This is a genomic window from Bradyrhizobium cosmicum (assembly GCF_007290395.2).
In the GTDB taxonomy this organism is placed as follows: domain Bacteria; phylum Pseudomonadota; class Alphaproteobacteria; order Rhizobiales; family Xanthobacteraceae; genus Bradyrhizobium; species Bradyrhizobium cosmicum.
In genome coordinates this window covers 2,215,490-2,439,943 of the sequence record NZ_CP041656.2, presented here as the reverse complement: position 1 = coordinate 2,439,943, position 224,454 = coordinate 2,215,490, and the positions used below count along the sequence as shown (strand labels likewise).

The window sequence follows — 224,454 nt, the reverse complement described above, 5'->3', positions numbered from 1 at the left end:
GTCCGTCATGTCGCCGTAATGCATCAGGAACGGCACGTCGCCGAGATGCGGGTCCTGATAGAGATGATCGACGCGCGCGGTGTTGAACGAGGACGAGCGCCGCTTGATGCCGTGCACGACGTAGCCGAGCGACAGCAGATATTCGGCCAGATAGGCGCCGTCCTGCCCGGTCACGCCGGTGATCAGAGCAACCCGTTCAGTCATGGCCAAACCTTGTTCCCGTGGCAATTGAATGGATGGATGCACACCAGGCGCCGGGCGAAGCGCATCCCGGACTTCTTCTTGGATATATCGTCCCCCGGGTCAACCCCGGGGAACAGCCCGGAGACCGGCAGATCAGGCGCGGAGGACCAATTGGATCCGGAACACAATCGTGATATTGGCGGCCGGGGAGACCGGGCTGCTTCCGAGGCTTGCCCGCCCCCATAGAGAACGCAATTCCGAGCCCACATGTCCCGAGATCGAGAGAGCACGGCGATCGACCAGGTGCTGCGCCCTGCCGTTTTCCTAGACCGGGATGGCATCCTGAACGTCGACAGCGATTACCTGTTCGAGATCGACAAATTCCGCTGGATCGACGGCGCCATCGAGGCCGTGAAGGCGATCAACGATGCCGGCTATTTCGCCTTCGTCATCACCAACCAGTCCGGCGTAGCGAGGGGATTCTATCAGGAAGCCGACATCCATCGTCTGCACGGTTGGATGGCGGCTCAGTTGGCGGCCCACGATGCGCGGATCGATGCCTTTGAATATTGCCCGTTTCACCCGGACGGATCGGTCGCCTCCTACCGACGCAACAGCGATCGCCGCAAACCGGAGCCCGGCATGATCGTGGACCTCCTGGAAAAGTTTCCCGTCGACGCCGGCAGGAGCTTCGTGGTCGGCGACCGGCCGTCGGACATCGAGGCAGCGCGCGCTGCCGGAATGCCCGGCCATCTCTTTGCGGGTGGAAACCTGCGGGATTTCATCCTGCCGCTGCTGGCACGCGGTTAGTTTCGTGAAGACGGCTCCCAACTTCATCCTCGCGACGGAGTTTTATCCGCCGGATTCGAGCACGACGGCGACCTATCTCGGCGCGATCGCAAACGCAATTGCACTCGACATGCCCACCGTCGTCCTGTCGGGAACATCCTGCTCCGCAAGACCGGCAGCGACCGGCGGCAACACGCCCGAAATCATCGAGATCGCAAACTGGAAGCCGCCCAAGCACGCGCTCGCAAGACGTCTGGTCGCAAGCTCGGTACTGGCGATGCGATTGTTCTGGGCCGTCTACCGGCGCGCGAAGCCGGGCGACGTCGTCATGTCGGTCACGAGCCCCTTCACCCTGCCCTACGCGATCACGCTTGCCGCAAGACTGCGGCGCGCCAGGACGGCACTCCTGATTTACGATCTCTATCCGGAGGCTCTGATCGCCGCCGGCGTCGCCCGGCAGACCTCCCTCGTCGCACGTGCCCTGCGCCTCGCCAATGGCTGGCTCTTCAGGTCCCTGGACGCGATCTTCGTCATCGGCCGAGACGTGCCTCCGCTGCTGCTGCGCTACCCGCGCGTGCATGCAGACAACATCCATTTCGTGCCGAACTGGACACTGCTTCCGATCGGCTACCGCGCACCGGGTGCCGGAAATCACCTCAGGCAAGACCATCCGTCGCAATTCCTTGCCGGTCTCTGCGGCAATCTCGGCTTCACGCACGCACCTCGCACGGTGTTCGAGGCCGCGCGGCTGTTGCAGCACGAGAAGAGCGTACATTTCGTGCTCTCCGGCTGGGGGGTCGGCTGGGACGAGCTGAAGGCGCTTCAAGCCGCGCAAAATCTGGAGAACGTCACCCTGCTGGAGCCCGTGCCCGAGGATCAGCTCGCCGAATTCCTCGCGGCGGCGGATGCCTGGATCATCCCCTACCGGCGCAACGTCGCCGGTGTCTCGATTCCAAGCCGCCTCTATAACTTTCTCGCCGTTGGGCGGGCCGTCATCGTCGCAACGGAGGCGAATTCAGAGGCCGGGCTTGCGGTCGCCGAAGAAGACATCGGCTGGGTCGTGCCTCCGGAGGAGGCCGGCAGGCTGGCGCAAGCGATATCCGAGGCCGCATCCGATCGCGCTGCCACGCTTCAACGAGGCCAGCAGGCTGCGGTCGCCGCGCTGAAATACACCGAGCAGGCCTCAACGCTGCGCTACCGGGACATCGTGCGGCGCTTGTGCGAGGACGACCGCTAGAAATTCCTGATCAGACGAATGACCTCGTCCTGCTGCTCGCGCGTGATCTCCGCGAACATCGGGAGGGAGAGGATCTTGTTCTGATCGTCGAACGCCCTCGGGAATTGTTCGGAGCGATGCGCGAACCGCGCATAGGCGGGAAGCAGCGGCAGCGCCGTCGGGTAATTGATTGCGGTCTGCACCCCGTTCTCGCCGAGATACGATGCGAGCGCATCGCGCTTGTTATGCTTGATCGTATAGAGATGATAGACGTGGGTGCGGTCTGGCGCGACACGAGGCACCTCAACGCCATCGAGCTGGTTAAGACCGGCATCGTAGACCGCAGCGGCATCCTGCCGAGCCTTGGTCCAGGCCTTCAAATGCTTCAGCTTGGCCGAGAGGATCGCCGCCTGCATCCCGTCCAGCCGGCTGTTGATGCCCTCGATCAGATGCTTGTGCTTCACGAGGCCGCCGTGACGGGCGAGCATGGTCATATGTTCGGCCAACGCCGCGTCGTCGGTCACGACCGCGCCGGCATCGCCGAATGCTCCGAGATTCTTGCCGGGATAGAATGAATAGGTCGCGGCCGCGCCGAAGGTTCCGACCGGCTGATCCTTGTATCGTGCCAGATGCGCCTGGGCACAGTCCTCGACGACCCAGAGGCCGTGCCTGCGCGCGATCGCCATGATGGCGTCCATGTCCGCGGGCTGGCCGTACAGATGCACCGGAATGATCCCGACGGTCCGCGGCGTGATCGCCGCCTCGATTGCCGCGGGATCGATCGTGAAGGTCTCACCGTCGGTATCGCAGAACACGACTGTCGCGCCCGCATGCGTGATCATCGCGGATGTCGATATCCAGGAATGCGCGGTCGTAATGACCTCGTCCCCCGGCTTGACCTTGAGCGCCGCCATAGCAAGGTAGAGCGCATCGGTGCCATTCGCGCAGGACACGCAGTGCTTGACGCTTGCCGCCTCGGCGAACTCCCGTTCGAAGGCGTCGACATACGGCCCACGGATGAACGCGCTGTCGCGAATGACCGCAGCGATCGCGCCGTCGATCTCATCCTTGATCGACTGATATTGCAGCCCGAGATCCGCGTAAGGTACCGGCATGAATGCTATTCCCTAGATCTTGCCCTTGAGGCGGCGGGCGGGATTTCCGGCGTAGCTGCCGGGCTCGGTGATATCTTTCGTGACCACGGAGCCGGCTCCGATCACGACATCGTCGGCGATGGATACCGGCATGATGGTGGCATTCGAGCCGATCGAAACCCGATTTCCGATCTTCGTCGCGCGCCACAATTCACGGCGCCCGCGCGCCGGCCCACCGGTGGAAAACGTATCGTTGATGAACATCACGCCATGTCCGACGAAACAATCCTCGCCGATCGACACCAGTTCGCAGATGAAGGCATGCGATTGCACGCGGGTTCGCGCACCGACGTTTGCCCCGGCCTGTATCTCGGTGAACGGGCCGACGAAGCAGTCGTCGCCGATCTCGCAGCCGTAGAGATTGCAGGGCTCCACCAGTTTGACACGCGCGCCAAATTTGACGTCGCGCACGGCGACCTGGTGCACCTGCGGCGTACCGCTCACGAGATCACACCGAGCTTGCTCCGCCGCGGCTCGAAGCGAAGCGCGACTTCCTGCCCCGTCTCGATCGACTCGTAGAGGGCGGAGATCAGTTCGAGGCTCTTGCGACCTTGCAGGCCATCGACCAGTGCGGCGCTCTGATGCAACAGGCAGTCGACGACGTGCTGATAGTAGGCCTGATGCCCGAAGCCGTAGACGTTGGGTGGATTGACCGAGAACTTCTCGACGACGACCTTGTCGCTCGGCAACTCGTCGACGAAATTCCAGTGCCTGATCTGGTTGACCGCGAAGCCCGCGATCTCGACCGTGCCCTTCTCGCCAAGGATCGAAAGAGACCCCTCGAGATCTTTCGGACGAACCGCCGTGGTCGCCTCGATGATACCGAGCGCGCCATTGCGGAATTTCAACGTCGCCACCGCGGTGTCTTCGGTCTCGACCTTCACCAGGGCCGTCGCTGCCCGGGCGTGCACGCTCACCACGTCCCCGAAGAACCATTCCAGCATGTCAATGTGGTGGCTGGCCTGATTGGTCAGCACGCCGCCGTCATAGGCCCAGGTGCCGCGCCATGCGTCCTGATCGTAATATGCCTGATCTCGGCACCAGCGCACGCGCACGGTGCCAAGTACGAGGCGGCCAAACCTGCCGGCGTCCAGCGCCTCGCGCGCCTTGACGACCGGAACGTTGAAGCGATTCTGCTTGACGACAAACAGCTTCACGCCCGCCTCGTCGCAAGCGCGGATCATGTCATCGGCGTCCTGCAACCGGAGCGCCATCGGCTTTTCGACGACGACATGCTTTCCCGCGCGGGCGCACGCGATGGCGTGCTGCGGGTGCATGCCGCTCGGCGTCAGAACCGCCACAGCATCGATGTCCGTGCGCGCGAGCATCTCGTTCAGGTCCTCATAGGCAGGAACCCCGAACTTCGCCGCCAACGCATCGGCGCGAGGTTTGACGTTGTCGCAAACGGCGACCAGGCTCGCCCGATCGATGTGATTGCCGCCCAGGAGTTCCGCGTGGCGTTTCGCGATGCGCCCGCAGCCCAGCAAGCCGAATCTGATCATCCAATCACCCTCGCGTGGCCCGCCATACCGAGCATTCAACAAAGCCCTGAAGTTACAGCCTATATTCGAAAATTTCCTTGTTGATCAAGCCAATAATGCGCTCGTCCGGTGCCGTCGTGACCTCGGACCACGGCACGTTTGAGATGCTCTTACCGCCGTTCAAGATGCGGCGAAAGTTCGATCGGTTCCGTCGCGCTCAGTCCACCAGCATGACCCGAAAACAACATCCACGACCGATCATGGGCCAGACCCGAGGTCTGTGGCCACGTGCTGTCTTCCGTGTTACGCAGCGCGCACCAGCGTACGGGATAGTAACCTCGCCAATGAAAATCACCGACGTTTCGGTATCGTCCTCCGGCTTTCGATACTGGCTACCCAGTCTCGTCGTTTGTCACGTGATAACTTCTTGTATCTCTTTGATTTTCGTTGCCGAATACTATCGACGCCTGCTGCCCCTGGCCGAGAACAGCGTTTCTCACGTCTTGGGCGCCGCGGTGACGGCCGCTCCATTTGCGCTGTTGTCGATCTTTTTCATGATTCGCCCCTTCAATTTCGGCTACGCGCTTGGCTTCTACCTTTTCACGCTGATCCTGGACTACCTCTGGCTTCTGGAGCTCTCGACTTTTCAGTATGATCACCGCACAGCAGCGATATCCGCCTTTGCTTCGGGGCTCGCGTTTCTCGTTCCCGCACTGCTGTTGAACTGTCCGGCACGTCGCCCGAAACTCGAATTGACAGGCGGGCAATTCCTTGTGTTCTTGTTCGCCATTCTGGCGGTAGCGGGCGTCGTCCTGGCCATCGGAGCGTCCTACAATCGTCAATTCGTCAGCCCGCTCGATATCTACGAATATCGCGACCAGATCGTGCTTCCGAAGCCCCTACTGTACGCCGTCGGGATCGTCTGTGGCGCTCTCCTGCCGTTTGCATATGCCGGCTTTGTCCAGCTAAGAAGATACGGATATGCAGCGCTGTGCTTGTTGATTTTGGGGCTCTTTTATCCCGTCACGCTGACTAAACTTGCACTGCTCGCGCCGGCCTGGCTGTTGTTCCTCACCGCGCTGTCGATCTACTTCGAGGCCCGTGTTGCGATCATTCTCTCACTGTTGCTGCCCGTCCTCGCGGGGGTGCTGCTGGCCCTGCTGCACAAGCTCGGCCCCCTGCCAGAATACCCGTTCTTGGTGTATTTCGGAACGGTCAATTTTCGAATGATCGGAATGCCCGCAAGTGCGCTCGATTTCTACAATGACTTCTTTTCGAGCCACGAACTCACCCGCTTCTGCCAGATCGGGCTGGTGAAGCAGCTCTTGTCGTGCCCATACGAAGAACAGCTCTCCGTCTACATGCAGGAAAGCTATCACCTCGGCTACTTCAATGCCTCGCTGTTCGCGACCGAGGGTATTGCCTCGGTGGGCCCTCTGCTTGCTCCCGTCTCGGCCCTCGCATGCGGACTCGTCATCAGCCTTGCAAGCCGGGCGTCCGCTGGACTGCCCGAACGTTTTGTTCTGCTGTCGAGCGGACTGCAGCTCCACATTTTTCTGAACGTCCCCTTCACCGTCGCGCTGGTCACCAACGGCGCCGCCGTCCTGTTTTTACTATGGTACGTGACACCGAGCGCAGCATTTCCAGACGCAAGGTCCACGACCCTCCAGGGTCATACTGATGAAATTCTCCGATAACTTCGAGAAACTGTCGCGCAAGACAATCACACCTGCACTTTTTACCATTCACACGATCTGTTGCTGCATCTCGTTCGTCATTGTCTTGCAGGTGTATGGGTATCTGCACCTTTTCACCTGGAGCAGCAGCCGCATTTCCGAAGCGGCACTTCTCTCAGTTCCGATTGCAGCGCTTGCGATCGCCATGATCTTCGCAAGTTTCAGCTTCGGCTACCTTCTCTCATTCTACCTGTACACCGTGACGCTCGGCTACCTCTGGCTTACTCCCTTTTCTCAACTCGACTACGACCACAGATTTCCAGTGATTTCGGCTATCGCTTCCACGGCAACATTTCTTGCCCCGATGCTCTTTCTAAAATGGCCAATCAAGATCAAGCCTGCTGGCTCGACAAGAAGCCTTCGCTGGCTCGTTGCCGCCATCATCGCGGCGACGCTGGCGATCATCGCGACGGGTTTCCTCTACAACTTCAAGTTAATCTGGCTTTCGGAGATTTATCAGTTCCGTGACGAGTTGAAGTTTCCGATTCTCCTCCAATACACCATGGGAATCGCGTTGGGGGCCTTGCTGCCATTTGCCTTTGCATGTTGCGTTGAGATGCGAGCGCACATGCTGGCGGCAACAGTGCTGCTTCTCTGCGTCGCCTTCTATCCCGTGACTCTCACAAAGACGGCCCTGTTCGCGCCGGTTTGGCTTTGCTTCCTTCTGCTTGTCTCGACCTATCTTGAAGCCAGGATCGCGGTGGTCGCGTCGTTGCTCGGACCAATCGCGGTTGGTCTTGTCCTTGCGGCGCTGTGCCGCGAAGGCCTGATCTCCGAGTCGCTCTTTTTGAACTATTTTGGAACGATCAATTTCCGAATGATCGCTTTTCCGTCGGTCGCGATCGACGTCTACAATGATTTCTTTTCTCGGCACGAGACGACGCATTTCTGCCAGATCTCCCTGATGAAATATTTGATGGCCTGCTCCTACGATGAGCAGCCTGCGCTCATCATCGCCAGGAACTATCCGGTCGGAAATATGAACGCCTCCCTGCTCGCAACTGAGGGGATCGCCTCGGTGGGGAGCGCGCTAGCACCAGCAAGCGCATTTTTGGCCGGCCTGATCCTGTCGGTTGGAAATCTGACGTCCGAAGGGCTTCCACCCCGATTTGTCATCCTGTCGAGCGGAATAGTGACGCAAGCTTTCCTCAATGTGCCGCTGTCCATCATGATGGTCACGAACGGCGCCGCTCTTTTGTTTCTCTTGTGGTACGTCATGCCTCGGCAGCCATTTGCAGTGGCTTCCGAAACGGGCCTCAAAGCAAGAGTCTGAGCTCCATGCGCGTGCTTGTCCTGAATGCCGACTATCCTCGTTTTCTGTCGTGGCTATACGGCCGCCATCCCGGATTGGAGACGGCCGGCTACGCGGAACAAATGGCCGCGCGTAACGCGAGCCTGTTCGGTGTGGCGGACTTTTATTCACGCAGTTTCGCGGCGCTGGGTCACCCGGCCGCCGACGTTCACGTCAACAATCTTTGGCTGCAATCGGCATGGGCCGGTGAGCATGGCATGACACTCGACACCGGCGCCGATCTCGGCGCGAGCCGAAAGCAGCGATTGCCGGGATGGCTCCAGCGTACCATCGCACCGTTGAAACCGGCCTTGCGGCCGTTGGCCCGACGTCTGGGTTTGAGTCCACGGCTGAGCGAGCAAGCCGAACGGATTCTGCTCGCCCAGATCGAGGAGTTCAAGCCGGACCTCGTCCTCAACCAGGATGTCTTTTATGTAACCACCGACCTGGTGCGGCGCATCAGGGACATGGGCGTGCGGGTCGTCATCGGACAGGTCGGCATCGAGCCCACCAAGGGAGAAGATTGGGGCGCCTACGACCTGATGCTGTCGCAGTTGCCCCGGGTTGTCCGGGCATTTCGAGCCGCCGATGTTCGTGCAGAGGTCTCTCACCTTGCGTTCGATACGGCCGTCCTGGACGCGCTGCCTGCTCCGCCTCCCCCGGATGTCGACGTCTCGTTTGTTGGTTCGGTATCCGAAGATCACCGGGAGCGGATTGCGCTTCTGGAGTTCATTGCGAAGCGTCATGATCTCAAGCTATGGGGCAATATTTCAAGCTCGCTTCCGGCGACCTCACCGCTCCGGCAATGTTTTCAAGGCGAAGTGTGGGGCTCGGAGATGTACCAGGTTCTCAGGCGGTCGCGGATCAACCTGAACTCGCATATCGACATCGCCGGCGATGAAGCAGGAAACATGCGGTTGTTCGAAGCCACCGGCGTCGGCGCTTTTCTTCTGACGGACTTCAAACAGAACTTGCATACTCTTTTTGAACCGGATCGAGACGTTGTTGCCTGGCGGTCCCCCAAGGACTGTTCGGCAGCGATCGGGCGTTATCTCAGAGACGACAAATCGCGCGCGGCGATCGCCGCAAACGGACAGAAGCGGACGTTGGCAGATCACACATTTCGCAGTCGCGTGCAGGATATTTTGCAGCTTGTTCAGTAGGCGCGGCGAACTTCGAAAAACCCGGCGTTACCCTTGACGATTCCGGGGAAAATGGCCAAAGTTGCCGCGAAATAGCGCTAAGGCGTTGTAATACAATCCGAATTCTGGAAAAGCCCTGATGGAACACGTCGAACATGTCCGATTCGGCGACCAGCTCTACGCGATCATCGTGCGCGCTTCGTTTCGCGAGTCGGGCATCCACTTCTTCTCGACACCGGAATTGTCGCAGCAACTCGCCTTCATGAGCCATCCTCAGGGCAAGAGCATCGCGCCGCATCGTCACAACAAGGTGACGCGCGAGGTGCACTACACGCAGGAGGTTCTCTTCATCCAGAAGGGAAAACTTCAAGTCGACTTCTACACGGTGGGCGAAGAATACCTCGAGAGCCGCTTGCTCGGTTCTGGCGACGTCATCCTGCTCTGCAGCGGCGCGCACGGGTTTCGCGTCATCGAGCCGGTCGAAATGCTCGAGATCAAGCAAGGCCCCTACTCCGGCGAGAACGACAAGACGAGATTTGAGGAGGCAGCCGCCTCGGAGATACGGATCAAGGGTCCAGGCCTGTGACCTCATTCATTCCCGTCAACACGCCCCTGCTGGATGGAAACGAGGCCGAATATCTCGACGAATGCGTCCGCACCGGCTGGATTTCCTCCGAGGGCCCATTCATCAAGCGCTTCGAAACGGAGATGGCGCGGGTCGCGGGACGGCGCCACGGCGTTGCCGTGACCAATGGTTCTGTCGCGCTCGACATTGCCGTCCACGCTCTCGGACTCGAGCCGGGCGCTGAAGTCATCATTCCGACTTTCACGATCATCAGTTGCGCCGCTGCCGTGGTCCGAGCCGGCCTCGTCCCGGTGGGGGTGGATTGCGATCCTGGCACCTGGAACATGACCGTCGAGGGCGTGGAAGCTGCTATCACACCGCGCACGCGCGCGATCATGCTGGTCCACATCTATGGCCTGCCTGTCGATCTCGATCCGATCCTGACGCTGGCCCGCAAGCACGACCTGAAGATCGTCGAGGACGCTGCGGAGATGCACGGCCAGACCTATCGCGGCGCGCCCTGCGGCAGCTTCGGCGATGTCTCGACCTTCAGTTTCTATCCCAACAAGCACGTCACGACCGGCGAAGGGGGCATGATCCTCACCGACGACGACGCGCTGTCCCATCGCCTGCAAAGCCTTCGCAATCTCTGCTTCCAGCCGCAACAGCGCTTCGTTCATGAAGAGCTGGGATGGAATGCGCGCATGACCAATTTGCAGGCCGCGCTCGGGGTCGCACAGATCGAGCAGCTGCCGCGCACTGTCGAGCTCAAGCGCAAGCTGGGCAGACTGTACGACGAGCACCTCGAGGGCGTAGCCGGCATCCGCCGTCCCGTTGCCCGCACCAACTACGCCGACAACATCTACTGGGTCTATGCGATCGTCCTCGACGACGACGTCCCGTTCGATGCCAAGGAGGCAATGCGGCGCCTGGCCGAGAAGGGCATCGGCACGCGGCCGTTCTTCTGGTGCATGCACGAGCAGCCGGTGCTGCGCCGGATGGGATACATGCTGGACGAGGCCCACCCACACGCCGAGCGCATCGCCCGCCGGGGCTTCTATCTGCCGAGCGGCCTTGCATTGACCGAAGCGGAGATAGCCCGCTCGGCGCAGGCCCTGAAGGAGATTCTGGCGTGACGGTCTTCGCGGAATACGCGCCCTGGTACGACCTGCTGTACGAAGACAAGAGCTACGCTTCGGAGGTGGATTTCGTGGAGAGGCGCCTGCGCGACCACGGCATTGCATCCGGCAGGGTGCTCGACCTCGGCTGCGGCACCGGGCTGCATGCGATCGAATTCGCACGGCGCGGCTGGAGCGTGGCCGGCATCGATCTCAGCCATGAAATGATCGCACGCGCCAAGTCCAGGGCCGAGCAGGCGGGGCATGACATTCCCTTCCGCCAAGGCGACGCCTGCGACGCCGGACCGGAGCAGGGCTTCGACGCGGTAGTGTCGCTGTTCCATGTGGCGAGCTACCAGAACGACCGCGAAAGGCTCGAGCAATTGTTCAGGACCGCTCACGCGGCACTGAAGCCGGGCGGCATATTCTTCTTCGACTATTGGTACGGCGGAGCCGTGCTCGCACAGGGCGTCGAGACCCGCGTCAAGGAGATCGAACGCCATCCGCTGCGGCTGACCCGGATCGCGCAATCCGAGCACGACGAACTCAACGCGACGGTCTTCGTGAACTACACCCTCTTCTGCGAGGACATCGATCGCGCCACGATCCTGCGCGTCGACGAAACACACCGCATGCGCTACTGGTTTCCGTTCGAGATCGAAGCCTCGCTCCAGGCCAGCGGATTCCAACCCGACGGGAGTTACGCCTGGCTGTCGCAGGCCGCGCCGAACTCTAAGACCTGGGCGGCCTACTCGATCGCCAGAAAGAGACCCTCGCCGTGAGACCGTTGCGACTGGCCGTGATGCTGGAGCAAGCCCTTGAGGTCGGCGGGGGATTTCAGCAACCGCTGAACGATGTGCTCTGGCTTCGCGACTGGGCGACGAAGTCCGGCAACGAAGTCGTAGTGTACTCACCTTATCCGCAGACCCAGCGCATCCTGAAGGAGTTCGGCATCGAGGCACGGCTGCTGAAGTTCAGCGTCCTCGATCATGCCTTCCTGTTTCTCAAATATTGCGGTCCATTCGATCTCGTGCAGATCGGATTGAAACTGAAGTCCCCATTCGAACGCGCCCTGGTCCGAGACGGGATCGACGTCGTGCATTTCACCTCGACGTCGAAGCGGCACCTTCTGCTCTATCAGCTTCCCTTCGTCATCACGATCTTCGACGGCTGCCATCGCGATGCGCCGGAATTTCCGGAAGTGCGCACGTTCGGCGAGTTCGAGCGGCGCGAGATCCTGTTCGGACTCGGAAGCAAGAAGGCGATTCTGGTGGTGGTCAATGCGCCCGAACTGGTCGAGGATCTGTCCCGGCGCTACGCCGTAGAGAGATCGCGCATGGTGCAGATCCCGTTCTCGCCTTCGATCTATGTTGCCTCATCGGCCGACGACTCCAAAGCCAGCGACGAAGCCGTCCTGGGAAAATACCGCCTGGAGCGGGACTACCTGTTCTATCCGGCGCAGTTCTGGCTTCACAAGAACCACGTCACACTTCTGGCCGCGCTGGCCAGGCTGCGTGACCAGGGCCGGATCGAGCGGCTGGTACTGTGCGGATCGGACCGCGGCGAACGCGACAAGATCGAAGCTTCGATCGCGGACTATGGCCTTGCAGACCAGGTCTCGATCCTCGGCTTCGTGGAATCCTCCGAACTCGGCGCCCTGTATCGCGGCGCCGCCGCGCTGGTCATGCCCAGCTACTTCGGCCCAACCAACCTGCCACCGCTGGAGGCCTGGGCAGTCGGAACGCCCGTCATCTATCCCCAAGCGTTCAAAACACAAGCCGGCGACGCCGCCATCCTGTTCGACTATGACGATCCGGCTTCGCTCGCCGACGCAATCCTCAACCTTCGGACCGAGGGGACCCGCGAGCGTCTGCGCGAAGCTGGTGAACAGCGATTGCAGCAGCTAGCCAGGGAGACGGAGCTCGGCCGGGATCAATTCGCCGCACAGATGGCACGGCTGAAGCATCGCCTCGCGCTCATTCCTCGTTGAGCGTCTTCAATGTGGAATATTCTGAATTAGCCTGTTGCGTAACGCGCGGCTCGTCAGTGGCGAGGCAATCAGCGCGATGCCGGCGAGCCAAATGCAGCATTGCAGCACCAGATGGACGAAGCCGGTTCCGGGCACGATGTAGCGCGCCGCCGCCCCCATCGCCAATCCCGCCCCGACAACCGCCAGCATCATTCCGAATAGAAGCGCGGCGTGTCGGAGCGGGCTCTTGAGGGTCTGCACGAGTAACACCGAGAACAGGATGCCGAGCTGAGCCAGAATGTCTCCCGACGTCAGGCTGATGGCGGCGCCCAGTGGACCGAGAGCCGGGATCAGGAACAAGGCAAGCCCGAAGAAGATCGCGATCTGCAGCGACTTGGTCCAGAGCAGCAGCGTGCCCCTGTTGCTGTAGCTTGCGTAGCTCATGGCGAAGGTCGCCGGCGTGACCAGGCAAGTTCCGCCAATCAGCACGATTGCAAGCGTGGCGTCGTATGGAATGTTGCCCGTGGTCCAAAGCTCGAAGAATTCTCGCCAGAAGGACAACAGCCCACCTGTGATCAGGCTGACCGTGAAGGTCACCACGAACAGGCCCTTGGCATACAGGGCGCGCAGGCTGTCGCGCGCACCCACGGCATGATCGTGCCCAAGCTCGGCCGCGATCGGCAGAGAGAACTGATAGCACAGGCCACGCAGGAAATTCGAAACAGTTCTCGTGAGAACCCATTGGGCGATCGCGGCCCGATCGGACACCAAAGCGCCGACGAGCAGGACGGACAGGTAGGACATTCCGACTTCGGCAAAATTCATGATCCCGAAAGGAAACGCACCGGCGAATTGAGCCTTCGTCCATGCCCACGAAACGCGCCGTGGATACCTGCTGAGGAAAGGAAAGTGCAGCTTCAGGTCCGAAAACAGGATGAATGCGGAGACGCCGACCTGACCGAGGACGAAGGCCAGAGCCATCATTAGAAGATCGCCCGTCAGAAACACCGCAATCACCTGCGCGATCTGGCCGAGCCCTGTTCCCCACGCCTGCACGGCGACGACGCGGCCATACAAGCCACGGGCTCGGAACAGCGAACTGGCAAGGTTGACTGGCAGCGTGGTGGCGAGGCCAAGCGTCACGATTGCGAACGCCAGGTCGAACTTCGGCTCATTGCGAAATCCGAGGACATCAGCAGGATTTACTAGCATCAGCAGAATGCCGATGAGGCAGACGAGGCCCGCGACGACGCCGATGAAAAGCAGGAGGATGCCGGCGAAGTAGCTGCGGGTCCGGCGATCGCAATCCCCCCGTGACTTGAACGAGAGAAAGCGGTTCAAGCTCCACGCATGAAGACCGGGATCGGCGGCCTGCACCAGGCTCCCGGCGGCAAAGATCGTGAGCCACGCCGACAGCGTCTCATGCCCCAAATACCGCAAAAAGAACGGAATGAGAACAATCTGCTGCGTCAGCGCTAGCAGAACGATCATCGAATTCGCCGACCATCCCCCCAGGATGCGGCGCCCGCGGTCTGAGCCGGACTCGGTCACGTCAGACACGGGCGAAGTGGTTCGATCCGCCGGAAACGGCACATCTGGCCAATCACTGTCCCGCTCCGAATATGCCGCTGTTCCATCGCCAACTAAGCCTTAGTATTCCGCTCGTCCGTGCACAAGCGACGAGATACCTGGTTCCGGCTTGGACGCCGGTACGGAATTGGCTAGTGACATCCGTGCCATAGAGAGGGCTGAACGTTGTCGAACATCGTTGCGCGAGCGGGCCATCGGGACATAACGCCGCGCGACCGCCCGGTCCGGCTTGCGGGTTATCCGGGCAGGACCAATCCCTGCTCCGACATTCTCGACCCTATCGAAGTCGGAGCGGTGCTGTTCGAGGACCCAGGCCGCCGGATCCTCCTTCTCTCCTTCGACCTGCTGCAGGTCGGCTCCGAGCTGCAAGACCTCATCGTCAGCAAGCTCGAGAAGCGCGGCTTCGTCCGTGACGAGATCGTTCTGCAGGCCTCCCACACGCACAGCGCTCCCGCGACGGACAAAGCGTGCGCGCCACTGGGAATCCCGGACGAGCGATTCGTTGCCGAGCTTGCCGATGCCGTGGACGATCTCATAGGGCAACTTCAGGGGCAAGAGCCCGTGCCAGTCGTGTTCGAAATCTCCGAGGGAAGGCTCCGGCATTCGATCAACCGCCGGCGTTACTGGCCGTTTCCGACCATCGGCAGGATGCACGGTTTCAACCTTACCAGCATTGCCTTCTCGCCGAATCCAAAGGGTCCGAAGAACGAACTTGCGACAGTCCTCCTCGTGCGGGACACTAGGGACGATCGGCCCATTGCAATGGTCTGGCACTACACCTGCCACCCGACGGCTGTTGTCCCGACCGACGCGATCAGCGCCGACTTTCCCGGCAAGGTTCGCGAACGGCTTCGCCGCAGGCTCGGCGCCATTCCGTGCCTGTTCCTGACGGGATTCTGCGGGAACATCAGGCCACATATCGTGCCGTCACCGCGGCCTGTTGCCTTGCGCGAACGATTCCAGCGATTGGTGCGAATTGTATTCTTCGGAAATCTCTTTCCGTCCGTGTCGCTGGAGGATTGGCGTCGCTGGAGCGACAGCCTCGCGAGCGAGCTGGACGCGATCGCGCAGCAGTCTGCGACGAGAAAGTTCAGTCCGAGGGAGTTACGAATCGGTTCGGCCAGCGTTCCGCTGAGCAGGTTCTTTCGAGGCACTGCGCCACCCAAGCCCCTCTGCGTCCAAGTGATCGGCTTCGATGATGCGCTCGAGATCGTCGCCATCTCAGCTGAACCGTCGGTTGAATGGGAAGCCGCGATCGGGGAAGCCGTGCCCAAACCGCCGGAATGTATCCGCCTTTACGCGGGTTATCTGGGATCGCTTTGCGGATATCTCCCAACCAAGGCGCAAATTCCCGAGGGTGGCTATGAAGTGGAAGGCTTTCAGTCGCTGTTCGGATTTGCCGGCCAATTCGATGCCGGCCAGATCGGCCCCGCAGTGTTGTCCTGCGTGCGGCGGGCATTCCAAGCAGCCCGCATCGGTCTTCACCGCGCCGAGTAGGCTGTTTCCAACGATCGAAACCGGCTTCTAGATGGGAACAAATTCGCGCGAAGCCCCTTCGCTCTCGATCAGTTCGACAACGACGAACTCTTTGGTGAGAAAAAACTGCACTGGGGCGCCTGCGAAAGCTATCGCGGGCTTCGCCGTGCCGGTCGGCGTTGCGCCTTGCGCGCGGAAATATTGTGCGGCATCCGCCAAATTCCTGACCCGGTAGGCGACCTGATTGATCACGCCCCTGCCCGACGCCGCGATCTTTGCGACCGGAGAATTGTCTCCAAGCGGCGCGATGAGCTCGAAGATTACACCGCTCGCGTCGCGCAGGAACTGGACCGAGACGCCGAGCATCTGGTCGTCATAGATTTGCGTGGCCGAGACGATCGGCAGCAGGGAGCAGACATTTCCGAACCCGGATTTGAGATCCCGCACGACCATGCCGAGATGGTCGAAGGTCAATTCGGGGCGGGCGGAAGACGCCATCAGTTCGGTCTTGCAATGATGCAGGCAGAGATCGTCAGCTTGTGCTTCCGCGCCTGCTCCATCGTGTGGTTTGTCATCGGAAAGAATTCCGCGCGTTCAATCTCGAAGCCTGCCGCGCGGACCGCGTCGACGGCATCCTCCGGCGAGCGCAACAGATAGAGATGATCCGGCGCGGGGCTGTTGATCGGGACATTTACGAACAGCCGACCTGCCGGCTTGAGCAGCGATCGCAACTTGACCAGGGCCCCCTTCGGATCTTCGAGATGCTCGAGAACCTCTGAGAAGGTGAGGCAATCGAATTTCGCGCTGTCGTCGGGAACCGCGTATAGATCCTGCAGGACAAGCTCGGGCTTCTTGCCCGACATGCCCATGATCGTCAGCGCATCCCAGGTCTGGCCGATGCTCGCCTTGCTGACATCCCAGCCCTTCACACTGCCCGATCTCTCGTCCTTGAGAGCCTGATAGAGCAGCAGTCCGTGCCCCGGACCGATTTCCAGATAGTCGTAGCCGGCAGGCGCCTGCTTCAGGAACACATTGCGATAGAACTGATAGCACGCCGTATGGTTCGACCAGTAAATCTGGGTCAGCAGCAGGCCATCCATGTACCTGCCCATATATTCGGTGTTGCCGTAGACCAGGCGATTGGCTTCCTCGAAGGTCGTGAGCCGGTATCGTCCGTGGCGCCGGAAGAAGATCTCCTCCTCCCGAACGATCTTGCAGATGAAGTCGTAGCCGTCGCAGATTTCGCCGAGTCGCGGACCCGCGATCTGCCGAATCTGGCTGGCGAGCTCCTCGAGCGTCGCGAAATCTTCCGCAGAAGCGCGCGAGAACCGCGACTCCAGGAATGCGCGATGCGCAGGCGTTCTCTCATACTGGGTCCGCATCAGCGCAGCGAGCTGCGGAAAACGCTGTTCGTCGATCAGACTTGACGCCGCCGTGCTCAAAATCCGTCTCCTTCAGTGCGCGCCAACGGCATCGCGAATGCGGATGGGCGGCTTCTTGTCCCGATAAGCGTCCACGGAGAGCTCCCATGCGGTCTCCCCGCCGGGACGCTCGCCAGTCAATTCGAATCCCAAATTGCGATAGTGATCCGCGACCATCATGTTCTTCTTGGTCGGGATGTAGACGCCGCGCACGAAGCCTTTACCCAGATCCCGCGCACGCGCGACGAGCCAATCCAGTGTCGCCTCCGGAACGCCGCGTCCGAGGACGCGGCACGACATCAACCACGTGTCGATCTCGATCGCATCTGCACCGATGTCCGCGATGACGACACCAATCATGCCGTTGTCGCCAAAGACGTCACTGAGCCGCATCTGCAAGGTGATGCGGCGCGGATCGGCCTCGGCCGCCGCAACATCGGCTTCCGAATAGCGCCTTGTCGTCAGGTTGAACTGGTTGGACTTTGCGATCAATTGCGCAATCCGCTTCCGCCCGATCGCGTCGAACGGATTCACGAGCAATTCCATGTCGAGCGACTGGAGATAGTCCTCCTGTCGGGCGAACGATTTCAGCTGGGCCGCGCGCCTGGCGTCCGCCCGGTAATACGACGCCCGGTCACGATCCTCCACGGTGAACCCTGTCGTCTCGAAGTAACAAGCCGATTGAAAGACCGGAATCCACTCCGTCACATCCTTGGGGAGCTCCGGCACGGCGACCTGAGGCAGGGCAAAGCGAATTTGCGCTCGCTCCGCGGGATTGTCGTCCAGGAAGACGAAGCTGTCGAGGCCGAGACTGAGAATGTCCGACAGCGCCTGCAGGTTGGCTGCCTTGTCGGTCCAGTTGATCTGGAAGACGGCGATGTCCTCCTCGGCGAGGACCATCTCCGGGTGCGTGCGAAACGCATCCAGGGCGACGCTCTCCTCGTTCTTGGAGGAAACGCAGAGCACGATGCCGCGGTCGCGCAATTCCTTCGCCATGGCCTGAAGCGCGCAATGGGCTTCCCCGACAGGACTGCCGGGGCCGAGCAGCAAATTCTCCTTGCCGTCATCGCCGACGATCCCACCCCACATGGTGTTGTCCAGATCGAGCACGAGGACCCGGCGCGACTTGCCGAACTTCAGAGCGACCAGCCTGACCAGATGCTCCGCATATAGCGGCGCATTCTCCGGCGCGAATGGATACTTGGCCAGCGCCCAGTGCCGCGCGGAGTTCCAATTGTCCTGGCCGATCCTTTCGGACAGCATCGCAACGTCCAGCAGGAGGTCGCCGCTGGATCTGACGAAATCGGAGAGTCCTGCATTGACCCGGCCGACGAGGTCCGCGTGCGACCCGGGTATCAGCCGATCGACATGCAGCCTGACATGGCCAGGATCCAAAGTTAAGGTCTGAAAGACAACCGGCTTCTTGAACGACGACCGGACGCTCTCACGGATTGCACGGAGGCGATCCACCGCCCGGCTTGCAATGGCAGCCGCGGCCTCGGCATTCCCGGCCGCAGGCCGAAGGCCGAAGGCATGCACGTCCATCGCAAGGACCACGATGTCAGGATTGAAGGAGACGATGCTGTCATAATCGCGCACCAGCAAGACCTCGGGATCTTCGTATTCCGAGATCATGACATCGACACGCATACCGTGCCGGAGCCCGGTTCCGATCAGCGTTTCCTTCAGATGCCGCGCCGTCGAGTTCGAGAGCAGCAACACACGAACCGCCTGCAGACCGGTGGGCTGGCCATCTGGCAACTGAATTCCGGCCAAGCGTGTCGCGAGGCGGCGGAGGCCGCCTGCATCCCATTCACATTGCGCCAGGCGAACCAGATCAGCGATGTTGCTTCCGCCGAGGCTGCGGCTGAGCTCGATGTCGCTTGTCGTGGGCTGCGGCAGCCACCTCATCATCGGCTTGGTCACGACAGGCTCGCTCGTACTTAGAAAAACTGACCAGCGTCAGGCTGCGATCATCGAGATCAGATCGGCTACCGAGCGAATGCTCTCGATCTGCGCAGCTTCGAACTCGCGATCGAACTCTCTTTCGACCGCAGCGACGATACGAATCGTCGCAAGGCTATCCCATCCGTCCACGTCGTCGGGCGTCGATTGCGGCGAAATCTGCAAATTCGGGAGATCGAGTTCCTCCCGGAAAATTGCCTGCAATCGGCTGATGACGTCTGCGTGCTTATCCACTGATCAAGCCCTTCGCGGTTGAGAAACGCCTTCATATACTCCGGCCGACGCCGCTTCAACCGAAGTTTTCTCTTCTGATTTCAAGGCGATACGTTAGGCCATCAGGCGCCTATACCAAGGCATCCTGTACATGTTGATACCACGCCGGCCGAGGGAAACGCCTGTCATGATCGCGTCGCGCGCCGGAATTGACCACATCCACAAGTTCGATAGGCGAAATTCGATGTATTGATCGCGGGGATAATGCCGGCCGAGCCACGCGGCGTCGAAGGCCCCGTTACGGTTGAGATAGGTATGCGTCCCCTCATCGCCCTCGCGCGTACGCCACCGATACGTCGTGGACCCGTGAAAAATCGCGGCAAAGTCCGGATTCTCGTGGCGAAGGATGCTTTCGACGGCATGCAATGGTGTCAGGGTCGCCAGAAACCTCCCCACTCCCAGCCCGACACATAGAGCATCGGCCTCCATCAGTCTCTGATAGGGAGATTCGGGATCCCACGGGGTCTCCGTCAGCTGGTGGTCCTTGACGAGGAACTCCGCACGAGGCCCCAATGCAATGACGGAGGACGAGTTGTGAATGCTGCGCTTGACGCCACGGTAGCGCCTGAACGTTTCAGCGATCAGCCCGGTGGACACAGGTTCTCTGTGGATTTCCAGAATCTTGCACTCGTCGACTTTCAAGGGAATGGCGGACATCACCAAGGTTCCTTCGGGACCGATCAGGTCGAGAAGCAAATCGATGACGGACGACGGTTTTCCCGGAAAGTTGTAAAACTCGTTCCAGGAAGACTGGACCCAGACTGTCGCGCCGGCCTTGACCCCCAATTTCTCGAAGGCCGATCGCAATTGCGGAGCCGAGATCGGCTCCTTGAACATCCTTTTTTCGAAGGCAAGCCGGCGAAGCCGGACGTAAGAGCGCAGATCCGCGCGGCCCAGCAGGCGCCGAAGAGCGGAGATCGCGAATTGTCGAATTGAGGCTGACATCTCGTTGCGGTAGCAGCTCTTTGGGTCCTGGCACGCGGATCGTGAGGTATCAGGCCGCCCGGACGATGTCGACATCATCCTGATATTCCAGATTATATCAAATTACAGGCCATCATCGCCCTTCCGGCGCGGGGGGCCGGCGTTCTGCCGTTTGATTCGAATTTCACGTTGCAGTAGCAGACTGGTACGCGGGATGCAGAACAGCTAGAAGCTCCAGGTCCACTATCCCGCATGCTTGAGGCTCTGTCTTCTCATGCAGCCCCTTCGCCAAGGAAGACGATTGTGAAGACAATCAGCGTCATCACGCCCTGCTACAACGAAGAGCTGAATGTCAGGGATTGCTATGAGGCGATCCGAAAGATCTTCGACGATGATCTGAAGGGTTATCAGCGCGAGCACATCTTCTGTGACAACGCCTCCGACGACCGCACCGTCGAGATTTTGCGCGAGATCGCCGCGAGCGATCCCTCGGTCAAGGTCATCGTCAACGCACGCAACTTCGGACCGCTGCGCAATACCTATAACGGGGTGATGGCGAGCAGGGGCGACGCCGTTCTCCTGTTCATGCCGGCCGACCTTCAGGATCCGCCCGAACTCCTTCCCCAGTTCGTCAAGCTGTGGGAAGCCGGCAACGAGATCGTTTACGGCATCCGCGCCCTGCGGGAAGAAGGCCGTCTGATGCGCGGGCTCCGCAACGCCTACTATCGCTTGCTCACCAGATTTTCCGAACTCAAAGTGCCTCCGGGCGTCGGCGACTTCCAACTCGTCGACAGGCGCGTCGTCGAGGCCATGCGCCTGGTCCGTGACGCCTATCCGTTCATGCGCATGATGACGTTCGAATGCGGTGGACGCATGGTCGGCGTGCCCTACACATGGCGCGAGCGCAAGAAAGGGTTTTCGAAGAACCGCGCCGGCGCGCTGATCGATCAGGGCATCAACGGGCTCGTGTCCTTCACCACGGCACCGGTTCGCTTCGGCCTGTTCGCGGGCTTTCTGATCTCGGCCGTGAGCATCGCATACGCAATCGTCAATTTCATCATCGGCCTGGTGCTCTATCAGAAGCTTGCCGAGCCAGGCATTCTCACGCTGATCGTCGCAATGTTCTTCTTCGGCGGCGTGCAGTTGTTCTTCATGGGCATGATCGGCGAATACGTGCTCGCGATCTACGGACAGGTGCGCGAGAAGCCCGTGGTGTTCGAGCGCGAGCGCGTCAATTTCGGACCTCCGCCGCCTTCGGGAGCGTAGTGCTCCGGGTTCCGGTTTTTGACGCGTCTTCTCAACGCAAACCGGCACACACGTCGCTCGAACGCGCTCTGGTCGCCTCAGCGCTTCGCCAGCGACTGCTCGATCCGAGCGACGATCGCCTGAACCGACAGGCCGGCGGCATCGAGCAACGCCTCGCGCGAACCTGCGCTCGACGTCTTGCCTCCCTGCTCGGGAATGCCGATCCCTGCAACCGGCGGTCGCTGCGCATCGCCGGCGTACGCACCCGCCACCAGGCTGAACAGACCACCACGCAGGATATGCTCTTCGAGCGTCACGATAAGAGAGGCGTCACGCACGGCGTCGCGGATCGCGGCCTCGTCGAGCGGCTTCAGGCAGGAAACACTCATCACGCCAACTTCCCTGCCGCGCCCGCCAAGCTCGCCGGCCGCCTCCAGCGCGCGCGAGGCGATCGGTCCGGACGCGAGGATGACGACCTCCCGTCCCTCACGGAGGACCCGCGGCTTGCGCGGGTCGGTCACGACGGCCCCGAGATTGGGCTCCCCCTGCCGGCTGAGCCGCAGATAGGACGGCTTGCCGCTTCCCGCGATCAGGCGCGTCGCGGCGCGCACCTCCATGGGATCGCAGGGCACGAACACCTCGATGCCCGGCAGCATCGACATGATGCCTGCATCTTCCAGCGCGTGGTGAGTGTAGCCCTGGCTGCCATAGGCGTAGCCGGCCCCCACCGCCACGACCTTGACGTCGGCGCCGTGATAGCAGACGTCGTTGCGAAGCTGCTCGAGGCAGCGCAGCGTCGGGAAGTTGCCGATCGAGTAGATGAAGACCGTCTTGCCCGACAACGCGATTCCAGCGGCCATGCCCGCCATGTTCTGCTCGGCGACGCCGACGTTGATGAAGCGACCGGGGAATTTCGCCGCAAAGGGCTCCAGCACGGAATAGCCGAGATCGCCGCAGAGCAGCCAGATATCGGGGTTTTCGCTCGCGGCCTGCGACAGGCTCTCGATGAATGTGGTCCTCATGCCCCGACCTCGGCCAGCGCCTGCGCGAGCAGTTCATCGGACGGCGAACGGTAATGCCATTCGAGCTTGTTCTCCATGAAGCTCACGCCCTTGCCCTTTACGGTGTGGGCAATCACCACGGTCGGCCGGCCAGATGGAGCCGGCACGGCGCCCAGCGCGCGCTCGAGCGCGATGACATCGTGGCCGTCGATCTCTTCGACATGCCAGCCGAACGCCTTCCATTTGTCGGCGAACGGATCCAGGTTCAGCACCTCGGCAACCGTGCCGAAGCTCTGGATCTTGTTGAAATCGACGATGACGCAAAGATTGGAAAGATTGTGGTGGGGCGCAAACAGGATGCCCTCCCAATTGGAGCCCTCGTCGCATTCACCGTCGCTGAGCAGGCAGAATACGCGGCTGCCGGCACCCGCGGAGCGTGCCGCGAGTGCCATGCCGATCGCGATCGGCAGGCCATGACCGAGTGAGCCGGTCGAGACCTCGACGCCGGGAACCGCATGGCTGACGTGCCCGGTGAAGATCGATCCGTCACGGCAATAGGTGTCGAGTTCGGCCAGCGAAAAGAAACCGCATTCGGCGAGCGTGGCGTACATGATCGCCGTGGCGTGGCCCTTGCTGAGCACGAAGCGGTCGCGGCCCGGACTTTGCGGCTCGGCGGGATCGAGGCGCAGGATTCGCGTGTACAGTACCGCCAGGATGTCCGCCATCGAGAGGCAGCCGCCGATATGCGAGGCCTTGGCGGCATGCACCATGCGCAGTGCCTGCGCGCGGATACGGCGCGCGAACTCTTTCGGCTCAGGAAGGTTTGGTCGTGTCATGCCAGTTTACCGTTTCGCGTAGTCCTTCGTCCAACGACACTTCGGGCTTCCAGCCCAACGCGAGCATGCGCGAAACGTCAGCGGCCAGGATCATAACCTGATCGGGCCGGTAGGCCAACTCGCCGAACCCCAGGGTTGCGCCGGGGTCGACGAGATCACGCAGCTTGGTCACCGTCTCGCGCAGCGGCGGCGCCTCCGGGCTGCCGACGTTGAAGATGCCGCTCGCAGCCGCTTGCGTGATCGCGAGCCGGAAGGCCGCGGCCGCATCGCGCGCGTGCAAAAAACCCCAGCGCTGCTCACAGGCCGTCAGAGCCATATGTTGTCCTGAGCGCAGGTTCCGGATCATGCTCGGGATCAGCCAGTAATCCGCATCCTTCGGACCGTACGTCGAGAAGATCCGCAGCCATGCCGCACGCAGTCCCCGCTCCTCGCACAAGCGCATCGCCATTGATCCGGCCGCGAGCTTGGCCATGCCGTAAAGCGTCGTCGGCCGTGGTAGGTCGTCCTCGCGGATCGCCCTATCATAGGGGCCGTATTCGGCTTGCGATCCGGCACCGACGAAGATCTTGGACCCAGCCTGGGCGGCGAGCTCGACAAGTCCGACTGTATCGGCGACGTTCGCTGCCTGCACCGGGCTGTTGCGGTCGCTGCCAGCAACGCCGCGCCAGGCCATGTGCACGACCGCCTCCGGCGCAAAGGCCCCCAGAGCGCCGTGCAGCCCCTCCAGGTGCTCCAGGGCGCCCGGAATAACGTGCAAGCGGCCATGGGCTTCCCCGAGACGCCAGGAGGCGCTGTCCGGCCGCAACAGGACGGCCACCTCATGCCCCCCCGCCAGCAGGTCTGCAACGAGATAGGAGCCCAGAAAACCGCTCGCGCCGGTGACAAAAACACGCATGGCCCCGGGTAGATCAGCCACCCGGGTCCGTCAATGTCCCGCCTCGGGAACACGCACCGGCCCGGAGACGTATTTCCGCCCCTGCCGGGCCCTATCCGAACTTGATTATCCGGCCCATGCAGCTAAACGGGGGGCCAGAACCGACGTTTGACGACACAGGGGTAGACGCATGAGCGACTTCAGGCTGGCCATGATTTCCGCGGGCTTCGAGCACGGCGGAAACGTCACCCACCGGCACTTCGATGGCCATCCCGACCTGCTCGTCTATCCCTTCGAATCGCAGCTCGGCAATCGCAACTTCAACGACTTCCTCGCCTCCGTCGAGCGCGTTCAGTACCGCTATCCCGAATTTCCTGAAGGGCTGACGGCGGTCGAACTCTACGAGCAGATGATCGACGAGGAGCTGAAGACGTTCCTACGCAAGCGCAACGGCTCCAAGTTCCGCGACGCCGATTGCGTCATGGACGAGAAGAAGCGCGTCGCCGAATTTGCGCGGATCGTCGGTGAGCCGCCGATCTTCCGCCGCCAAGTGGTCGAAGCCTACTTCCGCTCGACCTTCGCGGCCTGGGAGAACTATTACACCAAGCCGCGCCCCGGCATGGTCCACGTCGGCTACTCGCCCGCCATCGGTATCGACGCCGACCGCATGGTGCGCGACTTCCCGAACATCCGCATCCTGCACATCGTCCGCAATCCGTTCTCGGCCTATCGCGACACCAAGCGCCGTCCCTTCCCGCAGCCGCTGTCAAAATACCTGATTACCTGGAACATCTATCACTCGACCGTCGAGATGTTCGCCAAGATGTATCCGGACAACGTGCGCATCTTCCGCTACGAGGACCTCGTAGAGGACAAGCGCAAGTTCATGACGGAAGCCGCCGGCTTCATAGGCGTGCCGTTCGCCGACAGCATGCTCTATCCGAGCTGGAACGGCGTCGAGATCAAGGACTCCATCGCGCCCTGGGGAACCGTGCTCAAGAGCACCAAGGACTACAACCAGGCCGTGATCCAGGAGCTCTCGGCCGAGGAGCGCAAGCAGATCGCGCAGGGCACCGCGGCGCTGGCCCGCCATTTCGGCTACGACCAGATCGACTATCTGGGCCCGCTCTATCGTGCTGGGTAAGATCGGGTTCTTCGAAACCGACGACCGTCCCGACATCGCCGCCGATCGCGCGCGCGTCTTGCCCGCGCTGCGGCAACAGCTGCAATCATCTGGCCGCGCCGTCAGCGTGACGCCGGCGCTCGGCGGCACGCTCGGTGTCTGCTTCGATGCGGAGATTGCGGGCGAGAAGCGGTTTCTGAAGACACATCTTCCAGGCGCAGACGCCCGCGCGAGCCTTGCGAAGGAAGCGGACGTGCTTGTGCGGCTCTATGGTAGTACCATCGTGCTCGACCGCTTCGACGTCCGGCTCGCGGATGGAACGGCTCGGCTCTGCCTGCTGATGCCGGCGCTGCTGCCGCTGGCCGGCCCGATGCAGCCCGCCGAGGCGGCCGCAATCGCGGGCGAATGCAGCGAACGCCTCGGCGATTGGCGGCCGGACCATCTTCCGTCGTTCCAACTCTATTTGGCCTCCGCCGCTCGCGCGCTGGAGACGCTTTCGGATCGCAACTTGATCGAGCAGGCCACCGCGGCTGAAACGCGCGGGCTCATCGCACGGCTCGAAGAACGCTTCCCAAAGCTGCCCGCAGCGCTCTGCCACGGCGATTTTGGGCCGAAGAACATCATGCTTGCGGGCACCGAGCTACGCGTCATCGACTGGGAGGACGCGTTCGACGGCATCGCCGGCTACGACTATCTGTACTGGCTGACCTTCATGGAAAACCGGGCGTTCCTGCCAACGGCGGCCTTTGGCCGGACCGGTCTGGCGCCGGATATAGAGCGTGCCATCCTCGCGCTCGTCGTCCTGCTCAAATCCTACCTGGCGGTGCGCTCGGGTGCGTATCTGAAGCACGCGGTACCCCCGCAGGCACGCATCGCCGAGATTCTGGAACTATCGCGCTGATCACGCTGCCTGGGTGGCGCCGACGACCTGGTCGAGTTGATCTAGCGAGAATTTGCGCAGGTCCCGGCCATCGCGCAGGGCCTTGTACCAGTCGACCGTGAGCCGCAGGCCCTGTGCCAGATCGAGCCGCGGCGTCCAGCCGAGTTCGTTGCGCGCCTTCCCGCAGTCGAGCCTGAGATAGGCGGCTTCGTGGGGATGCGGGCCGGCATCGGCGGTCCAGCGCGCGCCGTCCCCCCACAGCGCGATCAGACGATCGACCACGGTCCCGACCGGCACTTCGCTCGCGGCATCGGGCCCGAAATTCCAGCCTCCGGTGAAACGTTCATCGCCCGCCAGCCGCTCGACCAGCTCGAGATAACCGAGCACCGGGTCGAGCGCGTGCTGCCAGGGCCGCACCGAATTGGGATTGCGGATGCGCAGCGCCTCGCCCGCCAGGAACGCCTGCATCGCGTCCGGCACCAGGCGGTCGCGCGCGAAATCGCCGCCGCCGAAAACGTTGCCGGCGCGCGCGCTAGCGACGCGGGCTGCTCCCTTCTGGTTGAAGAAGCTGTGGCGATAGGAATGCGTCACGAGCTCGGCGCAGGCCTTGCTGTTGCTGTAGGGATCGTCGCCGCCGAGACGGTCGCCTTCGCGAAAGGCCGTCCCTGTGCCATTGTTTTCGTAGCACTTGTCGCTGGTGACATTCAGGATCACCTGCACGCAAGCCAGCGGCCGGGCCGCTTCCAGCACATGTACCGTGCCCATGACGTTGGTTGCGAAGGTCTCGACCGGCTCCTCATAGGACGGGCGCACCAGCGCTTGCGCCGCCATGTGGATGACGATGTCGGGCTCGGCCTCCGCCATCGCGGCGCGCAAGGCGGAGAGATCGCGGATGTCGGCCACGCGATGCTTGATGTCGTCTGCGACACGCGCCGTCACGAACAGCGCAGATTGGTGCGTCGGCGGCAGTGCATAGCCGTAGACGCTGGCCCCGAGGCGCCGCAGCAGAAGCGAGGCCCATGCGCCCTTGAAGCCGGTATGCCCGGTCAGGAAGACCTTCTTGCCGCGCCAGAACGCAGGGTCCGTCACCAGACCCTCCATTTGGCGCGTTTGCCCGCCCATTCGGCCTCGAGGAAGTTGCGATCGCGCAGCGAGTCCATCGGGTGCCAAAAGCCGGGATGCACATAGGCGCGCAGATCGTCGCCGCGCACCAGTTGCTCCATCGGCTCGCGCTCCCAGATCGTCTTGTCGTCCGCGATGAGATCACCGACCGACGGCGACAGCAGGAAGAAGCCGCCATTGATCCAGCCGCCGTCGTCGTTCGGCTTCTCCTCGAAATTGACGACCCGGTCGCCCTCGATCGCCACCGCGCCGAATCGTTTTGCCGGCCGGACCACCGAGACGGTGGCCCTGCGGCCATGCGCCTTGTGGAAGGCGATCTCGGCACCGAGATCGATGTCGGCGACGCCGTCGCCATAGGTCAGCGCGAAGAACGGCTCGTCCGCGACGTAAGGCAGCACCCGCTTCAGCCGGCCGCCGGTCTGCGTTTCCTCGCCGGTGTCAACTAGCGTGACTCGCCAGGGCTCCGCAGTTTCGCGATGTACTTCCATCCGGTTCTCGGCGAGATGGAACGTCACGTCGGACATGTGCAGGAAGTAGTTCGCGAAGTACTCCTTGATCATGTAGCCCTTGTAGCCGAGGCAGATCACGAAATCATTGAAGCCGTAGTGGCTGTAGATCTTCATGATGTGCCACAAGATGGGCCGGCCGCCGATCTCGACCATCGGCTTCGGCCGCGTGCTGGTCTCCTCGGCGATCCGAGTACCCAAGCCTCCTGCGAGGATTACGACTTTCATTGGAATCCTGCCGAAGTCCGAGAAAATTACTTCCAGTTGAGCACTGGTTACTTCAGGGCCTCTAGGCCGTCAATTGGGAAGCCAGGGCGGGTAACGCGCCAGAATCCGCCCTGCTGGCGATTTCCGACGAGTTTGCCTCTGTCGCGGAGTCGACAGTTGACGGTCGACATCGGTATGGTCCGGCTGAAATCGATCCCCGCCGCCACGCACAGACCTGGTCATGCCGAAAAAGCCCTGCACCGCACTAACTCTGTTGTTTGCGAGCGTCCTCGCAGGATTGCTCATTCTGCAGTTCGGCACCTTCATCGACCACGCAACGCCGTCGCTCATCGACGACCACGACATCCTTTATCCGCTGGGCGACAAGTCGACCGCAACCCTACAGGAAATATGGACCGACCTGAAGAACACCGACGAGTATCAGGAACTGGCGACCAAGGGAGCAGCAACCCGGTTTCGTCCTGCCTTCTATGTGTTCAAGTCGATCCAGACCTATCTGTTTGGGAGCAACATTCGCCTTTGGTACATTGCCAATTTCCTGCTGTACCTCAGCACGACGACGCTGATCTTCTCCCTTGTCCTCCGGACTTTTGGCATTCCAAGCGCACTGCTGTTTGCCGCGTTCTATCTCGGCCATAAATCGTGGGCTGACATCTTTCCGAGACTTGGTCCCGTCGAGATCGAATGCATCATGGTCGGAACCCCTCTGATCTGGCTGCTCTGGCGCTGGATCGAAACCGGACGAACCTCCGCCCTTTACCTTGCGATACCGACAGCCCTGCTGTTCGGAGCCATGAAGGAAGCCGACTCGCCTCTAATGATCGCGATCGGGGGGTTGCTGGTGGCTTGCGGCTTCCTGAGCGGCATGAAGCGGATGGTCGCGGCTGGAGCGGCTCTGCTCGTTACCGGCGCGATCGTGTTCGTGGTCATGCTGCTCATCACGGCCGGCGCAGCGAGTTCCGGCATGGTGTCTCCGTGGGGCCCTCTACAGTCGTATTGGCATCATCGAAGGCACGACTCGCTCGCTTGGCTCGTTCTGATTCCGATTCCCGTTCTGGCCGCGGTCACGTACGTTCGCGGGTTCGACCAACTGAAGATCAGCCGGGGCGAGCTAGCAGCTCTCGTGCTCGCATCTGTGTCAGTCGAGATCCTGAGACTGACCCTCTACTACATCAGCCATTCGATGACCTATGACGGGGCTAACGACGCCATCGGCATGCGGTACGGCTACCCGCTGGCCTTGATGCAGGCTCTCGTCGCAGCCATCGTGTTTGGCAGGCTCGCGAAAGCAGGCGACCGGACGATCGCGCCACGAACGGGAGGCATCGCCATCGCCTGCTGCCTCGCGGTCCTCATCATCAACAAGGGCCTGTTCTCGCCCAATGTGCTCAAGAGCCGGGACTGGTGGCTTCAGTTCAATACAGACACGGACAATGCGGTGAGCGAAGCCGCGAGGCTGCTCCTTGAAGCGCGCAAGGCGGACAAGAACCCGGTGCTGATCGCATCGGGCCCCGTCCTGGAATGGGAGCCCAAGCTCTCTCTCATCATGTTCTTGAAGCGAAGGATGCCTGACACGGTTGTGTACTTCGATCCGGGCGAAAAATCCGTGAACCCCGAATACTATGGAAAACTGTCGGTCAAATGGGGCGGCACACCAATGTCACCGGAACTCCGCGCCTCGCTACCCGCGCGAGGTTGCGTGAACGTTCACGTGGACGATCGTGAATATGCAAATCCGGATTGTAAGGTTTTGAACATCACGACGATTGCCAACCGCCCAGCTCCATAGGGCCGTTTCCGTTCTGTTGAAATCGGAAAGAGGCTGCATCACCGATTTCGTACGCGGCTGGACCGATTTGCCTCCTGTGCCTATGCAAGGAAATGCCAGTCGCTTGCCAGAGGGGCAGCCGCTGCCGGACCGGTGGTCCCATCGTGATTGAGATCCTGATGAAAGCGGCTTTCCGCCTGAGCGAGCGTCGAGCTCGTGCCAGAAATCACGCCCGTGTCACTGAGATAGTTGCCGCTGCTATCGGTGTTCCAGATGATGAACTGATTTGACGCGCCAGCCTGCCAAGCAAGCTCGTATCCATTCGCAGTCTGTTCGGCGCCGACCGGAGTCCAGACTCCGAACTGTCCGGCCGTTACGGGGGAGCCAACGTATTTCAGCTCGGGCCCCGAGCCGCCAGCAACGGGATTGAAGTAGAAATTGCTGCCGTTCTGGACGAGGCTCGTGCTGCCCGCCGCTTCGATCGTCTGGACCGAGGTGACAACGCCGATCGTCCCGTCTCCGTTGAGATCCTGATGAAGGCTGCTCTCCGCCTGCTCCAGCGTCGCGCTGGTATCCGAGAGCACGCCTGTGTCGCTGCGATAATTGCCGCTGCTGTCGGTATTCCAGATGATGAACTGATTTGACACGCCAGCCTGCCAGGCAACCATGTATCCGTTCGACGTCTGCTCCGCGCCGACCGGCTTCCAGACGCCGAACTGCCCAGCCACCACTGGCGAACCGCCGTAGCTCAGCTCCTGCCCGGAACCGCCTCCAACAGGGTTCATGAAAAAATTCGAGCCGGTCTGGGTCAGGCTCGTGCTGCCAAACGATTCAATGGCCGCGATCGCTGCGGCGAAACCAACGGTCCCATCCCCGTTGAGATCCTGATGGAAACTACTCTCCGCCTGCTCCAGCGTGGCGCTGGTGCCTGACACCGCTCCGACGTGGTCTCGATAGTTGCCGTTGCTATCGGTGTGCCAGATGATGAACTGATCGGCTCCGGACGTTTTCCATGCAACATCATATCCACTCGCGGTCTGCTCCGCGCCGATCGGCGTCCAACCTCCGAACTGCCCGGCCACGATCGGCGAGCCGCCATAGGTCAGTGCCAAACCAGAGCCACCACCCACGGGCTTCATGTAAAAATTGCTGCCCGACTGGATCAGGCTCGTGCTGCCGGACGATTCGATGGTCAATGCCGCTATGCCGATGGTCCCATCCCCGTTCAGATCTTGATGGAGGCTGCTTTCCGCTTGCTCGAGCGCAACGCTAGCCCCTGACACCACACCGGAATCATTTTGATAGTTTCCATTACCGTCAGTGTGCCAGATGATAAACTGGCTGTTGCCGGACGCTTTCCAAGCAATGTCATAACCGTTCGCGGTCTGCTCCGCGGCAACCGGCGTCCAGACCCCGAACTGCCCGGCCACGACCGGCGTGCCACCGTATTTCAAGCCTACGCCCGCGCCACCGCCCACCGGGGACATATAGAAGTTGCTCCCGCTTTGAAGTAGACTCGTGGTGCCGATCGCCTCGATTGATACAGGCGGATTTGCGAGGAAATTGCTCGAGACGACGCCGTCTGCGAATTGGAAGCTCTCAACACCTGAAACCGTGTCGGCGCCGTCAGGTGAGCCCGTGCGCTGGTCGACTATGGTGAAGGTCTGCGTCGCAGAATTGTAGGAAACGGCGTAGCTTGCCTTATTGCCCGAATACACCGCGATGTCGGTGCCCGATCCACCCGCGATGGTGTCGTTGCCGCCGCCACCGGTGATTGTATCATTGCCGGAGCCGCCATTCAGCACATTGGCAATGGCGTTGCCCAAGATGGTGTCGTTGCCGGATCCACCCATGGCATTATCGATGTAGGAGCGCACGTCGTTGTTATAAAGATAGGCGTTGTAGACGTTGCCCGACGCATAATGGCCGTTGCCGAGATTGGCCAGCTGAACGGAGGAGAACAACGACACTGCACCGGGATTGAGATTGATGCTCAGATTCGTCGTGTAGTTCGACAGGTCGTAGGTGTCGACGCCGCCGCCGTCCCAGACCGTCTCGTAAATGCGGTTGGCGGAGCCGCCGGCGCCGCCGCCCGGCGCCGGCTGCCCCACGCCGTTGATGAACTCCTGCCCCGTCGTCGGGCTCCAGGTGTAGACGGTGGTGCCGCTCTGGGTCGTGAAGTTCGCCCCGTACAGTGTTTGCAGCGCAAGGATATCGTTGGCCATGTAGGTCTGCGGATATCCGTAAGCCTCGTTGGTGTAGCCGGTCGAGGTCGAAGCGCCGACATAGCTGCGATAGCTCATGACGGTGTATTCACTGTCGTCGTGTGCGCTCGGCACCGCGACATTGGCGGGACCGCCCGTCTCCTGGCTGTGCTTGAGGCCGAGAGCGTGGCCGAGTTCGTGCAGCGCGGTCGTGAAATAGTAGTTGCCGAGCTTGGCCAGCGAGTAATTATACTGCGTTCCGAACCATACATCGCCGCCGGCCGCATAGTCGCCGGGGTAATAGGCGTAGGAGGTGGGATTGGCCGACGGCGACTGCGCGATCATGACGTTCGCGCTGCCGGTCCCGTTGTACTGGAAGCTGGCGTTGGTGTAGCCGAGGATCAGTGCGATCGCGTAGTTGATGGCCGACTGCATCTGGCTCGGCGCCGAGGCGAAGCCCGAAGTGGTCGGCTCGTTGTCCCCGCCGCTGTACGGATTGATGTAGTCGCTGGGCGAATCGGGGAAGCTGTAGCTGATCGTGCCGGACCATTTGACGCCTGACAGCAGGCCGTCGATATCGGCGTTGTTGGTGGCACTGACGGAAACTGAAATGGCCAAAGGTCTCTCCGGAACACCGCGTCGCGCACGCGACTCGGGGTGCGCAGACGGATGATTCTAGCTTGAGAGTGATACGTTTGGTTAAATTTGGGCAGCCATACCGGACTATTGGCTCAACGAGCCGTTAGGCGATAAATCCCGTATTCGCACGGACTATCAGCGGTCTCGGTTTGGCTGAATCTGGATTCACGAATAAAATCAAGCCCTCGATCTGCTTGGCATGGCCCTGTACGGGCCTCCTCGTAGTTTTCTCGTTGGCCCTATACGGCGCGCGGGAACACGATGATTTCTGTTTTGCCTACCAGAACGTCCGCGACGGCTTCATACAGACCGTTCTCTCGTTCTCCGACGGCTGCTCGGGGCGCATCGTGCCCCTTCTAATCGTTCAAATTCCCGCTGCAATCACGAGCCGCCGACAGCAGCATTTTGCCGTCATACGCCGCGACGCTCATCGCATTCGCGAGCTTGTTTGTCACGGGATTGGCTTTCGGCATGGCTTGAATGTGCCCGAACGTCCGCGGCCTGGCGTCGCTCGCGCGGATGCTTGGGCTTCCTGCCGCAACTTCCGGAGCAACGCCAAGTCTGCATGATCTTCTCAACTTGTTGCCCTGACTCGCCTGCTAACGTAACAGAGCATCCTTGGAAACCATCCATATTGATCGATCAGCGACAGTGCGCAGTAGTGCCGACCAAGGGGTATAATCGGTCGCCCCGCCATTGCGACAAAGCATGACGAGACGAGATTGCCCTTACCCCAACACGAAATAAAGTATCGCGCGGACATCGACGGGCTTCGAGCAATATCGGTCTCGGCCGTCATTGCCTTTCATCTCAAGATCGGACTGCCGGGAGGCTTTACTGGCGTCGATGTATTTTTCGTGATTTCCGGATTTCTCATCGGTCAAATCGTATATTTCGACGTAGCAAAAGGCCAGTTCTCGCTATCCGGTTTTTATGAGCGTCGCGCCAGGCGTATTCTGCCAGCTCTCCTCGTAACAATTGCCGCCAGTTGGTTTATTGCCAATCGGCAGCTTTACGCATTCGAGATGGCCGATTTCTCGAAATCGGCGGTCGCTTCGATTCTATTTGCGGCAAACCTCTACTTCTATTGGGCCAGCGGGTATTTCGCACCGGCGGCCGAGACTATTCCGCTGCTTCACTTGTGGTCTCTGGGCGTGGAAGAGCAATTCTATTTGCTGTTTCCGCCGATTGTCGTCGTATTAGGACGCTACTCGCCACGAATCATGTTTGCGGCACTTGGCGTGATGTGCCTTGCTTCACTGATTGCAGCACAAACCTTGATTTCTGGGCACCCTGAGGCAGCCTTTTATCTTCCAATAAGTCGGGCCTTCGAGATATTGCTTGGGGCTCTTGTTGCTCATCCCCTTTTCCCCCGCTCATACAGCCGCACAGCATGCGGGCTCTCCGCAACCCTGGGCGCCGCGTGCCTGCTCTTTTCGCTCGTCGCTTTCACGAGGGACACCCCCTTTCCAGGGGTGACCGCAATGTTGCCTTGCGCTGGCGCTGCGATGATCTTGTGGGCCGGCCAGTCGAGCTCGACCCCGATATCTCGGCTACTTGCCTGGCAGCCGCTGGTCTACATCGGAAAGCTCTCCTATTCGCTCTATCTCATCCATTGGCCCGTCATCGTCTTCGGCAAGTTGCTTTTCCCGAATCTCTCGCATTCGCTCTTCGCAGTTTCAGCTATTTCGGTAACTTTCGTTCTGGCGACCAACAGTTTTTGGTTCATTGAGACGCCACTGAGGCGAGGGCCTCTCACCAAGCGACACTGCTTGTCTAAGGCCGCTGCAGCAATGTTGCTTATCGGACTATTGCCGGCATGGACCCTGGCAAAGCAGAAAGCTCCGGCGTCCGCAGACCCCAACATCAACCGCATATTGAGTTTTAACTATTACAATCCCCGAACGCGTTTTCTCGCTCGAGAATGCTTTCTCGACCCGGACCAAACATTCAGGGACTACCTAATTGACAAATGCATCCCGCCATCCATCAGCACCGGCGCGATGCTCTGGGGTGACAGCCATGCCGCTCACCTCTACTACGGACTGCGAGCCGAAATGCAAAAGGCCGCGATTCCTTTTGGCATGTTAGCGTCATCGGCCTGCCCCCCAGTCATTGATCTCGAGGTTGAACTACGACCAAAATGCAAGGACGTGAACAGGGAGACTCTGACTCTTCTGCTCCGTCTCAAACCTCGCTTTGTCGTGCTCTCGGCTGCATGGCGGATGAATAGTGAAATTGCCTCGCGACTGGAAGCAACTGTGCGTCAACTTGTGCAGGCCGGAATCAAAGTCACTATTGTTACTGAAAGCCCCGCTTTCACTAACCGTGCACCCAACATCGCCGCCGCTCTGCTCCAATCCGGCAAACTTCCGTTGGCAACCGAGGCCGAGACCAATATCGCGGACTTGAAGGCTACCGATGCGGTCCTATCCGCCCATTTCGGCACTTCTGCAGAAGTAACTCTTCTGTCTCCGTTCGAGACATTCTGTTCGGAAAAAGGGTGCCCTCTGCTGGGGCACGATGGCGTCCCGCTTTACTTTGACCATTCGCACCTCACGGAGGCTGGATCAGCGATCTACGCGAAAGCGCTCGTTGCGGCTGTGCTGGAGCCGACGCTCAAGCGTTGAACCCGCGATACGGAATCAGCATGGGCCTCTCTCAACGATCGGCGCGTACAGTTTCACAGCGCTGCCGTCGACGGGATGGGCGAGGTTGTCGACGAGCGAACGTGAGGCGAAATCGAGCCCAAGGCCTTTCCACTCTTCTGTCTTCAGCGAGTGAACGCTCGTGCCCATAATCAACCATGCTCGCCGGAGGCGTTCCGGGCCTACCATCTTCAGATATTCGCCCGCGAGGCGATGAGAAGACGGATAGCCGGCAAAAATCCAAGGGAAGACCGGCATACGGCCACCAATCGCGAAGACTGCGCCTGGGACTTCGCCGCTAAGATCGATGGCAAGATCGTCCCGGCAAAAGCCGCGGCTCGCAACGTCCCTTTGCAAGGTTTGAACGAATTCACGGGTACGCTCGTCGAGCTTCAGTGCGCCCCGCGGACCGATCTCGGTTGAAATGGTCTGGCGGTCAACGGAAGTTGCCAGCCGATAGGGCGACGCCAAACCCGCAGCCGTCGCGCGGTACGCAAGGTAGATGCCCAAGAACGCAACGATCGTCGGGCCGAACGAGCGCGGGAGTACCAGGACGGTAGCCATCACCAGCACCATCAACGACAAGCCTGGAAAAAGTGCCACCTGAAAGCACACCCTTCCGGCGCTTCCCAGAGTCGCGGCCCACGGAATGAGACCGATCAGGGCGAGAAGCGCGATCCACTTGAGGCTCGCGTCACGCCGACAAGCGATTGAGAGCATCGCGAAACCGCCCCCGCCAAGCACTGAGAAAACATGGCAGTTGCTCGGATCAAACCGTCGCTGCAGGAGCGACAATCCGAGGAGGACAATTGCAGAAAAAGCAACCAACGCTCCATATTTGCCGATAGCGGGTCTCTCGTAGAGGCGAGCAAGCATGCAGACGAGCAACAAGACCCCGCTCACCCACCAGATCCAACCTTCGGTGAAGAAGTCGAGGAGCTGATCGCGCATCGAAAAGGGATTCGGATGGGAGCCGCCGAAAACTGTCAAATAGCCATTGATCTGACGAACTATCGTCTTAAGGGGAAGGCTCGCGGCCAGCGCTGCAACGAGGCCGAAGCCGAACAGCACCGTGCGACCAAGCTGCGCCAGTCGGCTCCGATAGTCAGCAAATGCACATAGCACGCCCGCGATATAGATTGCACAATAAGACGCGACGTTGAGAGGCCTGGTAAATAGTGCGATGGCGATTGCAAGAGCGACAATGAACGCAGAGACCGTAGGACGCGACTGCAGGAGGATCAATCCCAAGGCCAAAATCCAGCCGGCGACAAGGACGAGCCAGTTATAGGACGGCGTAGGCAACCAGTACGTATAGTAGAAGAACGGCGCGAGCAAAGCCACGCCAACGATCAGAATCGCATCGGGTTCGCGCCAGGAAAGTCTTAGTCTTTCTAAGACAGCCCAGCCCAGAGAAGCTCCCAGGCCCGCAAGAATCACCGCACCCAGGCGATTGAACGCTGAGACTGACTCGCCGGCAAGCAAATACAACGGGCGTATGGCGTAACTAAATAGCCCCAGGACAAATTCATATTCCGTGGGCCTTTGGGCCAACATGAGGTAGAACGCCTCGTCGGTAAAATCGAAGCCCCTGTCCATCTTCAGGATCAGGCTGGTAGCCAAAACGGCAGACAAAGCGAACAGCATTAGCGCGACAATCAGGCGGGACCGATAGATTGAAACGTCGAGATTCCGGGCGGCAGGCATTCGTTGTTTAAATCCTGAAGGTCGATATACGTCGAGCCCTACTCCAATTGACGACGTTGCTGGAATATGACATGGCGGCGAGATGGGATGGTTACGCTTCTTACTGGCGTCTCTTGTTGTCGCCTATCACTGCCAGATCCATCGTTTGTACCAGACGATCGGCGGGCTCGCCGCGGTCGAGGCGTTCTTTTTTGTCAGCGGGTTCTACATGGCGGCCGCCTATCCGCGATATCGAGGGCGATTCCCGGCGCTGATGTTTTGGCTGAGCCGATACTTAAGATTACTTCCATTTTACGCGACCGTTCTTTTCCTGACGTGGTTGTGTTGGTACGGCGGCCTACCCACAAATGCGACCTCGATCTTTAATGCATTCAGCGTGGATGACGCTCCTTGGCTCGCCAACATTACGTTGCTCGGGCAGGATCTGATCGCAATCAATGAGCGCGCGAACCTTCTGCTTCCGGTTCGCCAGTCATGGTCGATCAGCGCGGAATTGGTGTTCTATGCACTCACTCCATTTTTTCTGAAGCGCCGCAATTGGCAACTCATCGCCATTGCCTGTCTGTCTTTCGCCGTAAAAGCATATTTTACGATTTCCGGAGACTGGAGAAGCGCCTATTTTCCGTTTTATTCGCAAGTCGGCTATTTCATCCTGGGAATCATGCTGTTCAGGCTGCGCGACAGATTAACCTGGCAGAGATCGGCGGCATTTCCCCTTCTGGTACTGACTTCAATCTACCTTTGCGTCAGCCATTTTGCGGCGTTTGAACTCAACGGCGTTCTGGCCAACGCGGCCATGATTTTGGCTATCGCGATCGCCATGCCAACGGCCTTCGAGCATTCCAATCAGCGAGTCGCGAACTTCCTAGGTGACGTTTCGTACGGGGTTTACCTGGTGCACGTTCTGATAATCGAAGTGCTGATATCGCTGGGCTGGTTTTCTTACGGCGGGAGTTCGCAATCCTCAAGCAGCATCATATGGATGTTCGTTCTGGTGCTGTCACTCTCAACGATCGTCGCCGCGCTCTTTGAGGTCGCAATTCAAGATCCAATCGACCGCTGGCGTCGGCAAAGATTTTATGGCGTTCCGGCACCTCAAACCGACATTAAAAAGTAAAAACCACCGTAGCCCAGCCCCAATCGATTCGACTAAGCGAGGGATGGTGTCGCACCCTTTATAATAGATATTGGCGTTTGGCGTAACCGAGGAGCAGTATGAGCGCTCAGTTCATTGCCGCCCGCATCCAGAACGGCATCGAGGCAAAGCTGAGTGGTCGGCTCGCTCTCGCTGCTGAAACAGGGATTAGTTAGCACCTGAAAACGGAACTGATGAAAAGAACCCCGTTCTCAGCCGGTCTGATCGTTGCTCTGGCGGTGCTCGCCGGGCCGGACCATCTATCCATCGGAGAACTGCCTGTCATGGTCGGAAAAGCCAATGCAGACAACGGCGGCAAGGCGGGTCGCACGCCCGTAATGCCCTTGGCTCGCGATCCCTCTACCGCGGTGGCGGAGGAATATAACGCCGCCCGCCGGACGGGAACGCGGGACGCGTACGAGCTCTTCATTGCGCGACACAGCGACGACCCGCTAGCCGAGCAGGCACGCGCCGAGTTGAAGCGCCTGTCGCGCTGACCCCTTCGCGCACCGCAGCAAATCGCCCAAGCACTGCATTTCGACAGACGGCATCCGCGTGGACCCAGACTTGCCGCCTGATGTTTCGGCACTATGGTGGCTTCGCAATCTGTCCCGGAGCCTTTCACTATGCCCTTTCCGCATGCCTCGGAAGCCCTGTCGCGCTTCACCGTGCTTGATCTGACCCGTGTCCGGTCCGGGCCCACCTGCGTGCGGCAGCTGGCGGACTGGGGCGCCACCGTCATCAAGATCGACGCTCTGACCGAGGATTCCGGCGGCGAGCAGCCGGGCGGGCCGCGGCACGGCTCCGATTTCCAGAATTTGCACCGCAACAAGCGGGCGATGACGCTCAATCTGAAGGACGAGCGCGGGCTCGCCGTGTTCAAGCGCCTTGCCGCCAAGGCCGACGTCGTGGTCGAGAATTTCCGGCCCGACGTGAAGAAGAAGCTCGGCATCGACTATGAGAGCCTGCGCGAGATCAACCCGCGCATCGTCTATGGCAGTATCTCCGGCTTCGGCCAGGACGGCCCCTATCACAAGCGGCCGGGCTTCGATCAGATCGCGCAGGGCATGGGCGGGCTGATGTCGATCACCGGCGCGCCGGGCGAAGGGCCGATGCGGGTCGGCATCCCCGTTGCTGACCTCACCGCCGGCCTGTTCTGCGCCATGGGCATCCTCACCGCGCTACTGGAGCGCGAGGTCTCCGGCAAGGGCCAGTGGGTGCAGACCTCGCTGCTGCAGGCGCAAATCTTCATGCTCGACTTCCAGGCCGCGCGCTGGCTGATGGAGAAGGAAGTGGCAAAACAGGCCGGCAACAACCACCCGACCAGCATCCCGACCGGCGTATTCAAGACCTCGGACGGCTACATCAACATTGCCACGACAGGCGGACGGATCTGGGAGCGCTGCGCGCAGGCGATCGGCGCGCCGGAGCTCTACAGCCATCCCGATTATGCGACGGCACCGGCCCGCTCCAAGAATCGTGACGCGCTCAACGCCAAGATCGAGGAGCGCACCCTGACCAAGTCGACCGAGACCTGGGTCAAGGAATTCAACGATGCGGGCGTGCCCTGTGGGCCGATCTATGCCATCGACCAGATGTTCGATGACGCGCAGGTCAGGCATCTCGGCATCGCGCAGGACGTGCCGAACGATGAGGGCCGCCACATCCGTCTGGTCGGTCAACCCGTAACGCTGTCGCGCACGCCGAGCAAAATGGTGGCGCGGCCGCCGGAATTCGGCGAGCAGACCGACGAAGTGCTGAAGGAATTCGGTTTCGGCGCGGACGAGATCGCCAAGCTCAGGGAGGCCAAGGTAGTGTGAGCACCCTCGCTAGACCTTGCCAATGAAAAAGCCCGGCGCTCGCGCCGGGCTTTTCGACCCAGGCCTCAGCGCCGCCGCTCAGGTGCCGCCGAAGCGGTAATTCACGCCGAAGCGCAGGATGTTGTCGGTGACGTGCGAGCGATAGCCGACGACCAGCGGCGCACCGCTGAGTGCGATCACGGGCGTTGCAAGCGAGCCCGAGACGGTTCCGAGATCGACATAGAGATATTCGAGCCTGGCGCTCCAATTGTCTGAGAACGCACCTTCGATGCCGGCGCCTGCGCTCCAGCCGACCTTGGTCGTGCTGCTGCTGAAGCTTGCCGTAACAGGCGTGAACGTTCCGCCGTCGGCACCCGGGGTACCGCCGACATTGATCGCATTCACGCTGCCCGAAGTGGAGACACGGCCGTAAGCCAGACCGCCGGTCCCGTAGAACAGCACGCGCGGCGTCACGGCGACGCCGAGCCGGCCACGGACGGTGCCGAACCAGTCGAGCTTCTGGGTGAGATTGAATGCGACCGGCAGCGCGGGATCGAACGTGTTGTCGCCGCGATGGCCCGGCGTACAGACGCCGTCCTGCAAACCGGCCGGCGCGCCGGCGCACAGCGCGTCGATACTGCCCTTCTGGCCGCTGCCCTGGAAATCAGCCTCCAGGCCGACGACGAACATGTCGCGCTGCCAGTTGAAGCCGATCTGCCCGCCGCCGGTGAGGCCATCGAGATTGAACGTGCCTGCGCTTGAGCTCAGCAGCGCGCCCCCTTCACTGTCGATGAAGTCCGCCGTCGTCGCTGAGCGGCCCCAGCCATAGCCGATGTTGAGACCAGCATAGAAGCCACTCCAATTGTAACCGGGATCGACGGCCACTGGCGGCGCCTTGGTGTAGATGCGCGGCACCGCCATATCGGCGGCGAAGGCACGCGGTATGATCAGCATTCCGATCGCAGCCGCAACCAGCATGGTTCGTGTCATCAGTTCTTCCCTCGGTAAGCGGCGTTGCGCCGGCTCGCGCAATGCGCGGACGATTCAGTGCCGCGACACTAGGAAAGCGCGCATCGCTCCGCGTCCTGCGTTCGAAGGTCAGCGGTTTGGAGGACACAGGTAGCCGACCGCGCGCGGAAGACACGCGCGCACCATCCGGGCGATCGCAAAATCGCTGCTATTTCAGCGCCTTTCGATGATCGGGATAAGTTCTGCGGACTGGCGTCATAGCCTCGAGAGCCGCTCGATGCGGACTACTTCGCGGTCCAACAAGTAAAAATCACGCCGTGGATGTGGCACGATCGCAACAAACGGGTCGCGCTGCCCGGCCGACGGCTGCTGCACGATTTGCAGGACTCAGGACAGAAACGACAAAGCCCGGCGCGAGCCGGGCCTTGCTTCTTGTTGACGCCTCTATTGGTCTTAGTACTTGGCAACCACCGGGCCGGAGAACTGGTAGTTGACGCCGGCGCGCAGGATGTGGTCGGTGAAGTGCGACGACACGTTAGCGCCGATCGTGGAGGCCGGCGCGAGTGTGAACGGACCGGACCCGAAGCGGCCGAGATCCATGTAGAGATATTCGAGCTTGGCGCTCCAGTTCTGGGTGATCTTGCCTTCGACGCCTGCGCCAACGGTCCAGCCGGCGCGCGTCGTCGAGTTCGATCCGACCGAGGCAACTGCGACACCGGCGGGCGTGAAGCCGGTCATGGTGCCGGTGGTCTTGATCTCACCAAAGGCCAGACCGCCCGTGCCGTAGAACAGCACCTTCGGGGTTGCCAGGATGCCGACGCGACCGCGGACCGTGCCGAACCACTGAAGATGCTGATCGATCGTCAGCGTGGTGGCGCTCCCGAGGCCAGCCGGTGCGAACGTCAAACCGGGAAGGCACGGACCTCCGGCAATAGAGGTGATGCCGCAGACATAACCCGCGCTGCCCTTTTCGCCCGACCATTGCAGGTCGCCCTCGATACCGAACACCCAGTTGGTGCTCTGCCAGTTGTAGCCGGCCTGGCCGCCCGCGACGCCGCCGTTCATGTCGAATGAGGCACTGGTGACGGAGCCGGCGGGAGGCACAATCGGAGCGCCGGTTGCCGTGTTGAAGTAGGAGACGTCGCTACGCGACCGCCCCCAGCTGTAGCCGCCATTGGCACCGACGTAGAAGCCGGTCCAGCTCCAGACCGGATCAACCATGACCGGTGCCTTTACGTAGGGTCTCGCCGCCAGATCTGCAGCCAGTGCGCCCGTCGCGAACAGCGACATCGCCGCTGCCATTCCAATCACGATCCGCTTCATCGCAGTCCCCTTCACACAAATTCGTGACCCAAATATACCCCAGCACCTGCCCAACAGCTGTGCCGCGTCCGCAACATCTTGAACCAATTAAGCCTTGGGTAGTGTCGCGATCGGACTACGACCGAAATTCCATCCCATTGATTTCAAAAGTTTTTATTCCGCAACACTAACGTGATGTCGCTCTGGTCCGCTGCGTCCATCCGACGCGGCCCAGCAGCCCGTCGACCACCGGCCAAAACAGCAGCAGAATCGCCAGCGTCGTGATCGAGCCGACCAAGCCATTCGACCAGAACACCTTGAGGTCGCCACCCGAGCCGATCATCGAGAGGCGGAAGGCATCCTCGGCACGGTTGCCGAGCACGAGCGCCAGGGTGAACGGCGCCAGGGGAATGCCGATCTTCTTGAAGACGTAGCCGACGACACCGAAGCCCAGCATGAGCCAGATGTCGAACATCGCGTTCTGGATCGCATAGGCGCCGATCGCGCAGGACACCACGATCATCGGCGCCACCGCCGCGAACGGCACGCGCAGGATCGAGGCGAAGATCGGCACCGTCGTCAGCACCAGCACGAGGCCGACGACGTTGCCGAGATACATCGAGGCGATCAGCCCCCAGACGAAATCCTTGTGCTCGACAAACAGCAGCGGGCCCGGATTGAGTCCCCACACCATCAGGCCGCCAAGCAGGATAGCGGCGGTGCCGGAGCCGGGGATGCCGAGCGCCAGCATCGGCAGCAGCGCCGCGGTGCCGGAGGCATGCGCGGCTGTTTCCGGCGCGAACACGCCCTCGATGCGGCCCTTGCCAAAGCTCTCAGGATCCTTCGAAAAGCGCTTGGCAAGATTGTATCCCATGAAGGACGCCGCGATCGCGCCGCCCGGGGTGATGCCGAGCCAGCAGCCGATGAACGAGGAGCGCAGCAGCGTCACCCAGTATTTCGGCAGGTCCTTCCAGACGCTTAGCACGACGCGGAGCGAGATGCTCGCCGCATGCCCTCGCAACGCCAGCCGCTCCTCCATCGTCAGCAAGATCTCGCTGATGCCGAACAGGCCGATGACGGCGACGAGGAAGTTGATGCCCCGCAGCAGTTCCGACGACCCGAAGGTCATGCGCAGATTGCCCGACACCGTGTCCATGCCGATACCCGCGAGCAGGAGCCCGAGCGACATCGAGATGACCGTCTTGTGCTTGGCCTCGCGCCCGAGACCGACGAAGGAGCAGAAGGTCAACAGATACACCGCAAAGAACTCGGGCGGGCCGAACTTCAGCGCAAAGGACGAGATCATCGGCGCAAGGAAGGTGATCAGCAGCACCGCGACCAGCGAGCCGATGAAGGAGGACGTGAAGGCCGCAGTCAGCGCCTCCGCCGCCCTGCCCTGCTGCGCCATCGGATAGCCATCGAAGGTCGTTGCGACCGACCAGGCCTCACCGGGAATGTTGAACAGGATCGAGGTGATCGCGCCGCCGAACAGTGCCCCCCAGTAGATGCAGGACAGCATCACGATCGCCGAGGTCGGATCCATCGTGAAGGTGAGCGGCAGCAGGATCGCAACGCCGTTGGGGCCGCCGAGGCCTGGCAGCACACCGACGAAGACGCCGAGCACCAGCCCGACCATCATCAGCACCAGTGTCTTCCACGTCAGCAGGACGGCGAAGCCGTGAAGCAGGAGACCGAAAGCTTCCATCGCGGGCCCGCCTAGTGGCCGAAGGCCGCTTCGAGCGGCCCTTTCGGCATGATGACGTCGAAGGCGATGTCGAAGGTGACGAACATGATCGCCGTGAACACGAAGGCGGTGAGCAGCGACTTCCAAAGCGCGATCTTGCCGATCGCGCGCATGAAGCTCGCAATCAGCAGGAAGCTCGCGACATAGAGGCCGAGGAACTGCGTCACCAGGCAGAACAGCAGCGTCGGCACGAACACGGCCATCACACGGCGCGCCTGCGCGCGCGTGACGAAGGTCTCGGCCGCCTTGCGGTGCGCGACCAGCGCCGCGATCAGGCCATAGAGGCTGCCGCCGCCGAGGATCGCGGAGAGATAGAACGGGAAATAGCCGGGCTCGGGCCCGGTCGAATCCCAGGACGCGCCTGAGCGCCAATTGTCGTAGCCGAGCGTCGCGGCCAACGCGAGCAAGAGGATGCAGACGAATATCTCGATCGTGCCTGAGCTGACGACCGAGGGCGAGTCCTCTTCAGGCGCGGTCGGATCGTCGACGACGATTTCAAGATCGGTTTGGGACATGAGCTGCCAAATCAAATTCGCTGTCATCATCCGCGAAGGCGGATGATCCAGTACACCGTGCAGAACCCGTCTTTTCGTCGAGCCCTGTGCAATACTGGATGCCCCGCCTTCGCGGGGCATGACGTGGAGGATGTGATTACTTCGCGACGAATCCGGCTTCCGTCATCAGCGACTTGTTGACGGCATCGTCCTCTTCGAGGAATTGCACCATGTCCTTGCCGGTGAGGAAGATCGGCTTCAGCGCCTGCTTTTCCATGTAGTCCTTGTACTCGGCAGTCTGCGTCACCTTGTGGAACAGATCGACATAGAATGCCTGCTGCTCCGGCGTCACCTTGCCGGGCAGGAACATCGCGCGCAGCATCAGATACTGGACGTCGACGCCCTCCTCCTTGCAGGTCGGGATGTCGGCCCAGGACTGCGTGTCCGTCACCTTGCTGGTATAGGAGATCCGCTCCTTGTCGAACACGCACAGCGGCCGCACCTGGCCGGCGCGCCAGACTTCGAGATTCTCGGACGGATTGTTGACGTTGGATTCGGTGTGGTTGCCGACAAGCTGGGTCGCGGCTTCGCCGCCGGACTTGTAGGGCAGATAGGAGAATTTCGCGCCGGTCTTCTGCTCGAGGAAAACGGTCAGCACGTGATCCTCGCGCTTGGAGCCAGTGCCGCCCATCTTGAACGGCGCGCCCGCCGCCTTGGCCGCCGCGACAAATTCCTTCACGGTCTTGGGACCCGCGCTGTTGTCCCACAGCACGAACTGGTCGAGCGCGATCACCGAGACCGGGGTCAGCTCGCGCCAGTTGAACGGGATCTTCGCCGACAGCGGCAGCATGTAGATCAGCGAATAGGCGATCAGCACCTTGTTCGGATCGCCCTCGCTGGACTTCATGTACATCAGCGCTTCCGCACCCGACGCCCCGCCTTTGAGCGAGACGACGATCGGTTGCTTCATCAAATTGTTCTTCTGGATCGCGGCCTGCATCATCCGCGCCATCTGGTCGGAGGCGCCACCCGCGCCCGCCGCCACCACGATCTCGACCGGTTTGGTCGGCTCCCAAGCGGCAAAGGCCGGCGTACCGCAGAGCGCGGCGGCCAGCGTGATCGCGGCCTTCATTCCATGTCTCACGCGCGTCTTCCCTATTTTTCGCCTATGTTCTTGTTTGGATCAGCAATTCACGAGTCAGGCGAATTGCATTGTGCGGGCGAATGCCGGCCAGTTCAAGCCGGGCCGGCACCGCTTCGCTTATGACTTTGGAATGAGACCGATTGCAAGCACGCCGGCCGGAGCTTGAGCTGGAAATAGAGAGCATCATCGGGAAACTGTCTGCTCTTTGGCTGCTGCGGATAACCTGTCACAGCTTTATGGGACACATCCGAGGGGCCGCCGGAAGGATCGGCTTAGATTGGAGCCGACATAATCACGTCGCTTCCGTGAAGAGCATGATTCTCGTAGAAATTGTCAGATATGATATGCCCCACTTAAATCAGGACCGCGTTCAAGGGAAACTCAAGGCAATCCAAAGCGGCTTGGCCTTCGCTCTTGTAGTATTCATAGTCGTTCTCGCGAGCCTCATGATCGCGCCGGGCGCGGACGGGCTGTTAGGTGCATATCTCGCAACTTTGATGTTTGCCATCGCCTATAACGATGCCCGCTACTACCTCATTCCAAACGAGCTGACCGCCGCGGCTTTCGGACTTGCTTTGCTGCGTGTTGGAGTAACCGTGCCCAATGCAAGTGCATCATCCATGCTCTGGGTGGTCTTCTGCCCCGTAGCGGTAGCTCTGCCGTTGGTGCTTCTGACGTTATTCTATCGTCGTTGGCGAGGCCGGGAGGGATTGGGGCTTGGGGGCGTCAAACTTGCCGCGGTTGCCGGTGCTTGCTCGAACTCCCGACAGCGGCCGCGGTGATCGAGTTGGCAGCGCTTTCAGCGATTGCCGTCTATATCGCAGATGCTGCGATGCGGAGGCGGCCGCTACGGGCGACGGCATTCCTGCCGTTCGGACTCTTCATGGCGCCGGCTATCTGGATCGGCTGGCTGAGCGAACGATTGCTTTTGCGTTGGGGCTATGCCTGGCTCGGATGACCTCGCTGAGGCTGCGAGGTTATCCCCTTGTTTCGCGAGCCTGTGTCGGTGATGGGACGCGGAGATTCCGTCGCGCGCTACTTGCCCTTCCAGTTCGGCGTGCGCTTGTTGAGGAAAGCGTCCATGCCCTCGCGGAAATCTTCGCTCATATAGGCCTTGAGGATCAGGTCCTCGCCTTCCTCGCGCGACAGCGTGCGGCGGATACGGCGCACCGCTTCCTTGGTCGCTTCCAGCGTGAGGGGCGCATGGCTCGCGACCAGCTTTGCGGTTTCGTCCGCACGGCGCTGCAGCGTCTCGACGTCGGGCACGATCTCGGTAAGCAGGCCGAGCGCGAGCGCCTCGGGGGCCTCGACCAGGCGTGCCTTGAAGATCATATCCTTGGTGCGGGCGGGACCGACCAGCGAGACGATGCGGCTGATGTTCGACATCGACAGGCAATTGCCGAGCGTCCGCGCGATCGGAAAGCCGATGCGCGTCGTCTCGGTGCCGATGCGGAGATCGCAGCAGGCCGCAATGCCGGCACCCCCGCCGGTGCAGGCGCCGGCGATCGCTGCGATCACGGGTACGCGGCACTGCTCGAGCGTGCCGAGCACGCGGTCGATACGGGCCTCGTAGTCGAGCGCATCCTGCGCGGTCTTGAAGGCGCGAAACTGCGAGATGTCGGTGCCGGAGGCGAACGCCTTGTCGCCGGCGCCGGTGAGGATCAGCGCCTTGATCGAGCGGTCGGCGTTGATCTCGGTGCAGATCTCCGCCATGCGGTCATACATGGCGAAGGTCATGGCGTTGCGCGCCTGGGGGCGGTTGAAGGTGATCCGCGCGATACCGTCCGTGACGGAGTAGAGCAGGTCTTCGTTGGTCGTCGTCGGTGCGTTCATCGCGCGCTCACTTTCCAAGCTAGTTCAGGCCACCTGAGCCCTTAAGCGACCTGGGCCTTGGCCATCGGCACCACGTCGCGTCCCTTCAGGACGTCCATGGCCGCCAGAACGCCACCGCTCCGGTGCGGGATCTTTGCAAGATCGAGGCCCATCTCGACGCCGGCGAGCGTCCCCATCAGCATCAGATCGTTGAAATGGCCGATATGTCCGATGCGGAATACCTTGCCCTTGACCTTGTTCAGGCCGGTGCCGAGCGACATGTCGAAGTTTTCCAGCACCACCTTGCGGAAGGCGTCGGCGTCGTGTCCGTCAGGCACCCGCACGCCGGTCAGCGCCGGCGAGTGCGCCGCGGGATCGGAGCACTGCGTCTCCAGGCCCCAGACCTTGACCGCAGCGCGCGTCGCGGCGCTGTGCCGCTTGTGACGGGTCCAGACGTTCTCCAGCCCCTCCTCTTCCAGCATCTTGACTGCTTCGCGCAGGCCGTAGAGCAGGTTGGTCGCGGGCGTATAGGGGAAGGTACCGAGCTTGTTGAAGTTGATGACCTCCTGCCAGTCCCAATAGGAGCGCATGCCGGGATTGGCTTTCGCCGCCGCGAGCGCCTTCTCCGAGACGGCGTTGAAGCTGAGGCCCGGCGGCAGCATCAGGCCCTTCTGCGAGCCGGCGACCGAGACGTCGACGCCCCAGGCATCATGCTCGTATTCCATCGAGCCGAGGCCGGAGATGGTGTCGACCATCAGCAGCGCCGGATGCTTGACGCGGTCGAGCAGCTTGCGCACCTCCAGCGGCGGTGTCACGCAGCCGGTCGAGGTTTCGTTGTGCACGACGCAGACCGCCTTGATCGCGTGCTGCTTGTCGGCAGTCAGGCGTTTCTCGATCTCGGCGAGGTCGGCGCCATGGCGCCAGTCGCTCGGGATGAAGTCGACGTCGATCTTGAACTTTTCGGCGATGCCGCGCCACAGCACGGCGAACTGGCCGGTCTCGCACATCACGACCTTGTCGCCGGGCGCGAATACATTGACCATCGCCGCTTCCCAGGCACCGGTCCCGGACGAAGGGAAGATGATCACGGGCTGCTTGGTGCGGAACACCCGCTGCATCGCGGCCAGCACGCCGAAACCGAGCTCGGCGAACTCCGGACCGCGATGGTCCAGCGTCGGCATGTCCATCGCCCGCAGCACGCGGTCGGGCACATTGGTCGGTCCTGGAATCTGTAGGAAATGCCTTCCAGTATGCACGGTCATCGGCGTCCTTCCCGGTCTTGAATCTGTCTTTGAGCCTGTCTTGGCTTGCCTCTGTCGGCCTCGATCGCGAGGCCCTAGCGAGCCGCTCGCATATCATTATTCGCCGGGCTTGTCCCCCGCCCGGCGGGGTCCGTCAATGCACAAGAAGCAGAGCTCGCCTTGCCAAGGCGCGCGCCGGTAGGCAAGACGGGGGCGACGAACAGGCGAGAGTTGACCATGGCGGCTGAAGTGGCCGGAAAATCACAGGAATCGGCCAGAATGGACGGCCTGGCGGCGCGTTTGGCCCGGGAGATTACGGGCGACGTCCTGTTCGACCCGTTCAGCCGCGGCCGCTACGCCACCGACGCTTCGTTCTACCAGATCGTGCCGGCAGGCGTGGTGGTGCCGCGCAGCATGGACGAAGCGCTGCGGGCACTGGCGATCGCCCGCGACGAGGGACTGAAGGTGACCCCGCGCGGCGGCGGCACCTCGCAATGCGGCCAGACCGTCAATGACGGCCTGGTGGTGGACCTCTCGAAGCACCTCACCCGCATCCTGTCGCTCGACGTCGAAAGCCGCACCTGCGTGGTCGAGCCCGGCATCGTTCTCGACGACCTCAATCGCCAGCTCAAAAAGCACGGACTGTGGTTTCCGGTCGACGTGTCCACGGCCTCGCGCGCCACCATTGGCGGCATGGCCGGCAACAATTCCTGCGGCGGCCGCAGCCTGCGCTACGGCACCATGCGCGACAACACGCTGTCGATGGAGGCGGCCCTGGCCGACGGCACGCTCAGCCGCTTCGGCGAGGTGTCGCGCGATCTCTCCGAGATCGACGCAAGCGACAGCGCACGGGCCCTGTTCCGCGACATGCTCGATCTCGGCACGCGCGAAGCCGATGAAATCAAAGCGCGCTTCCCGAGCGTGCAGCGCCGAGTCGGCGGCTACAATCTCGATGCGCTGGTGCCTCGCAACGCGCCCAACAACATGGCGCATCTGCTGGTCGGCTCCGAAGGCACCCTGGCCTTCACTACCAAGGTCGAGCTGAAGCTGTGGCCCGTCATCCGCAACAAGGCGCTCGGCGTTTGCCACTTCGGCAGTTTCTATGAGGCGATGGACGCGGCCCAGCACCTCGTCAAGCTGAAGCCGATCGCGGTCGAACTGGTCGACCGCACCATGCTCGCGCTGGGCCGTGATATAGCGATGTTCCGTCCCATCATCTCCGCCGCCATCAAGGGCGATCCGGATGCCGTGCTGGTGGTGGAGTTCGCGGAAGAAGACCATGCCGACAATCTCTTGCGCCTCAAGCAGCTCGGCGAGCTGATGGGCGATCTCGGCTTCGGCTGGAGCAACGACAAGCGCAAATGGGGCGGCGTGGTGGAGATCACCGAGCCCGCGCTTCAGGGCGGCATTGCCGATTTCCGCGCCGCGGGCCTCAACGTCGTGATGTCGATGAAGCAGGAGGGCAAGCCGGTCTCCTTCGTCGAGGATTGCGCCGTGCCGCTGCCCCATCTCGCCGACTACACCGCGCGGCTAAACGAGGTGTTTGCGAAGCACGGCACCAGCGGCACGATGTATGCGCACGCCTCCGAGGGCTGCCTGCACGTGCGTCCGGTTCTGAACCTGAAGCTGGAGAAGGACGTCAAGGCGATGCGCGCCATTGCCGAAGAAGCCTTCGCGATGGTGCGCGAGTACAAGGGCTCGCATTCCGGCGAGCATGGCGACGGCCTGGTGCGCTCGGAATTCCACGAAGCCATGTTCGGCGAACGTCTCGTCGACGACTTCAGGGAAGTGAAGCAGCGCTTCGATCCCGACGGCGTTCTCAATCCCGGCAAGATCGTCGATGCGCCCAAAATGGACGACCGCTCGTTGTTCCGCTTCAAGCCCGGCTATCGCGTCACTGACCTGAAGACGAAACTCGACTGGTCCGCCTATCCCGGCGCCGGCGGCGGCTTCCAGGGCGCGGTCGAGATGTGCAACAACAACGGCGCCTGCCGCAAGCTCGAGGGCGGCGTGATGTGTCCGTCCTATCGCGCGACGCGCAACGAGAAGGATGTCACGCGCGGCCGCGCCAACACGCTGCGGCTCGCGATCTCCGGCCAGCTCGGCGCGGGCGCACTCTCCTCCGACGAGATGATGGAGACGCTGAAACTCTGCGTCTCCTGCAAGGCCTGCCGCCACGAATGCCCAACTGGCGTCGACATGGCCAAGATGAAGATCGAGGTGCTGGCGGCACGCGCCGCCTCACACGGCCTGACATTGCGCGACCGGCTGGTCGGCTACCTCCCCCGCTATGCCGGCCTTGCGTCGCGCTTTGCGCCGCTGGCGAATTTCCGCAACCGCAGCCCGCTGCTGCGAAAGCTGCTCGAACGCTTCGCCGGCATCAGCGCGCGCCGCGCCCTGCCCGCCTTCCGCAGCGACGTGTTCGTGCCGCCGGCCGCCAGCGTCGGTCCACAGACCGGCCGCGAGGTCGTGCTGTTCGCCGACACCTTCAACCGCATCTACGAGCGAGAAAATCTCGACGCCGCGCTGCGCGTGCTCACGGCCGGCGGCTATCGCGTTCATATGCCGAAGCCCGCGACCGGCAGCCGCCCACTCTGCTGCGGCCGCACCTTTCTCTCAGCCGGCCTCGTCGACGAAGCCAAATCCGAGCTCGATCGTCTGGTGGCCGCCTTCGCTCCATTTGCCACACGCGGCGTGCCGATCGTCGGCCTCGAGCCGAGCTGTCTCCTGACGCTGCGCGACGAGCTCGCCTCGCTGCGCAAGGACGACGCCGCCAGGGCCGTCGGCGCCCATGCGCTGACCTTCGAGGAGTTTCTGGTGCGCGAGGCCGAGGCCGGCCGATTGCAGCTGCCGCTCGGCTCCATCGCCGACAAGGCCGTGGTGCACGGCCATTGCCATCAAAAATCCTTCGGCGCCTTCAAGCCGGTCGAGCAGGTGCTGCGCCTCGTCCCTGGCCTTGAGGTCGAGACCATCGAGTCGAGCTGCTGCGGCATGGCCGGCGCCTTCGGCTATGGCGCGGACACCTACGACGCCTCGATCAAGATGGCCGAGCTGTCGCTGCTCCCCGCCGTTCGGCGTGCGGATCTGGCAACGCTTGTCGTCGCCGACGGCACTTCCTGCCGGCACCAGATCCACGATGGCACAGAGCGCGAGGCCCTTCACGTCGCGCGCGTGCTGGCGATGAGCCTCGATCGCGCCGAAACAAATTCCACGACCAACCCTGCTGCAAAGGAACCCAGCCATGGCTGATCTCACGCTCGACACCGCCCGCAAGATCCTCGACGCCGCCTTCGCGAAATCCACCGAGCTGAAGCTCAAGCCGCTGGTCGTCACCATTCTCGACGCGCGCGGTGTGCTCAAGCTCGCCGCCGCCCAAGACGGCACCAGCCTGATGCGTGCGGAGATTGCGCACGGCAAGGCCTATGGCGCGCTCGCCATGGGCATGGGCTCGCGCGCGCTGTTCCAGCGTGCGCAGGAGCAGGCTTATTTCATCGACGCCGTGAACACGATTGCGAAAGGCGCGCTGGTGCCGGTTCCGGGCGGCGTGCTGATCATGGACGGCACCACGCTGCTCGGCGCCGTCGGCGTCTCCGGCGACACCTCCGACAATGACGAGGCCTGCGCGGTGGCAGGCATCCAGGCCGCGGGACTGAAGGCCAACGCGGGCTAGGGATGACGGTGGGGCGGGTCAGCTTTGGGCTCTTCAAAACCAAAACTGCGAAAACAACCCCATGCACAGTAGACGGGGCCGTCCGCCAGACGCGACTCACGGATTCGGAAAATCAGTTGACGCGTCGGGCAAAACAGGACCATATTGGCATCATCGGGAAGTGCTGTCGGGTGGGTTAGGCTTGCGGCCGCGCGAAGCGCAGTCCGCATGGCGTAACCCGCCTCGTTGTTCCCGCAGCAGCAGACAGTGGTGGGTTACGCCGATGCGGTTTGCGCATCTGCAGGGCCGACCACCCGACGAACTGCGCGCACCAAGCTCCCCTCACCGCCCCGTCCAGATCGGCTTGCGCTTTTCGCCGAACGCCTTCAGCCCCTCTTTCGCATCCTCGGTCATCGCGAGCAGCGCGATCTGGCTTTCGGTGTAGGCGATGCTCTCGTCGAACGACATCGCGGCGATGGCGCGCATGGCGTATTTGCCGCGGCGGATCGCAGTCGGGGATTTGTCGACGATGCGGCCGATCAGCCAGTCGATCTTCGCATCCAGCCCGGCGGCGGGCACGACGTAGTTGAGCAGGCCCGCAGCTTGCGCGGCCTTGGCATCGAACGGCTCGCCGGTGAGCGCCCATTCGTTGACGAGCCGCGGCGGCGCGATGCGCTGCAACAGGCTCAGCACCTGCATCGGGAACACGCCGACCTTCACCTCCGGCAGGCCGAAGACGATGTGGTCCGCCGCAATCGCCATGTCGGTCATGCAGAGCAGGCCCATGCCGCCGGCCATGCAGACGCCCCCGACCCGCGCAATCGCCGGTTTCGTGGCGTTCTGTGACAAACGTAACAGATCGGCATAGTCGACATTTGGTTTGGAATGATCCATCGCGAAAGCGGCGCCGGAATTCTGCAAATCGGCGCCCGCGCAGAACGCCTTGTCGCCCGCACCGGTCAGCACGATGACGCGGACGTCCTTGTCGTCATGCGCGTCGCGATAGCCTTTGGTGATGCCGGCGATCACGTCGCCGTTCAACGCGTTGCGTTTCTCGGGCCGGTTGATGGTGATCCAGAACGCCTGCCCGCGCTTCTCGGTGATAACGGCTGTGGTGTCGGTCATGGCGTGCTCGCCTCCTTGCTCCCGTTTTGCAGCATTTGCGGCAGGTGGGGCGGCAGGCGCAAGGGCAATTTACAGCGCTGTGTCACCATAGCGTGTGGGCGCAACTTGGCTTGCCGATTGAATTATGAACTGCGGCGACTATCCTGACTGGAGATTTGATCACCAATGAGCCAATTCATGCGCGCCGCCGTCGTGTTGCTGCTGGCAGGGTTGATCGTCGCAAGCGGCGGAGCCGCAAGCCACGCGGCCGACGCGACCAAGCTTGCGCTCGTGATCGGCAACGCAAAATATCCTGACAACGAGTTCGTGCTCAGCGACGCCGCCAACGACGCCCAGGCCGTCGCCGAGGAACTGAAGCGCGACGGGTTCGTCGTCGACCGACAGAGCAACCTCACGGCCGACGCCATGCGGCAGGCGCTGGATCGCTTCTATGCCCGGATCGAACGCGGCGCCGTCGCGCTGATCTTTTTCGATGGCTTCGGCATCCAATCCAACCGGCAGACCTATCTGCTGCCGGTCGACGCGCAGATCTGGACCGAGCCGGACGTGTCGCGCGACGGCTTCAGCCTCGACGCCATTCTCGCCGAGATGAACACGCGCGGCGCCGCGATCAAGATCGCGCTGATCGACGCTTCCCGCGGCAATCCGTTCGAACGAAGATTTCGTCGCTACTCTGCAGGCCTCGCACCGGCGATCGCGCCTGGCAATTCGCTGATCCTGTATTCTGCCGCACTTGGCGCGGTCGTGGCAAACAGCAAGACCGATCGCAGCCTGTTCGTCGCCGAGCTGCTGCGCGAGATGCGCGCGCCAAACATCAGCGCCGAGCAGGCATTGACCAACACCAAGAACGGCGTGGTCGCCGCCACCAACAGGGAGCAGGTGCCGTGGCTGTCGTCCTCGCTGACGACGGACTTCTCGTTCGCGGGTCTGGTGGCGGGGCCGCCGGACACCAAGGGCACCGATCCGGCGCCGACGAAACCCGATTCGCAGAAGCAGGTCTGCGAGGTGCCGCAAGCAGAGCCTGCCCCAAGCGCCGACGACCTCGCCAAAGACCCCGTTATCGCCGATCTCACCCGTAAGATCGCGGCCAACACCAACGATGCCGTCTCTCGCTACAAGCGCGGGCAGGTCTATGCGATCAAACGCGCTTACGCGCTCGCCATGCAGGATTTCGACGTGGTGATCCGCCGCGACCCCAGGGATGCCGAAGCCCTCAACAACCGCTGCTGGACGCGGGCTGCCACCGGCGATCTGCAAGGTGCCCTCGCCGATTGCAATCTGGCGCTCCAGAGCAATCCCGGATTGAGCGATGCGTTCGACAGTCGCGGGCTGGTCAACCTCAAGCTCGGGCGCACCGCCGAGGCGGTCAAGGACTACACCGATGCGATCCAGCGCAACCCGCGCTCGTCATCCTCGCTGTTCGGCCGCGGTATCGCCACCCGCAGGAGCGGCGGCGACGGCGCCACTGATATCGCGCAGGCGAAATCCATGAATCCCAACATCGCGAAGGAATTCGCCGGCTACGGGGTGACGGAGTGCACACCCTGAACGGTCGCAGCCTTCCTGATCCAGACCTTGTTGTCGTGGAACGCAGCCCCGCCGATCGGCGCGATGGTGTCCGCGCCCGTCAGCATGTTGATGCCGCGGCCACCGAGATGATTCTTGTTCGGATGAACCGACTCCGCGATCAGCACACCGCGCCGCACGCCCTCGAACAGGGTTGCGATCAAGGTGGTCTCGCCGCGGGTATTGCCGAGCGTCACGGCGTCGCCATTGGCGATGTCGAGGGAAGCTGCATCGAGCGGATGGATCATCACGCTCGCCTTGCCCTCGCGCGCCTGCGATGACGGCGTCTCGTTGAAGGTGGTGTTGAGAAAGCTGCGCGAGGGGCTGGTCGCAAGCCGGAATGGATGAGCCTGGTCGGCGTGCTCGATCACCGCCCAATGATCCGGCAGCGACGGCATCTTGTCGAAGTCGCCCATCGTCTGGCCGAACGGCGGATGCGCCCAATCGGCCTTGAAGTGGAATTTCTTGTCGGCATGGGCAAAGCCGTCGAGATAATGCGAGGTGCGAAAATCCGGCTGCAGGTCGCGCCAGAGGTCGGCCTCGAGGCCGGCGATGTCGCCATGGCTGCTGAGCTTCAGCGTCGCGTCGATTAATTCGCGCGGCGTCATCTCGAAGCCCGGATGCTTCGCGCCGAGCCGCGGCGCCAGCGCCTGCAAGACCTCGTGGTTGGAGCGGCATTCGCCGGGCGGGTCGATCAGCTTCGGCCCCACCGAGATGTGCTGGTGACCGCCGCCATAATAGAGATCGTCATGCTCCATGAACATGGTCGCCGGTAGCACGATGTCGGCCATCGCAGCCGTCTCGGTCATGAACTGCTCGTGCACCGCGACGAACAGATCCTCGCGCGCAAACCCCTGCCGGACCAGTGCCTGCTCCGGCGCCACCGTCATCGGGTTGGTGTTCTGGATCAGCATCGCCTTGACCGGCCCCTTGCCGAGCAGCGCCTCGGCATCGCCGGTGAGGATGCGGCCGATCTGCGACTGGTCCAGTGCACGAGTGGTCTTGTCGATGGCGTCGTGGGCTTCGATGATGGATTCGTTGAAGTGCCACAGCGCGAAATTGTTGAAGAAGGCGCCGCCGCCTTCATATTGCCAGGCGCCGGTCACCGCGGGAATGCAGAGCGCCGCATGCATCTGCATCGCGCCGTTGCGCGAGCGGGTGAAGCCGTAGCCGAGGCGGAAGAAGGTCCGCTCGGTTTCGCCGACCAGCTTCGCGAAGGCCTCGATCTCGGAGACCGGCACGCCGCAGATGGCGGAGGCCCATTCGGGCGTGCGCGTCTTCAGATGCGCTTCGAGTTCATCAGGGCAATCCGTGTATTTGTCCATGTAGGCGCGGTCGGCATGACCGTCGCGAAACAGCACGTGCATGACGCCGCAGGCGAAGGCACCGTCGGTGCCGGGGCGCAGGATGATCTTGATGTCCGCCTGCTTCATGGTCTCGTTGTCGTAGATGTCGATCGCGGCGATCTTGGCGCCACGCTCCTTCCGCGCCCGCGCCGCATGCGTCATCACGTTGACCTGGGTGTTGACGGGATTGGTGCCCCAGATCACCACGAGGTCGGAGACCGCCATCTCGCGCGGATCGACGCCGGCGATCTTGCCGGTACCGATCGCAAAGCCGATGCGCCCGACATTGGCGCAGATGGTCTGGTAGAAGCGCGAATATTTCTTCACATGCGTGAGGCGGTTGAGGCCGTCTCGCATCACCAGCCCCATCGTGCCGGCATAGTAATAGGGCCAGATCGATTCCGCGCCGAACTCGCGTTCGGCCTGGTTGAAGCGGTGGCCGATCTCGTCCAGCGCCTCGTCCCACGAGATGCGCGCAAACTGCCCGGAACCCTTCGGCCCGGTGCGGCGCATCGGGTGCATCAGCCGCTCGGGATGATGGATGCGCTCGGCGTAGCGGGCGACCTTGGCGCAGACGACGCCGGCCGTGTAGGTCTGCTTTTTCGAACCACGGACGCGTCCGATGCTGCGGCCTTCGACCACCTCGACATCGAGGGCGCAGGCCGACGGGCAATCATGCGGGCAGGTCGAATGGCGGATTTCGATCTTGGCGTGCTGGTTCATGCCCCAGTTGGTAACACCAAAATACCGGCCAGCCGAGCGCATTTTGCCGGCAATGCCCGTGCGATTTGCTCAAACCGCACGCGCCGCCGGTTCCTGCCGCGGCCGCGAAAGACGGCGCTATCACACCGAAAACAGCCTGATATTCCCGGCACAATCGACATTGTGAGGCGTCGACAGCCGGCTTGCCCTGCCGCTACAGTGCCGGCCAAAAGAACGACATCAGGGAGGTGGGCATGATAGCCCGACAATTCATGCTGGCGCTGGCCGCCGGCCTGCTCGCCGCATTTTCAGCAGCCCCCTCATGCGCTCAGGATTATCCCAGCCACGCGGTCCGCATCGTCGTCCCGTTCGGCGCCGGCGGGCCAGCCGATGTCGCAGCCCGGCTGATCGGCAATGCGCTGCAGGAGAGCTTTGGCCAGCCCTTCGTGATCGAGAATCGCACCGGCGCGGGCGGCGTCATCGGCACGGTCGAAGCGGCGAAATCGCCGCCCGACGGCTACACGCTGCTGATGATGTCCAACACCCAGACCGCGAACGAATCGCTGCTGACGCCGGACAAGCGCAAATACGAGCTGATGCGCGACCTCGCGCCGATCGCGCCGGTGAACGCTTCCGACCTCGTCATCGTGCTGAACCCGCAAGTTCCGGCAAAGACGCTGCAGGAGTTCGTCGCACTCGCCAAATCGCAGCCGGGCAAGCTGAACTATGCCTCCTCCGGCCAGGGCACGCCCTATCACATGGCCGGCGAGTTGTTCAAAGCGATAGCCGGTATCGACCTCGTCCACGTCCCCTACCGCAACAGCGGCGAGGCGCGCAGCGGCGTGATCGGCGGACAGGTGCAGATGATGATCGACGCCGTGCCTGCGATGGCGCCGAACATCGGCGAGAACCAGGTCCGCGCCCTCGCGACCACCGGCAAGCAGCGCTCGGCGGTGCTGCCGAACGTGCCGACCGCTGACGAAGCGGGCGTGCCCGGCTATGAAGCCACGATCTGGCTTGGCCTGATGGCGCCGGCCGGCACACCAAAACCCGTGATCGACAAGCTCTATGCCGCCGTGAACGCGATGGTGAAGCGGCCGGATATCGTCAAGCTCTGGACCGAGCAAGGCGCCGTCCCCATGTCAATGACGCCCGAGCAGTTCGACAAATTCCTGCGCGGCGACATCGAGAAATGGGCCGATGTCGTCAAGAAGTTCGACAAGTCCTGAGATCGTAGAGCAATGCCCACCATTCAGTTCCAGCTCAACGGCGCGGCGATCGCCGTGGATACCGATCCGGATCACGCCCTGCTCGATGTGTTGCGCGGTCGGCTCGGCATCACCGGTCCGCATTTCGGCTGCGGCGCCGGTGAGTGCGGGGCTTGTCATGTCATGGTCGACGACCGCGCAATGACCTCCTGCGACATGCCGATGTGGTCGGTTGCGGACAAGGACGTCGTTACGGTGGAGGGGCTCGGCACAGCGGAGCGCCCGCATCCGCTGCAACGCGCCTTCATCGCCGAACAAGCGATGCAATGCGGCTATTGCGTCTCCGGAATCCTGATCAGCGCGGCGGCGCTGCTGAAGCGCAATCCGTCACCGACGGAGGCTGAGGTCAGAACCGCGCTCGATCGCAATCTGTGCCGGTGCGGATCGCACAATCGCATGGTCCGCGCCGTGTTGCGGGCGGCCTCGGAGATGGCCGCCCGATGACGTCCCCTCCCCCGAAATTGCCGGTCAGCCTCGCGGCCAATCCGCGACTATCGTCCTGGGTGCGGTTCACCGATGAAGGCCGTGTCGCGATTTCGCCCGGCAAGGTCGAGATCGGCCAGGGCATCGTCACCGCGCTGGCCCAGATCGCGGCCGACGAGCTCGACGTCGATATCTCCAGGGTCGAAATGATCCGCGCCTCTACGGCAGCAAGCCCGAACGAAGGCGTTACCTCCGGCAGCCTGTCGATCCAGCAATCCGGCCGCGCGCTGCGCCACGCCTGCGCCGACGTGCGCCAGCGCTTTCTCGCCGCGGCGTCGGAACGTCTCGGCGTCGATGCATCGCTGCTCAACATCGATGACGGCACGATTTCGGGTCCCGGCAATGTCAGGACCAGCTATTGGGAACTGACCGGCGATGTCTCGCTCGACCACGACGCCACCCCGGGCGCGATAGCGAAGAGCGCCGCCACGCGCGCCGTGACTGGACATTCGGTTCCGCGCGTCGATATTCCCGACAAGGTGTTCGCGCGGCCGCGGTTCATTCATGACGCCTCTCTGCCAGGCCTGCTGCACGGACGTGTGCTGCGACCGGATCTCTCAGGCGCGCAGCTGATCGCGCTCGACGAAGAGGCCGCGCGTGCTGTTCCCGGCCTCGTTGCAATCGTCCGCGACGGCGGCTTTGCCGGCGTCATCGCCGACAGCGAGGCGGCGGCAGAGGCCGCACTCACGGCCTTACGCAAGGGCGCGGCATGGTCGGCCGGCGAACCGCTTCCTGATGAAGATCATCTGGCAGACCTCCTGAGGAGCCAGCCGGTCGAGACGACCGTCATCGACACCAGAACAGCGGCATCGACCAAGAAGGCCGCGCGCACCCTCCGCCGGCAATACACCCGCCCCTACATCGCGCATGCCTCGATCGCACCGTCCTGTGCCATAGCGCAATGGGATGGCGAGCGTGTCCATGTCTGGACGCACAGCCAGGGCGTCTATTTGCTGCGCGCCGATCTCGCGATCGTGCTCAAGCTGCCGGCCGAAAGCATCGTCGTCGAACACATGGAGGGGGCCGGTTGCTACGGTCACAATGCGGCCGACGACGTTGCGCTCGATGCCGTGCTGCTGGCGAAGGCAGCCGGCGGCCGTCCTGTGAGAGTCCTGTGGTCGCGCCACGACGAGATGGCCCATGCGCCGTTTGGCGCGGCCATGGCCATCGAGATCGAGGCCGATCTCGATGCAGACAACGAGATCATCGGCTGGCGCCATGATATCTGGAGCAACGGCCATGCGGCGCGGCCGGGTCGCGCGGCGCAACCGGCGCTGCTCGCGGCGACAGAGATCGAAAACCCCTACCCGCGCATGGTTTCGACCAACCCGCCCGCGGCCAATGGCGGCGGCGGCGATCGCAACTCCGTTCCGCTCTATGACCTCCCAGCCTGGACCATCACCAGCCACCGGCTGCTGACGATGCCGGTGCGTACCTCGGCGCTGCGAACCCTCGGCGCGCAGGGCAATGTGTTCGCCATCGAATCGCTGCTCGACGAGATCGCCGAACTGCGCGGCGAAGACCCGGTCGCGTTTCGCCTGCGGCACCTCAACGACGAGCGGGCGCGCGATGTCGTCCGCGCAGCGGCGCGGCGGGCGCAATGGAAGCCGCAGAAACAACCCGGCGTCGGCCACGGCGTCGGCTTCGCCCGCTACAAGAACACAGGGGCCTTTTGTGCCGCGATCGCCGAGATCGAGGGCACCGACGACATCCGCGTGAAGCGGCTGACGCTTGCGGTCGACGTCGGCGAAGCCATCAATCCGGACGGCGTCGTCAACCAGATCGAGGGCGGCGCGATCCAGGCGACGAGCTGGGTCCTGAAGGAACGTGTCCGCTTCGACCAGACGCACATCACCTCCACCTCTTGGACGGACTATCCGATCCTGACCTTCAGCGAGGTACCGGCCGTGGATGTCGAGATCATCCAGCGGCCGGAGATCGAGCCGGTCGGTGCCGGCGAAGCCGCCCACGGCCCGGTGACGGCTGCGATCGCGAATGCGGTGTTCGATTGCCTCGGCGTTCGCGTACGCGACCTGCCAATCACGCGCGACAGGATCATCGCAGCCATGGAGCTTGCATCGTGACGATAGTGACCATTTTGAGCGGCGGCGCGGCGCAAGCCCTGGTTCGCGGGCTCACCGAAGCCTTCAAGGCACAGACCGGTCTCGGTATCGACGGCGAGTTCGGCGCGGTCGGCATGATGGCTGACAAGCTGCGCGCGAGTGCGCCGGCAGATCTCGTTATCCTGACGCAGTCTCTCCTCGCCAAGCTTGACGAGGAGAAGCTCGTCGTCCCCTCCTCGATCGCGGATATCGGCCGGGTCGAGACCGCGCTGGCGGTCCGCAGCCGGGATCCCAAGGTGACGGTGAAAACCGAGGCCGATTTGCGCGACGTGCTGCGCAGCGCTGATGCTATCTACGTTCCCGACACCAAGGCCTCGACGGCCGGGCAGCACGTCGCAAGGGTGCTGGACCAGCTCGGCATCGCATATGAGGTCGCCTCGCGCCTCAAGATATTTCCGAACGGCGCGACCGCGATGCGGGAGCTTGCGACCTCCACCGCGCAGAAGCCGATCGGATGCACGCAGGCGACCGAAATCATCGCGACCGACGGCATCACGCTATCAGGGTCGCTGCCGCCGGGATGCGAGCTCGTGACGATGTACACGGCCGGCGTGACCACACGGGCCATGCATCCCAAAGGGGCCGCCGCGCTGGTCGCACTGCTGGCTGGCGCAGATCACAAGGCATTGCGCCAGCGCGTGGGCTTTGCCGGCTAGAAGCGAGCTCTATTTGTGCAATTGGGTGAGGCCGGTCGGCGGGCCGTCGACAGCGGTCCAGCCGCCATCGACGAACAGCGTGCTGCCGCTGACATAACTCGCGGCATCCGACGCGAGATAGGCGACGGCAGTGGCGACCTCGTCGGCGCTGCTCCAGCGGTTGAACACGGTGTGGCCGGCGTAGAGATTGTAGATGTCCGGCCGCTGCTTGAACGGGCCGGTCAGCGCGGTCTCGGCGATGCTCGGCGCGATCGCGTTGACACGCACGCCAGCGTGGCCGACCTCGGAGGCAAAGCCCTTCACCAGCAGCCCGATCGCCGCCTTGGTCGAACCGTAGACGCCAAGGCCGGGCTCGATGGTCACTGCGCGCACCGAGGAGCAGGCAACGATGCTGCCGCCCTTCTGCGCAACCATGATGCGGCCGAAGGCCTGGAAGAACCAGACCGTTCCCTTGACGTTGAGGTTGAGGACCCGGTCGAGATCCTCCTCGGTGTAGTCGAGGATGGTCTTGCGGATGTTGAGCCCGGGCGTCGTCACGGCGATGTCGAGCCGCGGGAATTTCTGCATCACGGTTTTCGCCAGCGCATTGACGTCCGCAGCGCTCGCGGCGTCACAAGCAGCCGCTTCGGCCCAACCGCCCCCGTCGCGAATGCCCGAGGCGGTGGCTTCCGCCCCGTCAAGCGCCCGATCGGCGCAGACGACACGGGCGCCGAGCCCGGCCAGCGCCTCGGCGGACGATTTGCCGATGCCCGATGCGGCGCCGAGCACGACGGCCGTCTTGCCGGTGAGATCGAAGAGCTTGCGGTAGTCAGTCACGGGCAGATTCTCCTGTTGCTGCTAGCCCTTGTAGCCCATCAGCAAGCGCGGCAGCCACAGCGAGAATGCGGGGACGTAGGTCACGAACATCAGAGCTGCGATCAGGGCGGCGTAGAATGGCAGGATGGTGCGCATCACCGCGCCCACCGAGATGCCGCCGATGGCGCAGCCCACGAATTGCGTCGTTCCGACCGGCGGGGTGTTCAGCCCGAGGGCGCAGTTGATCAGCATCAGCATGCCGAACTGCACGGGGTCCATGCCCGCCTTCATCGCGATCGGCAGGAAGATCGGCGTGCAGATCAGTATCGTCGCCGCCATGTCCATGAAGGTGCCGAGCACGAACAGGATGACGTTGATGAGCAGGAAGATGATCCAGGGCTGCGAGGACACCTTGCTCATCACGTCGCCGGCGAAGTCGGCCACCTCGTAGAGCCCCATAAGATACTGGAACATGGTGGAGACGCCGATCAGCAGCAACACGACGCCCGTCGTCTTCACGGCCTTGGCTGCGGCCCGCAGGAAGTTCGGCAAGGTCATGGTGCGGTAGATGAAGAAGGTCAGCAGGATCGTGTAGGTGACCGCGACAGCTGCGGATTCCGTAGCCGTGAAGACACCGGACAGGATGCCCGCCAGGATGATGCCGACGATCAGGAGGCCGGGCAGCGCAGCCGCGAACGAGCGGAACACCTCGGCCCAGCCCGGGAACTTGCCTGAGGGATAGCCGCGCTTCACCGCGACCGCGTAGGCGGCCACCAGCATGCACACCATCAGCACGAGCGCAGGCAGGAGGCCGGCGGCGATCAGCGCGCCGATCGAGACCTTGCCACCGGCGGCAAGCGCGTAGATGATCATGTTGTGGCTGGTCGGCATCAGCGCGCCCACCAGAGAGGCGTGGGTTGTGACGTTGACGGCGTAGTCGGTGTCGAACCCTTCCTTTTTCATCATCGGGATCATCACAGCGCCCATCGCCGACACGTCGGCGACCGGCGAGCCGGAGACTCCGCCGAACAGCGTGCAGGCGACCACGTTGGACATGCCGAGCCCGCCGCGGATGTGTCCGACGAGATTCTTGGCGAGTTGCACGATCTTGTCGGCGACGCCGCCATGCAGCATCAGCTCACCACTGAAGACGAAGAACGGGATGGCGAGAAACGAGAAGATGTTCATCCCCGACATCATCTGCTGGAAGATGACGGCGACCGGCAGGCCTTCGTAGAGGATAGTGCAGATGGCCGAGAGGCCGATCGCGAAGGCGACGGGGACGCCGAGGATGAGGAAGCCGAAGAAGGAGGCGCCGAGAATGATCAATTCCATGAGGGGATCACCTCTTCGCCGCGCAGCAGAGCGATGATGTGCTCGATGGAGAACGAGACGATCAGGATGCCGGAAGCGATCAGCGGCACGTAGCGGATCACCTCGGGCAGACCGAGATTGGGTATCTTCACGGTTCCGACCGAGGCCCCGAGGATCCAGCCATTGTAAGCCATCGCAACGCCGAACAAGGCCACCAGAACGTGGATCAGAAGCTCGATTTTCTCCCGCACGTGATCCGGCAGCATCACGAGCAGACTGTCCATTCCGATGTGCCCGGCATCACGCACACCGACGGCGGCACCGATCAGCGTGACATACAGGATCAGAACCAGCGCCAGGTTCTCCGTCCAGGTCGGGCTGGAGTTGAGCACGTACCGTCCGAACACCTGGTAGAACACGATGGTGACGATGACGAGCAGGCCTGTCACCGACAGATACATGCCGAAGCGAGCGACGGGAGCATTGATCCGCGAAAGCAATCCGGTCGACGGCCGCCCCGCGACCTCCTGCTCGTGGCTTGCGACATGCGGGTCTGTCATTCCGGCGGCTCCTTGCGAGGGTCCGGTGCCACCAATCGGCGGCGCCGGACCCGGCGTTGCGGTCTTACTTCGTGTCCTGAATACGCTTGACGAGGCCCTTCAGCTTCTCGTCACCGGCAAACTTGTCGTAGACCGGCTTCATCGCGTCGACGAATTCCGCCTTGTTGGCGATCGTGACGACCTGGACGCCGGCCGCCTCGACGGTCTTGCGGGAGGCCTGCTCGCGCTCGTCCCAGAGCTTGCGCATGACCGGCACCGACTCCTTGGCCGCCTTGCGGACCATCGCCTGGTCCTCCTTGCTCAGCGTGTCCCAGACCTTTTTGGACATCACGAGAACTTCGGGCGCGAGCGAGTGCTCGGTCACGTTGTAGAACTTGGCCGCCTCGAAGTGACGCGACGACTCGTAGGACGGCCAGTTGTTCTCGGCAGCATCCACCAGGCCGGTCTTGAGGGCGGTGTAGACCTCGCCATACGGCATCGGCGTCGGATTGGCCCCGAGGCTCTGGATCATGCCGACCCAGAGGTCGGATTGCTGAACGCGGATCTTCAGCCCCTTGAGGTCCGCAAGCGACTTCACCGGCGCCTTGACCGTGTAGATAGACCGCGCGCCGCTGTCGTAATAGGCAAGGCCGACCAACCCTGCGGGCTCCATGGCCGCCAGGATCTCGTCGCCGATCGGCCCGTCAAGCACCGTGCGCATATGCTGCGTGTCGCGGAAGATGAAGGGCAGGCACAGCGCGATGGTTTCAGGCACGAAATTGTTCAACGGCGATGCGTTGATGCGCATCATGTCGAGCGCGCCGATCTTGAGCTGCTCGATGGTGTCCTTCTCGGAGCCCAGGGCGCCGTTGGGAAACACCTTCACGCCGAGCTTGCCGCCGCTCGCCGTCGCGAGCTGCTTGCCCATGAACTTGACGGCCTCGACGGTCGGATAGTCGGCGGGATGGATGTCGGCGGAACGGAAATCGCGCGCGGTCGCAAGCGGTGCCGAGACCGCCAGCACAACGGCCGCGACGATACCAATGAGCGTCTTCATCTGGGCTTTCCTCCTGATTTGATTATGTCGTTGTCGGGCAGGTGCTAGGGGCCGCCTTGGGTCGCTCTACTTCAGGTGTAAAGTCAAGCGCTACGAACGCATCACCTTGGTGGGATTGCGCGACGGTGTCGAGCAGATTTGGCTGGTTGACGACAGAGCGCAGGTCGATGCCGCGCCTCGGCGGCGAGTGCCGGCATCCTGCAATCCCGCCTCGCCATCGGACAGTGCCGGATGCGAGATAACGATGCTCGTCGTATCCATGGACGTTCCTCTCGCTTTGTACTCGACCGCTATTGGCTGCGGCTCGGAAGTTCGGATGAGACGGGCGTCTCATCCGTTCGCGAGCGCACTGCGTCAGCGCGATATCGCCAATGTCGTCCCTAGGGCGGGCGGCATGCCGAGTCCAAGCCAAATCCGGCATCGATCAATGCCGGAGTTGCATCGATCAGTCGGGCGACGGGCCGGGACGGCGATCGGCCAATGATCGACGCTTTTCCGAAATCGCTCTCACAGGCGTGTCTTGACGTCGCCGATGCCGGCCCCTCAAGATGTCCGAAACATCGGACCATATCGAGGACATGCCCATGCCGCGGAAGCTGATCGATATTTCCGTGCCGCTCCGAAACGACGTGACGGCCGATCCGCCGGGCAACCACCCGACGATCCAGTATATCGACCACCAGCAGGGACTGCCGCGGATGCTGCAGTTTTTCGAGGGCCTCAAGGCCGAGGATCTGCCGGATGGCCAGGGCTGGGCGGTCGAACAGGTCTCGCTGTCCACCCATAACGGCACGCATCTCGACGCGCCCTGGCACTTCCACCCGACCATGAACCGCGGCGAGCGGTCATGGACCATCGACGAGGTGCCGCTGGAATGGTGCTTTCAGCCTGGCGTGAAGCTCGACTTCCGGCATCTGCCGGATGGATACGTAGCGACCGCCGACGACGTCGAAAGAGAGCTCGAGCGCATCGGGCACACGCTGTCGCCGCTCGAGATCGTGGTGGTCAACACCAGCGCCGGCGCAAAATTCGGCCAGGCCGGTTACGTCAATTCCGGCTGCGGCATGGGCTATGAGGCCACCATGTACCTGCTCGAGCGCGGCGTGCGTCTGACCGGCACCGACGGCTGGAGCTGGGACGCGCCGTTCGTCCATACCGCAAAGAAATATGCCGAGACAAAAGATGCCGGCCTGATCTGGGAAGGCCACAAGACGGGTCGGCACATCGGCTATTGCCATCTCGAGAAGTTGCACAATCTCGACCAGCTGCCTTCGACCGGATTCACGGTCTCATGCTTCCCCGTGAAGATCGAACGCGCCTCCGCCGGCTGGACCCGCGCGGTTGCCATCATCGACAGTTAGGCCCGCGCCGTCAGCTGCCGTCCAGGCCGCTTTCGACGAGTTCGCGCAGCGCCTCGGTATCGAGCACGACGATGGCACCATGCTCGAGACGAACCCAGCTGCGTCCGGCCCAGGCGCGCAATTGCTTGTTGATGCTCTCGCGCGTCATCCCGACCATCTCGCTGATCTCCTGCTGCGTGATGGTGAGCGTGCCGCTGCCGGAGTCGAACTTGCGCTCTTCGGTGAGACCGAGCAGCGCGCTTGCGAGCCGGCCGGGAAGATTTTGCAGGATCACCTGTTCGACCTGCTGGCTGGTCCAGCGCAGGCGCGCGCAGAGCAGCTCGATGAATTTCATCGCCAGCGCCGGCTGGCTCTTAACGAACGGCAGGAAGTCGCGGCGGTCGATGATGTAGAGTTCGCAATTGGTGTTGGCCGTCGCGTCGGCCGAGCGCGGCGCCCCGTCGAGAACCGCGATCTCGCCAAATATCTCTCCGGGACCGATCAGATTGAGAATGGCATTCCGCCCATCGGGCGATGAAGAGGATATCTTCACTGTTCCCGTGATCACCGCGAACAAATTGTTGCCAGGATCGCCCTTGGCGGCAATCGTCGCACCGCGCTTCACCGTGGTGTGCTTGGCGTAGCGGCAAAGCTGGTCGAGAGCCTCCGGTTCCAGATCCGCAAAGATCGGATGCTTGCGCAGGACCGATAGTTTGTTGCCCGCCGCTTGTCGGGGATCGCCGGTCTTGTCCTGAGGCACGCCGCTGGGCTCCTAAGACTGCGAGGCACTGGAGTTCCTGCGTAGTCAGTGTTGCCCGGCTTTTCAACCGGAAAGCATGCGCGCTGTTTTAGGCAAATGCGGCGAAAATGCCACGGCCGGTCACCAAGCCGGCACCCGAAGGATGCGCCAATGCGGCCCAGTTGATGCAGAGTTGCAGCCAGCGCACGTCGTATTGCGTCGAGGCGCTGCCGCAGGCCGCGAGCCAACCAGGCAAGCCCCGCTAGGCCGCTGCAAAACGCAATCGTGATCTCAGGAGTTTCGGCGCTTGGCGCTCGAGTCGAGCCGGCCTGCGCTGGTTTGGCGGTCCGCCCAAGCCAGAACCGCGCCAAATGCGACAAAGATAGCTACGACTACGATACTCATCAGCAACGCGTCCGTCGGCATGATGCCCTCCCCTGGCTGTTTTGGGCATTATTGGCAGCATGCGGCGGGCGTCATTGATCAGGATCAAAAACCGGAGGACGCGCGTCAGGATCGAGGGTCAGGCCGCCGCCAGCGCCTCGACGCGAGCCGGATCGAGCAGGCTGATGCCGCCATGAATGATCTCGATCACCCCATCGCGCTCCAGCTTGGTGAAGGTGCGACTGACGGTTTCGATGGTCAGGCCGAGGTAATCGGCGATGTCCTGCCGACTCATCGGAAGTGGAACCATGTCGGACGATCCCTTGAGCGAGACCAGCCGCTCACGCCAGCCGAGTAGAAAGGTCGCGACCTTCTCTTCCGCCGAGCGTCGGCCGAGCAGAACCATGTGGTCGCGAGCCTGGCTCAACTCGCGGATGGCGAGCTCGTTGATCCGCCGCAGGAGATGCGGTCGGCCCTCGATGAAACGTCCGAAGGGCGCCTTCGCGAACTGGCACACGGTCACGGTGCCGATCGCATCGGCTGAAAAGTTGTGGCGGCCGGAAATATTCATCCCCAGGAAATCGCCTGACAACGCGAACCCGACGATCTGCCGCCGGCCGTCGGGCAGCAGCTTGTAGAGCCGCATGACACCTTCGAGAAGATTGTAAAACGAGGTCGTGATGTCCTCCTCGGAGAACACGGTTTCGCCCGAGCTGAATTGGACGCGACGCCCCAGATGCTCGAATTCCCGGAGTTCGGCTGGGTCCAGCGACGAACAAACCGCGAAATCGCGGACCGCACAATCGCTACAGAAATGCCCATTTGGCTCGATTGTCACCCCGGACCCCTTCATCACCGCTCCAAGCTCCGGCCGCCCCGCATCAGGCCGGGTCCACCGCGCGGCTGCATTTTACCGCACTGCGCCAAAGGCGGTTGACTCAGATCAATTTTGGCGGACATCCCCGCCTTATTCTGCTTCCAGAGTTCAAGGGGATACCTTCCATGCTGCCAAGCGCGTTCCGCCACGGCCTGATCGGGCTGCTTCTGATCACGCCTGCCCTGGCAGCCCCGACCGCCGAACAACGCGGCAAGGCCTTCGCACGGGCCAATTGCGCTCGCTGCCACGCGATCGACCGTACGTCGAAGAGCCCCCTCAAGATCGCACCGCCGCTGCGGACCCTGCACCAGCGTTATCCGGTCGAAGCCCTCGAAGAGGCGCTGGCTGAAGGCATCAACACCGGCCACGCCGACATGCCGGTGTTCGAGCTCAGTCCGGACCAGATCCACGATCTGCTGGCCTACCTGAAGACCCTGGAATAGCCGGCGTCACACTGCCTGCACCGTCCAGCCGATCAACTCCTTGGCGATACGGGCGAAGGCCGCGTCGAAGGCTGCGACTGCCGCAGCCGGCTCGAGCTTGTCGAGCTTCTCGCTGGCCTCGACGGGGCGCGACGCGATGACCTTGCCGCTCTTGTCGATGATCCGCGCAGTTAGTCCGATCTCGACCCTTGGTTCGCCGTCGGTGGCAATGCGGAAGCGCCTGATGTCGATCAGGAGCTGGTAGTCCGCTTGCCCGAGATCGGTCGTGCGCAAGGGAGCGTGGGCGATGTCGTAGTTCTCAAAACTGTCGATCAGCCGCGCCTGCACCAGCTTGGGAATGCTGTCGGCCCAGACGAAATCTGCAAAGCCGGGATTGTCGCCGACCGGCGCAAACAGCATGCGCTGGGTCTGGAGCATCGCGACCGCGGTCGGCTCGGGAATGGCCAGCGACGCCGAGAGCGTCTTGCCGGCCGGTCCAAGGTTCTGCGGCGTGCGCAGATCATAAGTGACCTTCTGCGCCGGCGTCCCGCCGCCGGTCATTTTCTCGAGGCCCGCCAGAATACTGTCGAGCTTGCCGGTGTTGCGCGCGAGCCCGTCCGAAAACGTCCTGAAATTGGCGATAGTGTCCTTGAGTGGGCCGGAATTGTCCTGCAGCACGGAATCGACCCGCCGCAGCGCGTCTCGCGCGGCCTGCGTCATGCTCTGGCCCGCGCCGGCCTCGGCGATCAAGACCGGGGGCTCGCCGGATCTGGCGACGATCGTGCCGCCCTCCAGCGTGACCACGGGCACGCCGGTCAGCCCCTGGAAATCGAGCCCGACCTTGGTGTCGGTGCGCACCGGCGTCGACGAGGCAACCGAGACCGTCGCATTGACGAAGCGCGGATTGTCGGACGCAAGGCCAAGCTGCGTCACCTCGCCGACGCGGATGCCGTTGAACAGTACGCCCGCGCCGACCAGCAGGCCCGGGACCGGCCCCTGGAACTGCACATGATAGTTCGTGCGCGGCCCGATGCCGCCGGTGTTGTTCAGCCAATAGACGAAGCCGAACACCGCGAGGATCGCAGCCAGCACGAAGGTGCCGATCAGCACGTAGGGAGCGCGGGTTTCCATGTCTCATCTCATCTCGTGTTGCAGCATCTGCGAGCGCTTGCCGTGGAAATAGGCGCGCACCCAGGGATGCTCGGATTGCAGCAGTTCGCGCATCGGGCCGATCGCGACGATCTTGCCGTCAGCGAGCGCCGCGACGCGGTCACAGACCGTGGTCAGGCTCGCAAGGTCATGGGTCACCATGAATACGGTGAGGCCCAAAGTCTTCTGCAGCGTCTTGATCAGCGCGTCGAAATCGCCGGCGGCGATCGGATCGAGGCCGGAGGTCGGCTCGTCCAGGAACAGGATCGGCGGATCGAGCGCGAGGGCGCGCGCCAGAGCGACACGCTTGGTCATGCCGCCGGAGAGCTCTGCCGGATATTTGTCGGCGTCCTGCGGACGCAGCCCGACCATTTCGAGCTTGGCGATCGCGATCTCGTCCATCAGTTCCTGTGACAGGACGAGATTTTCGCGCAGCGGAAACTGGACGTTCTGGCGAACCGTCAGCGAGGAAAACAGCGCACCCTGCTGGAACAGGATGCCCCATGTCGTCGCAGCGTCCTGCGTACGGTCGCCGACGGGATGTCCCATCACCTCGATGGTCCCGCTTCGGCGCGGGATGAGGCCGATGATGGTGCGCATCAACACCGACTTGCCGCCACCCGACGCACCCACCAGCCCGAGGATCTCGCCCCTGCGGACGTCGAGCGACAGATGATCGAGCACTGTCTGGCGGCCGAAGCCAACCACGAGGTCACGGACTCGGATCGCGCATAGGTCCTGCGATTGGTCCATCGTCACATTCCGATCGAGGCAAAGAAGATCGCGAACAGACCGTCTAGCACGATCACCAGGAAGATCGACTTCACCACCGACGTCGTGGTCTGCCGCCCCAGCGATTCGGCGCTACCCTTTACGCGCAAGCCCTCGCTACACGCGACGATCCCGATCACCAGCGCCATGAACGGCGCCTTCAGGATGCCCACCTCGAAATGAGTGACAGAGATAGCCTCATGCAGCCGCGCGATGTAGATCGCCGGCCCCATGTCGCCATAGAACTGCGCGACCAGGCCGCCGCCATAGAGCGCAGCGATCGATCCGATGAAGGCCAGGATCGGCAGCGCGATAACAAGAGCCGCAACCCGCGGCAGGATCAGCACGTGGACTGGGTCGAGACCCATGGTCGAGAGCGCGTCGATCTCCTCGCGCATCTTCATCGAGCCGAGCTCGGCAGTGTAGGCGCTGCCTGAACGGCCGGCGACCATAATGGCGACGATCAGCACGCCGAGCTCGCGCAGCACGAGGATGCCGACCATGTCGACCGTGTAGGACTCGGCGCCGAACCTGCGGAAATGGAAGAATCCCTGCTGGGCGATGATGGCGCCGATCAGGAAGGTGATCAGCGCCACAATGGGGATGGCCTGCCAGCCGATGCGGTAGAGCTGATAGACCAGCGACGTCAGCCGCAACGATCGCGGGTGGCGCAACACGCCGATCACGGCCATGAACAATGCGCCGAGCATTTGAAGGAAGATCGTAATGTCTTCGCGCGCACCGACCGTGGCCTTGCCGAGGTCGTACAGCCTGAGCGAAATCGGATTGGGCGCGGCCGTCGGCGCCGGCGTATGGCGATTGACCTGACGCACCTCGTCCAAAAGACCGCTGAAATGATCGGCAACTCCGACGAACTCCGCCGACCTGCCGGAAGACGCGGCCCTGCGCGACAGCTTCTCCAGGACCCAGGCGCCAAGCGTGTCCAGCGCGCTGACGCCCGACATGTCCAGCGTCACGGCTCTGAATCGATCCACATCCGCCCCGACCGAGCGGGACAGCGTCTCAAGCGCCGACACATTGGCGGCGGTCCACGGCCCTTCCGGGCGCAATTTCAGCACGTCGCCGGAGGGCGTCGCCAGCAACAGCGGTTGGGAATTCACGCTTCCACCTCATCGGGACAATCCGTCCCCATTCAGACGGCACTTCTAGGCCAGCATGTGGCGACCGGTTTGACCTGTCTCAAGACCAGGACATCGCGCGCCCCCTTGACGCAAATCAAGCGCGGCTGCGCTGGCGGCCCTAGGTTCGTTTCCAGTTAACGGAGGCACCTTATTCATGTTTGACAGCGACAGGATGAGCGAAGAATTGCGAACCCTCAAGGTGGATGTTACCCGCCTTCTGAGCACTGCCGGCGAGGAGATATTCGACAGCTCGAAGGACAGGGCCGAGGCCTTGGCCGATCAGATCAGGGCGGCGCTCGCCGAGCTCGGCGAGACCGTCAACGACGAGCAGGAGCAGCTCCAGGGCATCATTGCGGACCGCCCGATCACGTCGCTCGCATCGGCTTTCGCGCTCGGCGTGGTCGTCGGCTTCATGCTGAGGAGACACTAGGTGAATACGGAGAATGTCGTCAAACATCTGCGCGTGCTGTGGCGTACCGACAGGATCATCGCGGACATCAGGTTGCGCCACCTGCTGGTCGGCCTTGGCCTGCGTGCCTTTGCAGCCCTGATCGCAGCATTCGGCCTCCTGATGCTGGAACTGTCGGCCTATTTCGCGCTGGTCCAGATCTGGAGCGCGATAGTCGCGGCAGCCATCCTCGGCGCCGTCAATTTTGCCATCGCGGGGATTCTCTTCATCATCGCCGGCCGTTCTCCGTCCGGCCGCGACATTGAACTGGCCAACGAAATTCACGGCGCATCCATCGAGGCGCTGCAGCTCGAGGCGCGCGCACTGCAGGTTCAAGTGTCCGGCGCCGTCCACCATCCGCTCAGCACGATCGTGCCTGTGTTGCTGCCGCTGATCGCGATCATCATCAAGAGCCTGCGGAAGACAGCCAAGGATCCCGCAGCGGCAACATCACGCGAAGCCCACTCATAGCCCAGGCTAGCCGAGGTGCTCAGAGCTTGAGCCGGACGTCGCAGATATCGGGTTCGCTCGGGTCCGGCTTGACTTCGAAGCCGAGCTGCCGGCACATCTCGAGCATCACGGTGTTCTCCTTGAGCACGTCACCGGATATGACCTTCAGCCCTTCAGACCTCGCGTAGTCGATGATCAACTGCATCAAGGCCCAACCGAGCCCCCTGCCCTTGAGGTCCGACCGCAGCAGGATGGCATATTCGCCGCTCTCATAGATCGAGTCGGAATGAAGCCGGACTACGCCGACCATTTCGCCTGTGGCCTGGTCGAACGCGATGAAGGCCATCGCGCGCGCATAGTCCAGTTGGGTCAGACGCGCGATGAACTCGTGGGTGAACTCCTTCATCGGCGCAAAGAAGCGCAGGCGGAGGTCGTGCGGCGTGACGTGACGCAGGAATTCGTGAATGGTCGGCTCGTCCTCGGGGCGCAAGGGCCGCACCAGGATGCGCCAGTCGTCCTTGAGCTTGAGGCGACGCTCCCATTGCGACGGATAGGCCCGAACGGCGAAATTGGCCGGGCCGGAGCCTGCAAACTTCCGTTGCGGCGGCCCGACCGCAACGCGAGCATCGACCGCCGTCACGCCGGTTTCGTCCGCCAGCAGCGGGTTGATATCGAATTCGCGGATTTCGGGAATGTCCGCCGCCATCTGGGCGAGCTTGACCAGCACCATGGCGACAGCATCCTGCTTGACGGCGGGCACGTCCCGGTAGGCCTTCAGCAGCCGGGACACGCGCGTGCGTTCGATGAGGTCGCGGGCGAGCTGCAAATCGAGCGGCGGCAGCGCGAGCGCCTTGTCGTTGATGATTTCCACCGCCGTGCCACCCCGGCCGAACACAACGACGGTGCCGAAGGTCGGATCGTCGGCAAGACCCAGGATCAGCTCCCGCGCTTTCGCCTTGACGACCATCGCCTGCACGATGACGCCTTCAATGCGGGCTTCCGGGCGCAGCTTCCTCGCCCGGGCGAGAATGTCGGAGGCAGCGGCACGCACCGCATCCGGCGTTGTCAGATTGAGCACGACGCCGCCGACATCGGATTTGTGGACGATGTCGCGCGACATGATCTTGAGCACGACGGTCGAGCCTTGCGCGAATATCTCGTTCGCGTAGGCCACCGCCTGCTCGACGTCCGTCGCAGCATATGTCGGCACCATCGCGATGTCGTAGGCTTCGAGCAGGTCCTTGATTTCGACAGGCTCGAGCCATTTGCGGCCATCGGCGATCGCCGCGGCGACGATCTGCCGGGCAGCTTTGGCGTCGGGCACGAATGTATCGGGCATCGCGGGCGGCACCTGACTGAGTTCCTCCACGACTTCGCGATGCCCCACCAGGTACATGAAGCCGCGCACCGCGTCGTCTTCGGTCGGATAGTTGGGAATGCCGGCGCTGGACAGCGACGCGATGATCTCCTGATCGGCTCCGACCCAGGCCGCCAGAACCGGCTTTGCCCATCGACGCTGCTGCTCACGATACTTGCCGACGCGCTCCGTCACGGTCGTTGCGATGTCGGCAGCAGAGGCGATCGCGGTCTGAACATTGAGGACGAGAATCGCGTCATTGTCCGGATCGGCGAGCAACACGTCGAGCGCCGCCGCATAGCGCGACGCATCGGCGTCACCGACGATGTCGACGGGATTGGCACCGGACCAGGTCGCGGGCAGCACCTCGTCGAGCTTCTTGCGCGCATCTGCCGATATGGATGCAGGAATTCCGCCAAGCTCGACCAGCCGATCGATGGCGAGAACGCCGATACCGCCGCCATTGGTCAGGATCGCGAGACGCTTTCCCGCCGGCGATTCGACGCGGCCGAGCGTCTCGGCGCAATCGAACAGCTCACGCAGATCCGATACCCGAAGGACGCCGGCGCGACGGAACGCCGCGTCATAGACGGCATCGGCGCCTGCGAGCGCTCCGGTATGGGTTGCAGCCGCCTTTGCACCCTGCGCCATGCGGCCGGACTTGACCACGACCACGGGTTTGACACGTGCAGCGGCACGCGCGGCCGACATGAACTTTCGCGCGTCCTTGATGGCTTCGATATAGAGCAGGATCGCGCGGGTCTTGTGATCCATCGCAAAGTAATCGAGCAGGTCCGCAATATCGACATCGATCTGATCGCCGATCGAGACGATGCCGGAGAAGCCGACACCGCGCTGTGCAGCCCAATCGACCATGCCGGCGGCGATCGCGCCGGACTGCGAGACCAGCGCGAGATTTCCTGCGCCGGGCATGTGCGCGGCAAAACTCGCGTTGAGGCTCACGCCGGGCATCATGATGCCGAGGCAGTTCGGGCCGATCAGGCGCATGCCGTATTTGCGGGCCGCGGCGATGGCGGCCTCTTGCAGGGATCCCGGCCCCTCGCCGAGTCCGGCCGAGACGATCAGCGCACCCGCCGAACCAAGACGGCCAGCCTGGTCGATGATGCCGGGAACCTCTTGCACCGGCGCGGTGACGACAACGAGCTCGGGCACGAAGTCCAGCTTGTCCAGGCTCTTTACCGCGGCGATGCCGCCGATCTCCGCATGGCGCGGATTGACGAGGCCGAACTTTCCCTTGAATTCGGCCTTGCGGATGTTCTCCAGAACGGCGCGCCCCACAGAAGCCGGACGGGCGCTCGCCCCGACGAGCGCGACCGAACGTGGCGATAGCAGATTCTTCAGGCGATAGGTGGACATGAAATTAAATGCACCCGGTCGGTGCGGATTCCGCTCGTTGAGGATCAGGCCGAAAGCTGGCGACGCGCCTAGTGCGAGATCATAACCCAGCACGGTGGCTGGCCAATGACAGTCTTTGTCACACCTCCCCAAACGATCTCGTTGAATCGCGAATGATGGTAGGCGCCCATGATGATGGCATCAATAGCATGGGAATTCGCCCAGCTTCCGAGCACTTTACCGATCGAGCTGCCACCGCCCTTCGCCGTTTCGAACGAGGCGTGGACCCCGTGTTCCCTCAGATGGTCGACGAGCGCAGTTCCGGATTGCACTATTGGGTCGGTCTTGTCGTCAGCGACCGTAATCACCCGAACGGATGCCGCAGCCTGAAGAATGGGCAGCGCATCGCCAACCGCCCGCGCGGCACGGGCGGAGTGATCCCAGGCGATCATGACATTCTCGAATTCGGGACGTAACGCGTCCACATGCTGCTCCGGACAGAGCAAGAGCGGCCGTCCGGATTCGAACAGGAGCGTCTCTATGATGTGCTCCGTTCGGCTGTCATGCGGCTTCACGGGGACCAGCGTCAGATCGCTGAAGCGCGCATGCTCGGCCAAGACCGACGCGATCTGGTCCGCCGGCACTTTACCCGACCGAGTTTGGGCGCGGATGTTGGTGCGGGAGGCTGCAAGGGTGAATGCATTCAGGAGTTGCTGCATGTCGCCCACCTCGGGCGCGCTCGCCACGGCGGATTCCCGATCGGCCGGAAGCACCACCTGCGGACGCACGAATACATCGTCCTCCAGCGCGAGCGCCGTGATCCTGGCGCCGAGATCGGCTGCCACAGCGACGCATTTCTCGATCGCTGCGAGAGCCCGCCCCTGGGGTTGGCCGACCAGCGGCAGAAAGACGTCCTTGATGGGCATCGGGATTCTCCTTGACCATCAGGATAGGCCGGCTCCCGTTGCGACGCTTGATCCTCGTCAAGCCGTTGACTCGATGCGGTCAGCCGGCGCCGCGCGTTGACCGAAGTCAAGGACTGGCCACTCAGCCGTTCTATGGATAATCGTGTCGGAGCGGTTCGCCTCGGAGAGACTTATGCGTGCGATGGTGTTGCCGTCTCCACGAGCGCGGCTCCGCATGGAGGAGCGGCCCGATCCGGTGCCCGGCGAGGGGCAGATCCGGGTGAAGATCACCGCTTGCGGGGTCTGCCGGACCGATCTTCACCTCATCGACGCCGAGCTCCCTGATATTCGCTATCCGATCGTGCCCGGCCACGAGATCATTGGCCGGGTTGATCTCGTCGGTCCCAATGTTGCGACACATGCGGCCGGCGACCGGGTCGGCATTCCCTGGCTCGGTTTCACCTGCGGACACTGTCGATTCTGCCGGGAAGGCATGGAAAACCTGTGTGACAGCCCGATGTTCACCGGCTACACGCGTGACGGCGGCTACGCGACCCACACCATCGCCGATGCACGTTATGCATTCCCGCTCGGCGAGGCCGGCAATGACGTGGAGATGGCTCCTCTGCTGTGCGCAGGGCTGATCGGCTGGCGCTCGCTGGTGCTGGCCGGACCTGCGGAGAGGTTAGGCCTCTACGGTTTCGGCGCCGCCGGCCACATCATCGCGCAAATCGCGGTCTGGCAGGGGCGATCCGTTTATGCATTCACGCGCCGCGGTGACGGCGCAGCACAAGGTCTTGCCCGACGTCTCGGCGCTGCCTGGGCGGGAGCTTCTGACGAAATGCCCGACGAACCGCTCGACGCCGCCATCATCTACGCACCGGCCGGCGAGCTGGTACCCGCCGCGCTGCGCGCCGTGCGCAAAGGCGGTCGCGTCGTGTGCGCCGGCATCCACATGACCGACATTCCGAGTTTTCAGTATGATCTGCTCTGGGAGGAGCGGCAGCTGGTCTCGGTCGCCAATCTGACCCGGCAGGATGGCCTCGATTTTCTCAAGATCGCTCCGCAAGCCGGCGTGCGCACCGAGACGACGGCATTTCCGCTCGACCAGGCCAACGAGGTTCTGAGCATGCTGCGCGGTGGCCGGATTCTCGGCGCAGCCGTGCTGACGCCCTGAGTGCTTCGATGACGGATGACACTGCGGCACAGGAACGGATTTTCCAGGCCCTCGCGGGACACGCCGGTGTCACGCGGATCGACACGCATGGCGCCTCGGTATTCCTGGACGGCGATCGCGCGCTGAAGATCAAGCGCGCCGTCAAGTTTCCATTCCTCGATTATTCGACGCTCGACAAGCGCAAGGCGGCCTGCGAGGAAGAGATCAGGATCAACCGGCCGCTCGCGCCGCAAATCTATCACCGTATCGTGGCGATTACGGAGGAGCCGGATGGATCGGTCAAGATCGACGGCCGCGGACGGCCGATCGAGTATGCGGTCGACATGTCGCGCTTCGATGAGAACCGGACGCTGGACCATTTGGCGAAGGCTGGCCCGCTGGGCGCCGAGCTGGCGCTCGCCATCGCCGATGCGATCGCATCATCGCATGCCAGGGCGACCGTTGCCGACGGCGCGGCGTGGATCGGCTCCATTCCTGCCCTGATCGACGGCAATGGCACCGGCCTGCGCAACGGCGATCATCTTGAAGCGACAGCCATCGAACAGCTCGGCAAAGCCTCCCATCTGGCCTTCCTGAACCTCCGTGCCACGCTGGAGCAACGCGCGCTCCACGGCTTCGTGCGGCGCTGTCACGGCGATCTGCATCTTGCCAATATCGTGCTGATCGACCGCCAGCCCGTCCTGTTCGACGCGATCGAATTCGATGCGCAGATGGCAACCGTGGACGTGCTCTACGATCTCGCGTTCACCCTGATGGATCTGCTGCGCTACGATCAGGCAGACGCAGCCAATGCGGTCCTCAACCAGTATCTGGTCAACGCAACCGTCGAGACCCTCGACGCCCTGGCCGCGCTGCCGCTGTTCATGTCCATCCGCGCGTCGATCCGCGCGCAGGTGGCGCTGGCGAGGCTGAACCGGCCCAATGCCGACCGTCCCGAAATTCTCAACGAGGCGCGCCGCTATTTCGAGCTCGCCCGAACCTTGATTCATCCGCCCGCCCCTCGCCTGATCGCGGTTGGCGGACTGTCGGGCACCGGCAAGTCCGTGCTCGCCCGCGCGCTGGCCCCCACCATAGCGCCGCAACCGGGCGCCGTCGTGCTGCGCAGCGACGTCATTCGCAAGCAACTGTTTCAAGTGGGGCACACCGACCGGTTGCCCCCCTCGACGTACCGGCCTGACGTGACAGCGCGCGTGTACGAGATGCTGATACAGCGCGCCCGGCAGGTGCTGGCGCAAGGCCATTCCGTCATCGTCGATGCTGTATTTGCACGCGAATCCGAACGGGACGATTTGGCCGCGCTGGCGCGCGCACGCGGTGTACCGCTCAACGGACTATTCCTGGTCGCAGACCTCGCGACCCGACAGGCCCGGATCGGCGGCCGCCGGGGCGACGCATCCGACGCCACGCAAGAGGTTGCCGCGCGGCAAGAGCACTATAATATCGGCCATGTCGGTTGGGCCATCATCGATGCATCCGGGACACCAGGGCAAACGCTCCAGAACTGCCGGGACGCGATCGCCGAGGGCAGGTAAGGCAATCTGAGTGACGCGGACAAGGAAGTCGGGACCCACCACGCGCTCGACAGCGACCGCCCGCGTCAAACCGGCGGTGCGCCGTAATGCCCTGCCCGGCCGCCTCAGCCCCGGCATGGCCTGCGACACCGCGTTCCGGATCATCGCCCGCCGTCATCTCGATGCCGTCCTGGCCCAGCACGACGGCACCTGCCGCGGCGATCAGGAAGCGCTGCATCAGATCCGCATTGCGCTGACGCATCTGCGTACCGCCATCCGCTTCTTCTCGCCGATGGTCGATGACACACGACGACCGGCGGTCTGGGCCGGACTGAAATGGCTGAACAGCCAGCTCGGCATGGTGCGGGACCTCGACGTGGCGATCGAACGCGTCGTCGCCGAGAGTGGTGAGGAGCTGGCCGTGATCGCCGAGCTGCGGCACTGGGACGAGAAGCGCGCCGAGAGCCATCGCCTGTTGGCGCGCGCGCTGCGCTCTGCGCGCTATCGGCGCCTGGTCGAGCAGACCTCGGCCTGGATCGAAAGCGGTCCCTGGTCGACCCGGCGCAGCAAGGAGGCCATCAGATTGCGGCGCCGGACGCTAGCCGACCACGCGACGGCGCAACTCACCGCATGGGAAACGACGCTGCTCAAGAAGGCGCGGAAGCTTCGCAAGCTCGACGTCGAGAAGCGGCACAAACTGCGGCTTCTCAACAAGCGGCTGACCTATTCGATCGAGTCGCTTGGCGACCTGTTCGCCGATGAATCGTTGGTGAAGCAGAAGTCGATCCTCAAGCAATTGCGCAAGGCGCAAAAGTCTCTCGGACAGTTGAACGACGACGCGCGCGGGCAGATCCTGGCCGCATCATTGAACGAGGCCATCCCCGGGGCGGGCATTCGCTTCCTCGACCGCAAGCGGGAGAAGAAGCTGCTGCGAACCGCCTCGGAAGCCTATCGAAAGCTGGACAAAGCCAAGCCGTTCCGCTCTTCGGACCTTGCGCCGACTGCGGAGCCCGAGGACTAGGTGTGGACGTAGTCTCCGGGCGCGTCGGGCAGGCCGGAGCCGTCCCCCAGCCCAATCTGCGGTGGATCACAGGGCTCGCCCGAGCGGGCGGCGAGCCATTTGCTCCATTCCGGCCACCACGATCCCTCGACATGTGGCGCCAGCTTCAGCCATTCATCGGGACCGACATAGGGCGCATCCGCGGCCTTGGTCATCACCTGATAGCTGTGACCGGGTTCCTCCGGAGCCGCGACGACACCGGCATTGTGACCGCCGCTGGTCAACAGGAACGTCACGTCGGCGTCGACCTGATAGTGAAGCTTGTAGACGGATCGCCACGGCGCCACATGATCGGAGAGCGTGCCGACCACGAACATCGGCGCATGGATATCGGAAAGCGAGATGTTCCTGTCATCGACGCGATAATGGCCTTCGGCCAGATCATTGTCGAGGAACAGCTTGCGCAGATATTCCGAGTGCATGCGATAAGGCAGTCGCGTGGCGTCGGCATTCCAGGCCATCAGGTCGCTCGGCGACGACGCCTCTCCCATCAGATAGTCGTGCGACAGCCGTGACCAGATCAGATCGTTGGATCGCAGCAGCGCAAACGCGCCGGCCATCTGTGTCGTATCGAGATAACCGCGCTTCCACATCATGTCTTCGAGGAACGCAACCTGGCTCTCGTTGATGAAGAGCGTCAGCTCACCGGCCTCGGTGAAATCCGTCTGCGCGGCGAGCAGCGAGATGGTGCCCAATCGCATGTCGCCGTCGCGTGCCATCGCCGCGGCGGCGATCGACAGCAACGTGCCGCCCAGACAATAGCCGAGCGCATGGATTGCCCGGCCAGGCACGATCCGGCCGATCGTGTCCAGCGCAGCCATGACGCCTGACTTGCGATAGTCATCGAAGGCAACATCCCTATCCTTGGCATCCGGGTTGCGCCATGATATGGCGAACACGGTGAAGCCCTGACCGGTGAGATAGCGCACCAACGAATTATGCGGCGATAGATCGAGGATGTAGTACTTCATGATCCAGGCCGGCACGATCAGGATCGGCTCGGGCCGCACCTGCGCGGTCGTCGGATAATACTGAATCAGTTCGATCAGCTCGTTGCGGTAGACGACCTTTCCGGGCGACGCCGCGACCGTCTTGCCGACCACGAATTGTCCGTCGCCAGCCGGTTTCGCGCCGGAGAGCATGCGCATCAAATCGTTACACCAATTCTGCAAACCGAAGACGAAGTTCTCGCCGCCGCTCTGAAAGGCCTTTTCGAGCACTTCCGGATTTGTCGCCGCGAAGTTCGACGGCGCGAATATGTCGAGCATCTGGCGTGTCGCGAATTCGACGACGGCTTCATTCGCAGGCGCAACGCCGCGCACTCCAGTCGCGGCATCGTGCCACCAGCGCTCTCCGAGCAGGAAGGCCTGCGCCATCAGGTTGAACGGCGCGGTCTCCCACTGCGGTTCCCTGAAGCGGCGATCGCGTCGCTGCGGCTGGATGACCGACCATGGCTTCCGATCCGGCGACGTCGCGTGCAGCGCGGCCTCCACGAACCGCCCGGTGTCGCGAACGGCGTTCTTGATGATCTCCGTTTGCCGCTGCGGCGCTGCGGCGAGATGCGAACTCCAATCGAGCCAGGCAAGCGACAGGGCTACCGGCGAAATTCCGCCCGTGAACTGCGCCAGCATGGCGTGAAATGCGCGGTCGAGCGGGTATGGTTCTGGCGCTGACGGCGGTTGCGTCGTCGGCTTTTCGGCCGGAGGAGCGACGCTCGCGACAGGATTGACGGAGGGCTCTTCAGCCGGTTGATCGGCTCGTGGGACAAGCTGCACGACGCTCATGGCTGAATATTCCTGCGCGCTTTACGGTTTCGGGCTTTCCTAGGATATGGCGGCTCGCTTCAGGTGCCGTTGAGCTGCATCAACTTCGCCCGCCAATCACGATTGCTTCATCGCTTGGCCGGCTTCACCCTGCTTGACCTGGGTCAAAACGGACCTCGATGCGTGAATTAGGCTCCCTTCCATCGAAATTCGTCGATTTTTGCGGAGTCACTCATGCGCGCCCACCAAATCATGACCCGATCGGTCATCTCGGTTGCCCCCGATACCAGTATCGTCGAGGCGGCAAATATCATGCTGAAGAGGCACATTAGCGGCCTCACCGTGGTCGACGATAGTGGCAAGCTGGTCGGCGTCGTCTCGGAAGGGGACTTCATCCGCCGCAGCGAGATCGGCACCGGCCGCAAACGGGGGCGCTGGCTGCGGTTCATCCTCGGGCCCGGCAAGTCCGCCAGCGATTTCGTGCACGAGCACGGCCGCAAGGTCTCGGAAGTGATGACCGCCAAACCAGTCACCATCACCGAGGATACCGCGCTTGCGGAGATCGTCGATCTCATGGAGCGGAACAACGTGAAGCGCCTGCCGGTGGTGCGCGGCGACAAGGTGGTCGGGATCGTCTCCCGCGCCAACCTGCTGCAGGCGGTCGCTGGCCTCGCCCGCGAGGTGCCGGATCCGACCGCCAACGACGATCACATTCGCGGCCGCATCATCGAGACGATGGAGAAGAACGACTGGTGCCCGTTCGGGCTGAACGTCATCGTCCGCGACGGCATCGTTCATCTCAGCGGCGTGATCACCGAGGAACGCACGCGGCAGGCCGCGGTCGTCGCGGCGGAGAACGTGGAAGGCGTGAAGAAGGTGCACGACCATCTGTGCTGGGTCGACACCATGTCGGGCGTCTATCTGAACTCGCCTGAGGACGACGATCTCGCCAAGGCGGGCTGAGCTTGACTCAGTTGGGAATGACGGCGGTGGCCTCGATCTCGACGCGCGCCGTCTTCTCGACCAGGCGCACGACCTGAAGCAGCGCCATCGCGGGATAGTGCGCACCGAAGATGGCTCGGTAGACCCTGCCCAGCTCCTTCAGGTTCGCCAGATATTCGTCCATGTCGACGACATACCAGGTCAGACGAACGAGGTGCTCGGGCCGGGCACCGGCCTCGGCCAGAATCGCGGCGATGTTGCTCAGGGTCTGGCGCACCTGCGCGACGAAGCCATCCGCGAGACGCTCTTCGGCGTCCCAGCCGATCACACCGCCGGTGACGACGATGCGCCCTTCAGCCACCATTCCGTTGGCATAGCCCTTCGGCACAGGCCAGCCGGAAGGCTGAAGCACCTGCGCTCCAGAACGAATGCCATCTTCGGCTGCGGTCGGCAGCACCGCAAGCTGCGGGCCTTTCGGCGTCGTCACGGACAATTCTCGATCCTTTTCATTCTGCCGCGACGCCCGATGACGTCACGGCGGCCTGCGCCAGTTGCCGCAGGGCGAAGCGTTTCAATTTGCCGGTCTCTGTCTTGGGTAGCTGCGTCACGAACTCGATCGCGCGCGGATATTTGTACGGCGCGATCTCGCGTTTGACATAGTCCTGCAACTCGGCCGCCAGCTGAGCATCCGGCGTCACCCCAGGCGCGGCAATGACGTAGGCCTTCACGATCATTCCGCGCGCCTCGTCCGGTGCTCCAACCACGCCGCACTCGATGACGGAGGGATGCGTCAGCAGCGCCGACTCGACATCCGTTCCTGCGATGTTGTAGCCGGCCGATACGATCATGTCGTCGGAGCGCGACTGATACCAGAAATAACCGTCGCTATCCATCAGATAGGTGTCGCCGGTGATATTCCAGCCGTTCTGGACGTATTTACGCTGACGATCGTCGGCGAGATAGCGACAGCCAGTCGGCCCACGCACGGCCAGACGGCCCATCTTGCCCGGCGGCATGTCGTCACCGGCGTCATCGACGATCTTGGCCTCGTAGCCCGGCACCGGCTTGCCGGTCGCGCCCGGCCTGATCTCATCTTCGGTCGCACTGATGAAGATGTGCAGCATCTCGGTCGAGCCGATGCCGTCCATCAGCTTGATGCCGGTGGCCTTGAGCCAGGCATCGAAGGTCGGCTTGGGAAGGGTCTCGCCGGCAGAGACGCATTTGCGCAGCGAGGAAATGTCGCGGCCCGGAAGCTTGCCGATCATGGCGCGGTATGCGGTCGGCGCCGTAAAGCAGACCGTGGTCTTGTAGTGCTCGATCGCATTCAGGATGTCGTCCGGGGTCGTCTTCTCCAGCACGACGAAGGAGGCGCCTATGTGCATCGGGAACAGCACACCACCGAAGCCGAAGGTGAACGCGAGTGGCGCCGACCCGACGAAGCGATCCGTCTGTTCCGCGCGCAAGATGTTGCGCGCATAACCGTCGCAGACTGCCAGCATGTCGCGGTGAAAATGCATGGTGCCTTTGGGATCGCCCGTCGTGCCCGACGTGAAGGCGATCAGGCAGATGTCGTCGGAGGCGGTATCGACAGCTGTGAACTCAGGGCTTGCGTCGGCGATCAAGGCCTCGAGCGAGTCAGCGGCGCCATTGCCCCAATAGACCACGCGCTGGAGCCCGGGCGCCGAGGCCTTCGCCTTCTCCATCTCATCGGAAAGTTTGCCATCGCAGAGCGCGAGCGTGATTTCCGCCTTCTGGATCGGATAGGACAGCTCCTTGGCACGCAAGAGCGGCATCGTCGCAACGCAAATGCCCCCTGCCTTGATCACCGCAAGATAGGTCGCGACCATCATCGGATTATTGGCGGAGCGCAGCAGCACGCGGCCGCCGGTCACGAGACCCAGCTTGCCGACCAGCACGTTCGCGATGCGGTTCACGAGCGCCTGCAGTTCGCGATAGGTGTAGCTGACGGCGGGACTCATGACGCAGGGCGCATCGCCACGGCCCTCTTCGACCCAACGGTCGAGGAAATAGCTGACGCAATTCAGCCGCGACGGATATTGCAGCTCCGGCCGCGTGAAGATGAACTCGGGCCAAAACTCCCGCGGCGGCAGGTGCTGCCGCGCGAACGTATCGACATGGGCCGTCGCGGCGTTGCCGTCATGCGAGCCCGAGACTTGAACCTTCGCGGCGTTGGCCATCGCACGCTCCTTTGCGCATGGAAAGCACCCGGCAGCACTATCTGGGAAACATTTTAGGCTTAAAGCAATTCGGCGCAATAGTGGATTTTGGGCATCCCATGCAATTTCCTGCGGCAAAGTGGGATTAGCGGCCCCGCCCGTCGGGGGCTCAGGAGCGGCGGCGTGCAGCCGATTTCTGCGCCGACGCCTTTGTCTTGGCGAGGAGCCTCATCAGCTCGCGCACATCCTTCGGCGTCAGGTCGGCGAACAGATCGGCGATCCAGGTCTCGTGCTCGGCAGCCATCCTGCGGAACTCGGCGCGGCCGAGTTTTGTGAGACGGATCACCTGGACCCGGCGGTCCGTCTCCGAGGTCCGCCGGTCGAGATGGCCGGATTCGACGAGCCGCTCGACGAGGCCGGTAACGTTGCCGTTCGACACCATCATGCGCTTGGAGACGTCGGACAGCGTCATGCCGTCCGGTGCCTTGTCGAGCTGCGCCATCAGATCGAAGCGGGGCAACGTGACATCGAAGCGCTGTCGCAGCCGGCCGCGCACTTCGCCTTCGATCAGGGTCGTGCAGGTGAGCAGCCGCAGCCATAACCGAAGCTCCTCGGCATGGTCCTCCGGCGTCTCGACGGCTTTGGTCTCGGAATCGAGCATCTTGATGCATTCACGCACGGCCGGCATTGGCGCCGGCACGGATTCCCCAACATTTTGAGCTTCAAATAAATCCGCAGCGACCGCAAGCCTAAAGCTGCAACAATCGACCGCACGCCAATTTCTTTAAGCTTCAAGCAATTGGCGCGGCGCTTGCATGAACGTCGCCTGCGATGGCGCGACGTCGCGGCCTTGCTTGCCGCGGCAGCCATCATCGGCATAAGCTTGGATCGGAGCACGCGGCTTGCGACGCAAGCCCTGATGTCACGGGGGATGGATCATGAAGACGCAATTGACCTTGACCGCAGCGGCCTTGTTGCTTGGCACCGCGATCAGCCCTGCCCTTGCCCAGGAAAAGATCAAGCTGGGCGTGATCGTGACCCTGTCGGGACCTGCAGCCGCGCTTGGCCAGCAGGTTCGCGACGGCTTTGCGCTAGGCGTGAAGGACCTTGGCAGCAAGATGGGCGGCCGCGATGTCGAGGTCGTCGTCGTCGACGATGAGCTCAAGCCGGACGCGGCTGTGACCAAGGTCAAGGGGCTGCTCGAACGCGACAAGGTCGACTTCGTGGTCGGCCCGATCTTTTCCAACATTCTCCAGGCCATCCATCGGCCCGTCACGGAATCCAAGACCTTCCTGATCAGCCCCAATGCCGGGCCGTCGACTTTTGCGGGCAAGGACTGCAACCCGTTCTTCTATGTGACATCATATCAGAACGACCAGGTGCACGAGATCCTCGGCAAGGTGGCGCAGGATCGCGGTTACAAGCGCATGTATCTGATGGTGCCGAACTATCAGGCCGGAAAGGATTCAGTGGCCGGCTTCAAGCTCGACTACAAGGGCGAGATCGTCGAAGAGTCCTACATGCCGCTGAACACGCTGGACTTCCAGCCGGAGCTTTCCAAGATTTCCTCGCAGAAGCCCGATGCACTCTTCACGTTCATGCCCGGCGGCCTGGGCGTCAATCTGGTCAAGCAGTACAAGCAGGCCGGTCTTGCCGACAGCATTCCGGTGCTCTCGGCGTTCACGGTGGATGAATCCACGCTGCCGGCGCAGCAGGATGCCGCGGTCGGCATGTTCGGCGGCGCGAACTGGGCGCCCAATCTCGACAATCCCCAGAACAAGAAATTCGTTGCCGCCTACGAGGCCGCCTATAACGTCGTGCCCGGCACCTACGCCTTCCAGGCCTATGACGCCGCAATGCTGATCGACAGCGCCATCAAGGCCGTGAAGGGCGACCTCTCGAACAAGGATGCGGTCGCGGCCGCCTTGAAGAAAGCCGACTTCACCTCGCTGCGCGGCGCCTTCAAGTTCAACACCAACGGTTATCCGATCCAGGATTTCTATCTGACCAAGGTCGCCAAACGTCCGGACGGCAAGTTCCAGACCGAGATCGTTCAGAAAGTGTTTGAGAATTACGGCGACCGCTACGCCAAGGACTGCAAGGCGGCGAACTGAGGCTGCGCGTCGCGTTAAAGGGAGAACTGCATGAAAAGTGAAATCACCGGCATCACGCGGGCCAACGAGGGTATCCAGGGCATTTCCTGGAACATCCTCGGCCAGACCTATGTGCCGAAGAGCAACACCGAACACAGCTTCTCCTGGCACGCCACCTTGCCACCGGGCACGTTCGTGCCGCCGCACATCCATCCCGATCAGGATGAATATCTCTACATGCTGGAGGGCAAGCTCGATTTCATGCTTGGCAATTCCGAGTCGCAGGCGACCCCAGGCGATCTGATCCGCCTCGGCATGGGCGTGCCGCACGGCATCTTCAACAAGTCGGAGCAGACCGCGAAAGTGCTGTTCTGGGTGTCGCCAACCAAGAAGCTGTTCGACCTGTTCTGGGGCCTTCACAATATGAAGGAACAGAAGCCGGAGGACGTGGTGGCGCTGGCCGCCGAGTTCAACATCCACTTCCTGCCGCCGCCTCCTGGCGGCTAGCAGCGGGTTTAAGCGCGCACTGCCGCGAGGCCCGGCACGGCGGCGAAGCCGGCCTTGGTCGCGTAGCCGCGCACGATCGCCTCACGCTGGGAATAGCTCAGCACGTTGTCGACATTGTCGAAGCCGTCGGGCGCAAGCTGCTCGACGGCGTCGATGACGCCCTCAGGGCCGCCGCGCCGATTGGAGCGAACGATGTCGGCGGTCATCGGCAGGCGTTTCTTCTCGTATTCCATCAGTGCCTGGCGCGGGTGCTCGGCACGCACCAACGCATCGGCAAGGCAGCGTGCATCGAGGATTGCCTGCGAGGCGCCGTTCGAGCCGACCGGATACATGGGATGCGCGGCATCGCCGAGCAGCGTGACGCGCCCGGACGACCAATAGGGCAAGGGATCCCGGTCGCAGGTCGGATACTCGTAGAATTCGGGCGTCGCCGAGATCAGACTCTTCACGTCGATGTAGGGCACCGAAAAGCGCGCGACATGCGGCATCAACTCCTCCCGCCGGCCCGGCCGCGACCAGTCCTCTTTCCGCGGCGGCGGCGCATTGCCCTCACCGACCTTGACCAGCACCGCCCAGTTGGTGAGGCGGCTCGCGGGGCTGGATCCTTCCGCGATCGGATAGATCACCACCTTGGCGTTGAGGCCACCGGCCACGATCATCGACTTGCCAGTGAGGAACAGCGGCCAGTCGCGCGCACCGCGCCACAGCATCAGGCCGTTCCAGCACGGCGGCCCCTCATTGGGGAACAGCGTGTCACGGACACGCGAATGGATGCCGTCAGCACCGATCAAAATATCGCCGCGCGCGGTGTGGACATGCGCGCCGGCACGATCGAAGAAATAGGCGGTGACACCGCCCTCGTCCTGCGTGAAGGCGCCGAGCCGACAACCGGTGTGAATTGCCTCCGGCCCGAGCCGCTCCTCGACGGCCCGATGGATGACGCCCTGAAGCCTGCCGCGATGGATCGAGAATTGCGGCACGTCGTGGCCGGCGTCGACTCCACGAGCTTCGCGCCAGACCTCCTGGCCATGGCGGTTGAGATAGTAGAGCTGGTCGGTGCGGACCGCGACGTCGTCAAGCTTCTGAAGCAGGCCGAGGCTAGCAAGCTCGCGCATTGCATGGGGCAGCGTGTTGATGCCCACGCCAAGTTCGCGAATGGTGTCCGATTGCTCGAAAATTTCACAACCGATGCCACGAGCCCGCAGCATCAGCGCCGTGGTGAGACCACCGATACCGCCACCGACGATAATCGCCTTCATCGCCCTCAACTCCACTCAAAACACGCCAGGCAATGGGTTAACGTCGCACGGCCGGTCACTCCGCCGCAAGCGGCTTTGTCGCCTCCGCCTTGAGCTCGGCCCGCGTCTTGGGCTTAGCCTTAATTCTCAGCTCCTCGAGATCCAGCCTGTCGCGCACGCTGTTGCGGAAAATCTGCTCTTTTCCAGGCAGATATTGCGGCGGGCAGAACGCTCCGTCCGCTCCGTACCAGGCCGCCGCCTTCATGGTGAAGAAAGGGTCGACAAGATGCGGCCGCCCGAGCGCAACGAGGTCCGCCCGACCGGCGGCTAAAATGGTATTAGCCTGATCCGCGGTCGTAATGTTGCCGACACACATGGTGGCGACGCGCGCCTCGTTGCGGACCTGGTCGGAGAACGGCGTCTGGAACATGCGCCCATAGATCGGCTGTGCATCGCGGACGGTCTGGCCGGTCGAGACATCGACGAGATCGACACCGGCCTCCGCAAAGGCGCGCGCGATCGCGACAGCATCGTCGCCGGTGATGCCGCCGTCCGCCCAATCGGTCGCGGAAATACGGACCGACATCGGCTTGTGCTTCGGCCACACCGCGCGAAGCACCTCGAAGACCTCAAGCGGAAATCGCAGACGGTTGGCGAGCGAGCCGCCGTAGTCATCGGAGCGCGTGTTCGTCAACGGCGAGATGAAGCTCGCAAGCAGATAACCGTGGGCACAGTGAAGTTCGAGCATATCGAATCCACAGCGCTCGCCGCGCTCCGCTGCCGCGACGAACGAATCTCTCACTGCGTTCATGCCGGCCCGATCAAGCTCGCGCGGCACCTGGCTGTCAGGAAAATAGGGCAGCGGCGACGCCGAGAACACCTCCCAGCCCCCCTCGTCGAGGGGCCGGTCGATACCATCCCACATCAGCTTGGTCGCCCCCTTGCGGCCGGCATGCCCCAATTGCAGGCAAATCTTCGAAGCCGAGTTGGCGTGGACGAAATCCACGACGCGGCGCCACGCGGCCTCCTGCTCGTCGTTCCACAGCCCGGCGCAACCGGGCGTGATCCGGGCGTCGCGGCTGACGCAGGTCATTTCCGTGAAGATCAGGCCGGCGCCGCCGATCGCGCGCGAGCCGTAATGGACCAGATGGAAGTCAGTCGGCACGCCCTCCTTCGCGGAATACATGCACATCGGCGACACCACCGCGCGATTGGAGATCTCCATCTCACGCAAGCGAAACGGCTGGAACAGCGGCACCACCGGCTTGTCGGTGTTGACGTCGAAGCCATTGCTGCGAACCTGCCTGGCAAACGACTTCTCGACCTCCGCCACGAAATCCGGAGCGCGGAGTTTCAGATTGTCGTAGGTGATCGCCTTCGAGCGCGTCATCACGCCGAATGCGAACTGAACGGGATCAAACTCCCAGAAGCGGTCGACGTGCTCGAACCAGACCAGCGAGACGTCGGCGGCATGCTGCGTCTTCTCGACCTCCTCGCGCCTTCCGTGCTCGTAGACCTCCAACGCGGCCTGAATGCTGGGCTCTCTCTCCATCGCCTCAGCCAGCGCGATCGCATCTTCCATCGCCAGCTTGGTGCCGGAACCGATCGAGAAATGGGCGCTCGCCTTGGCATCGCCGAGCAGCACCATGTTGTCCTTGACCCAGCGCTTGCTGCGGATCATCGGGAAATTGCGCCACATCGAGCGGTTGGTGAGCAGCTTATGCCCGTCGAGGAACCAGCCGAAGATGTCGGCCATGCGTGCGGCGGACTGGGTCTCGTTGAGCCCCGTCAGCCCCGCGCGCTCGAACGTCTCCGGATCAGTCTCGAAAATCCAGGTCGAGTGCCCGGCCTCGTACTGATAGGCGTGGGCGATGAACGGGCCCCACTCTGTCTCCTGGAAGATGAAAGTGAAGGCATCGAGCGACCTGGTCGAGCCCATCCAGGCGAACTTGTTGGAGCGGAGATCGACCTCGGGCTGGAAATGATCGACATATTTCTCGCGAAAACGGCTGTTGATGCCGTCTGCGATCAGAACGAGATCGGCATCGGCGAAGCGGGATTCGTCCTCGATATCCACCTCGAAATGCAAGACGACGCCGAGCTCGCGCGCGCGCTCCTGGAGGATCAGGAGCAACTTCTGCCGCGAGCAGCCACAAAAACCGTTACCACCGACCCGATGGACGGTGCCGCGGAAATGCACGGCGATGTCGTCCCAGTACGCGAACTCCTGGGTGATGCGGCGATAGCTCGGAAGATCGTGTTTCTCGAAATTGTCGAGCGTCGCGTCGGAGAACACGACGCCGAAACCGAACGTGTCGTCGGCACGGTTGCGCTCATATACGGTGATATCAGCGCTCGGGCGCTGCTTCTTGAGCAGGATCGCTGCGTAGAGACCCGCAGGTCCACCACCGATAATCGCGACTTTCATGGGAGCCTCGCCAATTGACCCGGCGAAATTATTTTAACCCTAAAATAATCTCGCGCAAGTCCCCGTCACCGGCCTCCCCCAGGAATGGCCCGCCGGCTCAGTCGCCCCTGAAGACCGGCTTGACCTTGTTGGCGAAAGCTTCGAAGGCGCGCTCGAAATCGGCCGTCGTCATGCACAGCGCTTGTGCAACGGCCTCCGCCTCGATCGCCTCTTCCACCGACATCGCCCATTCCATGGCCAGCATGCGCTTGGTCATGGTGTTGCCGAAGGTCGGGCCGTCCGCGACCTGTTTGGCCAGCAGTTGCGCCTGCGGCAGCACCTGCTCAGGCGTGACGATGCGGCTGAAGAAGCCCCAGCGCTCCCCCTCCTCCGCGGTCATGAACCGGCCGGTGTAGAGCAGTTCGGAAGCGCGGGACTGTCCGATGATCCGCGGCAGGATCGCGCAGGCACCCATGTCGCAGCCGCCGAGACCGACCTTGTTGAATAGGAACGCCACCTTGGCTCCGCTCGCCGCGAGGCGCATGTCCGATGCCATGGCAATGATGGCGCCGGCGCCAGCGCAAATGCCCTCGACCGCGGCGACGATCGGCTGCGGGCAAGCCCGCATCGCCTTGACGAGGTCACCGGTCATCCGCGTGAACGCCGTCAGCCCCTTAGTATCCATCTTCACGAGCGGGCCGATGATCTCGAACACATCGCCGCCGGACGAGAAATTGCCGCCGGCACCGGTGATGACGAGAGTCTTGACCGCGTCGTCGAACGCGCAGGCGCGGAAGAAATCCGTCAGTTCCCGGTAGCTCTCGAAAGTCAGCGGATTCTTGCGCTCGGGACGGTTGAGCGTCACGGTGGCAACACCATCGACAACGGCCAGCAGGAAGTGCTGCGGCGAATAGTCCGCCAGCGGCAAGGTCACGGGATTGGCTGGTCTGCTCATGCGATCTCCTTAAGCTTCCTAGTTCTGCTTGCGGCACACGCTAGATTTCACCACCGGCCACGGCAATTGCCTGCCCGGTGATCGCGCCAGCGCTCATGCCGCACAACCAAAGAACCGCGTCTGCAACCTCCTGAGGCGTGATCAGCCGTCCCTGCGGATTGTGCTTGGCCAGTTCGGCGATTGCCTGCTCGCGGGTTCGTCCCGTCTTCTTCATGATGTTTTCGATGCTGCCGGCGACAAGATCAGTATCGGTAAAGCCGGGACACACCGCATTCACGGTCACATTACTCCCCGCCATTTCCAGGGCTAACGAACGCACCAGACCGACCACGGCGTGTTTTGCAGCGCTGTACGCGCTGACATAGGCATAGCCCTTCAGGCCCGCGGTCGACGCGACTGCGACGATGCGACCATAGGGGCGGTCCTTCATCTCCGGCAACACAGCATGGACGGCATGGACCACGCCCATGAAATTGACGTCCATCATGCGCGCAAACAGTGCGCTATCCGATTTTGAGAACGGCGCGGATTCGGCACTGCCGGCGTTGGCGACCAGGATATCGATCGGCTTTCGCGCATGCGCTTCGGCCACCGCTGCCTTCAGCGCAGCTTCATCCGAGACGTCGGCGACGGCTGCAAAGTGCGCGGCGCCCGCATTGACCGCCTCTTCGAGAGTTGCGGCATTCCGCCCAAGCACCGTAACCGTGGCGCCAGCTCCAGCCAAAGCCCCTGCAATCGCACGACCGATGCCGCGGCCCCCACCAGTCACTAGTGCGTGCGGCGAATGCGGCAATCCGGACATGCGCTGACTCCCCGACGCGGCTGCGCGTCTGTGCTTCGGATATATTTTAATCTTCAAGCTTTTGCAACGAAGCGTCCTCTCGACCCCGGCAAACAGACAGCGGGGGAAGACCGGCCTGAAAATTGCTTTAAGTATAAAATTATCTCTTCCCATCGCCCGCAGGCCTGTTAGCATCCCCGGGCCGAGCAAAAGGATGTCGCGTGTCGCAGCCTGCGCCAATGATAACAAAGGACGGACGCTTCGCCTATGAAGCTGCGGGCGAGCCGAGCGCGATACCTCTGATTTTCCTGCATGGCATCGGCGGCGCAGCGCGGGCCTGGCGGCAGCAGCTTGCCACATTCGGTAACCGCTTCCGCGCAATCGCATGGGACATGCCGGGCTATGGCGGATCTGCACCGCTCACCCGCGTGAGCATCGCTGCGCTGGCCGATGCCCTTCAGCAATTCATCGAGCAAATCGGCGCGGCGAAACCTATTCTGGTGGGCCATTCGATCGGCGGCATGATCGTTCAGAAGTGGCTGGTGCAATCGCCGGGACTTGCACGGGCGGTCGTGCTGGCACAGACCAGCCCAGCCTTTGGCAAAGCCGACGGCGACTGGCAGAAATCGTTCATCGCTGCACGGCTCGGGCCGCTCGATCGCGGGGAGACGATGCAGTCGCTGGCCCCTTCCCTGGTGAAGGAGCTCGTCGGTGACAATCCCGATCCGAAGGGGATGGAGCTTGCGCGCGAGTGCATGGCAGCCGTGCCGGAGGCGAGCTATCGCGCCATGATGCTCGCCTTGATCGGATTCGATCAGCGCAGCACGCTCAAGGACATTTCCGCGCCGACGCTGCTTCTGTCCGGCTCCAAGGACAACAATGCGCCTGCGCCGATGATGGCGAAGACGGCGACCTACATTCCTTCGGCTGAATATGTCGAGCTCGCTGGCGTCGGCCATCTCGCCAACCTCGAACGTCCCGATGCCTTTGACGAGGCTCTCGGCCGATTCGTGAACTCCATCGCGACCAAAGCGTAAGGTGACTGCGCAATGACCATGCAAGTCAGCAAGACTATCGGCACGACCGACAAGGTCGCGCTGGATGCACCGATCTTCGATCCCGTCGCATTCCGCTTGAATGACGAGCAGGCCGGCATCATCACGCGCGCACGAGAGATCGGTCAGAGCGTGTTCGCGGGTCGCGCAGCCACCTACGATCGCGAGGCGGTCTTCCCGAGCGAGAACTATCGCGACCTGCATCGCGTCGGTCTGCTTGGAATTGCCGTCCCCAAGAAACATGGCGGCCTTGGCGCGGACTACCAGACTTACGCGTTAGCGGCCGCCGAGATCGGCCGGTATTGCGGCGCGACCGCGCTCACCTGGAACATGCATGTCTGTTCGACACTGTGGTCGGGCCCGCTCGCCGATGATCTCGACATGGACGCTGAGACCCGCGCCGAGCACGAGCGGCGGCGGGCCGTCCACTACAAGCGCATCGTCGAGGACGGCGCGATCTATTCGCAACCCTTTTCGGAGGGCGGCGCTGCCGCCGCAGGTGGCGTTGCCTTCGGCACGGAAGCAAAGCCGGTCGCGGGCGGCTGGATCGTCAACGGGAAGAAGATCTTTGCATCGCTGTCCGGCCATGCTGACTATTACGGCGTGCTCTGCACCGAGATCGAGGAAGGCGAGAAGGCCTCGCGCCGCAACACCCTCTACCTCGCCATCTCGGCGAAATCGAAAGGTGTCTCTGTCGTCGGGGACTGGGATCCGCTCGGTATGCGCGGAACGGTCTCCCGGACACTTCTGTTCAAGGACGTGTTCGTACCGGAGGATTCTGCGCTGATGCCGCGCGGCGTCTATTTTCAGGCCGCGATGCGTTGGCCGCACATGTTCCTGACGCTGTCGCCGACCTATATGGGCCTTGCGCAAGCCGCCTACGATTTCACCGTGCGTTATCTACGTGGCGAGGTGCCGGGAATGCCGCCGGTCAAGCGCCGGATGTATCCGACCAAGCAGATTGCGGTCGCACAGATGCAGATCAAGCTGGAGCAGATCAAGGCAATCTGGTTCCAGGCTGTCACTGAAGCCTGTGCCAGTCCGAGCAAGGAGCAGGTGCTGCGCGCCTATGCCGCGCAATACTCGGTGATGGAGGGTGCCAACGAGTTGGCGGCGCTCGCGATCCGCACTTGTGGCGGTCAGGCCATGCTTCGGTCGCTGCCGCTCGAGCGCATCTATCGCGACAGCCGCTGCGGCTCGCTGATGCTGCCCTGGACGGCGGAGCTATGCCTCGACCGGATCGGCCGCGAGGCGCTGTACGAGGCCGGCGAAACGGACGACTGACAGTGGATCTCTGTAGTCTGATCGATCGCAACGCGGCCTTCGCGCCAGATAAGACGGCCATTTCCTTCGAGGGGGAACGGCTAAGCTACGGCGAATTCGCAGCACGCATCGGGCGGACTGCCACGGCTTTGAAGGAGGAGTTCGGCGTCGGCCGAGGCGACCGCGTCGCGATCCTGAGTTTGAACCGGCCGGACTATCTGGTCCTACTCTACGCATGCGCACGACTCGGCGCGATGCTGGTGCCGCTGAACTGGCGGCTCGCCGTCGCCGAGCAACTCTTCATTCTCACCGATGCGGGCGCCAAGGTGCTGGTGCTCGAGCAGGCATTCGAGGGCGTTTTTCTTGGGCTTGCACCGGGAACGGCCGTCATCGGGTTCGATTTCACGCCACCTCATGGCACGACATTCGAAGCTTTGCTGGCTCGCAGCGAAGGCAATGGTCGCAACCCGCATACCGATCTCTCCTGCCCGCTGCTCATCGTGTACACTTCAGGAACGACAGGACGGCCGAAAGGCGCGGTGCTGCGCCAGGAGGCCTTGTTCTGGAATGGCGTCATGAGCCAGCACATGCACAACATGACGTCCGACGATCACGTGCTGACGGTATTGCCGTTCTTCCATGTCGGCGGCCTCAACATCCAGACTACGCCGGCGCTTCAGCTGGGCGCGACCGTCACGATCCACGCTCGGTTCACACCGGACACCGCGCTCGCAGCCATCGAGCGAGAGAGGCCAACACTGACCGTGATGGTCCCGGCGATCATTCAGGCCGTGAGCGAGCATCCCGCCTGGGCTACCGCCGATCTGTCGTCGCTAAGGGCCGTCGCCACCGGCTCGACCATTGTGCCGCCGCACCTGATCGATCGTATCGCCTCGCGCGGAGTGCCGGTGCTTCAGGTGTACGGCTCGACGGAAACGTGCCCCATTGCCGTTTACACCCGGCTTGGCGGCGATCTTTCGCGCGCGGGATCAACCGGACTTGCCGGCCTGTGCTGCGAGGCGAAGGTGGTCGATCAGGCCGGTACTGAAGTGCAAGCGGGCACGCCGGGCGAGATTGCGTTGCGTGGCCCTAACGTGTTCTTTGAATATTGGGGCAACGCGGATGCAACGCGCGATGCGCTGCACGACGGCTGGTATCGTACCGGCGATATCGGCTTGTGCGACGCGGACGGCTATTTCTGGGTCCGCGATCGCAAGAAAAACATGATCATTTCCGGGGGAGAAAACGTCTACCCGGCCGAGGTCGAACGCGTGCTGCTCGAGCATCCCGATGTCAGCGAGTGCGCCGTGATCGGCAGGCCGGATCCGCGCTGGGACGAGGTGCCGATCGCCTATGTGATCCGGCGATCCGGGTGCAAACTCGAGGCAGACGAACTGAGAGCACATCTTCAGGTCCAGCTCGCCCGTTACAAGATTCCGCGCGACATCGTCTTCGTAACCGACCTACCGCGCACCGCGCTGGGAAAGGTCCAGCATTTCCTGCTGAAGCAACTTGATGCGCAGGCGCGCGCGCAAGGAGAAGCATCTTGAAGATTGCTGTTCTGGGTGGGGGAAACGGCTCTTTCGCCGCCGCGGGCGATTTCGCGCTGTCGGGACATCAGGTCCGGCTCTGGCGCCGCGATGCAGAGGCGGTCGCTGCACATCGCGCCGCCGGCTCGCGCATCCTGGTGAAGGACCACAACGGCCGTCACGACGTCAAACTGGCGCTGGTGACGACAGATATCGCCGAGGCCATCGGCGGTACCGAACTGATCCTGTGCCCCGCCCCCGCTTTCGCACAGCCGGATATCGCTCGCCTGCTTGCTCCGCATCTGCAGGACGGCCAGGTCGTGTTTCTGCCGCCGGCAACATTCGGCTCGATGATCTTCGCACAAGCTGCGCGGGATGCCGGCAATCGCGCCAAAGTGAGCTTTGCGGAGACTGGCACATTGCCCTGGCTGACGCGCAAGCACGGGCCATTCGAGGTCGCGATCACGATCCGTGCCAAACGATTGCCGGTCGGCGTGTTTCCGCTTGATCTGGCACCGCACGCGCTCAAGGTGATCGGATACGCGTTTCCGGATGCGATCGAGCCGTGTGGAGACGCGCTGTCCGGGGCACTGATGAACGCGGGCCCCATCATCCATCCGCCGCTGATCGTGATGAACGCAGGGCCGATCGAACATTTCGAGCGGTGGGACATTCACAAGGAAGGAACGCAAGCCGCGGTCCGGCGGGTTACCGATGCGCTTGACGCCGAGCGGATCACAGTGCGCGAGGCGCTTGGATATGGCGCGCCGCATTTTCCGCTCGCTCACCACTACGCCAAGGAAGGCGAGATCTGGATGTATGGCCGCGGTTCGCATGACCGACTGACCGATTCCGGCGATTGGCGCGAACGCATCGTGCTGACCGAGCATCGCTATATGCGCGAGGATCTGCGGCTGGGGCTTTCGCTGCTGGTATCCATCGCTGGCCTGGCAGGGGCGGCCACGCCGCTGGCGAAAGCCTTTCTGGCCATCGGCGGCGCGGTCTGCGGAGAGGATTTTGCGCGAGGGGGGCGGACGCTTGAGACGATGGGGCTAGGCAATCTCGGCAGGACCGAATTGCAGGCGCTTCTTCGCACGGGGTTTTAGCCGATGACCACTCGCGCCAACATTGCCTGTCTCGGGGCCGGCCGCATGGGACGCGGCATTGCCGTCGCGTTCGCTTACGCAGGCCACCGGGTCACCATGATCGACGTCAAGGCCCGCTCCGCCGAAGACTTCTCCAAGCTGGAGGCGGACGCGCTCGGCGAAGTCAGGAAGACATTTGCCAGCCTATCGAAGCTTGGCCTGCTGGCCGAGGCCGATGTCGACCCGCTCATAGCGCGTGTTTCGGTCGTGCCCGCCGCACAAAGCAGTGCGGTGCTGTCCGAGACCGGAATGGTCTTCGAGGGCGTTCCGGAGGTCGTCGAGCTCAAACGGGAGGTGTTGGGGGCAGCTTCAAAGCAGGTCGGACCGGACACGATCATCGCATCGACGACGTCGACCATCCTCGTCGACGATTTGTCCGGCGTGATCGAATATCCCCGCCGCTTTCTCAACGTGCACTGGCTCAACCCGGCCTATCTGATCCCGCTGGTGGAAGTTTCGCCCGGCAAAGCTACCGACCCTGCCATCATCGACGAAGTCAAGGCACTGCTCGAAGGCATCGGCAAGGTGCCGGTGGTCTGCGCCGCGACGCCAGGCTTCATCGTTCCGCGCATCCAGGCACTGGCGATGAACGAGGCCGCACGCATGGTCGAGGAAGGCGTTGCCAGCGCCGAGGAGATCGACAAGGCGATCCGCTATGGCTTCGGCTTCCGCTACGCCGTGCTTGGACTGCTCGAATTCATCGACTGGGGCGGCGGCGACATCCTGTATTACGCCAGCCGCTATCTCGAAGGCGCGCTCGGCAGCGACCGCTACCGGGCGCCCGACGTCATTTCGCGAAACATGCAGGAAGGGCGGATCGGCCTACGAACGGGCTCCGGCTTTCTTGACTATTCCGGCCTCGACGTCGACGCCTATCGGGCAAAGCGGCTTCAGGCCATGGTCGACCTGCTCCGTCACTTCGACCTGGCTCGCCCGCCCGTGCTCGATCGCGGCTAGCCGAAGACATCCTGAAGCACGCCTTCGCGAACGACCGCGACACCATCGAGTTCGATAGTCGTTCCCATCATCGGCAAGTCGAAATGGCCGGCCGTATAGCGGCCGGCGAATTCGTTCGCGCCGGTCGAGAACAGGAAGTTGCCGGAAACGGCACGAATTTCGGTACCGTTGGTGTCGCGCTGATCGTACATCGACAGCGCCTCGTAGCGAGCTCCGGGGTTCATGCCGAACCCAACATGTGACACCGCATAGGCCTCACGGTCGCCCCAGGCGGCGAGATAAGCGCGCATCATCGCGGCATCCGTCCCCTCGCCTTCCAACTCGACGACATAATCGTCCTTCAACGTCATCTTCACCGGCGAGGTCAGGTAGCGCTTGAAGGTCAGGTTGATGTCACCGGGCGCCATCACCAGCGTGCCATTGATCGTCTTGCTCTTGGGAAAGCTGACGACGATGCCGCCCGGCCAGTGCGCCAGTGTGCCGGGCTTGTCAGTCCAGCCCCACACGCCGACCGTCGAAGCTCCAACCATATCGACGTCGAGCGCGGTGCCGGCCTTCGAAGTAACCCGCATACGCTTGGTTCCTCGCAGCATCTTCGCCGCGGCACGAACGCGTTTCTCAAGCGCGGAATCCGGGACCATCCGCTCCAGCGCCTCGGGATGCTCGTTGGAGATCACCAGGATCCGCGCACCGGCCTTGAGAATTTCAGGGGTCTCCACCGCATGCATCAGCCCCTCGATAGTGCAATCCACCACGAAACCGGCCTGCTGAAGCGCGGTGATGACCGGGCCGAGCCGCTGGATCGCCTCGCTTGCTCCCGTCGAGCGAACCGGCACGATATTCCGGTTACGCGGTGTCGGCATCACCACGTGAAACGGCCGCGCCCCCATCCGCAGCAGAGCAAGCTCTGCCAGATGCACATTCAGCGCGCGCGATTGTGTCTCCGAGAGGATCGCGGCAGTATCGCCGGCCTTGACGGCACAACGCTCAAAGATCTCGCAAAATGCGTCGATCCATTTGGCCTCGATGCGATCCGCTAGCATGCTTCACTCCCGGTCTTCTGGTTTTTTATCAGTCAAATTACGCTTCGGGGAAGCCCCGCAAGAGGTACGATCGCAGGACGCCCAACAAGCCGTTCAGGATCAACCCAAGGAGCGAGATTGTAATCAGCGGCACGAACATGTCGACGGCCTGAAAGGTCCGGGCCGCTGTCACCAGCACATGGCCAAGCCCATCCGTCGATGTGATCATCTCGGCCAGAAACACCACGATGCAGGAAATGACAAGTCCGATCCGGCAGCCGGTCAGGATCGACGGCATCGCCGCCGGCAGCACCACCTTGAACAGAATTTCATAGCGCGGCGTTCCTGCCGCCATAGCCGACCAGATCAGCTTTTGCTCGACAGTGGACGCGCCGTAATAGGTAGACAGCAAGATCGGAAAGAGAGCGTCCGCCGCCACCAGGGTGATCTTTGATCCATGGCCAAAGCCCAGCAGCAGCAGTAGCGCCGGATAGAGCGCGACCTTGGGTAGCGGCGCCAATACGCGCACGATCGGCCGTACCACGGCATTGATGGCGGGATTGGCGGCAGCCGCAATACCGATGCTAACGCCAAGCACGACAGCGATCGCGAACCCGGCAAACAGCCGGATCAGGGTCGCCGCGATCTCCTGCTGAAACGTCCAGGTCACGAGTTGCTGGAGCAGCCGGCTGAAGACGAATCCCGGCGGCGGCAGCAAGACCGCAGGCGCAAAGCCAAATGACACGAGGCCTTGCCACACCGCGATCACGAGCACGATCGGTGCAACTCCGAGAAGGACAGTTGATGGGAGCACGCGTGAGGTCATGAGAAGCTCAGCGGAATGTCGAACTGAGGCTCAGACCAGCGCACAAGCCGTGCGCGGACCCGCTCGAAGATCGCATCGAGGCAGATTCCCATCGCCCCCACGATGATGATCATGGCAAATACGGTGTCGTATTGACCCATGTCGAGCGCGTTGAACAGGATGTTGCCAGCGCCGGACTGGCGGGCGATCATCTCGCTGGTGATCATTGTGATCAACGCCAGCACGAGCCCCGTGCGGCATCCGGTCAGGATCTCCGGCAGTGCAGCGGGCAGCACGATCCGGACCAGACGTTGCAGCGATGAGAGCCCCATCGCAGCGCCCGACCACATCATCTTCTCTTCGACCGCCTTGGCACCTTCAAAGCTATGATAGATCACCGGAAGACTGACGCCGAGAAAGATCACCAGCGTCTTCGTGATGTCGCCGACCCCCAGCCAAAGCATGATGATCGGCATCAGGGCTGCCTTCGGGACCGGGTAGATCACCATCAGGAGCGGATTGAAGAAAGCTGCCACCGCCCGGCTACGGCCCATCAACAAGCCGAGCGGAATCGAGACCAGCACCGCCACACCGAATCCCATTGCCATGCGACGGAGCGAGGCCAGGATGTTGATCAAGGCCTCCTTGTCGCCAAGGATGTCGGGAATCGCCCAAAGCGCCTCGAGCGCGGTCGGAAAGCTGTCGTTCTTCAGCGCGAGCGATGCGACCTGCCACATCGCCAGCAGGCCGATGCAAGCAAACACCGGGGCGGCCCGTCTGGCCAAAGCAGCCGGCGATGTCATAACGCCGATCCGCTCTCGTCGACCTCGTCGAACATGCGCTCGATATCGACGACATATTTCTGGTAGCGCGGATCGAGCAACAACTCGTTGCGGCGGCGCGGTCGCGGCAGGTCGATGTCGATGACCTGCCGGATGCGGCCGGGAGATTTCGACATCATCACGACCTTGTCCGACAGGAAGACGGCTTCATCGACCGAATGAGTGACGAACAGCACCGTTTTGCGGTCACGCTCCCAGATGTTCAGAAGATCATTCTGCAGGCGTGTCCGGGTGTGCGCGTCCAGAGCACCGAACGGTTCGTCCATCAACAGGACTTCGGGATGGTACGCGAGCGTCCGGGCGAGTGCCACGCGCTGCTTCATGCCGCCTGACAGCTCCTTCGGATAGAAATTCTCGTAACCCTTGAGGCCGACCATCTCAATCAGGGCTCGGCTCTGCGCTTCCGCCTCCGTGGCCCGCACACCTTGCTGGCGCGGACCATACATCACGTTCCCCAATACGGTCTTCCACGGAAACAGTGCGAACTCCTGGAATACCGGCCCGCGATCCGGCCCCGGTCCCGTAATCGTTTGTCCCTTCATCTTCGCCGCGCCGCTTGTCGGGCTAACGAAGCCACCGACGATGTAAAGCAGTGTCGACTTGCCGCAGCCGGACGGCCCGAGGATGGAGACGAAGGCTCCCTCTTCGATCGCCAACGAGATGTCCGATAGCGCCAGATGATCCTTGCGCGCCGAGGTCTGAAAAACCTGCGAGACGCGGTCGATCTCGATGATCTTGGAAGCCGGCAGTTGTGACGTCACCGGTTTCACCCATTCGCTCGATCTCGAAGGCATTACCTTCATCCCGCTTCTCACTTCGCTTGCGCGCAACAACCGTGTTGTTACCCCTGCTGAATGTCCTCCTTCAGCGGCTTGAGCTTAGCAAGAAACCTGCCAGACGAGCGGTTGTTTTCGCAGGGGTGCGACGCATCATTCGAACCATGGCCAATCTGCCGGACCTTCGTGTGTGACGGCTCCACCGGGCGCCTGACCAACAAGCCGCGCATATTTCGCGAGCGCACCTGCGCGGTGCCGTGGCGGCCGCGGCTTCCAATCACGTCGTCGCGCCGAGAGTTCCTGCTCGTCGACCAGCATATCCATCCGCCGGTTTGCGGCATCGATCCGAATGCTGTCGCCGTCGCGGACAAGCGCCAACGGACCGCCAACAAATGCTTCGGGAGACACGTAGCCGATACACATGCCGCGGGTCGCGCCGGAGAACCGGCCATCGGTGATCAGCGCCACTTTTTCGCCCATGCCCTGCCCGTAGATCAGCGCGGTGACGCCGAGCATCTCGCGCATGCCTGGGCCTCCGACGGGACCTTCGTTGCGGATGATGAGAACCTCACCCGCCTTATAATTGCGGTCACGAACCGCTTTGACACACGCCTCCTCGTCCTCGAAGACGCGCGCAATGCCCTCGAAAAACTGGCTCTTCAAACCCGCGACCTTGATCACGGCACCGTCCGGACAGAGGTTGCCCTTCAGAACCGCTACGCCGCCATCAGGCATGATCGGCGCACGGGAGGTGTAAACGACCTCACCATCGGGCGTGTTGGCCGTCCCATATTCTTCGGCAAGCGTGCGGCCTGTAATGGTGATGCAATGACCGTCGATATGACCGCTCTGGATCAGCTCGCGGATCACCACCGCAGCGCCGCCGATGTCGTAGACGTCCTTCGCCGTGTACTTGCCCCCGGGTCGTAGATTTCCAATCAGCGGCGTTCTGGCGAAAACCTCGCCGACATCATCGATCGTGAATGCAATACCAGCCTCGTTCGCGATCGCCGGCAAATGCAGCGCAGCGTTGGTCGAACCGCCCGTTGCAGCAACGATCGCCGCGCCATTCTCCAGAGATTTCCGCGTCACGATGTCGCGCGGTAACGGTCCGCCACGCTCCAGCATCTCCATCACCAGTCTCCCGGCGCGGCGCGAAATCTGGGCGCGCTCGGCATAGACGCCGGGCACCATCGAGACATTGGGAATGGTGAGACCCATCGCCTCCGACACCATCCCCATCGTGTTCGCGGTGAATTGCCCGGCGCATGCGCCGATGGACGGCAGGCAGGCGCGCTCGATCCGCTCGAGCGTAGCGCTGTCGATCTCTCCGGTCATGAAGCTGCCGACGGCCTCGTAGGAGTCGAGCACCGTCAGGGTACGACCGTCCACGCGACCGGGCAGCGAACTGCCACCGTAGAGGAAAATGGACGGCACGTTGCAGCGAACCATCCCCATCATTACCCCCGGCAGCGTCTTGTCGCATCCGCCGTATCCGATCAGCGCGTCGTAAGCGAGACCGTGGACAACGGCTTCGATCGAGTCGGCGATCAGCTCACGCGAAAACAGCGAAAACTTCATCCCCTCGTGATTCATGCTGATGCCGTCGGAAACCGACACGGTCGAAAATTCGCGCGGCGTACCGCCCGCCTCCTCGATCCCCGTCTTGGCCGCCACTACCTGGAAGTCATGGGTCATATTGCAGGGCGTCTGCTCGCCCTTCATGCTGACGACGCCCACCATCGGCTTGGCAATCGCCGCGTCGTCAAGCCCCATTGCGCGCATGAAAGCGCGGTGCGGAGCCCGGTCGAGGCCGTCTGTCGTTATCCGTGATCGCAACTTCTTCATACGTGCATCTTCTGCGTGCAACGTCCCGATTACCCGGAACGCCGCGATCTCCCTGCTCGGATAGTTGTGTCGGGCTGCCTACTCAAGCGGCGCGACGATCGTCGGATGCTTGAACTGTGCGGCGTCCAGCTTCGGCAGCATTCCCGTCTCTGCGTAGATGTCCAGCATCTTCTGGATCGCGGGAAAGTTCGGCGCGGCGCCTGGATCGCGACCGAAATCGTTGTCCTTAAGCAGGTAAGTCTCAAGAACCGGAATGGGCGCCTTCAAAACTTCATTGACGACCTTCAAGGTCTCTTCGCGGTTCGCCAGCGCCTTCTTCATGCCTGACGTAATGTCGCGGACATAAGCCTTCACCAGATCCGGATTCTTGTCGACGAAATCGGCCCGACAGGCTTCCAGGATGTGTACGATGTTCGGCATGGCCTGCGACAGCGAGAACAGCTTCTTTGTGCCGCCTTTCGCCTCCGCGCGCGCGGCAAACGGCTGGTTCATGTTGACCGCATCGACACGGCCCTGGCGCAACGCATCTTCGGAGACGGCAAAACCGACCTCGACCAGCTTGATATCCTTGGCCGGATCGACGCCATTCTGCTTGAGAAGCAGGTTGAACGGACCTTGCGTGCCACCGCCGATCACGGAAATGCCGACGGTCTTGCCCTTGAGATCGGCAATCGTCTTGATTGGCGAGTCATTCATCACAGCCCAGTAGACCGAAAAACCGCCGGGCTTTTCGAAGACGTGCTGCGCCACGATGTAGGCCTTGAGATTGCCGCCAACCACGCCGTTGGCGAGCGAGAGCGGCGCCTGCGTCGCGCAATCGAGCGCACCGGCTGCCAAAGCCTGCGTCATCGGCGCCGTGCCCTGAAACTGGGTCCATTCGATGTTGTAGGCTTTGCCTATATTAGGAAATTCGGCCGGGCGACGCATCATCCAGTACTTGGACTCCTCAGCCGGGATCGTCCAGCCGACGCGGATCGTCTGCTGCGCCCATGACGGGCCTGCGCCCGCGCTCACGGCCGCTGCCGCCCCCAAAGCCAGAATCCACTTCGAAACGGTTCGCATCGTGCCCACTCCGCTGCTCCGGCGCCAACCCGGCGCCACCCAACCCGGCCGGTTCAAACTGTTTCATGGTTCAAACAATCAGGCAAGCCATGCGAACCAAGCGGTTTCGCCGTCCGGTCTGCAATGTATGGTGAAGCCGCGTCGCGCTGCGACAGAAGGAGGCAACCTATGGCTGATGCGAGCAAGGCAAACCCGCCAGGCGTCGAGAGGCTCGGCTATCTTGGCCTTGGGCTGATGGGCGCACCCATGACCCGGCGCCTGCTCAAGGCCGGCTATCAAGTCAGCGTATGGAATCGCTCGGAAGGCAAGCTGGCTCCGCTCGTCGCGGAGGGCGCCAGGCGCGCCATCACGCCACGCGACGTGCTGGCCAACTCGGACATTGTGTTCATGTGCGTGACGGACGCGACCGCCGTTGAGGAAGTGATTTTCGGGGCCGACGGCCTTGCAGCGGCTCCTGGCGCAAGCAAGCTCGTAGTCGACTTCTCATCGATCCACCCTGACGCCGCGCGCGATCTTGCTGCGCGGCTGAAGGCTGCGAATGGCGCCGGCCTGATCGATGCACCGGTGTCCGGCGGCACCAAGGGCGCCGAAGAAGGTACGCTTGCAATCATGGCAGGCGGAGATGCCGGCGACATCCAGAGGGTGCGGCCGTATGTGCTAGCCATGGCACGCAGGTTCACCCACATGGGTCCGACGGGCGCCGGCCAGACCACAAAGCTCTGCAATCAGGTGATCGTCGGATGCGCGATGGCTGTCCTGGCGGAAGCAACACGCCTTGCCGTGAACGCGGGAATTGACGCCAACCGATTGCCCGAAGCCCTCTCGGGCGGCTTCGCCGATTCCATTCCACTTCAGCTGTTTGTGCCCCGCATGGCTCAAGGCATTCACTCACCGCCACTCGGTCACATCGCCACCATGCTCAAAGACCTCGACACGGTCGCCGACGTTGCGCAGGCGACGTCGACTCCCGTGCCGATGGCAGCGTTGGCCGGGCAGATCTTCAGGCTGGCCAAGGCTGCGCGGGGAGCCGATGCAGACGCGTTGGAGATCTACAAGCTCTCAGCAGCGGAGCGTTGAGCCATCCGGGGTATACGGAAGCGCACTACGGTGACTTCCCGCGTTGGTCGTCGGACAGGAACCGGCCATACGTTCCGCGCGCAAACAGCAGCGGCTCCCCGGAGTTGTAGGCATAGGCCTCGACCGCGCCGAGAAAGATCACGTGATCGCCGCCATAGTAGCGATTGACGGACCGGCACTGAAAATTGGCGACACTCTCGGCGAGCACCGGAGCGTTTCCGAGGCCCGGCGTCCAATCCACCCCGGCGAACTTGTCCTCGGTCGATTTGGCAAACTTGTTCGCGAGCGCCTGCTGCGAATTGCCGAGCACATGGACGGTGAAGTGACTGGCGTTCTGAAACACAGCCAGGCTCGAGGAATAGATTCCGAGGCTCCAGAGCACCAGAGGCGGATTCAGTGAGACCGACGCAAACGAATTGCAGGTGATGCCATAGGGCTTTCCATCGGCGGCCGTGGCAGTGATAATCGTAACGCCTGTTCCGTAAGTTCCTAGCGCGTTGCGAAAATCCCGGGGATCGATCGGTGAACTGTCACTCGCGAGTTCATTGGCTGGGTCGGGAACGGCAGGCTGCTTCGGCAGGTCATTCATCGGCCGGCCTCACAGCGTGAGATTCTCGGACGGCAGGCCCAGAGCCACCCGTCCGTAATTAGTTCCGGCCGCATCGAAGTTGAACGCAAGATGCGAGTTGATCGCGTGCGCATCGCGGAATTGCCGCTGCAACACCCCCGTCGTGAACAGGCCGCGCGCCCCGCTCGCGGCAAACAGCATCGAGACCGCATCCGTGCACAGGTTCACGGAGAAAGCTCCATCGCGCCGATATCTGGTCTTGGTCGCCATGTCAGGAATACGACCTCGCCTTGCATCTTCCATGGCGTTGATGCAGGCCGAACGCATGATCAGGCGCGCAGCGTCGATCTTGGCCGAAGCTTCGGCGATCTTGATCTGGGTGCTTTGAAAGTCGCTCAGTTTGGCACGGTTGTAGGTCGAAATGCGATGACGCGCGACCTCCGCGTAATCGTCGAGGCATGCTTGCGCGTTCCCGAGTGCGACACCCGACAGGACGTAGGGAAACAGCGAAAACACGGGCAGAGTATACGACGGATTGGGATTGACCCTGCTGCCAGGCGTCGGACCGCCGGCAAGCTCGCCGACAGCGACCGTCATATGGTCTGGTACAAAGGCGTCCCTGACCTCGACGTCGCAGGACCCGGTGCCGCGCAGTCCCGTAACATTCCAGGTATCAAGCACCTTGTAGTCGCCCTTCGACAGCAGGAAGATTCGATACTCGATGCCGTCCGCCTCGTCGTCGGAATAGACGACACTTGCAAGCATGTTCCATTCGCAGGACGCAACGCCCGACGAGAACGGCCAGCTGCCGTGCAACCGGTATCCGCCCTCCATCCTCGTCGCGCGTCCGGCGGGAAAAATGAACGATGACGCAATCAGCGCGTCCGGATCGCGGCCCCAGACCAGATCCTGCGCCCTCTGCTCGAACATGCCGAGCATCCACTGATGGCTCGCCAGATTGGCGAGATTCCAGGCCACCGACGCGTCCGCCCGCCCGAGCAGCTCAGCACAGTCGACAAGGGCGACATAGTCGAGCTCGGCGCCGCCAATGCGTGCCGGCTGGAGCATCCGGAACAGACCAGCGTCGTGGAGATCCCTTTCGGTTTCCGGCGGAAGATGCCGCAGCTCCTCTGTCCGCACCGCCCGCTCTCGCAGCCGCGGTGCGAGCGCCCTGGCCTTGGCAATCATTGCCGCATAGGCCTGTCCACCGGCTTCCGACCCGGTGTGTTGACCCATACTCGGCTCCTGACCAGGCACCATCCGTGTCCCTCACGTTCACACATTTATGCGGCGGGACCTTCGCCAAATCAAGCTGGGCACTGTCAACAGGACAATTGCCTGGCCTTAAGCCGGTGTCGATGGCTTGCCTGATCCAAAGACGCCTTTTTGGGTGAACTCCAGGATCCGACGCGCGTCGTAGCCGAGCGTATCACGCAAGACATCTTCGGTATGCTCGCCTAACAAGGGAGCGGCGACGGGATCAATCGCGCCGGTCAGGCTCATACTGATCGGCGGCTCGATATTGGGGACCCACTCTGCTGTACGATGCGGAATTCGGCTCAGGCGATGGCGCTCGCGGGCCTCGGGCGCATTGAAACCCTCCTCAACCGTCCGGAGATAGCCGACCGGAATATTGGCCAGCTTCATCTTCGCCATCCAGTTCTCGAGGGTATCGCTGGCGAAGACCTCCGCGATGGCTGCCCGCAGGAGCTCCTTGTTCTCGGAGCGCGCTTTTCGCGTGGCGAACTGCGGACCGTCGATCAGATCGGGCCGGTTCAGCACCTCGACCACCAGCCGGCGAAAAAGCCGGTCGTTCGCGCAGGCTATGTAAAGCGGTCCGTCGGAAGCCTCATAGACGCCAACGGAGGGAGACCCGCTCGGCGAATTGCCAAACCGGCCAGGGTTCTCGCCGTTGATCAGGTAGGCCATGCCGTAGAAGCCGGTCATCCCCATGGCGATGTCGAACAGGGCGACCTCGACATGCTGACCGCGGCCGAGCCGATCCCGCGCCAATAGCGCCAGCAGAATGGCATTGCAGGCAGACATCCCCGTGGCCATGTCGACGATGGGCGGGCCGGTCCGAACGGCGGGCCCGTCGGCAAACCCGTTGAGCGACATGAAGCCGCTTTCGGCCTGCGTAATCGGATCAAAGCCGGGTCGCGAAGCAAACGGTCCAGAGCGCCCGTAGGCCGAGATCGAGCAATAGACCAGCCGAGGATTGAGCGGCGCGACAGCCTCATAGTCGAGACCGAATTTCTTCATGACCCCACTGGAAAAATTCTCCACGACCACGTCGGCTTTGCGGATCAGGTCCAACGCGATCTCGCGGGCCTCCGGCACAGTCAGGTCCAGCGCAATGCCGCGCTTGTTGCGGTTGAGACTCAGATAGGCCGCGCTTTCGCCGCCAATTTCGGCGTGCTCATAGGCGCGCGTGTCGTCGCCACCGTCAGGATTCTCGATCTTGATGACACGCGCGCCAAAATCGGCAAGCGTCTGAGTGCAGGCCGGCCCCGCCACGACGCGCGTAAAATCGACGACCAGCAGACCATCCAGCGCGGTTGGCGCGCCCTTCGCCCGCGACGAACGTTCCGGCAATTGAGGCTTGGTGGGCATCGGTAGCGCTCCCTTACATCGGCTTATGGCCGCCGAATTTCCTGCAGGAGCAAACTTAAAGCCCGGCGCCGCCGACTTCGCAAGTGCTTCGGCCACATCGCTTCAATACGCAAAGGGGCCCGGCAGCCGCTAAGCTGCCGGGCCCCTGAACGTTCCGGGCGTACAATAGCCGCCTGCGTCTCCCGCCGACCGCTCTACGGCGCGATAGTGGCGTTCCGCATCCCGGGAAACCATTGCGCTAATTGCTCAGCAAAGCCACTTCCGCCAATAGAGCGTATGTGACCAGGCCCAGGGCATTTCGGGTTCGTAGAGCCGATAACCGGCCTGGATGAAATTATTGGCGGATACCGGATTGTCCGTCGTGTCAGAAACGATGCTATCCCATCCGCTACGCCGCCCCCGCGCCTCGATTGCCCGCATCAGCCTGCGCTGAAGTCCCCGCCCCCAGTGCCGTTGCAAGACCCCGACTCTGCAGAAATATGCGCTGTTGCGCGCATGCGTTGACGGCACAACGCCGGCGAAGGCGACCGCCTCGTCATTGTGATAGGCGAGCCACCACGCCCCGATCTCGAATTGCGGCAACGAAGCGCTATCAAAGAAAGTCAGCCGATGCAGTTCGCCAAGGACCTCCGCACTCTCATCATCGTCCGCATCGACAATACTAATTCTATACATTTGAACAGCTCATCCGCAGGAATAGTCCTGAGCGCGGGCAATCGCGCTCCTTCGCTGCCAAGTTTCACTTGCCCAGCACGACCTTGACGCCGAGCCAAACGGCCCCCATCAGGCCGGCCGCGATCACCGTAATCACGGCCTTGAATGTGTAGCTCTGCGCCTGCTCCACGCTCTTTCGCCACCGCCGCAAGTGCTGGAAATCGGCCCTCAGCTCCTTCCGGTCGTCATCTTCGATTCCAAGAGAAGCAAGCACCGATGCGACCGCTTTCAATACGATCGCGTCGATGCTCTTCTGCTGGTGCCTCTGCTGCTCAGCCAGCGTCCCGGCGACGATGGCCCGGATTTCGTTGTCTTGCATATTCACCGCTTGATGATCCTCGCGACATTCTCGAACCCACGTTTGGCGAAGTAGAACGAGACGACGAGATTTGCGGTGATCGCCGCGAAGCCCGCCAGCGCATCAGTGGTGCCGAAGCCGAGAACCTTGTCCCAAACCAGCAGCTTGGCAAAATAGATCGTGACGCAGTAGCCGATCAGTTTATCCGGCTCGTACCAGTGCCCGAGCTCGGCGATCCTGTATTGCATGACGGCTTTTGTTTCAGCCGTCTGCGACGCGATCTCGCCTGCCGCGAGATCCGCCGCGATCCCGGCATCGACATTTTCAGCCTTCAGTTTCGCGCTGTAGGCATCGATCAGGGCCTTGACGACAGGGCCGCCGAGAAACGAGATGAGCGTCATCCACATTGATCTTTTCTCCGAAGGGTTCGCAGGCGCGCGATGATCGTCACCACGGAAATCACCAGCATGATACGCCCCGTTGTCTTGACGTCGCCAATCGCGGAGCTGATCTGATCCTTGACACCGGGATCGCCCAGCGCGTCGGCGAGGTCGTCGACGATCGAAGCCAGCGCACCGGCAAACGCGATGCAATAGCTCCAGGCGATAGTCACCGAGTGCAGGCAGACCGCCTTGAGTCTTGCGAGCATCACGATTTGGCTCGCAGGGCAGCAAGCTTCGCCTCAAGCGATTTGATCAGCGTATCTGTGCCGGTCACGAGGCGGAGGACCGGGTCCTTGCAAAACCAGCCGGCGACACAGCCGGCAGCAAAGAGAGTGATGTCGAGGATCGTCAGCATGTTCACTTCCTTCCAATAATCGCTCTGACCAGATTGACCACGAACGCGCCGATCGAGCCCTTGGACGGGTACGTCAGTGAAGGCTTCCCCGGATCGCCGGCAACCGGACTTTGCGCGATGTTCGCTGCGGCAAAGCCAATTCCGGGATCGAGCTCCATGAGAGCGATCATGAGCGCCGCGCATCCCAGTTGCGGATCGACCTTGCCGGGATCGTAAACGCCATCCCGCACGTACTTCCCGGCGCGGTATTGGTTGGTGCCGGCCCAGAGATAAGGCGAAGGCACACCGCGCGCGGCGTAACCGATGCCGTTGTAGGTCTCGAGCGCCGTCAGCGCCGCGGCAACCGACCAGTCCTTGTGACGGGCAAGGAAGGGCGGACACTTCACGAGCGCGTCGATCGCAGCCGCCTCCCACGAGACGAACGGACCGCGTCCAGCCGGCACATGAACCGAGACGCGGTCCCAGGGGTCGCCCTGGGCCAGGGACGCCCGCCAGTCCTGGGAAGATTCCCGCTCGTGAATGACCGCGATCGCCGCCCAGAGGACGCCGGTCTCTCGGGCCACGGCCTGGTAGCGCTGCCTTGCCTTGTAAAGACGCAAAGCAGCTTTGGCGGCCTCGGCCTTGCGGGTCGGCCGGGCATTCGCCCAGCGCTTCGCATTCGCCGCAGAAAGGGCGTTCAGGTCTACCATGGGTTGACTCGGTTGGGGGTTGTAGTAGTAGCCTCAAGTCATGCTCGAGGATGTTCATTTCTTTGTTCGCTGCCTGCGCTACAGGCTGAGAACCGAAAGCTTGCAGCTCAAGACCCTTCTCAGCTTGCAGCTGACTGGCGCCACCGTCCTAGACGTTGGGGCCAATAAAGGAATTTACTCGTACTGGCTCGCTAAAGCTGTTGGCCCTGACGGTCGCGTTCTTGCGATCGAGCCTCAACCCGAGATGGCCGAGTACATTCATCAGCGCCACCTCGGACCAAATGTTGAGATTGTCAATCTTGCTCTATCTGACGCTGACGGTGTCTCCGAGTTGTCTAGAAAGCGCCCCGGGGATGGAAGCGCTTCGCTCTCCAGAAACATTGGCGATTCGATACCCGTGAAGCTCGCGAGGCTAGACGATATTGGACCGATCTCGAATTTGAAGTTCATCAAGTGCGACGTAGAGGGTCACGAGCTTAAAGTTTTCCGTGGCGGAGAACGTATGATTCGTAGGTTCTCTCCGGTTATCCAGTTTGAAAGCACACCCGGAGAAATTCCTCCATTGCTCGAGTTCTTCAGCAGTCTCGGCTATTTCGGCATCATGTTTCTTGGGACGGCTTACGCACGGATAGAGGACATCTCAAAGGTTCCTCATCCTAAGTTTGGATTGAGTGGGCATCGAGACTTCATCTTTTTTCCGGAAGCCGCTATTGGATCGATCATTCCGCGAGATCACGATATGATGCTGTGGTGGAAGACTGCTAAATAATCCGCAAAAGCTTGTTGGCGATGATCGTAGGCTGTGTATTGTTATGAGCATTGCCGCTGCCCACTGCAACGTTGTTGATCGTGATCCCTGTCGTCGCGGCCCCCGTGTTTTGCGTGGAATAGGTTGCAAATGGCGTATTGCCGCCAGAGGCCGGCTTCTGCTCACCAAATTCCGCCCGCTGATACGAGTGCATGTGTCCAGGATCGGTCAGTGTGTTCGGATGCGTATGTGAGGCCAGTTGTGCTGTCGTTAGCGCATGACTCTCAGCGCCACCCGTCCCACCAAGATTGGTTGACGTTCCGCCGAAATAGGACGACGTCAGGCGGCCTGCAGCAGCCCCGCCCATGTCATCCTTGCCGGCAATGACCCGTCCGCGGAGATCTGGGACATTGAACGTCGTCGACCCGTCACCGGTACCATACGCTGTGCCGAACATCGAGAAAAGCGTCGAATACGCCGTGCGCGAGACAGCTTGTCCGTAAGCGAGCACGAACGAGCTGTTCGGCGCCGTCGTGCCGAAGAAATCGATGCAGGAGCCAATTGGGACATTGTAGGGGTTGTTGAAGAATCCCGCCAAATAGAACGCGGCATCACTATTGTTGTAGAGCGCCGCATAGGGCGTTCCCTGGATGATCGTACCCGCTGGCAGTTCGACCGAGGGCGCAGACCGAAGCGGTTTTGCACCGAGACTATCGACGTTGATCGTCACCGTCGCCCCATTGGTCGTATGCGGCGTGAACGCGACGACCTGGCCATTCAACTGCGCAAGCGACTGAAAGACCTGATAGGTGTTGACCGCATAGGCTGTACTAGTTCCGGTCGTCACGATCGCGCCGGCGACGTCGTCGCGGTGCTTTGCGATCGCCGCCATCATGGCCCGCGCCGAGTCGTTGACACTGGCGGGGGACTGTCCCTCCGCCCAGTTGATCGTCGAATCCGCCGTGGCGTCCGCCGAGGCCGTCTGAGACCATTTATAGAGAGTCATCCTGTATCCTTGATGTGAGCCGCGGCGCCGTGGTCGCCGTGGCGTGTTTCGAGGGAGTCGCTGCTGCCGGCCGTCAGTCCGGCGCTTTAGCCGCTTTGCCGCAGAGCTCGATGTACTGTGCGCAGCGACAGGACGGTGCCCGGGCCGTGAGAAGGTTGCGGATCACGCCTGCGGGGACACCGGGGCTCTCGCTCGCGATTTCGGCCACGCGCGCATCGATGATGCCGTCGATCTCCGCACTCAGTTCCTCGATCCGATCTTCAAGTCTCGACGGGCGATGCTGCTTCATTGCCATTGGTCCCTACGTCCTTCATTTGGGCTTCGAATGCCGCCAGCTTCTGGCGGACGGATGCGGCCTCGTTTTGCGCGCGCCGGAGCGCCCGCTCCCGCTGAGCATCGTGCGAGGCCAGGTGAACCTGGATGTCGTGAGGTAACGCAGCGAACCGCCGCTTGAACTGCGCCGGCCAGGACCGCGGCGGCGAGATCGCAGCAATTACGCTCATCGCGTCTGCCGCCGGGCCGCCGAGGGTCGGGTCGGCCAGGCCGAGCGCAGTGTGCATCCGCGATATCTCCTGCATGGCCGGCCAAAGCCGGCTCATGCCGAGCGACGCACAGTCGGTCGCAAAGCGCGCCACAGACGCGGGTGTCGCCGGACATGCGGTCACGCCGTTCAATTCGCACCATTTGACGAACAACGGCGCATCGCGCAATCGGGCCTGCGCAAGCGCCGTGAGCAACGGATGAGTCATCGCTTCGCGTTGCGCAGCGCCTCATGGAGGCTGCCCATGCGCCGGCGCAGATCCACCAGTTGGACGCGCTTTCGCAAGCTGTGAGGGCTCGAATCGATGTCGGTCAGCGTCCGCGCCCTTGACGCTCGCTTGGACGTTTCCTTGGATATTTCCTTGGACATTTCCCTGGATGTCCCCCCGGACGTCGTCCGTCGCGCGGGCAAACGGACGGGCTCCTGCACGCATTCGCTTTCGATGTCTTCGCTCAAGCAAACATCTCCCACAGCACGATTGCAATCAGGCCCGCGAGCGCGAGCGATATCAGATAGGCGGTCATCGTCTCCCTCCCAAAAAAGCAAATGCGCGGCAGATCGCGCGGCGACGCACGATCGTTTCGGGCGCGAACCCTATCTCCGTTGCTCCGGAGACCGCAGCGGCGCGAGCAACGGGCTCAGCGCCGCGGGCCGGCACGTTCGCGCGTGCACGGCCAGCAATGGTACGGACGGCGGCGCGCCGATCGGCGCTCCATGAACGCGTTTCAACGAGGCGTGGCCGCAATGCGCGCCCGCCGTCCGATTCCCGAAAGGACATGAAAAAACCCGCGGCGGCTGCGAGCCGCGCGGGCGTTACGAACTTTTCGATGATGCCACTATGCCAGTGTTTTGCCCGACGTGTCAAACTCTGTGCCGAGCAAGATCATTCGTCACTGCGACATCGCAGTGTGTCGGCAGTCACGCAAGCGACGAGAGAATTGCCTTAGCATCGCTTCCGATCACGGCATCGACCGTGCGCAACGCGTCTCTTCAGAAAGACACGCGGCAGGACTTCACCGATGCGCCTCCCTTCACTCTTGCTCTCGCTCCTGATCACGATCACCCCGGCTGTCGGCGCGGAGACCGCGGCGCCGGATTTCTCCGGCGCCTGGAAGCGCGACTGCGCGAAGAACTATGGCCTGAAGATCTGGCGCAACGACGACTACCAGTTCTCGGTCGCCTTCTGCGGCCCCGGCGGTTGCGGCAGCCCGGCGTTGATGGCTCACACGCCGATCGCCGGCGATCCGAAGTTCAAGGTCGTGTCGGACTCCGAGATCGGCCTGCGCCGCGTGGACGCCGCCGACGCCTGGCTGATCTACCACCGCTGCTCGCGCGATCCGGACTCGTGGATCGACGAGAGCAAAGCCAAAGGTTTTCGCGAGGCCAGCTCCGATCCGAAGCCGAAATGAAAAAGCCCGCTGGCGGATTGCTCCGCGCGGGCTGGCCAGATTTTCGATGATGCCATTCTGCCAGTGTTTTGCCCGACGTGTCAACGAAGCCGCGCTCGCTGTCCGGTCCACATCAGGAGCGTGGAAAGACTCGGCTCAAGATCCGAATGCTCTGGGGATTGGCACGTGCAGGCTCGCCGACCGTGCCGCCCCCCTGCGTCTTTCCAGTCTCAGGTTCATACGCAAAGGCCTCCTGCATCCATCGCGGCCAGCCCGTCGACTGCTGCTCAGGCTTTGGTGACAATGCGGTCACAGGCTTTGCGACGGTTGTTCGCTTCCCAACACTCATCGCAACTCCTCCTCTTGCCACGAGATCGATTGCGATGCCTGCGAGAGCTCGGATATCTCGATTTGATTGACGGCGGGTGACGGATTATCCGGATGCACGATCACGCGCTCGATCCGATGCAGCAATTCCATTGGGCCGTGATCGGTAGCCAATGGCTGCACCGGCCCGCCCCACCCCCGATCGAGAATGGCGTTTGCAGCGGCCACCCGCGCAAAGGCATTCGCGGTCTCTCTCAGCATGATGGCTGAAAGCACGTTGATCGCGCTCTCCGTCCTGCTTCTCGCCAAGTCCTGAATTGCAAGGAGTGTTGGAGCCCTAAAATGTTCGCTGTTGGGTTGCTCCGCGACCGGCTGATAGAACCGCATCTCTCTCTTTAGCCTAGCCATTTCCAAATCCTTTCCAGATATGCATTTGCGTCTTACGAAATGAAACGCCCGCAGCGGATTACTCCGAGCGGGGCTGAAAACGAACTTTTCGAGGGGGGCGTCTGTCGGTTTTTCTCGATGTCAAAAAAACAACGCGCGGGCTATGTGAAATCATCTTGGAGACCGGTATGGGACCAGAAGCGGTCGTTAGTCGATCGAGCCGAGTGTATCTGCTATGGGCCGATACTGTTGAAAAAGTCCTTTGTGGCGCGCATGCCAAATTTCTAAATGCTGCTGGTGCGCTCAACGCCGTAGGACGCGAGAGACTACGTCAATCCTTGCGGGATCGCTGTGTGATTTTCCTGGTCTCGTGGCAACGGCCTTTATTGCCAAGACTGATCCGAGCGAGATTCTTGCTGTCTCTCTACTTTCGACTTTTTCAACAGTATCGGAAGGAGAATAGTACTTCTGTCAAGATCGTCGAGATCACGCTCGCAAAGCGCGCTGACGCTCCGACCCAAAAAACAATTTCCAAAAGATTGGCTGTATGATTAGATGCAATCTTTAATTGAATGGATTGGAGGCGCTAGTGCCATCACTAACCGACGAGCAATTGCAGGAAGTCAGCGCTTTGCTCGCTGAGAAAGCTGCCGTTCAACTGAACGAATTTAAGGCGCTTTTGGCGGACAAGGCCGCAGATCAATTGCAGGAGATGAAGATTCTTCTTGCTGATAAGGCCGCGTCGCTGACAACGCTTTCGGCTGGGCAGCGGGCTGAGATCGACGCCCTTTACGAGGTCAAGGCAAAAGCAGTCAACTTGTCTCCAGCCCAAAAATGGGAGGTCGGTTTAATCGTTGCTACGCTACTAGGTGGCTCGATTGCGCTTTTCGGAACAGCCGGCGTTTTCTTTGTGAAAAGCGCAGCCGAGACAATTGCTAACAGGGTAGCTGTAGACACCAAACAAGATCTCGTTGCTGGGATTCTAAAGGGCGACCCAGCATTCAAGCAGGACATTTCAGCGAAGATTAGTCCAATTCCGAAGAATGCCATTGCAGCCTTCGATGTTTCGACAGGCTGCCCGGACGGATGGAGCGAATACGCTAATGGGCGAGGTCGAACCATTGTTGGAGCTGGCCAGGGCAGCGGACTTACTGCCCGCGCGTACCAAGCGATTGGAGGCAGTGAGCAGTTGCGTTTGTCGATCGACCAACTGCCGCCTCACAATTTCACAGCAAAGGTGCCCTTCTTCTTAAACCCAGCTGGTGATCGCTATGATGCTGGCGGCCGAAACTATCCGGTCGTTCAACCGGGTGGTTCAGTTGTGGCAGAAACAAACACCCTAGGTAAAGGTGATCCAATAGATACGATGCCACCCTATGTGGTGCTCTTTTATTGCAAGAAGGATTAATCGCTCCCAAGAACTTGCAGACGCCACGTGGTGTTCTTTCGTTGAAAGCAACGAAGGTCAGCTATCAAGGCTAGCCCCGAGACTACTCTCCTGTGGGAAGGCGGTCCGTAGTGCGTAGCCAGCGGGGCCTTCAGCTCTGGGGCAGACCTGGCCTCAAGCACAAACTACGAAACCGTCCGCTGAATCCCCAACAGGTACATCAAGCGTTCGGACAAAATAAAACCCGCCTCGGATGTCTCCGTGCGAGCTGAACCAACTCTTTTCGATGGTGACATTCTGCCAGTGTTTTGCCCGACGTGTCAACTTCACCTGCCGCGGTCCAAGCGCCGATAGCAACCAGGTCGCGCCGACTGCATTATACGCCTATGGCAGACAACAGAGATATTCGCAGCGGCGCTTACGACCCGGTCAGTAAAAGCGGCTTGCCGCAACCGGACCAGGTCAAGGATAAATCGACCGCTCACGAGAAGGGTCAATGGGGTGCGGACGTCAGGGCCGACGCGCTGCCGGGCACGGAGCCCGTCTTGCCTGATGGACTTCGAAAGCCCCGCACGAGCCCGTTGAACCCGAGAACCGGCCGCCGAAAAGCGGATTAGCAAACGTCACCGCGCGCTGGAACCAACCGGCTGAAGCCCGCTTGAATCGCGGTTCTGTGTGGAGTTGCTTATGCGTCGATCTCGGTGGGTCCCCTCTCTGGTGCCAAGTGACGAACCCAGCGTCTATCTTGTTGCGGACGATTTCGGTCGAGCAGGCCGGGCCTGGCGCGAGGCCGACCTTGAAACGACGGACCTCGAAACCGTCATTAACGATCTGATCGCTGGAGAATATCGCAGGCCGATCAAGGTGATTGCCTTCAACACCTCTGAACGTTGGTCCGAAGACGTCTCCGAGGATGTGGCGCGCGAAATCCAGCATCGCTGTAACCTGCAACTGAGCGATGTGCCGTCGCATCTGCAGGAATTCGTCGATCGCTACGCCGCGCAGGACTTGCGACAGTTCAGCTTGCGCTTGGTTTGAGCCCGCTACTTGTCTCGTCAGACTTAAACGGCCCCGGCGCGCTGTAGGGGCACTTCGCGCGGGGCCGCCATTTCAGCCGGCTATCGGCGGGATGGCCGGCATACATCAACTTACGCCGGCAACGGACGTTCCTAACTCTTCTTTTTTGCGCGGCCCAATCGGCTCTCGATCTTCTTCCGGCTATTGCCGACCTTCTTCACCGTCTTTTTAACAGCCGAAGCTGAGCGACGCGTCTTCTTGGCCTCGTAGCTGACCTCGTATTTCTGACCGCCTGCAACGCGCGCGCGATCCTGCTTACGCCCCCGAGCGGTTTGCTTCTTTGCCTTGGTAGCCATCATGCATCTCCTCTTTGCATTTCTGAAACGCGAGAGGATTCAATCGGTTCCTTTCTTCGCTCGACGCACCGGATTCGCTGGAACGAATCGGACGCCTGGGATTCGAATCAAGGTATTGGGTGTGCGAGGATGTCAGTGGCGTTGCAGCGTAAGTCGCGGGTGATTGGGAAGAAGGCGCCCCTGCCCGGCTTCATAGAACCAGCCCTTGCATCGGCGATCGACCGCGTGCCTTCAGGAGAGCGTTGGATTCACGAAATCAAGTTCGACGGCTATCGAGTCCAGCTTCACTTGGCAAACGAAGCTGTCACCATCTTCACGCGGCGCGGCTACGATTGGACGAAACGCTTCAAGAAGATTGCCGCCGATGGCTGGCATATCAAGGCGGGCTCGGCCATCATCGATGGTGAGATCGTTGTACCTGCCGCAGACGGCACGACCGATTTCTCAGTTTTGCAGAACGAACTCAAAGGTGACTCCTCGAAGATCGTCCTTGTCGCGTTCGACCTGCTCTACCTCAATGGAAGAGACATTCGCAGCCAGCCTCTGATAGAGCGCAAAGCAGAACTGAGAAAGATCATTTCCGGCACCCAAGTGCAGTTCAGTGAAAGCTTTGAAATTGACGGCCACGAGATGTTCGCACACGCTTGCAAGATCGGACTGGAGGGCGTGGTCTCCAAAGTTCGCGAGAGCGCGTATGGCAGCGGCCGGGGCAATAACTGGGTCAAGAAGACTTGCGCCCAACGCGAGACACTCACCATTGCGGGCTTCTCGCTCGACGAGGGCAGATGGGACGGCATGTATCTCGCCCGCCGCAACGGCGATGATCTGATCTATGCCGGCAAGGTCGATCACGGCTTTGACAAGACGTCGGCGGCCGAACTGCAGAAGCGGTTGAAGCCACTCATTCGCAAGACCCAACCTTACGCCAAGCGCATCGCGCACAAGGGCATATGGGTCGAGCCGAAACTGCTCGCGGAGATCGAGTACCGCGCGAAATCTGCGGCGGGCAAGGTACGACATCCGTTTTTCAAGGGATTGAGGGAAGATCTGTAGCGGTTGCTTTGAGCCCAGGCCTCCAGTGGCCGGCGGTCCGATGCCATCAGTTGTCCACACCCACGACCGGCAGTAGCTGAGTGCAATGCCCGCCCACTAGGGATCGATAATTTGCCAACGCGTTCGCACGTCGCTTTATGGGCGCATGGGGACCAAATCGCGGGAAGTCATCTGGAGCGGCCAGATCATGGGCGCGAAGATTCGTGCCAAGCACGCTCGTGAAGAAGCCACGAGAGCTGTGCGCGATGCGGATCGTGCCGAGGCTGAAGCGTGGTCGGTCCGGATGGAGGGCTACGGGGGTCCGTCACAGCCGTCTCCAACCATCGGCCAATGCCTGAACGGCGGCATGGGCTGGCTCGAGGTCGAGTGCAACAGGTGCAAGACGCGCGCAAGCCTGCCGCTCGACGCGATCCGCCGTCCGCGCGATACACCGATCTGGAAGCTGGAAGCTTCCCTTAAATGCCGGTCATGCCGCAAAGGTCGCTATGCGCCGCCGGTCCACATGATCAAGCTCACCGAGACGCAGAGCATCACGCGATACAAGTGGGTTCATCCCAGCGAAGAACGTTAGGATCGATAAGGCCTCAACTTCAAACAGGCGGGCTATGTGCAATCTCTATTCGATCACGACCAATCAGGCAGCCATCGCGGAGCTCTTCCGCGTCGTCCGTCGCTACGAAGGCAACTTGGCCCCGATGCCTGGTGTGTTCCCGGACTACCCCGCACCGGTCATCCGCGATGCCGGCAACGGCGAGCGAGAGATGGTGATGATGCGGTGGGGCATGCCGCCGCCGCCGCGCACCGGTGGCCCGCCCGTTACCAACATCCGCAACACCGCCTCGCCGCACTGGCGAGCCTGGCTCAAGCCGGAGCATCGTTGTCTCGTCCCAGCCAACAGTTTTGCCGAATACGCACCGGAGCCGAACCCCGAGACGAAGAAGAAAGACGTCGTGTGGTTTGCACTCGCGGAGTCCCGACCGCTGTTCGCGTTCGCCGGCATCTGGACTACGTTCAATGGTGATCGCGGTACGAAGTCAAAGCCCGTGCCCGGCCCGCATCAGGTCTATGGGTTTCTGACGACGATGCCGAATGCAGTTGTCGAGCCGATCCATCCGAAGGCGATGCCGGTGATCCTTGTTACAGCTGAAGAGCATGACGTTTGGCTACGCGCCTCATGGGACGAAGTGAAGGCGCTGCAGCGGCCTCTGCCCGACGGCGCCCTCGAAATAGTAAAGCGCGGCTCATCCAAAGAAGACCAAATCTCCTAACTCATCATCCACAGTTGGTCTTTTGGGTGCTGAGCTTGAAATCGGGTTGGATAACTAGATATTTGATCTTTACGATCAGATGGCTCGTGATGCGGGAGACATTTCATGCCTGAAGCAAAAGAATGGCGCGCAGTATTTACTGATTTTGGACCGGACGTTGGTGAGCCTTCCGAAGAGGCAATCCTCAAGGGGGTTTCATTTGATTCATTGGGCGAAGCGATTGATGCGACCGCCAGTGCTCCCGCGGGTAGCTATTCATGGATTTACGGGAGCGAAGGCGTGGTCTTCTTTCCCAACCAGATTAAGCCATTGAGAAAGCTTAGATATAAGCCCGTAGGTCATTAGCCAGCTTAGATCGTCTAATGGAGCAACACCACATGTTAGAAGCGGTGATGCTCGCCACTGATGCGACAAGTGGTCGTGCTGCTGGGCAGCACTCACTTCGATTCGCTACATTTCAACTCGCGGGCTTAGCGCGGCAAAAGCCGTTAGCCGGCGCGGGAGGAAAGCGACCTCCCACAAGACATTGATCTTAATGATTTAATTCTCCCATCCCACCTATCTTTTTATAGAAACACATAACCGGTTGCAAGTTGTGAGCGATTGGTGGTAGTTTGCGCTCATGAGTTCGACACTTAGCCAACCAGATGGTTACGCCACCCGCCTTGAGGCACAGGGGAAAGCCCTAGAAGCCGAGCAGGAGAGCTTGGCCGTGCGCATTGAGAAGTGGCGATCGGCCGTAGAGCACTACGCCGAGCATCTACGCGAACAGGGACTGCCGGTACCAGCGTTCGTGAAGCTCAACGAAGCGAACTCAGATAGGCAGAAGCGTCAGGTTACGCCCGAGACATACGATCCTTTGACGCGCGTCGTGAAGATCGCGGCTCCAAGGATCGGGGGCAAGCGAAAGGAAGTCTTGGTATTTATTGCGAAAGCGACAAAGGCCGGGCGATCGGTCTCTTCCCGTGAAATAGTTGACTACGGGAACTACCCTCTTCAGCGCGTCATGAATGTCCTGATGACTGACAAGAAGCGCGGCTACCTCACATCTATAAACGGCGTGACAAACACCGGTCCTGGGAGGGCATACCAATATCAGATGACGATGAAAGGCTTCGACTTTCTGCGTCAAGCCGGAGTCGACATCAACGAGTAAGGGCCATGACCCTGTGGCGGGGTCATGGCCCTCATTAATCCGCGGTCGGCGGTTCCGATCAGTGCAGCCCCGGTGTAGGACCCGGAGAAAGAAGAGGTGCTCAGTGCGGTTTGTCGACCGAGTGAGAATACGACCCTAGAGTGGAGGTTCTTCCCGGCGTAGCTCAGTGGAGAGAGCACCCGTCTGCTAAACGGGAGGTCACGGGTCCGAACCCCGTCGCCGGGGCCTACCTCAAAATATGATAGATCTATTGATTCAGCAACATTTTTTCTATCACTAACCTACTGGAACAACATAGTGCGGACCGGCGTTGGTTCTTGCCTAAGATGGTCCAACAACATGAACCTTGGCCTGAGCTGAAGAGCTCCCTCGTAGGAATAGGAATGTCAGCCCTTCCGTCCTGTGGCTCACGTAACTAACCATAAGAGGGAAACCAAAGACCATTAACGTTGCCACCAGCGCCCTCGCCCTGATGAAGCAAAACTAGCCCAGACCATTTCTTCAATCGCTGGCGAATGCACCGGCAGACTGACCCCCGTGTCGAATTCCCGATGCCACAAAAAAACCCGCAGCGGATAACTCCGTGCGGGTCGACTTACTCGATGTTGCCATTATGCAGGTGTTTTGCCCGACGAGTCAAACTTCTATTCGAGCGACGATGCGGTGCGCGGCTGACGGCGCCGGGAGACAACAACAAGCAAGCATTCGGGGCGGTCTTCAAAAGAGATCGCCCCGGCTGCCCCCTCGATCGACCTCACTCCTCCGCCAGCTTGCGTTCGATATACGCATCCACCGTCTCGGCGAACGAGCGCTGCACGCCGACCGCAAAACCGTGCTGGTCGAGCGCATCGCGCTGGAGCACGCGCAGGCCGCGCCCGCGGGCGCTTACGGGTGCAGTGTTGAGGTATTGATCGATCGCGCCCTTGGCGAGCGGGATGGCCTTCGGATCGCCCCTAGCGATCAGGAGCCGCAGCAGGCTCTGGCATTCGGCCAAACCGGGCATGGGGGCCGCCTTCAGCGCTGCTGCGATTTCGGCTTCGGACGCCTGACCGGCTGGGTGTGGGTGCCGAACAGCGCCAGCAGAAACGCGACTTCTTCCTTCGAACCGATCTGGATCATGATGATCTCCTTTTCGCTTGGTTGGTCGAGGCCAGTGGGCGAGGCGTTCAGGACAATCGGGTTTCAGGATTGTTTCAGGCGTGTTTCGTCGGCGACCGTGAGAGGCCTTCTGCTGCGATGCCATGCCCCTTCTGACCTGGTTGGTTGAGCTCGGGTTGACGGGATGGCTCAAATGCACCGAACCGGATTCGGCGGAATGAAATCTCTCCGCGCCACGCTGGCACAGATCCCCTGCGAGGTCGCACGGGCGAGATGGAGAGACGTCGATGTACTACGTCGCCGCCGCATTGCTGGTGCTGTCGGGGCTGTTCTATTCCGCGAGCCATCACGAACTCGGACAGTTCGGCGCGAACGTGTGCAGCTATGGCAGCGCGTTCTGCGACAGTCCGGTGGTCGTCTTCACCGGCGCGGCGCTGGCCGCGGCCTGGGGCATGTTCGTCAGTATCAAGTAGCGGTGGCCGTTCCGGCGCCACCGAAGCCGTCACACGCCCAGCTCCTTGCGGACGGTCGCGGCCGAGTTGCCGACCTTGTCGACGGCCTTCTGCAACTCCTCCTTCGACACCCCGAGCGCGTGGGTCCAGTACTTGACCTCGAAGGCCTCATGCATGTTGATCTTGCTGCGGTCGGGCTGCTCGCGCTTCGTCAGATTGTCCATCGGCCAATTCCCTCGCTTCCTCAGACGGGAAACGTCGTCACCGGCAGGCCGTTCCCCAGCGGGCTCCGGCAATTGCTTGAGCATGTCATGGCGTTCGATACAATCCTAACGTGCGCTTCGCAACAGCATCGCGCATAACCGAACGGGCGTGCGAGCAGCCGCGACCGCCATTCCGGCTGACGCTGGACACACGCAACAAAAAGCCCCCGACGGGCGGCGGCGCGGGCATCGACGATTTCTGTGATGATACAACTCTACAGGTGTTTTGCCCGACGTGTCAACGAACGCCGGACCAACCGCTCTCGCAGGGCGGAATTTGATTTGTCGACTAGACCGGCGACAGTGCCGCCGAGATCTGCGAGGCGATGACGAAGGCAGCGAACACGGCCGGCACGCTGATGAATCGCAAGAACTGGTCTATCGAAAGCATCTGTCCCCCCCAAGACATGCTGCAACAACAAAAAACCCTCGCCCGCCGCGCTACTCCACCCCTTGCGCGACGCGCTGATCGGCCGTCAGAAACCGATCGGAAATAGCGGCCCCGCTCATCGTGAGCACCGCCAGGAACGAAATCATGGCCAGAAATTTCATGACCGGAAGATCGATCCCGATTGTGGCCAAAAATGTAAGAGACTGGCGCGATTTCGGGACGATCCCGGGAATGATCATGACTATCCACATCGGATTCCACGGAGTTTTCCTGCAAACCAGGGCCGGACGATACTTGCTGCCGCCTGGGCGGGCTTCACGGTAATCGGTCGTTAGCCTAACAATTGTGGCTGAGTTCGGGCTTGTGATCCGGGCCTCAAAAAAGCAACGCCCGGCCGGGCGACAGGGAGCGATATGACCCAATCCTCAAAAGCAACAAGTCTTGAAATCCTCGCCTGCGACGCTGGCTGGAGAAACTACCACTTCGTGAAGCTGACGACGGAGGACGGCATCGTCGGCTGGAGCGAGTTCGACGAAGGCTTTGGCTCGCCCGGCGTCGGCGCCGCGATCCAGCGCCTGTCGGCTCGCGTGATCGGGCAAAACGTATTCCAGCACGAGCGAATTTACGCTGAGCTGTTCGCGGCCACACGTCCCGCCGCAGGCGGCGTTGTGGCGCAAGCGCTGGGCGCGATCGAGAACGCGCTGCTCGATGCCAAGGCGAAGTCTCTTGGCGTGCCCTGCTACGAGCTGCTTGGTGGTAAGATCCGCGACCGTGTCCGGGTCTACTGGTCGCACTGCGCAACCTGGCGGATCAATCACCCCTCCTGGTACCAGCCGCCGATCGAGAACCTCGATGGCGTCAAGGCGATGGGACGCGAGGTGCGCGAGAAGAAATTCACCGCGCTCAAGACCAACATCTTCTCCTATGACGACGGCAAGCCGACCGGCTGGCGGCCGGGTTTCGGCTCGCCCTTCGCGCCCGAGATCAATGTGGACCGGAAGATCCTGCACGACCTGCGGATGCATCTTGAGGCCATCCGTGACGGCGCAGGCCCCGATGTCGACATCCTGCTCGATTGCAACTTCAACGCCAAGACCGAAGGCTATCTGAAGATCCTGCGCACCATCGCAGACCTCGACATGTTCTGGATCGAGATCGACAGTTTCAATCCGCAGGCGCTCGGCTACATCCGCAGGCAAAGCCCGCATCCGATTTCGTCCTGCGAAACACTGTTGGGCCTGCGCGAATTCCTGCCCTATTTCAACGAGCAGGCGATGGATGTCGCGATCGTCGACACGCCCTGGAACGGTGTCTGGCAGTCGATGAAGATCGCAGCCGCGGCAGAGGCGTTCGAGGTCAATGTCGCGCCGCATAATTTCTACGGCCATCTGTGTTCGATGATGAACGCGCATTTCTGCGCCTCTGTGCCGAACCTGCGGATCATGGAGATCGACATCGACCGCCTCGCCTGGGACCACGAACTCTTTACGCACGAGCCGGAGATTCAGAATGGGCACCTGATCATCCCCGACCGTCCCGGCTGGGGTACCGAGCCGAACGAGGAGGCGCTCCGCGCACATCCGCCAAAGACAAGCGGCGGTCTTCTCAACTACGGCCGCAAGAGCTGAGGCGTATTACGGCGTCACGGGATTGACGGTCGAAGACGTCTTCGGCCCCGGCCGTTCCGGCTCGACCGCCGATCTCGGTTCGGTCGGAAGCACCTTGGCGCCTGCAGCGTGGGCAGCCTCGCCCGTATTGGCGTACATTGCGACATGGGCTGGCTGCGTCTTGGCCTTGTTCCAGGGCCCGTGATCGACGATCAACATCGCGGCAATCGTCAAGCCGGCCACAATCAACGCAATTACGCCGGGATGGCGAAGCGCCGAGGACATCGAGTTTGCGAAGCGGTCAGTTGCCATCGAAGGAATCCGTATCTTTGCCACTCGCAGGTCAATTCAAACACCTCCCGCGAGTTCCGCCGTTCCATCAAGCAAGTTGCGAGCCAGTGGGCGGAACTCGAAAGCCTTCGCGCATTCACTTTTTGCAATCCAGCCGCGCATCGCCGACAACCCCCGTCGGTGTGCGCTCGAGCCAGGCGCGAGCAATCAGTATCGCAGTGCGTCAGATCGCGTCGTCACTCGCCCGGGGCGATCGCGTTACTGGGCGTCGGACGGTCGGTGATCTGCTGTCCGAACAAGCTGCCGATCAGTTCGACTGCAGTGCGCGCGGTGCGACCGCGCTCATCGAGAAAAGGATTGAGTTCGACGATGTCGACCGATCCCACCGCGCCGGAATCGTGCAGCAATTCCATGATTAGATGCGCCTCGCGATAAGTCGCGCCTCCCGGTACCGTGGTGCCGACGCCGGGGGCCACACTAGGGTCGAGAAAGTCGACATCGAAGCTGACATGCAGGACGCCGTTGCGCGCGTTGACGCGTTCGATGACGCGGCGGATCAGAACGGCGACGCCGAACTCGTCGATTTGGCGCATGTCGATAACCCTGATCCGGCGCGTGCGCATCAACTCCTTTTCGAGCTTGTCGATCGAACGCGCCCCGAACAGATCGAGCCTGTCAGGATCGATCGAGGCACGCGGATCATCGCCGAGCAATCCGTCGAGCCCGGGCTCGCCGCACAGGAACGCCGCGGACATGCCGTGCATGTTGGCCGTGATCGTCGTCTCCGGCGTATTGTAATCGGCATGCGCATCGAGCCAGAGCACGAACAGCTCTCGACCGCGCTCCTGCCAGTGCCGAGCCATCGCATTTACCGATCCCATCGACAACGAGTGATCGCCGCCGAGGAAGATCGGCAGCGCGCCGGTCTTGGCGATCTCATAGCCTCTGCGGCTTAGCACGCGCGTCCAGCGCTGGATTTCGCGGTAGTGATTGGCTTTCCCAGGCGGCCGGTCGGAAAGATCCCGGACCTCGGAGACCGAAAGATCACCGTAGTCGACGACCTCGAAATCGAGGCCCTCCAGAAGCGTCGTAAGACCGGCGGTGCGTAGCGCCGCGGGGCCCATCAAGGTGCCGCGTTGCGAAGCACCCATGTCGATAGGCGCGCCGAGCAAGGCGATGCGCCGGGCTCGATCCGTCACGATCCGATCGGTCACGGCAATCTCCTAAGATCAGCAAGGCTGTGCCAGCCTAGCAGAGATTCGCATCCGTCGTTTCGCGGGGATGTTTCTGCTGGAACAAATTTCCGCACGCCGCATTCTCTCTGCAAGGCCGGCACCCGCCGTTCATAACGGCGCCTGTCGCGGATAGCCAAAGGTCTTCGGGCCCGCTGTTCAAAACTAGCGCTCGCGCGGATAGCCAAAGGTGCCGGCCTTGTTCATATACCAGAAGCGGAGTTCACGAACTTGAGCACGGAAATTCCGCAGCCCACTCCGCAGCCCGGCATGGCTGAACGAGCCATCGACGCCGCATCCGACGTATCCCACACGATCGGCGAGGTTGCTGGAGGCGTTCGCGCGGCTGTCGATCGCCTGACCACCGTGATCGATGAGGCGCGAAAACCCGGCCGACCGCTATCGACGGTCGCGGCGATTACGCGCGAAGCGCCGCTGGCCAGCCTGTTCGTCGCTTTCCTGTTGGGTGTGGCGGTCGCGCGCCGGCGCTGAGCGAGCAGAATCAAGGCGGCTCAGGCCGCGCTGATTGCGTCGAGTTCGGACGCCAGAAACTGTGTCTCGAACGCCTTAGCCGGCATCGGACGACCGAAGAAATAACCCTGCCCTTCCTCGCATCCCATGCTGACCAGGAAGTCAGCCGTGGCGCGATTCTCGATGCCTTCGGCCACGACCGTAAGCCCGAGCTGTTTGCTAAGACCGATGGTCGAGCCGACAATCGCGGCGTCGTCGGAATCTGCAAGCAGATCGAGCACGAACGACCGGTCGATCTTGAGCCCGTCCAGCGGAAACTTCTTCAGGTAGCTCAGGCTGGCATAGCCGGTGCCGAAATCATCGAACAGGACGCGGACGCCGAGTTGCTGGATCCGCTTGAACATGTCGAGCACACGACTTTCGTCGTGCAGCAGGATGTCTTCTGTGACCTCGAGTTCGAGCAGTGACGGCGTGAGCCCCGTCACTTCGAGCTGTGCCGCTACCGTATGCGCGAGATCGCCGGAATGAAGCTGCGACGGCGACAGATTGATCGCGACGCGCACGCCGTTGCCGGACATTTCCCACGCACGCGCCTGACGGCAGGCGGTCTCCATCACCCAATTCGCGAGGCGCTCGGACAGTGCGGAGGTATTGACCACCGGCATGAACTCTCCGGGCGACACGTAGCCGCGCTCCGGATGCCGCCAACGGATGAGCGCTTCCGCCCCGACCAGGCCGCCGTCGACCAGACGGACCTGGGGTTGGTAGAATAGTTCGAACTCGCCGCGATCCGCAGCGAGCGCCAATTCACTCTCCAGAGTCAGCCGGTTCTCCAGAGCCTGCCTGATCGCACTCTCGAAGATCACATGGCTGCCGCGCCGTGTGGTCTTGGCGCGGCTCAGCGCGAGATGGCCGTTGCTCAGGAGATCGTCGGCGCTGCGTCCCCCGTCGGGATAAACGGCGACGCCGATGCTGATCCTGACGCGGTGCTGCCGTGTGCCCGTTACGAGCGGCGCTTCGAACGCATGCGCGATCCGTTCCGCGAACTCCGCAATCCGCTCGCCTGTCTCGGCGCAATCAAGGGCGATGGCGAATTCATCGCCGCTGAGCCGGGCGACGATCGCCTGACCATCGACTTCGGTCCGAAGACGTTCGGCGACGGCCCGTAGCACGAGGTCGCCGGCCGAATGTCCAAGCATGTCGTTGATCTGCTGGAAGCCGTCGAGACCGAGCACGAGCAGCGCGACGTCGGAGCGTCGTCGTTCCGCCGCGGCGATCAGATTGGCGAGACCCGCATGCAGCATGTTGCGGTTGGCAAGGCCCGTCAATGCATCATGTTCGGCGAGATACCTGACGCGTTCGGCCTCGCGCTTGCGAACCGAGATATCGCGCAGGATCGCTCCGTACTGGAACCCTTCAGTTCCTTGCCAGCCCGAGAAGCTTGCCTCGACCGGAAATGTCTCACCGTTCTTGCGACGCCCCTCGAATTCGACGACGACGGCGCCACCGGGGACCAACAGCGCCTGGCGCGCAGCATCGCGCATGGCAAACGGCCTCGCGCCACCGGCCGCGGGCACTGCGCAGAGAGTCTCGAACGGACGCCCAATCATTTCTGTCGGCATATAACCGAAAATCGCGCTGGCGCCGGGATTCCACACCGTGATCCGGTGTTCCTCGTCGGTGCAGACCAGACCATCGCCGAGTGACATCGCAATGCGATGAAAGCGGCTCTCGCCAATCCGCCCCAACAGGCTGCGGAAGTCGATCTCGTCGAGCGCGATCGCCGTCAGATAGGCGATGACCGCGATGTGAAACAGCGACGTGTCGATGATCAGCGGCCACCTTGCCTGCACAAAGGTCGCGATGAGTTCGATACTCGCGCCCGCAGCAACCAGGATCGCGACACGGATGCCCGGTGCAAAACGACGCCACGAATGCATCATCAGCAGACAGATCAGGCCCAGGCCGGCGATCATGCCGACGTCAGAGGTCCAATGCAGCATTCGATTTTGGAGGATCGATTCCGCCGCCAGAGCCTGGAGGACGGGACCCGAGATGATCTTGCCGTTTGGAACGCTGAACCGGTCGCCCAGCTCGAGCGCCGTGGCACCAACGATGATCTTCTTGTCTCTCAGTTTGTCCAGGGCTGCGGTATCGCCGCGCAACACGTCAAAATAGGAGACACTCGGGATGGTGGCCACCCGAATGCCGAAATCGATCAGGAAGGGCGGCCGCCGATTGGCGTCCTGCCCGGCCAGCACGACGGCCATCGACGGCATCACGGCATCACCGAGCTTCTCGGCGACCGGATAGCGGCGGACAAGCCCGTCGGATTCGACTGTGACATTGACGACGGCCGGCCACGACTGGTTGCCGAACGGCTTGAGGGGGCGATTGACGTGAGCCGGGCCACCATTCGGCGTCGGCTGCTTGAAGGACGGCAGGATCGTCGAGCCCCCGACTTCGCGAAGCGCCTTGACGAACGCCTCGTCGGAGGCCGGATCCGAAGGCGTGCTGAAATCCACGTCGAAGGCTACGTCCCGCGCGCCCGCCGCGTCCAGCCTGTGCAACAGCTCGGCGTGCAGCCGGCGTGACCAAGGCCACACCCCGATCTGGTCGATTGACGGCGCATCGATGGCCACCACGACAACATTGCCGCCGGCGGCACGTGATTGCCAGGTGAACCGCAGATCGGTGAGCGCATTGCGAAGCGAAGCGTGCCATCCCGTGGACAGCACGACCGCCAGTGCGATCACGACGAGAATATGCGGCCGATAACGTTTCACTCTGCTCCCCTGCACTCGCGTCGCTTACCGCCGGGTGCTCCCCCTAGACAACGGCGCGGCCCTAGTGATGGCCCCTACCCCAGCCCCACCACCAGCCGTAGTGGTGGCCATTGTTGCCATTTCCGTTGTTGCCGTTATTTCCGTTTCCACCGTTGCCATTATTGCCGGTGCCGCTGCTTCCGTTGCCGGTCGCACCGGTCCCGCTGCTGCCACTTCCCGAGCTTCCGCTGGACACATTGCTGGTTGAACCGGCAGTGGTCGCAACAGTGGTCGTCACGCTTGAAGACGCCGACGTGGCACTGGCTGGCGAGGCGCCGCTGCTTAGGGCCACTGCCGTTACGTTGGAGCTATTGGAGGCTGTGGTCGTCGTGCTCGTCGCGCTATCGCTCCACACCGTAGCGGTGGCGGCGCTGGCGTTCGTATTGCGCACCCGACCAGACGCGACGGCGCCATGGGCGAGCCCATGCGTGACCTTGTGGACGTTCAGCTTGACCTCCCCGAGCGAGCTGGAGATGCGCACCACGCCGGCCTTGGGCACCTGGCCTCCGGCCGCTTGATGCGATCGCGTCGGCACGCCGGCCGCCTTGGTTCCCTTGTCGATCGGGCCGAGCGCATGGATCGCGTGGCCGTTGGCCGCATTGCGCGGCGCAGGCAGGCCCGATTTCGGAACGGGCACGCGCTCGATCGTCGAAGCGCGCGGCTTCCCGTGCTCGATCGGATTGAACGTCCCGGCACCGCTCAGGCTGAGGCCGGGCTTGCCGTGCTCAAAAGCGGTCGCCGCCTGTCCCGGCATGACCTGCGCGATCTGTCCAGTCTTGAAGTCGGAGACTTCGACCTGGCCGCGGACCACGCCGACTTTAGTGCTGACCGCACCCACGGTGACGCTGAACTGCGTTCCCTTGACCACGGCGGCGAGATAGGGCGTCTCGACCTCGAAATGCTTGACGTTACGCTTCTCGACCTCGAGCAAAATCGAACCGGCCTGCTGGATGATGGTGGTCGAGAGCCCCTCCTTCTTCTCGGCCGGCAAGCCGACCACCGAGTTCGGAGAGATCAGGATCGTTTCCTCGCCGCGGACGAGCAGCACCCGGCCGTTGCGTCCGGTGCGAATGGTATTGCCCGGTTTGAGCGTCTCTTCCTGGTTCACGGATACGGGCTGCGCGCCTTCGGTTGCGACCCAGACCTCGCCTGAGGCCTTGCTCACCGACCAGACGTCATCGTCGGCCGCGGAAGCAGCGGAAGCCGCGCCCAGCACCAGTACAGCCATCAAGGCGCGCAGCAGTCCAACTTTGCAGAACATGACGATCCTAAGTCCGCCTAACAGCCGGACATGAGGCGTATCCGAAATCACTCAAGATCCGATTAGCCGGAAGCGGCAATTCGAACGGCCGCATTAACCTTTCATTGACCATAAAAACTTAAGAGAAATCATGCGGCTAACGTCTCCTTACCGTCCCTTGGGCACCTCTCCGTCGAACTACGGAGAACGGCCTGCGCAGGGCGTAGCCGGGCGGAATTTGGTTGCTGCACTGGTGCTGCTCGCACCTACGTTCGGGGGCATTCCGCAGGCTCTCGCGCAACAGGCGAACCAGCCGGGTTTCGATCCGCGTCAGCCCGAGAAATACTTTGAGAACCAATCCGAGCAGGAAACGCTGAACCGTCCTCCGGTCAAGCTGCCGGCGGTCGGCCAGCCCGACACCGGCGGCGACACCAAGCCGCAATTCGTGCTGCGCAGCGTCACTGTCAGCGGCGCTCATGCCGTCTCGCGCGACCGCATCGCCGCGGCCTATCAGCCCTATCTCGGCAAGAAGGTCTCGCAGGCGGACCTCGCCGCGATTGCCGGCGCGATCAGCGATCTTTACCGCGCCGACGGCTTTCATTTGAGCCGGGCGATCGTGCCCCCACAGGACATTGGGGACGGCCGCGTCCGGATCCAGGTGATCGAAGGCGCGATTGTGCAGGTCGAGCTGAAAGGCGACGGCGCCGAGCAGTTCGGCGTGCGGCCGGTGCTCGGGCCCGTTCTGGCCGAGCAGCCCTCGCGTCTGGCAACGCTCGAACGCCAACTCTTTCTCGTCAACGGCAGGCCGGGCGTCCGCATCACCGACTCTGCACTGGAAGAGATTGGCGGCACCACCGGCCGCTTCCGCCTCGTCGTCTCCTTGAAGACCTGGCACGTGTTCTCGTCCTTCGGTCTGGACAATCTCGGCTCGTCCTCGGTCGGCCCCTGGCAGACCTATGCAACCGGCGCGTTCAACTCCTACCTCACGCCGGGCGACACGCTGGCGGTCAACCTGTCGACCATCGCCAACGATCCTCGCGAGCTCGGCTTTGCACGATTGTCCTATGACGCGCCCGTCGGCGTCGATGGCGTGCGTCTTGGAGCTTCCATCCTCTACAGCGCGGTGCGGCCCGGCGATGCCCGCCGCCTCGACAGCGATATCACCACGACCGAAGCTTTCGAGGTGCGCGCCAGCACCGTGCCCTTCATGTCGCAATCCTCGGGGCTGACGCTCACCGTCGCCGGGACCTTCAGCAACGTGTCCGAGCACGACATCTACGGTCCCTGGTACAACGACCACATCAGGACCGCGAGCCTGACCGCAGACTACCGGCTCCAGGATCGCTTCGGCGGCACCAATTTCGCGACGCTGACCTATCGCCAGGGGCTCGACATCTTCGGCGCCTCGAATTTCGACGACGATCTGCTGTCGCGCGATGGCGCCTCCTCGAATTTCTCGGTGCTGAACGTCTGGTTCACGCGCTACCAGACACTCAACGACGCCTGGTCGCTCAAACTCTCGGCCGCGAGCCAGACCGCATCGCGGCCGCTGTTCACCTCGCAGCAATTCTATCTCGGCGGCGCGGCTTTTGGCCGAGGCTATGGTGCGGCCGAGATCAGCGGCGACAATGGCCTCGCCGGCTCGATCGAGCTGCGCTTCGATCAGAAGCTCAATTTCCGATACTGGACCGGCTATCAGCTCTACGCCTTCGGCGACGCTGGCGCTGTCTGGAACGACGGGTACCGTCTGAGCGACGGCCTGTCGCTGACCTCCGCGGGAGCCGGCGTGCGGTTCTTCCTGCCGGACGAACTCCAGCTTGGTCTCGGCGTGGCCGTCCCCTTGAGCTATCGGGCGCCGGACAACGAGCGCCGCAGCCCTCGCTTCCTCTTCACGTTGTCGAGCGCGTTCCGGCTATGTCCCGAGCGCGGCAGGGGCGGCTGTCTCTAGCCACGCGGCCCTGGCCGCTGCAGCCCCTGATGCGCCGCATTTGCGGCCTTGCGCACAGACTTGCCGAAATTTAATCCCCTAACCTGCTCACGATCGCTCGATTGGGGAGCTTCCAATGACCATGTTCAGCCTAAAGTGATTGAGACGGGACCATGAAAAGGGTGTTTGCAATCCTGGCTTTTCTCTGCGTCCTCGGCGTCGGCCAGTATTTTGTCGTCAGCCGGTTCGCGATCCGCCATGAGATTTTGACTCTGTTCGATGCCTCGCGGCAGCGCCCGATCTCGGTCGAAATCGCGGTGCGGCGCGACTACGAGACCAAGGCCAATCTCGGCCTGTGGAAGCTGCCGCTCGCCATCATCAGCAACGGCAACACCGTCAAGGCCACCGAGTATTCCTTTCTCGCCAACGTGCTCGCTGCGCGCGGCTATCTGGTTGCCAGCATCCAGCAGGACCTGCCGAGCGACCCGCCATTGATGACCCATGTCGGCCAGCAATATGTCGGCCGGCGCGAAGTCTATATCCGCTGCGAGGCCAACATCCTTTTCACCCTGGCCGAATTGAAGAAGCGACAGGAGAACGCCGATTACGACCACGTCACCCTCGTCGGTCATTCCAATGGCGGCGACGTCTCCATGTATGTCGCCCATCAGCATCCGGGGTTGGTGTCGAAGGTGATCACGCTCGACAATTTGCGGGTCCCCTTCGTGATCAGCGACAATATGAAGATCCTGTCGTTTCGCTCCAAGGACCCGCATTTCCAGACCGATCCCGGCGTGCTGCCGACGCCGGAAGAGGCCAAGGCGCGCGGTATCGATATCGTCCACACCGGTGCGCAGCACACCGAGATGAGCGATCGCGGTCCCGATGCGGTCAAGGAGAAGATCCAGGCGACGCTCGACCGCTTCCTGCGTGACAGCGCCAGCAGCGCACTCGCGCCGGCCGATACGAAAAGCCCCATGATCATGAACCCCGGCGATTATTAGCCCGGAACGCTTTGCGGCAGATCAAGGAGGCTCCGGACCTGCTACGATAAACAGGGCTTTGCAAGCTCCCGGAGAGAGACGTGTCGCAGTATATTGAACGCCTTGATATGAAAAGTCTTGGCCTGCCTGCGGCAAGGACGCCGGGATTCGCGCGGCATCTCTATCGTTCGACCCGCAGGCTGCTGCGATCGATTATCGCCCGCATCGATCTGTCGCAGTTTCCGGGGTCGTGCTGCGGGTGAGCCCCGCAGTCGCAAGCCAATACATGAGGGATGCCGATGCGTCAGCATTTGAGACGAATTTGCCTGTGGCTTACCGTGGCCTCGAGCTTCGGCATGTCGTCCGCCCTCGCCGCCGACGCTGATCACGGCGCCGATCTCGCCAAACGCTGGTGCGCAAGCTGCCATGTCGTGGCGAACGGCCAAGCCACGGCGAGCGCCGACGTTCCTTCTTTTGCGTCGGTTGCACGCAAGCCGGATTTCAGTCCGGAGAGGCTCGCCTTCTTCCTACTCGATCCGCATCCGAAGATGCCGAATTTTCCCTTGAGCCGCACCGAAGCTGGCGACATCGCAGCCTACATCGGATCACTGCGTTAGCAGCGTGCCGATCAGTGGCGACACATGCCCCAAATGCAAATCCCTGCCGGAGGACCGACAGGGATCAGCAGAAAGGATGATGGACGGCGAATGAAGCCCATTCGGTGGCCCATCATGGACCTGCGCTAGCATCGAAGTGCGGATCTCCACGCCACGCAAGATCAATTTGTGGGCACACGCCGTCAGCACCGGAAATCAGGGCTTCCCCTTGCCGGGCTGCATCAAACTGCCGGTCATCTGGCGCATGTGGTCCCCCGCGCTGGTGAACTGGCTGCGCAGGAAGTCGGACTGGATTCGCATCGCTTCCTGAATGTCGGTGGCATGCACTAGCTTGCGCGCGTGCTCGAAAGCCGACTTCATGTTCTGCTCGGTAAAGGCAAGCGCCTGCTTCGAGACCTCGGTGCCCGCCCCGGGAACCGACGTCATCGACTTGGTCGCGGCGTCAAAAAACATGCCGAATGCCTTTTCCGCCTGGTCTATTGTCTTCTCGGCCAGGTCGCGCAGTTCGGCTGGGACTTCGAGTTTCGGTTCGATCATGGTCGCACTCCTCCCCTTTTCCAACTGAATACCACACTTGCGGGATTTCGTTCCAGCGGTCAGCCGCGAGGATATCCGGGGACAAGCTTTGCCCGGCGGCCGGATCTGGCAGGAAAACAAGGCAGAAGGCGTAAGGCCTGGGTGGCGGCCGTGTCAGAACAGGGGATGCTCGGGAAGCGATTCTTCGCTGGCGAGGTCTTCGACGAGCTTGATGACCTCGAAACGCTGTCGCGGCGCGAGCTTCAGGAACGCGCGAAGCAGGCGCAGACTTTCGACCGTGCCGCTTGCAGGGGCGCCGAGCTTAAGGTGCAGTTCGGCCGCGAAATTGAGGTTCTTCATCTCGCACCTATGACAAGCATCGGTCTTCCTGATCAGACATCTGGTCCGTCTCTAAGCCGACCACCATGACCGGCCGCCCTGGTGCGAACGAACATCTCGGTCGGATACCCTGCGGGCCACCACGTTGAACTACATCTCCAGAAGGACAGGCTGAACCGAACAGGTTGTAACTATGTCAAGGAACAACCCTTCCGGCAAGCCCAAGCCGTCGCTGAAGCGATGCTTCATCTGCATCGCACTACGGCAATTCCGGATAACAGGAATATGGACTGCCGTCACCCGCCTGCGTCAAGAAGCGGCATCACCCAAGCTTAAAGCCTCGATCACTGTCAATCGGCACAGCGTTTCGGCGTGTTTCCGCTGTGAACGGAGATCGGCAAACGCAGATTAAAGTTTCTTCAGAGTATACACGTAATTGTTGAGTTCGGCCTCGGCGGTTGTGCCGTCGATAAAGTGAACGTCCATCGCGCAGCCGGTCTCTCCAGGGTCCTGATCCGGGCGCCGGAGTTGATCGCTCCCGATATGTTTCCGCCCGGTGAACCGATGTTCGAGGTCGAACGACCAAGCGGTTGCGACACGGCCACGCAGACCACGGGCGCCATGGCTGACGGACTCTTCGATACGGGCGCACCTCAGCACCAAAGGACGACGGCATGCTTTCTCGCTCTGATCTCATCAAGGGCGCCGCGGTCGCGCTTCTCACCTTCTCGATACAAGGCGCATGGGCGCAGGAGACAAAGATGAACCTGTTCAAGATCGTCACGATCAAGGACGAAATCGTCGTCGGACTGTCGGCAGAGGAGCTTAAGGCGCTCGGCGGCAACGATGCGAGCGCGGTTGCTCACGCGCTCGCCCAGAAGGGCGATCTCACGGTCTGGCAATACAACGTGCATCGCGGCCCGAACGGCGAAATGCAGCAGGCGCCGACCGCCAAGATCGGGCTCTTGGCCAACGCCTCACTCCGTGTCGAGCCTTATACGACGCCTTACCAGATCGTGCCGCACCCGTAAGCGGCGAATCGGCGCGCCGGCGGCCGGGACCGCTGGCGCGCCGCCATCATCGGCGCCGCTGCCCGCGCTGAGTCATCCCCTCCATTGCAAAACCGTAGACTTGCGCCAGCCGGTCAAGGCATTCGCGAAAACGGCGCGCAAAATAGTCGTTCCAGCGCTGGGTCCGGACCGCGCGGCGCTCCCCGATCTGGTCCATGGTCAGCCCAAGCACCAACACGTCGTGCACCAGCGCAGCGCCGTCGGTGCCGAGTTCGCGCTCGACCCGGTTCAGGCGCAGCACCGCCTGCCGCTGGCTCTCGGTGACAGGCTCGCGCGAGCGCGCGCCATCGACATACTCGCGGGTCGGGTCCACCGCCTGGGGCCCGCGCTCCGCCGTCTCCCAATCGTTCTGGAAGGCGCGTCCGCCGCGATATTGCGCCTCGTCGATCTGGTGATGCGCGTGCAGCCGCCCGAGCGGATCGCCGCGGACCGACCGGATCGCCACGATCTTCTCGCCGGGATCGAGCGCCAGCGGATTATCGACCTCGACCGCCGCCACCTCCGCATTGAACGGGACCTCGCGCGACCGCCGGTCGTAGATCTCAGCCAATCTGTAGGACTTATTGCGTCGGGCACGTGCCACTCGGATACTCCTTGCAAAATTCACGATTGGGGGATTGACGATTGAACGGGTGGCAGCCTCCTCAGGCCGCCGAGACCAGCCTCAGCACGAGGGGACCGGTGGCACGGGCAGCCGCAGTTCCAGATTTGCGGGTCAGGCCGGCATGCGGCGTGCAATAGCTGGAGCCCGGCTGGCGCGGATGGCCGCAAAACGCGATCTCCTCCCCGTCCTTGTCGCCGCCATAGGGGTAACGGCAGTCGCCCGGCGCGAGTTTGACCAGAGGGATCAGGCGCGGCTGGACGCCGACGCAGCGCAACTTGACCGGCGCGGCAGGCTTCATGACGGACTTCGGCGGAGAGTTCAGGTTTGGCAACGCCGATTGCCGCGGCGAAAGTGGACAGGCCAGCCCCGGTAAAGCCGGCACGATCGACGGGCTCGGCATCCGTGCCGGCGCAATGAGCCCCAGCCGCTTGGCACGGCCGATCACCGCGCCGCGCGAGTAAGCCGTTCCAAATCTTGCGTTAATCTCCCGTCCTATCTCCGCATAGGACATCCCCTTGAGAAAATAGTCGCGAAGCGCGTCGGAATGCTCCGACGACCAATGGCCCGGTTCCATGCTGCTGTCCTGTGATACGCCTCCACGGCCGGCACGACCGGGCGGCGAAACACACATTCCGGTATTCCGAATAACAAGTCAAGCGATAATTCTGATATTCATAATTGCATCAATTCCGAATTTCGGATTACAAGAGGCAGAACGACGAGCAATCGAGGGAATCAGCATGTTGGACGTTGCGATGATCGAGCGGGGCCTGGAGAAGACGGGCAAGAGCAAGGGCGGCTTGGCTGCGGCCATGGGCGTGCGGCCAGGCGCGGTGTCGGAGATCCTCGGCGGCGAGCGACTGGTCAAGGCGTCGGAAATCATTCCGATTATGGAATATCTCGAGCTCAACCTCGCGCCAATCATGGGCCGGGTCGGCGCCGGCGCCGTGATCGAGCCAGATTATGAACAGGTTCCTCCGGAAGGTCTCGGCGATATCGCGCTGCCCTTCCCGATCATGGAAGAGACCGTCGCCTTCGAGATCGTGGGCGATTCGATGCTGCCCAAATACGAGAGCGGCGACGTGATCGTGGTCTACAAGGACCAGCGCCATCCGCTGTCGAGTTTCTACGGTGAAGAGGCCGTGGTTCGCCTCAAGACCGGCGAGCGCTATTTGAAGACCATCGAGCGGGGCAAGTCCCCCTCCGTCGTCAATCTCACCAGCTTCAACGCCAAGCCGATCGTCGGCGTGAAGCTCGAGTGGGTGGGCGAGATCTGCCTGTCCATGCCCAAGGGCCAACTGGAGCGGCTGCGCGCCAAATCGGCCCGCCCCCGCAAGAAGGGCAAATAAGCGCCCGATTTCCGATTTCTGGAAATTGCCTTGACTCAATTCTGTTTTTCGGAAATACTCTGCTGCACCTCGACCATTGAGGCGCGGCAGAGTGGCTTTCATGCAGTATTTCGTTGTGATGATCGACTACGGACGGCGCGGCCGCGAAGCAGTCGTCGACCCCGAAGTCACACGACGCCAAGTGATTTCCCGCGTCGCCTCGGGTGAATATCGGAACATCTCGTTCATTCACGAGATCGCCGAAAATTCGGTCGAAGACGTGACTGAGGCCATCCTGACCGAGGCCGCCCTGCCCCAAGACCTCCCGCAAGTCCCGCCTGAAGAGATCGACATCCAGGCCATCCGCCTCGATCACGCCCGCGACCTGCGCAAGCACGAGCGGACGTGACGCAGGCCTTACCGACCTGCGCCACTCGCCAGCCGCGGATCAAACCGTGAGGACGGTCGAGCCCGTGGTCTTGCGCGCAGCGAGATCGGCGTGCGCTTTGGCTGCGTCCTTCAGCGGATAGGTCTGGTGGACCTCGATCTTGACTGCGCCGGACTTGACGACATCAAACAACTCGTTCGCCATCGCGACCAGGGCCTCGCGCTTGGCGGCGTAGGTGAACAAGGTCGGCCGGGTGACGTAGAGCGACCCCTTCTGCGCGAGCAGGCCGAGATTGAGCGGCTCGACGGCGCCGGAGGACGCGCCAAATAGCGCGGCGACGCCGAGCGGCGCGAGACAGTCCAGTGACTTCAGGAACGTGTCCTTGCCGACGGAATCATAGACCACCGGCACTTTCTTGCCGCCCGTGATCTCGTCCACGCGCTTCACGAAATCCTCACGCGTGTAGATGATGACATGGTCGCAGCCATGCGCCTTGGCAAGCTTGGCCTTCTCGTCGCTGCTGACCGTGCCGATCACAGTCGCGCCGAGATGCTTGGCCCACTGGCTCAGGATAAGGCCGACGCCACCGGCCGCAGCGTGGAGCAGGATGGTATCCCCGGCCTTCACCCGGTAGGTCTGCCGGATCAAATATTGCGTGGTGAGGCCCTTGAGCATCATTGCCGCCGCAGTCTTGTCATCGACACCGTCAGGCAGCTTCAGGAGTCGATCGGCGGGGATCAGCCGCGCCTCGGAGTAGGCTCCGAGGGGTGAAGCCCCATAGGCGACGCGATCGCCGGGCTTCAGGTCGGCAACGCCGGGCCCGACTTCCTCGACAATGCCCGCCGCCTCGCTGCCGAGGCCGCTCGGCAATTGCACCGGATACACACCGGACCGATTGTAGATGTCGACGAAGTTGAGACCGACGGCCGTGTGGCGAATGCGTGCCTCGCCTGGCCCGGGCTTGCCGACACTGACTTCCTCCCAGACGAGGACTTCAGGACCGCCGGTCTTGTGAAAACGAATGGCATGCGTCATGAGCGTTGCTCCCTCATCGTTGCAGGATGGTCAAAAAACCTGATCGGCCGGAGAAATAGGCATTTGGTCCGCCCGTTACAGTACAGAGACGTAACAAGAATGTCACAGCGAACGACAAACGCCCGCCGTTCCACCTCTGTTCGAAAGAGTTGATGACGGCATCGGTGCGACCGGCAGTAGTTTTTGCGCGGGGTTTGGTGGTCGCCTGCGAAGGAGAGCCGAGATGCCCGCTTATGTACAGCATCATCAGGACATCGAAATCGCGCCTGTGATTTGCCCGACGTGCATGGGGTTCCTGCCGATGTATGTTCGCGATGTCGAACCGCATTGGACCCTGGCCAAGATCGACTTCATCTATGAATGCGCCGATTGCGGCGGCGAGGTCCGACAGACCATCCGCAAGCCGGAGCTGCTGCGGCACTGACTGCGATCGGCGAACCACTCAACTATTTGCGTTAAGCGGAAAAAACGCCGCTCACGCGGGTCTGGTCATTCCCAAACGAGGCTTGTTCTTTGCCGTGAACGCAGGCAGAACAAGCCCCAAGCAAGACCTTTGGGAGCGCCAATTCGTGGCTGAACAGAAGCCCTCGACAGCGATCGAGGCAGTGGAGAGCGGCCTCGCCGCGCAGGGCTACATCGCCAGCCGGCAGATCGCGACCGCGGTCTACTTGTCGCAACAGATCGAGAAGCCGATCCTGGTCGAAGGCCCTGCTGGCGTCGGCAAGACCGAGCTTGCGAAGGCGATTGCCGCCTGGCGCGGCATGAAGATGATCCGGTTGCAGTGCTACGAAGGCCTCGACGAGGCCAAGGCGCTCTACGAGTGGAAATACGCCAAGCAGCTTCTCTACACCCAGATCCTGAAGGACAAGCTCGGCGAAGTGCTCGGCGGCGCGCAAACTCTGCACGCAGCGCTCGCCCAGCTTCATGATTTCGGCGACGTGTTCTTTTCCAAGGAGTTCGTCGAGCCGCGGCCCCTGCTGCAGGCGCTGGAGCAGCCGGGCGGCTGCGTGCTGCTGATCGACGAAATCGACAAGTCGGACGCCGAATTCGAATCGCTGCTGCTGGAGATCCTGTCCGACTTCCAGGTCACGATCCCCGAGCTCGGCACCGTCTCGGCGATCACGCCGCCCACCGTGATCCTGACCTCGAACAGCGAACGTGACCTCGGCGACGCCCTGAAGCGGCGCTGCCTGCATCTGCATATCGGCTTCCCCGAGCAGCGGCTGGAGGAACGTATCGTCGAGAGCCGCGTGCCCGGCATTTCGCAGACGCTGCGCCGGCAGATGGTCGGCTTCATCCACGAAATCCGCTCACTCGATCTGAAGAAGCTGCCCTCTGTCAGCGAGACCATCGACTGGGCACGCGTGCTGGTGTTGTTGCAAGCTTCCGAGCTCGACACCGAGATCGTCAAGGACACGCTCAATGTGCTCCTGAAATACGAGGCTGACATCGAGGCGGCTCAGCCCCAGATTACGACCTTCATTGCCAAGGCAGCACGATCCAACGTCTTCGGTTGACGCCGATGCGCGAGAACATCCATCGCTTCTTCCGGGCGGCGCGCGGCGCCGGCGTCCACGTCTCGCCCGCCGAAAGCATCGATGCGATGCGCGCGGTCGCGCAGGTCGGCGTGTCCGATCGCGCCATCCTGCGCGACGCCCTGCTCCTGACGCTCGCCAAATCGCAGGACGAGAAGCTCGCGCTCGGCGACTGCTTCGATCTGTTCTTCAGCCAGCCGGAGCCGCGGCAGGATCAGTCTGAGCCCGACACCGCGGATGCTTCGCCGGATGCGGATCCGGCGCCGCCTTCGGGCGCGACCAGTGAGGCCGGCGAAGGCCAACCGCCCGAAGGATTGGGCCCGCTGGCGCAGATGCTGCTGTCACAGGATCGCAATGCCGTTGCGGCCGCCATCGCCGGCGCTTCAGGCGCAGCCTCCCTGTCCGATATCCGTTATTCCACCCAGCGCGGCATCTTTTCCAGCCGCATTCTCGACGCCATGGGCCTTCAGCGCCTGCGCGACGATCTCGACGAACTGACGGCGACCAATCCCGCACTGGCAGAGCGCCTGCGCGACGCGCTCGATGCCCTGCGCGAGGCGGTGCGCGACACGGTCTCACAGGGACTAGCACTCTATGCCCGCGAGGAAGCCGAGAACCTCCGCAACGAAATCCTGCGCAACGCGCCGCTCGCCCGCATCGAGCGGCGCCAGGTCGCCGAGATGCGCGCCCTCATCCGCCAGATCGCGCGGCGCCTGCGCGAGCGCTATTCGAAGCCGCGCAAGCGCCAGCGCCGCGGCCATCTCGACGTCCGCCGCACGATCCGCCGCAACGCAGCCTGGGGCAGCGTGCCCTTCCTCACGGCATGGAAGCGCAAGCATCGCGACCGGCCGAGGATCGTGGCAATCTGCGACGTCTCCGGCTCGGTCGCGCAGGTCTCTGACTTCTTCCTGCTCCTGATTCACTCGCTGCACGAGGTGGTCGACGACGTCCACTCCTTCGCTTTCTCCTCGCACCTGATCGAGGTCAGCGAGATCCTGGAGAAGAAGTCGCCGGAAGAGGCGATGGCCGAGATCATGTCCAAGGTCGGCTTCGGCTCGTCGGACTACGGCTCCTCTCTGGTCGATTTCGAGAAGGAGTTCATGAGCACACTGACGCCGCAGACCACGGTGATCGTGCTCGGCGATGCCCGCAGCAACAATCTCGATCCGCGCGCCGACATCCTCCGCCGCATTTCCGAGCGGTCGAAGCGGCTGGTCTGGCTCAATCCCGAAGGACGGCTCGCCTGGGGCTTTGGCGATTCCGAGATGCCGCGCTATGCGACCTTTTGCACCGTCGTGCGCCAATGTGCCACCGCGCAGCAGCTCGAGCGCGCGGTATCCGATATCGTGGCGACTTATCAGTAAAGCGTGATAGGTTCCGGCATCAGGCAGCGTTTAGCTCAGCCTGCGCGAGATTGCACTCGCGAAAGTGATAGGCGATTTCATCGAGCGCGCGCTGCTCCCATTCCTGGGCCTGCGCAAGCCAGAACATTCGACGCTCCGAATCCCGCGCGGCGCGTTCACGGCACAGAAATTCCTGACTGCGAATTTCAATCAGCCTTTTCATGCACTCACACTCCTGTCGTGTGAAGCCATTCTCCGCAGGTCAGCCTAGCAGAGTCCCGAACGTCGCGCCTCATCATTGCTGGGCCTATCACGACGCAGAATGGGACAGCAACACTTCCCATGCACCGCGGCAACTGCAGCGCAACATCAACTTTCGATCATCAATAAGTTATCTGCGTCTGTGACGATATTTGCATCTGAGCGATCTTAACTCTTGTGACGCAACGATGCGCGGCAATTTGTGAAGAGACGTTCCAGAGAGCTCACCGGATTCCGGACTCATTGTCGTCGCAAGGTCTTCATGCTGCGCCGCTAACAGGGGCGCGCGAACGGCACCATCGCTTGAGGCAACATGAGCAACGACGTCGACTTCGATCTTTCGCCGGACCAGTGGGAAGCGCTGCGCAGACTTCGCAATCCGGTATCGAACGGCCGCCACTCGAAAGCCTATCTCATTGAAGGACTGGTCAAGCTCGGCCTCGTCGTCGTCAGCGATGGCGTGCCGACGATGACGCCGACGGGCCGCAAGGTGCTGGTGCGTGGATCGTGCCGGCTACTGGATCTCGTTGCATGATGAGATTGTCCATGCGCAACGGGTCTGCACGATCGCGTGGATGAAAACCCCTTGCGCCACTGAAGACCCGTCGCGCTGGTTGCCTCAACCGGCCAGCGTAACGACCAAAGGTCCGTTTCTGGTTGCGATGACGGTGTGTTCGTACTGAACGGTAGGCGCCTCGGGGTTGCTGTACAGCGTCCATGGATCATCGCCATCCTCGGCCCACTCCGCACCAAAGGACAGGAATGGTTCGACGGTAAACACCAGGCCATCGCTCATGATGCGACGCTCGGAGGGATCAGGCCAAGTTGCGATCTCCGTCGGCTCCTCATGGAGCGACAACCCGACGCCGTGACTGGCGAGATTCTTGACGAGCGTATAGCCATTCTTCCGCGCAAAGGTCCCGATGGCCTGACCGATGCCGGCAATCGGCCTGCCGGCTCCAACCTGCCGCAGGCCCGTCCACATCGCCCGCCGACCATCCCTGCAAAGACGTTCGATCGAACGGGCCACGGGTGGAACGGCGAACGAGGCCCCCGTATCCGCGAAGAAGCCATTCTTCTCGGCCGAAACGTCGATGTTGACGAGGTCACCACGCTCGATCCGTCGGGCACTTGGGATGCCATGAGCGACCTCCTCGTTGACGCTGATGCATGTGGCTCCAGGGAAGTCGTAGGCGAGCTCCGGCGCCGAACGTGCCCCGGAGGCCTCCAGGAGTTTTCGTCCGAACTGGTCGAGTTCAGAGGTGGTCATGCCCGGTTCGAGAGCCTTGCCCATCGCCTCGAGGGTATTGGCGACGATGCGCCCGACCTCTTTCAGGCGGACGAGATCTTCCTCATTCGAGATTGTCATATCGAGCCTATCCGAAAAACCGGGACATAACGCCTCCCGTGCCAACTTACAAATGGGAAGCCGCGCAGCAAAATCCCTGGTTCTTGCGACATCCTGCATGCATTCCGAAATTGCCGCGACAATCTGGCACGTTAGTTGCTCCTTTTTGACAATCGAGACGTCGTCAGAAACGGGGAGCTATCATGTCAAGCATTGCCGCGGCACCCGCCGCCGAGCCAAAGCCGCTTTACACCTCGCTGTTCGTCCAGGTTCTTGCCGCTCTGATCCTCGGCATCATCCTCGGCATGGTTGTCCCCGACTTTGCCATCGGCCTGAAAATCCTCAGCGACGCCTTCCTGAAGCTGATCTCGATGATCGTGGCACCCATCGTGTTCTGCGTTGTCGTGCATGGCATTGCCGGCGCCGGCGACCTCAAGAAGGTCGGCCGGGTCGGCGTCAAGGCGTTGATTTATTTCGAGGTGATGACCACGGTGGCTCTCGTGGTAGGTCTCATCCTGGCCTACCTGTTCGGCCCCGGCCATGGCATGAACATCGATCCCTCGACGCTCGACGCAAAGGCGCTCAATACCTATGCCGACAACGCCCACAAGCTCCAGGGCGGCGGCATCGGCTCCTTCCTGCTCAACGTCATCCCGACCACCTCGTTCGATGCGCTGTCGCGCAATGACGTGCTCCAGGTGCTGTTCTTCGCGGTCCTGTTCGGCGTCGGCCTCGCACTGGTCGGCGGCGAGAAGGGCAAGCTCGTCACCTCGATCATCGACGCCGCCTCCACCGTGCTGTTCCGCGTCATGGGGCTCATTGTTAGGATTGCTCCACTGGGCGTGCTCGGCGCGGTCGCCTACACCGTCGGAAAATATGGTGTCGGCTCGCTCAAGCAGCTCGTCTCGCTGGTGGCGCTGTTCTACGTCTCGGTCGGCATCTTCGTGCTCGGCGTGCTCGGCGGCGTGATGGCGCTGGCCGGAATCAACATCCTCAAATTCCTTTCCTACCTGCGCGAGGAGCTGACCATCGTGCTCGCAACCGCCTCCTCCGACGCCGTGCTGCCCCAGATCATGAAGAAGCTGGAACGGATGGGCGTGAAGGATTCCGTCGTCGGGCTCGTCATCCCGACCGGCTACTCCTTCAACCTCGATGCCTTCTCCATCTACCTCACGCTGGCCGTCGTCTTCATCGCGCAGGCCACCAACACGCCGCTGTCCTTCGGCGACCTCCTGCTGGTGCTCGGGGTATCCCTGATCACGTCAAAGGGCGCGCATGGCGTTCCGGGCTCGGCGATTGTGATCCTGGCGGCGACGCTGAACGCGGTGCCGAGCATTCCCGCGATCGGCCTCGTTCTGGTGCTCTCGGTCGACTGGTTCATCGGCATGGCCCGCGCGGTCGGCAACCTCACCGGCAATTGCGTGGCGACGGTGGTGGTCGCGGCCTGGGAAGGCGACCTCGACCGCGAAAAAGCGGCCAAGGTGCTCGACGGCGGCGAGTTGGTGGACGTGACCGCGGGTTAGCGTCCGCCGCTCAGTCATTTTAATGGAGGAGCGGCACTCCGTACGCCCTCCTCCACACGGACAGGAAACGCGGAAACCACGAGTGCGCCACGGCGCCCTTGTAGGCCCAGGTGCGATACTTCAGCCCCTGCTCCGAAATCAGCTCCTGATATCCGCCGTGGACCTCGGTCGCGGTGCGAATGTCTTTCAATATCCCTTGGGCGCAGGCCCGGTAGGTATTGCTTCCCGAAAACTCGCCGTAGTCGAGCATGCGATCCGCGAACTCCACGTTGAACGTCGGCCAGGAAGAGCGGCCCTGATAGGCCGGAGCCGCAATCTTGTGGATCATCTTGTTCCGCGGATTTTCCGCGGACACCAGGAAGTGGAACGTGCTGGGGATGCGGAAGCGCGGCTCCGCAATGATCAGATCCGTCGTGGCCGCGAACAGCGCACGCTCGCTTGCATCGCTCATATCCCAGAAGCCGCGATGCACGCTGACGAAATCCAGCGCGACCAATGACACCGGCGAGCCCGCCGGACCATCGAGGCAGTGCCTGATATAGCCGTCCTTGCCGAACAGGCGGAGCAGGTCCCTCTTGTACTGCGCGAGGTCGCGACCGAGCAACCGCTTCAGTTCGCTCTCGTTGACGACTCCGAGCTGTAAGCCCCACACGAACGTCGTGTAGACGCAGGCATTGGTGACGAAACGTCGGCGCTCCGCACGCGTGTCGGTCGCCGCAGAACGGGGCGCGCGGGCGTCGCAAAGCAGATATCTGGCGCCGTCCTTGTCGAACGGCTCCAGCTCGCTTGCGAGCTTCAGAATCGCCCGCTTCAGATCACCGCCGTATTCGGCCAGCAACAAGCGGCCGGCATGCGCGCATTGTGACATCGCCAGATAGGACGACGCCCTCTCCTCGGCGGAGATCATCTGCTGGAGACCGGCCAGAATGCCGAGCAGCGTGTCCGACGGGCGCGAGAAATAATTCACGCCGAGATATCGGCCGCGTCCCGCCGGGACGATGGTAGTCGTGACGACGCCGGCGCGAACCGCCTCTAGCAAAAGGCGAACGCTCTTTTCGAGCAGGCGCGCCCGCCGGACCGCGTCCTGCGAATCCATGATGGTCTCGGGGTCGAGGACATCAGGATAGAACCAGGCGAAGTCACGCGGGTAATAGGCGGAGGCATGCGGCGCGCCTGTGACGAGGAAAGCCTCGGTCACCGAAAAGGCGCTGTCCATCGAGTGCCGGTAGAGGTCCTCGATGGCCGAAAACGAATGATGCGACTTTCGCAGGAATCGGTCGCCGAGGAAATTGACCGCCTGAAGGGCGTTGGCGACAAAGGTCGCTGCCGCGCCTTGATAAAATCGGTTCTCGCGATGTGACGGCAAGGAAATATCGCTGTTCATATCCGCCTGGTCTTTGGCGATTCCGGCGCTCGCCGGTCACCATTTCAAGCATGACTGATTCGTGTCTCGCCCCGATGACATCAGGTAAGCGGCAGTCAGTTCGTTCCGGCACGATCCTCCCGCGGCCTGAAATTCTCGATCACACGCAGCAGCACGCGCGCGCCAGAATCGGCATCCACAAGCTCGACATGCTCGTCCGGATGATGGCTGATGCCGCCGCGGCAGCGGACGAAAATCATGCCGACATCGGCGATGTCGATCATGGCCATGCCGTCGTGCCCTGCTCCGCTCGGCAGCTCGAACACGGAGAGGCCTTCCCGGGCAATCGCTCGCGCGATCTGCTCCTTCAGCCAGGGCGCGCAGGGCGCGGTGCGGTTCTCGTGGGTGACGTCGAGTTGGAGCGCCAGATGCCGGCGCCTGGCGATGGCCTCGATCTGGCGGACGATGTCCGCGACCGCGCGCTTGCGATGCATGTCGGTCGGCGCGCGCATGTCGATGGTGAACGACACCTCGCCTGGAATGACATTCGTCGCGCCGGGACTCGCCTGGATGTAACCGACGGTACCGACCAGCCCGCTCTCGTCGGTGCGGCAAAACTCCTCGATGACGCCGATGCACTCGGCTGCGCCGGCGAGCGCGTCCCGGCGCAGCGCCATCGGCACGGTGCCGGCGTGACCGGCCATGCCGGTCAGCCGTGCGGCAAGCCGTGTCGCGCCTGCGATGGCGGTGACGACGCCGACGGGCAAGTTCTGGGCTTCCAGCACCGGCCCCTGCTCGATGTGCAGTTCCAGATAGGCAAGCAGCTCGCGCCGGGCCCGCGCGGCCGCGCCGATGTGATCCGGGTCGAGGCCAAACGTGACGAGCGCATCGCGCATCGCCACACCGTCGCGGTCCCGTGTGTTCAGGACGCTCTCGTCAAAGGTGCCGGCGACCGCACGGCTCCCGAGCAGGGTCGACGCGAAACGTACCCCCTCCTCATCGGCGAAGCCGACGACCTCGACCGCAAACGGCAGGCGCTTGCCGCGGCGATTGAGATCCGCGACGCAAGAGATCGCCGTGATCACGCCGAGCGGCCCATCCCATTTGCCCGCATCGCGCACGGTGTCGTAGTGCGAGCCGAGCATCAGGCACGGCGCACCTGGCCGCTCGCCCTCGTAGCGGCCGCAGACATTGCCGATCGCATCGAGATGCGCGTCCATGCCAGCCTCGCGCATCCAGATCAGTATGAGGTCGGCGGCCTTGCGCAGCTCCTTGCTGAGATAGATGCGGGTGAGCTTTTCGGGGTCTTCCGAGATCGCGCCGAGCTCGTTGATCCGACGCACGATCTCCTTGCCGAGCGATGCATGCTGAACGGCGTTGGCGGCACCCATCTCGGCGAGCTTTCCATCTCTTGAGACCGCGGCAGCAGGCGGTCCTGGCGATAATCGATACAAGTTCGGTGCCAGCAGACATGACGCCGCGGCCCCGTTCGGGCAAGCGCGTGGTTAGCATGAATGCGCCGTTGGACCGACCATCCAGGGTGGGTCATGCACACGCGGGGCGCGCTAGGAATGCTTAACTCAATTGCATACAACGACGTAATATTGCTCGAAATTTAATCTGCTGATTTCCTCATCAGGACTCTTGATCGAGATATATACATTATATTTCAATTAGTTATTTGAATCTGCATCTATTGTGACCTCTGGCACAAAGCTTGCGACAACCTCTCCAAGGCGCCGCCAGGCCGGCGGCGGCCGCGAGATCAAGGCGGTGCATCCGCCAAGGGGAGCAAGCAATGGATTTCGGCAGGATTTCACGACGTCATGTGTTGCAGGGCGGCGCGGCCCTCACCCTCGGAGCGGCGGCAGGCGTGCGCCCGGCCTTCGCGGCCGACACCACCATCGGCTTCATCTATGTCGGCTCGCGCGACGACTATGGCTACAACCAGGCGCATGCGCAGGGCGCGGCGGCGTTGAAGAAGATTGCCGGCCTCAAGGTCGTTGAGGAGGAGAAGGTGCCGGAGACCGACGCGGTCGAGAAGACGATCGAGTCCATGATCAACCTCGACGGCGCGTCCCTGCTCTTCCCGACCTCGTTCGGCTACTATAACCCGCACATGATCAAGATGGCCAACAAGTACCCGAAGCTGCGCTTCGAGCACTGCGGCGGCCTCTGGAGCGACAAGGACCCGAAGAACGCCGGCAGCTATTTCGGTTACATCGACGAAGCCCAGTACATCTCCGGCATCGTTGCCGGCTACACCTCCAAGAGCGGCAAGCTCGGCTTCGTCGCGGCAAAGCCGATCCCGCAGGTGCTGCGCAACATCAACGCCTTTGCGCTCGGCGCCAGACTCGCCAACCCGAAGGCCACCACGCAGGTGATCTTCACCGGCGACTGGTCGATGCCGGTCAAGGAAGCCGAGGCCACCAACAGCCTGATCGACCAGGGCGTGGACGTGCTCACCTGCCACGTCGACGGCCCGAAGACCATGGTTGAGAACGCCGCGCGCCGCGGCGCCTTCGTCTGCGGCTATCACGTCAACCAGTCGCCGCTCGCGCCGAAGGCCTATCTCACCGGCGCCGAGTGGAATTGGGAGGCGCTCTATCCGAAGTTCGTCAAGATGATCGCTGCTGGCGAGAGCATCCCGAACTTCTATCGCGGCGGCCTCAAGGAAGAGATCGTCAAGACCTCACCCTATGGCGAAGCGGTGTCCGCGGAGGCGCGCAAGCATGCCGACGACGTCAAGGCCAAGTTCCTCTCCGCTGATGGCTACGCCATCTTCAAGGGCGGGCTGGTCGACAACAAGGGCAAGACGGTGATCCCCGCCGGTACCGATCGCGGCCAGAAGGATCCTGAGCTGGAGAAGATGGACTACCTGGTGGAGGGCGTGATCGGAGCGACTTCGTGACATCGGAAGCAGCGGATTCTGCCGAAACGGCCGGGACAATTGCCCCGGCCGCCGACCCCGGCTTTCTCCAACGCCACGGTGGCACGATCGAGTATGTCCTGATCCCGGGCGCGGCACTCGCCGGTGCGCTCGTGGTCTTCGGCATCTTCGTCGCGATGTTCGGCAAGAATCCGCTCGACCTCTATTTCTACATGTACTACGGCGCCTTCGGCACCTGGTTCTCTTGGCAGAACACGCTGACGCGCGCTGCCCCCCTGATCCTCACCGCGCTCTGCACGGCACTGCCGGCACAGCTCGGCATGGTCATCATCGGCGGCGAAGGCGCGCTGCTGATCGGCGCACTGTCAGCAACCAGCGCCGCGCTGTTGCTTCAGGGCATGCCGCCGCTCGTCGTGCAGATCGCCATGGTCATCGCCGGCGTGATCGGCGGCGGCCTCTGGATCATGCTGTCTGGCGCGCTACGGCAGTTTCGCGGCGTCAACGAAACCATTTCGAGCCTCCTGCTCGTCTACATCGCGCTCGCGATCCTCAACCATCTCGTCGAGGGCGCGATGCGCGACCCCGCCAGCCTCAACAAGCCGTCGACCCGAGAGATCGGCGCCGCCAACATGATCGGCTCCATCCCCGGCACCGACGTGCATTGGGGCCTCGTCTTCGGCCTGATCGCCGCGATCGCCGCCTACATCCTGATCTATCACACCGTCTTCGGCTTCGCCGCGCGCGTCGCCGGCGGCAACATCCGCGCGGCGAAGATCGTCGGCCTCGGCGTCAGCAAGCTCATTCTCACGATCTGCTTCCTCGCCGGCGGCGCCGCGGGCCTCGCCGGCATGGTCGAGGTCGCCGCCGTTCAGGGGCGCACCAACGCCAACCTCGCAGCGGGCTACGGCTTCACCGGAATCCTGGTCGCCTTCCTCGCGCGACAAAATCCGCTCGCGATCATTCCCGTCGCGATCCTGCTCGGCGGCATCAGCGCCAGTGGCGGCCTGTTGCAGCGCCGTCTGGGACTACCTGACGCATCGGTGCTCGTGCTGCAGGGCATCATCTTCGTCTTCGTGCTGGCCAGCGATGCGCTCTACGGCCGTATCGGCTTCCTGAAAGGCAAGTCCTGATGGCAGACGGATCGATCGGACTCTGGACCGTCCCGCTCGCTGTGCTCGGCGGTGCCATTCGTGTCTCGACACCCTTTCTGTTCGTAAGCCTGGGGGAATGCATCACCGAGCGCTCTGGCCGCATCAATCTGGGCCTCGAAGGCACGCTGGTGATGGGCGCGATGAGCGCCTACGGCATCTCCTACGTGACCGGCTCGCCCTGGCTCGGCGTGCTCGCCGCCGGCATCACTGGCGCACTGCTGGGCGCGCTTCACGCCGGCATCTGCTCGCTGCCGCGCGTCAACGACGTCGCGGTCGGCATCGCGCTGATGCTGTTCGGCACCGGCCTCGCCTTCTATCTCGGCAAGCCCTTGATCGAGCCCACCGCGCCGCGACTGCCTGCAATCGATTTCGGCTGGTGGAGCGACATCCCGCAGGTGCGCGCCGCGCTGCGGGTCAACGTCCTGTTCCTGATCGGCGTCGTGCTGGCGCCGATCCTGTATTGGGCCTTCCGCACCACGCGCTGGGGCCTGCTGATCCGTACCGCCGGCGAAAGCTCGGACGCCGCGCGCGCGATGGGACATTCCGTGCTCCTGATCCGCCTGCGTGCGACCATGGTCGGCGGCTTCCTCGCCGGCATCGGCGGCTCCTTCCTGTCACTGTTTTATCCCGGAAGCTGGAACGAGGGCCTGTCGTCGGGCCAGGGCATTACGGCGGTGGCGCTGGTGATCTTCGCGCGCTGGGATCCCCTGCTCTGCCTGTGGGCTTCGCTCGCCTTTGGCGGCGCCGCAGCGCTGGGACCGGCGCTGCAGTCGGTCGGCGTAACCTCCGGCTATCACCTCTTCAACGCCGCGCCCTACATCCTGACGCTGGCGATCATGATCATCACCTGCTCGCCGAAGCGGACGCTGACCGGCGCACCCGCCGAACTATCGATCACCCGGTAAACACGCACGAGGTCGTCCATGCCCGAGCGCACCATCAAGTCCGAGCCCTATGCCTGGCCCTACAACGGCGACCTTCGCCCTGAAAATACCGCGCTCATCATCATCGACATGCAGACCGATTTCTGCGGCGTCGGAGGCTATGTCGACAAGATGGGCTATGACCTCTCGCTGACGCGGGCGCCAATCGAACCGATCAGGAGGCTGCTAGCCGCCATGCGCGCCAAGGGCTTTCACATCATCCATACCCGCGAAGGCCACCGCCCAGACCTGTCCGATCTTCCCGCCAACAAGCGCTGGCGCTCGCGCCAGATCGGCGCCGGCATCGGCGATCCCGGCCCCTGTGGCCGCATCCTGGTGCGCGGGGAGCCCGGCTGGGACATCATCCCAGAGCTAGCGCCACTGCCGGGCGAGCCCATCATCGACAAGCCCGGCAAGGGCTCGTTCTGCGCCACCGATCTCGAACTGATCCTGCGCGTGCGTGGCATTGAGAACATCGTCCTCACAGGCATCACCACCGACGTCTGCGTCCACACCACCATGCGCGAGGCCAACGACCGCGGCTTCGAATGTGTGCTGCTGCACGATTGCTGCGGCGCGACCGACAAAAGCAACCACGAGCACGCGCTGAAGATGATCAAGATGCAGGGCGGCGTGTTCGGCGCGGTCTCGACCTCGGATGCCTTCATCGGAGCGATTTCGTGATCATCGGCGAAACGCCCCCACCATCCGGCGCCTTCGGCGTCGACGCCATCGCCATGACCATGCGCTTCGGCGACTTCCTGGCGCTCGACAATGTCGAGCTGAAGGTGCGCCCCGGCTCGTTCCACGCGCTGCTCGGCGAAAACGGCGCCGGCAAGTCGACCCTCGTCAAATGCATCATGGGCTATTATCACGCGACCGAGGGCGACATCATCGTCGGCGGCCGCCAGCAGGCCATCGCCAATCCCAAGGACGCCCACGCTCTCGGGCTCGGCATGGTCTACCAGCACTTTACGCTGGTGCCGGCGATGACGGTTGCGGAAAACCTCGTGCTGGCGCGCGACGATGTGCCGGCCGTGGTGAACTGGCCCAGGGAAATGAAGGAGCTCGAGGCGTTCCTCGCCCTTATGCCCTTCAAGGTGCCGCTCTCCGCAAAAGTCTCCGATATCTCCGCCGGCGAACGGCAGAAGTGCGAAATCCTCAAGCAGCTCTACCTGAAGCGCCGCTTCCTGATTCTGGACGAGCCGACCTCGGTGCTGACACCGGCGGAAGCCGACGAGGTGCTCGGCATGCTTCGCGACATGGTCGTCAGGGACGAGCTCACGATCCTGATGATCACACACAAATTCCGCGAGGTCATGGCCTTCGCCGACGACGTCACGATCCTGCGCCGTGGAAAGCTCGCAGGTGCCGGCAAGGTCGCCGAGCTGACGCCCGACGCAATGGCGCGCACCATGATCGGCGCCGAGCAACTGACGGTACAGCCGCCGCGCACCGGTGAAGCCGGCCAGGCCCGGCTGGAGCTGGCAAAGGTCCGCGCCCTCGACGATGCGGGTGCCATGGCCGTACACGACGTTTCGCTGACCGTGCGTGCCGGCGAGATCGTCGGCATCGCCGGCGTCTCCGGCAACGGCCAGCGCCAGCTCGTCGAGGTGCTCGCCGGCCAACGCGCGGCCGAGGGCGGTGAGATCCGCGTTGCGGGCGATCCCTATCGGGCCGGCCGCGAGGAGATGCGGCGCCACAGGATGTCGCTCCTGCCCGAAGAGCCGCTGAAGAACGCCTGCGTCGGCAGCATGAGCGTCGCCGATAACATCGCCTTCCGCGAATTCGACCGTGCGCCCTTCGCCAGCGGCGGCTGGTGGCTCAACCGCGGCGCCTTCCGGGAGGATGCGAAAAAGAAGATCGGCCAGTACAAGATCAAGACCCGCACGCCCGATACGCCGATCTCTGCACTCTCAGGCGGCAACGTCCAGCGCGCCGTGCTCGCCCGTGAGCTTGCAGGCGACGTCGAGGTGCTGATCGCAGCCAATCCCTGCTTCGGCCTCGATTTCGCGGCGGTGGCGCAGATCCACGCCGAGATCATGGCCGCGCGCAACCGCGGCGCAGCCGTGCTGCTCGTCAGCGAAGACCTCGACGAATTGCTCGAACTGTCAGATCGTCTGGTGGTGATGTTCCACGGCGAATTCGTGTATGAAGCACGAACCAGCGAGGCTGACCTCACCGAGGTCGGCCGACACATGGCGGGGCACTGACCGCGGAGGATCGATGGACGACGCATTAGCGCGGGACGAGCACTTCTTGCGTTTGTCCTTCACGGTCGCCCGCCGTTCTCTCATCCATGGCAACCATCCGTTCGGCTGCATCGTCGTCGATGCCGACGGCAAGGTACTGATCGAGACCGAGAACGGCTACATGCCGGATCGCGACGGAACCGCGCATGCCGAGCGCCTCGCGGCAACGCAGGCCTGCCGCACGCTCAGCCGCGAGGTGTTGGCGAAGGCCACGCTCTATTCCTCCGCAGAGCCCTGCGCGATGTGCGCCGGCGCGATCTACTGGGCCGGCATCGGCCGCGTGGTCTACGGCCTCAGCGAACACCGCCTGCGCGGCGTCACCGGCAACCATCCGGAGAACCCGACACTCGATCTACCCTGCCGCCAGGTCTTCGCCAGCGGGCAACGACCGACCGAGGTGATAGGTCCGCTGCTCGAGGACGAAGCCGCGGCACCGCACGACGGCGTGTGGGCGAGGTAGGCGCCCCACGCCTCACGTGTCGGAATGCAAGATGGCGCCGCGGAGGTTTGGCGCGGCGCCATCTTCGTTCACCTGACAATCGTCAGGTGATCAGAACTTCACGGTGACACCAGAGTAAAGCGACGACTCGGTGCAGGCTCCGCTCGGCCGGGTGACCCCGCCCACCGTCGCAGAGCAGGCGACCGAGGGTGCATTGTGATCGAGGCCGAATTTGTTCTGCCAGTAGCGATAAGCGACCCAGACGTCAACGAAGTGAGAGTACTTGTCACCCCAGACGGCCTTAGAGGCATCGAACGTCAAGCGGATCGGCTCCGAGTTCAACTCGACGGCGGTGTTGTAGACGTTGTTCGCTGGGCTGTACGGAAGCGGTTCGGTATCCGTGCCCTTCTTGCCGTACCATCCAGCACGACCGCTAATCGAGAAGTACTGCATGTTCTGGGGCAGGAAACCGAGATCCATGTAGTAATTGATCTCGACGGCCCAGGTTGGCTTGTACGACGTGTTGCCGTCCTGCAGGCAGCTCACGCCGGGAGTGCCCGGACCGAACAGGCCACACTGGCTGAACGAGTTGTGGTTGTAGAATTCCCAGTACACGAGGGGAGCGACGTTGATATAGCCCTTGTAGGGCAGGTCGAATGCGAACTGCAGGCCGGCGACGACGTCACGCTTGGCTGCACCGAAATACCTGTTTTCGGTGTTGGCATCCATGCCAACCTCGAACGAGATATTGTGCAGCGGCCCCATGGTGAAGGCCTTGGTGTTGAAGATTTCGTTCCAGCCGAACGTCGAGCGGAACAAGCCGTAGATTTCCGTCGCACCGGCGCAGGTTGCTGGAGCCCCGGTGATCAGCACTCCGGCATTCGTGCAGGGGCCGGCGGGATCGTTGTGATCCGACTTGAACATCGAGATCGTGAAGAAGTTGGTGCCGTAGCCCCAGAGGTCGAAGTGGGTGAACGAGTAGACCTGTTTGGTCGTCTTGCTGTTGACCGTGCCATCCGGCTTGAGCGACCACATGCCCGGCTGAGAGGCATTGAAGATGTATGAGTAAGTGACCCGATTGTCGATCACCAGGAAGAACGGAAGATCGGCCGCCTTCTTCGCTGCCTTGACCGGCAGATCCGCCGCCTGAGCCAAGCCCGAGGTGGCGAGCGTAGCAAGTGACAGCGCGGCGGCTGCAATTGCCTTGAATCGAAACGACATCCTGAATACCCCCAAGTTGGACACGTAAAAATGAACGCTCCTTGGGTGCGACACTTGCGCCGATCTTTCGGAGTGAGAAGCCTCAACTTCTTTCAAGGCATGCCGCTTGTTTCGGCAGGCGGCGACGTTTCACCGCAGGATTTTGAGAGTCTTCTTGCTTCGCTGTTGCGTGCCGGTAGCAAAGCGATGGCAGTTATTCCCGGACATTTCTGTTTGATTTCGTTTACCTTTTGAGTTGACCGGACGACGCGGACACAATCGACGATGGCGATCGCTGCCTCGATCAGGAATTGCATACGCGTGCTGACGTGATTTTGTTCAGCTACACGTCAAGCCTGCACAGTGGGTTCTGATTTGGCTTAAACCGTCACAATTTTGCAACAGGCGTTGCGTGCGCGAGGAGACAGCAAGGGCGCTCAAGGAGACGATCATCAGCCGACAAGAGCCGCAGCCTCGCAACACCGCTCGCTTGCCGAAGCGTTGAGCAAGGGATGACGCTTTTTCACACCTTACGCGGCGGTTCAAACTGGCCCAGTATTGAGGCACTTCACCCCATGCAAGCGCATCAGCGAATGTTAGATCCGACGCCTAACGGCCTGCATTCCGGCGAGTCACCGCTGCTTCAAACGCTCGGGCTCACCAAGCGCTATGGCGATTTCCTCGCCAACGATTCCATCGATATCGACATCTGGCCAAGCGAAATTCACGCCCTGCTCGGCGAGAACGGCGCCGGCAAGTCGACCTTGGTCAAGGCGATCTATGGACTGATCCAGCCCAGCGCCGGCGAGATTCGCTGGCAGGGCGAGCGGATCGTGCTGTCAGGCCCGTCGGAAGCCCGCAGCCGCGGCATCGGCATGGTGTTCCAGCATTTCTCGCTGTTCGACAATCTCACCGTCGCCGAGAACGTCGCACTCGGCCTCGACGGCAAGGAGTCCTTCAAGGACATGTCGGCGCGGCTGGAGCAGGTGTCGAAGACCTATGGCCTGCCGCTCGATCCCAGACGCGAGGTCTGGCAACTCTCCGTCGGCGAACGCCAGCGCATCGAGATCGTCCGCGCGCTGATGCAGGACCCAAAATTCCTGATCCTGGACGAGCCGACCGCCGTCCTGACGCCGCAGGAAGCTGACCAGCTCTTCATCGTGCTGGAGCGGCTCAAGGCGGAAGGTCGGGCCATCCTCTACATCAGCCACAAGCTCGAGGAGGTGAAGCGGCTCTGCGACACCGCAACGATCCTGCGCGGCGGCAGGAAGGTCGACACCTGCAATCCGAGGCTCGAGACCGCCGCCTCGCTCGCGCGCATGATGGTCGGCGGCGAGATCAAGGAAGTGAAGGCCGCGTCCGGCCGGAAGACCACCGTGCCCCGGCTCGTCGTCAACGATCTCTCGCTTGCGCCAGCCGAGGCGCACGGTGTCCGGCTCGAGCACATCTCGTTCGAACTGAAGGGCGGCGAGATCCTCGGCATCGCCGGCGTCGCCGGCAACGGCCAGGACGAATTGTTCGCTGCGCTATCAGGCGAGCGGCTCTCGAAGGACCCGGGCACCGTGGTGATCGAGGGCATCGCAGCCGGCCATCTCTCGATCACGCAGCGGCGCAAGCTTGGGGCCGCCTTCGTGCCCGAGGAACGGCTCGGCCACGGCACCGCGCCGCGCATGAAGCTGTCGGAGAACGCGCTGCTGACCGGGCACGCGGCCAGCGGCATGGTCAATCACGGCTTCATCGACACCGCGGCCACGCTGAAGACCGTCGACCGTGCGACCGAAACCTTTGACGTCCGCAAGGCCAAGCGCGATCCGGAAGCCGCATCCCTCTCTGGCGGCAATCTGCAAAAATTCATCGTCGGTCGCGAGATCCTGCGCAACCCCGCGGTGCTGGTGGTGAGCCAGCCAACCTGGGGCGTCGATGCGGGCGCTGCCGCCGTCATCCGCCAGGCGCTGCTCGATCTCGCCACCGCAGGCGCCGCCGTCCTCGTGACCAGCCAGGATCTCGACGAGCTCGCGGAGATCGCCGACCGCATCGCCGTGATGTTTCACGGCCATCTGTCCGCTCCGCTCGCCACGAGCGAAGCGAGCCGCGAAAAGCTCGGCCTTCTCATGGGCGGCAGCAGCCTCGACCCGAAGGAGGCCGCGCATGCAGTTGGTGCTTGAGAAACGCGCCGAACGCTCCAACACGATCGCGCTGGTCTCGCCGCTGATCGCGATCGGCCTCACCATCGCCACCATGGTCATCTTGTTCGCGATCCTCGGCAAGAATCCGCTGCTCGCCCTGCACGCCTATTTCATCGCACCGCTCACCGACAGCTATTCGCTGCAGGAGATCGCGGTGAAGGCGACGCCGCTGGTGATGATCGCGATCGGGCTGTCGCTCTGCTATCTCGCCAATGCCTGGAACATCGGCGCCGAGGGGCAATTCCTGATCGGTGCGGTCGCCGGAAGCTGGATCGCGGTGAAGACGCAGGGCACCGACGCCGGCGCCTGGGTGCTGCCGGTGATGTTCGTGCTCGCAGCCGCCGCAGGCGCGCTCTACGCGTTGATCCCGGCGATCTGCAAGGTGAAGTTCGGTGCCAGCGAGATCCTGACCAGCCTGATGCTGGTCTATGTCGCCGACCTCTTCCTCGACTATCTCGTCCGTGGCCCCTGGCGCGACCCGCAGGGCTTCAATTTTCCGACCACGGCCGAGTTCGATCCCGTTGCAACGGTGCCGCTGCTGATCGAAGGCGGCCGGCTGCATCTCGGCTCGATCATCGCCCTGATCGTCGTTGCCGCAGCAGCGATCCTGCTTGGGCGAACCATCAAGGGGTTCGAGATCCGCGTGGTCGGCGCTGCACCTCGCGCCGCGCGGTTCGGCGGCTTCAATGCCAATCAGTTGATCATCCTGACCTTCGCTGTCTCCGGCGCGCTCGCGGGCCTAGCAGGTATCATCGAGGTCGCAGGGCCGGTGGGGCACCTCCAGCCCGGCATTTCGCCGGGCTATGGCTTTACCGCAATCATCGTTGCCTTTCTCGGGCGTTTGAACCCGCTTGGAATACTGATTGCTGGCCTTTTCCTCGCACTGACCTTCATCGGCGGCGAGCAGGCGCAGATTGCAATGAAAATCCCGTTGGACGTCACCAAGGTCTTTCAGGGCATCCTGCTGTTCTACGTGCTCGCCTGCGACTCCCTCATTCTCTACCGCTTCAAGCTGGTGCTTCCGAACCGACAGGTGGCCCGTGGAACTGGTTGAAGCCATCATCCTGGCGGTGCTCGCCGCCTCGACGCCGCTGCTGATCGCGGCGACCGGCGAGCTCGTGACCGAACGCTCCGGCGTGCTCAATCTCGGCGTCGAGGGCATGATGATCGTCGGCGCGGCCTGCGGTTTTGCCGGCGCCTGGCTGACCGGCTCGATCTTCATCGGCGCGCTGTTCGGCGTCGTCGCGGGCACGCTGATGTCGCTGATCTTCGCGCTGATGGCACTGGGGCTTGCCGTCAACCAGGTGGCAACGGGTCTCGCGCTGACCATTCTCGGCGTCGGACTCTCCGGCCTGATCGGCGCTGGCTTCGTCGGCGAGCGCATCACACCGGCGGTGCACCTCTACATACCCGGCCTCACCGATATCCCGCTGATGGGCCGCGTGTTGTTCGGCGAGGACGCGTTCGTCTACTTCTCCGTCGCGCTCGTCGCCAGCGTCTGGTGGTTTCTGTACCGCACGCGGCCAGGCCTGATCCTGCGCGCCTGCGGCGACAACCATGTCTCGGCGCATGCGCTCGGCTATCCCGTGCTGCGCATCCGCACCTTCGCCGTGATGTTCGGCGGCGCCTGCGCCGGCCTCGCCGGCGCGTACCTGCCGCTTGCCTATACGCCGTTCTTCATTCCCGGCATGACCGCGGGCCGCGGTTGGATCGCGTTGGCGCTGGTCGTGTTCTCGTCGTGGCGCCCGGGCCGGCTCGTGGTCGGCGCTTATCTGTTCGGCGCGGTGACGATCCTGCAACTGCACGCGCAAGGCTGGGGCGTCGGCATTCCCTCGCAATTCATGTCGGCGCTGCCTTACCTCGCGACCGTCATCGTGCTGGTCCTGCTGTCCCGTGCGCGCACCGGCGGATCGACCGCGCCGGCCGCGCTCGGCACCGTGTTCGTGCCTGATCGCTGAGTTTCATTTCCGCGACGGGCGCGATGGGGCGCGCACGTTGCGGATCGTGGCTTTCCCCGACGATCTGGAGATTGATGATGAGGAAATCACTTCGTGCGCTGGCTGCCGGACTCTTGCTTGCCGGAAGCGTCGGTGCAGCCTCCGCCGCCGACAAGCTGAAGGTCGGCTTCATTTACCTCGGCCCGGTCGGCGACCTCGGCTGGACCTACCAGCACGAACAGGGACGCCTGGCGCTGGTGAAGGAGTTGGGCGACAAGATCGAGACCACCACGCTCGAGAACGTTCCCGAAGGTCCCGACGCCGAGCGCGCCATCGAGCAACTCGTCCGCGCCGGAAACAAGCTGATCTTCACCACGTCGTTCGGCTACATGGACCCGACGCTGAAGGTCGCCAAGAAATATCCGAACGTACATTTCGAGCACGCCACCGGCTACAAGCGTAACCCGAACATGTCGACCTACTCGGCCAAATGGTATCAGGGCCGTTACATCCAGGGCCTGATTGCGGCCAAGATGTCGAAGTCCGGCGTGCTTGGCTATATCGGCTCGTTCCCGATTCCGGAGGTCGTCTCCGGCATCAACGCGACGATGCTGGCGGCGCAGACCATCAACCCGAACATCAAGGTCAAGATCATCTGGGCCAATACCTGGTTCGACCCGGGCAAGGAAGCCGACGCCGCCAAGGCGCTGATCGACCAGGGCGCCGACGTGATCATGCAGCACACGGATTCGCCGGCGGCCATGCAGATCGCCAGCGAGCGCGGCAAGCTCGCCTTCGGCCAGGATTCCGAGATGATCAAGTTCGGGCCGAAGACCCAGCTAACCTCGATCCTCGACACCTGGGGCCCCTACTACGTCGAACGCGTCAAGGCCGAACTCGCCGGCACCTGGAAGTCCGAGGACACCTGGGGCGGTCTCGACAGCCACATGTTCGCGATGGCGCCGTATACCAACATGCCTGACGACGTGAAGAAGATGGCCGAGGATGCCCAGGCCGCCATCACCTCGGGCAAGCTGCACCCGTTCAAGTGCCCGGTCGTTGGGCAGGACGGCAAGGAGGTCGAGTGCAAGGGCGGCGCCAATCTCGCCGACGGCCAGATTCTCGGTATGAATTTCTACGTCAAAGGCATCGACGACAAGTTGCCGGGCAAGTAGCACGCTTCTTGCATTGACTAAATCACCTGCTCCTCCCGGAGGAGGTTTGGAGGGGGTGGCCAGAAGCACCCGGCACTTGTGGTCGCCCCCTCCTTCTATTTCTTCCGAATTATCCCGCCTGCATCGCCCGCGCCGCGGAACTGTGGCGGCGGATCAGGTCGGTGACATCGAGGCCCGGGATCGCCCCGTCGATCACGGCCCATTTCCCCGCCACCATCACCCGGTCGGCCCGATGCGCCCCGCACAGCACCAGCGCGGCCAAGGGATCGCCATGGCCGGAGAAACGCAGCTCGTCGAGCTTGAACAGCGCGAGATCGGCGGCCTTGCCGACGGCGATCTCGCCGAGCTCCGGCCGGCCGACGCAGGCCGCCGAGCCCTTTGTGGCCCAGCGCAGCGCGTCCTTGTGGCTGACCTTGCTCACCCCGTAGCGCACCCGCTGCAGCAGGAACGCGGCACGCACCTCCTGCATCAAATTCGATCCGTCGTTTGAGGCCGACCCGTCGACACCGAGCCCGATACTAACGCCGGCCTCCTCCATCTCGCACACCGGACAGCAGCCCGATGCCAGGATCTGATTGCTGCACGCGCAATGACTGATGGTCGTCTTCGCCTGGCCGAGCCGTTTCATTTCGTCGGCGTTGAAAAATATGCCGTGAGCGAGCCAGGTCCGCGCGTTGAGCCAGCCGCACTGCTCGAGATAGTCGAGCGGACGGCAGCCATACATCTGCTGGCAGAATTTGTTCTCGTCCTCGGTCTCGGCGAGATGGGTATGCAGGCGCACGTCGAGCTTGCCGGCAAGCTCGGCGGTGGAACGCATCAGCGACGTCGTCACCGAGAACGGCGAGCAAGGCGCCAGCGCTATCTGCACCATCGCATCCGCACCGCGCTGATGATGCTTTGCGACCACGCGGGCGCTGTCGGCGAGGATCGTGTCCTCGTCCTGCACGACGCTGTCAGGCGGCAAGCCGCCGTCGCGCTGCGACAGATTCATCGAGCCGCGCGTCAGCAGCACGCGGACACCGAGCCGTTTTGCAACATCGACTTCGATATCGACAGATTCCTCGAGCCCCGAAGGGAATACGTAATGATGATCCGTCGTCGTGGTGCAGCCCGAGAGCAGCAGTTCGGACATCGCAACGGTGACGCCAAGCTCCAGCCGCTCCGGCGTCAGCTTCGCCCACACCGGATAGAGCGCCTGTAGCCAGGGAAACAGCTCGCGATCCATCGCCGCCGGCAGCGCGCGCGTCAGCGTCTGGTAGAAGTGATGATGGGTGTTGATCAGGCCCGGCAGCACGACATGCGCGCCTGCGTCGAACATCGCGACATTCGCCGTCTCGGGCGTGCCGCCGGCCGGCACCAGCTCGACGATCCGGCCCTCCTTCACCACGATCCCGCGCTCGGCACCGTCGGCGAGGATCGCGAGGGGGTCCTTGATCCAGATCGGCTTTGCGTCGCTCATGATCCGCTTCTCCTCACATCCACTGACGTCAGGCTTGCCAGGCAGACGCCAGCCCGATCACCTCTATGCTACGACTTGTTTGTTGCGACTTGGCTCCGGTCTTGCAAGACTCATCTGTACGATTCACCGGGCGGAAGCTTTTTTGGCACAGCCATGGATTTGAATACCATCACGACGGTGACCCATCCGCAAACGCGCGCGCAGCTGCCTGCCTGGACGGCAGGTGATGCTTGGCTCGCAGGCGGCACCTGGCTGTTCTCGGAGCCACAGGTCCATCTGAGGCGGCTGATCGATCTCACTGATCTGAAATGGCCGGCGCTGACGATCACGGATAACGATCTCTCGATCGCCGCCACCTGCACCGTCGCGCAACTGGATGGCTTCGCCTGCCCGCCCGACTGGCTCGCAGCGCCGCTGATCGGACAATGTTGCCGGGCCTTTCTCGCCTCGTTCAAGATCTGGAAGACGGCGACCATCGGCGGCAATCTCTGCATGTCGCTGCCGGCGGGACCGATGATCTCGCTCACATCCGCGCTCGACGGCGTCTGCACCGTCTGGAAGGCCGGCGGAGGCGAACAGAAGATTCCCGTCGTCGACTTCGTCACCGGCAACCAGCGCAACCAGTTGAAGCCCGGCGACCTGATTAGGCAGATCGATATCCCGATTGCCGCACTGAAGCGCCGCACGGCGTTTCGCCAGATTTCGCTGGCACCGGTCGGCCGCTCGGCGGCGCTCGTGATCGGAAGCCTCGATGCCGACGGCACGCTGGCGCTGACGGTGACGGCTTCGACGGTGCGGCCGATCCGGCTCGCCTTGCCCAAGCTGCCTGACGCCAGCGCACTTCGTGACGCGATCGCGCAGCAGATCACCGATGACCTCTACCATACCGACATCCACGGCAAGCCGCTCTGGCGCAAGCACATGACGCTGCGGCTTGCCGAGGAAATTCGTGGCGAACTCCTGGGGGCAACCCCGTCATGAGTCTGGAGGTCAACGGCATACTGTTTCCGCAGGAGCCGCGCGCAGGGCAATGCCTGCGCACGTTCCTGCGTGAACTCGGCCATTTCGGCGTCAAGAAGGGCTGCGATGCCGGCGATTGCGGCGCCTGCACCGTGCTGCTCGACGGCGAGCCCGTGCATAGCTGCCTGATCCCCGCCTTCCGTGCCGACGGCCGCACCGTCACCACGATCGAGGGCCTTGGCAGCGACCACGGCGCGCATCCGATGCAGCAGGCCTTCCTCGACGCGCAGGGATTCCAGTGCGGCTTCTGCACGGCCGGCATGATCCTGACCTGTGCCTCGCTGAACCAGGCCCAGCGCACCGACCTCGGAACGGCGCTGAAGGGCAACATCTGTCGCTGCACCGGCTATCGCGCGATCGAGGATGCGATCCTCGGCAAGACCAATGTCGAGGAGCGCGTCGAGCCCGGCGCAGCGTTCGGCCGTAGCCTGCCGGCACCCGCCGGCCCCGAAATCGTGCGCGGCCAAGCGCGCTACACGTTCGACACGCAAGTCGACGGCCTGCTGCACATCAAGCTGCTCCGCTCGCCGCACGCCCACGCGAGGATCGTCGCGATCGACAAGTCGGACGCCCTTCGCGTTCCCGGCGTGCACGCCGTACTGACGCACGAGGATGCGCCGTCGATCCTGATCTCGACTGCGCGGCATGAGAAGGACTGGATGGATCCTGAGGACACCCGGATCCTCGACGACGTCGTTCGCTTCATCGGCCAGAAGGTCGCCGCGGTCGTTGCCGAGAGCGAAGCCGCTGCCGAGGAGGCGTGCCGGCGGATCAAGGTCGACTACGAGATTTTGCCGGCGCTGATCGATCCGGAGCAGGCGATGGCGCCGGGCGCACCGATCATCCATCCAGACCGCACCACGGACAATCGTGTTGCCGATGCCCGGCGTAACCTCGTCGCGGAGACGCATGGCGAGTACGGCGATGTGGCGGCTGCGCTCGCCACGTCCGCGGTCACCTACGAGGCCACCTTCCACAGTCATCGCGTCCAGCATGCCGCGCTGGAGACCCATGGCGGCCTCGCCTGGCTCGATGACGATGGCGTGCTCAACGTCCGCACCTCGACGCAGGTCCCGTTCCTGACCCGGCGGGCGCTGTCCGATATCTTCGAGCTTCCCATGGACAAGGTCCGCGTGTTCTGCGAGCGCGTCGGCGGAGGTTTCGGCGGCAAGCAGGAGATGTTCGTCGAGGACATCCTGGCGCTTGCCGCGCTCAGGACCGGGCGGCCGGTGAAGCTGGAGCTGACCCGCGAGGAGCAGTTCATCGCGACATCGACGCGGCACCCGATGCGGGTCAACATCAAGGCCGGCGCCGATGCCGACGGCAAGCTCACCGCGCTCCAGCTCGACGTGCTCTCCAACACCGGCGCCTACGGCAATCACGCCGGCCCTGTGATGTTCCACGCGCTGTCGGAATCCATCGCGGTCTATAATTGCCCGAACAAGCGGGTCGACGGCTTCGCCGTCTACACCAACACGGTGCCGTCGGGCGCGTTTCGCGGCTACGGCCTGCCGCAGACGCTGATCGCGGTCGAAGCGGCGATCGACGAGCTGGCCAGGCAGCTCGGCATCAGTCCCTACGACATGCGCCGGCGCAACATCGTCAAGCCAGGCGATCCCATGCTGTCGCCGCCGCCGTCGGAATTTCACGACGTGCTCTATGGCTCCTATGGACTTGACCAGTGCCTCGACCTCGTCGAGCGCGCGATGCAGGCGGATGGCTCGCCCCCGGACCTGTCGCCGGAATGGCTGATCGGCGACGGTGTCGCGCTGACCATGATCGACACCGTGCCGCCGGCCGGTCATTTCGCGGATGCGACGATCGCGCTCAACAACGATGGCGGCTTCGACCTAACCGTCGGCACCGCCGAGTTCGGTAACGGCACCAGCACTGTGCACCGGCAGATCGCGGCGACGACGCTTGCGACCACCGTCGACCGCATCCGTTTGCGCCAGTCCGACACCGTCCATGGCGGCCATGACACCGGCGCCTATGGCAGCGCCGGCACCTTCGTCGCCGGCAAGGCGACGCATGAAGCGGCCATGCAGCTTGCGACCGAGCTGAAGGCGGCGGCCGCCGGCGCCTGGCTCTGCGACGCCGCGAGCTGCCTGCTCGACGACGAGGCGGTCGTCAGCGGCGTGCGGCGGATGTCGTTTGCGGAGCTCGCGAAGCTTGCGCGCGAACGCGGCCAGCCGTTCGCAGCGCACGGCAATTCCGGCGGCACGCCGCGCTCGGTCGGCTTCAACGTGCAGGGCTTTCGTGTCGCCGTGAACAAGGGCACCGGCGAGCTCAGGATTCTCCGCAGCGTGCAGGCGGCCGACGCCGGAATCGTCGCCAACCCCATGCAGTGCCGCGGCCAGGTCGAGGGTGGCGTCGCGCAGGCGCTTGGCGCTGCGCTCTACGAGGAGATGGTGATCGACGCTGATGGGCGCGTCACCAATCCGAAGTTCCGCGACTATCACCTGCCCTCCTTCGCCGACGTGCCGCGCACGGAGGTCTTCTTCGCCGAGACGTCCGACACGATCGGACCGCTCGGCGCCAAGTCGATGAGCGAGAGCCCGTACAATCCGGTCGCCGCCGCACTCGGCAACGCGATCGCGGACGCCACCGGCATCCGCTTCACGGCGCCGCCCTTCAAGCCAGACCGGCTGTTTCCAGCGCTGTACGAGAAGTTCCGTAGTTAGCTGCCGCGATAGGTCGAATAGCTCCATGGCGTGACCAGCAGCGGCACGTGGTAGTGGTTTTCCGGCTCGCTGACTGCAAAGCGCAATGGGATCTCGTCAAGAAACGGCGGATCCGACAGCGGCACGTTGCGCCCGGCGTAGTATCCGGCGACACTGAAGCGGAGCTCGTAGCGGCCGATCGGCAGCGGTCGTCCGCCGATCAGCGGCTGGTCGGTGCGACCATCCGCATTCGTCACGGCGCGCGCGATCACGCGACTCTCGCCGAGATTTGCAAGCTCGATGAGCTCGATCGGAATGCCGGGTGCAGGCTTGCCGGCGTGATTGTCCAGCACATGGGTCGAGAGCCGGCCGTGCACCTTCAGTCTGTCGTCTGCGACGACGAGCTGATCGAGCCGCAGCGCGGAGATGCGGCCGATCTCCTCGATCGCGCGCCGCGTCTCGGTCTTGGCGATATTGCGCAGCCGCGTCTCGAAGTCGTTCAGCACCGAATCCTTGGTGTGACGGCGCACGCAGACGATATAGGGGATGCCGAACTTGTCGCGATAGGCGTTGTTGACGCGCTCGAACGCGGCGTATTCGGCGTCCGACAGCCGGTCGAGGCCGGCGCTGTTCTGCTCCTCGGTCGATTCCGCCGTGAGACCTGCCGCGCGCTGGGTCTTGTTGGCGAGATCGGGATGCGCCCGGATGAGCGCTAGTTGCACATCCGGTTCGGCGCTCTGGATCGCGCCCACCAGCGCGGCGTGCAGCTCGTTGATGCCGTCGAACGGCCGCTTCCCGGCGAGCTGCTCGGCGATCCACGGTGAATATTCGACGACGTTGGCCAGCGCGGCGACGAAGTCGGCCTTGCTTGCAGCGTTGAGATCGGCGAGCGAAATCGGCGGCATGGTCCTCATCCGATCTCGAACGCATCGGCGGCGAGATGCGCATGCTTGTCGTGCCAGTGCTGCGCGATCTGAAGCCGCGTCGGCACCCAGACACGCTCGTGCTTGCCGATATAGTCGAGGAAGCGGATCAGCCCCGCGGCGCGGCCGGGACGTCCGGCGAGACGACAGTGCAGGCCAACCGACATCATCTTCGGTGCGGTCTCACCCTCGACATAGAGCACGTCGAAGGCGTCCTTCAGATAGGTGAAGAATTGCTCGCCTTCGGCAAAGCCCTGCGGGTTGATGAAGCGCATGTCGTTGGCGTCAAGCGTGTAGGGAATGACGAGTTGCTTGCCGCCGGTGCCCTTGATCCAATACGGCAGGTCGTCGGCATAGGAGTCGCAGAGATAGAGGAAGCCGCCCTCCTCCATCAGGAGGCGGTTGGTGTTGATCGAGGAGCGCCCGGTGTACCAGCCGAGCGGCCGCGAACCGGTCGCCTCGATGTGGACGCGGATCGACTCCGCGATCTCGGCGCGCTCCTGCGCCTCGGTCATGTCCTTGTGCTCGATCCATTTCAGGCTGTGGCTTGCGATGTCCCAGCCGGACTCCTTCATCGCCGCGACGATCTCGGGATTGCGCTTCAACGCGGTTGCGACGCCGAACACGGTGGTCGGCCATTTGCGTTCGCCGAACATCCGCCACAGCCGCCAGAAGCCGGCGCGCGAGCCATATTCGAACATCGACTCGATATTGGCGTGGCGCTGGCCCGGCCAGGGCTGCGCGCCGAGCACGTCGGACAGAAACGCCTCCGAGGCGGGATCGCCGTGCAGAATGTTGTTCTCGCCGCCCTCCTCGAAATTGACGACGAACTGCACCGCGACCCGCGCATCCCCGGGCCATTGCGGATGCGGCGGGTTGCGGCCGTAACCGCGGAGATCGCGCGGGTAGCGGGCGCCAGTCACTCAGACTTCCTCGAAGCGGATCGGCAGGGCGCCCTTCCACAGCACGCTCTTGCCGAGCGTTGCCAGATTCTCCAGCCCCGAGGTCAGCGTGATGAAATGGTTGCCGGCGAGCTGGCCCATCTTGCTCGCGAAATGCACGCCGCCATAGGCCATCAGGATCTCGGTCTCGCTGATGCCGCCGGGATAGAGGATGATCTGGCCGGGCGCGGGATAGCTGGTGTGGTTCTCGTAGCCGACGCCGAAATCGAGGTCGCCGAGCGGCATCCAGACGCCCTCGCCGCTCCAGCGCACATGGATGATGTGACTTTCGAACGGCAGCGCCTTGCGGAAGGCCGCGACGGTCTTGGGCGCGAGCTGCTCCTCGAAGCGGGCATCGAAGGTGAAATCACCGGCGCGGATAACGAGTTTGCTCATCTCATCTCTCTGGATCGGGGCCAAAACCCCACGGGGAATTTGCAAGCAAAGAGCATTCCAGAGGGCTTCGCGCAAGTGGCGCGGCAAGTCACCTCACGTCACCTGCGGTCGTAGGACCAGCCGAATATGCCGCTCCGGCGCGCCTCCGGCTCGGGCTCGGCGGCAGGCTGCGGCGCCTCCTTCAGTTCCGCCTGCGGCGGTGGCAGCGGCGGCGCCGGCAGGTTCTCGCATTTCATGGAATAGACCAGCTTGCCGTCCGCGGTCCGCCCGATCGGGGCGCAGGGGTCCGGATGCGCCGCCGAGGATTTTGGCGCGAGCTTGACCTGCGCCATGGCCGGCGATGCGATCAGGAGCAGGATCAGCAGATATTTCGACATCGTTGTCGCCTAAGGCCTCAATTGCACCCATTGAACCGGATTGCGCCGGTCAAGTCCATCGGGCCTGTTCGAGCGATTGGCGAATATTTAGCCGAGGCAAAAAAGCGCCAAGCCTAGGGATGCACCGTCGCGATGCAGCTGGGCCGTCGCCCTTCGAGGGCCGCTGAAGAAGCGGCCGCCTCCAGCGACAACCGCTTCGCGGTTGCGCGGGGGTGACGGTGATGAAGTGGCGCACACTCTCTCAACATCGTCATTGCGAGCGCAGCGAAGCAATCCAGAATCCCTCCGCGGAAAGACGCTGGATTGCTTCGCTGCGCTCGCAATGACGGGGTATGAGGCAATGGCGTCGCTCTTTCGGTTCGCCCTTTGAATTTCAGACACGGCTTGGCGTTCTCGCGGCTGAATTCGCCCGAGCTTTGCTTCTTCTCTATACCCTCCAATCCAAGAGGGCGCAGGGAAGACCGGGTGCCGACAGGCACCCGCGGTCCGCTGCGCGAAGATGTAGCGCAAAAGAACCGCACAGCAGCATACAGGTGTCGCCGATCACTCGGCCTTCCCTGCGCGATGGTCGGACGGCTTATGCCGTGCTCTCCCGGGAGCCGAACTTTCCTTCTGGCCTCCCTCGCCCGCGAATTGACGATGCCGTCCACCCGGTTGGGCTCGCGCACATCTCCGCAAAGGCTTGACCGTAGCAACGACGGCCAGGACCACACGGTTTTGCCGTACGCAGCTCATCCGGCTTCGCCAGGAGGCTTCGCCGGACCTCGGCGCCGCTCGTCCGCACGAAGCCTCGGGCTCACAGGGACTACCCGCCCTGCCCGCGCCTCTCGCGCACGACGCTGCCGCGTCCACCGCTGGCCCGGCTCGCAACTCGTGACGACGTACGATCGCCCCTCAAGGATGAGCCGGGATGGGCAACACATACGCCGTTTCCGAAATTCGGTAAAGTGGAATATTTTTGCCAGGAGGACTTGACTGGGCGGCGAAACAGGGCGGCGGCGGGAGAGGCCCGCATCCAAAGACAACAAAAAGGGGGCACTGCAAGCACTGCCCCCTTTGCAAAATCCGGAATGATGTCCGCAGGCCTGCAAAGACAACTTCCGCACCCGGCCGCGGCGAATCCGCCGCCTAATACGGCTGATAGTAGTAGCGCTGGCCGTAGTACGGACCGCCGCCGTAATAGCCCGGGCCGCCATAGTAAGGACGCGGACCGTAATAGTAGTTGTTCTCGTAGTAATCACGGCGCCGCTGCTCGGCGATGACACCCCCGATGATGCCCGCCGCCGCGCCCATGAAGGCAAGGCCTGCAGCATTTGAGCCGCGACGATAGGCGCGGTGGCGACGGGCGGCGCTGAAGTCTGTCGCCGCGGAGGCGTTCGAGCTTGCGGCAACCGGAGTCGCAGGCGAACGCGATGCCGCATTCGAAGGTGACAGCGAGGCGACAACAAGGGCGAGGCTTGCGAACGCGGCCAGCGCGGCGTTGCGGCCAACCTTCGAATTTACCGGTCTATTGCTCATCCTACCGTCCTCTGTTCTCGCGCAAAAAGATAAATGTAAACGCCGGATAACGCGCGAACCGCTGAAATGTTCACGACCGCGGCGATCCGCCACGTTTGAACGATTGTAAACCGAACTTTCAGATCGAGCTTGCGCCATCCAACCTGAGCGGATAATGAACAGCCGCGCCGTTTTTCGGTGCCGTAAGCGTTTACGTGAACCAACGCATCAACCGACGTCGTCGGGATCGATGCACTTTCAAGGTTCACCGTGACTGACGCGTACTTTTTCTCAAGAGAAATCAGATGATTGCGGTTCGCAAACTGCCGGCGCGCTACGCGCCGATCGTGATGCCATTTGTGCTGTCCATCCTCATGACGGCCGTGGTGTCGGTCATTTCCACGCTTCGGAGCCTCGGCGCAACGCCGGCATTCCTGGCGACCTGGCCGGGCGCCTGGGCGCTGTCATGGCTTGTCGCCTTTCCAACCCTGCTGATGGTGCTGCCACTGGTCCGTCGGATCGTCGCCTGCGTCGTCGCGTCCCCGTCTCAGCCAAGACGATAGCGCGCGGGGACGGCGGCGCCGTTCGCGCTTCAGGACAGCGCCCCCAGCACGCCGCGCGTCGCCTTGTCGATCTCCTCGACATAGCGGCGGCGCGCGAAGGTCTCGGTGAGGAAGCCGACGACCTTGCGGCTGTCGGTGGAATCGACCACCGCCAGCATCTCGGCTTCCGCCTCGTCGAACACCGCCATCGCCGACTTCACGTTCATCTCCGGGATCAGCACGATCTCGGTCAGGCGGGCCAGCTCGATCACTTGGATGTCGTCGGCGATGCTGTCGAGATCGCCGGAGAACAAGTCGGGCAGCAGGACTAGACCGACATATTCGTCGGCATTGTTGACGATCACGATTCCGGGCCGCGAGCCCAGCGCGAATTCGCGGCGGACCGCGGCGATCGTCGTGGTCGACGGCACCTTGCCGACGTCGGAGCGCATCAATCGCTCGACGGTGAGGTTACGCAGCCAGCCGACGTCGTTGGCGCTGCGGATGGTCTCGCCGCGCAGATGCAGGCGCCAGGTCGAGAAGGAATGGCCGAACATGAAGCGGACGCAGATCGAGGTGACGATGCAGCCGGCCAGCACCACGGCGGTGACGTCGACATTGCGGGTCATCTCAAGCACGAGGAACGACATGGTCAGGGGGCCGCCGACAATGGCTACGCCGAGCGTCGCCATGCCGGTCAGCATCGCGACCAGCGGATCGATCACGAATTCGGGGCTGATCAGCAACAGCACCGCGGCAAAGAACTTTCCGATCAGGCTGCCGACGAACAACGAGGCGAAGAACAGACCGCCGCGGAAACCCGAGGCCAGAGAGATCAGGCAGGCCGTCACCTTCAGGGCGATGATCAGCGCAATCAGGCCGATCGTCATGTCGTTAAACAGATCGAGCACCATGGCGCCATGCCCGGCCGCCAGCACCTGCGGCGTCAAAATCGCAAAGCCGCCGACGACGAGGCCCCCGACCGCTGGGCGCAGCCAGACCGGCAGCCAGGCGAACAGGCGTTCGAACATCGAGGACGACCGCATCACGGCGATGCCGACGCCGCTGGTGACGAGCGCGAGCCCGATCAGCGCCAGATATTGCTCGACGCCGACGGCGCTGACCTTGGGTATCTCCAGAGAATATGGCGCGCCGCCGAGCCATTGCGCGGTCAAGGCGCCGGCGAGCGAGGCGGCCAGGATCGGCGCCGCGCTGCCGACCGAATAGACGCCGACGATCAACTCGCAGGCGTAGAAGGCGCCGGTGATCGGCGCACCGAAGGCTGCGGCGATCGCGGCGGCTGCGCCACAGCCGACGATCAGGCGCAAATCGTTGCGGCGCAGATTGAAGAACTTGCCGAACAGCGAGGCGATGCCCGAGCCGATCTGGGTATAGCCGGCCTCGAGGCCGACCGAGGCACCGCAACCGTTGGAGATCAGCGTCTGGCTCGACACCACCACGCTGTCGCGCATCGACAGATTGCCACCGCGCAACGCGTTGGCTTCGATCGGGTCGACCGCGTTCGATATCTTCAGCCGCCGCCGCCACCATTCCATGATTCCGAGCGAGAGACCGCCGAGCGCGGGCGCAATCATCGCCGCCCAGGGACTCACATGGGCGTTGGCCGACAGGCGCACGTCGATGGGAATGCCGTAGATCACCATGTGGGCGATCTGCGCGATCTCGGCCATCAGCGTCACGATGGCGCCGGCCAGCGTGCCAATCACGAGCGCCAGCGGGATCAGGTAGAACTCGTTGCTGCGCAGAAGCGCGCGCAGCCGAACCATGACGCGGTTCGATCCCTTGCCGTCAACGAAATGCCTGAGGCGCACCAACACCGTCTGCCCGTCCTACCCTTCCGACAGTCCGTAGCCGGCCATGCGCTGGCGGACCCGTTCGATCTCGTCACTGGGAAGCAGCGGCGGCGTCCCGATCTGGAGACAGCCATGATATTGCCGCGCCAGCGTCTCGACCTCGACGGCGAGCCACATCGCCTTGTCGAGCGTCCTGCCGATCGCGATCATGCCGTGGTGGTCGAGCAGGCAGGCGAGCCGCCCCTCCAACGCCCGCACCGCGTGCCCGGACAGTTCCGCCGTGCCGAAGGTCGCGTAGGGCGCGCAGCGGATGCTGTCGCCGCCGGCAGCGGCGATCATGTAGTGCACGGGCGGGATGTCCATGCCCATGATCGCCAGGATGGTGCAATAGGTCGGATGGGCATGGACGACGGCGTCGACGTCGGCGCGCGACTGCAGGATGTCGCGATGGAAGCGCCATTCGCTCGACGGCTTCTGACCGGGCGCATGCTCGCCGTCCATCGCCATGAACACGATCTGGTCGGGCGTCATGGCCTCATAGGGCACGCTCGTGGGCGTGACCAGGAGCCCGTCCGCATGTCGGACGCTGATATTGCCAGAGGTGCCCTGGTTGATGCCAAGCGCATTCATGCGGCGGCAAGCGTCGATGATGGCCTGTCTCTTTGCGAGCTCGTCCGCTGTCATCGACATCCCGGTTTCACCTCGACTTACTGGCGATGGGCGATTGCCAGACGGGGAGTACGTCAAAGCAATATGGCAGCGCAAGCGAAAGCGGCCCGGATCGGCGGCCGTCTTGCCGGCGGCCCCATCAAGCCTCGAAATAGACCGTCAAATCAACCGATTACCGGGCCATCACAAATCTAGGACAGGCTGGCCCGAACGGCCGCGATACCGTTGATCACGAACTGCACCGAATAGGCCGCGAGCAGCATGCCGAGCACACGCGAGAGCACGGCATTGCCGGTCCGCCCGAGGCTGCGCGCGATCAGATGAGCCGAGACGAAGCAGAGCATGCAGAGCAGGCAGACGGAGACGACGACCGCGATGATGATCGCGAGCCTCGACCCATAGACGGCATCGCCCGTCAGCAGCAGCGTAGTCGCGATCGCGCCGGGGCCGGCCATCATGGGGATGGCCAGCGGGAATACCGCGACGTCGGAGGCATGCTCCGCGGTGGCCTTGTCGGCCTCGCGCGCCTCCCGATGCGGACGGTCGCCGAAGATCATCTGGTAGGACACGCCGAACAGCAGTAGCCCGCCGGCGATCTGGAAGGCGGGGATGCCGATCCCGAGCTGGCGGAGCAGCCAGTTTCCGGCCAGCGCGATCACCACCAGGATCGACGCCGCGATCAGCGGCGCACGCCATGCGACGGTGCGCTTGACCGCGTCCGGCATGCCCCCGGTCGCGGCCAGGAAGGCCGGCGCGAGGCCGACGGGATCAATTACCAGCAGGAGCGTCACGAAAGCGGACAGGGCGAAGTCGAGCATGCGGATGGGTCTCAGGCGAAATGTGGCGCCATCCATAATGGCTCGCGGAGACCTTCGCGAGGAACAATTGCCCTCGCAGAGTCTTGATCGCGCGTGGATTGAGGATGGGAACGCATTCCCGTTCTCCTCAAGAGGAGGATTTATGGCTAAGCAAGCAAAGAAACGTGCGAACGCGAAAAAGACCGCGGCGCGACGTCCGCGTCAGGCGCCCAAGATGCTGAGCGACCTGTTCCTGGAGACGCTGAAGGACATCTATTACGCCGAAAACAAGATCATCAAGACGCTGCCCAAGATGGCCAAGGCCGCCCATTCGAAGGACCTTGCGGCGGCCTTCAACAAGCATCTGCGCGAGACGCAGGGCCAAGTCAAACGTCTCGACCAGATCTTCAAGATGCTGGGCAAGCCCGCGCGCGGCAAGCCTTGCGAAGCCATCAACGGCATCACCGACGAGGGCGCCGAGATCATGAAGGATTTCAAGAACGCCCCTGCCCTCGACGCCGGCCTGCTCGCGGCCGCGCAAGCCGTCGAACACTACGAGATCTCCCGCTATGGCACGCTGCGCACCTGGGCCGAGGAGCTCGGCATGCCGGACGCGGCCAAGCTGCTCCAGGCGACGCTGGACGAGGAGGAGGCGACCGACCTGTCGCTGACCGAGCTTGCCACCTCCGTCATCAACCTCGAAGCGGAAGAGGAATTCCGCGCCGCCGCCTGATACGGCCGCTGCGCCCAACTGTTGCCTTCGACGCCGCGGAACATCTCCGCGGCGTCGATGCGTCTGATTGCAAGGGCCTCTTCCGGTTCGAGAGGCAGGCATGCTCCGAACGCGCGATGCTGGAATTCCGGGGAACCGTCCCCATATCCTTGTTTTCCAACCGCAGCGCCTTCCCCCGAGTCTTGCCATGCAACCCAAAAATCCTCTCAACTGGATGCTGTCCGAAGCCCTGGACCAGCTGACCCGCGCCGAACGGCTGCGCCAGCAGTTCGGCCGCCAGGACGCCTGCTGGGAGCCGCCGATCGACGTGCTCGAGACCGAGCATGAACTCTTGATCCTGGTGGCGCTTCCCGGCGTCAATCCGGACAATGTCGAGACGGTCATCCATGACGGCGTGCTCGTTGTCTCCGGCCAGCGCACGCTTCCGCCGGAGCTTCGCAACGCCCGCATCCACCGGCTCGAGCTGCCGCAGGGGCGTTTCGAGCGTCGCATTGCATTGCCCCTCGGCCGCTACGCCATCAGCCGCTTCGTGATGGACGGCTGCGTCGCACTGCGCCTCGCCAAATCCTGAGGTCGATCATGGCCACCGAACAGATGAACAATTCACAGAGCAATTCCACCGAGTCCGACGTGAAGATCCCCGAAGACGCACTGATTATCATCCCGGTGCGCGAGATGGTGCTGTTCCCTGGCGCCATCGCGCCGATCGCGATCGCGCGGCCGAAGTCGGTCGCCGCCGCGCAGCAGGCGCTGCGCGAGCAGCGGCCGATCGGCATCGTGCTGCAGCGCAGCCCGGAAACCGAGGAGCCCGGGGCGGACGATCTCTACCGGGTCGCGACCATCGCCAACATCGTGCGCTATATCACCGCGCCCGACGGCACCCATCACATCGTCTGCCAGGGCGTGCAGCGCGCGCGCATCCTCGACTTCCTGCCGGGGACGCCGTTCCTGGCGGCACGCTTCCAGCAGATTCCGGAGCCGACCACGAGCTCGCCCGAGATCGAGGCGCGCGCGCTGAACCTGCAACGTCTGGCGATCGAGGCGATCGAGCTGCTGCCGCAGGCGCCGCCCGAGCTGGTCGCGATGTTCCAGAGCACCACCGCGCCCGGCGCGCTGGCGGATCTGGCGACGTCATTCATGGACATCAAGCCGCAGGACAAGCAGGAGGTGCTGGAAACCATCGACCTCACCCTGCGCGTCGAGAAGGTGTCGAAGCATCTGGCCGAACGGCTGGAGGTGCTGCGCATCAGCAACGAGATCGGCCAGAAGACCCGCGCCAGCTTCGACGAGCGGCAGCGCGAGGCGATCCTGCGCGAGCAGATGGCAACCATCCAGCGCCAGCTGGGCGAAGGCGACGGCAAGGCGGCCGAGGTCGCCGAGCTGACGGCTGCCATCACCAAGGCCAACATGCCGCCTGAGGCGGACGCGCATGCCAGGAAGGAGCTGCGCCGCTACGAGCGCATGCCGGAGGCCGCCGGCGAAGCCGGCATGGTCCGCACCTACCTCGACTGGCTGATCGACCTGCCCTGGGCGCTGCCCGCGGAGAAGCCGATCGACATCAAGGAGGCGCGCCGCATCCTGGATGCTGATCATTTCGGCCTGGAGAAGATCAAGACCCGGATCATCGAATATCTGGCGGTGCGCAAGCTCGCCCCGCAGGGCAAGGCGCCAATCCTGTGCTTCGTCGGGCCGCCCGGCGTCGGCAAGACCTCGCTCGGCCAATCCATCGCCCGCGCGATGGATCGCCCCTTCGTGCGCGTCAGCCTCGGCGGCGTGCACGACGAGGCCGAGATCCGCGGTCACCGGCGCACCTATATTGGCGCGCTGCCCGGCAACATCATCCAGGGCATCAAGAAGGCGGGTGCACGCAACTGCGTCATGATGCTGGACGAGATCGACAAGATGGGCCGCGGCGTGCAGGGCGACCCCTCCGCCGCCATGCTGGAGGTGCTCGACCCCGAGCAGAACGGGACGTTCCGGGACAATTACCTGGCCGTGCCCTTCGACCTGTCGCGGGTCGTGTTCATCGCCACGGCCAACATGCTGGACCAGATTCCGGGTCCGCTGCTGGACCGCATGGAGCTGATCAGCCTCGCCGGTTACACCGAGGACGAGAAGCTGGAGATCGCGAAGCGCTACCTGGTGCGGCGGCAGCTGGAGGCCAACGGCCTGACGGCCGAGCAGGCCGAGATCACGCCGGAGGCGCTGAAGCTGGTCGTCAAGGGTTACACCCGCGAGGCCGGCGTGCGTAATCTCGAGCGTGAGATCGGCAAGGTGTTCCGGCATGCCGCGGTGCAGGTCGCCGAAGGCTCGGCTGCGAAGGTCGTGGTGACGCCGAAGGACATCGCCACCGTGCTCGGCCAGCCGCGCTTCGAAGGCGAGATCGCGCAGCGCACCAGCATTCCAGGCGTGGCCACCGGCCTTGCCTGGACGCCGGTCGGCGGCGACATCCTGTTCATCGAGGCCTCGCGCGTGCCCGGCCGCGGCGGCATGATCCTGACCGGCCAGCTCGGCGAGGTTATGCGCGAGAGCGTGCAGGCCGCACTGACGCTGGTGAAGAGCAAGGCGCCGCAGCTCGGCATCGATCCCCAGGTGTTCGAGAAGAGCGACATCCACGTTCACGTCCCGGCGGGTGCGACCCCGAAGGACGGACCGAGCGCGGGCGTTGCGATGTTTACGGCGCTGACGTCACTGCTCACCAATCGCACGGTGCGCAGCGACACCGCGATGACCGGCGAGATCTCGCTGCGCGGCCTGGTGCTGCCGGTCGGCGGCATCAAGGAGAAGGTGGTGGCTGCGGCCGCGGCCGGATTGAAGCGGGTGATGCTGCCGGCGCGCAACAAGCGGGACTACGACGACATCCCGCAGAGCGCGCGGGATAACCTCGAATTCATCTGGCTGGAGCGCGTCGACGAAGCCATCGCCGCAGCGCTCGAGCCGGTCGAGGCCCAAGTCGATGCGAAGGTCGAAGCGGCGGAGTGAATGCGATGAAGAAACTGCTGGAAAGAGCGAAGAGATCGCGCAAGGCGCAGCGGCTGCGCCAGCTGCTCGATCGTGCCATCGACGGGGCTCGCGGTGCGCTCGCGGGACCCGAGCCCCGGCTGCAGCCGGTCCCGGTCCGGGCCAAGCGCCGCAAGGGCTGAACCCCTCCGCTTCAGCCCTTGCGGTTGTCGAATGTATAAAAGGCCCCCTCCTGCGAGGGGGCCTTTGCGTTATCAGGCCACAGCGTCCTTGGCGGCCTTGACCGGGCGGGCGCGGACGATCTTCCGGGCCGGCTTGGCCTTGAACATCATCTCTTCACCCGTGAACGGGTTGGTGCCCTTGCGTGCCTTGGTCGCAGGCTTCTTGACGACGACGAACTTGGCGAAGCCCGGCACCAGGAACAGGCCGTTCTTCTTGAGCTCCTTGTGACCGACCTCGGTCAGCGTCTCCATGACGTTCTTGACGTCGCGCTTGGAAAGCTCGGTGGCGGTCGCAATCTTTTCGATCAACTGCGATTTGGAAAGTTGGGCTGGCATCGTGTCTCCTCTGATTCGTTGCCGGTTGCATATTAGACCAACCGGCGAAGGCCTATAGCCTTCTGCACAGTTTTGTCGCGGTTTTACGGGCTTTTTTGGCCCCCTGTGGCAAAAAACCCTGCTTTTTAGCTGCTTCCTGAGCGGGAGAAGCCTCGGGCAGCGGATTTTGCCTTGTTTCAAAGGCCCGCACGCAGCCTTGCTAAAGCTGATTCGCTGCTTTCGACAAGCGACGACCGGCCTCTTTGCGGAGGCCGGTCGCGATTCACCCTGAAAAATAAGGCTAGATACGCTCGATGATGATGGCTGGCGCCATGCCTCCCGCGGCGCACATGGTGACGAGACCGCGCTTGAGGTCACGGCGCTCGAGCTCGTCGAGCACGGTGCCGATCAGGATCGAGCCGGTCGCGCCGATGGGATGGCCGAGCGCGATCGAGCCGCCGTTGACGTTGACCTTGGCGCGATCGAGCTTGAGATCTCGGATATATTTTTCCGCAACCACGGCAAACGCCTCGTTGATCTCGAACAAGTCGATGTCGTCGACGGTGAGGCCCGCCTTTGCCAGCACCTTGCGCGTCGCCGGCACCGGCGCGTTCAGCATCAAGGTCGGCGAGTCCCCCATGTTCGCCATCGCCACCACGCGGGCGCGGGCTTTGAGGCCATGCGCCCTGGCGTAAGCCGGCGAAGCGAGCAGGATCGCGGCGGCACCGTCGACGACGCCGGACGAATTGCCGGCATGGTGCATGAAGTCGATGTCGAGGTCAGGATATTTCTGCAGGATCAGGCCGCGATAGGTCGTGCCCTTGTCGTCGAGCGCGTGATCGGCGATCGCGGGGAATGCAGGCTTGAGCGCGCTGAGGCCCTCCATCGTGGTCTGCGGCCGCGGATATTCTTCATGGTCGAGCGCGAGGCTGCCGTCCTCGCGATACACGGGAACGAGACTCTTCTTGAAATGGCCGCCGGCAATCGCGAGGCCTGCGCGCTTCTGGCTTTCGAGACCGAGCGCGTCGACGTCTCGTCGCGTGATGCCCTCCAGCGTCGCGATCGCATCGGCGCAGACGCCCTGATGCGACTGCGGATGCCGCGCGCGCAGACGCAGATTGCCGCCGTCCATCATCATCGGACCGCCGCCGCGCCGCCCCTCCATCGACATCATCTCGCAGCCGCCGGCGATGACGAGGTCTTCGGCGCCCGCCATGATCGAGCTTGCAGCCATGTTGACGCTGGTGATGCCGGAGCCGCAGAAGCGATCGAGCGTCACGGCGCTCGCGCGCACGTCGTAGCCGGCATCGAGCGCCGACATGCGGCCGAGGTCGCCGCTTTGCGTCGCGACCTGCGCGCTGCAGCCCCAGACGATGTCGTCGACGTCGGCGGTGTCGATGCCGGTGCGATCGGCGAGCGCACGCAGCACGGTCGCGCCGAGCTGCTGCGGATGAATACCCGAGAGTGCTCCCTTGCCGGCCTTGCCGACACCCCGCGGCGTGCGGCAGGCATCGATGATGAGTGCATCGGTCATTGGCGTTGTCCTCTTGTTATCGGTGTTGGGAGGCGTTGTGAATCAGGGGAAAGGCTGAGTCAATCTGCTGCGCCGGGCACCCTCTCTGCAAAAAGGCGAAAAACAACCCCATGCAAAGTAGAAGCGCCACGTCCGGGTGCGGCGCGGTGATACCGGCGAAGTGATTGGCCAGTCAGGCTAAACTGAAGCAGTCGCGCAATCTTGCGTCACCTCGCCCCGCGTGCGGGAAAAGGCCGGATTTTTACGCGCGGCGGAAAATCCAGGATGGGAAAGACAGCTACGCCCCCGCCGCGTTCTTCGCGATGACGTTGCGATAGAAGCTGGCGCTGAGTTTCGGGGTGCGGACCTGGGTGTCGAAATTGACGTGATAGAGCCCGAACCGCTTGCTGAGCCCGAACACCCATTCAAAATTGTCCATCAGGCTCCAGAGGAAATAGCCGCGCACCGGCACGCCTTCGGCGGTGGCGCGCTGGAGCTGGGCGAGATAGTTGCGCAGATACATGATGCGATCGGTGTCGTAGATCTTGCCGTCGGGCGTCACGACGTCGTCGCTGGAGGTGCCGTTCTCGGTGATGTAGATCGCATCGGTCTTCCAGATCTTTGCAGCCAGCTTCGGCACCCAGTAGATCGTCTCCGGCGCGATGCGGAGCCAGTCCGAGCTCATGTGCGGGAAGGATTTCGGGATCGGCAGCGGCATGAAGCCCGCGCCCTGGTCGGATGGCACCACATAGTTCTGCGGCGCGTAGATGTTGAGGCCAAGGAAGTCGACCGGCGATCCGATGATCTTCAGCTCGGCGTCGGTGTATTTCGGCGCATCGGCGCCCGCATATTTCAGGAAGGCGTCGGTATATTTGCCCGTCATGATGACGTTGAGATAGCCGGCATTCATCTCGCGCAGCGCGATCTCGGCGGCGCGGACGTGCTCGGGCGTGTCGATCGCGGGGACGCAGACGTCGATGTTCTCGGCCGGTCCCACCCTGGTGCCGCGGCGGCCGTGCGCCCGCACCGCCTGCACCGCGAGGCCGTGCGCGAGCGCGCTGTTGTGCCTGATCTGGTTGACTTCCGCTTGCGGCAAGGTCACGCCCGGCGCATCGATGCCGAGGCCATAGCCGAACTGTACGAAGCGGCCGCTCTCGTTCAGCGTGAACACGTTCTTGACGCGATCGGTCAGGTGTTTGGCGACATAGCCGGCATAGTCGCCGAAGATCTTGCAGGTCTCGGTCGAGCGCCAGCCGCCGAAGCGGTCCTGCAGCGATTGCGGCAGGTCCCAGTGATACAGCGTCATCCACGGCTCGATGCCGTTCTTCAGGAGTTCGTCGACGAGGCGATTGTAGAAATCGATTCCCTTGGGGTTCGGCTTGCCGTCGCCGTCCGGAAACACCCGCGGCCAGGCCACCGAGAAGCGATAGGCCTTGCAACCGAGATCCTTGATGAGCGCGATATCTTCCTTGTAGCGATGATAGTGCTCGTTGGCGCGGTCGCCGGTCGAGCTATCCTCGATCTTGCCGGGGATACGGACGAACTTGTCCCAGATCGAGGCCCCTCGCCCGTCCTCGTTGACCGCACCCTCGACCTGATAGGACGAGGTCGCGGTGCCCCAGAGAAATCCGGCCGGAAAGCCGCCGCTGCCGCCGCGGAGCGCCGCGGCCGGCTTGGCGCCAGCCCCCTCCAGAGGGCTTGCGATTCCGGCTGCGGACAATCCCGCGATTTTCGCGAGCTGGCGACGCGAGACCTTGGCCGACATTGATACTGCTCCAAACAGGTTCGTTGGGGCGGCACAATGGCGGGTCGGGGGCGGTTTGAGAAGCGGGCGGGCGCGGGATGAGGATGCAGAATTGCGCAGCCCGGGGCGCGACATCTGGATGCAGGCGACCCGGCGGATTGCCCCGGGCGCCCGCGATCAGCGCGAGCGCTTCGGCAGCTTTGGAAGCTTGTTGGGATTGAACGCCGGGACCGGCGCGATTCGGTCAGGTGCGGACGAGGGCTGCTCGGTCAGAATGAGCGTTCCGTGGAGGACTATTCCCGGCGCCTGTTCTGCTGTCGCCGTGTACGTCGCGATCTTGCCGGCGGACGTCCCCTCGATGTCCAGCGTGAGCTCGTCATGGACGCCGAAGATCGTTGCACGCCCATCGGTGTGACGCTTCGTCGACACCGTCGCGGTGAAGCGATCGCCGTCGACCCGGCATGAGCCGTGATACGTCATCAGGCTGTCGCGGCCCCAGATCTGGCCGTCTGCGAGATGAACGATGCCGGTGCCCTGGTCGAATGGCGTCTTGTACCACGCCGCGTAGGTGCCGTCCTTCAGCATGGGAGCAGTCTCCCCCTGTATTGCGCATTCCCCCGCAGATCATCCGCATGATGGACGCTAAGAAAGCGTTAATCACACAGCCCGTGCCAATCCGGCTGGTCCCTTCGCAAGCCGGCTTCAAGATCTTCGATGATGATGTGAAGCAGACCTACAGCCAGCGGATCCGTGACCTCCCGCTCCAAACGCCGATAGCGCGCGATCTGGAACTCCTGCTCTCTCACCTGGTGCTCTGTCATCAGACGGACCCTCCGGCGAACCGACGCGCAGACAGCCAAGCAGTTTCGTTACAATTTTAGGATCATTTGCGATGGTTTCCGATCGGTTAAGAAGATCGGGCGTCAACATTTGGCTTGGAAAAGCGAAGTTGAACCCGGATGGGGTCTTGCCATTGGTGAAAAAGGCGACATCACACAACACCGCTGCGGCGTCCACTACGGACTTGCGCTTTCCGCAAAGTGCTTCCGGAAAAACGCTACGATATCGGCGTGGAAACTCCGATGGAAATCGACGCGGTCGAAACCCGGCGCATCGGTGCATGCGGCCGGATTTACCTGCGCTTCCTTCGGGGTGCAGGTAGCAAGGAAAGAGAAGTGTCTGGCGTTTGCCACGAAGTGATAGTCAGGCGCCACTAGCCCCTCTTTGATGGCGACCGCACAGCATCCAGATAGACCGTCAGCATTCTGTGCTGGATCTGAACTCCACAGTTGCACCGGAGTCGCTATTCTCTTCAGATTCTTCTCGGCGAAGACAAATGCAGGATAAGGATCAACGATAATTGCTGCCTTGACGCGTGGATCAGGCGTGATCGGTTGACCGGGCGCATCGCCGTTTTCAAGTTGCTTACAGGCCAACAGGCTCGACGTCGCGCAATTGGGCAGCCCCTTTCGCAAATCGGGATTGCCGCCGATGACAGCAAGACCTGTGTAGCCGCCAAACGAGAAGCCGTAGAGACCAATACGCTGAGCGTTAATGCGTGACGCATCCGGCCAGTCATCGAGCATATAGTCGATCAGCCGATTTATATCGGCCGGACGCTCGACGAGCACTGAAAGGCTGTCAGTACGGCTGGTATCGCGCCAAGTGTCACCGGGATGATTGAGCGCAGCGACGACAAAACCGGCATCCGCCAGCGCCGCCGCCGTGTCATGGTGACCGCCGAACCATCCTCTCCTGCCGTGCGAGATCACGATGAGTGGAAGTTTCTCGCCTGTCACCGGGCATCCGGGCACGGCGAAGAAAATGGCTCCACGTGCATCCATCTCTTGTGGGGGCTCCGCGCATGGCGTCCAGACCAGGAGCCTGATCGCCGGCCCCGCCGCCCCCGCTGGAATGTCGAAATTTTTGACCCCCGCGGCGTTCGCCGCTGTTAGCCAAAGGAGAAAACTGATGGCGAACGCGAACCTGACGCTACACATCATCTGCTCTGGTGGCCCGAGATCCTTCGCAATAACCAAGTTTGAACAAGCTAATATGTTGTCTTCGGGGCGACGTTCTCTCAAATCATGATTGGTGCGGTCTCCGTCTTCACGGCACGTCGCCGGTCCTGCGACTCCCGCCGATGCTGTGCGGCTTGTTGAGGAAGAATTCGCGATTGCCGAGCGCCGCTTCCGCGTATTGGTCGATCGCGACCTGGATGGCCTCGATGTGCATCCGGCACCAGCCCTCGTAGCAGGACAGGCGCCGCGCATGATCGAGAGCCTTGAGGAATTCCGGCGGCTCCTTCATGTCGGAGAAGTAGGTCGGCATCTCTCCCTTCATGCCCGTGCCACCTCTCGCGGCGGCACGAGGCGGCGCTTCTCGACATGGACGCGCGGCGGCGTCGGCCGCCGCCGGGGAATGAACAGGCTGGCGACGACGATCGGGTCGGTATCGCCGAGGGCGGCCCGCTCCTGGACGAGCCCGCTCATCACCATGCGCATCTTCATGACCTCCCCGGCCACGAAAGTGCAGTCCTCGTCCCGGTTGATCTGTTCATGCATGATGGCTTCAGCCTCGCGCATGCTGACGCGTAATGCTCTGATGATCCTGCGGATTTCATTGATGCGGTTGTCCATGGCTCGCTCCCTGGCTGGACCTCCAGCATAAGAACAAATCATGAACAATGAGTCAATCGGCTTTAGGTAGAACGGGAGCGCCCTGCCACCGCGCCACAGGCCCGGCGAAAGATGATCAGCTTCGCCGCGACGGGTTCAGAACGTCACCCGCATCCCCGCATAAAACGCCCTCGGCCTGGCCGGGCTGAGCGAGCGCGGGTCGTTGAAGTCGGCGCCGGTGGTGAAGTTGGGCAAGGCTTCGCGGTCGAAGAACTGTCCGTAGGTCGCGTAGCGCTTGTCGAAGACGTTGTCGACGCGGCCATAAAGCTGGACGTTCTTCGCCACCTGATACGAGGTGTGCAGATTGAACACGGCATAGCCCGGCAGCTTCGCATACTGGTTGGATTCGTCGCCGACGAAGTACTGGCTGGACACGTAGAGGGCGTTGCCGCCGACCTTCCAGACATCGGTGACGGCATAGTCGATGCCGAGCTTGATCCGGTGACGCGGGATCGCGGGGATCTGGTTGCCGGGCGAGACCTGGATGTTGCCGTCGCCATCGGCGAACGGGCTGTTCGAGCCGATGGTCAAGGCGTCGAGGAAGCGCGCGTCGACGAAGGCGTAGCTCGCCTGGAATTGCAGCGTCGGCGACTTGATGTTGACCTCCGCCTCCAGCCCCTGCCGCCGGGTCCGGCCGACATTGGAGAAATAGCCAAAGCCGGTGCGGTCGGGAACGGGGATGGCGACGATATCGTCGTAGTTGGTGGCGCGGAAGCCGCCGATCTTCCACCCGAGCGAGCCGATGTTCAGCTCCTTTGTGCCGCGAAAGCCGGCCTCGACGGTCTTGGAGACGACCTGCTTCAGCGGCGGGTCGGAGACGAGAAACGCCGCGATGAGACAGGGACGGGCTGGATCGGAGCAGCCGAGCTCGAGCGGCGTCGGCACCCGGTTGGCCTCGGAATAGCCGGCATAGGCGGTGAGCTCCGGCGTGATCTTGTAGGTGCCGCCGATCACCGGATTGAAGCGGGTGAAGGTGTGATCGCCGTTGAGATCGGCGCCGAGCTGATCCTCCAGGCTGATGCGCGCGACGTTGAAGCGGCCGCCGCCCGTGACGGCGAAGGCGTCCGTGACGTTGAACGTGTCCATCGCGTACAGGCCGTTGTACTGATTGACGGTGCGCAGCGAGACGGGACCAGCAATGGTTTGCGGTGAGCCAGTCGGCCCCAGGAAGATGCCGCTGCCGCTGACGACGTAGTTTTCCCCCATCGTGCCGATTTCGGCGGTGGCGTTGTAGCGCGTGACACTGGCGTCATAGGTCGCGCCCATCACGAAGCGGTTGTCGTGGCCAAACAATTGATCGGTGTTGGTGGCCTGCCCCGACACGCCGAAGGTGGTCGACCGTATCGAGCTGCGGTCGATCTCGCCGAGGATCGTTCCCGATGGGAAAGGGTTGGCGATCGGCAGGCCATTCACGCCGTTTGCGACCGTGGCGCCATCGCCAAAGCAGAGAAGACCGAGGAGTCCCGGATCGGTGCACTCCTGAGCATCGGTCGGATTGCCGTCGACGAGCTTCTGCTCGTACCGGCGCACATGGGCGGTGCCTTCGAGCGTCCAGGTCGGCGTCGCCTCCGCCTTTCCGGTCAGGTTGAGATAGCCGACGCGATTGCTCGTGGTCTGCGGTGTCGTGTAGGTCGCACCCCAGTAGTTGTCGAGCAGCTCGGCCGGGACGGTGGCGCTGGCGCCAAAATCGTTCTTGGCGAGGCCCATATTGGCGTGGAATTCGCTGTCACCGGCCTTGTAGCCGACATCGCCGTAGAAGCGCCGCACGGTCGATTGGGAAAAATTGCGGAAGCCGTTGTCGCGCAGGCCTTCGAGCGCGGCATAGACGCCATAGTTCTTGTCGACCTGCTTGCCCCATTGCGCCGAGCCCTGGATGCGGCCGAACGAGCCGCCCATGACGTCGAGTTCGGCGCCCTGATAGGTAAAGCCGTCCTTCATCTGCAGGTTGATGGCGCCGCCCAGCGCGTTGAGGCCGAAGGCGGGATTGTTGGTGACCAGCGTCACCGACCGGATCGCGGCGGTGGGGATGAGGTCCCAGTTGACGGCGTCGGAGAAGGCCTCGTTGATGCGGACACCGTTCTGGTACACCGCGAGGCCTTGCGGCGTGCCGGTCACCGGCGAGGCGACGAAGCCGCGGAATTCGACATCCGGCTGGAACGGATTGCCGGTGACTTCGGTGATGTTGATGCCCGCGATGTTGTCGCGCAGCGCGTCGGTGACGTTCAGCGAGCCGGTGCGCTTGATCTGGTTGGCGTCGACGGCGTTGATGGCCGACGGGACCTTGTCGACTTCCAAGCCGCGGCCGGTGCCCGGCGAGGTCGGATAGACATACATGCGTGTTTTCGGAGCTGCAGACGCCGGCGCTCCAATGCGTGCGACCGGTCGCGACGGCGCAGGACGCCTCGCAGCCGGCGGCGCGGTAATCTCGATCGCCGGCAGATTCTGGACGTTGGTCTGCTCGTCCTGCGCGGCTACGACCGGGCCCGCGATGATCACCCCCGACACCAGCCCCGTCGACACCGAGGCCATCAACAAACGACGCGTGACCCAAAGACGATTGCCCATCCCTGCCTTCCCATCCGTGACCACCGGCTGTTCTGATGTTCGCCGTTTGGTTGAGACGAGTGTATTCGGCAGCAAAGCACGCGCCAGCCACAAAAGGTCGGGCGATATCCGCACCCGTTTTCCCGACCAAATCGGGAATTCTTCCCGATCACATCGGGCACGATCACGCCGCCGCCGTCGGAACCAGCGCTTCCACGGTCAAGCCGCCTTCGCCGGAGATGACGTTGAGCGTGCCGCCCAGCGCCAGAATGCGCTCGCGCATGCCGACGAGGCCGAAGCCGAGCTTCTGTCCCGGCTCCATGCCGCGGCCATTGTCGCTGACCCGGACACGGGCGCAGCCGCGGCCAAGCTGGTCGACCGGTTCGATCACGACATTGATCGAGGTCGCGCCGGCGTGGCGGAACGCGTTGGTGAGCGCCTCCTGCACGATGCGGTAGATGGTGAGGTCGGCCGTCTCGCCGGTGACGCCAAGCGCCGGCGAGATCGTGGTCTCGATCGCGACGTCGGGATGCGACTCCCGCCACAACCGCGACAGCGATTCCAGCGCCTGCCCCAGGCCGAGTTCGGCAAGGCCGACGGGCCTGAGCCGCTCCAGCACGCGGCGGGTAAATTGCTGCAGCGCGTTGATCTGCTCCAGCATGGCGCTGCCATGTTTTCGCACGGCGTCCGCATTTGGGACGCGTCCATCCGCCTGCTTCGCCAGCGCGCTGGCGTGCGCCCGGAGCGAGAACAGATACGGCCCGAATTCGTCGTGGAGTTCGCGCGCGATCTCCTTGCGCTCGACGTCCTGGAGCGACACCGCTCGCTCGGCGAGGCGCCGCTTGTCCTCGACTGCCTCGCCGAGCGTTGCCGCAAGATGGTTGAGCCTGGTACAGATTGCGGCCAGCTCCGGCGCGCCGCCCGGCGCGACGCGCGCCTGATAGTGTCCGTCTTCGAGTTCGACCATCATTTGCGCCAGTGAGCGGAGCGGAGCGAGCGCGCGGCCGACCACATTCATCATCACCAGGAACAGCGCGAGCGCGATCACGGAGCCGACCTCGAGCTGGGTTAGGATGCCGTCCCAGATCTCGGCGATCTCGTCATTCGGATGCGAGGTGATCACCAGCGCGCCCGGCTTGCCGTGGATCGACACCGGAACGCTCACCGCGGTCTGCTCCGGGTGAACCAGGCTGACGAACCAGGCCGGCGGCCCGCGCGCGTCGTCATCGGCATCGGGTCGCGGCGGCGTCAGCGGGTTCCCGCCGGCATCCTTGAGCGCAATGCTGACATGGCGCAGCCGGCTGAGATCGCGCGCGATCTGGGTCAACCGCGCATCCGGATCGGGCGCTTCGTTGAGATCCGCCACGATCATCTCGATGAACTCGCGCGCGAGCCGGATCACGCTCTGGTCCTCGGCCTGCACGCGGGGACCTGCTTCCGCGACCTGGCGGCCGATATTGACGGCGAGCCCCAGGGCCAGCAAAAGCGCCAGCAGCAGGTTGATACGCGCGCGCAAGGATAGATTTTGCCACATTGGTGCCGCCAGTCCCTCGCGAAGGTTGGCCCGCACCCGTCCGATGACGTTGACAGAGGCGAAGCGCCCGATATCTAATCGAAAGCGTACAGCAATCCCGGCCGGGTTGCATGACCCGACATGAGACACGTGTGTCCGTCTCGTTCGGGACCTCATGCGGCGCAAAACAGGCCGAAGCTGTCACGGGGAACGCCTATGCGCATTCTGATCGTCGACGATCATCCCATCGTCGCCTCCGGCTGCCGAGCCGTGCTGGCCGACGAGGGCGAGATCGAGATTTTGGAGGCAGCCGACGCCGAGGACGGCGAAGGAGTCTTCATCGTCGAGCGCCCCGACCTCTGCATCATCGACATCAACCTGCCGACCGTCTCCGGATTCGAGCTGGCGCGCCGCATCCTGGAGCGTGCGCCCGAGGCCCGCATCATCATGTTCAGCATGAACGACGATCCGGCGTTCGCCGCGCGCGCGATCGAGTGCGGCGCCAAGGGCTACGTCTCCAAGACCGGCGACCCCGACGATCTCGTCGAGGCAATCCGCGCCGTCGGCGGCGGCGGCACTTATCTGCCCAGTGCCATCGCGCGCAGCATCGCGTTTGCGGGGCCCACGCTGGCGCAAAGCCCGCTGTCGAAACTGAACGCGCGCGAGATGGAGATTTTGCGGCTGCTCAGCGCCGGAAAGAGCCTGTCCGAGATCGCCTGGCTGGTGCAATCGTCCTACAAGACCGTCGCCAACACCTCCTCGATCATGCGACAGAAGCTCGGCGTGAAGACGTCGGTCGAGCTGGTGCGATTGGCGATCGACAGCGGCGTCGCCTGACCAGACACGCCGGCACAAATTCGGTCACACAAGCGTTGCAATCCTGATGTGGTTTGACGCCACGGAGCATTTCGGCATGACGATCCAGACTGTCTCGACCAACACATCCTATGGCGGCGTGCAGGGCGTCTATCGCCATGCCAGCCAGGCGACCGGAACCGACATGGTGTTCTCGGTCTATGTGCCCCCGCATGCGGCCGGCGCCAAGCTTCCCGTGGTCTGGTACCTCTCCGGCCTCACCTGCACGCATGCCAACGTCACCGAAAAGGGCGAATTCCGCAAGGCCTGCGCCGGGCTCGGCCTGATCTTCGTCGCGCCCGACACCTCACCGCGCGGGCCCGACGTCCCCGGTGATGCCAACAATGCCTATGATTTCGGCTTGGGCGCCGGCTTCTATGTCGATGCGACGCAGGAGCCGTTCGCACGCAATTACCGCATGTGGAGCTACGTCACCGACGAATTGCCAAAACTCGTCGCCGAGAATTTCCCGGTCGATGCCAAGCGGCAATCGGTGATGGGTCATTCGATGGGCGGCCACGGCGCGCTGACGGTCGCGCTGCGCAATCCGCACCGCTATCGTGCCGCAAGCGCCTTCGCGCCGATCGTGGCGCCCTCGCAGGTGCCGTGGGGAATCAAGGCGCTGACCGGCTATCTCGGGCCGAACAAGGACAGCTGGCGCAACCATGACACGGTGGCGCTGATCGAGGACGGTGCGAAGTATTCAGGCTTCCTGGTCGATGTCGGCGATGCCGACAATTTCCTGAAGGAACAGTTGCGCCCCGAACTGCTGGAGGCCGCCTGCAGCAGGGCCAGTATCCCGCTGACGCTGCGGCGCCAGCCGGGCTACGACCACAGCTATTATTTCATCTCGACCTTCATGGGCGATCATCTGCACTGGCACGCGGAGAGATTGAAGGGGTAGTGGCGCGGCTCTCTCGCTCCCCTCTCCCCGATCTTACGGGGAGAGGCGAAGACCTCACGGCTTGCCGTAATTCGGCGCCAGCAACCGGTTGCGGATCAGGTAGCTCATGGTGCGCGACCAGGCTTCATCGGTGTTGCCGCGCATGTCGGCGCTGGCGGCGGTGATCATGGCGCCGGTCTTCACGTCGCGCAGGTAGACGTTGAGGTTGATGATCAGGTTCGAGACCTTCTGCACCATGCCGGTGATCTCGAGATCCGCGCCCAATTCTCCCGCAAGCTTGAGGTCGCAGCCGCCGCAGGCCTGCAAGTTCGCGTGACGGGCGGCATCCCTGACCGGCGCGATGTCGAGCAGCTGGAACCGGCCTGAGTCAGCCAGCGCCTTGCGCAATTGCTCGCCGATAAGCACGAGCCGCGCCTCCTCCGGCTTGGAGCCGTAGAACTCGCCGGGCAGGCTGGTGTCGATCAGCTCGAAATCGAACACGGCGAGCTTTGGCGGATCGGCGAGCGCGGCCGAGCCAGTCAACAGCAAAGCTGCGAAACATATCAGCGCTCGCATGATCGTGATTCCCGGCGTGGCACGCGTGAGGACGAAATGCGGGGTTGCATGCCCTGACAAATCGGTCATGCTTCAGCAGAAACAATTCTCCACCGGCGGTCAAGCCGGGGAGCCTACGGAGGAAGCATGATCCGATGGTTGCTCGGCCTGATTGGCTGGAGTCTTGCCGCGACGAGCGTGTTCGCGGCGGAGCCTGTCCAGATCGGCGTCGGCTATCTCGGTGTCGCCGGCGCCAGATCGACGCTGTCGCTGGTCGAACAGCCCGCGGACAATGACGGCGTCGCCGGCGCGCGCCTCGCGATCGAGGACAACAACACCACAGGAAAGTTCCTGGGCCAGCGGTTTACGCTGGAGGAGCGCCGCATCAAGGAGGGCGAGGATGCGGTGCAGGCCGCAACCGATCTCGGCGCGCGCAACGGCTTCGTCATCGCCGACCTGCCGGCGGATGCGCTGCTGAAGGTCTCGGACGCCCTGCGCGACCGCGGCACGCTGCTGTTCAACGCGGGCGCTATCGACGAGCGGCTGCGAGAGGCCGATTGCCGCGCCAACGTCATCCATACGGCGCCGACGCGCGCGATGCTGGCGGATGCGCTCGGGCAGTATCTGGTGTGGAAGCAGTGGAAGCGCTGGTTGCTGGTGGTCGGCTCGCACGACGAAGACAAGCTGTTTGCGGATGCGCTGAGGCGCACCGCAACGCGGTTCGGCGCCAAGATCGTGCAGGAGAAGAGCTTCGAGGACAAGGGCGGCGCGCGGCGCACGGACAGCGGCGTGACGCTGATCCAGCGCCAGATGCCGGTGTTCACGCAAGGCGCGCCCGCCTACGACGTGCTGGTCGCGGCCGACGAGAGCGAAGTGTTCGGCGCCTATCTGCCCTACCGCACCTGGGATCCGCGGCCCGTCGCGGGCTCAGCCGGCCTTGTGCCGCGCAGTTGGGACGCATCGCAGGATCAGTGGGGGGCGATCCAGATGCAGAACCGCTTCATCAAGCTCAATTCACGGCGCATGACCGCGCTCGACATGCAGGCCTGGACGGCGGTGCGCATGATCGGTGAAGCGACCTCGCGCACCAATTCCGGCGACGTCAGGAAAGTCACCGATTTCATCAAGGGCCCGGATTTCTCGGTCGCCGCCTTCAAGGGCACGAAGCTGACGCTGCGCGACTGGAACCTGCAATTGCGCCAGCCGATCCTGCTGGTGGACGGCCGCATGGTGGTGTCGGTGTCGCCGCAGGAGGGGTTCCTGCACCAGGTCTCCGAGCTTGACACGCTTGGCTATGATCGCCCGGAGAGCAAATGCAAGTTGAAGTGAGGACGCAGATGTTGCGCATGTGGCGTGTTGGGCTTCTCTCCGGACTGGCGCTGGCCGCGGCGCCCGCGCATGCCTTCATCGCCTATGTCTCGAACGAGAAGAGCAACACGGTGTCGGTGATCGACACCGAGAGCTGGACGGTGACGAAGACGATCAAGGTCGGCCAGCGCCCGCGCGGCATCGACTTCACCCGCGACGGCAAGTTCGTGATGGTCGCGGTCGGCGACGACGACACCATCCAGGTGATCGACGCGAAGACCCAGGCCGTGGTGGACAGCCTGCCCTCCGGCCCCGACCCCGAGCTCTTCGCCCAGGATGCCGCCGGAAAGGTTCTCTACGTCGCCAACGAGAACGACAACACGGTGACCGTGATCGACCTGGAGAAGCGCACCCGCCTCGGCGACATCCAGGTCGGCGTCGAGCCCGAAGGCATGACCATCAGCCCCGACGGCAAGATTCTGATCAACACGTCCGAAACGACCAACATGGCGCATTTCATCGACACTTCGTCGCGCCAGATCGTCGCCAACGTGCTGGTCGACGCGCGACCGCGCTTTGCCGAGTTCAAGCACGACGCCTCCGAAGTGTGGGTGTCCTCGGAGATCGGCGGCACTGTCTCGATCATCGACCCGGTGAAGCACGAGGTGATCGGCAAGGTCAGTTTCGAGATTCCGGGGTTGAGGAAAGAGGCAATCCAGCCGGTCGGCATCGGCATGACTAGGGACGACAAGACCGCCTTCGTGGCGCTCGGCCCCGCCAACCGCGTCGCGGTGGTCGACGTCGCCACGCGCAAGGTGACGAAATATCTGCTGGTGGGACAGCGCGTCTGGCACATGGCGTTCACGCCGGACGAGAAATATCTGCTCACCACCAATGGCGTGTCGAACGACGTCTCCGTCATCGACGTCGCCGCGCAGAAGGTGATCAAGACCATTCAGGTGGGCGAACTGCCCTGGGGCATCGCGATCGCGCCATGACCAGCCCCGCTCCCATCGCCGAACCACGCGAGGCACTGAGGCCGGATCCTGCGGCGATGCCGGCGCTGTCGATCGACGGCGTCAGCCATGCCTACGGCCCGCGCCGGGCGCTGATGGACGTGTCCTTCGACGTGCAGCCTGCGAGCTTCACCGCGCTGCTCGGCCTCAACGGCGCCGGCAAGAGCACGCTGTTCTCGCTGATCACGCGGCTGTTCGGCATCCAGACCGGCCGCGTCTCCATCTTCGGTCACGACGTCAGCAAGAATCCCGGCGAGGCGCTGCGGCTGCTCGGGGTCGTGTTCCAGCCGCGCACGCTCGATCTCGACCTGTCGCTGACGCAGAACCTCCTCTATCACGCCGCGCTGCACGGCATCAGCCGCCGCGAGGCCGCCGCGCGCAGCGCCGAATTGCTCGAGCGCATCGGGCTCGCCGATCGCGCTGGCAGCAAGGTGCGTGATCTCTCCGGCGGCCAGATGCGGCGGCTGGAGATCGCCCGGGCGCTGCTGCACCGGCCGCGATTGCTGCTGCTGGACGAGCCGACCGTCGGCCTCGACGTCAAGGCGCGCGCCGACATCATCAGCCATGTCCGCCAGCTCGTCACCGAGCAAGGCATCGGCGTGCTCTGGGCCACGCATCTGTTCGACGAGATCATGGCCGGCGACGATCTCGTGGTGCTGCACCAGGGCAAGGTGCTGGCGCGGGGGCCGATGAACCGGGTCATCGCGGAGGCCGGCGCGCAGGACGTCAACAGCGCCTTCATGCGCCTGACCGGCGCGCAGACGATGCCGGGAGGCGGCGCATGAGCAGCATCACCACGCGCGATGCGCCGCGCGGCTTCACGGCCTCGGAATACATGACTTGTCTCACCGGCATCGTCTGGCGCGAAGGCCTGCGCTTCCTGCATCAGCGCGAGCGCTTCGTCTCCGCGCTGGTGCGGCCGCTGGTGTGGCTGTTCATCTTCGCCGCCGGCTTCCGCCAGGTGCTCGGCATCTCCATCATCCCGCCTTACGAGACCTACATCCTCTACGAGGTCTATATCGCGCCGGGGCTGATGGCGATGATCCAGCTGTTCAACGGCATGCAATCCTCGCTCTCGATGGTCTACGACCGCGAGATGGGCAACATGCGCACGCTGCTGGTGAGCCCGCTGCCGCGCGGCTTCCTGCTGTTCTGCAAGCTGCTCGCGGGCACCGCGGTGTCGCTGCTCCAGGTCTATGCGTTCCTCTTGATTGCCTGGTTCTGGGACATCACCCCGCCGCCGTCTGGCTATCTCACCGTGCTGCCGGCGCTGATCCTGTCCGGATTGATGCTCGGCTCGCTCGGCATGCTGATCTCCTCCGGCATCAAGCAGCTCGAGAACTTCGCCGGCGTGATGAACTTCGTGATCTTCCCGATGTTCTTCGCCTCCTCCGCGCTCTACCCGCTCTGGCGGGTGCAGGAGGGCAGCCCCTACCTCTATTATCTCTGCGAGGCCAATCCGTTCACCCATGCTGTCGAGCTGATACGTTTTGCATTCTACGGACAGGTCAACTGGATCTCGCTGGCGGTGGTGTCGGGCTGCACAATCGTCTTCATGATCGGGGCGATCTATGCCTATGATCCCTCGCGCGGGCTCGCGCGTCGGGGGCCTGCGGGAGGCGAAGGATGATTGTTCGGATCTCGGCCCTGGCCGCACTGGCACTCGCAGTTGCGGGCACGCCCGCGCGCGCGGCCGATCCGCGCTATCCCAACTGGCCCTGTACGCAAGCAAAAGTGCCGGAGATCTCGCTCGCCGCCGTTTGGGCTGGCCCTCCGCTCGACGACGCCGAGATCAAGTGGAAGGACGACGCCAAGATCACCGCCCTCGTCTCGAAGCTGTCGGCACGCAAGACGCCGATGGACGAGGCCGAGAAGTCGGCGAAGGAATTTCTGACAGGGTCCGCCGCTGACAAGACTGCCAATGCCAAGCTCTTGTTCGCCGGGTTGTTCGATACGCTGAACGCCCAGCGCTCCCAGGTGATGAACGGGCTCGAACGCGTCAGCAGCAAGCAGCGTGAAGCCGCCGACAAGATTCGCGAGGAAGCGATCCAGCTCCAGACCCTCCAGAGCGCAACGCCGCGCGACGACGCCAAGGTCGAGTCGCTCAGCAACGACCTGATCTGGAAGACACGCATCTTCGAGGACCGCAGCAAGGTGGTGCGGTTCGTCTGCGAGGTTCCAACCGCGATCGACCAGCGCCTGTTCGCGCTCGGGCGCGTCATCCAACAGGAACTGGAATAACGTCAGACCTGCTGACGGCTTCAAGTTCCCCGCGATCAACGCGATCGTTAACCTTGCAGCACGTTCGCGGGAACCAATTCACGCCCGGATGTCTTGTCCAGGTTGATCTCGAATGCCGGGAGGCCTCGATGGGAACCACGAAATTCATCCTCGCTGGCGCAGCGGTCATCAGCATGCTCGCATCCAGCGCCTTCGCCGACGACATGACCGGATTGGTCACGCGGATCGATCGGCTCAGCAGCACGATCTCGATCCAGGAGACGCAAAAGGGCACCGTTGGCGCCAGTGCAGGCGGCGCCGGCGCAGTGCAACAGTACAAGGCCAAGGATGCCGCGATGCTCGACTCCGTCCATGCCGGCGACCGGGTGACGTACTCGGCGACCGACAATAACGGCACCGGAACCCTGACGAAGTTGCAGAAGCAATAACGCCTACTGATCGGGGCGCGGCTCCGGCTGCGCCTCCTCGGTGGGGAGCTTCGCCCGCTCCCAGCCATCGGTGCCATCGGGATACCAGGCGATGTCTGAATAGCCGTAGGCCATCGCGCGCCTGGCCGCATTCCACGACATCCAGCAGTCGGCCAGGCAATAGATCACGAGCAACGCGGCCTTGTCGCCGCGTGACGCGTGCGCAAGGCCTCGGCGAAAATAGTCGTCCATCGCAGGCGGCAACGTACCGTAGCCGGTATCCGGCAGCCAGAGACTGCCCGGAATGTTTTTCCGCGGCATGTCGCGCCAGACGGTGCCTTCAGGAAGGTTCTTCGGCTTCGGCGGACGCGGCAGCACGTCGATGAAGGCGCCGCCCTTCGCGCGCCAGATCGCTTCGGCCTCCGCCGTCGTCAGCACGCGTGCGCCCGCAAGCGTCGCCGGCACCGGCGCGCGGTAATTGTCGGTGCGATAGCTCTCGGGCTCGAACGGCTCCTGCTGCTGCGCGAATGCCGGCCCCGCCAGCGTGGCGGCGACGAGCACAGCGGCAAGATACCGTTTCATGGCACCTTCTTGGCCGTCTCCGCACCGAGCGGCCGGTCGCTCTCGTCCAGCAACGGCACGCCGAACTCGACCAGGATCTTGTTGATCTCGCCCTGGTTCTCCTGGATCACCTTGTTCAACTGCCGCTTCCAGTTCTGATCGGCCGGACGCACACCCATGCCGATGCGGTAGACCAGCTTCGGTCCGGAGGACTCCTTCACCAGCGGCGTGACGTGCAGCGAGCCGGCCTTCTTCGCATAGAAACCGGCCATCGGCCCCCACAGCACACCGGCATCGATCTTGCCGGCCACGAGGTCGTCGATCATCGCCTGCGCCGAATTGTCGAAGCGCGTGTCGATCATCAGCGGATAGGGTTTTGCATCGCCCATCAGGCCGGCCAACGCCATGTTGGTCGCCGGCGGTGTGCCGGCGACGATGCCGACATGCTTGCCCTTCAACTTCGCATCCTCGAGCGTGTCGACCTCCTCGAGCCCGCTGCCGGCCTTGGCGACCAGCGCGTAGGACGTGCGGTAGTAGGGATTGGTGCCCTGCACGAGGTCGTCGCCCTGCGGGAAGCCCATGATGACGTCGCAGCGATGCGCGCCCAGCGTCATACGCACGAAGCCGGTGGCCTGCGGAAAGAAGACGTAGTCGAGCTTCTTGCCGAGCTTGCCTGCAAGAAACTCGGCGAGCTTGTTTTCAAACCCCTCGCCCTTTTCATTGGAAAACGGCAGATTGCGCGGATCGGCGCAGACGCGCAAAACATTCGGGTCGACCAACTCGAACGAGAGATCGCCGCTGTCCTTGGTCTGCGCCATGGCGACATCGCCGAGCGCGCAGGACGCAACCAGGACCAACAGTGAAAACAACCAGCGACGATGTCGCCCGGCCTCCGTCATCGCGCTTCCTCCATCCTTTGCTCGAATGCTATCCATGCAACGCAGGATGCACCATGCTCTGCCAAACTTTGTTGGCTTGTCGTGCTGCAGTGCAGCGCGGCGATCCCTTGAACTGAGGCGAAAAAATGTCTCGCATCGCTCTCGTGATCGCAGCCTCGGCCCTGCTGGGTCTCTCGACGGTAGCACGCGTCACGGCGGCCGAATTGCCTGTGAGCGAAGTCGCACCGGGAATCTTCGTACACTCCGGGACCATCGCGCTGATGACGCGCGAGAATGAGGGCGACATCGCCAATGTCGGCTTCATCGTCGGCGAGGACGCAGTCGCCGTGATCGACACCGGCGGCAGTTTTCGCGAGGGCCAAGCGCTGCTGGCGGCGGTGCGGGCGCGCACGAACAAGCCGATCCGCTACGTCATCAACACCCACGGCCATCCCGACCATGTCTTCGGCAACGCGGCCTTCGTTGCGGACGGAACAAGCTTCGTCGGCAACGGCAGGCTGCCGCAGGCGCTGGCGACGCGCGGGCCCTATTATCTCGACAATTTCAGACGCATCATGGGCGGCGCGCTGATCGATCCCGTGAAGATCGTACCGCCCACAATACTCGTCAAGGACACGATGACGCTCGATCTCGGATCGCGCCGCCTGACTTTGCGGAGCTGGCCGGCCGGCCACAGCGACAATGACCTGACCGTGCTCGACGAGACGAGCAAGACGCTGTTCGCGGGCGACCTGGTTTTTCTCCGCCACATTCCGGTGATGGACGGCAGCATTCGCGGCTGGCTCGGCACGCTCGGGGAACTCGAGACAATTCCGGCACTACGCGTGGTCCCAGGTCACGGCCCTGTGAGCGACTGGCCTGCCGCGCTCGCCGACGAACGGCGTTATCTCACCACGCTGCTGGCGGACGTGCGGGCGTCGAACAAGACGGGCGAGCCGATCCGGACCGCGGCGGACAAGGCGGCCGCGACGGAACGGCCGCATTGGCAGCTGTTCGACGACTACAACGCCCGCAACGCAACCGCAGCATTTTCAGAAATTGAATGGGAGTAGCGAACGCGCTACGCTGGGCGGAGATCAGCTTCGCTGACTCCGGGGATCATGACCATGCCGGGATGCACACGCCGCCTGCCCCTGATCGCCGCCCTGCTCGGCATCGCCTTCGCTGTGCCCGCGCAGGCTGAAGAGGCCTACGATCCCTGGCCGGGGCTGGTGCAGGATATTTTCAACAACCGCCCGATCAACGACGGCGCCGATGTCATCGGCATCGAGATGCCCTATCGCGCCGAGGATGCGGCCATCGTGCCCGTGACCCTGCGCAGCAAGCTCTCGCCCGCAGACAGCCGCCGCATCCGCTCGATCACGCTGGTGATCGACCGCAACCCGGCACCGATGGCGGCGAAGTTCGAGCTTGGCGCGGATGCCAACGTCACCGAAATCTCCACGCGCGTGCGCGTCAACAACTACACCGACGTCCATGCGGTGGCCGAACTCACCGACGGCCAGCTCTATGTCTCGAAAGTCTATGTGAAGGCCTCGGGCGGCTGCTCGGCACCGGCAGCAAAGAATGCCGAGGAAGCCAACAACCGGCTCGGCCAGATGCGCTACCGGCAATTCGCGCGCGAGCAGGTCCCGGCGAGCCGAATCCGCGAGGCGCAGATCATGATCGGCCATCCCAACAATTCCGGCCTGCAGATGGACCAGGTCACGCAGCTCTATATTCCCGCCTTCTTCGTCAGCCAGCTGAAGCTGACGCAGGACGACAGCCCCGTGCTGTCGATGGAAGGCGGTATCTCGATCTCGGAAGATCCCAATCTGCGCTTCACCTATGTCTCTAACGGCGCCAAGCGTATTCGCGCGGAGGCAAAGGACACCGACGGGCACGTGTTCCGCAACGAATGGGACGTGGAGAAGCCGGGGACTTAAGTCTCTCCCTCAGTCGTCATGGCCGGGCTTGTTCCGGCCATCCACGAACTTCGAGCTCACCGTAAGAACGTGGATGCCCGGGACGAGCCCGGGCATGACGAATACGTCAGACATACACCGCTCAAAAACACCTCACCTCGGCTTCCGCCTGCGCACGCCGCAAATCGTTCACCGCCGAGTTCGCCTGCTCCGAGGTGCGGAACTGGACGCCGAGATTGCCGCGAACCTGGGCCATGCTGAGCGCGGTTTCGGCGGTGACATATCGTTCATAAGAAACGATCGAAGCCACCACGTCGATCGAGCAGGAGCATTGCTCGATCGACTGCCGCGACTCGCCGTTGGCCTTCATGCAGCCATAGACATATTCCGCGCGCGCCGACGTCGGATAGTCATTGGCCTCCTCGGCCCGCGCCGCGCCGGCGGTCGCAGCCCACACGGCCAATGCGGCGACAATCGGTCGTAGCTGTCCCGCTAAATTCATCCGCGTCCTCCCACAGGTTGCGACGAAAGCTATGCTATGCGTATTGTCCTGAAAAGCACTCCTTCGAGGAAACGGCTCACAAGGTGATGAGAGTTCTCAGTTTGAGAGCGCCTGGACGAATTTTGGCGCTCGCGATGACGCTGACGCTGTCGTTGGCCGCACCCGGCCACGCCGCGGATACGATCCGCCTTGCAGTGCAGAAAACCGGAACATTCTCCTGGGAGCTGGCCGCGATCCGTGCAGGCGGCCTCGACAGGGAGGCTGATCTTTCGCTGGACGTCACCGAACTCGCCAGCCCCGAAGCCGGCAAGATCGCGCTGCGCGCCGGCAGTGCCGACATCATCCTGTCCGACTGGCTGTGGGTGTCGCGCGAGCGCGCGCTCGGCGCCAGGCTGACCTTCTATCCCCATTCCAGCGCGCTCGGCGCGGTGATGGTGCCGGCGACTTCTCCGATCAAGACGCTGGCCGATCTGAAGGGCCGCAAGCTCGGCGTCGGCGGCGGCCCCATCGACAAGAGCTGGCTGCTGCTGCAGGCCCGGATGAAGCAGGACGGCATCGACATGAAGTCCGATGCGAGCATTGTCTATGGCGCGCCGCCTTTGATCGCCGCCAAGGCGCTCGACGGCGAGATGGATGCGAGCCTGAACTTCTGGAATTTCTGCGCGCAGCTGGAGGCCAAGGGTTTTCGCCGCCTCGCCGGCATCGAGGATATCCTGCCGAAGCTGGGCGCCAAGGGCGCGGTCTCCGCGGTCGGCTATGTCTTCGACGAGAATTGGGCGGCGAGCCATCGCGATGCCGTCGCACGCTTCATCGCGATGACCCGCAAGGCCAAGCAGCTGCTGATCAGCTCTGATGCCGCGTGGGACAGAATCGCGCCGCTGACCGGCAGCAGCGATGCCACCCTGCTCAGGACCTACCGCCAGCGCTATCGCGACGGCATTCCGCGCCGGAGCATCAACGACGAGGAGGCCGACGCGCGCGTGCTCTATCGCGTGCTGGCCGAGGTCGGCGGCCGTGACCTCGTCGGCCCCGCGGCCGAACTCGATCCCGGCACCTTCTATCACGCAGCCCCCGGAGATTGAGGTGCTGCGTCTTCTCTCGTTTGCCCTGTTGCTCGCGATCTGGTGGACCGCCGCCCTGTTCGTCGGCGGCGCGAAACTGCCCTCCCCGCCGGCCGTGCTGGAGGTGATGATCGCGGAGGCATCGAGCGGCGCGCTGTTCCTGCATCTCGGCGCGACGCTGGCGCGCGTCATTCTCGCCTTCGTGCTGGCGATGTCGCTCGGCAGCGCGATCGGCTATCTCATGGGGCGAGTGAAGCTCGCCGACCGGCTCGGCGATCCCTGGCTGATCCTGCTCTTGAACCTGCCGGCACTGGTCGTGATCGTGCTCGCCTATATCTGGGCCGGTCTGACCGAAGCGGCCGCGATCGCGGCGATTGCCATCAACAAGCTGCCAACCGCCATCGTCACCCTGCGCGAAGGCACGCGCACGCTCGACCGTTCGCTGGACGAGATGGCGACCGTGTTCGCAATGCCGCGCTGGCGCGCGTTCCGCCATGTCGTGCTGCCGCAACTGGCCCCCTATATCGCGGCCTCCGCCCGCTCCGGGCTGTCGCTGGTGTGGAAGATCGTGCTGGTCGCCGAACTGCTGGGACGGCCGAACGGGGTCGGCTTCGAGATCGGCGTCGCCTTCCAGCTGTTCGACACGCCGCGGCTGCTGGCCTATTCGCTGACCTTCGCCGCCGTCGTGCTCGTGATCGAAACCTTGCTGGTTCAGCCGTTCGAAGCCCGCGCAACCCGGTGGCGGCCCCGTGCGGCTTGAGGTCGAGATCACCGGCAAGACGTTCAACAATGCCGCGGGCGAAACCCACGAGGTGCTGGCGCCGGTCAAGTTCGCGCTCCAATCCGGCGAGGTCGGCGTGCTGATCGGCCCCTCGGGTTGCGGCAAGAGTACGATGCTGCGCATCATCCTCGGGCTCGACCGCGATTTCGCCGGGCATATCGCGCGGCCGCCGGAGGCGCGGATCGGCATGGTGTTCCAGGAGCCGCGGCTGCTGCCCTGGCGCTCGGTCGAGCAGAATGTGCGGCTGGCTGCGCCCGACGTCACCGACGCCAAGCTGTCGGAGCTGTTCAGGATTCTCGAGCTGGAGGCGCATCGCAGCCACTTTCCCGGCGAATTGTCGCTGGGCCTGGCCCGCCGCGTCGCACTTGCCCGCGCTTTTGCGGTCGAGCCCGATCTGCTCGTGCTCGACGAGCCCCTCGCCTCGCTCGACGACGCGCTCGCCGGCCGGCTGCGTGACGAGATCGCGACGCTGGTCGCAAGCCGCCCGGTGATGACGCTGCTCGTCACCCACAGCCTCGATGATGCGATCCGGCTCGGCGACCGGCTGTTTGTCCTGTCGCCGCGGCCGGCGCGTATCGTGCAGGAGGTGCCGATCGGCATTCCGCGCGCCAAGCGTACCGAGGCGGAGCTCGCAAGGATCAGGTCAGAGCTTGCGGCGGTGCAGCTTGAATCGAAATGAAAACTCGTGATCAACTGGATCAAAGGGATTGTCGAGGGAGGTTCACCATGCGGCGTACGCTGATTGCGGTCGGCATCCTGTTGGTTGCGATGCCGGGCGCGGCGCTCGCGCAGGCCAAGGGCAAGGGCATCCGGCTCTGGAACCTGACGACGGAGACGATCTCCGGCTTCCAGCTCTCTCCCGCCGGCAAGACCGACTGGGGTCCGAACCAGTGCCTGAACGACAAGGACAAGGAGGTCGACCACGACGAGCGGCTGCGCATCACCGGCGTCGAGCCCGGCCGCTACGACGCCAGGGTCAGCTATCCCAATTCACGGCAGTGCGTCGTTCGCGACATCGAGATCAGGGCGGACGCGGTGTTCTCGATCTCCGACAAGGATCTGAAGGACTGCACGAAGTAGCGAAGTCGCCTCACGCCTTGTCGTTCGGGTGCGGATATTCGCAGCGCCAGCGCACCGCCTGCCACTTCGGATGGTCGCCGACCCATTGCGCGATATAGGGCGGCGCTGCCATGGCGCATTGCGTCGGCGACCCCGCAAAGTTGAACACCAGGTGCTGCTCCTCGCAGGTCGCAGGCGAGAGCACCGCACACACGGTCACCACCAGGTCAATCGGGTTCATGCCGGGATCCTCTCGCGGGACGGGACGGAGTTTAGCACAAAGGGATACGTCCGGAGGAGCGGGAAGTTTCAAAAACGCCGCAGCCTGTCATGGCCGGGCTTGTCCCGGCCATCCACGCCTTTGCTCACGGAACGAAGAACGTGGATGCCCGGGACAAGCCCGGGCATGACGATCTTCTGCGCTAGAAATTCACCCCAAATATCAACCGCGCCTGGTGCCGCTCGAAATTGACGAGGTCGAGATTGCCGGCCGATCCGGCCGGGCGGCCCCAGGCCTGCATGCTCCAGCTCATGGTGAGCCGTGATCGGTCGGAGAGCTGGACGTAAGCGGTCGGCCCCACGAACAGCGCCTGCCCTGCGAACTCGCCGAGACCGATGCCCTCGTATTGCCGGAAATAGCGCATCTCGCCGCCGAGCAGCACATTGGGGCGGACGCGCACCAGACCGGCGAAGGCGGCGCCGATGGTCGAGCTCTTCTCGGAGACTCCCGCGACCTCGAAGCGCGCCCATTCCGGCTGATAGATCAGGTTGAGCGCGCCGATGGCGAAATTCGGGATCAGTTCGCGGTCGAAGGCGAGAGTGAAATCGGTGCCGTACATCCGCCCTTTTCCGCCAGATGTTTCGTCGATGCGATCGCCATGGAGGTCGGCGGCGACGGTCAAACCGAACGGCGCACGCTCGCGGTCGAGCAGGCGATAGCGCAAATCGAGCGAGGCGCCCTGGAAATTGAACTGGCGGCGATCGCCGATATCAGGGACGCCGGTGATGTCGTGCAGCGTGGCCGTGCCGCCAAGCTCGATGCGGAAGTTCGGCAGCGGGACGACCTCGATTTCGACCTCCTGCGCGAGGGCGCGATAGGTGCCGCTCCCCTTGCCGAATCGCCCTGTCGTCTCAGTCTGGAATTCGCGCTCGCCGGGATTTCCGACATCGGTGCCGATCATGAAGCCGAAGATGTGCTCGGTATCGAAGCCCTCTTCGGCGCGGACACATGCCGGTGCAAGCGCGAGCGTGCATGCTACCGCCGTCCAGATTGTGTGGGCTCCAACGCGCATCATGAACACTACCACGGCTTCAATGGCGTTCGCCACCGAAGCCGCGGCAGGTTCGTCAGTCTTACTTGCGCGCAGCGCAGGCGTACATGTTGATTTCCATGCCGACCGGCACTTCCACGATCTTCGGAGCTTTCCAGGCCATTCGGGTCTCCCAAGGATATTGGGCGCGACAATCGCGCCGGGCGAAACCTAGGGCTGCCTCACGTGCAGCGCAAGTTGGAATCGAACCGCTGATACAGCGAACTGTCGCAATGCGCTTGCGAATTTCCCTCTCGGGCAAACCGCCTTCGCTCCCAGTCAAGCGCGGTTGCTCTCAGCGCAACAATCGCAGAAGCGCGCGGCCGGCGCGCGAGTTCAGCTCCTTCGCATCCAGCGTTCCGTCCTTGTCGGGATTCGCCGCGTTGAAGCGCTGCTCCACAACGGACAGGTATTCGTCGAGCGTGAGTGTGCCGTCGCGATCGGGATCCGCGGCGGCGAGTTCTTTCGCCGTTAACCGTCCGCGCAACTCGCGTGCGTCCAGCGTTCCGTCGTGATCGGGATCGAGCCTGGCGAACAACGCGGCCGCTGCCTTCTTGACCTCGGCAAGATCGAGCGTGCCGTCATTGTCGGTATCGAACATCTTCACCGCACCGCCGGAGGCCGACCAGGCCGGACCGGACAGCACCGCGATCGTGAGCGCAAGCGCAATTGAGCGACGCGATATCATTTTGATCTCCCTGACCATGAGCCCCGAACATGACCCGCTCAACATAAGTCCGCAAGCAGGTGCATCGCATCAATCTTCGCACGATGGAAATTGATGCAGCGCATTCGCGCAAGACGAGCAAATTCACGCGAAGATTGCCGCGTGCGCCCTGGCATCTGGCGTCCAACAAATCGGCAGCGCGCGTTCGACTTTCGTATTGACGGGTTTTGCATTCGGGCGGAGTGTTGCACCCGCAGCGTCAAAAGGCGCGCATATTGGGAGGAACGGATGAAACGCTTTGCGATGGCCGCGAGCCTCGTCATGCTTGCATCGACGTGTGCCAACGCCCAGACCACCGAGCAGTTGGTCAAGGGTGCGACCGATACATCGAATGTTCTCAACTACGGGATGGGCTACAATCTCCAGCGCTTCTCGACCCTGAACCAGATCAACAAGGACACCGTCAAGAACCTCGTCCCGGTCTGGAACTACAGCTTCAATGACGATCGCAGCGAGGAATCACAACCGCTGGTGTACCAGGGCGTGATCTATGTGACGTCGCACAACGCCACGATGGCGGTGGACGCCAAGACCGGCAAGCAGATCTGGAAATCCAAGGTCGAGTATCCCGCCGAGACGCCGCGCATCGTCTGCTGCGGCATCATCAATCGCGGCGCCGCCCTCTACGACGGCAAGGTGTTCCGCACGACGCTGGATGCCAACGTGATCGCGCTCGATGCCAAGAACGGCAAGGAGCTGTGGCGGCAGAAGGCCGCCGACATCAAGGAAGGTTATTCGATGACGGTGGCCCCGCTGGTCGCCGACGGTGTCGTCATCACCGGCATCTCCGGCGCCGAGTTCGGCACCCGCGGCTTCATCGACGGCTGGGATCCGGCAACGGGCAAGCATCTGTGGCGTACCCATTCGATCCCCTCCCCCGACGAGCCCGGCGGCGACACCTGGAAAGGCGACACCTGGAAGCTCGGCGGCGGCTCGACCTGGATCACGGGTTCCTATGACCCCGAGCTCAACACGGTCTATTGGGGCATCGGCAATCCCGGCCCGTTCAACTCGGCGGTGCGTCCCGGCGACAACCTCTACACCTGCTCCGTGCTGGCGATGGATCCCAAGACCGGCAAGATCAAGTGGCACTACCAGTTCTCGCCGAACAATCCGTTCGACTATGACAGCGTGGCCGAGATGGTTCTCGCCGACATGAATGTCGAGGGCAAGCCGACCAAGGTGCTGATGGACGCCAACCGCAACGGCTTCTTCTACGTGCTCGACCGCACCAACGGAAAGCTGCTCGCAGCCAATCCCTACGTGAAGGTGAACTGGGCGACCGGCATCGACATGAAGACGGGCCGCCCGATCGAGACCGACGTGAGCAAGGACGCGCGCGAGGGCAAGAAGGTCACGGTCTATCCGTCGATCCTCGGCGGCAAGAACTGGGAGCCGATGTCGTTCAATCCGCAGACGGGTCTCGCCTACGCCAACACGCTCGCCTTCGGCGGCCGGTACAAGACCGAGCCTGTCACCTTCAAGCAGGGCGAATGGTATCTCGGCATGGACCTCACCGATCTCTGGGAGTGGGGTGACGGCCCGCGCGGTCATCTCAAGGCGATTGATCCCATGACGGGCAAGTCGAAGTGGGAAGCGCCGAGCGACATCCCGCGCTTCTCGGGCGTGCTGTCGACCGCGGGCGGCGTCGTGTTCTCGGGCGCTCTGACCGGCGAGTTCGAGGCCTTCGACGCCGACACCGGCAAGAAGCTCTGGCAGTTCCAGACCGGCTCCGGCATCGAGGGACAGCCGGTGACGTGGCAGCAGGACGGCGTGCAGTATGTCGCGGTCACCTCTGGCTATGGCGGCGTCTACTCGCTGTTCTCCGGCGACGAGCGGCTTGCCAACGTGCCGCCCGGCGGCTCGCTGTGGGTCTTCGCGGTGAAGCAATAGCCACGGCACGATGCAGAAAGAGGCCTCTCTCAAGACGGTGACGATCATCGCCACCGTCGCGGTGCTGACGGTCGCGCTTGCGGCGACCGTTAGTGCCGCGGACGATTCAACCGGCAATCCCGTGCAGGCGCAGATCGACCACGGCAAGTCGACCTATGCCGAGAAATGCTCGCACTGCCACGGCCCCAACATGATGAACCCCGGCACCATCACGCCGGACCTGCGCGCCTTCCCCGACGACAAGACCCGCTTCGTCACCACGGTGAAGAACGGCAAGAACAACAAGATGCCGCCCTGGGGCGACATTCTCAGCGATGACGAGATCGGGAATCTCTGGGCGTTCATCTCGAGCCGGAGGAAGCCATGAAGCACTGGCTCGCCGCATGGGGCATGGCCGCGATCCTCGCAGCGGCGGCGACGGCCGTCCGTGCTGCCGACGATCCGCTCAAGATCTGCCTCGACGAGGATCGGCCACCGCTCTCGGTGCATCAAAAAGGCCGGCCGGACTCCGGCTTCGACGTCTTGCTGGCGCAGGCGATCGCGGAGCGGATGGGGCGGCCGCTGAAAATCCAGTGGTTCGAAAGCAGACTGGACGAGGATTCGAGCCCGCAGCTCGAAGCCAATGCGCTGTTGTCCGACGGGCGCTGTTCTCTGGTCGGCGGCTACGCGTTGACGACGGATTCCCTGGTCAAGCCCGGCATGAAGACGGCGCGCCTGCCGGACTTCGCCGGCGCGACGCGCGACGACCGGCGGCGCCGCATCGCGCTCGGCTTGCTCGCGCCGAGCCAACCTTACGTCTATTCGCCGATGACGGTGGTGCTCGGGCCGAAGGCGCAGGGGCGCAAGATCGGCGGCATCGGCGATCTCGCCGGCCTTCGCCTCGTGATCGAGAGCGGATCGCTGGGCGACGCCATCCTGATGACGTTCGACAAGGGACGACTGATCGACAGCATCACCCATCTCGTACCCGGCCGCGACGACCTGCTCGGCGCGCTGGCCCGCGGTGATCATGACGCGACGCTGATCGATCTCGGCCGCTTCGACGCCCATCGTGCCGCGCATCCCGACACCGCGATCACACCTTCCGGCTACTACTACCCGATCGGCGCCAATCGCGGCTATGTGGGGCTCGCCAGCGATACCGCCCTGATGGAGGCCACCAACAAGGCGCTGACAGCGCTCGCTGCCGAGGGCAAGATCGCCGAATTCGGCAAGCAGGCCGGCCTGACCTACCTGCCGCCGCGCGAGCCCGTGATCCTCGGCGATGTCTGGATGAAGATCATTCAGCAGTGATGCTCCGCAGAGCCGGCAACGCAATTCGCTGGTGTGTGGGCCCCGGCTCCGCAGCGCACCGCTGAAGTAGCGCTGCGCGTATGACGCGAAAGGTGCAATCGTCCGGATGACGCACGATTGCGGACGGCGCCGCCATTCGAATGCGCCAATGTGTCTCGCCTCCCGCCCATGGCAGCGCCAGCCTGATGCAGTACCTTCCGCGGAAATCAGGAGGGAATCATGTCCGCAAACTTCAATCGCCGCCACTTCATCGCCGCCGGTACCAGTGCACTCGCGATGCCTTTCGTTGCGCGCGGCGCCTCGGCGCAAGCCGCATCCCAGGGGACTTGGCCCTCACGGCAGATTCGCATGATTTGCAGCTATCCCGCCGGGGGACAGACCGATCTGCTCGCACGCGCCTATGGTGAATTCATCTCCAAGCAGATCGGCAAGACGGTCGTCGTCGAGAACAAGCCCGGGGCCTCCGGTGCGATCGGCACGGCGGAGGTCGCCCGCGCCGAGCCCGACGGCCACACCATGCTGTGCTCGATCTCGACCACCTACATCATGAACCGCGTGGTCATGAAGAATCCCGGCTACGACATGGACAAGGATTTGACGCTCGTCAGCGTCATTCCGGGCGCAGGCCTCCTGCTGATCGCGAACCCCAAGACCGGCGTCAAGACCCTGGAGGATTTCGTCGCCTTCGCCCGCAAGAGCGGCAAGGTGAATTTCGGCACCTACAGCGCGGGCTCCGCTCCGCACATCACGATCAACGAGCTCAACAAGCAATACGGGCTCAATATCGAGCCGGTCCACTACCGCGGCGAAGCTCCGATGTGGACGGGCATGCTGGAAGGTACGCTCGACGCCGCGATGGGCAGCTACACGGCGGCACAATCCGTCCTGCAAAGCGACCGCGGCACCGTGTTCGCGGTGCATTCGAAGAAGGTCGATGCGATCCCCGCCATCAAGACCCTCCCCGAGCAGGGTGCGACGTCGAAATTCTTCACCGTGAGCGGCTTCTCCGGCTGGGCGGTCCCGAAGGCGACGCCGCAAACGGTCGTCGACCGCTTGGCCGAGCTCTGCGTCGCCGCCAACAGCGATCCGAAGGTGAAGGAGGTTCTGGCAACCTTCGTGCTCGAGCCGGCGGTCGGCTTCAAGGAGACCAACGCCCTGTATCAGCGCGAGCTGCCGATCTGGATCGAGAGCGCGAAGTCGCTCGGCCTCGAGCCGGCCTGAACTTTCGCGCACGGCGCGGCGGGTCATCTTCCGCTGCGCCGCACGGCATCCGACCAAAGCCTAGTGTCGGAAGCGCAATTGCAGGCTATGATTGCGCGATGCCGCCGGAACACTTCACCGGCGCGGAGAAAAGAGGCAGCTCGCATGACGCCGGATCCGCTGGCCGTTGCCGCCATGATCATCCTGCTCTTTCCGATGGGCTATTTCACGCTGGCCTCGCCAGCCTTCCTGCTGGTGAAGCTCGACATCAAGCCGGTCGCCCAGCTGCTGCGCGGAATGTTCAACGCCCATTTCCTGGTGATGGGCGTAGCCGGGATCATCGGGACGGCGGCTTTCCTCCTCGCCGGCCGGCTGCTCTTCGCTGCAATCGTCGGCCTTCTGGCGGCTCTGACCATCGTCGGACGCCCCCGATTCATGCAGCGGATGGACGATCAGCTCAGCGCCGGGGATGCCGGCGACGCCGATGCCGCGCGTCGGCTACGCCGACTGCATTGGACCGGCATGCTTGGAAATGCGTTCCTGCTTGCCGGTCTGCTGGCCAGCATTCCCTATATTTCCACGACCGCGTGAGCGGCATTCTCGCGCGGGTGGACCGAAAGCCCTGCCCGCCTAATGCTCGTTCGCGACGGCCGCGCCCTGCTGTGCCTTGTGGATCGAGGATGGCACCACGCCGAAATATTTCCGGAACACGCGGCTGAAATGCGATGAGCTGGAGAAACCCCAGGAGAACGCGACGTCGGTGATGGTCTTGCCGCCGTGAGCTTCGAGCTCCTGGCGGCAGTTCTGCAGGCGCGCCTGCCAGATGTAATCGCTCACCGTGGTGCCGCGCTCGGAAAACAGCATGTGCAGATAGCGCTTGGAGCAGCCGAGCTCGGCGGAGATCTGGTCGATGCACAGATCCGGATCGCGCAGATGCTCGCGGATGAAGAACTGCGCGCGCACATACATCGCCTCGGGCCCGACACGATCGAACCCCGTGTCCGCTTCGCGCAGCGGCAGCAGCAGCAGGTCGATCAGCGAATCGGCAACGCCGACCGCGCTGTTCGCCGAGAGCTTGGCCGCCTCGTCGAAGGTGGCGTGGACGAAATCATGGGCGATCCGCCCCGTACCCGTCTTCGCCGACAGCTTGCAGGCCGGCATTCGCTGCGACGGGAACCCGCGGTCGCGCAGCAGCGACTTCGGAACGATCACGACGTCGTGGCGGGTGAAGGCGGGGCTGATGATCGAATGCGGGCAGGAGACATCGTAAGCGATGATGTCGCCCGGGTTGATTTCGATGTGGCGCCCTTCCTGCTCGAAATAGGACACGCCGTAGGTCTGGAAGTGGATCTTGATGTACGGGTGTTCATTGGCCTTGGCGCGCGCAAGTGTGTGGGCGATGCGGTGCTGGCTGACCTCGATCTGGCAGAGCTTGAGACGCGAGACTGAAGTGTAGTCGATGCGGCCTTCGAGCGAGGACGCCTCCAGCGGATCGACGTCGAAATGCCCGCACAGACTGGTCAGCCCGTCGATCCAGCTCTGGATCTGCCGCTTCGGCGTCAGTCCTGTCGTCGAGAGCGTGTGAATTGTGTCGGACATTAATCCAGCCACTGGTGTTACCCGGGATTCGACGCGAATCGCGACCAGCGCTGCGGAGCCCTGACCCTTGATTGCGTGACGTTTACCTCAAATTTGGGCGATCTTTGGAACGAGCGCCATCGTTCCCTTGCCACCCTTGAAAGTTAATCCTCCGCCTTAGTTGCAGCGTCGTCAAGGGGAACCTGAGCGTTGAGTGCGGTCGCGCAGTCGCGCAGAAGCCGCTGAATTCGCTACTGCAAAATCAAAATGTTCGCCTCCGTGCGCTGTCAAGCAAACCCGCTTCTCTCTTGGGCAAGTTTCCCGATGGCGAAGTCGTTACGGATTGCAGCAGGAACAATAAGAACGGGCCGCTCCTGCACGCGGACCCGTAGCTCTCATCCCGAGGAGGAAACAGCACAGCATCGGTTCTGGTCCCCAATCTTGACCGCCCTGCACGAGCAGACGCCGGACAACAAGCCCGGTGATTAAGCAATGCTTCGGAAACAATAAACGAGATCAAACGGAGGAATGACTATGCGCAAGGTGCTACTGGCGACCTTTCTTGGCTCCGCGGCGGCTCTCGCCGTCGGCAGCGCGTCAGCCAATGACGAGCTGAACAAGATGTCGCAGAACCCGAAAGACTGGGTGATGCCGGCGGGCGACTATGCCAACACCCGCTATTCCAAGCTAAATCAGATCAACGCACAGAATGTCGGCAAGCTTCAGGTCGCCTGGACCTTCTCGACCGGCGTGCTGCGCGGCCATGAAGGCGGCCCGCTGATCGTCGGCAACATGATGTACGTCCACACGCCGTTCCCGAACAAGGTCTACGCTATTGACCTTTCGAACGAGAACAAGATCGTCTGGAGGTATGAGCCCAAGCAGGACCCGAACGTCATCCCCGTGATGTGCTGCGACACCGTGAATCGCGGCGTTGCCTATGGTGACGGCAAGATCTTCCTGCACCAGGCCGACACGACCCTGGTCGCACTCGATGCCAAGACCGGTCAGGTTGCATGGACCGCCAAGAATGGCGATCCCGGCAAGGGCGAGACCGGCACCTCGGCGCCGCTCGTCGTCAAGGACAAGGTGCTGATCGGCATCTCGGGCGGTGAGTTCGGCGTTCAGGCCCATATGTCCGCCTACGACATCAAGACCGGCAAGCTGGCCTGGCGCGGATACTCCGAAGGACCGGACAACCAGCTTCTGGTCGATGCCGAGAAGACCACCGCGCTCGGCAAGCCGATCGGGAAGGACTCCAGCCTCAAGACCTGGCAAGGCGACCAGTGGAAGATCGGCGGCGGCGCCACCTGGGGCTGGATCTCCTACGATCCCGAGCTGAACCTCGTCTATTACGGGTCGGGCAATCCCTCGACCTGGAATCCAAAGCAACGTCCGGGCGACAACAAGTGGTCGATGACGATCTGGGCACGTAATCCGGATACGGGCGTGGCCAAGTGGGTCTATCAGATGACGCCCCATGACGAGTGGGATTATGACGGCGTGAACGAGATGATCCTCTCGGACCAGTCGATCAACGGCCAGCCGCGCAAGCTGCTGACCCATTTCGACCGCAACGGCCTCGCCTACACGATGGACCGCGCGACCGGTGAACTGCTGGTCGCCGAGAAGTACGACCCGAAGGTGAACTGGACCTCTGGCGTCGACATGGACAAGAACTCGCCGACCTACGGCCGTCCGAAGGTGCTTGACACAGCTTCGACCGACAAGGCGGGTGAGGACGTCAACGTGAAGGGCATCTGCCCGGCCGCGCTCGGCACCAAGGACGAGCAGCCGGCAGCCTACTCGCCGGACACGCAGCTGTTCTATGTTCCGACCAACCACGTCTGCATGGACTACGAGCCGTTCAAGGTGAGCTACACCGCGGGCCAGCCCTATGTGGGTGCGACGCTCTCGATGTATCCGCCGGCGGGTGAGACCCATATGGGCAACTTCATCGCCTGGGACGGCAAGACCGGCAAGATCGTCTGGTCGAACAAGGAGCAGTTCTCGGTCTGGTCGGGTGCGCTCGCAACCGCCGGCGGCGTGGTGTTCTACGGCACGCTCGAAGGCTATCTGAAGGCGGTCGATGCCAAGTCCGGCAAGGAGCTCTACAAGTTCAAGACTCCCTCCGGCATCATCGGCAACGTCACGACCTATGAGAACGGCGGCAAGCAGTATGTCGCAGTGCTCTCGGGCGTCGGCGGCTGGGCCGGCATCGGCCTGGCGGCAGGCCTGACCGATCCGACCGCCGGTCTCGGCGCAGTCGGCGGCTACGCAGCCCTCAGCAACTACACGGCTCTCGGCGGTACGCTGACCGTGTTCTCGCTGCCGGCCAATTAGCCCCAGCCCGCATCGTCCCGGCGCGTGGATCAACTCCACGCGCCGGCTCGTCTCCACCGGATGCCGTCGAGGACAAACTCTTGCGTAAAATTTGCTCTGTCATTGCTGCGATGATCTTCGTTGCCTCGGGGGGAATTGCTGTTGCGGAAGGTCCGGGCGATCCGACCGCCGTGAAGAAGGAAGACGACGGAAAATGGCTCGATAAGGAAGGAAACCCGACCTACAAGATTTCGGCCGACGGCAGCGTGGACTGGTTCACCTATTCCGGATACCGCCGCTATCACTCCGACTGCCACGTCTGCCATGGCCCCGACGGCATGGGATCCACCTACGCGCCGGCGCTCAAGGACTCGGTGAAGACCATGAGCTATGGCGACTTTCTCGGCGTGGTTGCCTCCGGCCGCAAGAACATCTCGACCGCGCAGGAGAATGTCATGCCGGCGTTCGGCGACAACCCGAACGTCGCCTGCTACATGGACGATCTCTACGTCTATCTCCGCGCCCGCTCGACCGAAGCCTGGGGCCGGCAGCGTCCCGCCAAGAAGGACGAGAAGACTGCGAGCTACACCAAGGCGGAAGACGCCTGCATGGGCCATAAATGAACGTTGCAAGGGCTGCCAAGACTACTTCTTGGCGTCCCATGAGAATCTGAGGAGTTACCGATGAAGACACGTGCCGCCGTCGCTTTCGAAGCCAAGAAACCGCTCGAGATCGTCGAACTCGATCTGGAAGGGCCGAAGGCCGGCGAAGTGCTGGTCGAGATCAAGGCGACGGGCATCTGCCATACCGACGCCTACACGCTCGACGGCTTCGACAGCGAGGGAATTTTCCCGTCGATCCTGGGCCATGAGGGTGCAGGCATCATCCGCGAGATCGGACCGGGCGTCACCTCGGTCAAGCCGGGCGACCACGTCATCCCGCTCTACACCCCGGAATGCCGGCAGTGTAAAAGCTGCCTGAGCCAGAAGACCAATCTCTGCACCGCGATCCGCGCGACGCAAGGCAAGGGCGTGATGCCCGACGGCACCAGCCGCTTCTCTTACAAGGGCAAGCCGGTCTACCACTATATGGGCTGCTCGACCTTCTCGAACTTCACCGTGCTGCCGGAGATCGCGGTCGCCAAGATCCGTGAGGACGCGCCGTTCGACAAGAGCTGCTACATCGGCTGCGGCGTCACCACCGGCGTCGGCGCCGTGGTCAACACGGCCAAGGTCGAGCCGGGCTCCAACGTGGTCGTGTTCGGCCTCGGCGGCATCGGCCTCAACGTGATCCAGGGCGCCAAGATGGCCGGCGCCGACAAGATCATCGGCGTCGACATCAACGACTCCAAGGAGGATTGGGGCCGCCGGTTCGGCATGACCGAGTTCGTCAACCCCAAGAAGATCACCGGCGACATCGTCCAGCATCTCGTCGGCCTCACCGACGGCGGTGCCGACTACACCTTCGACTGCACCGGCAACACCACCGTGATGCGCCAGGCGCTGGAAGCCTGCCATCGCGGCTGGGGCACCTCGATCATCATCGGCGTCGCCGAATCCGGCAAGGAGATCGCCACCCGTCCGTTCCAGCTCGTCACCGGGCGTAACTGGCGCGGCACGGCCTTCGGCGGCGCACGTGGCCGCACCGACGTGCCGAAGATCGTCGACTGGTACATGAACGGAAAGATCCAGATCGATCCGATGATCACCCACGTGCTCAAGCTCGAAGAGATCAACAAGGGTTTTGACCTCATGCACGAGGGCAAATCCATTCGTTCCGTCGTCGTGTACTAGCTCGAAAGCGTCACCCCCAAGGAGGATCGACCCATGACTGTTGCACTCCACCCCTCGATCGACAACGGCCTCAAACAAGGCACCGGCCATTTTGCCGGCGGCACGCTCGCCTGCAAATGCAAGGACCACCAGGTCAAGGTCGCGGTGAAGGGCGACGTCGCCCACAACCACGCCTGCGGCTGCACCAAGTGCTGGAAGCCGCAGGGCGCGACGTTCTCCGTCGTCGCCGTCGTGCCGCGCCAGAACGTCAGCGTGCTCGAAAACGGCGACAAGCTTGAGATCGTCGACGCGTCCGCGGTGATCCAGCGCCACGCCTGCAAGGCCTGCGGCACGCATATGTTCGGCCGCATCGAGAACAAGAACCACCCGTTCTACGGCCTCGACTTCATCCACCCCGAACTGTTCCAGGAACAGGGATCGCAGGCGCCGCAATTTGCCGCCTTCGTCTCCTCCGTGATCGAATCGGGCGTGAAGCCGGAACAGATGGCCGGCATCCGCGCACGGCTGAAGGAGATCGGGCTCGAGCCCTATGACTGCCTGTCGCCGGCCCTGATGGACGCGATCGCAACCCACGTGGCGAAAGCCAAAGCCGCGTAACCAAGGCGGCCTGAACAAGGCCGCCGGACCACAGTCCTTGCCCCGTCCACTCGCTGGCCCCCCAGCGAGCCGGATGGGGCCAGTCTCGGGGCGACCGCGGCGATGCCGCCGCCTCTCTGCGTATGAGGGCCATGAGCTCCTCAGTCCTGGTCTCTGAATGACTGCGCAGTGCCGCCCGCTTCCTGCTTGAAGTCCGCGCCCCTGCGCTTCTCCCTCCCTCGACTGAGGCATCCTGCTTCGTCCGCGCGGTCATCCTGCCGGACGAAGCTTTTTTAAGTGCGCTCCTTTCGCAAACGCACAGCGCAACCCACCGGCGCGCGACGTGACGGCGCGCCCTGCTTTTGACAAACCTGCGTTGCAGTCTTTTCCCGTTAAGAACACTCGGCTGTGAATGCTAGGCCTGTGCGATCTCTGTTACGGTCGCGCCGTCACGATGCCGCGCGAAGTTCAATCAAACAAGAACAACACGGGAGAGGTATCGAGCACATCCGGACATCACGATTCGCATTCCTGCCTCCTGCCGGGATCTGCCCGCGCGGGACAACCGGCCCGAATGCGGCGACGACGCAACATTGCGCCGACGGACGTCGGCAATGTCAGAATCAACAAGCTTATGAAGAGCGAGGGACGATCATGATCAAGGTGAAGATCAACGGCCAGGAACAGAGCTGGGACGGCGACCCGGATCTCCCGCTACTCTGGTTCCTGCGTGACGAGGCCGGCCTGACCGGTACCAAATATGGCTGCGGCCAGGCCCTGTGCGGCGCCTGCACGGTCATCGTCGACAAGGAAGCCGTGCGCTCCTGCGTCACGTCGATCAACGACGTCGCCGGGCGCGAGGTAACCACGATCGAGGGCCTGCATCCGAACGGCGATCATCCCGTCCAGAAGGCCTGGCGGCAGGTCAACGTCCCCCAATGCGGCTTCTGCCAGGCCGGCCAGATCATGCAGGCTGCCTCGCTGCTGATGGAGAACCCCAAGCCGTCGCACGACCAGATCCGCGAGGCGATGGCCGGCAATATCTGCCGCTGCGGCTGCTATCAGCGCATCGAGAACGCGGTCCATCTCGCATCGACGGGAGTGTGACATGAATTTCATCGACAACCCCAGGAAGCTTCGTGGCTTCGAAAAGAACATCCGCGTCGAGAAGGTTTCGCGCCGCAACATCCTGAAGGGACTCGGCATCACCGGCGGCTTCGTGCTCGCCGCGCCCGTGATGTCCCGCCAGGCCTTTGCCTATGAGACCGGCGCCGGCAAGATGCCGCATGGCGTCGTGGTCGATCCGCGCGTGTTCGTCGCGGTTGCGCCCGACGGCACCGTCACCATCCTCGCGCACCGCGCGGAGATGGGCACCGGCGTGCGCACCAGCCTGCCGCTGATCGTGGCCGAGGAGATGGAAGCCGACTGGTCGAAGGTCAAGGTGCAGCAGGCCCATGGCGACGAGGTCAAGTTCGGCAATCAGGACACCGACGGCTCGCGCAGCACGCGGCATTATCTGATCCCGATGCGCCAGATCGGCGCCTCGGCCCGCACCATGCTGGAGCAGGCCGCGGCCAAGCGCTGGAACGTGCCGGCGACCGAGGTGAAGGCCGTCAATCACGAGGTCGTCCACAGCGCGAGCGGGCGCAAGCTCGGCTTCGGCGAGTTGGCTGCCGATGCCGCCAAGGAATCGGTGCCGGCTATCGAAGGCCTCAAGCTGAAGGACCCCAAGGATTTCCGCTATCTCGGCAAGGGCCAGGTCGGCATCGTCGATCTCCACGACATCACCACCGGCAAGGCGCGCTACGGCGCCGACGTGCGGCTGGCAGGCATGAAATACGCAGTGATCGCCCGCCCGCCGGTGACCGGCGGCAAGCTGGTCTCGTTCGATCCCGACGCGGCGCTGAAGGTGCCCGGCGTCGAGAAGGTGATGAAAGTTCAAGGCTGGCCGTGGCCGTCGAAATTCCAGCCGCTCGGCGGCGTCGCCGTGATCGCACGCAACACCGGCGCGGCGATCAAGGGCCGCGACGCACTGAAGCTGGTCTGGGACGACGGCGCCAACGGCAAATACGACTCGGTCGCCTATCGCAAGGAGCTCGAGGAGGCCTCGCGCAAGCCCGGCCTCGTCGTGCGTGCCGAGGGCGACGCGGACGCTGCGCTGAAGAGCGCCGACAAGGTCGTCGTCGGTGAATACTACCTGCCACACCTCGCCCATGTCAGCATGGAGCCGCCGGTGGCGGTCGCCGACGTCAAGGGCGACAAGGCGGAGATCTGGGCGCCGGTGCAGAGCCCCGGCGGCACGCGCGAAGACGTCGCCAAGACGCTCGGTATTCCCGAGGGCAATGTCACCGTCAACGTGACGCTGCTCGGCGGTGGCTTCGGCCGCAAGTCGAAATGCGACTTCGCGCTCGAAGCCGCACTGCTATCGAAGGAACTCGGAGCGCCCGTGAAGGTGCAGTGGACGCGTGAGGACGACCTCCACCACGACTTCCTGCACACCGTCTCGGTCGAACGGATCGAGGCGGGGCTCGACAAGAGCGGCAAGGTGATCGCCTGGCGTCACCGCAGCGTGGCGCCCACCATCGCGTCGACGTTCGCAGCGGGCGCCAAGCACGCGGCGCCGTTCGAGCTCGGCATGGGCCTCGTCGACATGCCGTTCGAGATCGCCAACATCTCCTGCGAGAACCCGGAAGCTGCGGCGTTCACCCGAATCGGCTGGTTCCGCTCCGTCTCGAACATCCCGCGCGCCTTCGCGGTGCAGTCGATGGTCGGCGAGATCGCGGCTGCGACCGGCCGCGACCAGAAGGAGACGCTGCTCGCGCTGATCGGCAGCCCGCGCATCGTCAAGCCCGCCGTCAAGGACATGTGGAACTACGGCGAGCCCACCGACAGCTACCCGATCGATACCGCGCGCCTGCGCAAGGTGGTCGAGCTGGTCGCCGAGAAGGGCGAATGGGGCCGTCAGGTGCCCAAGGGCCACGGCCTTGGCATTGCCGTGCACCGCAGCTTCGTCAGCTACATCGCGACCATTGTCGAGGTCTCCGTCGACGACAAGGGCAAGCTGAGTGTGCCGCGGGTCGACACCGCGATCGACTGCGGCACCTATGTCAACCCCGAGCGCATCGCTTCGCAAATCGAGGGCGCGGCGATCATGGGGTTGAGCCTGGCCAAATACGGAGCGGTCACCTTCAAGGACGGCAAGGTGGAACAGAAGAACTTTGACGACTTCCAGGTCGTCAGGATGGACGAATCTCCTGGGGTGACCAACGTCTACATCGTGCCACCCGGACCCGACACGCCGCCGAGCGGCGTCGGCGAGCCCGGCGTGCCGCCCTTCGCACCCGCACTGATGAATGCGATCTTCGCCGCGACGGGCAAACGTATCCGCAATCTTCCGCTCGGCAAGCAATTGGAGGCTTAGCGCGGGAACATAAGGCGGCTCCGCGCCGTTTCCATCGATCTGACAGGAGCAGATCGATGACCAACATCTCAAGGGCGCTCGCAGTCTCTTTGCTGTCGGGCGCCTTTTTCATGACGACCACAGGCGCGTTCGCGCAGAGCAGCACGACCCCGCCGACCACGGCCACGCGTCCCACCGCGCCGGAGCAGAACTCGCTGCCCAACGCAACCGCTCCGCCCGCCTCGACCACCCAGACCACCGGGCAGAGCAGCACCGACCCCAAGATTCAGGAGATGAACCAGAAGGAAAAGGACAAGGTGGATCGCCAGGGGAAGTAGTAGTTTCGCGTCTGCCCATCGTGCCCTCGCCCCTTGCGGGAGAGGGCAGCGACGCTGGTGGCGACAAACTCGCTTGGGTAAGGGGTTTGTCTCCGCGAGCGCTCGTCGCAATGTGTGTACGCGGATAGGACCCCTCATCCGGCGCGCGCCACCTTCTCCTTCTCCCGCAAGGGGAGAAGGAAGACAGCAAAATGCGGCGGACGTTGCCGTCCGCCGCATTTGCCCCCAGAGGCTCCGCTTCTTTCGATCCGCCTGCGGAGCTTATTTCTTCAGCGCGAACACCCAGACGACGCCGCCTTGCGGCACGTTCGCCTCGATGCCAATGTTATTGGTCACGAGTGCATCCTGGATGCGCTGCGCGTCGACGCCCCAGCCCGACTGGATCGCGATATACTGGGTGCCGTCGATCTCATAGGACACCGGCATGCCCATGATGCCGGAGTTGGTCTTCTGCTCCCACAACAGCTCGCCGGTCTTGGCGTTGAAGGCGCGGAAGTTGCGATCGTTGGTGCCGCCGACGAAGACGAGGTCGCCCGCCGTCGCCGTCACCGAACCGAACAACTGGGATTTCGGGAAGTTGTGCTGCCACACCTTCTTCCCCGTGGCGGGATCCCAGGCCTGGAGCTCGCCGAAATGATCCGCCCCCGGCTTGGTCTTCAGGCCGATGTCTTCCGGCTTGGTGCCGAGCCAGAGCTCGCCCGCCTTGAGCGGAACCTTCTCGCCCGTGAAGCCGCCGCAGAAATTCTCGTTGGCAGGCACGTAGACGAGGCCGGTCTTCTGGCTATAGGCCGCCGACGGCCAATCCTTGCCGCCCCACAGCGACGGGCAGAACTCGACCCGCTTGCCGATGACCGGCTTGTGCGCGGGATCGACGATCGGCTTGCCGGTCTCGTCGATGCCCTTCCAGACGTCGGTCGCGACGAACGGCCATCCGGCGACGTAATTGATCTTGGTCGGGGTGCGCTCCAGCACCCAGAAGATCGCATCGCGGCCGGGATGGATCAGGCTCTTGATGGTGCGGCCATCGCGTTGCAGGTCGATCAGCATGGGTGCATCGACCTCGTCCCAGTCCCAGGAATCGTTCTGGTGGTACTGGTGATAGGTTTTGATCTTGCCGTTGTTCGGATCAAGCGCGAGCACCGACGAGGTGTAAAGATTATCGCCCGGATGCGTCTCGCCCGGCCACGGCGCGGCGTTACCGACGCCCCAATAGATCGTCTTGGTATCCTTGTCGTAATTGCCGGTCATCCAGGCAGAACCGCCGCCGGTCTTCCAATCGTCGCCCTGCCAGGTGTCGTGACCGGGCTCGCCCTCGCCGGGAATGGTGAAGGTGCGCCACAGCTCCTTGCCGTCCTTGGCGTCGAACGCGGCGACGTAGCCGCGCACGCCGAGCTCACCACCGGAGCCACCGACGATGACCTTGCCCTCGATAATCAGCGGCATCAGGGTCATATACTGACCCTTCCTGTAGTCCTGCACCTTGGTGTCCCACAGGACTTTGCCGGTCTTGGCGTCGAGCGCGACAACGTGGTCGTCGGTGGTGGCGAGATAGAGCTTGTCCTCCCACAGGCCAACGCCACGATTGGTTGGATGCAACTGGAACAGATCGTCGGGGAGCTGCCGCTTGTAGCGCCAATATTCGTCGCCGGTCCTGGCGTCGATCGCGATCACCTGTCCCATCGGGGTCGTCACGAACATCACGCCGTTGTTGACGAGCGGCGGTGCCTCGTGGCCCTCGACCACGCCGGTGGCAAACGTCCAGACCGGGGTGAGATTCTTCACGTTCGACGTGTTGATCTGGTCGAGCGGGCTGTAGCCCTGCCCGTCATACGTGCGCCGATAGAGCATCCAGTTGCTGGGTTCCGGATTTTCCAGGCGCTGCTGGGTCACCGGAGAATAATTCTCGATCGGGCCGGCGAACGCGGCGGTCGAAACGAGACAGGTGAAGGCGACGAAGCCGGACAGGTACCATTGCTTCCTGGTGACCGACGTTTGCTTGGACGTTTTCATGGACGTTCCCCTTTTTCATCCGTTTGAATTCTTGTTTTGAATTGTTATTTTGAATTCGTATCGTTCGTCCCGTCGTCCGCCCCTCGGCGGATGCGGCCTCTCGTGACGCGGGCATGTCCCGCACCGTCCGTCATCCTGGCTGCACGCCTCCCACCTTTCCGACGAAGTTACCGGCGACGCTGAGCGAGCCGTCGGCGAGCGCAATCGGCAGGGCGGCGAGCCGCCGCGGCGCCGGCCCGAACACGACCTGCGCGCTCGCACGGGGATCGTATTCGGAGTTGTGGCACATGCACTTGAACACCTCCTTGTCGCCGACGTCGCTCTTGACCCAAGCGGTGACAGGACAGCCGGCATGCGAACAGATCGCCGAATAGGCGAGGATGCCGTCGACGGCCCGCGCACGGGTTTGCTCGTCGAGCTCGGCGGGATCGAGACGGATGATCAGGATCTCGTTGAGGCGAGAGGCGTTGCGTACCACCGATGTGCTCGGATCCTTCGGCCAGGCATGCACCGGCGGTCCGCCCCTCGGGATGTCAGCGGAGGTGATCAGCCTTCCTTCCTGCTCACCTTCGGAGAAGACCAGCTGGTCGCCCTTCTTCGGACGCTCGTCGGAGCCGGGCGGATCCTCGCCCGCGCGAGCCTGCACGGAACAACCGAGGCACACGGTGGTCGCGAGCGCCCCAAGCAGCAGCGTTCGCCGCGTCTGCTCCGCACTTGCGTCGATGTCAGGCTCCGCGGTGCTCTCGGAGGATGAGGAGGTGATGCTGAATGATGCGCGCGACATGCCCGCTAGCAGGCGCTGGAACTCTGCCGAAATGAAGGCGGAGAATTGGCGCCGCAGTGCATCAATATGGCTTTGCTCGCGTTGATTGAACGCGAGTGAACGCATTCAAACGCGTTTTCGCAAATTCTACGTCGTACCGCGCGAGCGGCATGATGATTTTGCAGACCAGATCGACGATGTCGGAATTGGTGCGGCGCGCTGCCGATCACGCAATGCAACTTCGAAGCGATACATTGCACACTTCGCAGGCAGGCTCGTCGTCAGGACCTCAGCACGTGACGCGGCGCGGCGATACGGCCGGCAATCGTCGCCGATGCCATCTCAAAACTGTCGGCGATGCGCCGCGCCTTGTCGATGAACAGCGCGGCTGCCGGGGGCGGGCAAACCTCGCGCGCGGTCTGTTCGAACAGATCGAGCCAGCTGTCGAAATGATCGCCGATGAGGCTCAGCGGCATATGCGCCCGCATCGGCGAGCCATGATAGCGGCCGCTCATCAGGACGACCGACGACCAGAAATCCCGGAGCTTGGCGAGATGCTCGTCCCAGTTCTGCACGATCGCGAACACCGGTCCCAGCAGCGCATCCTCGCGCACGCGTCCGTAGAAGCGGGTGACGAGTTCCCCGATCATCTCTTCGGTAATCCCGGTGCGCTCGATCGCATCCTGGGTCAGCAGGTTCCGCCGTGCGACCGC

The 224,454-nt window shown here is 62.9% G+C and carries 223 protein-coding genes and 1 tRNA gene (2 of these 224 only partly in view); 110 read left to right on the top strand and 114 right to left on the bottom strand.

Going from position 1 to position 224,454, the window contains the following annotated elements:
- Positions 1–204, bottom strand: the 5' end (the start) of a protein-coding gene (gene gmd / locus FNV92_RS11460) for a GDP-mannose 4,6-dehydratase (protein WP_143840893.1). It extends 867 nt beyond the left edge of the window; 204 of the gene's 1,071 nt are visible here — the first part of the coding sequence; the start codon lies at positions 202–204; its stop codon lies off the left edge, out of view.
- Positions 205–450: 246 nt separating this feature from the next.
- Here gmd and FNV92_RS11455 point away from each other — a divergent pair, with 246 nt between their 5' ends.
- Together FNV92_RS11455 and FNV92_RS11450 are read left to right on the top strand one after the other, a co-directional pair.
- On the top strand, positions 451–993 hold the full coding sequence (locus tag FNV92_RS11455) for a D-glycero-alpha-D-manno-heptose-1,7-bisphosphate 7-phosphatase (RefSeq protein WP_143840894.1): 543 nt from the start codon (positions 451–453) through the stop codon (positions 991–993).
- A 4-nt stretch (positions 994–997) separates the two neighbouring features.
- On the top strand, positions 998–2,209 hold the full coding sequence (locus FNV92_RS11450) for a glycosyltransferase family 4 protein (RefSeq protein ID WP_143840895.1): 1,212 nt from the start codon (positions 998–1,000) through the stop codon (positions 2,207–2,209).
- Here the strand turns inward: FNV92_RS11450 and FNV92_RS11445 are convergent.
- Genes FNV92_RS11445 through FNV92_RS11435 form a run of 3 tightly spaced genes read right to left on the bottom strand, consistent with a single transcriptional unit; the run spans position 2,206 to position 4,844 of the window.
- A complete protein-coding gene (locus tag FNV92_RS11445; protein WP_143840896.1) occupies positions 2,206–3,303 on the bottom strand; it encodes a DegT/DnrJ/EryC1/StrS family aminotransferase in 1,098 nt (365 codons plus the stop codon). The two genes, FNV92_RS11450 and FNV92_RS11445, sit on opposite strands and share 4 nt — an antisense overlap.
- 12 nt (positions 3,304–3,315) lie before the next feature.
- Entirely contained in the window at positions 3,316–3,786 is a 471-nt protein-coding gene (locus FNV92_RS11440) for an acyltransferase (RefSeq protein ID WP_143840897.1), read from the bottom strand.
- On the bottom strand, positions 3,783–4,844 hold the full coding sequence (locus FNV92_RS11435; RefSeq protein WP_143840898.1) for a Gfo/Idh/MocA family protein: 1,062 nt from the start codon (positions 4,842–4,844) through the stop codon (positions 3,783–3,785). Before FNV92_RS11435 ends, FNV92_RS11440 begins: the two co-directional genes overlap by 4 nt.
- A gap of 323 nt (positions 4,845–5,167) precedes the next feature.
- Between FNV92_RS11435 and FNV92_RS11430 the strand changes: the two genes are divergently transcribed.
- The 7 genes from FNV92_RS11430 (at position 5,168) to FNV92_RS11400 (ending at position 12,665) form a co-directional block, all read left to right on the top strand.
- On the top strand, positions 5,168–6,520 hold the full coding sequence (locus FNV92_RS11430; RefSeq protein WP_143840899.1) for a hypothetical protein: 1,353 nt from the start codon (positions 5,168–5,170) through the stop codon (positions 6,518–6,520).
- Positions 6,504–7,832, top strand: a complete 1,329-nt coding sequence (locus FNV92_RS11425; RefSeq protein ID WP_143840900.1) for a hypothetical protein — start codon at positions 6,504–6,506, stop codon at positions 7,830–7,832. Before FNV92_RS11430 ends, FNV92_RS11425 begins: the two co-directional genes overlap by 17 nt.
- 5 nt (positions 7,833–7,837) lie before the next feature.
- Positions 7,838–9,013 (top strand): CgeB family protein, encoded by a 1,176-nt coding sequence (locus tag FNV92_RS11420; protein ID WP_143840901.1) that lies wholly within the window; start codon positions 7,838–7,840, stop codon positions 9,011–9,013.
- 118 nt (positions 9,014–9,131) lie between these two features.
- Positions 9,132–9,578 carry a cupin domain-containing protein gene (locus FNV92_RS11415; RefSeq protein ID WP_143840902.1) on the top strand — a complete coding sequence of 149 codons (447 nt, stop codon included), beginning with the start codon at positions 9,132–9,134 and terminating at the stop codon, positions 9,576–9,578.
- Complete coding sequence (locus FNV92_RS11410) at positions 9,575–10,693, top strand: DegT/DnrJ/EryC1/StrS family aminotransferase (RefSeq protein ID WP_143840903.1); 1,119 nt, start codon at positions 9,575–9,577, stop codon at positions 10,691–10,693. The genes FNV92_RS11415 and FNV92_RS11410 overlap by 4 nt, the downstream gene beginning before the upstream one ends.
- Entirely contained in the window at positions 10,690–11,457 is a 768-nt protein-coding gene (locus FNV92_RS11405) for a class I SAM-dependent DNA methyltransferase (RefSeq protein ID WP_143840904.1), read from the top strand. The genes FNV92_RS11410 and FNV92_RS11405 overlap by 4 nt, the downstream gene beginning before the upstream one ends.
- Positions 11,454–12,665 carry a glycosyltransferase family 4 protein gene (locus FNV92_RS11400; protein ID WP_143840905.1) on the top strand — a complete coding sequence of 404 codons (1,212 nt, stop codon included), beginning with the start codon at positions 11,454–11,456 and terminating at the stop codon, positions 12,663–12,665. The genes FNV92_RS11405 and FNV92_RS11400 overlap by 4 nt, the downstream gene beginning before the upstream one ends.
- A 6-nt stretch (positions 12,666–12,671) precedes the next feature.
- On the opposite strand, the gene FNV92_RS11395 is transcribed toward FNV92_RS11400, so the two are convergent.
- Positions 12,672–14,135, bottom strand: coding sequence for an MATE family efflux transporter (locus tag FNV92_RS11395; RefSeq protein WP_143840906.1), 1,464 nt, complete (start codon positions 14,133–14,135; stop codon positions 12,672–12,674).
- 264 nt (positions 14,136–14,399) lie between these two features.
- On the opposite strand from FNV92_RS11395, the gene FNV92_RS11390 reads away from it, so the two are divergent.
- Entirely contained in the window at positions 14,400–15,731 is a 1,332-nt protein-coding gene (locus FNV92_RS11390) for a hypothetical protein (protein ID WP_143840907.1), read from the top strand.
- A gap of 27 nt (positions 15,732–15,758) precedes the next feature.
- Here the strand turns inward: FNV92_RS11390 and FNV92_RS11385 are convergent, their stop codons facing one another.
- The 5 genes from FNV92_RS11385 to FNV92_RS11365 form a co-directional block, all read right to left on the bottom strand.
- Positions 15,759–16,208, bottom strand: a complete 450-nt coding sequence (locus FNV92_RS11385; protein ID WP_143840908.1) for a VOC family protein — start codon at positions 16,206–16,208, stop codon at positions 15,759–15,761.
- Positions 16,208–17,152: a class I SAM-dependent methyltransferase gene (locus FNV92_RS11380; protein ID WP_143840909.1), complete on the bottom strand. Its 945-nt coding sequence runs from the start codon at positions 17,150–17,152 to the stop codon at positions 16,208–16,210. Before FNV92_RS11380 ends, FNV92_RS11385 begins: the two co-directional genes overlap by 1 nt.
- Positions 17,153–17,164: 12 nt before the next feature.
- Complete coding sequence (locus tag FNV92_RS11375; protein WP_143840910.1) at positions 17,165–19,057, bottom strand: HAD-IIIC family phosphatase; 1,893 nt, start codon at positions 19,055–19,057, stop codon at positions 17,165–17,167.
- Positions 19,058–19,093: 36 nt separating this feature from the next.
- Positions 19,094–19,330, bottom strand: coding sequence for an acyl carrier protein (locus FNV92_RS11370; RefSeq protein ID WP_143840911.1), 237 nt, complete (start codon positions 19,328–19,330; stop codon positions 19,094–19,096).
- 93 nt (positions 19,331–19,423) lie between these two features.
- Positions 19,424–20,392, bottom strand: coding sequence for an AAC(3) family N-acetyltransferase (locus tag FNV92_RS11365; protein ID WP_143840912.1), 969 nt, complete (start codon positions 20,390–20,392; stop codon positions 19,424–19,426).
- A gap of 204 nt (positions 20,393–20,596) precedes the next feature.
- Between FNV92_RS11365 and FNV92_RS11360 the strand changes: the two genes are divergently transcribed.
- Positions 20,597–21,559 carry a glycosyltransferase family 2 protein gene (locus FNV92_RS11360; protein WP_143840913.1) on the top strand — a complete coding sequence of 321 codons (963 nt, stop codon included), beginning with the start codon at positions 20,597–20,599 and terminating at the stop codon, positions 21,557–21,559.
- A 77-nt stretch (positions 21,560–21,636) separates the two neighbouring features.
- Here FNV92_RS11360 and FNV92_RS11355 read toward each other — a convergent pair whose 3' ends face one another.
- The 3 genes from FNV92_RS11355 to FNV92_RS11345 are packed head-to-tail and all read right to left on the bottom strand — an operon-like array spanning position 21,637 to position 24,270.
- Positions 21,637–22,560: a transketolase family protein gene (locus FNV92_RS11355; RefSeq protein ID WP_143840914.1), complete on the bottom strand. Its 924-nt coding sequence runs from the start codon at positions 22,558–22,560 to the stop codon at positions 21,637–21,639.
- Positions 22,557–23,375, bottom strand: a complete 819-nt coding sequence (locus FNV92_RS11350) for a transketolase (RefSeq protein ID WP_143840915.1) — start codon at positions 23,373–23,375, stop codon at positions 22,557–22,559. The genes FNV92_RS11355 and FNV92_RS11350 overlap by 4 nt, the downstream gene beginning before the upstream one ends.
- Positions 23,353–24,270 carry an NAD-dependent epimerase/dehydratase family protein gene (locus FNV92_RS11345; protein WP_143840916.1) on the bottom strand — a complete coding sequence of 306 codons (918 nt, stop codon included), beginning with the start codon at positions 24,268–24,270 and terminating at the stop codon, positions 23,353–23,355. Before FNV92_RS11345 ends, FNV92_RS11350 begins: the two co-directional genes overlap by 23 nt.
- A 169-nt stretch (positions 24,271–24,439) precedes the next feature.
- Between FNV92_RS11345 and FNV92_RS11340 the strand changes: the two genes are divergently transcribed.
- Both FNV92_RS11340 and FNV92_RS11335 read left to right on the top strand, forming a co-directional pair.
- The gene (locus FNV92_RS11340) at positions 24,440–25,393 is read left to right on the top strand and encodes a sulfotransferase family protein (protein WP_143840917.1); all 954 of its coding nucleotides are present in this window, start codon (positions 24,440–24,442) and stop codon (positions 25,391–25,393) included.
- Entirely contained in the window at positions 25,383–26,273 is an 891-nt protein-coding gene (locus FNV92_RS11335; RefSeq protein WP_143840918.1) for a phosphotransferase, read from the top strand. The genes FNV92_RS11340 and FNV92_RS11335 overlap by 11 nt, the downstream gene beginning before the upstream one ends.
- Here FNV92_RS11335 and rfbG read toward each other — a convergent pair whose 3' ends face one another.
- The gene (gene rfbG / locus FNV92_RS11330) at positions 26,274–27,341 is read right to left on the bottom strand and encodes a CDP-glucose 4,6-dehydratase (protein WP_143840919.1); all 1,068 of its coding nucleotides are present in this window, start codon (positions 27,339–27,341) and stop codon (positions 26,274–26,276) included.
- Positions 27,338–28,108 carry a glucose-1-phosphate cytidylyltransferase gene (gene rfbF, locus FNV92_RS11325; protein ID WP_041748174.1) on the bottom strand — a complete coding sequence of 257 codons (771 nt, stop codon included), beginning with the start codon at positions 28,106–28,108 and terminating at the stop codon, positions 27,338–27,340. Before rfbF ends, rfbG begins: the two co-directional genes overlap by 4 nt.
- 220 nt (positions 28,109–28,328) lie before the next feature.
- Between rfbF and FNV92_RS11320 the strand changes: the two genes are divergently transcribed.
- On the top strand, positions 28,329–29,897 hold the full coding sequence (locus FNV92_RS11320) for a hypothetical protein (protein WP_143840920.1): 1,569 nt from the start codon (positions 28,329–28,331) through the stop codon (positions 29,895–29,897).
- Positions 29,898–29,977: 80 nt separating this feature from the next.
- Here FNV92_RS11320 and FNV92_RS11315 read toward each other — a convergent pair whose 3' ends face one another.
- On the bottom strand, positions 29,978–32,698 hold the full coding sequence (locus tag FNV92_RS11315; RefSeq protein ID WP_143840921.1) for a M10 family metallopeptidase C-terminal domain-containing protein: 2,721 nt from the start codon (positions 32,696–32,698) through the stop codon (positions 29,978–29,980).
- A 743-nt stretch (positions 32,699–33,441) separates the two neighbouring features.
- On the opposite strand from FNV92_RS11315, the gene FNV92_RS11310 reads away from it, so the two are divergent.
- The gene (locus FNV92_RS11310) at positions 33,442–35,349 is read left to right on the top strand and encodes an acyltransferase family protein (RefSeq protein WP_168213258.1); all 1,908 of its coding nucleotides are present in this window, start codon (positions 33,442–33,444) and stop codon (positions 35,347–35,349) included.
- 15 nt (positions 35,350–35,364) lie between these two features.
- Here the strand turns inward: FNV92_RS11310 and FNV92_RS11305 are convergent, their stop codons facing one another.
- The gene (locus FNV92_RS11305) at positions 35,365–37,074 is read right to left on the bottom strand and encodes a hypothetical protein (protein ID WP_143840923.1); all 1,710 of its coding nucleotides are present in this window, start codon (positions 37,072–37,074) and stop codon (positions 35,365–35,367) included.
- A gap of 145 nt (positions 37,075–37,219) precedes the next feature.
- On the opposite strand from FNV92_RS11305, the gene FNV92_RS11300 reads away from it, so the two are divergent.
- The 3 genes from FNV92_RS11300 to FNV92_RS11290 all read left to right on the top strand — a co-directional run bounded on the left by FNV92_RS11300 (position 37,220) and on the right by FNV92_RS11290 (position 40,029).
- Positions 37,220–38,191, top strand: coding sequence for an acyltransferase family protein (locus FNV92_RS11300; protein WP_244623718.1), 972 nt, complete (start codon positions 37,220–37,222; stop codon positions 38,189–38,191).
- Positions 38,192–38,403: 212 nt separating this feature from the next.
- Positions 38,404–38,706, top strand: coding sequence for a hypothetical protein (locus FNV92_RS11295; RefSeq protein ID WP_015684782.1), 303 nt, complete (start codon positions 38,404–38,406; stop codon positions 38,704–38,706).
- Between the two features lie 129 nt (positions 38,707–38,835).
- Positions 38,836–40,029 (top strand): CaiB/BaiF CoA transferase family protein, encoded by a 1,194-nt coding sequence (locus tag FNV92_RS11290; RefSeq protein ID WP_015684781.1) that lies wholly within the window; start codon positions 38,836–38,838, stop codon positions 40,027–40,029.
- A 78-nt stretch (positions 40,030–40,107) separates the two neighbouring features.
- Here FNV92_RS11290 and FNV92_RS11285 read toward each other — a convergent pair whose 3' ends face one another.
- The 5 genes from FNV92_RS11285 to FNV92_RS11265 form a co-directional block, all read right to left on the bottom strand.
- Entirely contained in the window at positions 40,108–40,998 is an 891-nt protein-coding gene (locus FNV92_RS11285; protein WP_143840926.1) for an outer membrane protein, read from the bottom strand.
- Between the two features lie 432 nt (positions 40,999–41,430).
- Positions 41,431–42,300 (bottom strand): outer membrane protein, encoded by an 870-nt coding sequence (locus FNV92_RS11280; RefSeq protein WP_143840927.1) that lies wholly within the window; start codon positions 42,298–42,300, stop codon positions 41,431–41,433.
- Between the two features lie 166 nt (positions 42,301–42,466).
- A complete protein-coding gene (locus tag FNV92_RS11275; protein ID WP_143840928.1) occupies positions 42,467–43,984 on the bottom strand; it encodes a tripartite tricarboxylate transporter permease in 1,518 nt (505 codons plus the stop codon).
- 11 nt (positions 43,985–43,995) lie between these two features.
- A complete protein-coding gene (locus FNV92_RS11270; RefSeq protein ID WP_143840929.1) occupies positions 43,996–44,538 on the bottom strand; it encodes a tripartite tricarboxylate transporter TctB family protein in 543 nt (180 codons plus the stop codon).
- Positions 44,539–44,674: 136 nt separating this feature from the next.
- Positions 44,675–45,649: a Bug family tripartite tricarboxylate transporter substrate binding protein gene (locus FNV92_RS11265; protein ID WP_015684776.1), complete on the bottom strand. Its 975-nt coding sequence runs from the start codon at positions 45,647–45,649 to the stop codon at positions 44,675–44,677.
- A 152-nt stretch (positions 45,650–45,801) separates the two neighbouring features.
- Here FNV92_RS11265 and FNV92_RS11260 point away from each other — a divergent pair, with 152 nt between their 5' ends.
- Positions 45,802–46,443, top strand: coding sequence for a prepilin peptidase (locus FNV92_RS11260; protein ID WP_244623719.1), 642 nt, complete (start codon positions 45,802–45,804; stop codon positions 46,441–46,443).
- A gap of 253 nt (positions 46,444–46,696) precedes the next feature.
- Here the strand turns inward: FNV92_RS11260 and FNV92_RS11255 are convergent, their stop codons facing one another.
- Together FNV92_RS11255 and FNV92_RS11250 are read right to left on the bottom strand one after the other, a co-directional pair.
- A complete protein-coding gene (locus FNV92_RS11255; RefSeq protein ID WP_143840931.1) occupies positions 46,697–47,494 on the bottom strand; it encodes an enoyl-CoA hydratase/isomerase family protein in 798 nt (265 codons plus the stop codon).
- A gap of 41 nt (positions 47,495–47,535) precedes the next feature.
- Positions 47,536–48,735, bottom strand: coding sequence for a pyridoxal-phosphate-dependent aminotransferase family protein (locus tag FNV92_RS11250; protein WP_143840932.1), 1,200 nt, complete (start codon positions 48,733–48,735; stop codon positions 47,536–47,538).
- Positions 48,736–48,951: 216 nt separating this feature from the next.
- Here FNV92_RS11250 and FNV92_RS11245 point away from each other — a divergent pair, with 216 nt between their 5' ends.
- Both FNV92_RS11245 and FNV92_RS11240 read left to right on the top strand, forming a co-directional pair.
- Entirely contained in the window at positions 48,952–51,963 is a 3,012-nt protein-coding gene (locus FNV92_RS11245; protein WP_416377750.1) for an FAD-binding and (Fe-S)-binding domain-containing protein, read from the top strand.
- Complete coding sequence (locus FNV92_RS11240; protein WP_143840933.1) at positions 51,956–52,384, top strand: GlcG/HbpS family heme-binding protein; 429 nt, start codon at positions 51,956–51,958, stop codon at positions 52,382–52,384. Before FNV92_RS11245 ends, FNV92_RS11240 begins: the two co-directional genes overlap by 8 nt.
- Positions 52,385–52,705: 321 nt before the next feature.
- Here the strand turns inward: FNV92_RS11240 and FNV92_RS11235 are convergent, their stop codons facing one another.
- The gene (locus tag FNV92_RS11235; protein ID WP_143840934.1) at positions 52,706–53,488 is read right to left on the bottom strand and encodes an enoyl-CoA hydratase/isomerase family protein; all 783 of its coding nucleotides are present in this window, start codon (positions 53,486–53,488) and stop codon (positions 52,706–52,708) included.
- A gap of 165 nt (positions 53,489–53,653) precedes the next feature.
- On the opposite strand from FNV92_RS11235, the gene FNV92_RS11230 reads away from it, so the two are divergent.
- Positions 53,654–55,036: a caspase family protein gene (locus FNV92_RS11230; RefSeq protein ID WP_143840935.1), complete on the top strand. Its 1,383-nt coding sequence runs from the start codon at positions 53,654–53,656 to the stop codon at positions 55,034–55,036.
- On the opposite strand, the gene FNV92_RS11225 is transcribed toward FNV92_RS11230, so the two are convergent.
- Positions 55,009–57,123 carry a molybdopterin-dependent oxidoreductase gene (locus FNV92_RS11225; RefSeq protein ID WP_143840936.1) on the bottom strand — a complete coding sequence of 705 codons (2,115 nt, stop codon included), beginning with the start codon at positions 57,121–57,123 and terminating at the stop codon, positions 55,009–55,011. The two genes, FNV92_RS11230 and FNV92_RS11225, sit on opposite strands and share 28 nt — an antisense overlap.
- A gap of 233 nt (positions 57,124–57,356) precedes the next feature.
- On the opposite strand from FNV92_RS11225, the gene FNV92_RS11220 reads away from it, so the two are divergent.
- Genes FNV92_RS11220 through FNV92_RS11205 form a run of 4 tightly spaced genes read left to right on the top strand, consistent with a single transcriptional unit; the run spans position 57,357 to position 61,632 of the window.
- On the top strand, positions 57,357–58,331 hold the full coding sequence (locus FNV92_RS11220; protein ID WP_168213259.1) for a tripartite tricarboxylate transporter substrate binding protein: 975 nt from the start codon (positions 57,357–57,359) through the stop codon (positions 58,329–58,331).
- 12 nt (positions 58,332–58,343) lie between these two features.
- Positions 58,344–58,814: a (2Fe-2S)-binding protein gene (locus FNV92_RS11215; RefSeq protein ID WP_143840938.1), complete on the top strand. Its 471-nt coding sequence runs from the start codon at positions 58,344–58,346 to the stop codon at positions 58,812–58,814.
- Positions 58,811–60,937 (top strand): xanthine dehydrogenase family protein molybdopterin-binding subunit, encoded by a 2,127-nt coding sequence (locus FNV92_RS11210; protein ID WP_143840939.1) that lies wholly within the window; start codon positions 58,811–58,813, stop codon positions 60,935–60,937. Before FNV92_RS11215 ends, FNV92_RS11210 begins: the two co-directional genes overlap by 4 nt.
- Positions 60,934–61,632 (top strand): molybdate ABC transporter substrate-binding protein, encoded by a 699-nt coding sequence (locus FNV92_RS11205; protein WP_143840940.1) that lies wholly within the window; start codon positions 60,934–60,936, stop codon positions 61,630–61,632. Before FNV92_RS11210 ends, FNV92_RS11205 begins: the two co-directional genes overlap by 4 nt.
- Positions 61,633–61,641: 9 nt before the next feature.
- Here FNV92_RS11205 and FNV92_RS11200 read toward each other — a convergent pair whose 3' ends face one another.
- From FNV92_RS11200 to FNV92_RS11185, 4 genes are all read right to left on the bottom strand, one after another.
- On the bottom strand, positions 61,642–62,448 hold the full coding sequence (locus tag FNV92_RS11200) for an SDR family NAD(P)-dependent oxidoreductase (RefSeq protein ID WP_143840941.1): 807 nt from the start codon (positions 62,446–62,448) through the stop codon (positions 61,642–61,644).
- A gap of 21 nt (positions 62,449–62,469) precedes the next feature.
- Positions 62,470–63,762 (bottom strand): TRAP transporter large permease, encoded by a 1,293-nt coding sequence (locus tag FNV92_RS11195; protein ID WP_143840942.1) that lies wholly within the window; start codon positions 63,760–63,762, stop codon positions 62,470–62,472.
- Entirely contained in the window at positions 63,753–64,301 is a 549-nt protein-coding gene (locus FNV92_RS11190; RefSeq protein WP_143840943.1) for a TRAP transporter small permease, read from the bottom strand. The genes FNV92_RS11195 and FNV92_RS11190 overlap by 10 nt, the downstream gene beginning before the upstream one ends.
- 64 nt (positions 64,302–64,365) lie before the next feature.
- Positions 64,366–65,337: a TRAP transporter substrate-binding protein gene (locus FNV92_RS11185; RefSeq protein ID WP_015684760.1), complete on the bottom strand. Its 972-nt coding sequence runs from the start codon at positions 65,335–65,337 to the stop codon at positions 64,366–64,368.
- 584 nt (positions 65,338–65,921) lie between these two features.
- Between FNV92_RS11185 and FNV92_RS11180 the strand changes: the two genes are divergently transcribed.
- Positions 65,922–66,698, top strand: a complete 777-nt coding sequence (locus tag FNV92_RS11180; protein ID WP_143840944.1) for a cyclase family protein — start codon at positions 65,922–65,924, stop codon at positions 66,696–66,698.
- A 10-nt stretch (positions 66,699–66,708) separates the two neighbouring features.
- Here FNV92_RS11180 and FNV92_RS11175 read toward each other — a convergent pair whose 3' ends face one another.
- Together FNV92_RS11175 and FNV92_RS11170 are read right to left on the bottom strand one after the other, a co-directional pair.
- Positions 66,709–67,437 (bottom strand): Crp/Fnr family transcriptional regulator, encoded by a 729-nt coding sequence (locus FNV92_RS11175; RefSeq protein ID WP_015684758.1) that lies wholly within the window; start codon positions 67,435–67,437, stop codon positions 66,709–66,711.
- 502 nt (positions 67,438–67,939) lie between these two features.
- Positions 67,940–68,653 carry a helix-turn-helix domain-containing protein gene (locus tag FNV92_RS11170; protein ID WP_041748171.1) on the bottom strand — a complete coding sequence of 238 codons (714 nt, stop codon included), beginning with the start codon at positions 68,651–68,653 and terminating at the stop codon, positions 67,940–67,942.
- 149 nt (positions 68,654–68,802) lie between these two features.
- On the opposite strand from FNV92_RS11170, the gene FNV92_RS11165 reads away from it, so the two are divergent.
- Positions 68,803–69,120, top strand: a complete 318-nt coding sequence (locus tag FNV92_RS11165) for a c-type cytochrome (RefSeq protein WP_143840945.1) — start codon at positions 68,803–68,805, stop codon at positions 69,118–69,120.
- Positions 69,121–69,126: 6 nt separating this feature from the next.
- Here FNV92_RS11165 and FNV92_RS11160 read toward each other — a convergent pair whose 3' ends face one another.
- From FNV92_RS11160 to FNV92_RS11150, 3 genes are read right to left on the bottom strand one after another with little or no spacing between them, the layout of a single operon-like run.
- On the bottom strand, positions 69,127–70,230 hold the full coding sequence (locus FNV92_RS11160) for an ABC-type transport auxiliary lipoprotein family protein (RefSeq protein WP_143840946.1): 1,104 nt from the start codon (positions 70,228–70,230) through the stop codon (positions 69,127–69,129).
- A gap of 3 nt (positions 70,231–70,233) precedes the next feature.
- Positions 70,234–71,001, bottom strand: coding sequence for an ABC transporter ATP-binding protein (locus tag FNV92_RS11155; protein WP_015684754.1), 768 nt, complete (start codon positions 70,999–71,001; stop codon positions 70,234–70,236).
- 2 nt (positions 71,002–71,003) lie between these two features.
- Complete coding sequence (locus tag FNV92_RS11150; protein ID WP_015684753.1) at positions 71,004–72,140, bottom strand: ABC transporter permease; 1,137 nt, start codon at positions 72,138–72,140, stop codon at positions 71,004–71,006.
- A gap of 175 nt (positions 72,141–72,315) precedes the next feature.
- Here FNV92_RS11150 and FNV92_RS11145 point away from each other — a divergent pair, with 175 nt between their 5' ends.
- Both FNV92_RS11145 and FNV92_RS11140 read left to right on the top strand, forming a co-directional pair.
- Positions 72,316–72,591, top strand: coding sequence for a hypothetical protein (locus FNV92_RS11145; protein ID WP_143840948.1), 276 nt, complete (start codon positions 72,316–72,318; stop codon positions 72,589–72,591).
- Entirely contained in the window at positions 72,592–73,080 is a 489-nt protein-coding gene (locus FNV92_RS11140) for a phage holin family protein (RefSeq protein ID WP_143840949.1), read from the top strand.
- Positions 73,081–73,099: 19 nt separating this feature from the next.
- Here the strand turns inward: FNV92_RS11140 and FNV92_RS11135 are convergent, their stop codons facing one another.
- Positions 73,100–75,793: a bifunctional acetate--CoA ligase family protein/GNAT family N-acetyltransferase gene (locus tag FNV92_RS11135; protein ID WP_143840950.1), complete on the bottom strand. Its 2,694-nt coding sequence runs from the start codon at positions 75,791–75,793 to the stop codon at positions 73,100–73,102.
- Positions 75,794–75,861: 68 nt separating this feature from the next.
- A complete protein-coding gene (locus tag FNV92_RS11130; RefSeq protein ID WP_143840951.1) occupies positions 75,862–76,698 on the bottom strand; it encodes a universal stress protein in 837 nt (278 codons plus the stop codon).
- 172 nt (positions 76,699–76,870) lie between these two features.
- Here FNV92_RS11130 and FNV92_RS11125 point away from each other — a divergent pair, with 172 nt between their 5' ends.
- The 3 genes from FNV92_RS11125 (at position 76,871) to FNV92_RS11115 (ending at position 80,386) form a co-directional block, all read left to right on the top strand.
- Positions 76,871–77,854, top strand: coding sequence for a zinc-dependent alcohol dehydrogenase family protein (locus FNV92_RS11125; RefSeq protein ID WP_143840952.1), 984 nt, complete (start codon positions 76,871–76,873; stop codon positions 77,852–77,854).
- Positions 77,855–77,862: 8 nt separating this feature from the next.
- Positions 77,863–79,386 carry a bifunctional aminoglycoside phosphotransferase/ATP-binding protein gene (locus FNV92_RS11120; protein WP_143840953.1) on the top strand — a complete coding sequence of 508 codons (1,524 nt, stop codon included), beginning with the start codon at positions 77,863–77,865 and terminating at the stop codon, positions 79,384–79,386.
- Between the two features lie 76 nt (positions 79,387–79,462).
- Positions 79,463–80,386, top strand: coding sequence for a CHAD domain-containing protein (locus FNV92_RS11115; RefSeq protein ID WP_186355514.1), 924 nt, complete (start codon positions 79,463–79,465; stop codon positions 80,384–80,386).
- Here the strand turns inward: FNV92_RS11115 and FNV92_RS11110 are convergent.
- The gene (locus FNV92_RS11110) at positions 80,383–82,209 is read right to left on the bottom strand and encodes a PHA/PHB synthase family protein (RefSeq protein WP_143840955.1); all 1,827 of its coding nucleotides are present in this window, start codon (positions 82,207–82,209) and stop codon (positions 80,383–80,385) included. The genes FNV92_RS11115 and FNV92_RS11110 overlap by 4 nt on opposite strands.
- 213 nt (positions 82,210–82,422) lie before the next feature.
- On the opposite strand from FNV92_RS11110, the gene FNV92_RS11105 reads away from it, so the two are divergent.
- The gene (locus tag FNV92_RS11105; protein ID WP_143840956.1) at positions 82,423–83,151 is read left to right on the top strand and encodes a CBS domain-containing protein; all 729 of its coding nucleotides are present in this window, start codon (positions 82,423–82,425) and stop codon (positions 83,149–83,151) included.
- Between the two features lie 7 nt (positions 83,152–83,158).
- On the opposite strand, the gene FNV92_RS11100 is transcribed toward FNV92_RS11105, so the two are convergent.
- From FNV92_RS11100 to FNV92_RS11090, 3 genes are all read right to left on the bottom strand, one after another.
- Complete coding sequence (locus FNV92_RS11100; protein ID WP_143840957.1) at positions 83,159–83,617, bottom strand: RidA family protein; 459 nt, start codon at positions 83,615–83,617, stop codon at positions 83,159–83,161.
- A 19-nt stretch (positions 83,618–83,636) separates the two neighbouring features.
- Entirely contained in the window at positions 83,637–85,328 is a 1,692-nt protein-coding gene (locus FNV92_RS11095; RefSeq protein WP_143840958.1) for a benzoate-CoA ligase family protein, read from the bottom strand.
- Positions 85,329–85,476: 148 nt separating this feature from the next.
- Complete coding sequence (locus FNV92_RS11090; RefSeq protein WP_015684741.1) at positions 85,477–85,995, bottom strand: MarR family winged helix-turn-helix transcriptional regulator; 519 nt, start codon at positions 85,993–85,995, stop codon at positions 85,477–85,479.
- Positions 85,996–86,245: 250 nt separating this feature from the next.
- Between FNV92_RS11090 and FNV92_RS11085 the strand changes: the two genes are divergently transcribed.
- Both FNV92_RS11085 and FNV92_RS11080 read left to right on the top strand, forming a co-directional pair.
- A complete protein-coding gene (locus tag FNV92_RS11085; RefSeq protein ID WP_143840959.1) occupies positions 86,246–87,421 on the top strand; it encodes an ABC transporter substrate-binding protein in 1,176 nt (391 codons plus the stop codon).
- A gap of 30 nt (positions 87,422–87,451) precedes the next feature.
- Complete coding sequence (locus FNV92_RS11080) at positions 87,452–87,907, top strand: cupin domain-containing protein (protein WP_015684739.1); 456 nt, start codon at positions 87,452–87,454, stop codon at positions 87,905–87,907.
- An 8-nt stretch (positions 87,908–87,915) separates the two neighbouring features.
- Here FNV92_RS11080 and FNV92_RS11075 read toward each other — a convergent pair whose 3' ends face one another.
- The 4 genes from FNV92_RS11075 to FNV92_RS11060 all read right to left on the bottom strand — a co-directional run bounded on the left by FNV92_RS11075 (position 87,916) and on the right by FNV92_RS11060 (position 93,309).
- Complete coding sequence (locus tag FNV92_RS11075; protein WP_143840960.1) at positions 87,916–89,166, bottom strand: flavin-dependent oxidoreductase; 1,251 nt, start codon at positions 89,164–89,166, stop codon at positions 87,916–87,918.
- 55 nt (positions 89,167–89,221) lie between these two features.
- Positions 89,222–91,573, bottom strand: a complete 2,352-nt coding sequence (locus tag FNV92_RS11070; protein WP_143840961.1) for a bifunctional salicylyl-CoA 5-hydroxylase/oxidoreductase — start codon at positions 91,571–91,573, stop codon at positions 89,222–89,224.
- A gap of 97 nt (positions 91,574–91,670) precedes the next feature.
- Complete coding sequence (locus FNV92_RS11065) at positions 91,671–92,507, bottom strand: enoyl-CoA hydratase family protein (RefSeq protein ID WP_143840962.1); 837 nt, start codon at positions 92,505–92,507, stop codon at positions 91,671–91,673.
- 40 nt (positions 92,508–92,547) lie between these two features.
- Complete coding sequence (locus FNV92_RS11060; RefSeq protein ID WP_143840963.1) at positions 92,548–93,309, bottom strand: SDR family NAD(P)-dependent oxidoreductase; 762 nt, start codon at positions 93,307–93,309, stop codon at positions 92,548–92,550.
- 200 nt (positions 93,310–93,509) lie between these two features.
- Here FNV92_RS11060 and FNV92_RS11055 point away from each other — a divergent pair, with 200 nt between their 5' ends.
- From FNV92_RS11055 to FNV92_RS11035, 5 genes are read left to right on the top strand one after another with little or no spacing between them, the layout of a single operon-like run.
- Complete coding sequence (locus FNV92_RS11055; RefSeq protein WP_143840964.1) at positions 93,510–94,325, top strand: alpha/beta fold hydrolase; 816 nt, start codon at positions 93,510–93,512, stop codon at positions 94,323–94,325.
- A 12-nt stretch (positions 94,326–94,337) separates the two neighbouring features.
- Positions 94,338–95,627 carry an acyl-CoA dehydrogenase family protein gene (locus FNV92_RS11050; RefSeq protein WP_143840965.1) on the top strand — a complete coding sequence of 430 codons (1,290 nt, stop codon included), beginning with the start codon at positions 94,338–94,340 and terminating at the stop codon, positions 95,625–95,627.
- A 2-nt stretch (positions 95,628–95,629) separates the two neighbouring features.
- Entirely contained in the window at positions 95,630–97,156 is a 1,527-nt protein-coding gene (locus tag FNV92_RS11045; RefSeq protein WP_143840966.1) for a class I adenylate-forming enzyme family protein, read from the top strand.
- Complete coding sequence (locus FNV92_RS11040) at positions 97,153–98,241, top strand: NAD/NADP-dependent octopine/nopaline dehydrogenase family protein (RefSeq protein ID WP_143840967.1); 1,089 nt, start codon at positions 97,153–97,155, stop codon at positions 98,239–98,241. The genes FNV92_RS11045 and FNV92_RS11040 overlap by 4 nt, the downstream gene beginning before the upstream one ends.
- A gap of 3 nt (positions 98,242–98,244) precedes the next feature.
- Entirely contained in the window at positions 98,245–99,237 is a 993-nt protein-coding gene (locus FNV92_RS11035; RefSeq protein WP_143840968.1) for a 3-hydroxybutyryl-CoA dehydrogenase, read from the top strand.
- Here FNV92_RS11035 and FNV92_RS11030 read toward each other — a convergent pair.
- From FNV92_RS11030 to FNV92_RS11005, 6 genes are all read right to left on the bottom strand, one after another.
- Positions 99,234–100,280: a 2,5-dihydroxypyridine 5,6-dioxygenase NicX family protein gene (locus FNV92_RS11030; protein ID WP_143840969.1), complete on the bottom strand. Its 1,047-nt coding sequence runs from the start codon at positions 100,278–100,280 to the stop codon at positions 99,234–99,236. The genes FNV92_RS11035 and FNV92_RS11030 overlap by 4 nt on opposite strands.
- Positions 100,281–100,317: 37 nt before the next feature.
- Positions 100,318–101,085: an ABC transporter permease gene (locus FNV92_RS11025; protein ID WP_143840970.1), complete on the bottom strand. Its 768-nt coding sequence runs from the start codon at positions 101,083–101,085 to the stop codon at positions 100,318–100,320.
- Positions 101,082–101,867, bottom strand: coding sequence for an ABC transporter permease (locus tag FNV92_RS11020; protein ID WP_143840971.1), 786 nt, complete (start codon positions 101,865–101,867; stop codon positions 101,082–101,084). Before FNV92_RS11020 ends, FNV92_RS11025 begins: the two co-directional genes overlap by 4 nt.
- The gene (locus FNV92_RS11015; RefSeq protein WP_143840972.1) at positions 101,864–102,709 is read right to left on the bottom strand and encodes an ABC transporter ATP-binding protein; all 846 of its coding nucleotides are present in this window, start codon (positions 102,707–102,709) and stop codon (positions 101,864–101,866) included. Before FNV92_RS11015 ends, FNV92_RS11020 begins: the two co-directional genes overlap by 4 nt.
- A 126-nt stretch (positions 102,710–102,835) precedes the next feature.
- Complete coding sequence (gene ilvD, locus FNV92_RS11010; protein WP_143840973.1) at positions 102,836–104,530, bottom strand: dihydroxy-acid dehydratase; 1,695 nt, start codon at positions 104,528–104,530, stop codon at positions 102,836–102,838.
- A gap of 78 nt (positions 104,531–104,608) precedes the next feature.
- Positions 104,609–105,592 (bottom strand): ABC transporter substrate-binding protein, encoded by a 984-nt coding sequence (locus FNV92_RS11005; RefSeq protein ID WP_143840974.1) that lies wholly within the window; start codon positions 105,590–105,592, stop codon positions 104,609–104,611.
- Positions 105,593–105,760: 168 nt separating this feature from the next.
- Between FNV92_RS11005 and FNV92_RS11000 the strand changes: the two genes are divergently transcribed.
- Positions 105,761–106,669: an NAD(P)-dependent oxidoreductase gene (locus FNV92_RS11000; RefSeq protein WP_168213740.1), complete on the top strand. Its 909-nt coding sequence runs from the start codon at positions 105,761–105,763 to the stop codon at positions 106,667–106,669.
- Between the two features lie 25 nt (positions 106,670–106,694).
- On the opposite strand, the gene FNV92_RS10995 is transcribed toward FNV92_RS11000, so the two are convergent.
- The 9 genes from FNV92_RS10995 to FNV92_RS10955 form a co-directional block, all read right to left on the bottom strand.
- Positions 106,695–107,258, bottom strand: coding sequence for a flavin reductase family protein (locus tag FNV92_RS10995; protein WP_143840976.1), 564 nt, complete (start codon positions 107,256–107,258; stop codon positions 106,695–106,697).
- 9 nt (positions 107,259–107,267) lie between these two features.
- A complete protein-coding gene (locus FNV92_RS10990; protein WP_244623722.1) occupies positions 107,268–108,473 on the bottom strand; it encodes an acyl-CoA dehydrogenase family protein in 1,206 nt (401 codons plus the stop codon).
- A 108-nt stretch (positions 108,474–108,581) separates the two neighbouring features.
- Complete coding sequence (locus FNV92_RS10985; protein WP_168213260.1) at positions 108,582–109,850, bottom strand: CaiB/BaiF CoA transferase family protein; 1,269 nt, start codon at positions 109,848–109,850, stop codon at positions 108,582–108,584.
- 246 nt (positions 109,851–110,096) lie between these two features.
- Entirely contained in the window at positions 110,097–110,525 is a 429-nt protein-coding gene (locus FNV92_RS10980; RefSeq protein WP_143840979.1) for a GNAT family N-acetyltransferase, read from the bottom strand.
- Between the two features lie 64 nt (positions 110,526–110,589).
- Positions 110,590–110,889, bottom strand: coding sequence for a hypothetical protein (locus tag FNV92_RS10975; protein WP_143840980.1), 300 nt, complete (start codon positions 110,887–110,889; stop codon positions 110,590–110,592).
- Positions 110,886–111,269, bottom strand: coding sequence for a hypothetical protein (locus FNV92_RS10970; protein ID WP_143840981.1), 384 nt, complete (start codon positions 111,267–111,269; stop codon positions 110,886–110,888). Before FNV92_RS10970 ends, FNV92_RS10975 begins: the two co-directional genes overlap by 4 nt.
- Positions 111,260–111,511: a hypothetical protein gene (locus tag FNV92_RS10965; protein ID WP_143846034.1), complete on the bottom strand. Its 252-nt coding sequence runs from the start codon at positions 111,509–111,511 to the stop codon at positions 111,260–111,262. The genes FNV92_RS10970 and FNV92_RS10965 overlap by 10 nt, the downstream gene beginning before the upstream one ends.
- The gene (locus FNV92_RS10960; RefSeq protein WP_168213261.1) at positions 111,511–111,660 is read right to left on the bottom strand and encodes a hypothetical protein; all 150 of its coding nucleotides are present in this window, start codon (positions 111,658–111,660) and stop codon (positions 111,511–111,513) included. The genes FNV92_RS10965 and FNV92_RS10960 overlap by 1 nt, the downstream gene beginning before the upstream one ends.
- Positions 111,661–111,662: 2 nt before the next feature.
- On the bottom strand, positions 111,663–112,349 hold the full coding sequence (locus FNV92_RS10955) for a hypothetical protein (protein ID WP_143840982.1): 687 nt from the start codon (positions 112,347–112,349) through the stop codon (positions 111,663–111,665).
- A gap of 40 nt (positions 112,350–112,389) precedes the next feature.
- On the opposite strand from FNV92_RS10955, the gene FNV92_RS10950 reads away from it, so the two are divergent.
- Positions 112,390–113,118, top strand: a complete 729-nt coding sequence (locus FNV92_RS10950; protein ID WP_244623723.1) for an FkbM family methyltransferase — start codon at positions 112,390–112,392, stop codon at positions 113,116–113,118.
- On the opposite strand, the gene FNV92_RS10945 is transcribed toward FNV92_RS10950, so the two are convergent.
- The 4 genes from FNV92_RS10945 to FNV92_RS10930 form a co-directional block, all read right to left on the bottom strand.
- Positions 113,111–114,103 (bottom strand): phage tail protein, encoded by a 993-nt coding sequence (locus tag FNV92_RS10945; protein ID WP_143840983.1) that lies wholly within the window; start codon positions 114,101–114,103, stop codon positions 113,111–113,113. The two genes, FNV92_RS10950 and FNV92_RS10945, sit on opposite strands and share 8 nt — an antisense overlap.
- Positions 114,104–114,176: 73 nt before the next feature.
- Positions 114,177–114,392 (bottom strand): hypothetical protein, encoded by a 216-nt coding sequence (locus tag FNV92_RS10940; RefSeq protein WP_143840984.1) that lies wholly within the window; start codon positions 114,390–114,392, stop codon positions 114,177–114,179.
- Positions 114,364–114,840: a hypothetical protein gene (locus FNV92_RS10935; protein WP_244623724.1), complete on the bottom strand. Its 477-nt coding sequence runs from the start codon at positions 114,838–114,840 to the stop codon at positions 114,364–114,366. Before FNV92_RS10935 ends, FNV92_RS10940 begins: the two co-directional genes overlap by 29 nt.
- An 8-nt stretch (positions 114,841–114,848) precedes the next feature.
- Positions 114,849–115,100: a hypothetical protein gene (locus tag FNV92_RS10930; protein WP_143840986.1), complete on the bottom strand. Its 252-nt coding sequence runs from the start codon at positions 115,098–115,100 to the stop codon at positions 114,849–114,851.
- 563 nt (positions 115,101–115,663) lie between these two features.
- Between FNV92_RS10930 and FNV92_RS10925 the strand changes: the two genes are divergently transcribed.
- Complete coding sequence (locus FNV92_RS10925; RefSeq protein ID WP_143840987.1) at positions 115,664–116,053, top strand: hypothetical protein; 390 nt, start codon at positions 115,664–115,666, stop codon at positions 116,051–116,053.
- A 324-nt stretch (positions 116,054–116,377) separates the two neighbouring features.
- On the opposite strand, the gene FNV92_RS10920 is transcribed toward FNV92_RS10925, so the two are convergent.
- Entirely contained in the window at positions 116,378–116,746 is a 369-nt protein-coding gene (locus FNV92_RS10920) for a hypothetical protein (protein WP_168213262.1), read from the bottom strand.
- 589 nt (positions 116,747–117,335) lie between these two features.
- On the opposite strand from FNV92_RS10920, the gene FNV92_RS10915 reads away from it, so the two are divergent.
- Both FNV92_RS10915 and FNV92_RS10905 read left to right on the top strand, forming a co-directional pair.
- Entirely contained in the window at positions 117,336–118,154 is an 819-nt protein-coding gene (locus FNV92_RS10915) for a hypothetical protein (RefSeq protein ID WP_143840989.1), read from the top strand.
- Between the two features lie 696 nt (positions 118,155–118,850).
- Positions 118,851–119,171 (top strand): hypothetical protein, encoded by a 321-nt coding sequence (locus FNV92_RS10905; RefSeq protein ID WP_244623725.1) that lies wholly within the window; start codon positions 118,851–118,853, stop codon positions 119,169–119,171.
- Between the two features lie 131 nt (positions 119,172–119,302).
- On the opposite strand, the gene FNV92_RS10900 is transcribed toward FNV92_RS10905, so the two are convergent.
- Entirely contained in the window at positions 119,303–119,509 is a 207-nt protein-coding gene (locus tag FNV92_RS10900; RefSeq protein WP_168213263.1) for a DUF3606 domain-containing protein, read from the bottom strand.
- Between the two features lie 132 nt (positions 119,510–119,641).
- Here FNV92_RS10900 and ligD point away from each other — a divergent pair, with 132 nt between their 5' ends.
- From ligD to FNV92_RS10870, 6 genes are all read left to right on the top strand, one after another.
- Complete coding sequence (gene ligD, locus FNV92_RS10895; protein ID WP_168213741.1) at positions 119,642–120,559, top strand: non-homologous end-joining DNA ligase; 918 nt, start codon at positions 119,642–119,644, stop codon at positions 120,557–120,559.
- A gap of 187 nt (positions 120,560–120,746) precedes the next feature.
- Complete coding sequence (locus tag FNV92_RS10890) at positions 120,747–121,130, top strand: hypothetical protein (protein ID WP_168213264.1); 384 nt, start codon at positions 120,747–120,749, stop codon at positions 121,128–121,130.
- Positions 121,131–121,164: 34 nt separating this feature from the next.
- A complete protein-coding gene (locus tag FNV92_RS10885) occupies positions 121,165–121,827 on the top strand; it encodes an SOS response-associated peptidase (RefSeq protein ID WP_143840995.1) in 663 nt (220 codons plus the stop codon).
- Between the two features lie 105 nt (positions 121,828–121,932).
- A complete protein-coding gene (locus tag FNV92_RS10880; RefSeq protein WP_143840996.1) occupies positions 121,933–122,172 on the top strand; it encodes a hypothetical protein in 240 nt (79 codons plus the stop codon).
- 277 nt (positions 122,173–122,449) lie between these two features.
- Positions 122,450–122,983 (top strand): hypothetical protein, encoded by a 534-nt coding sequence (locus FNV92_RS10875; protein WP_143840997.1) that lies wholly within the window; start codon positions 122,450–122,452, stop codon positions 122,981–122,983.
- Positions 122,984–123,135: 152 nt separating this feature from the next.
- Positions 123,136–123,208: transfer RNA gene (locus FNV92_RS10870), tRNA-Ser, on the top strand.
- A gap of 529 nt (positions 123,209–123,737) precedes the next feature.
- Here FNV92_RS10870 and FNV92_RS10865 read toward each other — a convergent pair.
- The gene (locus tag FNV92_RS10865) at positions 123,738–123,986 is read right to left on the bottom strand and encodes a hypothetical protein (RefSeq protein ID WP_015684719.1); all 249 of its coding nucleotides are present in this window, start codon (positions 123,984–123,986) and stop codon (positions 123,738–123,740) included.
- Between the two features lie 382 nt (positions 123,987–124,368).
- Here FNV92_RS10865 and FNV92_RS10860 point away from each other — a divergent pair, with 382 nt between their 5' ends.
- A complete protein-coding gene (locus tag FNV92_RS10860; RefSeq protein WP_015684718.1) occupies positions 124,369–124,554 on the top strand; it encodes a hypothetical protein in 186 nt (61 codons plus the stop codon).
- A gap of 29 nt (positions 124,555–124,583) precedes the next feature.
- Here the strand turns inward: FNV92_RS10860 and FNV92_RS10855 are convergent, their stop codons facing one another.
- Positions 124,584–124,757, bottom strand: coding sequence for a DUF3606 domain-containing protein (locus FNV92_RS10855; protein ID WP_015684717.1), 174 nt, complete (start codon positions 124,755–124,757; stop codon positions 124,584–124,586).
- A 480-nt stretch (positions 124,758–125,237) separates the two neighbouring features.
- Complete coding sequence (locus tag FNV92_RS10850) at positions 125,238–125,426, bottom strand: hypothetical protein (RefSeq protein WP_015684716.1); 189 nt, start codon at positions 125,424–125,426, stop codon at positions 125,238–125,240.
- Positions 125,427–125,600: 174 nt separating this feature from the next.
- Between FNV92_RS10850 and FNV92_RS10845 the strand changes: the two genes are divergently transcribed.
- Positions 125,601–126,815, top strand: coding sequence for a mandelate racemase/muconate lactonizing enzyme family protein (locus FNV92_RS10845; protein ID WP_143840999.1), 1,215 nt, complete (start codon positions 125,601–125,603; stop codon positions 126,813–126,815).
- Positions 126,816–126,821: 6 nt separating this feature from the next.
- On the opposite strand, the gene FNV92_RS10840 is transcribed toward FNV92_RS10845, so the two are convergent.
- Both FNV92_RS10840 and rocF read right to left on the bottom strand, forming a co-directional pair.
- Positions 126,822–127,106: a hypothetical protein gene (locus FNV92_RS10840; protein ID WP_015684714.1), complete on the bottom strand. Its 285-nt coding sequence runs from the start codon at positions 127,104–127,106 to the stop codon at positions 126,822–126,824.
- 215 nt (positions 127,107–127,321) lie between these two features.
- Positions 127,322–128,299 carry an arginase gene (rocF, locus tag FNV92_RS10835; protein WP_015684713.1) on the bottom strand — a complete coding sequence of 326 codons (978 nt, stop codon included), beginning with the start codon at positions 128,297–128,299 and terminating at the stop codon, positions 127,322–127,324.
- A 249-nt stretch (positions 128,300–128,548) separates the two neighbouring features.
- Here rocF and FNV92_RS10830 point away from each other — a divergent pair, with 249 nt between their 5' ends.
- The gene (locus tag FNV92_RS10830; protein ID WP_015684712.1) at positions 128,549–128,809 is read left to right on the top strand and encodes a hypothetical protein; all 261 of its coding nucleotides are present in this window, start codon (positions 128,549–128,551) and stop codon (positions 128,807–128,809) included.
- Between the two features lie 20 nt (positions 128,810–128,829).
- Here the strand turns inward: FNV92_RS10830 and FNV92_RS10825 are convergent, their stop codons facing one another.
- Positions 128,830–131,574 (bottom strand): EAL domain-containing protein, encoded by a 2,745-nt coding sequence (locus FNV92_RS10825; protein WP_168213265.1) that lies wholly within the window; start codon positions 131,572–131,574, stop codon positions 128,830–128,832.
- Positions 131,575–131,635: 61 nt separating this feature from the next.
- A complete protein-coding gene (locus tag FNV92_RS10820; protein ID WP_143846036.1) occupies positions 131,636–132,874 on the bottom strand; it encodes a FecR domain-containing protein in 1,239 nt (412 codons plus the stop codon).
- Between the two features lie 130 nt (positions 132,875–133,004).
- On the opposite strand from FNV92_RS10820, the gene FNV92_RS10815 reads away from it, so the two are divergent.
- The 3 genes from FNV92_RS10815 (at position 133,005) to FNV92_RS10805 (ending at position 136,380) form a co-directional block, all read left to right on the top strand.
- Positions 133,005–134,801, top strand: coding sequence for a ShlB/FhaC/HecB family hemolysin secretion/activation protein (locus FNV92_RS10815; RefSeq protein WP_143841001.1), 1,797 nt, complete (start codon positions 133,005–133,007; stop codon positions 134,799–134,801).
- A gap of 152 nt (positions 134,802–134,953) precedes the next feature.
- Positions 134,954–135,784, top strand: coding sequence for an alpha/beta hydrolase (locus FNV92_RS10810; RefSeq protein ID WP_143841002.1), 831 nt, complete (start codon positions 134,954–134,956; stop codon positions 135,782–135,784).
- Positions 135,785–136,062: 278 nt separating this feature from the next.
- Positions 136,063–136,380, top strand: a complete 318-nt coding sequence (locus tag FNV92_RS10805) for a c-type cytochrome (RefSeq protein ID WP_143841003.1) — start codon at positions 136,063–136,065, stop codon at positions 136,378–136,380.
- A 195-nt stretch (positions 136,381–136,575) separates the two neighbouring features.
- Here the strand turns inward: FNV92_RS10805 and FNV92_RS10800 are convergent, their stop codons facing one another.
- A complete protein-coding gene (locus FNV92_RS10800) occupies positions 136,576–136,917 on the bottom strand; it encodes a phasin (RefSeq protein ID WP_015684706.1) in 342 nt (113 codons plus the stop codon).
- Between the two features lie 153 nt (positions 136,918–137,070).
- Positions 137,071–137,256 (bottom strand): hypothetical protein, encoded by a 186-nt coding sequence (locus tag FNV92_RS10795; protein WP_143841004.1) that lies wholly within the window; start codon positions 137,254–137,256, stop codon positions 137,071–137,073.
- A gap of 653 nt (positions 137,257–137,909) precedes the next feature.
- Here FNV92_RS10795 and FNV92_RS10790 point away from each other — a divergent pair.
- A complete protein-coding gene (locus FNV92_RS10790) occupies positions 137,910–138,266 on the top strand; it encodes a hypothetical protein (protein ID WP_015684703.1) in 357 nt (118 codons plus the stop codon).
- Positions 138,267–138,312: 46 nt separating this feature from the next.
- On the opposite strand, the gene FNV92_RS10785 is transcribed toward FNV92_RS10790, so the two are convergent.
- Together FNV92_RS10785 and FNV92_RS10780 are read right to left on the bottom strand one after the other, a co-directional pair.
- Positions 138,313–138,888, bottom strand: a complete 576-nt coding sequence (locus tag FNV92_RS10785; RefSeq protein WP_143841005.1) for a hypothetical protein — start codon at positions 138,886–138,888, stop codon at positions 138,313–138,315.
- A gap of 61 nt (positions 138,889–138,949) precedes the next feature.
- Complete coding sequence (locus FNV92_RS10780) at positions 138,950–139,483, bottom strand: GcrA family cell cycle regulator (RefSeq protein WP_143841006.1); 534 nt, start codon at positions 139,481–139,483, stop codon at positions 138,950–138,952.
- 166 nt (positions 139,484–139,649) lie between these two features.
- Between FNV92_RS10780 and FNV92_RS10775 the strand changes: the two genes are divergently transcribed.
- Together FNV92_RS10775 and FNV92_RS10770 are read left to right on the top strand one after the other, a co-directional pair.
- Positions 139,650–140,258 (top strand): S24 family peptidase, encoded by a 609-nt coding sequence (locus FNV92_RS10775; protein ID WP_041748162.1) that lies wholly within the window; start codon positions 139,650–139,652, stop codon positions 140,256–140,258.
- A gap of 100 nt (positions 140,259–140,358) precedes the next feature.
- On the top strand, positions 140,359–140,646 hold the full coding sequence (locus tag FNV92_RS10770; RefSeq protein ID WP_143841007.1) for a hypothetical protein: 288 nt from the start codon (positions 140,359–140,361) through the stop codon (positions 140,644–140,646).
- A 39-nt stretch (positions 140,647–140,685) separates the two neighbouring features.
- Here the strand turns inward: FNV92_RS10770 and FNV92_RS10765 are convergent, their stop codons facing one another.
- A complete protein-coding gene (locus FNV92_RS10765; RefSeq protein ID WP_143841008.1) occupies positions 140,686–141,660 on the bottom strand; it encodes a quinone oxidoreductase family protein in 975 nt (324 codons plus the stop codon).
- A gap of 223 nt (positions 141,661–141,883) precedes the next feature.
- Between FNV92_RS10765 and FNV92_RS10760 the strand changes: the two genes are divergently transcribed.
- The 3 genes from FNV92_RS10760 to FNV92_RS10750 all read left to right on the top strand — a co-directional run bounded on the left by FNV92_RS10760 (position 141,884) and on the right by FNV92_RS10750 (position 144,559).
- Positions 141,884–142,084, top strand: a complete 201-nt coding sequence (locus FNV92_RS10760; protein ID WP_143841009.1) for a hypothetical protein — start codon at positions 141,884–141,886, stop codon at positions 142,082–142,084.
- A gap of 145 nt (positions 142,085–142,229) precedes the next feature.
- Positions 142,230–143,177 (top strand): AAA family ATPase, encoded by a 948-nt coding sequence (locus tag FNV92_RS10755; protein ID WP_015684696.1) that lies wholly within the window; start codon positions 142,230–142,232, stop codon positions 143,175–143,177.
- Between the two features lie 5 nt (positions 143,178–143,182).
- Positions 143,183–144,559, top strand: a complete 1,377-nt coding sequence (locus FNV92_RS10750) for a vWA domain-containing protein (protein ID WP_143841011.1) — start codon at positions 143,183–143,185, stop codon at positions 144,557–144,559.
- Between the two features lie 19 nt (positions 144,560–144,578).
- Here FNV92_RS10750 and FNV92_RS10745 read toward each other — a convergent pair whose 3' ends face one another.
- Positions 144,579–144,761, bottom strand: coding sequence for a hypothetical protein (locus FNV92_RS10745; protein ID WP_015684694.1), 183 nt, complete (start codon positions 144,759–144,761; stop codon positions 144,579–144,581).
- A gap of 351 nt (positions 144,762–145,112) precedes the next feature.
- On the opposite strand from FNV92_RS10745, the gene FNV92_RS10740 reads away from it, so the two are divergent.
- Positions 145,113–145,334, top strand: a complete 222-nt coding sequence (locus tag FNV92_RS10740; RefSeq protein WP_015684693.1) for a hypothetical protein — start codon at positions 145,113–145,115, stop codon at positions 145,332–145,334.
- Between the two features lie 84 nt (positions 145,335–145,418).
- Here FNV92_RS10740 and map read toward each other — a convergent pair whose 3' ends face one another.
- Positions 145,419–146,168: a type I methionyl aminopeptidase gene (map, locus tag FNV92_RS10735; RefSeq protein WP_143841012.1), complete on the bottom strand. Its 750-nt coding sequence runs from the start codon at positions 146,166–146,168 to the stop codon at positions 145,419–145,421.
- 182 nt (positions 146,169–146,350) lie between these two features.
- Between map and FNV92_RS10730 the strand changes: the two genes are divergently transcribed.
- Entirely contained in the window at positions 146,351–147,670 is a 1,320-nt protein-coding gene (locus FNV92_RS10730) for a dicarboxylate/amino acid:cation symporter (RefSeq protein WP_143841013.1), read from the top strand.
- Between the two features lie 19 nt (positions 147,671–147,689).
- Here FNV92_RS10730 and FNV92_RS10725 read toward each other — a convergent pair whose 3' ends face one another.
- Both FNV92_RS10725 and FNV92_RS10720 read right to left on the bottom strand, forming a co-directional pair.
- The gene (locus FNV92_RS10725) at positions 147,690–149,054 is read right to left on the bottom strand and encodes a hypothetical protein (protein WP_143841014.1); all 1,365 of its coding nucleotides are present in this window, start codon (positions 149,052–149,054) and stop codon (positions 147,690–147,692) included.
- A gap of 95 nt (positions 149,055–149,149) precedes the next feature.
- On the bottom strand, positions 149,150–150,424 hold the full coding sequence (locus FNV92_RS10720) for an allantoate amidohydrolase (RefSeq protein ID WP_143841015.1): 1,275 nt from the start codon (positions 150,422–150,424) through the stop codon (positions 149,150–149,152).
- A gap of 407 nt (positions 150,425–150,831) precedes the next feature.
- On the opposite strand from FNV92_RS10720, the gene FNV92_RS10715 reads away from it, so the two are divergent.
- Genes FNV92_RS10715 through FNV92_RS10690 form a run of 6 tightly spaced genes read left to right on the top strand, consistent with a single transcriptional unit; the run spans position 150,832 to position 156,709 of the window.
- On the top strand, positions 150,832–151,944 hold the full coding sequence (locus FNV92_RS10715) for a BMP family ABC transporter substrate-binding protein (protein WP_143841016.1): 1,113 nt from the start codon (positions 150,832–150,834) through the stop codon (positions 151,942–151,944).
- Positions 151,941–153,053: an ABC transporter permease gene (locus tag FNV92_RS10710; RefSeq protein ID WP_143841017.1), complete on the top strand. Its 1,113-nt coding sequence runs from the start codon at positions 151,941–151,943 to the stop codon at positions 153,051–153,053. The genes FNV92_RS10715 and FNV92_RS10710 overlap by 4 nt, the downstream gene beginning before the upstream one ends.
- Entirely contained in the window at positions 153,053–153,979 is a 927-nt protein-coding gene (locus FNV92_RS10705; RefSeq protein ID WP_143841018.1) for an ABC transporter permease, read from the top strand. Before FNV92_RS10710 ends, FNV92_RS10705 begins: the two co-directional genes overlap by 1 nt.
- Positions 153,980–153,997: 18 nt before the next feature.
- Positions 153,998–154,681 carry a biuret amidohydrolase gene (biuH, locus tag FNV92_RS10700; protein WP_143841019.1) on the top strand — a complete coding sequence of 228 codons (684 nt, stop codon included), beginning with the start codon at positions 153,998–154,000 and terminating at the stop codon, positions 154,679–154,681.
- Entirely contained in the window at positions 154,678–156,210 is a 1,533-nt protein-coding gene (locus tag FNV92_RS10695; RefSeq protein WP_143841020.1) for an ABC transporter ATP-binding protein, read from the top strand. Before biuH ends, FNV92_RS10695 begins: the two co-directional genes overlap by 4 nt.
- Before the next feature lie 13 nt (positions 156,211–156,223).
- Positions 156,224–156,709 (top strand): nucleoside deaminase, encoded by a 486-nt coding sequence (locus FNV92_RS10690; RefSeq protein WP_143841021.1) that lies wholly within the window; start codon positions 156,224–156,226, stop codon positions 156,707–156,709.
- A gap of 90 nt (positions 156,710–156,799) precedes the next feature.
- Here the strand turns inward: FNV92_RS10690 and FNV92_RS10685 are convergent, their stop codons facing one another.
- Positions 156,800–157,909, bottom strand: coding sequence for a hypothetical protein (locus FNV92_RS10685; protein WP_143841022.1), 1,110 nt, complete (start codon positions 157,907–157,909; stop codon positions 156,800–156,802).
- Positions 157,910–157,939: 30 nt separating this feature from the next.
- Here FNV92_RS10685 and FNV92_RS10680 point away from each other — a divergent pair, with 30 nt between their 5' ends.
- From FNV92_RS10680 to FNV92_RS10660, 5 genes are all read left to right on the top strand, one after another.
- Complete coding sequence (locus tag FNV92_RS10680) at positions 157,940–158,143, top strand: hypothetical protein (RefSeq protein WP_143841023.1); 204 nt, start codon at positions 157,940–157,942, stop codon at positions 158,141–158,143.
- Positions 158,144–158,481: 338 nt separating this feature from the next.
- Positions 158,482–160,053: an ABC transporter ATP-binding protein gene (locus FNV92_RS10675; RefSeq protein WP_143841024.1), complete on the top strand. Its 1,572-nt coding sequence runs from the start codon at positions 158,482–158,484 to the stop codon at positions 160,051–160,053.
- On the top strand, positions 160,037–161,128 hold the full coding sequence (locus FNV92_RS10670) for an ABC transporter permease (RefSeq protein ID WP_143841025.1): 1,092 nt from the start codon (positions 160,037–160,039) through the stop codon (positions 161,126–161,128). Before FNV92_RS10675 ends, FNV92_RS10670 begins: the two co-directional genes overlap by 17 nt.
- Positions 161,115–162,032, top strand: a complete 918-nt coding sequence (locus FNV92_RS10665; protein WP_143841026.1) for an ABC transporter permease — start codon at positions 161,115–161,117, stop codon at positions 162,030–162,032. Before FNV92_RS10670 ends, FNV92_RS10665 begins: the two co-directional genes overlap by 14 nt.
- A 77-nt stretch (positions 162,033–162,109) precedes the next feature.
- Entirely contained in the window at positions 162,110–163,186 is a 1,077-nt protein-coding gene (locus tag FNV92_RS10660) for a BMP family ABC transporter substrate-binding protein (protein ID WP_168213742.1), read from the top strand.
- A 109-nt stretch (positions 163,187–163,295) separates the two neighbouring features.
- On the opposite strand, the gene FNV92_RS10655 is transcribed toward FNV92_RS10660, so the two are convergent.
- On the bottom strand, positions 163,296–164,645 hold the full coding sequence (locus FNV92_RS10655) for an 8-oxoguanine deaminase (protein WP_143841028.1): 1,350 nt from the start codon (positions 164,643–164,645) through the stop codon (positions 163,296–163,298).
- Positions 164,646–164,798: 153 nt separating this feature from the next.
- Between FNV92_RS10655 and FNV92_RS10650 the strand changes: the two genes are divergently transcribed.
- Together FNV92_RS10650 and FNV92_RS10645 are read left to right on the top strand one after the other, a co-directional pair.
- Entirely contained in the window at positions 164,799–165,626 is an 828-nt protein-coding gene (locus tag FNV92_RS10650; RefSeq protein ID WP_143841029.1) for an FAD binding domain-containing protein, read from the top strand.
- Positions 165,623–168,349 (top strand): molybdopterin-dependent oxidoreductase, encoded by a 2,727-nt coding sequence (locus FNV92_RS10645; RefSeq protein WP_143841030.1) that lies wholly within the window; start codon positions 165,623–165,625, stop codon positions 168,347–168,349. The genes FNV92_RS10650 and FNV92_RS10645 overlap by 4 nt, the downstream gene beginning before the upstream one ends.
- Here FNV92_RS10645 and uraD read toward each other — a convergent pair.
- From uraD to FNV92_RS10620, 5 genes are all read right to left on the bottom strand, one after another.
- A complete protein-coding gene (gene uraD / locus FNV92_RS10640; protein ID WP_143841031.1) occupies positions 168,346–169,233 on the bottom strand; it encodes a 2-oxo-4-hydroxy-4-carboxy-5-ureidoimidazoline decarboxylase in 888 nt (295 codons plus the stop codon). The two genes, FNV92_RS10645 and uraD, sit on opposite strands and share 4 nt — an antisense overlap.
- 5 nt (positions 169,234–169,238) lie before the next feature.
- The gene (gene puuE / locus FNV92_RS10635) at positions 169,239–170,174 is read right to left on the bottom strand and encodes an allantoinase PuuE (RefSeq protein WP_143841032.1); all 936 of its coding nucleotides are present in this window, start codon (positions 170,172–170,174) and stop codon (positions 169,239–169,241) included.
- Complete coding sequence (locus FNV92_RS10630) at positions 170,175–170,588, bottom strand: DUF3830 family protein (RefSeq protein ID WP_143841033.1); 414 nt, start codon at positions 170,586–170,588, stop codon at positions 170,175–170,177.
- A gap of 98 nt (positions 170,589–170,686) precedes the next feature.
- Positions 170,687–170,965, bottom strand: coding sequence for a hypothetical protein (locus tag FNV92_RS10625; RefSeq protein ID WP_015684672.1), 279 nt, complete (start codon positions 170,963–170,965; stop codon positions 170,687–170,689).
- 1,128 nt (positions 170,966–172,093) lie between these two features.
- Positions 172,094–172,483: a hypothetical protein gene (locus tag FNV92_RS10620; RefSeq protein WP_143841034.1), complete on the bottom strand. Its 390-nt coding sequence runs from the start codon at positions 172,481–172,483 to the stop codon at positions 172,094–172,096.
- 284 nt (positions 172,484–172,767) lie between these two features.
- Here FNV92_RS10620 and FNV92_RS10615 point away from each other — a divergent pair, with 284 nt between their 5' ends.
- Positions 172,768–173,025: a DUF2798 domain-containing protein gene (locus tag FNV92_RS10615; protein WP_143841035.1), complete on the top strand. Its 258-nt coding sequence runs from the start codon at positions 172,768–172,770 to the stop codon at positions 173,023–173,025.
- 29 nt (positions 173,026–173,054) lie between these two features.
- On the opposite strand, the gene FNV92_RS10610 is transcribed toward FNV92_RS10615, so the two are convergent.
- From FNV92_RS10610 to FNV92_RS10600, 3 genes are all read right to left on the bottom strand, one after another.
- Positions 173,055–174,842: a chloride channel protein gene (locus FNV92_RS10610; RefSeq protein WP_015684669.1), complete on the bottom strand. Its 1,788-nt coding sequence runs from the start codon at positions 174,840–174,842 to the stop codon at positions 173,055–173,057.
- Positions 174,843–174,854: 12 nt separating this feature from the next.
- The gene (locus tag FNV92_RS10605) at positions 174,855–175,508 is read right to left on the bottom strand and encodes a class II aldolase/adducin family protein (protein WP_186355492.1); all 654 of its coding nucleotides are present in this window, start codon (positions 175,506–175,508) and stop codon (positions 174,855–174,857) included.
- Positions 175,509–175,678: 170 nt separating this feature from the next.
- The gene (locus tag FNV92_RS10600) at positions 175,679–176,305 is read right to left on the bottom strand and encodes a MarC family protein (protein WP_143841036.1); all 627 of its coding nucleotides are present in this window, start codon (positions 176,303–176,305) and stop codon (positions 175,679–175,681) included.
- Between the two features lie 142 nt (positions 176,306–176,447).
- Between FNV92_RS10600 and FNV92_RS10595 the strand changes: the two genes are divergently transcribed.
- The 4 genes from FNV92_RS10595 to FNV92_RS10580 all read left to right on the top strand — a co-directional run bounded on the left by FNV92_RS10595 (position 176,448) and on the right by FNV92_RS10580 (position 180,160).
- Complete coding sequence (locus FNV92_RS10595) at positions 176,448–177,017, top strand: YciE/YciF ferroxidase family protein (protein WP_015684666.1); 570 nt, start codon at positions 176,448–176,450, stop codon at positions 177,015–177,017.
- A gap of 187 nt (positions 177,018–177,204) precedes the next feature.
- A complete protein-coding gene (locus FNV92_RS10590; protein WP_143841037.1) occupies positions 177,205–177,588 on the top strand; it encodes an Hsp20/alpha crystallin family protein in 384 nt (127 codons plus the stop codon).
- Between the two features lie 8 nt (positions 177,589–177,596).
- A complete protein-coding gene (lon, locus tag FNV92_RS10585) occupies positions 177,597–179,999 on the top strand; it encodes an endopeptidase La (RefSeq protein WP_143841038.1) in 2,403 nt (800 codons plus the stop codon).
- Positions 180,000–180,004: 5 nt separating this feature from the next.
- Positions 180,005–180,160 carry a hypothetical protein gene (locus tag FNV92_RS10580; protein WP_168213267.1) on the top strand — a complete coding sequence of 52 codons (156 nt, stop codon included), beginning with the start codon at positions 180,005–180,007 and terminating at the stop codon, positions 180,158–180,160.
- Between the two features lie 72 nt (positions 180,161–180,232).
- Here the strand turns inward: FNV92_RS10580 and FNV92_RS10575 are convergent, their stop codons facing one another.
- From FNV92_RS10575 to FNV92_RS10530, 10 genes are all read right to left on the bottom strand, one after another.
- Positions 180,233–180,535, bottom strand: a complete 303-nt coding sequence (locus tag FNV92_RS10575) for an HU family DNA-binding protein (RefSeq protein ID WP_015684663.1) — start codon at positions 180,533–180,535, stop codon at positions 180,233–180,235.
- Between the two features lie 280 nt (positions 180,536–180,815).
- Positions 180,816–182,048: an acetyl-CoA C-acetyltransferase gene (locus FNV92_RS10570; RefSeq protein ID WP_143841039.1), complete on the bottom strand. Its 1,233-nt coding sequence runs from the start codon at positions 182,046–182,048 to the stop codon at positions 180,816–180,818.
- Between the two features lie 277 nt (positions 182,049–182,325).
- Entirely contained in the window at positions 182,326–183,792 is a 1,467-nt protein-coding gene (locus FNV92_RS10565) for a GH1 family beta-glucosidase (protein ID WP_015684661.1), read from the bottom strand.
- Positions 183,793–183,948: 156 nt separating this feature from the next.
- A complete protein-coding gene (locus tag FNV92_RS10560) occupies positions 183,949–184,356 on the bottom strand; it encodes a hypothetical protein (protein WP_015684660.1) in 408 nt (135 codons plus the stop codon).
- Between the two features lie 68 nt (positions 184,357–184,424).
- Positions 184,425–184,592 (bottom strand): hypothetical protein, encoded by a 168-nt coding sequence (locus tag FNV92_RS10555; protein ID WP_015684659.1) that lies wholly within the window; start codon positions 184,590–184,592, stop codon positions 184,425–184,427.
- A 195-nt stretch (positions 184,593–184,787) separates the two neighbouring features.
- On the bottom strand, positions 184,788–185,615 hold the full coding sequence (locus FNV92_RS10550; protein WP_244623726.1) for an alpha/beta hydrolase family protein: 828 nt from the start codon (positions 185,613–185,615) through the stop codon (positions 184,788–184,790).
- Positions 185,616–185,880: 265 nt separating this feature from the next.
- Positions 185,881–186,114 carry a hypothetical protein gene (locus tag FNV92_RS10545; protein ID WP_015684657.1) on the bottom strand — a complete coding sequence of 78 codons (234 nt, stop codon included), beginning with the start codon at positions 186,112–186,114 and terminating at the stop codon, positions 185,881–185,883.
- Positions 186,111–186,410: a hypothetical protein gene (locus FNV92_RS10540; protein WP_168213268.1), complete on the bottom strand. Its 300-nt coding sequence runs from the start codon at positions 186,408–186,410 to the stop codon at positions 186,111–186,113. Before FNV92_RS10540 ends, FNV92_RS10545 begins: the two co-directional genes overlap by 4 nt.
- Positions 186,411–186,545: 135 nt before the next feature.
- Positions 186,546–189,014 (bottom strand): TonB-dependent receptor, encoded by a 2,469-nt coding sequence (locus tag FNV92_RS10535; RefSeq protein ID WP_186355493.1) that lies wholly within the window; start codon positions 189,012–189,014, stop codon positions 186,546–186,548.
- A 163-nt stretch (positions 189,015–189,177) separates the two neighbouring features.
- Positions 189,178–190,527, bottom strand: a complete 1,350-nt coding sequence (locus FNV92_RS10530) for a histidine kinase (RefSeq protein ID WP_168213269.1) — start codon at positions 190,525–190,527, stop codon at positions 189,178–189,180.
- A 195-nt stretch (positions 190,528–190,722) separates the two neighbouring features.
- Between FNV92_RS10530 and FNV92_RS10525 the strand changes: the two genes are divergently transcribed.
- Both FNV92_RS10525 and fghA read left to right on the top strand, forming a co-directional pair.
- Positions 190,723–191,343, top strand: coding sequence for a response regulator (locus tag FNV92_RS10525; protein ID WP_143841043.1), 621 nt, complete (start codon positions 190,723–190,725; stop codon positions 191,341–191,343).
- Between the two features lie 76 nt (positions 191,344–191,419).
- Positions 191,420–192,265 (top strand): S-formylglutathione hydrolase, encoded by an 846-nt coding sequence (gene fghA, locus FNV92_RS10520; RefSeq protein ID WP_143841044.1) that lies wholly within the window; start codon positions 191,420–191,422, stop codon positions 192,263–192,265.
- Positions 192,266–192,319: 54 nt separating this feature from the next.
- Here fghA and FNV92_RS10515 read toward each other — a convergent pair whose 3' ends face one another.
- The gene (locus FNV92_RS10515; RefSeq protein ID WP_143841045.1) at positions 192,320–192,889 is read right to left on the bottom strand and encodes a DUF3280 domain-containing protein; all 570 of its coding nucleotides are present in this window, start codon (positions 192,887–192,889) and stop codon (positions 192,320–192,322) included.
- A gap of 57 nt (positions 192,890–192,946) precedes the next feature.
- Here FNV92_RS10515 and FNV92_RS10510 point away from each other — a divergent pair, with 57 nt between their 5' ends.
- From FNV92_RS10510 to FNV92_RS10485, 6 genes are all read left to right on the top strand, one after another.
- On the top strand, positions 192,947–194,128 hold the full coding sequence (locus FNV92_RS10510; protein WP_143841046.1) for an ABC transporter substrate-binding protein: 1,182 nt from the start codon (positions 192,947–192,949) through the stop codon (positions 194,126–194,128).
- A gap of 8 nt (positions 194,129–194,136) precedes the next feature.
- On the top strand, positions 194,137–195,105 hold the full coding sequence (locus FNV92_RS10505; RefSeq protein WP_168213744.1) for a YVTN family beta-propeller repeat protein: 969 nt from the start codon (positions 194,137–194,139) through the stop codon (positions 195,103–195,105).
- Positions 195,102–195,908 carry an ABC transporter ATP-binding protein gene (locus tag FNV92_RS10500; RefSeq protein WP_143841048.1) on the top strand — a complete coding sequence of 269 codons (807 nt, stop codon included), beginning with the start codon at positions 195,102–195,104 and terminating at the stop codon, positions 195,906–195,908. Before FNV92_RS10505 ends, FNV92_RS10500 begins: the two co-directional genes overlap by 4 nt.
- Positions 195,905–196,753: an ABC transporter permease gene (locus tag FNV92_RS10495; RefSeq protein WP_015684646.1), complete on the top strand. Its 849-nt coding sequence runs from the start codon at positions 195,905–195,907 to the stop codon at positions 196,751–196,753. Before FNV92_RS10500 ends, FNV92_RS10495 begins: the two co-directional genes overlap by 4 nt.
- Complete coding sequence (locus FNV92_RS10490) at positions 196,750–197,364, top strand: hypothetical protein (RefSeq protein ID WP_143841049.1); 615 nt, start codon at positions 196,750–196,752, stop codon at positions 197,362–197,364. Before FNV92_RS10495 ends, FNV92_RS10490 begins: the two co-directional genes overlap by 4 nt.
- Before the next feature lie 128 nt (positions 197,365–197,492).
- Positions 197,493–197,792 (top strand): copper-binding protein, encoded by a 300-nt coding sequence (locus tag FNV92_RS10485; protein WP_143841050.1) that lies wholly within the window; start codon positions 197,493–197,495, stop codon positions 197,790–197,792.
- A gap of 3 nt (positions 197,793–197,795) precedes the next feature.
- Here FNV92_RS10485 and FNV92_RS10480 read toward each other — a convergent pair whose 3' ends face one another.
- Together FNV92_RS10480 and FNV92_RS10475 are read right to left on the bottom strand one after the other, a co-directional pair.
- Positions 197,796–198,353, bottom strand: coding sequence for a PQQ-dependent catabolism-associated CXXCW motif protein (locus FNV92_RS10480; RefSeq protein WP_143841051.1), 558 nt, complete (start codon positions 198,351–198,353; stop codon positions 197,796–197,798).
- Positions 198,350–199,231: a substrate-binding domain-containing protein gene (locus tag FNV92_RS10475; RefSeq protein ID WP_143841052.1), complete on the bottom strand. Its 882-nt coding sequence runs from the start codon at positions 199,229–199,231 to the stop codon at positions 198,350–198,352. Before FNV92_RS10475 ends, FNV92_RS10480 begins: the two co-directional genes overlap by 4 nt.
- A gap of 125 nt (positions 199,232–199,356) precedes the next feature.
- On the opposite strand from FNV92_RS10475, the gene FNV92_RS10470 reads away from it, so the two are divergent.
- Positions 199,357–200,283: a quinoprotein relay system zinc metallohydrolase 2 gene (locus tag FNV92_RS10470; protein ID WP_143841053.1), complete on the top strand. Its 927-nt coding sequence runs from the start codon at positions 199,357–199,359 to the stop codon at positions 200,281–200,283.
- A gap of 54 nt (positions 200,284–200,337) precedes the next feature.
- Positions 200,338–201,156: a quinoprotein dehydrogenase-associated SoxYZ-like carrier gene (locus FNV92_RS10465; protein WP_168213270.1), complete on the top strand. Its 819-nt coding sequence runs from the start codon at positions 200,338–200,340 to the stop codon at positions 201,154–201,156.
- A gap of 121 nt (positions 201,157–201,277) precedes the next feature.
- On the opposite strand, the gene FNV92_RS10460 is transcribed toward FNV92_RS10465, so the two are convergent.
- Positions 201,278–201,637, bottom strand: coding sequence for a hypothetical protein (locus tag FNV92_RS10460; RefSeq protein ID WP_143841055.1), 360 nt, complete (start codon positions 201,635–201,637; stop codon positions 201,278–201,280).
- Between the two features lie 134 nt (positions 201,638–201,771).
- On the opposite strand from FNV92_RS10460, the gene FNV92_RS10455 reads away from it, so the two are divergent.
- From FNV92_RS10455 to FNV92_RS10440, 4 genes are read left to right on the top strand one after another with little or no spacing between them, the layout of a single operon-like run.
- Positions 201,772–202,719 (top strand): ABC transporter substrate-binding protein, encoded by a 948-nt coding sequence (locus tag FNV92_RS10455; protein WP_168213271.1) that lies wholly within the window; start codon positions 201,772–201,774, stop codon positions 202,717–202,719.
- Position 202,720: 1 nt separating this feature from the next.
- A complete protein-coding gene (locus FNV92_RS10450) occupies positions 202,721–203,458 on the top strand; it encodes an ABC transporter permease (RefSeq protein WP_143841057.1) in 738 nt (245 codons plus the stop codon).
- Complete coding sequence (locus FNV92_RS10445; RefSeq protein WP_143841058.1) at positions 203,448–204,158, top strand: ABC transporter ATP-binding protein; 711 nt, start codon at positions 203,448–203,450, stop codon at positions 204,156–204,158. The genes FNV92_RS10450 and FNV92_RS10445 overlap by 11 nt, the downstream gene beginning before the upstream one ends.
- 47 nt (positions 204,159–204,205) lie before the next feature.
- On the top strand, positions 204,206–204,559 hold the full coding sequence (locus FNV92_RS10440; RefSeq protein ID WP_143841059.1) for a hypothetical protein: 354 nt from the start codon (positions 204,206–204,208) through the stop codon (positions 204,557–204,559).
- Positions 204,560–204,569: 10 nt separating this feature from the next.
- Here the strand turns inward: FNV92_RS10440 and FNV92_RS10435 are convergent, their stop codons facing one another.
- From FNV92_RS10435 to FNV92_RS10420, 4 genes are all read right to left on the bottom strand, one after another.
- On the bottom strand, positions 204,570–204,779 hold the full coding sequence (locus FNV92_RS10435; RefSeq protein ID WP_015684634.1) for a hypothetical protein: 210 nt from the start codon (positions 204,777–204,779) through the stop codon (positions 204,570–204,572).
- Positions 204,780–204,960: 181 nt separating this feature from the next.
- Positions 204,961–205,866, bottom strand: a complete 906-nt coding sequence (locus tag FNV92_RS10430) for a hypothetical protein (protein ID WP_143841060.1) — start codon at positions 205,864–205,866, stop codon at positions 204,961–204,963.
- A gap of 25 nt (positions 205,867–205,891) precedes the next feature.
- Positions 205,892–205,972 (bottom strand): pyrroloquinoline quinone precursor peptide PqqA, encoded by an 81-nt coding sequence (gene pqqA / locus FNV92_RS10425; RefSeq protein ID WP_012029362.1) that lies wholly within the window; start codon positions 205,970–205,972, stop codon positions 205,892–205,894.
- 171 nt (positions 205,973–206,143) lie between these two features.
- Positions 206,144–206,536, bottom strand: a complete 393-nt coding sequence (locus tag FNV92_RS10420) for an EF-hand domain-containing protein (RefSeq protein WP_143841061.1) — start codon at positions 206,534–206,536, stop codon at positions 206,144–206,146.
- 267 nt (positions 206,537–206,803) lie between these two features.
- Here FNV92_RS10420 and FNV92_RS10415 point away from each other — a divergent pair, with 267 nt between their 5' ends.
- The 5 genes from FNV92_RS10415 (at position 206,804) to FNV92_RS10395 (ending at position 211,552) form a co-directional block, all read left to right on the top strand.
- Positions 206,804–208,468 (top strand): methanol/ethanol family PQQ-dependent dehydrogenase, encoded by a 1,665-nt coding sequence (locus FNV92_RS10415; protein WP_143841062.1) that lies wholly within the window; start codon positions 206,804–206,806, stop codon positions 208,466–208,468.
- A 10-nt stretch (positions 208,469–208,478) separates the two neighbouring features.
- Complete coding sequence (locus tag FNV92_RS10410; RefSeq protein ID WP_143841063.1) at positions 208,479–208,835, top strand: c-type cytochrome; 357 nt, start codon at positions 208,479–208,481, stop codon at positions 208,833–208,835.
- Positions 208,832–209,761 carry a type 2 periplasmic-binding domain-containing protein gene (locus FNV92_RS10405; RefSeq protein WP_143841064.1) on the top strand — a complete coding sequence of 310 codons (930 nt, stop codon included), beginning with the start codon at positions 208,832–208,834 and terminating at the stop codon, positions 209,759–209,761. Before FNV92_RS10410 ends, FNV92_RS10405 begins: the two co-directional genes overlap by 4 nt.
- 219 nt (positions 209,762–209,980) lie before the next feature.
- A complete protein-coding gene (locus FNV92_RS10400; protein ID WP_143841065.1) occupies positions 209,981–210,982 on the top strand; it encodes a Bug family tripartite tricarboxylate transporter substrate binding protein in 1,002 nt (333 codons plus the stop codon).
- A 144-nt stretch (positions 210,983–211,126) separates the two neighbouring features.
- Positions 211,127–211,552 (top strand): hypothetical protein, encoded by a 426-nt coding sequence (locus tag FNV92_RS10395; RefSeq protein WP_143841066.1) that lies wholly within the window; start codon positions 211,127–211,129, stop codon positions 211,550–211,552.
- 39 nt (positions 211,553–211,591) lie between these two features.
- Here FNV92_RS10395 and FNV92_RS10390 read toward each other — a convergent pair whose 3' ends face one another.
- Entirely contained in the window at positions 211,592–212,560 is a 969-nt protein-coding gene (locus tag FNV92_RS10390; protein WP_015684626.1) for a helix-turn-helix domain-containing protein, read from the bottom strand.
- A 513-nt stretch (positions 212,561–213,073) separates the two neighbouring features.
- Between FNV92_RS10390 and xoxF5 the strand changes: the two genes are divergently transcribed.
- The 7 genes from xoxF5 to FNV92_RS10355 all read left to right on the top strand — a co-directional run bounded on the left by xoxF5 (position 213,074) and on the right by FNV92_RS10355 (position 220,968).
- Entirely contained in the window at positions 213,074–214,882 is a 1,809-nt protein-coding gene (gene xoxF5, locus FNV92_RS10385; protein ID WP_015684625.1) for a lanthanide-dependent methanol dehydrogenase XoxF5, read from the top strand.
- A gap of 110 nt (positions 214,883–214,992) precedes the next feature.
- Entirely contained in the window at positions 214,993–215,484 is a 492-nt protein-coding gene (locus tag FNV92_RS10380) for a c-type cytochrome, methanol metabolism-related (protein ID WP_041748155.1), read from the top strand.
- A 60-nt stretch (positions 215,485–215,544) separates the two neighbouring features.
- A complete protein-coding gene (locus FNV92_RS10375) occupies positions 215,545–216,654 on the top strand; it encodes an S-(hydroxymethyl)glutathione dehydrogenase/class III alcohol dehydrogenase (protein WP_015684623.1) in 1,110 nt (369 codons plus the stop codon).
- A gap of 33 nt (positions 216,655–216,687) precedes the next feature.
- Complete coding sequence (gene gfa / locus FNV92_RS10370; RefSeq protein ID WP_015684622.1) at positions 216,688–217,251, top strand: S-(hydroxymethyl)glutathione synthase; 564 nt, start codon at positions 216,688–216,690, stop codon at positions 217,249–217,251.
- A 633-nt stretch (positions 217,252–217,884) separates the two neighbouring features.
- On the top strand, positions 217,885–218,337 hold the full coding sequence (locus tag FNV92_RS10365) for a (2Fe-2S)-binding protein (protein WP_015684621.1): 453 nt from the start codon (positions 217,885–217,887) through the stop codon (positions 218,335–218,337).
- A gap of 1 nt (position 218,338) precedes the next feature.
- Positions 218,339–220,651, top strand: coding sequence for a xanthine dehydrogenase family protein molybdopterin-binding subunit (locus tag FNV92_RS10360; protein WP_143841067.1), 2,313 nt, complete (start codon positions 218,339–218,341; stop codon positions 220,649–220,651).
- 56 nt (positions 220,652–220,707) lie between these two features.
- Positions 220,708–220,968: a hypothetical protein gene (locus tag FNV92_RS10355; RefSeq protein ID WP_015684619.1), complete on the top strand. Its 261-nt coding sequence runs from the start codon at positions 220,708–220,710 to the stop codon at positions 220,966–220,968.
- 261 nt (positions 220,969–221,229) lie between these two features.
- On the opposite strand, the gene FNV92_RS10350 is transcribed toward FNV92_RS10355, so the two are convergent.
- The 3 genes from FNV92_RS10350 to FNV92_RS10340 all read right to left on the bottom strand — a co-directional run.
- Positions 221,230–222,978, bottom strand: coding sequence for a methanol/ethanol family PQQ-dependent dehydrogenase (locus FNV92_RS10350; RefSeq protein WP_015684616.1), 1,749 nt, complete (start codon positions 222,976–222,978; stop codon positions 221,230–221,232).
- Positions 222,979–223,108: 130 nt separating this feature from the next.
- Complete coding sequence (locus FNV92_RS10345) at positions 223,109–223,762, bottom strand: QcrA and Rieske domain-containing protein (protein WP_143841068.1); 654 nt, start codon at positions 223,760–223,762, stop codon at positions 223,109–223,111.
- Between the two features lie 260 nt (positions 223,763–224,022).
- Positions 224,023–224,454: the 3' portion of a group III truncated hemoglobin gene (locus FNV92_RS10340; RefSeq protein WP_143841069.1), read on the bottom strand. It continues 33 nt past the right edge of the window; the window shows 432 of its 465 coding nt (coding positions 34–465); the start codon falls outside the window, past its right edge — the gene reads right to left on this strand; it ends in the stop codon at positions 224,023–224,025.

Bases quoted from the DNA above. Each gene is read 5' to 3' on its own strand.
- FNV92_RS11210 (WP_143840939.1), top strand. From the start codon at position 58,811: ATGACGTCCCCTCCCCCGAAATTGCCGGTCAGCCTCGCGGCCAATCCG.
- FNV92_RS10500 (WP_143841048.1), top strand. From the start codon at position 195,102: ATGACCAGCCCCGCTCCCATCGCCGAACCACGCGAGGCACTGAGGCCG.
- biuH (WP_143841019.1), top strand. From the start codon at position 153,998: ATGCCCGAGCGCACCATCAAGTCCGAGCCCTATGCCTGGCCCTACAAC.
- FNV92_RS10410 (WP_143841063.1), top strand. From the start codon at position 208,479: ATGCAGAAAGAGGCCTCTCTCAAGACGGTGACGATCATCGCCACCGTC.
- FNV92_RS11035 (WP_143840968.1), top strand. From the start codon at position 98,245: ATGACCACTCGCGCCAACATTGCCTGTCTCGGGGCCGGCCGCATGGGA.
- FNV92_RS10800 (WP_015684706.1), bottom strand. From the start codon at position 136,917: ATGATCGAACCGAAACTCGAAGTCCCAGCCGAACTGCGCGACCTGGCC.
- FNV92_RS11285 (WP_143840926.1), bottom strand. From the start codon at position 40,998: ATGACACGAACCATGCTGGTTGCGGCTGCGATCGGAATGCTGATCATA.
- FNV92_RS11425 (WP_143840900.1), top strand. From the start codon at position 6,504: ATGAAATTCTCCGATAACTTCGAGAAACTGTCGCGCAAGACAATCACA.
- FNV92_RS11235 (WP_143840934.1), bottom strand. From the start codon at position 53,488: ATGACCGACACCACAGCCGTTATCACCGAGAAGCGCGGGCAGGCGTTC.
- FNV92_RS10455 (WP_168213271.1), top strand. From the start codon at position 201,772: ATGACGCTGACGCTGTCGTTGGCCGCACCCGGCCACGCCGCGGATACG.
- FNV92_RS11000 (WP_168213740.1), top strand. From the start codon at position 105,761: ATGGCTGATGCGAGCAAGGCAAACCCGCCAGGCGTCGAGAGGCTCGGC.
- FNV92_RS10965 (WP_143846034.1), bottom strand. From the start codon at position 111,511: ATGCTCGCAAGACTCAAGGCGGTCTGCCTGCACTCGGTGACTATCGCC.
- FNV92_RS11270 (WP_143840929.1), bottom strand. From the start codon at position 44,538: ATGTCCCAAACCGATCTTGAAATCGTCGTCGACGATCCGACCGCGCCT.
- FNV92_RS10600 (WP_143841036.1), bottom strand. From the start codon at position 176,305: ATGCTCGACTTCGCCCTGTCCGCTTTCGTGACGCTCCTGCTGGTAATT.
- xoxF5 (WP_015684625.1), top strand. From the start codon at position 213,074: ATGCGCAAGGTGCTACTGGCGACCTTTCTTGGCTCCGCGGCGGCTCTC.
- FNV92_RS10865 (WP_015684719.1), bottom strand. From the start codon at position 123,986: ATGCCCGGTTTGGCCGAATGCCAGAGCCTGCTGCGGCTCCTGATCGCT.
- FNV92_RS10680 (WP_143841023.1), top strand. From the start codon at position 157,940: ATGAACGCTCCTTGGGTGCGACACTTGCGCCGATCTTTCGGAGTGAGA.
- FNV92_RS11290 (WP_015684781.1), top strand. From the start codon at position 38,836: ATGCCCTTTCCGCATGCCTCGGAAGCCCTGTCGCGCTTCACCGTGCTT.
- FNV92_RS11280 (WP_143840927.1), bottom strand. From the start codon at position 42,300: ATGAAGCGGATCGTGATTGGAATGGCAGCGGCGATGTCGCTGTTCGCG.
- FNV92_RS10570 (WP_143841039.1), bottom strand. From the start codon at position 182,048: ATGACCGATGCACTCATCATCGATGCCTGCCGCACGCCGCGGGGTGTC.
- FNV92_RS10720 (WP_143841015.1), bottom strand. From the start codon at position 150,424: ATGGGTGCCGCCAACGCCGTTCAGCATGCATCGCTCGGCAAGGAGATC.
- FNV92_RS10970 (WP_143840981.1), bottom strand. From the start codon at position 111,269: ATGTGGATGACGCTCATCTCGTTTCTCGGCGGCCCTGTCGTCAAGGCC.
- FNV92_RS10390 (WP_015684626.1), bottom strand. From the start codon at position 212,560: ATGTCCGACACAATTCACACGCTCTCGACGACAGGACTGACGCCGAAG.
- FNV92_RS11185 (WP_015684760.1), bottom strand. From the start codon at position 65,337: ATGAAGACGCTCATTGGTATCGTCGCGGCCGTTGTGCTGGCGGTCTCG.
- FNV92_RS11455 (WP_143840894.1), top strand. From the start codon at position 451: ATGTCCCGAGATCGAGAGAGCACGGCGATCGACCAGGTGCTGCGCCCT.
- FNV92_RS11220 (WP_168213259.1), top strand. From the start codon at position 57,357: ATGATAGCCCGACAATTCATGCTGGCGCTGGCCGCCGGCCTGCTCGCC.
- FNV92_RS10985 (WP_168213260.1), bottom strand. From the start codon at position 109,850: ATGCCCACCAAGCCTCAATTGCCGGAACGTTCGTCGCGGGCGAAGGGC.
- FNV92_RS10740 (WP_015684693.1), top strand. From the start codon at position 145,113: ATGAGCAACGACGTCGACTTCGATCTTTCGCCGGACCAGTGGGAAGCG.
- FNV92_RS10880 (WP_143840996.1), top strand. From the start codon at position 121,933: ATGCCTGAAGCAAAAGAATGGCGCGCAGTATTTACTGATTTTGGACCG.
- FNV92_RS10685 (WP_143841022.1), bottom strand. From the start codon at position 157,909: ATGTCGTTTCGATTCAAGGCAATTGCAGCCGCCGCGCTGTCACTTGCT.
- FNV92_RS11225 (WP_143840936.1), bottom strand. From the start codon at position 57,123: ATGAACCAGCACGCCAAGATCGAAATCCGCCATTCGACCTGCCCGCAT.
- FNV92_RS10925 (WP_143840987.1), top strand. From the start codon at position 115,664: ATGCGCCTCCCTTCACTCTTGCTCTCGCTCCTGATCACGATCACCCCG.
- FNV92_RS10885 (WP_143840995.1), top strand. From the start codon at position 121,165: ATGTGCAATCTCTATTCGATCACGACCAATCAGGCAGCCATCGCGGAG.
- FNV92_RS10650 (WP_143841029.1), top strand. From the start codon at position 164,799: ATGGATTTGAATACCATCACGACGGTGACCCATCCGCAAACGCGCGCG.
- FNV92_RS11080 (WP_015684739.1), top strand. From the start codon at position 87,452: ATGAAAAGTGAAATCACCGGCATCACGCGGGCCAACGAGGGTATCCAG.
- FNV92_RS11365 (WP_143840912.1), bottom strand. From the start codon at position 20,392: ATGATGTCGACATCGTCCGGGCGGCCTGATACCTCACGATCCGCGTGC.
- FNV92_RS10420 (WP_143841061.1), bottom strand. From the start codon at position 206,536: ATGATATCGCGTCGCTCAATTGCGCTTGCGCTCACGATCGCGGTGCTG.
- FNV92_RS11350 (WP_143840915.1), bottom strand. From the start codon at position 23,375: ATGACACGACCAAACCTTCCTGAGCCGAAAGAGTTCGCGCGCCGTATC.
- FNV92_RS10580 (WP_168213267.1), top strand. From the start codon at position 180,005: ATGAAGAAACTGCTGGAAAGAGCGAAGAGATCGCGCAAGGCGCAGCGG.
- FNV92_RS10850 (WP_015684716.1), bottom strand. From the start codon at position 125,426: ATGATCATTCCCGGGATCGTCCCGAAATCGCGCCAGTCTCTTACATTT.
- FNV92_RS10480 (WP_143841051.1), bottom strand. From the start codon at position 198,353: ATGAAACGGTATCTTGCCGCTGTGCTCGTCGCCGCCACGCTGGCGGGG.
- FNV92_RS10775 (WP_041748162.1), top strand. From the start codon at position 139,650: ATGTTGGACGTTGCGATGATCGAGCGGGGCCTGGAGAAGACGGGCAAG.
- FNV92_RS11105 (WP_143840956.1), top strand. From the start codon at position 82,423: ATGCGCGCCCACCAAATCATGACCCGATCGGTCATCTCGGTTGCCCCC.
- FNV92_RS11030 (WP_143840969.1), bottom strand. From the start codon at position 100,280: ATGCTAGCGGATCGCATCGAGGCCAAATGGATCGACGCATTTTGCGAG.
- FNV92_RS11095 (WP_143840958.1), bottom strand. From the start codon at position 85,328: ATGGCCAACGCCGCGAAGGTTCAAGTCTCGGGCTCGCATGACGGCAAC.
- FNV92_RS11265 (WP_015684776.1), bottom strand. From the start codon at position 45,649: ATGAAGGCCGCGATCACGCTGGCCGCCGCGCTCTGCGGTACGCCGGCC.
- FNV92_RS11190 (WP_143840943.1), bottom strand. From the start codon at position 64,301: ATGACAGACCCGCATGTCGCAAGCCACGAGCAGGAGGTCGCGGGGCGG.
- FNV92_RS11345 (WP_143840916.1), bottom strand. From the start codon at position 24,270: ATGCGTGTTTTTGTCACCGGCGCGAGCGGTTTTCTGGGCTCCTATCTC.
- FNV92_RS10540 (WP_168213268.1), bottom strand. From the start codon at position 186,410: ATGGACAACCGCATCAATGAAATCCGCAGGATCATCAGAGCATTACGC.
- FNV92_RS11320 (WP_143840920.1), top strand. From the start codon at position 28,329: ATGCCGAAAAAGCCCTGCACCGCACTAACTCTGTTGTTTGCGAGCGTC.
- gfa (WP_015684622.1), top strand. From the start codon at position 216,688: ATGACTGTTGCACTCCACCCCTCGATCGACAACGGCCTCAAACAAGGC.
- FNV92_RS10780 (WP_143841006.1), bottom strand. From the start codon at position 139,483: ATGGAACCGGGCCATTGGTCGTCGGAGCATTCCGACGCGCTTCGCGAC.
- FNV92_RS10375 (WP_015684623.1), top strand. From the start codon at position 215,545: ATGAAGACACGTGCCGCCGTCGCTTTCGAAGCCAAGAAACCGCTCGAG.
- FNV92_RS11170 (WP_041748171.1), bottom strand. From the start codon at position 68,653: ATGAAGGGGTCCGGGGTGACAATCGAGCCAAATGGGCATTTCTGTAGC.
- FNV92_RS11130 (WP_143840951.1), bottom strand. From the start codon at position 76,698: ATGCCCATCAAGGACGTCTTTCTGCCGCTGGTCGGCCAACCCCAGGGG.
- FNV92_RS10595 (WP_015684666.1), top strand. From the start codon at position 176,448: ATGGCTAAGCAAGCAAAGAAACGTGCGAACGCGAAAAAGACCGCGGCG.
- FNV92_RS10890 (WP_168213264.1), top strand. From the start codon at position 120,747: ATGGGCGCGAAGATTCGTGCCAAGCACGCTCGTGAAGAAGCCACGAGA.
- FNV92_RS10525 (WP_143841043.1), top strand. From the start codon at position 190,723: ATGCGCATTCTGATCGTCGACGATCATCCCATCGTCGCCTCCGGCTGC.
- FNV92_RS10350 (WP_015684616.1), bottom strand. From the start codon at position 222,978: ATGAAAACGTCCAAGCAAACGTCGGTCACCAGGAAGCAATGGTACCTG.
- FNV92_RS10645 (WP_143841030.1), top strand. From the start codon at position 165,623: ATGAGTCTGGAGGTCAACGGCATACTGTTTCCGCAGGAGCCGCGCGCA.
- FNV92_RS10815 (WP_143841001.1), top strand. From the start codon at position 133,005: ATGCGGCTAACGTCTCCTTACCGTCCCTTGGGCACCTCTCCGTCGAAC.
- FNV92_RS10475 (WP_143841052.1), bottom strand. From the start codon at position 199,231: ATGACGGAGGCCGGGCGACATCGTCGCTGGTTGTTTTCACTGTTGGTC.
- FNV92_RS10725 (WP_143841014.1), bottom strand. From the start codon at position 149,054: ATGAACAGCGATATTTCCTTGCCGTCACATCGCGAGAACCGATTTTAT.
- FNV92_RS11240 (WP_143840933.1), top strand. From the start codon at position 51,956: ATGGCTGATCTCACGCTCGACACCGCCCGCAAGATCCTCGACGCCGCC.
- FNV92_RS10940 (WP_143840984.1), bottom strand. From the start codon at position 114,392: ATGAAGCAGCATCGCCCGTCGAGACTTGAAGATCGGATCGAGGAACTG.
- FNV92_RS11060 (WP_143840963.1), bottom strand. From the start codon at position 93,309: ATGTCCGGATTGCCGCATTCGCCGCACGCACTAGTGACTGGTGGGGGC.
- FNV92_RS10920 (WP_168213262.1), bottom strand. From the start codon at position 116,746: ATGCGGTTCTATCAGCCGGTCGCGGAGCAACCCAACAGCGAACATTTT.
- FNV92_RS10590 (WP_143841037.1), top strand. From the start codon at position 177,205: ATGCAACCCAAAAATCCTCTCAACTGGATGCTGTCCGAAGCCCTGGAC.
- FNV92_RS10530 (WP_168213269.1), bottom strand. From the start codon at position 190,527: ATGTGGCAAAATCTATCCTTGCGCGCGCGTATCAACCTGCTGCTGGCG.
- FNV92_RS10860 (WP_015684718.1), top strand. From the start codon at position 124,369: ATGTACTACGTCGCCGCCGCATTGCTGGTGCTGTCGGGGCTGTTCTAT.
- pqqA (WP_012029362.1), bottom strand. From the start codon at position 205,972: ATGGCCTGGAAAGCTCCGAAGATCGTGGAAGTGCCGGTCGGCATGGAA.
- FNV92_RS11215 (WP_143840938.1), top strand. From the start codon at position 58,344: ATGCCCACCATTCAGTTCCAGCTCAACGGCGCGGCGATCGCCGTGGAT.
- FNV92_RS10345 (WP_143841068.1), bottom strand. From the start codon at position 223,762: ATGTCGCGCGCATCATTCAGCATCACCTCCTCATCCTCCGAGAGCACC.
- FNV92_RS11145 (WP_143840948.1), top strand. From the start codon at position 72,316: ATGTTTGACAGCGACAGGATGAGCGAAGAATTGCGAACCCTCAAGGTG.
- FNV92_RS10360 (WP_143841067.1), top strand. From the start codon at position 218,339: ATGAATTTCATCGACAACCCCAGGAAGCTTCGTGGCTTCGAAAAGAAC.
- FNV92_RS10845 (WP_143840999.1), top strand. From the start codon at position 125,601: ATGACCCAATCCTCAAAAGCAACAAGTCTTGAAATCCTCGCCTGCGAC.
- FNV92_RS10470 (WP_143841053.1), top strand. From the start codon at position 199,357: ATGTCTCGCATCGCTCTCGTGATCGCAGCCTCGGCCCTGCTGGGTCTC.
- FNV92_RS11050 (WP_143840965.1), top strand. From the start codon at position 94,338: ATGACCATGCAAGTCAGCAAGACTATCGGCACGACCGACAAGGTCGCG.
- FNV92_RS11255 (WP_143840931.1), bottom strand. From the start codon at position 47,494: ATGAACGCACCGACGACGACCAACGAAGACCTGCTCTACTCCGTCACG.
- FNV92_RS11110 (WP_143840955.1), bottom strand. From the start codon at position 82,209: ATGAGCGTCGTGCAGCTTGTCCCACGAGCCGATCAACCGGCTGAAGAG.
- FNV92_RS10625 (WP_015684672.1), bottom strand. From the start codon at position 170,965: ATGTCGAAATATCTGCTGATCCTGCTCCTGATCGCATCGCCGGCCATG.
- FNV92_RS10750 (WP_143841011.1), top strand. From the start codon at position 143,183: ATGCGCGAGAACATCCATCGCTTCTTCCGGGCGGCGCGCGGCGCCGGC.
- FNV92_RS10675 (WP_143841024.1), top strand. From the start codon at position 158,482: ATGTTAGATCCGACGCCTAACGGCCTGCATTCCGGCGAGTCACCGCTG.
- FNV92_RS10995 (WP_143840976.1), bottom strand. From the start codon at position 107,258: ATGAATGACCTGCCGAAGCAGCCTGCCGTTCCCGACCCAGCCAATGAA.
- FNV92_RS10980 (WP_143840979.1), bottom strand. From the start codon at position 110,525: ATGTATAGAATTAGTATTGTCGATGCGGACGATGATGAGAGTGCGGAG.
- FNV92_RS11395 (WP_143840906.1), bottom strand. From the start codon at position 14,135: ATGATCGTTCTGCTAGCGCTGACGCAGCAGATTGTTCTCATTCCGTTC.
- FNV92_RS10820 (WP_143846036.1), bottom strand. From the start codon at position 132,874: ATGTTCTGCAAAGTTGGACTGCTGCGCGCCTTGATGGCTGTACTGGTG.
- FNV92_RS11230 (WP_143840935.1), top strand. From the start codon at position 53,654: ATGAGCCAATTCATGCGCGCCGCCGTCGTGTTGCTGCTGGCAGGGTTG.
- FNV92_RS11020 (WP_143840971.1), bottom strand. From the start codon at position 101,867: ATGACATCGCCGGCTGCTTTGGCCAGACGGGCCGCCCCGGTGTTTGCT.
- ilvD (WP_143840973.1), bottom strand. From the start codon at position 104,530: ATGAAGAAGTTGCGATCACGGATAACGACAGACGGCCTCGACCGGGCT.
- FNV92_RS10655 (WP_143841028.1), bottom strand. From the start codon at position 164,645: ATGAGCGACGCAAAGCCGATCTGGATCAAGGACCCCCTCGCGATCCTC.
- FNV92_RS10560 (WP_015684660.1), bottom strand. From the start codon at position 184,356: ATGCTGAAGGACGGCACCTACGCGGCGTGGTACAAGACGCCATTCGAC.
- FNV92_RS10615 (WP_143841035.1), top strand. From the start codon at position 172,768: ATGATTGCGGTTCGCAAACTGCCGGCGCGCTACGCGCCGATCGTGATG.
- FNV92_RS10955 (WP_143840982.1), bottom strand. From the start codon at position 112,349: ATGGTAGACCTGAACGCCCTTTCTGCGGCGAATGCGAAGCGCTGGGCG.
- FNV92_RS10405 (WP_143841064.1), top strand. From the start codon at position 208,832: ATGAAGCACTGGCTCGCCGCATGGGGCATGGCCGCGATCCTCGCAGCG.
- FNV92_RS10355 (WP_015684619.1), top strand. From the start codon at position 220,708: ATGACCAACATCTCAAGGGCGCTCGCAGTCTCTTTGCTGTCGGGCGCC.
- FNV92_RS10505 (WP_168213744.1), top strand. From the start codon at position 194,137: ATGTTGCGCATGTGGCGTGTTGGGCTTCTCTCCGGACTGGCGCTGGCC.
- FNV92_RS11305 (WP_143840923.1), bottom strand. From the start codon at position 37,074: ATGCCTGCCGCCCGGAATCTCGACGTTTCAATCTATCGGTCCCGCCTG.
- FNV92_RS11245 (WP_416377750.1), top strand. From the start codon at position 48,952: ATGGCGGCTGAAGTGGCCGGAAAATCACAGGAATCGGCCAGAATGGAC.
- FNV92_RS11295 (WP_015684782.1), top strand. From the start codon at position 38,404: ATGAAAAGAACCCCGTTCTCAGCCGGTCTGATCGTTGCTCTGGCGGTG.
- FNV92_RS10400 (WP_143841065.1), top strand. From the start codon at position 209,981: ATGTCCGCAAACTTCAATCGCCGCCACTTCATCGCCGCCGGTACCAGT.
- FNV92_RS10440 (WP_143841059.1), top strand. From the start codon at position 204,206: ATGCGGCGTACGCTGATTGCGGTCGGCATCCTGTTGGTTGCGATGCCG.
- FNV92_RS10765 (WP_143841008.1), bottom strand. From the start codon at position 141,660: ATGACGCATGCCATTCGTTTTCACAAGACCGGCGGTCCTGAAGTCCTC.
- lon (WP_143841038.1), top strand. From the start codon at position 177,597: ATGGCCACCGAACAGATGAACAATTCACAGAGCAATTCCACCGAGTCC.
- FNV92_RS11355 (WP_143840914.1), bottom strand. From the start codon at position 22,560: ATGAGGACCACATTCATCGAGAGCCTGTCGCAGGCCGCGAGCGAAAAC.
- FNV92_RS10715 (WP_143841016.1), top strand. From the start codon at position 150,832: ATGGATTTCGGCAGGATTTCACGACGTCATGTGTTGCAGGGCGGCGCG.
- fghA (WP_143841044.1), top strand. From the start codon at position 191,420: ATGACGATCCAGACTGTCTCGACCAACACATCCTATGGCGGCGTGCAG.
- FNV92_RS10620 (WP_143841034.1), bottom strand. From the start codon at position 172,483: ATGAGCAATAGACCGGTAAATTCGAAGGTTGGCCGCAACGCCGCGCTG.
- FNV92_RS10575 (WP_015684663.1), bottom strand. From the start codon at position 180,535: ATGCCAGCCCAACTTTCCAAATCGCAGTTGATCGAAAAGATTGCGACC.
- FNV92_RS11180 (WP_143840944.1), top strand. From the start codon at position 65,922: ATGCCGCGGAAGCTGATCGATATTTCCGTGCCGCTCCGAAACGACGTG.
- FNV92_RS11340 (WP_143840917.1), top strand. From the start codon at position 24,440: ATGAGCGACTTCAGGCTGGCCATGATTTCCGCGGGCTTCGAGCACGGC.
- FNV92_RS10490 (WP_143841049.1), top strand. From the start codon at position 196,750: ATGATTGTTCGGATCTCGGCCCTGGCCGCACTGGCACTCGCAGTTGCG.
- FNV92_RS10660 (WP_168213742.1), top strand. From the start codon at position 162,110: ATGAGGAAATCACTTCGTGCGCTGGCTGCCGGACTCTTGCTTGCCGGA.
- FNV92_RS11445 (WP_143840896.1), bottom strand. From the start codon at position 3,303: ATGCCGGTACCTTACGCGGATCTCGGGCTGCAATATCAGTCGATCAAG.
- FNV92_RS10730 (WP_143841013.1), top strand. From the start codon at position 146,351: ATGTCAAGCATTGCCGCGGCACCCGCCGCCGAGCCAAAGCCGCTTTAC.
- FNV92_RS11155 (WP_015684754.1), bottom strand. From the start codon at position 71,001: ATGGACCAATCGCAGGACCTATGCGCGATCCGAGTCCGTGACCTCGTG.
- FNV92_RS10690 (WP_143841021.1), top strand. From the start codon at position 156,224: ATGGACGACGCATTAGCGCGGGACGAGCACTTCTTGCGTTTGTCCTTC.
- FNV92_RS11065 (WP_143840962.1), bottom strand. From the start codon at position 92,507: ATGAGCAGACCAGCCAATCCCGTGACCTTGCCGCTGGCGGACTATTCG.
- FNV92_RS11135 (WP_143840950.1), bottom strand. From the start codon at position 75,793: ATGTCCACCTATCGCCTGAAGAATCTGCTATCGCCACGTTCGGTCGCG.
- FNV92_RS11385 (WP_143840908.1), bottom strand. From the start codon at position 16,208: ATGGCGTCTTCCGCCCGCCCCGAATTGACCTTCGACCATCTCGGCATG.
- FNV92_RS10705 (WP_143841018.1), top strand. From the start codon at position 153,053: ATGGCAGACGGATCGATCGGACTCTGGACCGTCCCGCTCGCTGTGCTC.
- FNV92_RS10605 (WP_186355492.1), bottom strand. From the start codon at position 175,508: ATGTCGATGACAGCGGACGAGCTCGCAAAGAGACAGGCCATCATCGAC.
- FNV92_RS10380 (WP_041748155.1), top strand. From the start codon at position 214,993: ATGATCTTCGTTGCCTCGGGGGGAATTGCTGTTGCGGAAGGTCCGGGC.
- FNV92_RS10770 (WP_143841007.1), top strand. From the start codon at position 140,359: ATGCAGTATTTCGTTGTGATGATCGACTACGGACGGCGCGGCCGCGAA.
- FNV92_RS10365 (WP_015684621.1), top strand. From the start codon at position 217,885: ATGATCAAGGTGAAGATCAACGGCCAGGAACAGAGCTGGGACGGCGAC.
- rfbF (WP_041748174.1), bottom strand. From the start codon at position 28,108: ATGAAAGTCGTAATCCTCGCAGGAGGCTTGGGTACTCGGATCGCCGAG.
- FNV92_RS10945 (WP_143840983.1), bottom strand. From the start codon at position 114,103: ATGACTCTCTATAAATGGTCTCAGACGGCCTCGGCGGACGCCACGGCG.
- FNV92_RS10465 (WP_168213270.1), top strand. From the start codon at position 200,338: ATGCCGGGATGCACACGCCGCCTGCCCCTGATCGCCGCCCTGCTCGGC.
- FNV92_RS11415 (WP_143840902.1), top strand. From the start codon at position 9,132: ATGGAACACGTCGAACATGTCCGATTCGGCGACCAGCTCTACGCGATC.
- FNV92_RS10415 (WP_143841062.1), top strand. From the start codon at position 206,804: ATGAAACGCTTTGCGATGGCCGCGAGCCTCGTCATGCTTGCATCGACG.
- FNV92_RS10900 (WP_168213263.1), bottom strand. From the start codon at position 119,509: ATGATGGCTACCAAGGCAAAGAAGCAAACCGCTCGGGGGCGTAAGCAG.
- FNV92_RS10950 (WP_244623723.1), top strand. From the start codon at position 112,390: ATGCTCGAGGATGTTCATTTCTTTGTTCGCTGCCTGCGCTACAGGCTG.
- FNV92_RS10805 (WP_143841003.1), top strand. From the start codon at position 136,063: ATGCGTCAGCATTTGAGACGAATTTGCCTGTGGCTTACCGTGGCCTCG.
- FNV92_RS10855 (WP_015684717.1), bottom strand. From the start codon at position 124,757: ATGGACAATCTGACGAAGCGCGAGCAGCCCGACCGCAGCAAGATCAAC.
- FNV92_RS11250 (WP_143840932.1), bottom strand. From the start codon at position 48,735: ATGACCGTGCATACTGGAAGGCATTTCCTACAGATTCCAGGACCGACC.
- FNV92_RS11005 (WP_143840974.1), bottom strand. From the start codon at position 105,592: ATGCGAACCGTTTCGAAGTGGATTCTGGCTTTGGGGGCGGCAGCGGCC.
- FNV92_RS10745 (WP_015684694.1), bottom strand. From the start codon at position 144,761: ATGAAAAGGCTGATTGAAATTCGCAGTCAGGAATTTCTGTGCCGTGAA.
- FNV92_RS11125 (WP_143840952.1), top strand. From the start codon at position 76,871: ATGCGTGCGATGGTGTTGCCGTCTCCACGAGCGCGGCTCCGCATGGAG.
- FNV92_RS10790 (WP_015684703.1), top strand. From the start codon at position 137,910: ATGCTTTCTCGCTCTGATCTCATCAAGGGCGCCGCGGTCGCGCTTCTC.
- FNV92_RS11195 (WP_143840942.1), bottom strand. From the start codon at position 63,762: ATGGAATTGATCATTCTCGGCGCCTCCTTCTTCGGCTTCCTCATCCTC.
- FNV92_RS10515 (WP_143841045.1), bottom strand. From the start codon at position 192,889: ATGACCGATTTGTCAGGGCATGCAACCCCGCATTTCGTCCTCACGCGT.
- FNV92_RS11275 (WP_143840928.1), bottom strand. From the start codon at position 43,984: ATGGAAGCTTTCGGTCTCCTGCTTCACGGCTTCGCCGTCCTGCTGACG.
- FNV92_RS11075 (WP_143840960.1), bottom strand. From the start codon at position 89,166: ATGAAGGCGATTATCGTCGGTGGCGGTATCGGTGGTCTCACCACGGCG.
- FNV92_RS11120 (WP_143840953.1), top strand. From the start codon at position 77,863: ATGACGGATGACACTGCGGCACAGGAACGGATTTTCCAGGCCCTCGCG.
- FNV92_RS10565 (WP_015684661.1), bottom strand. From the start codon at position 183,792: ATGTCGGCCAAGGTCTCGCGTCGCCAGCTCGCGAAAATCGCGGGATTG.
- uraD (WP_143841031.1), bottom strand. From the start codon at position 169,233: ATGCCGCCGATTTCGCTCGCCGATCTCAACGCTGCAAGCAAGGCCGAC.
- FNV92_RS10990 (WP_244623722.1), bottom strand. From the start codon at position 108,473: ATGGGTCAACACACCGGGTCGGAAGCCGGTGGACAGGCCTATGCGGCA.
- FNV92_RS11090 (WP_015684741.1), bottom strand. From the start codon at position 85,995: ATGCCGGCCGTGCGTGAATGCATCAAGATGCTCGATTCCGAGACCAAA.
- FNV92_RS10535 (WP_186355493.1), bottom strand. From the start codon at position 189,014: ATGGGCAATCGTCTTTGGGTCACGCGTCGTTTGTTGATGGCCTCGGTG.
- FNV92_RS10545 (WP_015684657.1), bottom strand. From the start codon at position 186,114: ATGAAGGGAGAGATGCCGACCTACTTCTCCGACATGAAGGAGCCGCCG.
- FNV92_RS10960 (WP_168213261.1), bottom strand. From the start codon at position 111,660: ATGCTGACGATCCTCGACATCACTCTCTTTGCTGCCGGCTGTGTCGCC.
- FNV92_RS11085 (WP_143840959.1), top strand. From the start codon at position 86,246: ATGAAGACGCAATTGACCTTGACCGCAGCGGCCTTGTTGCTTGGCACC.
- FNV92_RS11025 (WP_143840970.1), bottom strand. From the start codon at position 101,085: ATGACCTCACGCGTGCTCCCATCAACTGTCCTTCTCGGAGTTGCACCG.
- FNV92_RS10435 (WP_015684634.1), bottom strand. From the start codon at position 204,779: ATGAACCCGATTGACCTGGTGGTGACCGTGTGTGCGGTGCTCTCGCCT.
- FNV92_RS11435 (WP_143840898.1), bottom strand. From the start codon at position 4,844: ATGATCAGATTCGGCTTGCTGGGCTGCGGGCGCATCGCGAAACGCCAC.
- FNV92_RS10875 (WP_143840997.1), top strand. From the start codon at position 122,450: ATGAGTTCGACACTTAGCCAACCAGATGGTTACGCCACCCGCCTTGAG.
- FNV92_RS11430 (WP_143840899.1), top strand. From the start codon at position 5,168: ATGAAAATCACCGACGTTTCGGTATCGTCCTCCGGCTTTCGATACTGG.
- FNV92_RS10670 (WP_143841025.1), top strand. From the start codon at position 160,037: ATGCAGTTGGTGCTTGAGAAACGCGCCGAACGCTCCAACACGATCGCG.
- FNV92_RS10495 (WP_015684646.1), top strand. From the start codon at position 195,905: ATGAGCAGCATCACCACGCGCGATGCGCCGCGCGGCTTCACGGCCTCG.
- map (WP_143841012.1), bottom strand. From the start codon at position 146,168: ATGACAATCTCGAATGAGGAAGATCTCGTCCGCCTGAAAGAGGTCGGG.
- FNV92_RS10395 (WP_143841066.1), top strand. From the start codon at position 211,127: ATGACGCCGGATCCGCTGGCCGTTGCCGCCATGATCATCCTGCTCTTT.
- FNV92_RS10630 (WP_143841033.1), bottom strand. From the start codon at position 170,588: ATGAGCAAACTCGTTATCCGCGCCGGTGATTTCACCTTCGATGCCCGC.
- FNV92_RS10840 (WP_015684714.1), bottom strand. From the start codon at position 127,106: ATGGCAACTGACCGCTTCGCAAACTCGATGTCCTCGGCGCTTCGCCAT.
- FNV92_RS11165 (WP_143840945.1), top strand. From the start codon at position 68,803: ATGCTGCCAAGCGCGTTCCGCCACGGCCTGATCGGGCTGCTTCTGATC.
- FNV92_RS10795 (WP_143841004.1), bottom strand. From the start codon at position 137,256: ATGAAGAACCTCAATTTCGCGGCCGAACTGCACCTTAAGCTCGGCGCC.
- FNV92_RS11070 (WP_143840961.1), bottom strand. From the start codon at position 91,573: ATGAAAGTCGCGATTATCGGTGGTGGACCTGCGGGTCTCTACGCAGCG.
- FNV92_RS10810 (WP_143841002.1), top strand. From the start codon at position 134,954: ATGAAAAGGGTGTTTGCAATCCTGGCTTTTCTCTGCGTCCTCGGCGTC.
- FNV92_RS10460 (WP_143841055.1), bottom strand. From the start codon at position 201,637: ATGAATTTAGCGGGACAGCTACGACCGATTGTCGCCGCATTGGCCGTG.
- FNV92_RS11015 (WP_143840972.1), bottom strand. From the start codon at position 102,709: ATGAAGGTAATGCCTTCGAGATCGAGCGAATGGGTGAAACCGGTGACG.
- FNV92_RS10550 (WP_244623726.1), bottom strand. From the start codon at position 185,615: ATGGATGCACGTGGAGCCATTTTCTTCGCCGTGCCCGGATGCCCGGTG.
- FNV92_RS11160 (WP_143840946.1), bottom strand. From the start codon at position 70,230: ATGGAAACCCGCGCTCCCTACGTGCTGATCGGCACCTTCGTGCTGGCT.
- FNV92_RS10510 (WP_143841046.1), top strand. From the start codon at position 192,947: ATGATCCGATGGTTGCTCGGCCTGATTGGCTGGAGTCTTGCCGCGACG.
- FNV92_RS10555 (WP_015684659.1), bottom strand. From the start codon at position 184,592: ATGACAGAGCACCAGGTGAGAGAGCAGGAGTTCCAGATCGCGCGCTAT.
- FNV92_RS10485 (WP_143841050.1), top strand. From the start codon at position 197,493: ATGGGAACCACGAAATTCATCCTCGCTGGCGCAGCGGTCATCAGCATG.
- FNV92_RS11420 (WP_143840901.1), top strand. From the start codon at position 7,838: ATGCGCGTGCTTGTCCTGAATGCCGACTATCCTCGTTTTCTGTCGTGG.
- FNV92_RS10760 (WP_143841009.1), top strand. From the start codon at position 141,884: ATGCCCGCTTATGTACAGCATCATCAGGACATCGAAATCGCGCCTGTG.